A 230,686-nucleotide genomic window follows, 5' to 3' on the forward strand; every position below is an offset into this window, starting at 1 on the left:
ATACATGCCCAATACGGCAATCCAGTACGCCTTGAACAGATAGTCCTTAAATTCGTCTTTCTCCTTTTGTGCGCCGGCGATATCCCAGGACATACCCGGGAAGTTTTCTGACACGTTATCCAAATATTCTTTGCGCAGCGCCGCCATTACTTTCGGGGTATTCGTCACGTTCTCATCAATCTTGGCCTTAACGTGAATAACACGACGGCGATTATGGCGATCAATCTGCGAAGCACCTTCGCCATACTCGATGTCGGCAACGGTCAGCAACGGAATGGTCGAGCCGTCCCGCATTCGAATCGACATATTTTCCAGATACCAGAGCGAACTGCGTTCTTCGGCAGGATAACGCACGATAACCTTGATATCCTGCTCTCCGCGCTGAATGTTTTGAACATCTGCGCCGTGATAGGCCTGACGAACTTGCAGTGCTACATCATCCAGGCTTAAGCCCAAATTGCGGGCAACCGGCTTGAGTTCTATCAGCAGCTCCTGTTTACCCTTCTGAAATGAATCTGTGACCTGGTAAAGCCCTTTTATATTTGCGAGTTTTTCCTTGAGCCCATTGGCTGCCAGTTTTAAATCACTCAGACTGCTGGAAGACAATTCAATATCCACAATAGCGCCCGGCTGATTGAGCGTGGCATTAAATTGCAGATCCACCACATCATGGATATCACCGACCCGCTCTTCCCATTCGCGAATGATTTTCTGCCCGGACAACATCCGGTTTTCAGCCGGGGCCATTTCAATCACCAGCCGACCTGCCGTATCGCTGGTGAAAGAAGTGAAGATATTCAGTATCTGTTCCGTGCCCGTTTCCGCTTTCAGATCTTTCTGCAAATCCAGGGCAGCGGATTCGATACGCTTAATACCGTCACGAACGGCTTCCGGTGTGGAGTTCTGAGCGAAGCTTACGGTAGCGCTGGCGGTGTCGGCCTCGATCGTCGAAAAAAACACGACCTTTAGCCAACCGGATGCCATCAGCGACAAGGCAATAATCAGAATGCCGACAAACCCGAACAACGTGGTATATCGCCAACGCAGGCACAGCTCCAGAAACGGGCTGTAAACGTTGTCGACAAATTTTTCCAGTCCCAGCGAAAACCCTCGCTGAACGGTCCCCAACACCGGTACACGGTCAAAGTCATCGTTCGAGATACCGGATACATGGGATGGCAGAACCAATAGGGATTCGATCAGTGAAAATACCAACGTGCAAATAACAACAATCGGAATCACCTTCATCAGTTTGCCTTCCGGTCCCGGCAACATTATTAGCGGTGCGAAGGCGATGATGGTCGTAAGAACGGAGAATATAACTGGCTTCTGTACTTCCTGGGCACCCAATATGGCGCCTTTCACACCGGTGATGCCCTCCCGATGCTTACTAAAAACGTTTTCACCAACAATAATCGCATCGTCAACAACAATACCCAGCACCAGAATAAATGCGAACAACGAGATCATATTAAGAGAGCCGTCAAAATACGGCAGCATCATGAACGCACCCATAAAGGATATGGGTATGCCCAGACTAACCCAGAAAGACAGCTTTGCCCGCAGGAAGAGCAATAGGATTATAAATACCAATGCCAGCCCGCCAACGGCATTCTCACTCAGCAAGTCCATACGGCTCTTAAAGTAGACCGAGGAATCCTGCCAAACATCGAGGTGGATTCCCTCAGGAATATAAGAACTGGGATTGGCGGTGTACTCCTTTAATTCCTCGGAGATATCAAGAATATCCTGGTTGCCCACACGATATACCGATAACGCAACCGCCGGGCGTCCGTTAAATTCGCTAAGCGACACCCCTTCTTTGAAACCATCGATAACGGTCGCGACATCGCGCACCAGCACCTGCGCACCATCAGGTAGCGCACGAATCACTATGTCTTCAAAATCGTCCCCCCAATACACCTGGCCTTTGGCTTTTACCGAAACATTACCTTGCGCTGTTTTTATGACGCCTGTGGGCAGGTCCACCGAACTTTGCCGCACTGCGTTAGCCACTTCAATAAAGCTCATGCCATAGCGCTGCAGGTCGGATTCAGAAACTTCGATGGCGATTTCGTATGGCCGGCTGGCTGCCAGCTCAACTTGGGAAATATTAGGCTTTAGAGTCAGATCCGATTTAACCTGGGCTGCAATATTTTTTAAAGTGCGCTCACTGGCATCACCGGAAATAATGACGAAGGCAACCATGTTGCGCACAGAAATTTCTCGAATGATCGGCCGCTCTACGTCTGCCGGGAAGGTACCAATACCATCAACCCGGGCTTTAATTTCGTTTAGCAAATGCTTGCTGTCATGACCATAGGCCACTTCCAGAGTTAACAACCCCAGATGCTCATTTGCTCTTGAAGACAGGGACTTGATACCTTCAAGATCGTAGATTGCAGACTCAATGCGGTTAATTACTGATTTCTCGACGTCTTCAGGAGCAGCGCCGGGATAAGGGATGGTAATGGTAATAAGGTCGAGAGAGATATTAGGCAAAATCTCTTTGCGGGTATCCTGCAGACTGAGTGCACCCGCTACCACCACAAAAATCATCAATAAATTAGCGGCGACTTTATTCTCTGCAAACCAAGCAATAATGGTATTCATTGTCTCGCTTCCACCAAAGGCTCCGGAGCCGCCACAGTGGAAATAGTAATTTTACCCGGACTGTTATCGGACGTGCCTTCGGGGGCACTCTGCTCGGCCGTATCCTGCTCAGCCTGGACCTGCTCTGATACCGGCTGATCCGGCTCTTGCTGATCGGCAGTCTGTTGCCCGGAGGCGGCTGGCTGTTCAGGTGTTTCCTGCTCAGGTTTCTGCTGAGACGCAATATCGGCTTCAAGCTGAGCAGCGAAAGGAGACATACCGGTATCGTTCTCAACCGGAGGCGCCACGGTTTCCGGCTCCGCTTCTACCACATCCGATTCCGGTTTTTTCTGTGTGATGGCTTGTTGCAAATTCTTCGCCTGCTCCACCACGCCCTCGACACTGGACTCTACCTGCGCTTTTTGCTGCTGGCTCAAACCATCGTAATGGGCCTTCGCCTGTTCCGCTGCCTTTTTCACTCGTGGATCATTCAAATCGGGAATGTTAATTTCTTTACCCGTTGTTGCCGGGGGAACCGAAACATTCAGATCGTCAAAAGCGGTATTCTGCTCTGGTTGCGTTTCATAATTGAAGTCTTCCGATCGCTGTGTCCGCACTTTCATGCCATCGACGGCAATGTCCATCTGGCTAAGGACAACCTGCTCTCCATCCTGCAACCCCGAGCTGACATACACGTGATCTTTGGATTTATAAATAATGGCAACCTCTTTTTCTTTCAGACGGTTGTCATCGGATACAACCCATATCTGTGCCCCGTTGCGCAGAGCCTTACGGGGCACCTGGTAGATTCCATCGAACTTGCGGCCGTCAATGGTCGCCTCAACAAAAGAACCCGCTACCAGCTCCGGACGTCCGGGCTGATTGGGATCCGCGCCGTAAGGATCATTCACCCTGGCGACGACATACAACAAACGGTTACGCTCATCAACGCCCCCTTCTGCTCTTACTACTTCTCCTTTCCACGTGTAGGTACGACCGGCGAAGGTTTCACTGAGCGTGACCGTTGGGAATTCTTTATCAACTGAATCCTGGAAACGGGTGGGCACGTCCACCAGACTTAACTGCCTGTCTGAAAGCGGAAGCCTGACTTCAGCAACGTCCACGGCGTATATTGCACCCATCTGCTGACCCGGTCGGACATACTGTCCGATGTTCAACGCGGCAATGCGCACCCGACCGTCAAAGGGCGCGCGGATGGTGGTGCGGGCTTTCTGCAGCTTTACCGCTTCCAGTTCTGCAACCGCCGCGTCGTATTGCGCTTTAGCCTGCAAATACTGAACCTCGTAATTGGCTAATTGGCTGGAGTTCGTGCTTTTAATGCGGCTACGGGCTTTTTTCTCTGCTTCCGCCTGGAGTTTCACCTGATAGGCCTGCGCCTTACTTGCCTCCGCCCGCTTGATATTCACTTCGTATTCCACGGGGTCCACCCGCACCAACACTTCGTCTTTGCGGAAAAAGCCGCCGTTCGCGAAATGGGGGGATAACTCAAGAACCTGGCCACTGACTTCAGAGATCAATTGGATTTCTGTGCCTGGAGTTACGGTACCGCGGGTAAACACAGGGATGCTGAGGCTTTCTGCCTGCACTGTGGTCACAGTAACTAAGGGCGCTTTAATGTGAAGTTCTTTGTGCTCTACTTCAGGTCGTGACGAAAACAAAATTATTGAAACTAACACAGCGACGATAATGGCCATTACAGGTAGTGCGATTTTCAGTGCTCTATTCATCTTATATTCTTCTTGTGTACGACATGACAGCCGACCCTTGAACTGAAATAAACTGGTTGCATTCGACAGCAGAGTACCGAATCTTATCCGAAATAACGTTGAAATTTAATTGCTTGTAAGGATTTATTACCGCTCTACTTAATGTAGCAGTGATCATCTGTCTCAGCTACCACGGAAGCTAAATTGCTTAGGATTTACCAAGTCGGACTGCGTAGAGCCAGCCTAAGAAGTTTTGTGTCGAGAGAGTAGACTGTCCGGTCGACCAAGTACAGATTCGATCGCCTGATTCACCGTATTGAGCAAAGAATCTGTGACTTGATTAATGAAAAAATGGTCACCAGAAAATAGCTCCAGGCTGAATGGCCCCTTCGTCACTGAGCGCCAATCTTCAAGATCATCGAGCGACACCTGTTGATCCTTCACTCCTCCCAACGCCATCACAGGGACATCAATCGGATCCGACGGCAGATACTGCCAGGTTTCAATCAGTTGAAAGTCTGCTCTCAGAATCGGGCTCACCAGATCCATCAGTTCAGGATTATTAAGTGCCTCCGCAGGTGTACCGTTCAAGCGACGAATCTCTTCACGAAACTCGGCTTCGGGCAACGAATATATAGGCTTGGATTTTTTCTGCTTCTGAGGCGCGCGGCGACCTGAAACGATTAAGCATTGCGGCTGGTTATGACCCAGATCACGAAGTTTGCGAGCCAGCTCGAATGCGACCTGCGCCCCCATACTGTGTCCAAAGAACACATAAGGCGTCACAACATAGGGCTTGATTTCACTAACCAGCGCACTCAACAAACTGTCGAGGCTGGTATAGGCTTTTTCTTTGAACCTGGAACCGCGCCCTGGCAACTGTATGGAACACACTTCAACATCTGCGGGCAGCTTTTTGTGCCAATCACGATAGGTGGACGCGTTACCGCCAGCATAGGAAAAACAAAACAGCCTCAACCTGGGCTGAGATACCGGGCGTGGTACATGAAACCAGTTGCTTTGCCCTCTGGCGAGAGCTTGCGATGCTGTCATATTAATACTCACCACTGCTATTTTTATTGTAATGCTATCTTGGTTCGAGTGTTGTCTTTATAACATCATTAGGCGGATCTGGCTTACCCTCCAGTACCGCGGGCACATACGTTAGCGCATTACTATGACAATTTCGGCGATAGCCCTCAAAACAGGTCCTCTATTACCGGCACCACTTCCCTAAAATTGTACTTGTTTAACCCATGCACCCGGTCTATGAATTCTTAAACAATGCTTAGCGTCAATTTAACGAGACAACTCAGGTACAGTCAAACACCGGATACGATATTCGTGAAAACCTTACAAAGTAAACACAACGCGTTACATAAAGCCCGTAGAGTTTGACCCACAATGAGACGAAATCGGTTTTTGTCTCACCTTGAAACCCGAGCTCACAAAACAGCGTCTTGCTCCGGCTGTACATCTATACGATCTGGATTTTCATCGGGTAGCGCTGTGTCAGCAGTTCGTATACTTTTGATGGACCAGGCTATCAGCGCCATAACCAGGCTAAGCGCACCAAACAAACTGATCATTAACGCCACCCCGCGTCCCTCGCCCACACCCCACACGGAACCAAATAACAATGCACCCCATTGCCCTTCCAGCATAATCGGCTCGAACAGATGATCTGCCAGCAATCCGGCGCTAAGAAATGCAAGTGGTTGCGCTGCTTTCATTATCGAGTTACGTAAACTAAATGCCCGCCCATGAAAAGCCACCGGCACTTTACGTTGCCAGAGAGTTTGACTGCAAACTGTCGCAATCGGCGCCGCAGTCATAATCAAGAATGCGCAGCCTGCAATCCAGTATACGTTGGGCGGGATTGGTAATAGAACCAGCATCACGGCGATAAAGACAGAGGAAAACAGGATACCGTGCATACGCTTCTTTGGCCCCTTCCACGCAATCATCAGAATACCGCCAACCAGCATACCCAATCCGGCGATGGATTGAATAAAGCCAAGATCAGTGGTGCCAGAGAAGGAGAGAATCAACGGCAAGATCAACACTTGCACAGCAGAAACATTAAACCAAATCAGAGTAAATAAATATAAGCCACCCAACACACCCGGCTTTGATTTCAAGAATTGGTAAGCTTCAACAATATCGCGCAGCAGTGAGGTTTTTTGTTTGTCCTTGGCTTGCTCAGGGTTCGGGATAGAAGCAATTATCAATGTGGCCAAGCCCACAACAAAGCTAGCGATATCGATAATAAAAATCCCGTCCATACCGATTTGATCCATGGCGATCCCTGCCAACAACGGACCCGCTAGCTGGACCACACCGAAGGCTAAGCCTAGCGATCCGTTTGCCCGGCTCAGACCTTCCTTGGGCACCAACAGGGTGACAGTGGAAGTAAAGCCGATCTGCAAAATGGTTCCGAATACGGAGGCGAAAGGAACAATGAGAATAATATGCCAGATTTCCAGCATGCCATTCCAATAAAGCAAGGCCAGAATCAAAGTCACTAGGGCAGTGCCCAATTGCGCGGCGAACAAAATCAGTTTGCGATCCACACGGTCCACCACCGAGCCAATCACAGGCCCCAACAGAATGCCGGGCAGTGTGGATGCAATCGCAATCATCGTGAAGTTGGTAACGGATTCGCCGGTTTGATAGGCCCACACACCCAGTCCGAAATTGGTGAGCGTTGAGCCGAGCAGAGAAAGGGATTGCCCGATCAGAATAAAATAAAAGACTTTAAAGCCCGACATCAAATTTACAGGACCGTTGTTATTATTTTTGGATGAGTTTGGCATGGTACCCTATAATCTATGCATGGTATAGTTTCACCCCTAAACATAATAATAAGTTTTATATGAGCTTTTATAGAACCCCTTCCCCTTTAGAATTCAGTTACATAGCGGCCGATCTGCCGGACTATTCCCCTCTCGTGAACCAGTTCTTCGTTGTTGGTGAAGGCGATATCGAAATCGGCCGTCTAAAGAGCGCCCTTCAGCAAGCTACTGCAGCCAACCCCGGCTATCAATTACAACTTCGCGGTCACTGGGGCTGGCGTTACTGGGACGATAACGGCAGAGAGCCGAGCGTGGATGAAATCCACGCGCCGGAGTGGGATAGCAACACGTCTTTACATGCTCCGTGCCTGGGTGAGCCCATTTCCGTTGTTTCCGATCCACTCTGTCAGATTACGAAAATTCACGCCAAAAACGGGCTGCATCTCCTGTTCCGTACACACCACGCCATTACCGATGGACGCGGCACAGTGCATCTGATGAACGAAACTTTTCGCATCCTGCGCGGCGATCCCCCCCTGGGCTCGACCTCCAGATCAACTGAGTGGGATGTGGCGATGAGCCATCAGCGCCCGCCCCGGCCGGTGACAGAAGGAGGCTGCCTTCCGGTTGTGAAAGGTACCGTTCAACCGGACAACAAGGGCTATCAATGGGCACGCTTCGACTGGAAAGGCGACAAGAACAAGCTGGCTGCAAAACTGATTTTTTCAGTTTCTCAAATCGCCAGAAATAATTTCGGTGAAGGAAAAATATTAATTCGTATTCCTGCTGATCTGCGGCGTTATCTGCCCGAAAATGAAGGGTTAAGCGTTGCAAATTGCAGCGGCGCCATTGATATGGAGATACCCGCCGACGTCAAACTTAACGGCATCCGCTCACAAATTATTAAAGCCATGCGGCAAAAAGAAGACTTGTCACCCTTTCTGGACAACCACAAGTACGCAAAGTGGTTACCAAAATCGATGTTCAGGCAGCACCCGGATTCGTTACGAAAACTGCACCAGGAACAACGCTATCGTATGACTGGGATAATCAGTTATATGGGCGAAGTGAATAACGACGATTTTCGTTGCGACACTTTCACGCCTACATCGCAATTCGGAGTGCCTATACCGTTTGAAAACCGTCCGTTGTTTATCGCCGCCTGCTCCTACAATGATGTTACTAATATCATTGTAGGTTGTCCGCAAGCGGCGGCCACCTTAGATGAGTTACGTCAGTTCAATACTCAGCTTACCCAACAACTCGATGCACTTTGACCGAGCCCAGCGGATTATTTAAGTACTTTCAATAGCGCATGCTCAACGATGTCGATACCTTCACGCAGTTCAGTTTCGGTCACGGTCAAAGGCGGAAGAAACTTCAGGACCTGCCCTTTGCGTCCTGCATTCTCGATTATCAGCCCTTCTTCAAAGCATTTAGTGGTAACCTGATCAATTAGAGTCGGCTCCTTTAACGGAGTCAGATCCAACCCCCAAATCATACCCAGTCCGCGTAATTCAATACGCGGATCCAGCCGTTCGGCAATTGATGAAAGCTCTTTTTGTAAAATGGCAGATTTGGTTTCCACCTGGGCGGGAATGTTAAGTGAATCCCACAACTCCAACCCGGCGGTTGCACTCACAAATGCAAGCTGGTTGCCACGGAAGGTGCCATTATGCTCACCAGGTTGCCACTTATCAAATTCCGGCTTCAACAACACAATCGCCAGAGGCAAACCACTACCACTGATGGATTTAGATAAGGTGACAATATCGGGTTTGATGTTGGCACGTTCGAATGAGAAAAAACCTCCCGTGCGACCGCATCCGATCTGAATATCATCCACAATCAGTAATATGTCGTGCTTATCACACAGCGCACGAATCTTTTGCAACCATTCCACCGGTGCAACCACGACCCCGCCTTCGGCTTGCACTGTTTCCAAAATCATTGCAGCGGGCTTATCGACACCGGACGCTGAATCGGAAAGTACCGCTTCAATATACGCGATAGTATCAATATTTTTCATCGCTCCGAACGGATACGGCATGAACGTCACATCCGGCAACGATGTACCCGCAGCAGCCCGGTTGTAGGAATTACCGGTGCAAGCCAGGCTGCCGAGGGTCATACCGTGGAAGCCACCCTGAAAAGTGAAGACGTTTCGGCGCCCGGTTACTTTTCTGGCAAGCTTGAGCGCGGCTTCAACTGCATTCGTTCCGGTGGGGCCGCAAAACTGGACCCGGTAATCCAGCTGACGAGGAATAAGAATTCGTTCCTGCAACGCTTTGAGGAAAGCACCTTTGGCGTCCGTGTACATATCAAGTCCGTGCAGGATGCCGTCATTTTGCAGGTATTCAATCAGCTTGTGTTTTATTGAATCCGGATTATGACCGTAGTTGAGTGCACCGGCACCGGCAAAAAAATCGAGATAGCGACGGCCATCCTGCGCTTCTATATAAGCCCCTTTCGCCTTGGTGAAAACCGTGGGGAAGGCCCGGCAATAACTACGTACTTCAGATTCATATTGCTCAAATACATCGACTAGCATTGATTTACTCATTCTTTATTGTTGTTATCGCTATTCAGCGTCTGTGTGATACGGGCGGCTAATTCCGATGCATTAACACCCTGCATCATGGATTCATGTCCGCCTGGCACATCATGATAGCTGAAACCGGAGCGCACTCGTTCCCAACTTTGACGGGACGGTACACCTGTCACATTATCTTCTGCCGTAAAATGATGCACACAAGCCCTGATATTTTCAACTTCATATTGTGAAGCGAGCGTATGGTTTTGTACGGCAACCTGGTATAGGCCATTAAATTGTTGATAAGACCATTCTTCCGGCAGGCTTCCTGACTGCTTTGCTAAATTATAGAAGGATTCCGCGGAAGCCTCATTCTTTTCATCCGCTGTTGCAGACGACGCTGCGATGGAACGCCCCAGAGCAGAGCTAAGTATCTGATCAGTGCCAGGATTGTGTGCTTTCAGATAGTCCGGGCTGTAGCTGTCCAACAACCAGACCTGAGTTACGGTCTGGCCTTCCGCTTCCAGTTTCGCTGCAATGGCCAGCGCAAAGATCCCACCCAACGATTGCCCCAAAATCTGATAAGGGCCCCGAGGCTGAACGGAACGGATGCAGCGTACATACTCTGCGACCATGTTATCCAGGCTGCTGAAAGGCGCTGTGCCGCCGTCAAGTCCTTGCGCCCGCAACCCATAGACCGAAAAGCCGTCTGCTAACGCTTTTGCCAGATCCGCATAACACAATACATCGCCACCCACCGGGTGAACCATAAAGATCGGCGCATTGGTATTCACTGCGATTGGCACCAGGCAGGAGTCAGTCTGTTCATCCGATTCAATCAGCTGCGCTAATTTCTCAATGGTTTGACTGGTTAGCAACGCTGCCACTTGAAATTGTGTACCGAACACTTTGTTCACTCGGGCCATAATACGCACGCCGATCAGGGAATGTCCGCCAATTTCAAAGAAATTGTCACGAATACTGATTCGCTCAACCGGCATCAAGGACTGCCAGATATCGGCCAAACGGGATTCCGTTTCATTGCGGGGAGCAACATACTCACCACCGCTAAGCTGAATTACGTCAGGACGCGGCAGCGCTTTTCGGTCAATTTTACCAGCCGGTGTGAGCGGCAGGCTCTCCATAACAACGAGGGCCGCGGGCACCATAAAATCAGGTAGTTTTTCGCGTAACAGAGCGCGCAGCGCTACCGGATCGAGGTCACCGGCCTGATGCGTTGCCACAACATAGGCAGCGATGGCTTTGCCGCCGGGTAAGTCATCACGCACTGCGACCACGTTCTCGCGCACACCCGGAATTGCGGAAAGCGCAGATTCGATTTCTCCCAGCTCGATTCTAAAGCCGCGGATTTTAACCTGATTATCAACCCGATCCAGATATTCCACCGAGCCGTCCTGCAACCAGCGTCCCAGATCCCCGGTGCGATACATAACGGCATCGGGTTTTGCTGAATAAGGATCGGCAACGAACGCCTGCCTGGTTTTTTCTGGATTGTTCCAGTAACCCTCACCCACCCCGATACCGCCAATACAGATTTCTCCGGCTATACCCGCCGGCACCAGACGCAATAGTTCATCCACTATATACACAGACAAATTCGCCAGCGGCTTGCCAATGGGAACGGTTTTCTGATGTGGAGGCAGGGGCTCGGTGATGGCACATTGAATTACATCATCCGCCGCTTCAGTGGGCCCATACGCATTCACCACCGGGATACCGGGAAAGAGTGCCAGCCACTCATTCACCAAATCGACAGAAACCGCTTCACCGGTTGCCATCATCCATTTTAATGCCGGTAGTGAACGGTTCTCCCGGGGCAGCGCTCGCACATATTCCATAAGCAATTGCAACGCTACGGGAACCAACTCAACCACGTCTACCCTGTTCTCTTTAACCAGCCGGAATAGCTTTTCCGAATGCGTCACATCGTCCAGCACCACAACCCGGCCACCGCAGGTGACCGGGCCTAAAAATTGCCATACGGAAATGTCTGAAGAAGCCGGCGCCGATTGCAGAAAACTAAAATCAGCGGGAAAGTCCAGCACCTGGCGCTCAGCTTCAATATGGTTGAGGGCGCCATCATGCCGCACAATGGCCCCTTTCGGCATACCGGTCGAGCCGGAGGTATAGATCATATAGGCGCGATTGCGCGGGGTGAGCAGCAGATTCGGATTCGCAGTGGATTGAGAGGCTATTTGATCCCAATCCCGGTCCAGACAAAGCCGTTCGGCAGATTGAGGGGCATTGGCCGTTTTCTGTAGCAAGTGCGCCTGGGTAATCAACACCGGCACCTGAGAATTCTCAACCATATAGGCCACCCGCTCGTCGGGGTATTTCGGGTCCATAGGCACATAGGCTGCCCCGGCCTTCATAATACCGAGAATACCCACCAGAAAATCAGCGGAACGCTCGGCACAGAGGCCTATTAGCCTGCCGGGCTCAACACCCTTGTTAATCAGCGTATGTGCCAGTTGGTTCGCCCGCTGGTTCAATTCCTGATAACTGTAACGAACCTGATCGTCTACAATGGCAACGGCGTCTGGCGTCATCAAAACCTGATGTTCAAATTTCTGATGCACACAGAGCGACAAATCGAAGGCTTGGTGAGTTTGGTTCCAGGTTTCTAACAGCTTCATTTTTTCCGTGGCGTCAGCAACGAAGGTCAATTCCGAGAACGGGATATCCGGTGCCGCAAGAATCTGCTGGCTGATGGACTCTATGCGCTGTAAAAGACCAAAGTCGGCGAACAAATGCTGATGAAAAAATAGATTCATCTTCAATTTGTTGGCCACTTCCGTCACCACAAACTGAACATTATTAGCCGGGTCACTGGGCGTGCCTTCCGGGCTTAGGGTTTCACCTAAAAATTCTGTGGTCGCCAGAAATTGGTAGAAGTTGAACATAAAGCCGATCCGGCCTCGCGGCGACAAAGCCAGCTGCTTACCGATGGAAATGAGGCGCTGGTTTTTGATTTCTTTTTGGTACTCCCGGGCGTAGGACAATAATTGCTTAAAGGTTTTATCCGCTGCGAGCTGTTCCAGTTTGAAAATAAACGGAATTTCCTGAATATAACAACCGAGAGCCTCAGCATGGCCTTTGATACGCCCACCCATGGTTTCCTGGATTGTGAAATCGCTGTCAGCTCGGCAATATTGCCGAATCAGTAAGCCGAACAGGCATTTAAAATAGTGTGAGGGGGTTATACGGTTAGCGCGACTAAAGGCTTTTATGGCCTGCCAGTGGGTATCCTCCAGCCACCGTTCTTTGGTAACAAAATGAGCTGCGGGTGGCACTGGGGCGGGAATGGTAAAGTCCAGAGGTGCGGTACCGGCGAATTGGTTGCGCCAGAACTCCAGCACCGGTGCTGTATCCATCTGCTGACGGTCCAACCGGACAAATTCATTGTAGTCAACAACATCAATACGGGGTTGCTGCTGTTGCGCTAAGGACTCGTAAACGGTAATTAATTGCTGCCAATAGCTATTCAGCGCGGCGCCATCGAGTATGGCATGATGAACTGCGGTTATAACTACGAAATGGGCGTCAGATAAGCGGACGACATGATGGGATATAAGATCATCCGTATGCAGGTTGTACGTACGGTAGATCCGCGTGCGCACAACCTCTTCGAGCTCCGGTATGGGTTCTATCCCGGTAGAACAAGCCAGATCAATCACTTCAAGTTCTACCAACTTGGATTGCTCTACCAGTAAATAACCCATATCCAGATAAGGCTTTTCGGAAGCGAGGAACTGTACTCTCAGCATCGGCTGGTGGTCAGTCAGATACTGAATGGCTTTCCGCCACAGCTCGATATCCAGTTCCCGATGCACGTGGATATGCCAGCCGTGACTGGACTGCAATGTATCCGGGTTCACCAGATTATCCATAAACATATCGTATTGCATCGCAGACAGTGGCATCGCCTGGCTAAAGCGATCAAGGTCTGCTTCCAGCTCTGTCAGCAGTTCAGTGTTACCAAACAACGATAGCGCCCGTACCGGTTTGTCCGGACTGTCCATCATATCCAAGCACAGGGCCAAGTAATGCTGACACAGTTGTTCCGCCGTTGAGCGTTTAAATAAGCGGGTGTTGTATTCCAGAGAGGCACTTAACTGGTCATCGTTGAGCACCAGGTTTAGCGTCAGATCGAATTTGGCAGTATGGGTCTGAGAGCCCAGCATCTCTACTTGCAGATCCCCTACTTTGGCATTTTCGATCAAGCTTGTGGCATTAAAACCGGCGTTATCCAATAACTGGAACGCCACCTGTACCAAGGGGGAATGGGATGAACTTCTGGGGATACCCAACCGCTCTACAATTAAGTCCACCGGAACATCGCCGTGGCTGAATCCCTCCAGCACCGTTTTACGGAGCGCAGCCAATGCATTACGGGTTATGGGGTTTTGTTCGAAGCGGCTTCTTAACACCAGGCTCTGAATGAAGAAACCAATGACCGGTTCCAGCTCTGGCGTGTGGCGCCCCATAGTTGGCACACCAACCAGTATGTCCTGCTGACCGCTATAGCGGGACAACAATAGTTTCCAGCCCAACAACATAAACATAAACGGCGTGACTTCGCTGTCATTACAGTGCTGTCGCAAGCGTTTTACAAACCCGGTTTCGAACTGAAGGCTGACCGTGTCTCCTGCCGTTGATTGTACCGCTGGTCGTGGAAAATCCAACGGTAACTCCAGCAATTTAGGCGCCTGTCTCAACTTCGTTTGCCAATACTCCAGATGCTGTCCCATAACATCCGGCTGCATCCAGTCCCGCTGCCACTGTGCAAAATCACCGTATTGAATAGCCAGTTCCGGTAGCGGCGATGGCTGATGATGCAAAAATGCCAGATACAGGGTCATTAGCTCACGAAACAGGACGACCTGTGATGCTCCGTCAGAAATAATGTGGTGCATGTTCAACAGCAAGTGGTATTGCGAAGGCACAAGCCGACTATTTTCAGCCAGGGTTGCTGAGAGCAAAGGCGCCTGGGTTAGCTGAATAGGCGTGGCATTATTTGCCTGAATTGCCCTCTGCAGCGCTTGTTCGGCATCTTCCTCGCTGAGGTTTGATAAATCCAGGCGCTTGAGCCGGAAGTCGATCTGCTGTTGAATTATTTGAACAGGCTCGCCAGCATCATCGACTGTGAAGTGAGTTCGCAGGGATTCGTGACGACGGATAACTTCCCTGAACGCCTTTTCAAGTATGCTGTGATCCAACTCACCGGTCAGCTTTATGACTACCGGCATGCTATTGGCTCCGGTGCCCGGATTCATCTGTTCGAAAAACCAAAGACGTTGCTGTCCAAAAGAAAGCGGCGCAAGCTCCCGCTCACTGCGACGCTTAACCGGCGGCCGTTGTAATTGCATGGTTTGCTGGTCAACGGCGTTGATGAAGCCCTGGACCGTGGGGTATTCGAACAATGTGCGGACGCTCACCGAGCGATTTAATAAGCGAGCGACGCGGCTAACTAACTGGGTCGCCAGTAACGACTGCCCGCCAAGCCTGAAGAAATTATCCGTTACGCCAACCCGTTCAACACCCAACACGTTGGCCCAGGCATCGCAGAGCCGGGTTTCTAATTCAGTTTGCGGTGCAACGTATTCCTCATCACTGCCCAGGGCAGGCGCAGGCAACGCCTTACGGTCAACCTTGCCATTGGGCGTCAGGGGAAATTCCGGTAAGGGTGTCCAGAACTCCGGCAACATATAGGCAGGCAAAAACCCGGCACAGTGCGCGGACAACTGAGCGCCCCAATCCCCGGAATCCTGGGCAACAACCAGCCAGGCGGCCAATCTTTTCACACCCTGTGCATCTTCCACAAGATCCACCAGGCTATCTTTGACACCCGCCACCTGGTTGATCACGGCCTGTATTTCACCGGCTTCAATACGATAACCGCGTAGTTTTATCTGATGGTCAATCCGACCCAGGTACTCTATAACTCCATCTTCACGGTAACGAACGCGGTCACCTGTACGATAAATGGTTTCACCCGGCACATAGGGATTGATCACGAAACTTTGCTGTGTTTGTTCCGCGTTATTAATGTAACCGGGCCCGACACCAGCGCCACCAATGCACAGCTCACCAATCGCGCCAATCGGCAGCAATTCTAAATCACTACCCAACACATAGAGGTGAACATTGTAGTTAGGACGTCCGATGGGCAATGCAGCAGCTTGCAGATCGCGATCCGGGTCGACAGCATACCAAGCCGCGATATCGGTACATTCAGTAGGCCCATAACTGTTAATAAGCTGACAACGGGATTGTGGTAGCCAATGATGCAGCCGTGACAGATTGATCGGCTCGCCTCCCAGAAATAACAGGCGTAATGTGGCTAGATTAGCCCACTGATTAGGTTCATCCTGCATGGCGTAGAACGCACTGGGAGCGCAATTAAGCCAGGTCACTCCGGCGGTCGCAATCAACGAGTTTATCAAACCGACATCAAACTCAGTGAAGGACGGAATAACCAGAGTGGCGCCGGTTAACAACGGCGCAAACAGATTTTTTTGCGTCAGATCGAACCCGACGGCAGACAATAATAGGACACGGTCTTTTGCTGTCATGTTGAACTGGTTTATGTACCAGTTCATGAGGTTCATTTCGGAGCGGTGGTAAGCGCCGGTGCCTTTCGGCTTACCAGTTGAACCCGAGGTAAAAATCAAATACAGCAAGGTTTCTGAGCTGACTTCAAGCGCCGGAGGGTGGGAAGGATAACGCTGAATCGTCTCAAGCACGTGCTCCTGGATTAACAGAGTTAACCCAGTTGGCAGCAGGTTTGCCAGATGCGTTTGAGTGACGACACGCTTAACAGCTGCGCTGTCCAAAATATAACGAACACGGTCTTGGGGGTAGGAGCTATCCAGCGGTACATAGGTGGCCCCTGCCTTTAAAACACCCATGATGACCGTCATCAGGTGCAAATTTCGATCCAGACAAATCGCTACCCGTTCGCCAGGCTGTACGCCTTGGTCTATAAGATAATGGGCAAACCGATTAGATAGAGATTCCAATTGCCCATAAGTCAGTAGATCCTGGCCGCACTGCACTGCAATATTAGCCGCATACTGTGTTGCACTGTCAGTAAACGCAGCATGTAACGAGATTTTCGCATCGTAAGGCTGCTCGGTCTGATTCCACTCTATCAACTGTTGTTGTTTTTCTGCCTCAGACAGAAAATCGATTTCGCATAGTGGCAGATCGGGATGGTCTGCCAGACTGGCAATCAATTGCTGAAAATCTTTGACCAATTTGCGCATACCGGATACAGCAAAAAGATCGGTATTAAATTGTAGAGATCCTCCCAGGCTGTCTTCGTTATCCCACAACGTTAACGTCATTTCGTACTTACTGGAATCAACCCCGGGGTTATAGCTTTCCAGTGACAGGTCACTGGCCAGTGATTGCCCCGCCGTCAGTTGCTTGTCAACCGGCAGGTTTTGATACGCCAGCATGACCTGGAATAAAGGGGAACGGCTCATATCACGAGCCGGATCAAGCGCTTCCACTATCTGTTCGAACGGCACTTCCTGGTGCGAAAAATCATCCATCAATCGTAATTTAACAGCATCCAATAATTGTCGGAAAGTGAGTTCGCCCCTGGGTTGAACCCGAATAGCAAGCGTATTAACGAAAAATCCAACGGTGGTCTCAAGCTCTGTGTGCTCCCTCCCCGCAACCGGCGTTCCAATGCAAAAATCCTGTTGTCCAGAATAGCGTTGTAATAGCACGGCATAGGCCGACAACAGCGAGGCAAACAACGAAGCACCGGTTTGCTGAGCAGTGACTTTGAGCGCTGTCACCACCGTTGCTGGCAAACTGAAACGAAGAGTATTGCCGTTATAGGTTTGCACCGGTGGCCGAGCATAGTCGGTAGGCAGGGATAACGGTTCTACACCATTGAGGCTATGGGTCCAATAGCTTAAAAGCTGCTTCTGTTTTTCGGCTGTGAGTCTGGTTCTTTGCCAATAAGCAAAGTCCGCGTACTGAACGGATAACGGCTCGAAGAAAACGCTGCCGTAGGTGCTTAGCTGAATATACGCAGCAGCCAGGTCCTTGATTAACAGGTTCATTGACCAGCCATCGGTCACCACATGATGAATCACCACACTGAATACGTACTCCTGGGCTGAAATACGGAACAGTTTAGCGCGGAACAAGGGACCGCCATCCAGTTGGAACGGCGTCATCAATTCTATGGCGACCTGCCGCTTCAGCTCGGCCTCAACATCCTCTGGAAGCGGGCTTGCGGAGTCGACCTCGATATCCGCAACCGGAAGCATCCAGTCTGTTTCTGCTAAAAATGCTTGATATGGGCCCTCTTCGTCTTCAGCAAAGTAGGTTCGCAACCCTTCATGACGATTAAACACTGCAGCTAACGCCTGTTGAAGAAGTTCGGTGTCAATGTTGCCTTTGACGCGTAAGAGCGTGGGGACGTTATAAGCCAGGGACCCTGGTTCGATTTTATCAAGCAGCCATAACCGCTGCTGTGCAAAGGAAAGTGGAATTCGCTGATCCCGCGATACTGCCAACAATGGCAATTCGTCTGACTGCTTTTCCTGTTTTTCAATCCGTCGGGCTAATGATTCGATATACGGATCAGACATGAACTCACGTATGGTCACGGTTTTACCCAAGCGCGAACGAATACGTGCAGCCACCTGGGTCGCCAACAAGGAGTGACCGCCGATCTCAAAAAAGTTATCGTGCACCCCGACTTGGTCCAACTGCAATACATCCCGCCAAATTTCAGCGAGACTTACCTCTAACGGCGTACGGGCCTCAACATGATTTGCAGATCGCGACACCGGATTCGGCTTAGGCAGTGCTTTGCGATCAATCTTTCCGTTCGGAGTCAACGGGAAGGCGTCCAGGGTCAGCCACACATCCGGCACCATGTATTGAGGCAAATGTTGTCGCGCATGCGCGCTCAAAACAAGCGTATCGGGTGCGTGTTGCTCACCGTTGCCCGGATCGACGTTGGCAATAACCCAGGCCACGAGTTGTTCTGCCCCAGTAGCGGTTTTGATTACATCAACGTGACAATCGCGCACGCTATCATGGCTATTGATGACGGTTTGGATTTCTCCGGTTTCAATCCGGTACCCGCGTAACTTGATCTGGTGATCCTTACGACCCAGGTAAACCACTGCGCCATCGGCACGGTATCGAACCCGGTCACCGGTACGATAGATTTTATCTTCGGACTGCGGTCGGAACGGATGCGGCAGGAAAACGGAGTTCGTTAGGTCGGGCTGATTAAGGTAACCCGGTCCGACACCATCCCCGGCAATACACAACTCACCAACCGCCCCGACGGGCAGTAACTGCTGCTGATCACCCAACACAAACAGCTCGACGTTATAGTTTGGCCTGCCAATGGGCAGATGAGCCACTTGCGAATCCGTTTCTAAATCGACCCTGTGCCAGGCTGCGATATCAGCGCACTCGGTGGGGCCGTAGCTATTGATCAACGTGCAATCAGCTTGAGCCAGCCAGGGTTGCAATCGAGCCAGATTAATAGGCTCGCCTCCCAAAAACAGGTAGCGGATAGAACGCAGTTTTGACCAGTCGGATGTATCCGCCAATAAAGGATAGAATGCACTGGGTGCACAATTCACCCAGGTAATATGTTGCTGCTCCACCAAATTCAGCAGCCGCTGTGGATCGTATTCCTGAAACTCGGGAATGACTAATTTTGCCCCGGTGAGCAACGGCGCAAATAAATTCTTTTGGGTCAAATCAAAACCGAAAGCGCTGAGCAGAAGCACGCAATCGCTGGCATTCATACCAAACTGATGAATATACCAATTAAGCAGGTTGATTTCGCTGCGACGATAGGCACCAGTGGCCTTGGGCGTGCCGGTTGATCCGCTGGTGTAAATCACATAGATCAGATCGTCCGGTTCTGCCCGCAATCCGGATTCCACTGCAGTTGTTATCGGTGCCTTCACTTCTTCTGTTTGTGCAGCGGTGATGCTATCGATTTCAATGACGTTACAGCGGTCAGGAATATTTGCCATCAAGTGTGGACGACTGACCACGGTACGTATTTTTGACTGTTCGCAGATAAAGCGTATGCGCTCTGTGGGGTATGCAGAATCAATGGGGACATAGACTGCGCCGGCTTTTAAGACCGCTAAAACGGCGGACATCAGATGAAGATTGCGATCCAGAACGAGACCGACAAAATCTCCTGGTGTTACACCGTGGTCCACCAACTTTTGAGCAATTAAACCGGAGGCCAAGTCCAACTGTTGATAAGTGAGGACATTGGAGCCGAACTGTATTGCCGGATTGGCACTGTGTTGATTCGCGCTTTCACGAAACCAATTCTCCACCCGCAGTTGTTTATCGTATGGGTATTCGTTTTGATTCCACTGTTCCAGCTGCAGGGATTTTTCCCGCTCCGACAACACTTCATATTGGTGCAACGCCTTGCTCGAATCCGCGGCAATCTCGTCACACAGCGCTATAAAATGATCTATAAACTGTTGTGCAGACCCCTGTGCAAACAGGTCCGTGTTGTAGGTAAAGGAACCTGCAATGAGATTTCCCTGGGGCCAAAGCGTCAATGTCTGTTCGAATTTAGCCGTATTCAGTGGAATATCGAAGGGTGCAATTTCAATATCCCCCAATTGCGCTGCGGTCGCGGAGTCTTCGCCCTGGGGTAAATTCTGAAACGCTAACATCACCTGAAAAAGAGGGGATCGACTCATATCCCGGGCCGGGTTCAGTTCTTCAACGATCTGTTCAAACGGCACTTCCTGGTGCTCAAAACCGTTGAGCACGGTTTCCTTAACCTGGTCCAGCAGTTGCTCAAAATTGTCGGTGTCGTCCGGCACCACTTTGACGGCAATGGTATTAACAAAAAATCCGACAATGTTTTCCAACTCCGGCCGGTCGCGACCCGACACTGGAGTGCCGATAGCAAAAGCGTCCTGACCGGAATAACGCTGTAACAGGACCGCATAGGCGGCCAGCAACACCATAAACTGAGTCGCCTGAAACCGGTTCGCCAGCTCCGTTATGGATTGTGAAGCCTGAGGCGAAAGCCGGAACGGCAGCGTTTCACCTGCAAACGTCTGCACCGCCGGACGGGGTTTATCCAAGGGTAATTCAAGGGCAGGCACATCCTTCAAACTGTCGCTCCAATAGCGCAGTTTCTGCTCAAGCGTGTCCTGTAATAATTGATTCTGCCAAACTGCGAAATCAGCATACTGAAACTCTGGCTCGGGTAGATCAACCGTGCCCTGCGTACGCAACTGGATATACATTTGTGCCAATTCACGTATCAGCAAACTATTGGACCAGCCATCGGTAATAGCGTGGTGCAATACCAGCAGCAGAATCGATTCAGAGTCGTTGATCTGAAACACAGAAGCGCGATACAACGGCCCTTCCGCAAGTCGAAACGGTTTCACAATGGACGCAGCTACCCTGCCCTTTATGGCGTCCCCGGCGAGTGCACTTACATCCACCCGCTCTATGGTGGCGACCGGGCCTGTACCCTGAAATGCCTGCAGGGGGCCGTCACTATCCGACGGGAAATGGGTACGCAATGATTCGTGACGATCAACCAACGTAGAAAACGCCTGCTCCAGGATGCTGACATCCAGGGCGCCTTTCACTTTGATCAGGCTGGGAACGTGATAAGCGGAATTTCCTGGCTCAATCTGATCCAGCAACCACATCCTTTTTTGAGCCGCTGATAACGATATGCGCTGACTGCGATCTATTCGCGATAATGCCCGCATCGCTCCCGCTTTACGTGCCTTGGCAACCCGCTCCGCTAACTGGGCCACGGTGGGGTGAACTATCAGATCGCGAATCGGCAACTCAATCTCAAACTGCTTACGGATGCGGGACACAATCTGTGTTGCCAGCAATGAATGACCGCCCAATTCAAAGAAGCTGTCTTCCACACCGACTCGATCCACTTTCAAAATCTGTACCCAGATATCGGCAATGGTAAATTCAATGTCATTGCGTGGCGCTAAATAAGGCCTGTTACTGTGCTGCGTTTCTGCTGACGGCAATGCCTTACGATCTATCTTTCCGTTCGGCGTGAGTGGCCAGTTCTGGAGAACAATCAGACTCGCCGGAACCATATAGTCTGGTAACGTTTCTCTTAGTTGTGCTGGCCAGCCAGCGGGAGGCTGTGTCTGTGCAGTTAGTCCATAACCAACTAATTGGTCGTCCTGCACCAAGACCAATGCGTCCTCAATTTCCGCTAACTGTTTAATGGCAAATTCTATTTCACCTAATTCGATCCGCAAGCCACGCACTTTTACCTGAAAATCCTTGCGCCCGATGTACTCTATATTACCATCCGGTAAATAGCGCCCCAGATCACCGGTTTTGTACAAACGACCGTCGCCAAAAAGATCATCCACAAACACCGCTGCGGTGAGTTCTTCCTGCCCCAGATACCCCAGACCGACACCCGCACCAGCAATGCTTATTTCACCGACAATGCCGAGAGGAACAGGATTCAGCGCATCATTCAGAATATAAATTCGTGTGTTATTTATGGGCTTTCCTATCGGAATAACAGATTGCTCTTCATGGGTATTTCGAAGAACATAACTGGAGACCACATCGGTACACTCTGTGGGGCCGTAACTGTTAACAAGGTGGGCCTGGGTAGAGGCATGCTGTAACCAGCATTGCAACGCAGACAAACGAATTGGTTCGCCACCCAAATACACTTTATGCAGGCTTTGTAATTGTTCTGCGCAAACATCATCGCAATGCTCGGCAATGGCATAAAAAGCACTGGGCGCGCAATTGATGTGCGTCGCTTTATATTCGGCAATGGTACTGCGCACTATTTCGGGATCGTATTCGTCCATGGCCGGCAATATCACAGCCCCACCACAAAGTAACGGCGCGTAGAGATTCTTTTGGGTTAGATCGAAGCCGAATGCACTGACGAGAATACACCGGCTGGAAGCGCTGAACTCTGCCTCGGCGGTATACCATTTTTGCAGGTTGACTTCCCCGCCATGGGTTACCGATGCCCCTTTCGGATTGCCGGTGGAGCCCGATGTGTAAATAGTATAAATAGCATCGTCAGCACCCGGCTTTTGCTCGAGATCAGCGTCAGGAAATGCAGATAAGTCTAGCTCATCGATGAAAGTAACTCTGCCGCTGAACCCGTTAACATTTTGCGCCAGGCAGGATTCGGTGATTAACACCGGCGCTGCGCAGTCCGTAAGAATATATTCGATTCGGGATTGCGGATAACTGGCTTCGATCGGCACGTAGCTTGCGCCGGCCTTAAGTACGCCATAAACCGCAACCAACATCCACGGTGAACGGCCGAGACAAATACCCACACGATCTCCCGCCCCGATACCATGCTGCCGAAGCAGCCCGGCCAACTGATTAGCAGTTTGGTTAAGCTGTTGGTAGGTTAGAGTCTGCCGCGTTGTGATAACCGCCGGAGCATCGGGGCATTTCTGCACGGTGTCTTCGAACCAATGGATGACCGTGCTGTGCTTTATAACAGAGTCCGAATCGGTGGCGTTCCACTGCTTAATCTGCTCTGATTCTTGCTTAAGATCGAAATGTACTCCAGAAAACGGACGGTCCGGTGCGTCTATCAGCTGTTCAATCACCAACACCATGCGCTGCAAAAATTGTTGCGGAACAAAGACGCTGCCGTCCATCCAAAGCTCGAATTCAAGACTGGATCCATAATCCTTGATAAAGATCTGCACCGTGTTGTCTACATGAGACGAAAAGGTATAGGGCAAGGTACTGGAGCCGTCCATTTCAACATCCGTAAGAAAGTTGAAATAGTTAAATTGAAAACTGATGTTGCCTGCCGGAAACAGGCGATTAAGCTCGGATAACGAAACGAATCCGTTATTTTTTATTTCGCGCCGGTATTGCCTCTGCTGTTGATAGAAATCAGCGGCCTTTGCACTGCCCTGGATCACCTCCAGCGGGATGATAAACGGCGACTGTTGGTAATAAACACCAATGTCGGACTCTTCCGATGCCAATCGCCCTGCTTGTATGTCCCAAAGCACGAAATCCGCTTCCGGCCTGCAATACTCCTGTATCACTAATGCCGCCACCAGCCTGTAAAATAGGGAGGGATGGGCTTTATTACGACGACAATAGGTTTTTATCTTTGCCAGCAATGCTTCGCTGACGGGCTGCTGCGGAATTTGATACTCATTATTCTGCTGCCACGATTTGGGCAAAGAATAGCTAAGAGGCGCAACTGAATGGGCTTTTTCGGCCCAAAAACGGATAACCGGCTCCGCATCCACTTGCTGATGATGGCGTAAAATCGAATCCAGAAACCCGTCCTGGAAGTCAGGCAATGCACGATCGGCTAATAATGCTTCATAGCCTGCTACAATTTTCTGCAACATGGCCATACCGGAGATTCCATCGATCACCAGATGGTGGCACGACAGCGTTAACCAGGCCGTTTGCTCTGCGTCGAGCAAGATCTGGAAGCGTGTCAGAACATCGGAAAAAACATCATGAGTACGATAGCACCAACGATCAAAATGCAGAGCGACAAAATGATCCGGATCAGATTGCCCGGTAATATCAAGAACCTCGATTGGCACGTCCCGTTCAGCATCAATGACCTGGTAGGCAGGATCACACCACGGTAAATCGCATCGCTGATAGTGTGCACGCAAAGCGGCATGCGAATTCACAACGTGATATATAGCGGTTTTTAGCTTTTCAACATCAACCGATTTTTCAATCTTGTAGCGAAATCCTACCGCGTATTGTCGGGTTTGCGGACGCAGTTCCAGATCTTGAACAAAGGCAAGTTGGGTCGTGGTTAAGCGGCTGATTCGATTGGGGTCACTTACTCCCAAATATTCCGCCAACACCCAGTCCGGATCCAGGACCACATTCATAATCCGTTGTTCAGGTTGGGCCACCATACTTTTTATTGCGGTTACAAAATGCTGGATAATTCGGCTGATGGTACTTTCATCAAACAAATCCGTGTTGTATTCCACATAGCCGGACAACTTGGCGTCCTGTTGCGCCAAGCTCAGAATCATATCGAATTTGGAATCCGCTTCTTCCATGCGGATCGGTTCCATTGTGAGGTTGGTCATTTTGCGGAAAGTATCCAGCATGACCTGTTCCTGTTCACCGGATTGCACCGATCCGGAAAAATTCTGTAATTGGAACCCGACTTGTGCCAGAGGGGGGTAACTGGGATTCCGGGAAATATCCAGATGGTCGAATATCAACTGCGCCGGGGTCTGCTGATGCGCAAGCACATCCAGCAAACGGTTCTTAACGCGATCTATCAACGTGTTCCAACTGGGGTTCGCTTTCACATCAGCACGAACCAGAACACCATTGACAAAAAATCCAATCAGCTGTTCTACTTCTTTTTGATGACGCCCCGCGGTGGGCATGCCAAGACAAAAATCATCTTGCTGAGCGTGACGCGATAAAACCACTTGCAACGCAGTCATCAAGCCCATAAACAGCGTGATATTGCGTTGCTGACAAAATGTCATACACGAAGATGCCGTGTTGTCATCGAATTCAAAATGATACTTTGCGCCTTTCGTAGTTTGAATAACCGGTCTGGGTCGGTCAGTGGGCAATGCCAATAAGGAAGGCACGCCTTTTAACTGCTGTTGCCAGAACACAATTTCCTGCTGCAGGTTTTCGCCTTGCAACTGCTGCCGCTGCCATGCCGCAAAATCAAGGTATTGAATCGGCAGATCCGGTAACGGCGAAGGCTGACCCTTCAGCAACGCCGCATAGGTCAAGGCCACTTCGCGTACCAGTAAATTTTGTGACAAACCGTCGGAAATAATATGATGAAGGCAGATAACTAACACCTGATGCGGTTCTACTGCCCCACTGACCCTGACCAAATCAAACCGATAGAGCGGACCTAGCGCCAGAACGAAAGGTTGATGGGCGTATTGATCCACCACCGCTCTGATCGCTGCGTCATAGTCGTCATTTTCATCTATGCGAACACCGTGACGTGGCAGGCTGAATTCATCTGCTTCCCGGAAATCTGCTATGGGTGCTCCCGCTTCGTTCTCTATCACCCGTAAACGCAGAGATTCATGACGGGCGATAACCCTTTGAATAGATTGTTCCAGTATGGACTCATCCAGCTGACCGCTGAATTTGAATGCCATCGGTAAATTATATGCGATGGTACCGGGGTTCAGCTTGTCCATCGTCCAAAGCGCAACCTGGGTATAGGACAACGGCAGTTCACCACTACGATCAATCGAAGGTATTGTGGTGTCTTCGTCACCGCTGCTGCGGGCTTCTTTCAGAAATTCAACAATATCGGCTTTTGCGGCTTGAAGTTGCTGTTTTATTTCAGGCGTGATCGCACCTTGAGGTGCTTTTATTTTTAATTTTTCCCCATCCAGGGTTAATGATATTTTGGCTTGGCGTAATCGGGACAGCAGTTCAAGCACGTTCATAGAGAAAATCTATTCCTAGTTAACACCGCAAAAAAGTAATCTATCAAATTATAGCGGATTATATTTCTAATTCTTCGAAGTCTTCGTCGTCGCCGGAAGACGCTGTCTGCTCAGATTCCCGTAGCCACAGTGCATTTTCCACATAGGTTGCCATGCCTTCGATCGAGGCTACTTCGAGCAGCCTGCGCATGGAGAACTCCACGCTATACGCTGTTTTTACACGGGTAACGATTTGCACGGCCAAGAGCGAATGGCCACCTATGTCAAAGAAGTTATCCACCACGCTGATTTGATCCATTTTCAAGACAGTCTGCCAGATTTCCGCGATCTCACGTTCCACATCGGTTCGGGGGGCGATATATTCGCGCGCCTGCCAATAATCTGCAGGAGCCGGAAGTGCCCGTTTATTAATTTTTCCATTCGGGGTCAACGGCAGCTTATCCAACGGGATAAACAGTGACGGAATCATATATTCCGGTAACGATCGACGCAGCTCCGTACGGGCCAGATCGGACAGGCCGGACTGTTTCCCGTCCGACTGCGGTGAAGATGTTTGCAGGTAAGCCACCAGACAATCATCGCCGCGCAAGTCTTGCCCTCGGATGACAATCGCCTTGTCAACTGCATCCAAAGAAGCGAGATGACGTTCAATTTCTGCCGGTTCGATGCGGAAGCCCCGAATTTTAATCTGATCGTCAATGCGCCCCAGAAACTCTACCTGGCCGTCGCTACGGTAACGACCTTTGTCGCCAGTCAGGTAGATCCGGTCCGGTTGTTCCGGAGATGACGCGAACGCATGCGTAACAAACCGCTCGGTGTCACCATCCAGATAGCCTTGGCAAAGATACGGCGTGCGGATACCGATCTCGCCTACCTCACCCGGCGTGCAAAGTTGTCGGTCTGCGTTCAGGATTAACAATTGGACATCATCAATACCGCAACCCACTGGTACGTATTCAGGCATCGCAGCTAAGGCGTCTTCACTCAGATCCGGTGCAATTACGGGGTAATAACCCATCACTTGCGGAGTTTCAGTTGCGCCGTAAAAGTTGGCCACCGTTGCTTTGGGAGCCAGATCTTTGAAACGCGCGACCGCTTTCCAGGACAAACGATCGCCACCGAAACCAGCAAACCTTAACTGAGGCAGGGTTTGGTCGTCCTTGCGAACACCGGCCATCACATCGGCCATTGACGGAGTCAAATGCAGGGAGGTGACCCGTGCGGTTTCCATCCAGCTCAACAGCGTTTCCGGATTCGCCATCCAATCCCCGTCGGGAATGCAAATACTGGCACCCACGCTCAGAGGAACAAAAATATCCCGTAATAACGGATCGTGGGCCAGCCCGGATAACAGGGTGAATCGATCCGTTGATTGAACATCGAACCGCTTTACATACCAATTTACAAAATGCGCAATGGCGGCAAAATCACCCTTGATGCCTTTTGGTAAGCCCGTGGTACCCGAGGTGAATGCCAGGTAGGCGGTGTTGAATTGATTGTGTTGTTCCTGCCAATCGGCGGATTTGCTTGTGGCTTCATTACTTCCTGATTGCACCAGCTGTCGGAACCCGAAAGTCGCCAACATTGGCACTTCGGCACAGACGGCCTGCATCAACGCTTCACTATCCAGCAGATTGATGAGCGCTTTCGGGGCTGCCGCGTTGGTGATAGCACTCAGTCGTTGCACCGGGTAGGCGGAATCCAGCACGACAAAGGCAGCACCGGCCCGTAGTACACCGAGTATCGCACTTACCAAGGAGGGAGTACGTTGTGCCAGAATAGCGACCGGCTGTTCAATGCCGACACCCGCAAGCTGCAAGCCCCGCGCAATGGCGCGGCTTTCCGTTTCCAATTGCCCGTAACTAATGGCCTCACCTTGAAAATCGATCGCGATTTCGTCCGGCATTTCACAGGCATGTTGTAAAAACTGTTCCACTGGACCAGAAAAATGCTGTGTCGGAATGGGCTGCTTCAGATCCGGTAACCAGTTCTGATCCTGTTGTGATTGAAGGCTATATCCCGCGACAGTCGTATCCGTATCCGCCACAAAGTGTCCAAATAACCGGACATAGTCCTGCATAAAACGCGCAACGGTTTCTGCTTTGTACAAATCCGCGTTGTACACCATATGCAACGCCAAACCATCGTCTTCTGTCTCACTCACATAAAGATTGAAGTCGTATTTAGCATGAATATGGTCTTGTTCACGCAACAGCGGCTCAATATTCAGCAAAGAGTTGGATTCCTGCTGCACCGGCAAATTCAACAAATTCAGAAACGCTTGGGCGAAAGGCGTGCGTGACGGATCGCGGGGCGGCTTCAGTTCCTCGACGATTTTTTCAAAAGGCAGCGCCTGATGCGCATAAGCGCCCAACACCTGCTCCCTGACCAACCGTAAAATCTGTCTGCCATTATGAGCCGGGTAAATCTCGCTGGAAACAACCACGGTATTGATAAAAAAGCCGACCAGATTCTCAGATTCAAGCTCTTCCCGACCGGCAATAGGCGATCCCACATTTATATGCTGCTGACCGGTATATCGCTGTATTAGCACTTTATAAACTGCCATTAACACCGTATATAGTGTGGTGCTCTCTTCTTTGGCGAGAGCCTTTGCCTGTTGAATCAACCGGGGTTGAACATGGGCTTGAGCGGATGCACCCCGTGTGGTCATTACTTTCGGACGCGGAAAATCCGTGGCGATTTGCAGTACCCGACCGTCATTATCGAGCTGCTTGCGCCAGTAATCCAGATGGGCTTGTAGCACCTCGCCCTGCAACCAGCTTCGCTGCCAGGCCGCAATATCCACGTACTGGATATCCAGGGGAAGAAGGCGCGCTGGGCGGTTTTCCACGTCTGCATGGTACAGCTCTATCAACTCGGCAATCATGATATTCAGCGACCAACCATCGGACACAATGTGGTGAATCGCGCCGGCAAATATACGCTGTTCCTGGCCCTGCTTCGTGGTAGGTAACCTAACCAAAGCACCGCGAATCAGGGGGTCCTGCGCGAGATTAAAGCCACCCTCCGTTTGCTGTGCGGTGATCTTTTCCAATTCCCGCTGAGCAGTAAGCGCATCAACATCGGATAGATCAATCTCAGAAAAAGCCCATTCCCGGTGCGGATGGATGACCGCTACAGGCTCGCCCTGTACGGTGGTAAAACTGGTACGAAGTGTTTCATGGCGTTGCACTATGGTATCGAAACAGCGCTTAAACGCCTGTGTGTCAATGGCGCCGTTAATGCGTAAAGCGACCGGCATATTATAAGCCGGGCTACCCGGATCCAATTGGTCCAGCAGCCAGAGCTGTTGCTGTACGAATGACAAGGGCAATGGCTTGGTGCGATCCACCTTAACAATCGGCGGCTTTTGCTCACGTTCTGAATTCATTAGCGCCGCATCCACCAATCGGGCGCTGGTGCGGATAGTGGGTGATTCAAACAAAGCCCTTAGGGGAATATTAACTTGAAACTGTTTTCGTATACGGGAAATCACCTGAGTTGCTAACAGCGAATGGCCGCCCACACTGAAGAAGTCATCTTCTACTGATAGGGAATCGATACTCAAAACGGCCTGCCATATCGCGAGAATTGTCTTTTCGGTATTCGTTTCGGCAAGCGCAATATCACGCTTATCAGAAACGCTTTGTTGCGGAGCCGGCAGCTGATTTTTGGCCACCTTTCCGTTGGGTGTTAATGGCAATTGATCCATAAAGACAAAATGGCCAGGCACCATAAACTCAGGCAGATCTTTGCGTAAAAAATGGGTAAGTTCGCTGGTTGACGGTTGCTCGTCGCTGCTAATCACCAAATAAGCTGCCAACGATTTAATGCCGGGGCTATCCTCCCGCGCGATCACACAGCAGGCTGCGACCTGGGGAAATTGACGAATTTTAGCTTCAATTTCTCCTGGCTCAATGCGGAATCCCCTGATTTTGACCTGACTGTCGATACGCCCTAAATATTCGACAGATCCATCCGTGAGATACCGTGCCAGATCACCAGTCCGATAAATGCGCTCATGTTCAGCACCGTAGGGGTTAACGATAAACTTGTCACGGGTTTGTTCCGGATCATTAAAATACCCCGGGCCGACACTGTCCCCCCCAATACATAATTCTCCCGGCACACCTTGCGGCACCATTTTTTGATTTGAATCCAGAATATAAAGCTTCACATTGTCGATGGGCTTACCAATCGGAATATTCGCACCGGGCACACAATCCGCATTGTCCACCACATGAAATGTTGCAATGTCTGCACATTCCGTAGGCCCGTAACTGTTCACCAGCTTGCCGGCATCGCGCTGTATCCAATTGGACAAGCGATCTATATCAATCGGCTCGCCACCCAGAAACACATAGCGCAGCGAATCCAACTCAATGAGATCGTCTACCTCTTCTACTATGGGGTAAAAGGCATTCGGCGCGCAGTTAACCCAGGTCACATTTTGTTGCGTGATGGCTTGCACCAAATCCTGGGGATCGTATTCGTGGACCGTAGGCAGCACTAATGCAGCACCACTGACCAGCGGTGCAAACAAATTCTTCTGGGTTAAATCAAAACCGATGGCACTGACCAACAAAACACGATCCGCCGGCGACATATAAAAATCGCGGCAATACCACGCTAGAAGATTCACCTCAGCTGCATGGTTTGCACCGGTACCCTTGGGTTGACCGGTTGAACCAGAGGTATAGATGACATAAAGCAAAGACTTGGCATCACCCTGCAAAGCCAGGCGTTCAGAGCTTAAGGGATCAAGCGCGGCATCGAGCTTATCCAGATAATGGACCGAGCTGGCAGTCAATATGGATTCGTATTCACTGGATGCGACCACCAATTTGGTGCCAGAATCCTCCAGCATATAGGCAATACGATCAGCGGGGTAAGACGGGTCCAGGGGTAAATAAGTCGCACCGGCTTTTAAGACACCCAGAAGCGTACTCATCAGGTGTAAATTACAGCGCGGGAGCATAATTCCCACCACGTCGCCAGTACCAATACCTTGACCGATAAGATATCGCGCAATCTGATTCGCCCGATGTTCCAATTGTTGATAACTCAGACTCTGTGTGCCAAGCAGCACCGCTGGGGCATCCGGAGTTCTGTCAACCTGTTCTTCAAACAATTGGTGAACGGTTGCAGTTTGACGATAATCGGATTGCGTTGAGTTGCGGGACTGTAACTGCTGAATTTCAGTGTCGGTTACCAGTGAAATCTGATTCAGGGACTGCGACGGATCGGCCACGACCAACTGAAGAATGCGCAAATAATGGGAAATGAGCTGCTCGACAAAAGCACGATTGAATAACGCCGTGCGGTAGACCACCTCCCCCGCAATCACGCCATTTTGTTCCCCCAAACTGAACTCAAGATCGAATTTGGCTACCACATTATCATTGGCAATCGGCTTGAGCTTAAGGCCCGGCACCCGAAGATCGTTGTTCATTTGAATGTTTTGCAGCGAAAACAGAACCTGGAATAGAGGTGAATGCAGCATGTCCCGTTCCGTCACCAACTCATCAACCAAACGCTCAAAAGGCACATCCTGATGGGCATAGGCATCCAAAGTCTGCTGTCGAACCTGCTGCATCAGATTGGCAAAGCTGCCATTGCTATCAAGCTGTGTACGCAACGCCAGCGTATTCACAAAGAAACCGATAACCGGCTCTATATCGTCGTGATTCCGGTTCGCGATAGGACTTCCAACACAAATATCATCCTGGTTACTGTATTTGGATAGCAATAGTTGGTAGGCCGCCAACGTGGTCATGTATAAGGTTGTGCCCTGCTCTCGGCTCAATTGCTTCAAACCGTTGGACAGCTTTTCATCCATGGTGAAACTGAGCACATGACCGGCAAACCCCGTTTTCTTGGTGCGAGGCTTGTTTACCGGCAGGTTTAACACTTCAACACCGGCAAGGGAATTGCGCCAATAAGATAGCTGCCGTTCCAGTTCATCTCCATTGAGCCAATGTCGCTGCCAGGCAGCAAAATCCACGTACTGAATATTCAGCGTTGGCAACGGGCTCAAACGACCGTGGTTAAAAGCGTCGTACAGCACACCCAGTTCGCCCATCAGTATACCGTTAGACCAGCCATCAGAGATGATGTGATGCATATTCACGGTTAACAGGTGCTGCTGATCCGAGAACTTCAAAATCTCTATGTTGAATAGCGGCCCGGTTTCAAGATTAAAAACATGGCTATACAGCGCGTCAACTGTTTGCCGCGCTGCTACCTGCTGCTGCGCCTCTGTCAGTTGAGACAGATCCACAAGCTTGGGCTGCCAGTTTTCTGCCGTCTCTATAATTTGCGCGGGCTCGTCATCAACCGCAATAAACCGGGTTCGTAGCACCCCATGCCGACGCACAATCTCCTGCAAAGAACGGATTAACGCATCCAGTTGCAGGTCACCTTCCAGGCGAAACGCACCGGGCATGTTGTAAGCGGTTGAACCCGGATCCAATTGATCCAGAAACCACAACCGTTGCTGTGCATAAGACAAGGGTTGTGGTTTGCTGTAATCCACCAAGGTGATCGGTGGAATATTTTTGGTCTGCTTTGCTCGATTAACGGCAACAGACAACTCGGCTATTGAGGGGGCCAGAAACAACTCGCGCACCGACAACGCGATTTCGAACTGTTTTTTGATCCTGGAAGTGATGCGGGTGGCGAGCAGGGAATTACCACCGATAGCAAAGAAATCATCGATCACGCTGATATTGGTTTGTTGCAAAACCTGCTGCCAAATTTGGCTAATCTGGGTTTCAGTGTCGTTTCTGGGTGCAACGTAAACGCTGGCAACCTGTAATTGCCGGGACGGATCAGGTAAAGCTGAACGATCAAGTTTACCGTTCGGGGTTAATGGCCACTGTTGAACCGTCATCACCAGCGACGGAATCATATATTCGGGTAAATGCTGTCGCAATGTCTCACGCCATTGATCGGGCTCCTGCCCCGCTACCACATAGGCAACCAAGCGATTCTGGCTAACCACGACAAGTCCGTCTTCGACCCCGGGCAATGCCCGTAATGCGGTTTCAACTTCACCTAATTCAATACGCAGGCCGTTCAGCTTAATTTGAAAATCTTTACGACCGATGTACTCAATGTTGCCATCCGGTAACAACCTCCCCAAGTCCCCGGTGCGATACAGCCGCCCCTCCCCGGCATCGCGCTCTATAAATACCTGTTGAGTGAGTTCATCCCGGTTAATGTAACCAAGACCAACACCGGCGCCAGTGACACAAATTTCGCCGACGCAACCCGGCACTTGTGGTTGTAACTGTGCGGTCAGAATATGCAATTGGGTGTTGGGAATGGGTTTACCGATCGGAATCGTCTGATCTGCGGATTCAATCCGATCCAGGGTATGAAAAGCCACTACATCGGTGCATTCAGTCGGTCCATAGCTGTTCATCAATCTGGCTTGGCAATGGGGGCTGGCTAACCACGACGCCAAGGCGTTCAAGCGAATCGGTTCGCCCCCCAAAACCACAAAGCGCAAACTGGCCAACGCTCCATAGCCGCTGGCTGCAGCGGTTTCCACCAGCGGATAAAATGCACTGGGGGCGCAATTCACCCAGGTAATCTGATGTTGACGGATTAACTCTACCAACGCCTGCTCATCGTAATCCTGTTGGCCGGGCATGACCAACGTGCCGCCTGCCAGCAACGGCGCAAATACATTCTTCTGGGTCAGATCGAACCCCACGGCACTTATAAGCAAAGTCCGGTCTCGCTCGCTTATTCTCAACTCATCCAAATACCAGCGCTGTAAATTCGCTTCGCCACTATGGCTAACCAGTGCGCCTTTCGGTTGCCCGGTGGAACCTGAGGTATAAATAGCGTAAATCGGTTGTTCAGGACTCAGTGCGAGACCGGGATTCTGATCAGAGTATTGCTGCAGCTCAGAGCCAATCTCCGTCAACACAATTGAGCTGGTGTTGTGGCCACCGATTAAATCCAAGGTTTGCCGCTCGCCAATAAGCATCGACGCGGCGCAATCAGAAACAATAAACGCCAAACGTTCACGAGGATAATCGGGGTCCAACGGAACATAGGCTGCGCCGGCCTTCATTACGGCCAAGATAGAAACCAGCAAATCGGCTGTACGTCCCAGGCAAATGGCAACACGCGAACCGGGGGTAACGCCCGTTTCAATCAGATAGTGAGCCAGTCGGTTGGCCTTCTGGTTTAACCGGGAATAAGAAAGGTTTTCATTATTCACGCTATCTACAAGCGCGATATTCGTCGCAAACCGCTGAACGCTCGCCTCGAATCCGCTGAGGACATTCCAGGCCGGATCAATCAACTGTTCAGTCTCAAAACGAGACAACTGCAATTGTTCCGCAGCAGACAGATAATTAAGTTGAGTTACTTCTGCAATTTCATCAAATAGAATCTGCTCGCTGAGGTGCATTAGTCTGGGTAAAAACGACACATCCTGAAAGGCATTGTGAGCATAGCGTAATTCCAGCTGGAGGTTGTCAACGCCCTCTTTCACAATAAACTGCACGGCCCGGTCAACCTTGGGCGTGGAGAGCTGTGGCTGCAGAGTTGAGCCGTTTAATTCCATCTGCGAGACAAAGTCATAGTAATTGAACATAAAAATAGTGCGACCGGACGGCACCAACTCATATTGCTTTTGCAGAGAAATAGTGCGGAATTGACGGGCCTGGTTTCGCTGCAATATTAAATTATCAATCCAATCTCTGAGGCTTGCCGGCCCGGCCAATAGCTTGCCATCCACCACGCAGGGAAACTGCTGATAAAAACAACCAAAGGAGTCCAGCCAGGGTTGCTTCCGGCAGCCATAAAATTCATAGAAGGAAAATGCTGTTTCAGCCCGGCACACCTGTTTCAGCATTAACCCATAGAGTAATTTGAAATACAGCGGCACATTGATTTGGTTTGCAGCGCAAAATTCACGTATTGTATCCAGGTGACGCCGGTCCACTTCCGCAACCTGGGTAACATCTCCGAATGCCGACACCGTTTCCGGAGTCTGGTGGTCCCTGGAAGCAAGCGGAAAGTTGAGCGGCTCTACTGTCTGACCCTGCTGTTTCCAGTATTCAAGTACCGCAGGCGAGTCCATCTGCGTCCGGCTCCACTGCTCGAACGCGAAGGCACCTTCATCGACAAAGGCTTGTGGTGGTTCACCGGCTAACAAATTGCGATAGGCATTCAAGATCCGTTCTACCAGCATGAAAGCAGATGAGCCATCCAACAACAGGTGATGACAACTCACTACAAAGCGGTAACGATTTCGATAGTGAACAACACTGAATTCAACCAGGTCGCCGGCCAAACCGTCGTCTGCACGATGCATGAGTTGCATTGAGGTTTGATGCAGCGGGTTCTCTACCAGCACATCATCCTGCGCCTCGACCAACTCAAGCGTAATCGTCTTTGTATCGGGAATGACGCCATAAACCGGCTCGGCTGCAGGCAGGTCACAAACGACCAGCTGCATCCGTAGCACAGGCGCATGCCCTACTATCCAGTTGACTGCCTTGGTTAGCAAAGTGGTATCCGGCTGCTGTGGTAAATCCACATACACCCCAAACACATTCTGAGTGGTGTCCGGATTCGCCTGCTGATCCAGGAACATCACTTTTTGGTTTGGCGTTAATTCGATTAACCGGTTTTGCGCCGGATCACAACCCAGTTGCTGCAACAGGTGGGTTGCATCGTATATCGCGATATCGCCAATGTTGCGATCAGCATCAGCGCACAACTCTTGCACCAAAAACTGATACTGCTCCAGCATCGCAGCCACGGTCGCCGCATCGAATAAATCCGTGTTGTATTCCAGGCTGGCTTTATAGCAGTCGCCACTTTTTGCAATTCCCAAAAGCATGTCCATGCGTGCCGATACGTGCTCTGTAGGCAGCGCTTCAATTTCGACTGGCGTTTCCCCAAATGGACTGTGATCTTTGGCCTCTTGCAAATTAATCAACTGGAACGCGACCTGAGCTAATGGTGGAAACCCCGGTTGCCGCTCAATATCCATTGCGTCCATGAGTTTGTCGATGGGAAGATCCTGGTGACTGAATGCACCCAGCGTCATCTCTTTCACTTGCGAATAAAACTGCTTCACAGTGGGGTTGCCGCTAAGATCTATCCGCATCAATAGCATGTTGACGAAGAATCCGATCAGCTCCTGAACCTCACTGCGGCTGCGACCAGCAATCGGGGAACCGACAACAACATCGACACTGTTCGCATAACGTCCCAACAACAGTTGCCAGGCACCCAATAAAAACATAAAGGGGGTAACGCCTAAGTCGGAACACGTGCTATTAATCTTTTTGCAAAGATCGTTAGCGAAATCCGCGCTGCAAATCGCGCCATTATTAGTGGGGATATCCTGGCGCGGCCGGTCCGTTGGTAATGGCAACACCACCGGCGCGTCACGCAGAGTTTGCTGCCAGTAATCCAGTTGCTTTTGCATTTCTTCAGCGGACATTTGCTGTCGTTGCCAGGCAGAGTAGTCTGCATACTGAATTGCAAGGGGAGCTAACGGCGATGGCATCCCAGCGGCAAACACCATATACAGTGTACTCAACTCCTTCACCAACACTTCCATTGACCAGCCATCCGATATAATGTGGTGCATGCCGGCGATCAGTACATGGTGATCTTCTGCCAGCACAAGCAACCTGGCTCGAAACAGCGGCCCGACTGATAGATCATAGGGGGTCAGCGATTCTTTATTGACTTCCTCGGCTACGCGGGACTGTTGCGTAATCGCATCGTGATCACTCAGGTCGATTTTATGGAGCGCCCACCGATCAACCGGATGGATACATTGAACCGGTTCACCATCCACTTCCTTAAAATACGTGCGTAGCGACTCCTGGCGTTTAACAATTGTCGCAAACACTTTTTCAAGTACAGGCGCATTCAACGGCCCTTTTATGCGTAACGCACTGGACATGTTGTAGGTGACGTCGTGAGGGTTGAGCTGATCCAATAACCAGAGCCGCTGCTGGCCAAACGAGGTAACCAAGGGTAAATCTCGGGAAACGGCTTCAATCGGGGCTTCGGTCAAACGCTTGGCCTGGCGCAGGAATTCGATAATTTCTGACTTATTTCCGACCACCCTGGCTTTGATTTCAGGGGTAAAGGCACCTTCGGGTGCGCTAAAGCGCAGATTTTCACCTTCTAACCAGAGGCGGATATCCAGTTTAGAAAGCGAAGCCAGAAACTCAACTACGTTCATATTCTTCCTGTTGTGGTGTTATTGTTATTAGTATACCCAGTGTTTACCTTGCGTCACTACCCGTTTGCCCGGCGCTAAGTGCAGGATAAATCGCTAATTTTGGGGGATTTTTTCAGAACTTTAAAGGGGTTACAAAGTGTCTTTTGGTGTGTTTTTGAAATAATCACCAATATTAACCACAGATGTTCCCTGGGAATTGGTGATCGAGACCGTATTTCTTCCACTTCGTTTGGCTTTATAGAGCGCTTCATCGGCGACCTGAATAAAATCCGCAGGTTTAATATTAGCATTCTTCGCCACAGCCAACCCAATACTGACTGTGACCTGCTTAAATGGGCTCTCTTTATGAGGAATACACAGCCCCTGGATTTCCTTCATGATCCTTTGCGCGGTATTGTTAGCCCCCTCCTCATGGGTATCGGCAAGAATTATACTGAATTCTTCGCCACCGTATCGAAACAGCATATCCCCCGGGCGGCGCAAACAACCATGCATCACCAATGCCGTGCGGATCAGGGTGTCATCGCCCATCTGGTGTCCGTAGGCATCATTAAAATTTTTGAAATAATCGATATCAATCATCATCAGGGCAATATGTGTTTTGTCCCGCCTACTGCGTTCGAGTTCACCAAACAAACGTTCGTCAAACGCTCGACGATTGGGAATTCCGGTGAGCCCGTCAATCAAAGCCAACTGATAATTTTCATTGGCTTTCTGCTGCAGATCTTCTTTTTCTTGCTTCAGCTTCTGTATCTGTGACACCAGAGAAAAAGACAACAGCGTCACATTCAGAATAATCCCCCATTTGAGCGCGTTCACCGTAATCGTGTTGGACGGCATCCAGCCCTGCATCTGGCCCGCGAACAATACGGCGCCGATCAATCCTCCACTCCAGGCCAGCAAAAATAAGGTGGCTCCACTTTGTCGTTTCAACAGGCCTAACACGCTGGCATATACGATCAGGAAAACAACCGCAATCGGCCACAAAGCGGTGAAACTTACCAGCCACTGAGAGGCTTGAAGTGCACCGAAAACCGCGAGCACCAGACTGATCAGTCCGGCTATGATGTAGATTTTATCCAGTGTTCGATTGAGTTCGTTGATTTTCAGAAACCGGCGTGTAAACAACACCACAAAAGTGAGACAAAAACCCACCGTTATAGATTGCACATGCTCATTCACCCATCCGTCATCGGAGCGCCAGAAATACATGTTGCCAAACCCGGTGACGGCTAGTTCAAACACGGTTATCGCGCCAATCAGGCAAACGTAATATAAATAGGCCAGTTCCCGTGACATCACAAAAACGAACATATTATAAAAAATCATGATGAACAGAGCGCCAAAAAACAGCCCGTGCATAAAGATATTATTGCCACGGACGGACGGAAGTTCACTCTCTGAAATCAATCGAAGCGGGTATTGCATCGAACCCAGAGTTTGTAGGCGCACAAGAACATATGGGCTGTCTGAGGGTAGATTGAAATAAAACACCGGACTATACACTTCTCGACTGTACCAGGAACGTTGATCACCGGTACTGCCTTTTAGTGTCCAGCCAGTGGCATCGGAACCGGTGTAGACATCGATATAATCAATCAGTGGATAACCGTATTCTAGCCACCAATGCTGAGATAGATCGCGCTCTGGAAGCTCTACTAATACCCAATATACGGAATGGGAATAACCTCTGTTGCTTCTCCGGTTCAAATCCACATACTGACTGCTGTTTTTGAAATCTTCGGTTGAATTGGTCAGGAGCGGGTTGGGGGAGTCCGGATTACTGTCTACCAGCACCCAGCCATGCAGCGGTATGCCTTTTGCTTTTACATCCACGAGCGCAAACGTCGTGGATGCTACACACGAGAAAACAACCAACCAAGCTAAGCGCAAAACAAAGGGCACTATTCTGACACCATGTGTTCTGACACCATTCGTATTGCCCTCGGTAAAGATAGTATAGAGCCGCCCGTAATTTAGAAGTTCAGTATAGCCCGAATGTCGAACCACTTCGACGTTACCCGAAGTGGTTTAGCTGACAACCTGCCACACGATATAAATCACCTGTTTTACAAGAAACCCTCGTCACGGGGAGCTGCACCTTCTTCAGCCGCGGGTTGTTCAGCTGACTGCGACGCCCACACCAGGGTATCAAGGTATTGCGCGATATCAGCGATCGTGTGCATCTCGAATAACGCACGCAGTTGAATATCCACCCCGAACGCCTGACGGAACTTCGATACAGCGCGCGCTGCCAATAAGGAATGCCCACCCAGATCAAAGAAGTTATCGTGGATGCCGATCCCTTCCACACCCAATAACTCCGACCAGATAAGTGCCAGCTTTTCTTCGGTCTCATTGCGTGGTGCTACGTATTCCGGTCGTCCTGTTTCTTCAGGATCCGGCAAAGCGTTGCGATCCACTTTGCCGTTCGAGGTCAGGGGCCAATCTTGCAGAGACACTAACACAGCGGGAATCATGTATTCCGGCAGCGTGCTGCGAAGCTGCTGCTTGACTTTGCCGGTATCCAAGGCCTGTTCCGTTAAAACATAGGCCACCAGCTGATCGTTTCTCACCAAAATCAGACTGTCATTTATTCCGGATACCTGTTTGAGCGCAGCTTCAACCTCGCCCAATTCAATGCGCAACCCGCGCAATTTAACCTGAAAATCTTTGCGCCCGATATACTCCAGATTACCGTCCTCCAGCAGCCGGACCAGATCGCCGGTCCGGTACCAGTTACCCGGTGCATAAGGATTGGGTCCAAACACAGACTCGGTAAGCTGAGCCAGATTAAGATAACCTAATCCGACGCCCTGCCCGCCTATGCAAAGTTCGCCAACCATTCCTGCCGGCAAACGATGATCAGCATGATCGACCACGTAAAGCTCCGTATTAGCGATCGCTTTGCCAATGGGCAGCGCATCCGTTGCTGACTCCGGTTCGAATTCATGAAATGCCACTACGTCTGTACATTCGGTTGGACCGTAACTGTTAATGAGCTTACAGGCTGCGTTTTTCAGCCAGTCCGAAAGTGCAGGCAAGCGTATTGGTTCGCCTCCCAGCACCAGGTAACGCAGGCTTGAAAGGCCGTGCTCGTTGCCCTCAACCAAAGGATAGAAAGCGCTGGGGGCGCAGTTAACCACGCTAATCTTTTCACGCTCGATTGTGTTGGTCAGCACCTCGACATCGTAGTGATCCATTTTCGGTATCACCAGGGTTGCACCGACCAGCAACGGGGCAAACAGATTTTTCTGGGTAAGGTCAAATCCGAAGGAACTGCTCAGCAACACCTTGTCACTGCTATTTAGCTGCAATACGGACAAATACCAATCCTGCAGGTTGACCTCACCGCCATGCGTTACCTGCGCCCCCTTTGGTTTACCGGTTGAACCTGAGGTATAAACAATATAAACCACATCATCAGGCGTCGGTAACGTAAAGTCCGGTGGGGAATCTAGCCATTCAGTATCAACGTCCATGCGTAACACATTCCGGGACGCCAGATCGCCACCCTTCTGCTCAATTCGTTTAAGAACACAATCCTGGGTGATTAAAACGGATGCTGCGGAATCTTGAAGAATATAGCTGAGCCGGTCGGCAGGATAATCAGAATCCATCGGTACATAGGCTGCGCCGGATTTCAGGGTGCCGATCACTGCCACCAACATATCGATGCAGCGATCCAAGCAGATAGCAACCCGTTTCTCTTGCCTGTTAACATGACCGCCGTTGCCGTTAATGCGCTGACTGGTAAGCCAACCCGCCAAGGCATCCGTACGTTGTTTCAGATCCGCATAGGTGAGTTCTTCATCACCAAATTTAACAGCGATAGCGGATGGCATCGCGGCAGCGCGGGCTTCGATAGCCGTGACTATGGTGCTGCTTTCAGCAACAGTGGTTGCTTCCGCATAGCGATTGATGGCTTGTTCCGGTTGCACATCGCGGCGCAACAGAAAATCAAGGCTACCTATGGGCCTGCTGCCCTGTTCCTGAGCACCTCCACTTAGAATCTGCTGACTCAGCGACTCCATCCGTTGCAGAAAATTCAGGTCATCGAACAGATCGGACAGGTAAATCAGATTCAGGTCGGTACAACCGTCCTGTTCGTGCACTACAAACTGCACCGGACCATCCTGCAATTGCGGGTAGGCTTTCAGTTTCAGCGGAGTGTTAAACAGCGAAACCTTGGGGATAAAGTTATAATAATTGAACATAAAGTTAAGCCGCCCCTGGGGCAACGTTTTACGTTGCGCCATTAACGAAACATGGGCGTTGCTGCGCAGTGTTTTACGGTATTGCCTTATATGGGAAAACAAAGACTGTAAATCACTTTCTTTGGTGAACAATTCTTTAGGGAAAATAACCGGTAATACCTGGAAATAATTACCAAAGGTACGCTTATGAGTCCCAACACGATTACCCACAATCTCGGATACGATGAAATCATCTTCGGCACGACAGTAGGTGTTGATTAGCAAGCCGTATAGCGCTTTAAAATAGAGGGATGGTGTGATTCTCGCGTCACGACAGAACTGTTGAATCGACTGCCAATGTGCCCCGTCCAACCGCAGGTTTTTCTCGATTCGTTGTGGTGAATCGCCTGCCTGTTCCTGCCGACCTGCCAAAGCAAAATCCAGTGCTTCTGTATGACTTCCTTGTTGCTGCCAAAAATCGATAACCTGGGTACTGTCAGTGCGCAATGTACTGTCTTTCACATACTGATCAAAAACATCCGGAGCTGGAACGTATTCAACATGACCGCTAATGGCTTCGGTGGCGCGGATAGACTCCAGCAAATGCACAGCCATACCCGCACCATCCAGAACGATATGGTTCATTCGGAAAACAATCAAATGACGTCCGCCATTCAGTTTGAATACAAAATACTCCGACAGTTCGCCCTCAATATCGTATGGCTTCCAGATTAATTTCTTAGCAAATTCCGCCGCCTCAACGTCGCTGGTAATGCGGTCGGACCAGTCCTCAACCTGTACATCAATTTTCTTGCTGCGCTGAACTTGCAGATAAGCCACATCCGTGAATGGCAAGTCTGAACGCAGAATCCGGCTTCTTAGCAGTGGTTGACTATCCACAACCAGCTGGGCCGCCTGTATCCATTGCTCACAGTCAAATTCACCGTCCGTTATAAAGTGGTAACCCAAACTATTTTTTAACGTGGATGGATCAATCAGAGAATCCAGGTACATATCCCGTTGCATTGGTGAAAGCGGACGCAATTCTGCCTGATCACGGTCCACGACCAGGAGCGGATACAGCTCTTCCGGATCAACCATTTCGATGCGGTCGATCATCAGATCGACATCCTGCATCATCTGCAGCAGGATTCGGTTAAAGTGCCCCATCATGCGTGAAACCGAGCTCTCTACGAACAAATCCGTATTGTATTCGGCAACACCGGCAAAGCCGTTTTCCGATTCCTGCAAAATCAACGATAACTCGTATTTCGCGGTTTTGTGCTCCCGGGGCACCGCATCAATAGTCAACGCGCTAAAGCCACCTTCATCACCACTACTAAACGCCTCCTGACTGACATTTTGCAGAGCAAAACCAACCTGCGCTCCAGGTGAGGTGTCGGCATTGCGGTCCATTTTCAACGCATCCAGCAACAAGTCTGCCGGCATGTCCTGGTGAGCATACGCACCCAAAGATACTTCTTTCACTTGTTTCAGATATTCCAGAACCGATGGGTTGCCACCCAACCGGGTACGAATAACCAAACCGTTAATGAAGAAGCCAATTAACCCCTCCAGTTCCGCGCGATTGCGTCCGGCAATGGGAATGCCCACACAAATATCAGACTGATTGGCGTAACGTGAAAGCAAAATCTGGTAGGCCCCCATCAACACCATAAAGGGAGTCAGGTCGTTACGGTCGCAGAAACGGTTTAGCTGAGCTGATAATTCACTCCCCAGCTCAACAGGGTAATGTGCACCATTAAAAGTCTGATACTTGGGCCTGGGTTTATCTGTCGGTAGACGTAAAACATCCGGAGCACCGGCTAACGCCATTTTCCAGTAGTCTTTCAGCTTTTCCAGAGCATCGCCCTGCAACCAATTACGCTGCCAAACAGCAAAATCGGAATATTGAATGGCGAGCGCTGGTAAAGGCGATGACTGGCCCTGAACAAACGCGCTGTAGCAGGCCTTGATTTCTGAAACCAGAACACCCAAAGACCAACCATCGGATACAATATGGTGCATGTTCAATAACAGAACATGATCATCAACACCCAATTTGAGTATTTTGGTGCTGAACAGAATATCCTTTTCCAGGCTGTATACACGTGCAGCATCCTGATCCACCTGGAACGTAATCTCGGCCTGCAGCGCCTCTCCCTGTAAGTGGGTGAGATCAACCACTGGCGTTGCCCATTGAACCTGCTCACGAAGGATTAAACGGGGCGTCCCATCCTCCCCTGCAAAGTTGGTTCGTAATACTTCGTGACGCGCGACTATTTCGGCGAACACCCGGTCCAGCACGGACAAATCCAGATTACCCTGCACCCGTAATGCAGAAGGCAGATTATATTCACTGCTGCCCTGGTTAAGCTGATCAACAAACCACAACCGGTATTGCGCAAACGACAAAGTGTCGCGATTGGGTGGATCCATGGGGGCTAACGGAGGAGCCTTATCCAGATCTCCGGAAGCTGCCGCTATGTTGATATGTTGTACCAGCTTCTCGATAGTGGGCGCTTCAAACAAGGCCCGTACAGAAAGATCGACGCCCAGGGCTTTGCGGACTCGGGAAACGACCTGGGTCGCCAGTAACGAATGACCACCCGACTCAAAGAAATTCGCCTTGATACTCATACTCGGCAACTTCAATACCTGACACCAGATATCCGCAACCAGGGTTTCACTGTCATTACGGGGAGCGACAAAATCGACGCCCGCGTAAGCCGAAGGCGGTGGCAGGGCTTTACGATCCACTTTTCCATTGGGCGTTAATGGCCATTCGTCCACTTGCATCAAGGCAGCCGGTACCATGAACTCCGGCAACCGGTCGCGTAATGATTCTTTCAGGCTGTGAACGTCCAGATTGCGCGGCGCCACAACATAGCTAACCAACTGGTCGTTGAGCACCAGGGTCAGCGAGTCACTGACGTCCACATTCGATTTCAGAAGGCTATTGACTTCATCCGGCTCGATACGCAGTCCACGCAGCTTAACCTGAAAATCCTTGCGTCCGACGTACTGAAGAACACCTGATCCTGCCAACCGGCAAAGATCACCGGAAGCATACCAGCGTCCGTCATAAAAGGGACATTGCGAAAATACCGCCTGATTTAAATCTTGCCGCTGCCAATAGCCGGTGCCCACACCGACTCCGGCAATCCGCAGCTCCCCGACGGCGCCATCGGGCATCAGGCGACCCTGCTTATCAACAATATACAAGTGCGTATTGGGAATCGGTTTACCGATCGGCATTCCATCAGGAAAGGCACCCTCATCAATATGAGAGGCACTATAACTGGAGACCACATCGCTGCATTCCGTAGGCCCGTAACTATTGGTTAGGGTGACACGGGAACCGCTGTGGTTAATCCATTGATCTAACGCATTCAGGCGAATGGGTTCACCACCAAGAATCGCGTGGCGCAAAGAAGGATAAGGGTATTCGGCTAAAGAAGTATCGATTAAAGGATATAGGGCCGAAGGAGCGCAATTCAGAATGGAAACACGGTGCAGCTGAATCAATGCCGCGTATCGTTCCGGCTCATATTCATCAAAATCAGGAATGACCAAAGCTGCACCGGAGCTAAAACCAAGCATCAGGTTTTTTTGGGTCAGATCGAAACCGACGGAAGACATCAGCAAAATCCGATCATCACTACTCACGTCTAACAATTGTGAATACCAGGAAATCAGATTACTTTCACCCCGATGCAAAACACCTGCACCCTTGGGACGCCCGGTTGAACCTGAAGTATAGACATAATAAAGCGTATCCCCGGCGCTCTGTTGCGGTAACCGGCTGCAGTTACCCGACAGTGGCGCATCCAGTACATGATCTACCGTAACGACACGCGTACGACTTGCGCCGGCGAGCTCATCGGAAAGCGAATAATCGCAAATTAGAACGGCAGCCTCGGCATCCTCCACGATATAGCGGATTCGATCTTGTGGGTAATTGGCATCGATTGGAATATAGGCAGCACCGGATTTAATTATGCCGAGAAGTACCACTGGTAGCTCAGGACGCCTGCCCAGACAAAACGCAACACGATCCTGGTTACTGATGCCCTGCTCTGCTAACCAAAACGCAACCTGGTTACTTTGCTGATCCAGCTCTGCATAAGTTAACGTGACAGTATTGTCTCCCACGCCATAAATCACAGCGGGTTTTTCCCGGTAACGTTCAAGTGCGATATTAAACAGCTCTGGAATGGTTGCGGGAAGTTCGGTTTGCGGTCCGGATAAAGCGTTAAATTGGTGTTTCTGCTCCGCCGACGACACCCAATCCAATTGCGTCAAACGCAATTCGCCGCCCATGATCTGCTGATGGACCCGTTGCATCCTGTCCAGCAACTGAAAACCGGGAAATTCCTGTTGGCGGTAACTTAGACGCAGTGCCATCGATAAATCGTTCGATGTAACCAGTAATTTAACAACCCCTTCATTATCCGGCTGAATCGGTTTTAAACTGACCGAGTGACCCTGGAATTCGATCGGAGCGGTTACTTTCGGTAATCGGTAATTGAACTGGAACTCCAACGCATTGCCATCGTAAAACCGGCGCCGTGCCATCATCGAGATAAATTGGTGCTTGCCTACCGATTTTTTCCATTGACGGTTCGATTCAAGCAAATCAGTAAACAACATCTCGTCATCACTAACAGCATGTTGAATATGGGGCAAGAACTGGAAGAAGCAGCCGGCAGACTGATCAAGTTGGTGCACTTCGGTCGAGCTGTCCCGGCCAGCGAATGCATCGATTAAAACAAACTCTTCAGAGTCGAAATAACAACATTGTAACGCTAATGTATATAAGGTTCTTAAGTAGTTAGTAACGCTTACTTTATTCTGCTCGCACCAATCCGCAAGCTGATCCCGTTGCTCTGAGTCCAAATTCCAAAACTGGAATTGAGCCGGACCGGGGTCTGTGACACGGGTGGCAACGGGCTCCACATTGGCGAACTGCTGTTGCCAAAAAGCGAGGGTATCGTCGTTGTCATTCTGTCCGATACGCTCTTTCACCCATTTTGAAATAAGCTTGTTTGTGCTCCTGTTTAATTTTTTACCTTCGTAGGCACTGAGGGTTTGCGTGAAATGATAGTATTTACTCACCCCGTCTGAAATGGAATGATGGGAGCTGGCAACAGCCCAATACTCCGCCTCGGAACTTCGAATGAGGTAGTAGCGACACAGAGCATCCGAATCCATATCCCACGCAGGTAGCGCGAGTTCGTTGATAGCGGCTTCTAAAGCATCATCACTCAGTTGTTTCGTACGCCAATCCAACACCTCAAAGTTAACGGAGTTACCGGCAACAATAATATTGTAAAGACTGTCCATACCCGGTAAATCGCACGTTATCAGCTTGGACCGCAGCATCGGGTTTGCTTCAGCGACTTGCTCCAACGCCCGTTGCCACTTTGCTTCATCGACAGCAAAAGGCAACCGCACACTATAGCCGATACTGTTGCGACGGGTTTCTGGATTACGCAAACTGTCCAGGCAAAAATCCCGCTGCATTGGAATCAGTGGCAAAATCGCTTCGGCATCCACTGCCGCCGGAATCTGGCGCTTTATGGATTCCAGGCTTTCCAGCTGCAAAGTAGAGTAAAGTTCATCTGTACTGACTGACATTTGCTTTAATAGCGCTTCAAAATGCTGAACAAAAAGCGCTATTGTTTCCATGTTATATAAATCGGTATTGAATTCCGCCATACCTTCGATGGTATCGCCCTGATCCACCAGCATCATCGTCAGATCCAGCCGCGCAGCGACCAGCTCAATGGACATAGGCGCGATTTCCAGCCCACCCATCACTGCTTTCTTGGCTGTCCCGTCTCCACTGGTGAGCGATAATGCAACCTGATATACCGGAGAAAAGCTCAGATTCCGCGGCACATTGAGATCGTCCACAATAGCCTCAAACGGTAGATCCTGGTGCGCCTGTGCAGAAAGAATCTGCTCTTTTACATACGCTATAAAATCTTTGAGCTGGGTTGAGGGCCGCAATTGAGTTCGAATCACCAGCGTGTTCACGAAAAAACCGATCAAACCTTCCACTTCCGAACGGTTTCGTCCCGCTACCGGCATGCCGATGCAAAGATCACTTTGCTTGGACCATTTCGCCAACACGATTTTATAGGCTGCCATCAGGATGACATATAACGTGGTATCGAATGTTCGCGCCAACCGTTTTAATTTTTCAGTCAGATCAGCGTCGAGTTCTACGTTTACCGTGGAACCGTTCAGGGTTTGCAATGGCGGCCTGGGTCGATCGAACGGAACGGTGGTTTGTGATGGCGAATTGGCAAGTGTTTTACGCCAGAATGATAATTGGCGATCCAATTCCTCACCCTGTAACCACTGGCGCTGCCAATGGGCAAAATCCGGATACTGGATTTGTAATGGGGGCAAAGGCGCTTTCAGGCCCATTCGCTGGGCAGCATAAAGCGCTGCTATTTCCCGTACGAAGATGGCCATGGACCAACCATCTGTCACGATATGGTGCATCGTCACCACCAATCCATGGCGATTGTCATCCAGCTTGTATAAATGCGCACGAATTAACGGGCCCGTTTCCAGGTTAAAGCTTTTTCTTACTTCAGTTTCAACCTTGGCCTTGGTGCGACCGTCTTTCTCTGCCTCTGGCAGCGCGGTCAAATCATCCATAGGAATAATGAAGCCATCGACCGGTTTAACGGTTTGATAAGTCTGATCATCCTCCGCAATAAAGACCGTTCTGAGTGCTTCGTGACGTTGAAGCAATTCTACGAAAGCCTGTTCGAGTGCGCGGTAATCCAGAATGCCTGTCAGAAACAAGGCAGCGGGAATGTGAAAGGTACTACTCCCTGGATTGAGTTGTTCGATAAACCACAATCGCTGTTGCGCATGCGAAAGAGGTATGGGAACTTCACGCCCCACTGCCGGAATCACTTCTTGACCGGACTCGGTTTCCAATTTGGTCTGGGATAAAAACTCCACTACGGCCTGTTTATTTGCTACCAACTCTGCTTTCAGGTCCGGGGTAAGCGCACCTTTTGGTGCCTTGAATTTGAGCTGACCCTCTTCAACCCAAAGTTTGATGCCAGCAGCGCCAAGCTTGGCCATCAGCTCGTACACGATCATAAAGAACCTTCCTCAAATTCATCGTCATCCAACGAATCCAGCGTATCGTCGTTATTATCAATACTCAGTGACTGCAATATTTCACTGAGTGCTGCGATTGTTGGTACTTCAAACAGCGTTCGTAAAGGTAACTCTATACCGATATTCTGCTTCAAACGCCCTGCTACTTTATTAATTAAAAGTGAGTGTCCGCCCAGGTCAAAAAAGTCATCGTAGATTCCCACGCGCTCAACACTCAACACTTCCTGCCAGATATCCACCAACACCTGCTCGATTTCGTTGCGTGCACCCACATAATCAGTGCTGACGAAATCGTCCACGCCGGGTTCGGGCAACGCCTTCTTATCGACTTTACCATTGGGAGTTAACGGCAGTTTTTCCAAAAAGACCAAACCAGCCGGTACCATATAATCTGGTAAATGCTGCTTTAAACGAGATTTAAACTGTACCCGGTCCTGGTTTTGGTGTTGCGGTTGGAGTTCACAATAGGCAATTAATTGTTTAGTACCCGTATCCAGCGTCCGTACCGTTACACAAGCCTGACGAACATCCGAAATCCTGTTGATCGCAGTTTCGATTTCACCAAGTTCAATCCGGTAACCACGAATTTTAACCTGATCGTCAGCCCGCCCCATAATTTCGAGGTTACCCCCTGGCATCACACGTCCCAAATCACCGGTTTTATATAAACGCTGCCCCTCCACGAAGGGACTGTCGATAAACACCTTTTTGGTTAATTCAGGACGGTTTAGGTATCCCAGCGCCAAGCCCAATCCACCTACGTAAATTTCGCCGGGAACCCCTATGGGCGTTGGTCTTAATGCGTTGTCCAACACATAAGCTGTGCTGTTAGCAATGGCAGGCCCTATGGGAATGGTAACCGCATCCGGTAACACCGATGTCACCTCGTAACAGGTGGAATAGGTTGAGTTTTCGCAAGGGCCGTACGCATGCAATAGATGTTGCGGACGATTGCCTTCCATCAACACCTGACGCACTTGACCTGGATCGCAAACCTCCGCTCCGAATACGCAATATTGCAGATTCCGGTAGAGATCCGGCTTCTGTTTCGATAGAGCGTTAAACAAAGCGGTGGTCAGGAATAGCACGTCAATGCGTTTCTCGGTAATGGTGCGATCCAGCGCGTCGGCATCAAGCGCGGTATTTTTGTCAATTCCGATGAGGGTACCGCCGTTTAGCAAAGCGCCCCAGATCTCAAAGGATGCTGCATCGAAGGATACGTTGGCGGCGTGCGCCATACGGTGGCCCGGGCTCAGATCCATGTAATTCGGATTCAAGACCAGCCGACTCAAACCTATCTGGGGTATACAAACGCCTTTTGGTTTACCTGTGGTGCCCGAAGTAAAAATAATACAGGCTGTGGCCTGGCTGCCATTCTCACAACGTATATTAAGATTTTCCGTGGATTGTATACGGGCATTTTCTTTTAATGCCTGCATTCCAATCAGCCGCGACAACGTTCGTTGTTTTACGTAGTCGTAATGATCGAGAAATTTCTCTGCCACGATAAAGATGGGCGCCTGGGTTTCTGCCAGCATGTATTCAACACGGTCATCCGGATAGGAAGTGTCGATAGGTACATAAGCCGCCCCCACTTTCAATACCGCCAGTATCGCCTCAATCATTTCCATCGAGCGATCGAGACACACAGCAACTAGATCGCCTCGCTGGATACCATCATCCAGTAACTGATGGGCCAAACGATTCACGCGCCGATTCAGCTTTTCATAGGTGACCTTTTTATCTCCGAATTCGCAGGCCATCATATCCGGACGCGCCTGCACATGAGCTTCAAAATGTTCCGACACAGTGCGTTCAAAAGCAAAAACACGTTCAGTTCGGTTCCAATCATAAACCAGCTGCTGTTGCTCCGCCTCGGTGATCAAGGGTAACTGCCCTATTTGAATGTCCGGTTCCGCTTCAATACATTGCAACAGTCGTTCGACATGTCCCATCATGCGGCCGATGGTGTCCGCTTCAAATAGATAGCCATCGTAAGAGACACGTAACTCCATCTCTTTTCCAGGAATAAATATGATTGTCAGGGGGAAGTTGGTTTGCTGGAATGCACCGACGGATCCCACGCTCAACGAAGCCTGGGTCTCCTCCAGGGATTCGTCAATTGGGTAATTCTCAAAAACCAGGATCGATTCAAACAGAGCTTGTTTTGCCGTCAGCTCGCTCTGCTTTTGTATTTCAACCAGCGAGCTGTATTCATAGTTTTTGATCTCAGATTGCTGAACCTGCTCCTCCTGCAGCCAATCGATAAACGATTGATCATCAGCCACTCGCATTCGCATCGGCAAGGTGTTAATGAAAAGACCCACCATGGATTCAATACCCTGTAGCTCAGCCGGGCGGCCTGACACCGTGGTGCCGAACAAAACATCGGATTCTCCGCTATAGCGGCGCAACAAGATTGCCCAGACACCTTGCATAATATTATTGAGTGTTAACCGATGTTGCTTGGCCAGACTTTGCAAACCTTCAAGCAAACGGCCGGAAATCATCACTGACTGTTCCTGATACTGCCCCTCCGTTGCCGGATTATCCGCATTGTGTTGGGCAACCGCGAAAGAGTTCTTCACCGCAATTGGTGTTGTGGCAGTGAATCCGGACAAGTATTTGTGCCAGAACTGTCCGGCTTTATCGTTATCCTGCCGGCTGATCCAGGCTATAAAATCCTGGTACCGGGCAGGTTGATGTAACTGAGTTTCACGCTGCTTAACCAGATCCTCATAAATGGTAAACAATTCACCAAACACCACAGGCATCGACCAGCCGTCCAGTAGTATGTGATGGAAGCTCCATACCAGTTTAAAATTACCTTCCGGCAAAACAATCCAGCTTAGCCGCATCACATTGGGTCGACGGAAGTTGAAACCCATATTACGATCATCAATCAACAACCGGTCAACTTTTTCGTTTGCCTCCTGTTGGCTAAACCGACTCCAGTCGTAGCGGTGAATATCCAGTTCAACTTGTTCCATTATTACCTGGATGGGTTTACTCACGCCCTCCCAAATAAACCCTGCCCGTAAAATCTGATGCCGCGCAACCACTTTGCGCCACGCGTCGAATAACGCGGATTCGTTAACATCGCCACTGATGGGCACAATAATTTGGTCGAAGTAAACCCAGGAACCCGGTTCGTAGAGTGCGTGAAACAACATCCCTTCTTGTGTCGGTGATAGCGGCAGGACAGTTTCCACCCCGCTTGAAGGCAATAATTCATTGATTTGCGGCTGCGACAGTTCCAGCAGCGGAAAATCAGAGGGGGTATAACCACTGTATTCGCCGCCGGAACAATGCTCTATGATCTGTTGCAATTCCTGCAGGCAGGTTTGCGCCAACATATGCACAGTGCTGGCTTCATGCAGGTTACTGCTGTAACGCCAGTTAAAGACCAGCTCATCGTTCTGAACACTGGCGCTAACTTCAAACAAATAACTCCGCGTAGCATGGGGGGATAATTCACTGCCGCTGCTCTCTGCAGCTACTGCCAATAATGCGTCCGCAGGCAAAACCTGATCCAACTGCCCCAGGTAATTAAAACTGATTTCAGATTTAACCGGGTTCGCTGCCGAATGAACGTCATTAAGATACCTCAACACACCATAAGTCATACCCTTTCGCGGGATTTGGCGCAGATACTCTTTGACAGAACAAATATTGTTGCCCAGATCAATATTACTATCACCTGTTAATACAACCGGGAACACCGTAGTAAACCAGCCCACGGTTCGGGATACATCGATATTATCGCTGATATGCTCACGGCCATGCCCTTCCAAATCCACCAGCACGCGTTCAGCAGCGGACCATTGGCTGAACGTGCGCTGCAGAGCAGTCAGTAATAAATCGTTTATTTCCGTTCGATAAGCTCTGCCGCTTTCCTTTAACAATTTTTGTGTCAGCGGCTTGTCAAGAACGCACTTCTCTATTGCGACAGAGGCCACCGTATTGGCACCGGACTTATCCGTGGGCAACGAATTGGATTCAAAAGTCGCAGAATGGTGGCTCCAGAATGCGGCGTCGGCTTCTATATCCCGGCTGTTAGCAAACTCCATTAACCTGTTAGACCACTGCTGATAAGACGTCGTTTTAGCGCCAAAATCAATCCGTGCACCTCGCATGGTCTGAGCTAGCCCAGTTTGCAAGTCTTCCAGCAATATGCGCCAGGAAAACACATCGACAGCAAGGTGGTTAATAACCAGAAGTAACCGCGCAGGATCCTGATCACCCAGATCAAAATAAACCGCTTTCACTGGCGGACCGGATGATAGATTCAGTTCCCGCTGTGCTTTATCAGAAAGGTGCTCAATCTGTTCAGAACGTAAATTCTGCGGCAAGCCGGACAGATTCACCACTTCAAACACGTCATTGATCAACTTGCCGGAATGTTCAACATAACCGAATGACTGCTGCCAACCATTCACCCCATGTTTAAAACGGAGGCGCAGAGCATCGTGATGTAACAGCACAGCTTCAAGGCTACCTGTTAAGTGTTCGAGTGAAACCTTGCTATCAACTTGCAAAAGTAAAGACTGATTGAAGTGATGGGGATCGACTGGTTGGCTTTCGAAATACCAATGCTGGATCGGTGTTAACGGAACGTCCCCTTCCACAAGCCCTTGTTCAGCAATAATGAGATCTTGAACTTCGCGTGCAACATCAGCCAGCTCGGCAATGGTTTGAAAGTCGAATATTTGTTTGGCCGTTAAGTGCAGCCCTGCGCGTTTGGCGCGACTGATAATCTGAATGCTTAGGATGGAATCCCCACCCAACTCGAAAAAGTTATCGTGAATCCCTACCGTATCGGCTTTTAATACCTGTTCCCAAATATCGACCAATTTGATTTCGTTATCGGTTCTGGGGGCTACATACTGATAACTCGTTTTGTTTTCGAATACCGGCTCGGGCAAGGCACGTTTATCTACTTTGCCGTTGGAGGTCAGCGGGAATTGTTCCAGTACCACAAACGAAGCGGGAATCATATGCTTTGGCAGATAGTCCGGAGCGTGCTGCCGCACCCGGGTGGCATCCAAATCGGCATTGGTTTTGATATACGCGACCAAACGCTTCTGGTTACTGTTGTCGTCTTTGACAACAACGATGGCATCGGTTACGCCATCAATCCGAGTTAAATTGGCTTCTACTTCGCTCAACTCTATACGGAAGCCCCTGATTTTCACTTGGTCGTCGGCGCGACCCAGGATTTCAATATACCCATCTTCATTGTAACGAGCGATATCTCCGGTTTTGTACAAGCGCTGATTGGTGTTGCCTGAAAAAGGGTCTGGCAGGAAACTGTTGGCCGTGCGCTCAGGATCATTCAGATAGCCGACTGCGACACCATCCCCACCCACATAGATTTCACCTTGAACACCCACTGGCACCGGCTGCAGATTCCGATCCAGTACATAGCATGTAGAGCCGGATATACTGCGACCAATAGGCACATTGGTGACGTTTTCCGGTAACTGGGTCAGTTCATAAAAGGTGGAAAAGGTCGTATTTTCTGTCGGGCCATATACGTTGAAAAAATGCTGGGGTTTATGTTGACTCAATATCTTGCGGATCACGTTCGGATCATGTGCCTCGCCGCCCGTAAAAACATACTTAAAATTAGCGAAAATTTTCGGTTCTGTAGCAACGTACATATTGAGCAGCGCTGTTGTGATAAAGCTGACGTTGGCGCCGGTGCGGTTAACTTCTTCATAAAAAAGCTCCGGATTCAATAATTGCTCTTTCGTAAACAACACCATCCCGGCCCCATTCAATAACGGGGCCCATACATCATAGATCGCGGCATCGAAAGAAACGTTGGATGTATGGCAGACACGGTCGCTATTGGCCAGAGTAAAGTAGTTTGAATCCAGCACCAGACGAATGACACTTAACTGGTGTACTAACACGCCTTTGGGCTTACCGGTAGAACCGGAAGTGTAAATCACATAGGCATATCGCTTACTGTTGGTAGTAAAATGGGTAAGCGGGTTTTCTTTTGATTTTTCACCTATCCGCGGCTGCTCATCTTCCAGCACCAGTATTTGCACGTCCTGTTCCAGGTGCTCAACAATGGTTGCCAGACGATCGGCCTGCTTTTTCCTGCAAATAACCAATGGTGATTGCGTATCAGACAGCATAAAGCCAATGCGTTCTTCCGGATAATCGGGATCAACCGGTACGTAGGCGGCACCCACCTTCAATGTCGCCAGAATACAAATAATCATGTCGACCGAGCGCTGCAATGCAATGGCAACAAAATCGCCATCATTAACCCCGACTTCAAGCAAGTAACGGGCTAACTGATTGGCTTTGGCGTTCAACTGTTCATAGGTCAGCTGCTCGTCTCCGGCGATCATTGCCACTCTATCCGGATGGGCTTTTACATGGCGCTCAAAAATCTGATGTATGCACAAGTTTCGCGGATAGTTGGCCGGAGCAGGATTCCATTTACGCAATACGTTATTACGCTCATCTTCACTGAGCATAGGCACTTTCAGCAAGGGTACATCTGGTTGCGACAACATGCTGTGCAACAGCGTTCGCAGATGTTCCAGTATCCGCGCGATTACCGGGTAATCAAACAACCCGGAATCGTAAGATAATTTAATTGCCAGTTGGTCAGCAGGCTCAACTATCAACGTAATGGGGAAATTGGTGTGTTCGATGGTTGTGATATGCCCGAAATTAATCAGCTCGTCGGCTTGATGTACGGCGTCACCCACCGGATAGTTTTCAAATACCAGAATACTCTCAAACAGGCTCTGATCACCCGGCACTTCTGAGTAACGGTGAATATCCACCAACGGTGTAAACTCGAACCGGCGCAAATCGACCTGATCTTCCTGCATGCGCTGCAGTAACGGCGCAATAGTGGTGTCGTCGTCCAGACTGATACGCAGTGGCAAGGTATTGATAAACAACCCCACGATATTTTCAACGTTGGGTAAATCAGTAGGCCGCCCGGATACTGTGGTACCAAAGACCACGTCGTTTTCGCTGCTGTAACGGGCTAACAGAACGCCCCACGCAGCCTGAATTACCGTGTTAAGGGTCACATGCTGATCGCGCGCGAATTGCTGCAATCGGCCACTGAAGTTTTCACTGAGTTTCAGCACCTGTTCCAGGAATATTTTCTCGGTACTTCCAACCACCGCTTTCTTATTCGGTAGCGGCGTAGCGGCTTCGAACTCACTTAAATATAATTTCCAGAATTGCAGGGCATCGCCTTTATCGACCTGCTCCAGATAAGAGATAAATTCACCGTAAGATCCCGCTGGCGGTAGCACAGGATCTTCACCTTTCACCAGCATGCCATAAGTTTGGAACACTTCCCCCATTACCAGCGGTAAAGACCAGCCATCCAATACGATATGGTGAAAGCTCCAGATCAAACGGGAACGATTACCCGGTAACTCCAGCCAGGCCAAACGCATCAATCCCGGTTTTTCAAAATCAAATCCCCGTTGGCGATCTTTTTCAAGCCAGGCATCGAGCCGGGCCGATTCCAGGGAAGTATCGATGTGACGCCAGTCCACTTCTGAAATTTCCATCTCAACCTGGTTATAAACAATCTGCAAGGGACGATCGATTTCCTGCCACACAAACGAACTGCGCAAAGCCGGATGCCGATTGACTACCCGAACCCAGGCCTTTTTTAGCAATTCCCGATCAGCACTCCCTAACACCTCGACACTGAGCTGCTCGAAATAGACACCATGATCATTGTCAAACAAGCTGTGGAACAGCATGCCTTCCTGCATCGGTGACAACGGATACATTGATTCGATATTCCGCTCCACGCCCAACAAACGATCTAACTGGGACTGATCCAGTCTGGCTAGCGGAAAGTCAGACGGCGTATAACCAAACACGCCGGGCTGAGTGCAATGATCAATAATCTGCTCGAGTGCTGCCACATACTGACGAGCCAGCTTTGTTATCGTTTCTGCGGAAAACTCGGCGCTGTAGATCCAATCAATTTGCAGCTTGTCACCCACTATGTGACTGTTAATACTCAGTGGATGCGGATCTTCACTTAGCGGACTATGTTCACGGCCGCGCTGTTCCGAGGCCAGGGTAAATCGCTGACTGCCTTCAAGTAGGGAATTGAACTGACCCAGATAATTAAACACGATATCGGCTTTCGGCGCGTCGGCGAGTGCTTGCTGTTGCACCTCAGTGCCCAGATAACGCAGCGCACCAAAACCAAAACCGCGGCCCGGAATATGCCGTAACTGTTCCTTGACCGAGCGCAGATTATCTTGAATTGAACGGCCATTCTCATAGCGTAAGCGCACCGGATAGACCGATGTAAACCACCCTACTGTGCGGCTAAGATCAATTTTCTCTGAAAATATTTCACGCCCGTGGCCCTCAAGATCAAGCAGTGTATCTACGTTTCCGCTCCAATCCGAAACCGTTCGAGACAAGGCAGTCAAAAGAATATCGTTGATTTCTGTTCGGTAGGCCCGGTTTACATCACGCAATAACGATTGTGTGAATGATTCGCTCAACCAGATGCTGTGGGTGCTGATATTCGGCTCGGCAGAATCCCGAGGTACAGTATCCAGACTTTCCGCGTCGAAAGGCAGCTTGGGCTTATCCTGACCGGTAATTTCGCACCAATAATCGAATTCGCCATTCAGATGACCCAACTCAACGCTGTCTCTAAGAGCTTCAACCCATTGCTTGTAAGACGTAGTTTTATAGCCCAGGGCAACCTCTTTACGAGCATGCAACTGATCCAGCGCCAGATTGAAATCTTCCAGCAATATGCGCCATGAAACCCCATCCACCACCAGATGATGCAGCACCAACAGCAACCTGAATTCCTGATTGGGAAGTTTGATCAGGGCGGCCGCCAACAGTGGACCGGATTGCAAATCCAGGCTCGCCTGCACTTGATTGCAATAGTCGGTAATCTGCGCCGACAACTGGTCTGCTGGTACGTGACTTAGATCAAACTCGCTCACACGGAAGTTGCCGTTATCGTCCGATTTTGCACAATCTGTAAAGGTTTGAACCGTGACATGATCCTTTTTGGTGAAGCGCAAGCGTAAAGCATCGTGTTGTGCGACCAACGCGGTTAATGCAGACGATAAGTGCTGAAACAACACTTCACTGTCAGCTTTGATATTCAGCAGTACGGACTGATTCCAATGCTGCTCATTGACGAACTGATGATCAAAGAACCATTGCTGTATTGGTGACAATACAGCTTCCCCTGTCACTTCGCCCTGCTCCGCCAATATCGGCGATTCTGCTTCGCTGGCAACCAGGGCCAGCTCTTCAATTGTTTGGTTTTCGAAAACCTGTTTTGTGGTCAGATGCAGTCCGGCCAGCTTCGCCCGACTAATGATCTGGATACTGAGGATGGAATCACCACCCATTTCAAAAAAGTTATCCCGGATTCCGATTTCTTCCAGATTCAGAACCTGTGCCCAGATGTCGGCAAGAATGATTTCTTTTTCGGTTCGCGGTGGCACCCGCTGCAATGCACTGTCGTTGTCCGTTTCCGGTTTCGGCAGGGCTCGTCTGTCGAGCTTGCCGTTGGCCGTCATCGGCAAAGTTTCCATACCCACAAACACCGACGGAATCATATATTCCGGCAATGATTGCTTCAATTCGGATCGCAGTTCGACACTGGTCGGCTGCACGCCTTTCACAGGAACGTAGTAAGCGACCAGTCGTTTTACGCGCGGCACGTCTTCCCGGGCAATGACCGCCACTTCGCGAATCGTATTAATCTTGCTAACGGCGTCTTCTACTTCACTCAGTTCTATCCTGAATCCGCGGATTTTTACCTGTTGGTCTATCCGCCCCAGATATTCCAAATTGCCATCAGCGTAATAACGAACCAGGTCTCCGGTTTTATACAACACCGGGTCATCGTCAGACTGGAAAGGGTTAGGCACAAATACGTCGGTAGTCAGTTCATCACGGTTGAGATACCCGTTCGCGACACCGTCACCACTGGTATAAAGCTCACCGGGAATGCCCACTGCAACCGGTTTTCGATTTTTGTCCAGAACAAAGACTTTGGTGTTCGCTACCGGCTTGCCGATCGGTACCGTTGCACGCACCTGACCCACTTTTTGCATCGGATAACAGCAGGTGAATGTGGTATTTTCGGTCGGGCCGTAACCATTTATCAGGGTTAAATGCGGATACTCGTCCAGCACGTTGCGCACCAGCTTAGGTGACAATACATCACCACCCGCTAACAACTGTTTCAACGGTTTGAAAATATCCAGATGATACTCCACAAAATAGTGGAATAATGCCGCAGTCAGCCACGCGGTATTAACCGCATTTTGCTTAACAACACTGCCGTATTCTTCTGCGTTCAAATTGCCGGGCGGTGCGACAGCAATACGGCCCCCATTCAACAACGGGCCCCAGATTTCAAGGGTAGCGGCATCAAACGAAATAGGCGCATATTGCAGAAAGCAGGTAGTGGCATCCAGTTTCATAAAATTCGTTTTACGAACCAGACGAACGATATTACGGTGCACTACATCGATGCCTTTGGGCTTGCCGGTTGAGCCCGAGGTGTACATGACATAGGCCGACGCTTTCGGGCCAACCCGAAGATCCAGACCCGATATCGGTTCCACTGTGGTGCGGAACCCGTCCAGCAATAAAATCGAGTTCTCGGCTGAGGGCAAGCTGTCCGCCAAATGACGATGAGCCACGATCACGCTGGCCTGGCTGTCTTCAATCATATATTGCAGCCGTTCCACCGGGTATGCCGGATCTAACGGAACATAAGCTGCGCCTGCTTTGAGGATACCGAGTATCGCAGCGATGGTTTCGATACTGCGATCCGCACACACACCCACTCGCTGGCCAGACAACACCTGCTTTTCCTGTAACGCCAGCGCGATATGGTTACTCATCGAATCCAGTTGCAAATAGGTAACCCGCTCGTCCCCTTTTTGCACTGCAATTTTGTCTTTGTTCTGACTAACTATATGAGCAAACAGATCCAGCACATCGGATTCGCGCTCGTAGTCGCTGCCGGTGGCATTCCAGTCATACAATAACTGCTGCTTTTCCTGCGCTAGCAAATATTCGGCGTCGTCTACCCGGGTTGTTGGGTCATTCATAAACACCGCAAGTAAATTCTGGAAATGCGCCGACATCCGCTGAATAGTGTGTTCTGAAAACAAATCAGTACGATATTCCCAATCGCCTTTTATGCAGCCTTTTTCTTCACGTAGGTTAATCGTGATGTCGAATTTGGCGGTCTCCGATTGCGCCGGCATCACTTCAATGTCTAACTCCGGCAGCGACATTGCGCTGCCCGCTGTTGCATTTTGCAGTACAAACATTACCTGGAACAAAGGGGTATGGCTCATCTCCCGTGCCATACCGAGTTCATCAACCAGGCGTTCAAAAGGTATGTCCTGATGATCATAGGCGCCGGTCAGGTTTTGCTGAACTTGTTTGAGTAAAGTCAGAAATGAGGGGTTGCCCTGGAGGTCGCTGCGTATTGCCAAGGTATTAACAAAACAACCGATCAAACTCTCGACTTCCGGACGCACCCGTCCTGCTATCGGTGTGCCAATGCAAATGTCGTCCTGGCCAGAGTAACGATGCAGCAACGTTTGCAAAGTCGCAAACAGCGTCATAAACAAGGTCACGCCTTGTTTTTTCGACAATTCGTTCAATTGCTGGGTCAGCCTTGGGTCAAGGCTAAAGTGGATGTTGTTGCCTTTGAATGTATGCACCGGCGGCCGCGCAAAATCCGTTGGCAATTCGAGCACAGTGACCCCATCCAGGCGTGTCTTCCAGTAGCTAAGCTGGCGCTCCAGACGCTCACCTGAAAGCCACTCTCGCTGCCACAAGGAGTAGTCAGCATACTGGATTGGTAAAGGCTTCAGCGGCGAGGCTTTATCCTGCCTGAATGCGTCGTATAACAGCGCCATTTCACGAATAAAGACGCCCATGGACCAACCATCCGAAATGATGTGGTGCATGGTCACGATAATCACGTGCTCAATATTGCTTAGGCGGATTAATCGGGTTCGCAGCAAAGGGCCGTTAATCAAGTCAAAAGAGGTAAGCGAATCCCCTTTGTAACGGGTATTGATGACTTCTTCCTGCTCCCGGGAGGACAGGGTATCCAGGCTTATGGTGGGTAATTCCCATCGTTGATGCTCATTAATGACCTGGCGACCCTGCCCGTCGTCAGTGACAAATATGGTACGCAACACCTCGTGCCGAAGCACGATTTCGTCAAAGCTCATTCGCAACGCTTCAACATCCAGCGGACCGGTGAGACGCAAGGCGGCGGAAATATTATAGCTCGCACTGCCAGACTGTAACTGGTCGATAAACCACAAGCGTTGTTGCGCGTAAGACATTGCCAAGCGATTAGTATCGCGGGCATAACGTTGGATGGCGTCCTTTCTCGGCTCAGCTCCCTGACTTTTCTTTTTCTGGAGCTGTTTCAGAAGTGCCTCACGTTGCTCAGGCGACAGGCTAGCCAAACGATCTAGTAACTTCTTATCAGTCATTAATAAAGTTGCCCATTTCGATAAATCTGCACCGGGCGCTAAGCCAGCGCATTCTTTATACTTATTCTAATAGTTATTTTGAATCATGCAGAAAAGGCGGACTAAAAAGCCCGCCCGGGGCCGATTGACGCTTGATATTGTCGACCGACCCTGTACTAATATTCTAATAAAAATCTCTTGAAGAGACCTCTCCCTGTTATAAATTCTTTAGATCTTCCTCCGACAAACCTTCGATTTCCGCCAGTAAATCCGCCATTTCCAGGTCATCCGCCGATGATAGCTCGGCCTGCAGCAAATGCAGGGCAATATTCTCGATGGTGGGCTCTTCAAAAAGCGCACTTAGAGGCAAATCCACATTGAAATGATCTCTTACCCGAGATACTACCTGAGTAGCGAGCAAAGAATGCCCCCCTAAATCAAAGAAATTATCCGTCACACCGATCTGATCCAGGTTCAAGACCTCTTTCCAAATCTGGGTCAATGCCTCTTCTGTATCATTACGAGGCGCCACAAACTGATTACGGGCGTGCAGTGAATCATCTGGCTCAGGTAACGCCTTTTTATCTACTTTGCCATTGGCTGTGAGCGGGAACGCGTCCAGCAACACGTAGGCTTTGGGTACCATGTAATCCGGCAGACTCTTGCCCAGAAACCCTTTCAGCTCAGTCAGGTCCACCTCGCCGTCTTTCAGCAGGTAACCCACAAGTCGCTTATCCCCTGGCACATCCTCTCTGGCCAGGACGACTGATTCACGAATTTGCGGGTGCAAACTGATCGTTGATTCAATTTCACCCAATTCGATCCGGTAACCACGAATTTTAACCTGGTCATCAATCCGGCCCAGATATTCAACCACGCCGTTGGCCAGATAACGGCCCAAATCCCCGGTTTTATATAACCGCTCGTAGAGGCCGGATTGCCGCTCCACATTGTTGCCGAACGGGTTGTTTGTAAATCGTTCAGATGTCAGTTCAGGGCGGTGCAAATAGCCATGCGAAAGACCTTGGCCCCCAACATAAAGTTCGCCGGGAACCCCAATCGGAACCGGGTTCATGTGCTTATCCAGTATATACAGATCCAGATCGGGAATCGGCCGGCCAATCAGACTTTGACGACGGCTCAGATCGATCTCGGTGATACGGTGATAAGTGACATGCACGGTAGTTTCAGTAATACCATACATATTTATCAATTGGGGCTGCTGTAAGCCGTGTACCTGGTTCCACTGCTGTAATGCGGCAAAATCCAGCGCTTCCCCTCCGAACACCACATAACGTAGTTTTAGCTGTGCTGATTGACTATCGGCTTTCTCCCGAGCGTACTCATCAATGCGGATAAATTGAGTGAACGCCGACGGTGTTTGGTTAAGCACCGTCACCGCTTCATCGCACACCAGCTGATAAAAATCTTCAGTCGACTTGGCCACCTGGCTGGGAACAATAATGACCTTGCCCCCGTACAGCAATCCGCCCCATAACTCCCACACAGAAAAGTCAAAAGCAAATGAATGGAACAGAGTCCATACGTCTTGATCACTGAAACCGAACCATTGGTCCGTGGCCGTAAATAGACGAATCACATTGGAGTGAGGAATTAACACGCCTTTCGGTTTGCCGGTGGTGCCGGAGGTGTAAATAACATAGGCCCGATGATCACCGCCCACTACGCGATCTACATTATCCCCGCAAAAAGTCAGCAGTTCATCCTGTAACTGATCCACTATCAACGGTTTGCAGAAACCCGGCAAATCAAGATCGCTCAAGCCGGATTCCGTAATCAGCAGGGCAACTTTCGCATCCTGCAGTATAAATTCGTTACGCTCTCGGGGATTGGTCGGATCAAGTGGGACGTAGGCTGCGCCGGCTTTCAGTACCGCCAGAATGCTCACCACCATTTCCGCCGAGCGGTTCAGGTTGATGCCGATCAGCTGGTTGGTCTGTACACCCTGCTCCACCAGATAAGCGGCAAGCCGATTCGCCCGTTGATTAAGCTCGCTGTAAGTCAGCGATTCATCACCCGCCTTAAGCGCCACTTTCGCCGCATACTGCTCGGCGATACGTTCGAATCGTACTGTAATCGCTTCGTCAAATTCATACTGATCCGGCTGATGATTCCACTCTTTCACCACCAGTTGGTTTTCGTAATCACTCAACAACGGTATTTCAGACAAGCGCAAATGGGGATGCTCGGCCACCTTTTCCAGGATTTGCTCGAGGTGATTCACCATCCGATGCACGGTTTCGCGATCGAATAAATCGGTATTGTATTCGATCATCCCCTCCAGGCCGGAAGGCCCTTCTTCCAGATTTAGCGTCAGATCGAATTTGGCTGTCTTGGCCACAGATGGCAGCATTTCGAAAGCCACGCCCGGCATGGATACATCCAGCAAACTGGAGGCGTTTTGCAAGGTGAACATCACCTGGAATAACGGTGAATGGCTCTTATCGCGGGCCACACCCAGAGCATCCACTAAGCGCTCGAACGGTAAATCCTGGTGATTGTAGGCCGACAACGTGGTGTCCTGCACCTGCATCAACAGATCCACAAAGCGCGGATCGTTTTCAAGATCAGCACGTAACGCCAGACTATTGACAAAGCAACCAATCAGCTTTTCGAACTCGGGACGGGCACGATTCGCAACCGGAGTACCGATACAAATATCCGTCTGCCCGGTATATCGATACAGCAAGGTGTAGAACGAGGTTAACAGGGTCATAAACTGCGTGACACCCTGATCACGACTCAACGCATTGAGTTTTTTGGTCAGCGCCGGGTTTATACGAACCGGCTCGTAATTCCCTTTGAAAGTCATCACAGCAGGGCGCGGACGGTCTGTGGGTAATTCAAGAACCTGAACCCCCTGTAAACGATCCCGCCAATAACTTATTTGATGCTCAAATACCGGGCCATCCATCCACTGCCGCTGCCAAGCCGCATAGTCTGCATATTGAATGTCGATTGGCTCCAGCCGTGGAGCGTCACCGGACACCATTGAGCGATAAAACTCTCCGGTTTCCTCAATCAGAATGCCTAACGACCAGCCGTCAGAAATTATGTGATGCATGGTCAGCAGCAGCACGAACTCTTCTTCATCCGTCTGTAACAAACGGGTTCGCATCAATCGAATACGCCGCGCTTTATCCAGTGACCCCAAAACCAAATCGAATGAGCGAGTGGCTTCGTCTTCTGCCAGGCGAATCACTTCTGCTTCACGTTCTTCCGCATCCAGGTGACGTAAATCACGGACATCCATAAACCAGTCACCCGGATCACGAATAACCTGGGTCGCTTTCCCGTCATCGATCAGAAAGGACGTGCGTAACGCCTCATGCCGATCTACCACCGCCTGATAGGCCTTGCGCAACGCGTTGGTGTTCAGCTTTCCGGTCAACCGAATGGAGGCCGGCATATTATACGAGGTACTGATATTGTACTCAGAATTGCCGGTTTCAAGCTGGTTAAGAAACCACAACCGCATTTGAGCAAAGGACAGCGGTAATTCACCTGCCCGATCGATGCGCTGTACCGGGGGCGGTGCCAGGGAGGATAACTCGTCGGCATCATTCACCAGCGAACACAGTTCTTCAATGGTCGGATGGGTAAAGAGGGATTTAATCGGTAAATCAACCCGGAAATGATCGCGAATTCGGGATATGCATTGAGTCGCCAGCAACGAGTGCCCGCCTAACTCGAAAAAATTGCTGGTCACACCAACCCGTTCCAGCTTCAGCACTTCACACCAAATCTGACCCATCTCCCGCTCGGCATCGGTGCGTGGCTCAACAAAACTTTCTCCCATCAAATCGTCGATGGATGGCGCGGGCAGCGCTTTACGATCAATTTTGCCGTTCGGCGTCAAAGGAAATGAATCCATCACAACAAACGCAGCGGGCACCATGTAATCCGGCAAACTCGACCTAATGGCTGCCTTCACGGCAGTGATCAACACGGACTCCTCCAGGTTCTGGTCGGCATCGTTCACCATATACGCAACCAGAGACTGACTGCCCGCTGCATCGGCGCGGGTCAGTACCAGCGATTCCCTGACTCCGGACACAGCACTGATAACAGATTGGATTTCACCAAGCTCAATGCGGAATCCGCGTACTTTCACCTGGTGATCTATACGCCCCAGGTATTCCAGATTGCCGTTGGCCTGATATCGCACCAGGTCTCCCGTCCGATACATGCGTGCGTATTTCGCTTCTTGCTCAAATGGATTGTTAAGGAATTTCTCCGCTGTCATGGCATCGAGGTTGCGGTAACCCTTGGTCACACCGGTACCGGACAAATACAGCTCACCCGCTAGACCCGGTGGAACCAGACAGCCATGCTGGTTCAGCACATAAGCCCGTGTGTTCGCAATCGGGCGACCTATGGTAGCGGGTTCACCCTGCTTACGAAGGGTAAATGTGGAGTAAGTGGTGTCTTCTGACGGACCGTACAAATCGTACACCCGATCAACCTGGGTATGCTGATACAACCCATCCACCAGGCTGGCAGCCAAGGCTTCACCAGCAAGATTTATCACTTTTACGGTACGGGGAATCTGACGACCACGCAGCAATGTATCGATTGCAGAGGGAACGGTATTAACCAGCACCACTTCGTCTCGGGCAGGCAACTCCGGCAACGCCAAAACGTTTTCCGCGAGTATGATTTTTCCGCCCGCCGCCAGAGTCACAAAAATCTCGAATACTGAAAGATCGAAACAGACGGAGGTTGCTGCCAAAACGCCGGTCAGATCTTCTTTACTGTAGACACTGTGGCCCCAGTGAATCAATGCGGCGGCATTACTATGGGTGATCATGACACCCTTGGGCTTGCCAGTGGAGCCGGATGTGTAAATAACATAGGCCAACTGCTCGCCAGCAACTTCCAGCGCCGGATTGAGTTTGGATTGCCCGGCAAGAACGCTCTCCATTTGATCCAGATTGACCACCTGAAAATCCGCATCGGCGACGGGTAGCATAGCGGCCAGACTGGACTGCGAAATCACCACGGGAGCACTGGCATCCGCCAGCATATAAGCCACCCGGTCTGCAGGGTAATTGGGATCAATGGGGACATAGGCTGCGCCGGTTTTAAGAATCGCCAACAACGCCACGATCAAGTCAGCTTGACGCTCCATACATACCCCTACCAGCGTCTCGGGTTTAACACCCAACGAGATCAGGTAATGCGCCAACTGGTTGCTGCGCTGATTCAACGCGTCATAATCCAACCGGATGCTGCCATCCACCAGTGCAATATCAGTTGCTACCTGCTGCGCCCGCTGCTCGAATAAGCTGTGAATGCAATGACTGGCCGTAAAGGTTTCATCCGTTGCATTGAAAGTTTGCAACAGTTTTTGCTGCTCAGGGGCTGTCAGAATACTAAGCGAACCAATCGGGGTCTGGGGTTGCGCGATTATGCTGTCCATCAACTGACGCAAATGGTCTACAAAGCGGATGATGGTGGCTTCTTCAAACAGATCCGTTGAGTATTCAAGATCGCCGTGCAGCACACCGGATTCTTCTGAAAACTCCAGCGTCATATCAAACTTGGCGGTGCCGGGTGCGGTATGCAGACTTTCTACATTCACACCAGACAGGTTAAACTCTTCGTCTATCGTGCTGTTCTGCAGCACAAACATCACCTGGAACACAGGGGAATAACTCAGGTCGCGAGAAATCCCCAACCCTTCCACTACCCGTTCGAACGGTAATTCCTGATTGGTGAAGGCACCCTGCGTCACCTTACGTATGCGCTGCAATAACTCGACAAAAGCGGGATTTCCCGTCAAATCCGATCGCAGTGCCAGCGTATTCACAAAAAAACCAATTAATTTTTCCAACTCGGGTGTGGTCCGGTTGGCAATCGGCGTACCCACACAGATGTCTTCACTTTGGGTGTAGTGATGCAGCAACACCTTAAACGAGGCCAGCAGCGTCATATAAAAAGTCACGCCCTGGGTCCGGCTTAATTGTTTTAGCGCACTTACTTTTTCCTTCGGGATCTGAAAATAGTAATTACTGCCACGGAAACTCTGCTCCGGCGGCCGCGGGTGATCGAGGGGCAAATCCAGCACTGGCACGTTGCGCAGATGATCCGTCCAGTATTCCAATTGTTTGCTCATGGAGCCGCTATCGAACAAATCCTTCTGCCACTGAGAAAAATCAGCGTACTGAATCGGCAACTCTGGCAGTAAGGGGGCGCTATCACTGACCAACCCCGCGTACGCAAAGGAGATCTCGTCAGTAATCACTTTCAGTGAAAAGCCATCGGCCGCGATGTGGTGCATGGTGACCAACAATACATACTGCTCTGCTGCGCGGCCCTTTATCGCGTCCGATTCCAGGTCCGGAAGTTGTAATAAATGCGTTCTGATTACCGGCCCGGTGGCTAAACTGAATGGTTTGCTGGCCTCCGTATCGATCCGGTCCTGAACCGCTTTGGATAATGCCGGCTCCTTCAGATAGGTCAGGTCTTCGCGTGTAAACCGCCAGGTTTGGTCAGGCAGAATACTTTGGTAGGCATGGCCGTCTTGTTCGATATAGATCGTACGCAGCACTTCATGGCGGTTGATCATACTCTCGAACGCCTTCTCACCGGCTTCTATATCGAATGCACCCTGAATCTTCAGGGCAAATGGCAGGTTATAAGCCGCGTTGTTTTCCCGCAGCTTATCCATAAACCACATGCGTTTCTGCGAGAACGACATAGGCATCAATTGCTGACGCTCCACGACTTCCAATGGCGGCAGGCTGGAGCCGGATTGCCCCATCATGGCGTCTGCCAGCATCGCCCCTAAAGCGCGAAAATTTTCAGCGTCGAATAGGGAAGCCAGATCCAGGTCTATTTCGAAGCGATCCCGAAGACGGGTGAATAATTGCGTGATTTGCAATGAATCAATACCCAGCCCCATCAGGCTGATGTTGTCACTTATACGTTCCAGCTTCTCGCCGATTTCACTGGCAATTGCCGCTTTCAGATAGAGCACCAGGCGCGGTTCTTTTTCTGCTTCAGGCAGTTGCAGCCAAGCTTCCTTGCTGAGATTGAGTGCATCTTCAAGCTCTTTCTTCTCGTCCTCTCCACGCTCAACGGCCTGCATCGAGCTGACAGCAATGGGATCAAGGGTATCGTCCAAAAACGCCGCTTTGTTTGCGCTGTGCTGTATTTTGCCACTGGACGTTTTTAGAATTGCACCGGGCTTGAGGTAGACAATCGTATGCACCTGTAGCTCATGATTCTCTGCCACTGCCTGGCGTATTGCTGCGCTGACCACTTCCGTTACCAGCCTCATCCGGTATTTACGCTCAACTTCCTGTACCACGACCAGCCGTTCTTCGCCGTCTATTTCAACGGCAAAAGCCGCTCCCGCATCGGATTTCAATGCAACATGACTGGTTTGAACCGAGAGTTCTATGTCCTGCGGGTAGTGGTTGCGACCACGAATAATAATGACGTCTTTCTGGCGACCGGTAATATAAAGTTCACCGTCAATAAGACAGCCCAAATCACCGGTTTTGAGATAGGGCCCCTTGCCTTCTTTCGTGAAGCCGGCAAAGGTTTCTTGCGTCGCTGCCTCATTGCGCCAATAGCCCTTTGCAATGTTCTCGCCCTTCGCCCAGATTTCACCCACCTTGCCAGAACTGATCTCTGTTTTGGTTTCCGGATCAACGATCACCACTTCTGATTCCAACGGCGCTACGCCATTGGAAACCAAATTCATAGTTTTTGCATTGCTATTGTCTTGCGCCAACACAATCCGGTTTTCGGAGAACGCCTCCGCTTCCACCCGGCTGTACCGTGGGCGCTGACCTTCAAGCGAGGAAGTTACTAATAATGTGGCTTCTGCCAAACCATAAGTCGGATTGAATGCGCCCCGCGTAAACCCTTGTGGGCCAAACGCCTCGATGAAACGCTCTATAGTATCCGCACGCACAGCTTCCGCGCCGGATAGTGCCATCCGTAAACTGGAAAGATCCAATTCGGCCCGTTGTGCTTCCGTTATTTGGCTGACGCAAAGCTCATAGGCAAAATTAGGAGCGCAGATGACATTCCCTTTATAGTCACTGACCGCCTTTAGCCAGCGAAACGGTTTCTGTAAGAACGACGCCGGTGACATGAAGACCGCGCTGGCGCCCAGATACAAAGGCTGCAAGGTAGTGCCGATCAATCCCATGTCATGGAATAACGGCAACCAGCTAACGGCAATTTCATCGCGGGTACTGCTAAAACCGGAGGTAATCATGGATTCGTTATAAATCAGGTTGCCATGACTGACCATAACCCCTTTCGGGTTGCCGGTTGAACCGGAGGTGTACTGCAAAAAGGCCAGTGAATCCCGATCTATTTGCGGGCATTGCCAATCGTTTTCACTCTCATCGTCATCCAGGTCTACGGTAACGAAGGGCAAACCACTCAGCTCTTCAGATTCAGCAAACAGGGGCTGAGCCGTTTTTAATACTTTTGAGGTAACGAGCACAATCGCGGGATCGGAATCCCGGATTATCGACTTGAGCCGCCCCAAATTCTGATTGCGTCGCGGCGGATAGGCGGGGACTGCGATGATTCCGGCGTAAAGACAACCGAAAAATGCATAAATAAATTCCAAACCCGACGGAAACAGAAGTAGAGCGCGACTCCCCGCTTGAGCACTTTGCGCAAAGCGGCAGGCATTGGCTCTCGCCCTTTGTTGCAATTCTTGATAGGTAACCGTGATGCCCTGATCATCTCCGTCCGGCAGGAAGGTGTAAACCACTTTGTCGGGCTGCTCTGCAGCACGCTTTTCAAGGAGTTCTACCAGGGAAGAACATGTTGCGGGATCGAACGAGTTGAGTCCAACTTCTAGAGACATAGACGAGTTTCCTGCCTGTTTATTCTTATTATGTGATTCAGCCAAACAAACGTGGAACAAATGAACGAAATCCAGATAACGACGTTCGTACACATAAAGTTAAGTCACGGTTAATGCGACCGAGCCGTACAATTATAGTCTGCTTAATCGATGCATACTCTAGTCGAATTCTCAAATTTGCGATAGGGGAATGACCGTGTCCGCCATGATTGCACAGATATACCGCAAATGTCTTTTTGAATCAATTAGATAGTAGCCTAGCACAGGGATTTTAGGGCGTTACAAAACACACTACCAACGATTGATTACAATGGCTTACCCCGCATTACAAAGAATCACAAGAAGCTAGCCGTGCCCGGCGAGTTTTTTTTATATGATGCTAAAGTTATAGTAAGAAATTTAACGCGATTGGCTTATCCTTTCGCGTATGAGGGAATGCGGGGCCACTGGCTTTTAATTCGGCCCCATCTGGCGTAGAGTGAACGCACAAAAAAACAAGGCAATACAAATAACTACAACACAATTATGAGAATAAAATCGACCACCAGCAGTATTCTGGCCGCTTGGCTGTTTTTCTCTATTCCGAACGCCTACGCAGAGAATCTTAACGACATATTCGCGCTCGCCCGTAAAAACGATCCCGAGTGGGCATCGAAAAAGCAAAAGTATCTGGGCGATCGCGAAAAACTGGAACAAGCCTTTGGCTCCATGATGCCCACAGCAGAACTAACGGGTAACTGGAGCCAAAACCGTTACGAGGGTGGCAGCACCGCATTAACGCTGGATAATGCCATCGAGTGCGGCATTGCGAACGGCACCTTCCCTCCTACCGTCGGTACCGACTTCATCGATTTTCTATCCGGCTGCCAAGACGACGCTGTCGGATTCACCGATGTTACCGAAGACTTCCAGAAAAGCTCCTACAACTTCACGGCAACTCAACCGCTGCTGCGCATGGACCGGTGGCACCGTTACAAGCGAGCCCAAAGCCTGGACAATGCATCCAAAGCGGAACTGGCATTGGGTCAGCAGGAACTCATGATCCGTTCCGCTGAAGCCTATTTTGGCGTGCTGCGATCGGAAGAAGAACTGCGGTTAACCCAATCAGAAGAAAAAACCCTGCGCGCGCAGCTGACTGAAATCAAAAACCGCTACAAACTTGGTTTGCTCCGTGACACTGACGTATATGAATTACAAGCACAGCATGACATCGCAAAGGCAGCCGTTATTGTTGCTGAAACCGCAGTGGTCAATATCAAAGACACCCTGGCAATGCTGACCGGCAAGGATATTCAAACGGTCACCCCGCTGCCGAAAGACATTCCTATCGAACCACCCCAGCCCGCCGCACTCTCGGAATGGGAGGAATTTGCGGCCAAAAGCAATTACCAATTAATAGCGTCCCAGTATCTGGTCGAAGCTGCGGAAAAAGAACGCAAGGAAATGAAGGCGGCTCACGCCCCCACTGCCGACTTGTTCCTGAACTATAACCACAGTGATAGCAGTGGCAGCCAATCAACGCCCTCCTCGGACCTGACAACAATCGGCGTGCGAGTATCCCTGCCTCTCTATACAGGTGGCATAACCTCATCTCAGGTGCGCGAATCTGAACACCGCTTACAAGAAAGCCGCTACAACTCGGAGTTAGCCCGGCGTAACGCATTACGTGAAACCCGCCAATTCCATAGCCAGGTCAACGCCGATGTTGCCAGCGTGCAGGCCCGCCTTCGTGCGGTCAAGTCCAACAACAGCTCCCTGCGCGCAGTCAAAGCTGGCTGGCAAGATGGTATCCGTAGCATGTCCGACGCCTTGGCTGCACAACGCAGCGTATATCAGGCACGCAAGGAATACACAATTGCACGTTACGAATACATTATGGATACGCTCAAATTGAAAAAAGCAGCGGGTGTGCTGACACCTGACGATCTGCAAACACTGAATACCTGGCTCGATAGCCCCTCATCTCAAACCGTTAGCACCATCCTGGAGGAAGAAGACAATTTCCTCGACCAGGTGGACGATATCAAGTTTGAACGAGAGCTGAAGACGTTTGATGATGAGAAAAAAGCGGCTTCAAAAAAACAACATAAAAGCCTCTATGATGCCTTTAAAGACTGGCGTGATAGCGAATAATATTAGGGGGACCGTTTATGCTTGAGTTTAAAGACGGTCCCGAGTATCGTGCGCTAAACAATAATAGCGACGCTTTTGGCCTATACAACTATCAATTTTGAACGGTCCGAAGTGTCTATAAGAATTAAAAAACAACGTAAACTTTGTATTTATTATTAACTCAAAAAGCCGAAGGGGGTTCCTGACGACGTTTCACGTTTGCGTGCAACTTTGAGCAGGAGTTGATTCCATGAATAAAAACAATCACATTAAACCACTGGCCAGGTCCATTCTGAAACGCGCTTGCTACATCGGCACTACCGCATTATGCCTTGCTAGTTTAAATGCTCATGGGCAACTGCTGCACAACCTCACTGTTGGTAATCCAAAAGCACTGGGACTGGCAAACGCGGTCACGGCGGATCCACCGGGCGTAGATTCGATACACTTTAACCCCGCCGGTCTGGCAAAAATCAAAGGCCGTCAATACAGTGTTAAGTTTATTGTCGCTCACACCGAATTGGATGCATCATTCGGTGAAAATACCGAACCGGGTGCTGACGTTTTGCAATCTTACTACAACCTGCGGCAAAACGCGGATTGCAGCGGTCTGCCTAACACGCCAGATGGATGGCAGAATTGCTGGGGTAACGATCCTGTCGCCAATCAAAGTAGTTCGAATGCTGACCCTTCTTTAATGTTGCCATTTTTTGGCCCAACGGAATTGCCCATTCTCGCTTTTCCTTCCGGCGGCGTAGCAGTTGAAGACCCATCCCGCGGCTGGACCATCGGAACCGCCGTGTATTCTCCAGAGGGATTTGGTTATTCGCGGGACGAAGATGATCCGGGCGCCTATCAGGGAATTCAGGTTGGCGTAACACGACTCACCTATTTCGCACCGACAATAGCCATGCCCGTCAACGAAACGCTTTCCTTCGGTGTTGGAGTAAACTTTTCCTACCAGGGCATGGGCGTAGACACCTATTTACGGGCACCACTCGAAACCACGCAATTCCTGACCGCACTGGAAGATCTGAACTTACCTTCCGGTAATCTGGATGTGCTGCGCCCCTATGAACCTGTTGGCCGGCTCTCAATGGAAATGGAAGATTTCCTTTCAATTGGCTTCAATCTCGGCATTCTATGGGAGCCCTATGAATGGCTTTCTTTCGGGTTTCTGTACCAAAGCGAAAAGACATCCCAGCTCAGCGGTGACTTTAAAATGGAGAACTCTCCTGAGTTCTTGGCCACTACAGATGGCCTTCACCACACGGGACTGGACAGCGCATTTCTGCTATTGGATGGCGTACCTTTCAATGCCACCGCAGTAGAGAGCGGTACGGTGGAACTGGAATACATCACGCCGCAGAATATTGCCTTCGGCACCTCTGTGAAGGTTCTGCCTAACCTGAAAATCAACTTTGACGTTAAGTGGATTGAATATAGCGTTTGGGAAGAACTTAACTTCAAATTTGACGGCGATGTGGATTTCCTGAACTTCTCCAGTGTTGTGTATGCTATTTCCGGCCTTAAAGACAACGCTGATCCCGACGCGATGCGTTTACCACGAAACTATGAAGATGTCTGGTCAGTTGCTATTGGTGCGGAATATCAGGTGAACGACAACCTGGTAATACGTGCCGGCTACGAACCACGAAGCAGCGCTATTCCCAGCACTTCAGCGGACATGTTGTTTCCCGTCGGTGAAGCCGATTTGTTTTCTGCAGGTTTTGGCATGCAACTGGACAGCACCTCACGTATCGACGGTGCTTTTGGTCTTTTGTTGTCTGAACAAAACATTGGGGCCTGCCAGTCAAATAACGCCAATAACTGTAAAGAAGGCGACGTGATATACAACCCTTACTATTCGATTCCGTTTAAAACTGAAACCACCGCCTACATTTTTGCTCTGTCCTACGATAAAAAGTTTTAACCAAACCAAACGCCGTACTGTCTGCCGGATACCTTTTCCGGCAGACTGGCGACATCACGCCAGACATATCCCGCTGCCCGGACCGGGACCCACTGCTAGACCGGACTTCCCTACTGCGCATCTTTATACATCTATCAAGCCCGTTCTGGTAATTTTGTGACCTTTCTCTCACATTTTCGCTGAATCTTTAGCCAACTGGTCTACCTTTATAGTTGTCAGGTTAATACGGACATGACGATTAACGGTTACCTTTGGTGAAGTACCTTTAGCAGTTCATCTATCCTGATGACTCATGGTATTCATCTTTATGATGAGATGTTGGCATGTTGTTGAGAAATAGTTTATCCAGCTGTATCGGTCTTTTATGTGCACTCACATTTGCCGGATGTGGCGGTGGAGGGTCTTCCGCCGAAGCCCCCACACAGGCCCTGCATAATGCCAGTACGACGGTTCAGGGTACCGTGGTGAAAGGCATTGTCAGAGGTGGCCTGGTTAACGCCTACAAACTGAAAGACGGTTCAATAGACACATTATTGGCAAGTTCAACAACCGACGAATCGGGTCAATTCAGTTTCCAGTTTAGTGACTATAGTGGCCCGGTGTATGTGGAAGTGACAGCCAACTCCGCCGGTAGCTGGATGGTTTGCGACAGCGGCAGCGGCTGTGGAGAGCACACCGACTCCACGGAGTTGGATAAAAACAGCAATGGACTAATAGATTTTGGTGAAGAATTCAAACTCGGTTCCGATTTCAGCCTCACTGCCGCATTGGATTCTGAAGGCCTGACAACCCCCTTCTCCGTCACCACGCTTACCCATCTCGCAGCCCAGCTAGCGCACAGCTACCCTCAAGGCATGAACGAAATCAGCATAGCGGTAGCCCGATCCCAGCTGGAGGATTTGTTCGGCGTGTCAGGAATTGCCAGCAGCAAGATCATCAATCTGGCCGACCCTGATGCCATCGCGAACGCCGGGGAGCAACAATTGAAGCACACTCTGCTATCAAGCGCGTTGATTGGCATGGGCAACGAAACCGCGTTTCCGCAACTGCTGAATGCACTCGTCTATCAGCTGCAAAGCCAGGGTGGCCAGATGATCACTCACAGTGCCGATGGCAACGGTATTTCATTGGCAGACCTGATTGATGAGGCTATGAAAACAGCCCGCATGCTTGAGCTGGACAATTTGGCCAGTTCATTTCAAATTACCAAAACAAACCTGTGGACCATGGATGCAGGCTCGCTCACGGAAGCAAAGCCCTCCCCTACGGCAGCAGGAGACAAAGCGGACCTGATCAATGCCTTCATCAATGACTTGAACACCTGGCAGGGATATTTAAGCCTGTCACCTGATCAAACCTCTTTTGCTAATGTGGTGTCTTCTATCGGTGTATCGACCGGAGCAGACCTCAACAACATGATGAAAGCGGTGGCCCTCGCCGGGCAATATGGACCGGTCGTTGCTCTGCCTGACGCAGCATTGAGTACCGCTTGCAATAGCCTGGGTAACGCTTTGACCAGAATGACCTGTCACCTGTTAATTTCCGGGAAATCACTGCAAGATATTTGTGAAGGCTCACTGAATTTAGTGATATTCAACCGCTCCTTGTGCGATGTCCTTAATGATCTGACGCTACCTTTAGGCAATGGACTGAAAGGGAACTTTGCCCTTTACGATGGCATTGCACGCATATACGGAACCACACTTGATGGGGTAGAAATCGATATAACGTTCACGGCGGTCAGTAATAGCGGCACGAGTTACGCTTTCAGCGTCAGCGGAACTGCGGATACCGACACCGGCGCGTTAGCAATCCAAAGTGGTGAGTTTGCACTGACGTTTGAGGGTGGCCTGGACATCAAAAACCTGAAACTGCCCGAAACTGCCCGCGGTGAAATCGAAGTAAGCTACCAGCAATTCGCAGATTCAGACAGCGGAGATTCCACCTCATTCGCAGGCTCACTGGCAATCGACCTGGATCTAAGTGGTGTGCGCAAACTAGAGAGCGACGCCGAGCACGCCTACGCAGGGCTTGACAGCGTTGACTTATCCTTGATTGCGGATGGAGCTTTCGAGTCCATCTACGGTGACCACTTCAATGGCAGCTTAAATTTGTCCGGCGGTTTGGATAGCGATATCCGGGTTATCTTTGAGACTGACCTGCCAGACTATTCTGATCGCGCCACAGTGTCGCTGATCAGTACTCCGGAAAAGCTGTCAAGCGGCGCTATCGAAGACATATCCATAAGCTGGAGTGGAAAACGCTACGACGTGATGTACTTTATGGCGCCAAGTTACGGTACTCGGATAAGCAACCAGGACAGCGTCATTATGGATCTTGATCTGACTGCTGAAGATGGAGAGACGGCCGGTTACATCTACCACAATGGCACCCGTTACGCACGCGTCTCCCCTCTCAACGGCAGCTTGCTGCTGGAACTCTCGGATGGCACTGAACAAGTGCTGTAGTTCAATAACGAGTCGCGACAAAAAAAGGGAGTTTTAACTCCCTTTTTTAATTCTGGTATCGCACTAATTCAAATAAAATACATCACCAGCCAATCAGCGATCAACGCGGGCTTATCTTCACCTTCAATTTCAACCGTGTATTCAAATGAAAACAAAAACTGCCCTGGTTTTTTTTCAACGACTTCCTTGAGCACACCGGAGGCCCGTACTTTGGCACCGGTTTTAACAGGCGCAAGAAAACGGATTTTATCAAACCCGTAATTCATACCCATTTTCATGCCGGCAGGAACAACTAGATCGGCCATTTGTTCCTGCAGGTAGGGCAGCAATGACAGCGTTAAAAACCCGTGCGCGATAGTGCCACCAAATGGGGTTTGCTTCGCCATTTCTGGGTTAACATGAATATATTGGTGATCAAGAGTTGCGTCTGCGAAAGCGTTAATCCGGTCCTGATCTATCTGAAACCACTCGGATTTCCCCATGGGTTGGCCCACGTACTCTTGCAGTGATGCTGAATCAACAGATTTCATTCTATTTCCTTGGTCAAAAAGTTTAAAAAGGTTTAAATCGTTAGCCATTATTAAATAGCTTTTCCAGTTGGCTCTCGACAAGTGCCCAGGGGATCAACATCGGCTTTTTGGTCACCGTCAGCGTACACATTGTCCCCTCTACCTTGTATTCAACGTGAAAGCCTTTGCCTTTAGCGAAGCCGGTCGCAGAATCACCCTGAAACTCGACATCATGCTTTTGTGCCATCTTATAAAGCTTTTGCACAATTACATCAGGATCTTCTTTTAATTCTCCTGTTACAGACCTTGTCATAGATACTCCGCAATTCGATTTAACACTAGGTTATCAATGTGCCCAGTTTATCACGATTCAAAAGTGGACGGCATCGCCGTAGATCAACGTGGTGCCAGACCGGGTTTGACATTGGCTTCACCACCAGCGCCCGCGCCCGCCACCTCCACATTCAGATCCAATAGCCTAATAACATTGAGCGAAGTCTGCCGTGCCAACTCTTGCGGTGCCAGATCCAGTCGAGCAGCCAGAATCTCTGTTATTTTAAATAAATTCACGGGTGTGTTCATCTGGTGGCGGGCAAAGGATGGAGATATATCCGGTGAATCCGTTTCCAGCGCAATCGACTCCCGTGGCAGGGATCGCAACAGACGGTGCAATTTTATTGCTCGATCATAGCTGGCAGCACCGCCAAACCCGATCAAGAAACCGCTGTCTACTAACCGTTGCGCCTGTTGCAGACTACCTGAAAAGGCATGCATTATGCCGCCGTACTGAAAATGTAGCTCCCTAACGGCTTTAAAAATCAGATCCTGCGTCTTCCTGGAATGCACAATTACCGGTAACCGCTGGTTTTTTGCAATGGCCAGCTGTGCCTTGAAGATCGCCATCTGTTGCTCGGTATCGGTGCTGCCGTCGAAGGCGTCCAGCCCTATTTCACCCACAGCTATGGCTCCGCAATCAAGGTATTCAGGCAAAACGTCCAAGTGGCTGAGTTCGTGCTGTTGCATAAAATAGGGATGTAGGCCGAAGGCGGGCTTAATAAAACTCTGATCACGGGCCAGCGATCTTAATTTCAGCCAACTTTGGTGGCTAACACCGGGGACAACCCATGCCAGCATACCTCGATCGCGACACTGCTGTATCAATTGCGCCCGGTTCTGATCGAACTCGGGAAAGTCCAGGTGACAGTGACTGTCGATAAGTTGGAGCATGATTTACGGTCCGCTTCTTAGCTAGTACCATTTTATAGGACAACAAACAGTTGCGGAAATCAAACCTGCTATGTAGCGAATTACTCAAACAAAACTGAATTTAGTTTAATCTAGTAAAATATTTCTCTTCGTTTGCCAGAATATAATCCGCAATATAATTTGATATCGCGTACACACTTTCTTGTGGATTAACGATAATGGAAGTGGGAAAAAGGCTGGCATCCGCAACGAACAATCCATTAACTCCATGGTGCTCGCCGTACTCATTTGTAACCGACCTACCGGGATCCGTTCCCATCCTCATCGTACCCTGGGGATGATATGACACCATCCGGATAGCAAACGGCGTGTTCTCAATACCGTCTATTTTATTGTCAATTTCATCCTCAGACTCGACAATCCGTTTGTCCACCGTAGGTAAGAACACCCGTTTCGCCCCGGCTTTGAAATAGATTTTAGCTGCCGCCTTGAACGCCAGCTTCATAGCGGGAAAATCGTCATCCGACAGTTCATAATCTATTTGCTTTTGTCCATCCTTCAAACTCACTTGTCCCACATTATGATCGTGAATAAGACTGATGCAAGACGCATAGTTTTTAGCGTTGGACATAAACTCCAGATAGCTTTTACCTGTGCCTGGTTCCGTAGACATGCCGATTTCCATGGGCCCCGCTCCGCCGCCTTCCAAAACGAACCCCCCTTTATCCGGATGTTCAAACTCATCCATATAAACCCCCAGCATTGCACCACGCCAGGTGTAAATATCCTTCTCGAATTCCGCCACGATCATGGTTGAGGGGTGGCACGCGAAGTTCTTGCCAATACTGTCGTTTTGGGAACCTAGCTGACTACGTAAAAACAGTAACGGGGTCTGTATAGCACCCGCCGATACCACTACCAAATCGGCTTTCACCGTCATATCAGCGACTTTTTCACCGCTTTGCGGATCTGTAACCTGAGCCTTAATACCCGAGGCGCGGCCAGAGTCGGTAAGGATTTCCGTAACCAGGCAATCACTATATATTTGGGCACCATAGTGGGATGCCCACGGTAAATAGGTGACTAGCATGGATTGTTTGCGGTCAGTCTTGCACCCGGAGAGACAATGCCCGGTCAGCGCACAATCTTTGGTATTACGTTGCAAGGGCTTAACAGACCAGCCAAGGGCTTTAGCTCCCTGTTCCAATTTGCGGCTATTTTGGTTAATTTCATGGGGCTGATTAGTGTGGATACTTAAATTCCGCTCGATTTTTTCGAAATAAGGAGACAGTGTTTCTGGGGTCAGATTAGTCAAACCGTATTCTGCCCCCCATTTCTCAAGAATAAAATCGGGTACCCGGAACGTAACGCAACCGTTGACAACGGTAGAGCCACCTAAACAACGCCCCTGTAATACCAATAGATCCCCTTGTTTGGTGACCTGACCTCCGTGATCCTGATAGAGAGTCTCCAACATATCCGGAAATTTTTCGTTGAATTGGCTGGAGGGAACATAGGGTCCGGCTTCCAATAAAACAACCTGTTTCCCCGCTGCTGCCAGTTCATAGGCCATCACCGCTCCGCCCGCGCCGGAGCCCACAATAACGACGTCGGCCTTCAGGTTCAGTTCACTGCTTTTGATATCTTTCGCTTGAATAACTTTTAGCATATTGGGCATCATTTATTGTGATAGGTGGGCTGATTGACGCTGCGGAAGTGGCGCTTCACCTAAGGAAGTCAGGCCCCATTTTTCAGAAACAGGACCATCAAAGTCCAGCGGACCCCAAGTTGAATCGTCGCGCCAATAGCTACTGTAAACCAGTCGTTTTAATACCGACACAATACCCTGCTGCATCGGGTGCCCCGTTTGCCAGCTGTCAATATACTGGATCGCATCTTCGTCGGGCATTCTGGTAAAACGGGAGAAGTGCCACCCCAACACCATTCCGCCATATTCAAACAGCTTAATCGCCGCGGCCAGATCGGTACGGGTTGATTGCGGCATCGTGAGCATTAACTTATCGAGGTTGGAGAGTACAGGGACTTGATTTACCGGGGTTAAAGGCGTGCCTGCGGTCGGCAACAAAACCTGTGCTAAATGACTGAAGAAAAACATTTGCTCCCTGTCGAGCGCCTCTCCCGCAGGCAGTGCACTCACGCTATCCGGCTTTGAGCAAGCTGCAATAACGCCAAACCCGGCCAATAGCCCCATTTGTGCAGTCCGAGCCAGAAACGTCCTACGCTGCATTGAGCTAAGATCGTTCCTAATTTCACACTCTATGCTTTTGTTATTTAAACTATTCATAGAATCCTCAAAGGGCCGCCCGGTGGATTTCCAATACTATATGACCATTGAGTCTACACAGGTAGCGTGAGCGAAGGGAATGACCAAAACCAACGTAGCACATGACATTTAGCATCAAATAGCGCAGGTGGAATGGTTGAACTTTGACGAGGCAAATAAGGTGCTATTGCACAAGATGGGGGGCTAACTTTAGCGGCCGCAGACACTTCTAGAGAGCGTGAGCTGTCCGGGTTTGCACGACACCCCGGACAGACCTTTTATATTTAGTGGGTGGCTATTGGCAGGCCGTGCCACCGACCACGTCCTGAAAATCCGGGTCACAAGCCGTTACGGCTCGTTTGCGCCCGTCACGGGCATGAACCCCTTTGTTCGAATCACCTCTGGTTTTACCAAAACTGTATCTCATACCCAGAAACAAACCATTCAGCTCCGAATCCGCAGAAACCAATACATCCGAATACTCCCCCATCACCAAATTGTATTCCAGGTACACTGAGGTCGTCTCAGTGGCGTGATATTCACCGCCAACGGTGAAGAACATGGACTCATCACTGATCGTCCGGGAATCTGAATTACTGTTCATCAATACACCGCTTGAAATATCGACAACATCTACCCGGTCGGTTCGCTTTGCTCTGAATTTCATAATACCGATCTTGGAATAGAGCCCGTAACTTTCACCGATGGGCCAGTCGCCGCGAAGGGCAAACGCGGGGCCTTCAAATGCGATTGTTTGCTTTCCGTTATCGAAGGTATTGGTATTGAGGTTAACGTCTTTACTGGTGTATTTGTAATCTCCAAGGTCGAAATAGGCCAGCTCGACTGCCAGATTCCAGGGCAAACGTACGCCAAGCGCTGCTGAATAGCCGTCTGAAGTATCCTTTCCTTCGCCTACACTTGTGGGGGTTACGAAATTGCCCGCTTGAAACAACTCCTCAACATCAGAGCCCTGGATGTAGCCCAATCCGCCACTAATATACATCTGAGTTTCCGCTTGAGTGGTTAAGGAGATAGACATAAAAACTGCGCCGACCAGCGTGCCGGCTAAACCTGCTTGATACTTCATGTTACTACCTTTCGATTGCTGTCGATTTAGAGTTATTATTTTTGAGCCAGCGATCAAGCCAGACCCCGCACCCAAAGCCACTGATAGACTTATTATTTTTTGATGAGTGCTCGAATACGGTGAACCCACCTGGTCAACAATTGTATGCGGTACCAGCAGCAGAGTTCAATAGCTGTAATGTACAACGAAATAGCCCGGCGCATGGGCCGGGCTATTACTAAGGCTTATTGACTTACTTTGTTTTTAAAGTGCGCTGTCCAACTCAGGAATCGCAACAAACAAATCAGCAACCAATCCGTAGTCAGCAACCTGGAAGATAGGTGCTTCTTCGTCTTTGTTGATGGCAACAATAATCTTACTGTCTTTCATACCCGCCAAGTGCTGAATCGCACCGGATATACCGACGGCAACGTACAGATCAGGAGCAACTATTTTACCGGTTTGGCCGACCTGCATATCATTTGGAACGAAGCCTGCATCAACCGCGGCCCGGGAAGCTCCTACTGCGGCACCTAACTTGTCAGCTACTTTATAAAGCATTTCGAAGTTATCGCCATTCTGCATACCACGGCCACCTGAAATAACCACCTTGGCAGCAGTCAACTCAGGACGATCACTTTTCGCCAGCTCTTCACCTACGAAAGAGGATAGACCTGCGTCTTTCGCAGCGCTTACCGCTTCCACAGCAGCAGAGCCACCTTCAGCGGCAGCAGCATCAAAGGACGTGCCACGAACGGTCATCACATTAATGGACTGGGACGACTCCACTGTAGCGATGGCGTTACCAGCATAAATAGGGCGCTGGAACGTTGTCGCATTAACGACGGCCGAAATTTCAGAAATCATCTGAACGTCCAGTAAGGCCGCTACGCGAGGCAGAAAGTTTTTACCCGAGGTTGTCGCGGTTGCCAGAATGTGTGAGTACTCTTTACCCACTTCAGCGACCAGATCACCTACGTTTTCTGCCAATTGGTGTCCGTAAGCTTCGTTGTCAGCCAATAGTACTTTGCTGACGCCATCGATTTTTGCAGCTTCGTCCGCTACTGCTGCGCAACCTGAACCCGCTACCAAAACAGTTATATCACCACCGATTTCTTTAGCAGCGGTTACCGCATTGAGTGTAGCGCCCTTCAGGCTTGCGTTGTCGTGTTCTGCATAAACTAATACGCTCATTAGATCACCTTCGCTTCGTTTTTCAGCTTATCAACCAGTTCAGCAACGTCTGCTACTTTAACGCCGGCTTGACGCTCCGCAGGTGGCTCAACTTTAACCGTTTTAACCAATGGAGCCACGTCGACACCGTAATCACCCGGTGACTTAAATTCCAAAGGTTTCTTTTTGGCTTTCATGATATTAGGAAGAGACGCATAGCGAGGCTCGTTCAAACGCAAATCCGTCGTTACCACAGCGGGTAATTTCAAGTCTACCGTTTGCAAACCACCATCTATCTCGCGGGTGACTTTAACAGAGCCGTCAGCAACGTTCACTTCCGAAGCGAATGTACCCTGACCCATACCGGCCAGGGCAGCCAACATCTGGCCTGTCTGATTGTTGTCGTCATCTATGGCTTGTTTACCCAGAATAACCAACTCTGGCTTTTCTTCATCAACTACTGCTTTCAGTAGCTTGGCAACCCCTAAAGATTGCACGTTGGAAGCTTCAATCAAAATGCCTCGATCGGCACCCAAAGCAAGTGCAGTACGAATTTGCTCTTGAGCTTCTTTAGGACCAACAGTCACCGCTACGATCTCGGTGACAACCCCCTTCTCTTTTAAACGAACAGCTTCTTCAACAGCGATTTCGCAGAAGGGGTTCATGGCCATCTTAACGTTATTCAGGTCGACGCCGCTTTGATCAGCAGCCACGCGCACCTTAACGTTGTAGTCAACAACTCGTTTGACAGCAACCAGAACCTTCATGGAACCCTCGGCTTTATATAATAGAAAGTGGATTTAAGGCATTTGCCAGAAAAATAACAATTTTGAACTAATGCCGTGCGGCCGTGACGGGTGAAAACACAGGATTGTTTACCCTGACCGCTCTCGTTAAAAGCGCGTCGTATCTTGCCGTTTTATGACAAACAGGTCAATAGCCAATCTGGCTGGACGAAGAGTCTTAAACGCCAATGTCAACTCCATCAGCATAATGACTTTTTTTCGGGAGAACAATAGCTTATCCGGCTTAATTTATTTCCCTGTCAGGCCATTCCCAAGCCCAGTCTAACGTTCGGAGTTGTTAAGTAAATCGTTGATTTGAAGCCATTTTCAGGATCAGGTCCGAGATTCGAATTGTTCTATGCATCGGATATGGCAGAATAACGAACCCTTTTGGGACAACAAATGTCAAAGCAATGTCAATGCAACGAACGATTGCAATAACGGCCTGTGGAATCAGGATTTATCCATAACTTTCAGATTATGAGGATTAGAATATGCGCAAACTCGGATTGATGTTAATACTCTCAGTGGTCGCAGTTAATAGCTACAGCCTTGATATAGGCGGCATCTCGCTCCCCGACACAATGGAGACCAAAGACCATCAGAAACTGGTTTTAAACGGCGCAGGCATTCGTGAAAAATGGTTTATGGATTTGTACGTGGGAGCACTGTATTTAACAGCGCCCCAATCCGATTCCGAGAAAGTGGTTGCCGCAGATGAGCCGATGACCATCAGACTGCATATCATCTCTGGCATGATTACCAGCAAAAAACTAACCGAAGCGACGCAAGAGGGCTTCGAAAATTCCACCCACGGCAATGCCGAACCCATTCTGAAAGAAGTCAATGAAATGCTGCATGCATTCAAGGAACCAATCAAAAATGGCGATGTATTTGATTTCGTCTACCTTCCAGAAGAAGGCGTTTCAATATACAAAAACAACCACGAAATCAGGACCATTCCCTGTGACGGTGTATTCAAAGAAGCACTCTTCGGTATCTGGCTTTCGGATCAGCCGGCCCAGAAAAGCCTGAAACAGGACATGATGGGCAGTAACAGCTGAACTGAAATCGTATGGAGCAGCCATCGGCTTGCTCCATACTTAAAATATCGGGCTCACGGGCATTAACCGTTTTCCTTCTTGTCTTAATTAATTCACCAAACGTTAACCTTCCGGAAACAGTCTTTAAATACATTCAGCATCGAGGTTTCATAATCGTGGAGGCCATGATGCTTCATAAGCCAGCAAACACTCATAACCCAATCGACATTCACAATCGCCCGCGTTTTTTTGCCGAATTCATTACGGCAAAAGAAGAAATTCGTGAGGCTCAGAAAATGCGTTACGAAGTATTTTGCGAAGAATATAAAGTGGTACTTCCGGTTCACAATACCTGGAACGGACACCCTATCGACGTAGATGACCTGGACGATTACTGCCTGCACCTGGTAGTAAGAAATCAAGCCAACCTGGAAATCATTGGGTACACCCGTGTGCTGACCTGCGAACTGGCAGCACGATTCGGGCGGTATTACTCCAGTCACGAATTCCATATCGACAACATAATCAACCGGCCTGGGCGTTTTTTGGAAATTGGACGTACCTGCATACATCCGGATTTCCGTAACGGTGCTACTATTGCCGTGCTTTGGGCTCATCTTGCCAAATTCATGCAGGAAAATGAGTTCCGGTATCTATTCGGTTGTGCCAGCATATCCCTGGAAGACAGCGGTAAGAATCTCGCAAAGATTATGCCGGTGCTACGCGAGAAATTCTGGGCCAAGTCGGAGTATTCTGTACAACCAAAAATGCCGATAAACCCATTACCCGACCCCTCATTATTAATCGAAGAGCAACTCAATACGGCACATCACGCGGCCAAACCAGCCATACCGCCGCTGTTAAAAGCGTATACCCGTATGGGCGCGCTCATTTGTGGGGAGGCGTGCCTCGACCCAGAATTTAATGTGGCAGATTTGTTTGTGCTACTGGATATTAAAAACGTTTCGGACCGCTACGCCAAACACTTTTTACGCACTGAAGAAGCTGCTTGATGGTACGGTATATAAGAGCGACCAGGCTAATATTGCACATCTTGCTGGCGCTCTTTCTTTTGGTGATTACCGGTTCGTTGTGGAATAGCAACACCCGGCTAGTTAAAAAAACCACGCGCTGGTGGCTGAACAAAACAACCCGGATTATAGGTGTCGAGATTCACGTCTCGGGAACCATCCCCGAGCACAAAGCCAATTCCGGTATCCTCTATATTAGTAACCATATTTCCTGGCTCGATATTCCGGTTATAGGGGGCCTTGAGTCCTTGAACTTCCTATCGAAAGCTGAAGTACAAAAATGGCCATTGATCGGTAAGCTGGCAGAAGGAACCGGAACGCTTTTTATCCGGCGTGGCACCGGGGACGCCGATACCATATCAGGCAAGATGGCGGACTATCTTACGCAAGGTCGTTCGGTGCTGTTTTTCCCTGAGGGTACCACCAGTGACGGCAGTAAAGTAAAACGATTTCATTCCAAGCTCTTTCGCGTCACACAGCACACTCCGGCACCGCTCTGCCCCATCGCAATCCATTACAGTGTAGAGGGCGAGCCCGGTAATCCCGCTGCCTTTATTGGAGACGACGAATTTACTACGCATTTATGGAAGCTACTGGGCTATCCTACAATAACGGTAAATGTTCAGTTTTTGCCTTTGCGGAATATGGATGACGGTACGCTTGAGGCCTCAGTCAGAATCCTGCGGGATGAAATATCAGAGACCGTAATCAGGCTGAATGAAAAAACTAATACCAATAGTCGATCGCTTGGTGCATCCACTCACGGCGATCAGAGTGCCCGGGCAACCAGTTGCTAAAGTTGGCTGAGGCCCTGAGCAGAAACTCCATCAGGCACTGATGCCGACGCAATACGCGTTCATGCCGATGGGGTAAAACAGGGTTAAACACACCCAAGGCATTAAACAACTGCAGCGGATTCTTCTTCACCCACAACCAGGAACCCATTTCGAGAGTCAGGGGCAAATAGACGCCTTTGCGACGCGCTAACGTATTCCTGTAAAGGTAGTCCCACATATCACCATGGGTTGTGTAATTGCGGGATTGTGGCTCAATCAGATAGAAGCTATAGCTGGGGTGAGTCCGCCGAAACAACATTCTTAACGCAAACATTTCACCAATATCGTCAAACGGGTCCGGTGTATACGCGTAGGGAAACCACACCTGATCCCGATGTCCGAAGCCTGAATGACAATCCAGCGAAATTGTAAACTGTGCCTCTGCCACCACGCTTTCAACCAAACGCTGGATAGCACAAAACTCTCTTTCCGGTGGCTCGTCTCTTTTGCCCCGATACCAAGGCAAATGTCGGCTGATGCGGTGCCCTCCGAGAAACAACGGTACTTTACCCGTTGCATCGATCGGCGCATTGCGCATCAGATCCACCCCATTAATATTGCTGCGACGGCGCTTCAACATACCGACCGGATTGATCAAAGGTACGAACAGGATGCGAACACGCTGCAACAAGCTATCCAGGCTCTCATCCCAATCCAGCCGGTTAAACAAAGTATTCATGTAAGCGAGGATGACCTGGGTACCGATTCGCTCGACTCCATGCACACCACCGGAGAATATGACAGTCGGTGTAGCGGGATCAGGATTACCCAGTTCAAAACAGTAGAGCGGCAAGCAATCTTTACCCGTTTCAACCGCAGCCAATGTATGTACCTTCGCCGGCAAGTTGTCCTGTTCCAGCCAACGATCCATCTGATAAAGCTCAGGCAACCCTTTTAAAACACGGTCGGAGCGAATCAATTATTTACCTCAAAGCATAGTGTTGACCTAAACGCCAACACTATGTCAAAGCCATGACAAAGACATGACACGCTTACGCCATACTAAACGAAACGGGGCAACCCCGTGGCTGAACAGGTGTGGTTCGGACAATATCCCTGGGGGTTCTTCGCGAGGTATTGCTGATGGTATTCCTCGGCGTAATAGAAGGTTATATCGCTGAGAATTTCAGAAGTGGTTTTATGCTTTTTATCTTTTGCCAATAGTTGGTCATACTGTTCCTGACTGCTTCTCGCCTGCTCAATCAGTTCGGCATCACTCAACTTGCTAAAATAAATGCCGGATCGGTACTGAGTACCAATATCATTTCCCTGCCGCATTCCTTCCGTGGGATTGTGGCTTTGCCAAAAAACTTTTACTAACTGGCTAAATTGGATTTTGTCAGGGTCAAAGACCACCATCACCAATTCATTATGTCCGGTCATACCGGAACAGACTTCTTCATAAGTTGGATTGGGGGTTATGCCGGAGCCATACCCTACGGCCGTAGTGTGCACACCCGGGAGTGACCAGAACACTTTTTCCGCCCCCCAAAAACACCCCATACCAAAATAAACAACTGATAATGTGTCGAGAAATGGCGGCACCATTTTGGTGCCCAACACAAAATGGTTGGGATCCAGCGACATCGGCGTTGCGCGCCCTGGTAACGCGGCTTCAGCATCCGGTAGTTTTTGTTTGTTGCGATGCAGCAAATCGAAATAACCCACTTATTTAAACTCCTTTTAAACCAGCAAAAATTGACAAGCATAACTCTATCACCAGGATAGAACGCGGGGGCAATTTTGTCATTTAAACCGAGTCGTTAAACGCGCAACTCAGGCAAATCAGCAAATAAAGTTAACGCTTCCGGATTTGCCAGTGCGTCTGTATTTTTGACTGCCTCATTATGAATCATATTACGCACAGCCAACTCCGCAATCTTGCCGCTGATGGTGCGCGGAATATCTTCAATCTGAATCACCTTGGCCGGTACATGACGGGGCGTCGTATTTCTACGAATCACCTGCTTGATCTCAGCCACCAGGTCTTCGCTCAATTTTTCACCAGGCTGCATTCGAACAAACAGTATAACCCGTACGTCATCCTGCCATTGCTGGCCCACTGCGACCGACTCCAGAATATAATCCAGCTTTTCAACCTGGCGATAAATTTCTGCGGTACCGATGCGCACACCACCCGGATTTAGAATTGCATCAGAGCGGCCATATATAATTACGCCCCCTCTCTCGGTGATCTCACCGTAATCACCGTGTGCCCATACGCCCTCAAACCGATCAAAATACGCTTTGAAGAACTTGCTGTTATCGTCATCGTTCCAGAAGCCAACGGGACAGGAAGGAAATGCACCAGCGCAAACCAATTCCCCTTTTTCGTTCAGTACCGTTTTGCCATCGTCATTGAATATTTGTACGTTCATACCCAGCCCGACGCACTGGAGCTCACCTCGATACACAGGCAGCACCGGGTTACCCAGGGCGAAGCAGCTCACAATATCCGTGCCTCCGGAAATTGAAGACAGGCACAAATCCGATTTTATATCCCGATAGACGTAATCAAAGCTTTCGTGCGCCAGTGGCGAGCCGGTGGAAAAGATGGTTCGCAACGACCGTAGCTGATGGCTGTTAACGGGTTTGACGCCGGCCTTTTCCAGAGCAGAGATGTATTTTGCACTAGTGCCAAACAGGCTTATATTTTCCTCGTCGATAAGATCCATTAGCGCGCTTGGGCCTGGATGAAAGGGTGAACCGTCATACAGCACCAATGTCGCTCCACCGGCTAACCCCGTTACCAACCAGTTCCACATCATCCAACCACAGGTGGTGAAATAAAAGAAAACATCCTCTTTCCGAAGATCGCAATGCAGCTGGTGCTCTTTGCGGTGCTGCAAAAGAGTCCCACCAACAGAGTGCACAATGCATTTAGGTACTCCGGTAGTACCGGATGAATACATAATATAAAGCGGATGATCGAAGCTCACCGGTTCAAAATGGATTACGGAGGGTGACAGTTCGGACATCATGGAGGCATAACAGACCGTAGTAGAATCAACCGCATCAAGATTACTCTCGTGCAAACCACCGCTATTCAGAAAAGGAACCACTACCACGTTTTGTAATGAGCTGATGTTGGCTTTCACCTTTTCGATGCGCTCACTCAACGAAATGGATTTACCGGCGTACCGGTATCCATCAACCACAAAAAGCACTTTCGGTTCCACTTGCTGGAACCGATCCAGAATGCCGTTTAAACCGAAGTCCGGAGAGCAAGAAGACCAGATGGCACCCAAGCTGGTGGTAGCCAGCATTGCGATCACGGTTTCGATGCAGTTGGGCATGACACCGACAACTCGATCGCCGGGTTGAACATCATGCTGTCTGAGCCAGGCGGCGAGTTTCGAAACTTCGTTATAGAGCGCCTGATAGGTGATACTCTCCCGGCGCTTGTCTTCCCCGCGGAAAATCAACGCTGGCTTGGCTGCTAGCGTTTTATCTGATGCTGCCTGCAGCAGGTTCTCTGCAAAATTTAATGTTGCTCCCTGAAACCATTTTGCCCCTGGCAATCGAGACACATCATCTACCACTTCCGCAGACGCTATTTCAGCAGCTTCCGGGGTCATCTTAACCCCGCAGTTTTCAACAACCAGCGACCAGAAATCCGCGGTATGGGTTATGCTCCAGGTATGAAGTTGAGCATAGTTCTCCAACCCCGCGTCAAAACGCTGATTCACGAGTTGCATAAATTCCCACATCCGAGTCTGCTCAATCTGAGTTTGCACAGGTTGCCAGATTGGCGTTGATGTGGATTTCCCGGTGCTTTGGGTCATTCTGCTTCCTCATCCTCTAATTGCAACTCAATCAACTGATCACCCTCGCTCACCAAGTCGCCTTCGGCAAACATCACTTCCAATACTTGGGCTGCCTTATGGGCCCGGATAGTGTGTTCCATTTTCATGGCCTCAACGATTACCAGGGCGTCATCCGGTTGCACCGAATCCCCGGCGCTGACCAAGACCTTAACGATACGGCCGTTCATGGGTGCTTTTAGCTGTGCGTCAGTGCCGGCCTCGGCAGCGCTCAATTGTAGTTGCTTTTGCGCGACAACTTTAACCGTGCCTTCGTCGAACAAGGTTATCTGATGTTCATGCTGAAAAACAGAAACCGTTTTTACGATGTCACCGGAAAGTCGCAACCGCTGTACGTTTTCATGTGTTACCAGTTGCGCCGATACGGTATAGCGTTGATCACCGGATACCACTTCGAAAACGCCAGCATTGCGACGAGCCTGCGACGCCGCTTGCTGTACTTTTGCGATGTTCACCGTTACAACGTCACCTTCATTCAAAAAATCGTATTGGTGATCGTCGCTGCCGTTTAATTGCCAACCGTGTAACTGACTCCAGGGGCCGTCCTGATATTGACTGGCTGCGCTCAACACCTGATACAAACCAGCCATGACAAAATCAGCTGCAGTCAATGCCTGCTTGGAGACGAGTAGCGCTTCGTGTTGCTCATCGATAAAATGCGTCGTCGGTATCCCCTTAGTAAACGCCGGATGTTTAATAATACGGGATAAAAACGGTAGGTTGGTTTTGAGACCGGCAATTTGAAATTCGGTCAGCGCCTTTTCCATACGGTGCACGGCCCGCATCCGGTCATAATCCCAGACAATCAGCTTTGCAATCATAGGATCATAATGCACACTGATCTCGTCACCGCTCACTACCCCGGAGTCTACTCGCAGATGACGGGATGCTTGCGGCAACTGCAGCGAATGAATCTGGCCGGTACAAGGCAAAAATTCATTTTCCGGGTCTTCGGCATAGATTCGGACCTCGATACTGTGCCCGCTCAAGGTCAGTTGTTGCTGAGTTAAAGGCAGTGGATGCCCCTCCGCGACCTGAACCTGCCAAGCCACCAGATCCTGGCCGGTGATCATTTCGGTCACCGGATGCTCTACCTGCAAACGGGTGTTCATTTCCATGAAATAAAAGTCACCGTTGGCATCCAGCAGGAACTCAACAGTACCCGCACCGACATAGCCGATGGCTTTCGCCGCCTGGACAGCAGACTGCCCCATTTGTTGACGGGTGGACTCATCCAACCCCTGGGCTGGCGCTTCTTCCACTACTTTCTGATGACGACGCTGTATGGAACAATCGCGCTCGAAAAGATACACCACCTGGCCTTGCTGATCAGCAAACACCTGAATCTCCACATGACGCGGGTCTACGATGTATTTTTCGATGATTAAATGATCATTACCGAAAGAAGCTTTGGATTCGCGCTTGCAGGACTGGATTGCGTCCTCCAGATCGGTCTCCTTAAAGACCGTTCTCATGCCCTTACCTCCGCCACCGTAGGAGGCTTTTAGCAGCACGGGATAGCCAATACGGCTGGCTTCTTGCTTCAGAAATTCCGTTTCCTGCCGTTCACCATGGTATCCCGGAACCAGTGACACCCCGGCCTCTCCCATGATGGCCTTAGCCTGCGCTTTCGAACCCATTGCCACCATTGCCGATGCAGGTGGACCGATCAGCACGACATTGTTATTTGCACACAATTGGGCAAACTGTGGATTTTCAGACAAAAAACCATAGCCTGGATGAATCGCCTCGGCTCCGCACAAAGTCGCTGCCGTCACAATTCGCTCCATATCCAGATAGCTCTCGCTTACCGGTGCCGGGCCGATGTGAATAGCTTGATCGGCCAACAACACATGTTGCGCGTTGGCATCGGCATCGGAATAGACTGCCACTGACCGTATATCGAGTTGCTTTAGGGTCTTAATTACCCTGCACGCAATTTCGCCACGGTTTGCGATTAATACTTTTTTAAAAGAGACCGGATCGTTACTCATTTATTTTTCCCTTCTTCTAACCAGGTCAGTGTGTGCTTTTGCTTAAAAGAGCAAACTCCTTCCTGGCCCTCTGTCGATACACCAATTACCGCTATCGCAACGGCGGTGTCATTAATCACGTCATGGGTTCTACTATCACACCTTACATTCTAAATACGCCGAATCGCGTGTCCGGAATAGGCGCGTTCAGTGCAGCACTGATAGAAAGCCCAACGACATCTCGGGTTTGTGCCGGATCAATTACACCGTCGTCCCATAACCGCGCACTGGCATAATAAGGGTGCCCCTGCTTTTCGTAGGTCTCGATAATAGGCTGCTTGAAAGCATCAACATCCGACTCCGCCCAATGTTCCCCTTTTCTTTCAAAATTATCTTTTTTGATCTGCGCCATCACGCCTGCCGCTTGTTCACCGCCCATCACAGATATACGCGCATTCGGCCACATAAACAGAAAGCGGGGGTCGTAGGCCCGCCCACACATACCATAATTACCGGCGCCGAAACTGCCACCGGTGATAACGGTGATCTTGGGAACCTGCGCACAGGCAACCGCTGTCACCATTTTGGCTCCGTGTTTTGCAATCCCCTCGGATTCGTATTTCTGCCCCACCATAAAACCGGTTACATTCTGCAGAAACAGCAGCGGAATTTTTCGTTGTGCACAAAGCTCGATGAAATGCGCACCCTTCTGTGAAGATTCACTGAACAGGATCCCGTTATTCGCTACTATGCCCACCGGGAACCCCCAGATTCGGGCAAAACCACAGACCAGAGACGTGCCATACAACGCCTTAAATTCGTCAAAATCGGAAGCATCCACCGTGCGTGCAATAACTTCGCGCACGTCATAAGGCGTTTTAAGATCAGGTGGCACCGCTCCGTAGATTTCCCGAGGGTCGTACTTGGGCAGCACACTTTCCACAACGTCCGTTTGCAGGGTTTTTTTACGGTTTAGGCGATTTACCGCATTGCGAGCCAACGACAGGGCGTGCTCATCATTTTCAGCAAAATGGTCGGCTACTCCTGAGGTACGGCAATGAACGTCTGCACCACCCAGATCTTCTGCACTGACTACTTCACCGGTTGCCGCTTTAACCAGTGGCGGTCCTGCCAGGAAGATAGTGCCCTGCTCTTTCACAATAATGCTTTCATCGGCCATGGCAGGGATATAGGCACCGCCGGCAGTACAGGATCCCATTACAACGGCAATCTGGGGAATACCCTTGGCTGACATACTGGCTTGATTAAAGAAAATGCGTCCAAAATGTTCACGATCCGGAAAAACTTCATCTTGCAACGGCAGGTTTGCGCCGCCGGAGTCCACCAGATAAATACAGGGAAGATGATTCTGCTCGGCGATGGTTTGAGCCCGCAAATGCTTTTTCACGGTCAACGGATAATAACTTCCGCCCTTTACGGTGGCGTCATTGGCCACAATCATACATTCGTGATCATGGACTCTGCCAATTCCGGCAACAACGCCCGCTGCAGGTACGTCCTCACCGTACATATCCCAAGCCGCAAACTGACCGATTTCAAGAAACGGCGATCCTTCATCAAGCAGGCACTCTATGCGCTGACGAACCAGCAGTTTGCCCCGCGCCAAATGCTTTTGCTGGGCTTGCTCACCGCCACCCTGCTTGATTTTCGCTACCCGCGTACGCAAGTCGTCTACCAGAGACTGCATCGCTTGCTGGTTTTGACCAAATTGTTCTGAATGTGGGTTTACCTTGCTATTCAATATACTCATGTCAGTGTGTCTCGTTAAATAATTCGCGGCCGATCAGCATGCGACGGATTTCAGAAGTGCCTGCGCCTATTTCATAGAGCTTGGCGTCCCTCAATAAACGACCGGTGGGATAATCATTGATATAACCGTTACCACCCAATGCCTGAATGGCATCCAGCGCGCAACGGGTAGCATTTTCTGCGGTATATAAAATAACGGCAGCCGCATCTTTGCGGGTCGCAGCGCCTCGATCGCACGCTTGAGCAACTGCGTAAAGATACGCCCGGCTTGCATTAGTCGTTGTATACATATCAGCGACTTTGGCCTGCATCAGCTGAAACTCGCCAATGGCTTTGCCGAACTGTTGCCGTTCGTGAATGTAAGGTAGAACGATGTCAAGACAGGCGAGCATGATTCCGGTTGGGCCACCGGACAACACCACCCGCTCATAGTCCAATCCGCTCATCAGCACCTTTATGCCCTGATTTAACTGCCCCAGGATATTTTCTTCGGGCACTTCGCAGTCTTCGAATACCAGCTCACAGGTATTGGAACCTCGCATGCCCAATTTATCGAGTTTGGGTGACCGGCTAAATCCGCTGCTGTTGCGTTCAACGATAAAAGCGGTAATGCCGTGTGGACCTTGATCGAGATCCGTTTTTGCATAGATAACATAGGTATCGGCATCCGGGCCGTTGGTAATCCACATTTTATTACCGTTTAGAATATACCGATCACCCTTTTTATCGGCGCGAAGTTTCAAACTGACCACGTCTGACCCCGCGTTGGGTTCGCTCATCGCCAACGCACCGACATGCTCACCGCTCACCAGTTTAGGCAGGTACTTTGATTTCTGGGATTCGCTGCCATTTCGATGTATCTGATTCACACATAAGTTGGAGTGTGCACCATAGCTCAGACCAACCGATGCTGAAGCCCGACTGATTTCTTCCATGGCAATGGCGTGCGCGAGATAGCCCATGTTGCTACCACCATATTGCTCATCTACAGTAATGCCCAATAAACCCAGGTCACCGAATTTTTTCCACAGGTCGGCAGGAAACTGATTGTCCTTGTCCAACTGCGCGGCACGGGGCAGTATTTCACTTTGTGCAAATCGATGTGTGGTCTCGCGCAGCGCTTCTATTGTTTCGTCGAAACCGAAATTTAGAGAGGGATATAGAGTGGTCATTGCGGTTAACCTTTATTGTTAGATTGCAATAGCCGTTCAATTGACGGTTATTCGGAAGCCATGGAAGAATTACTTTGCTCAAGAGCAGACATACAACGTTGCCGGGCTTCCTTGAGTTCTATCTTCATTACTTCAATATCATGCAGCTGTTGATCAAGCATTACTTCCTTCTCATCCAGTATGGAGAGGAATTGTTGAAGCTGTTTGGCATTACCGGAATCCGGATCGTACATTTCGAACAGGGTACGGCTTTCTGATAAGGTAAACCCCAATCGCTTACCCCTCAGAATCAGTTTAAGCAGCACACGGTCACGGGCACTATAGATGCGTTTCTGGCCATCCCGTTCCGGCGACAACAAACCCTGATCCTCATAAAAACGGATCGCCCTTGTGGTAATGTCAAATTCCTTCGACAGCTCACTAATGCTGTATTGCTTTTTCATTTTACATTCGGGTATCCGGGTAACAGTTTCACCATATTAATTAACGTTTACGTAAAGGTAAAGCAGTCTGTAAAAAATGCCGGACCTCGAGCCCCGGAAGATCCCGAAACAATCAGAAAAACTCTCAACTATTCAGATGGATACAACAGATTATGAGAAAAACAGTGCTTATAACAGGGTGCTCCACAGGCATAGGCAAACAATTGGCTTTGGCAATGGCCGTGTCCGGGTACCGGGTCTATGCCACCGCCCGAAGTCTGCATAATGTGGAGGCGTTAGCCGCCAAGGGTATCCTGCCACTGCAGTTGGATGTCACCCGGGAAGACAGTATAGGGCGGGCCATAGCCAAAATAGAAGCAGACGGAAACCGGGTGGCCGTGTTGGTCAACAATGCCGGATACGGTGCAATGGGGCCACTGGCAGAGATGCCGGCGGCAGAATTGGAATTGCAATTTCAAACCAACGTGTTCGGGCCGATGAGCCTGATCCGGCATTGTATGCCACATATGCAGGAGCAAGGCGATGGCTTGATTGTCAATATCGGCTCGGTGTCCGGAATCTTTGTAACGCCTTTTTCCGGCGCTTACTGCGCCACTAAATCCGCCGTGCATGCCCTTTCCGATGCCCTTCGCATGGAGCTGGCGCCGTTTAACATCCATGTCATGACGGTTCAGCCCGGTGCCATCGAATCGGATTTCGGGCAAAATGCAGAAGCTTCACTCAAAAGAACATTTTCCGCACATTCCAAGTATTCTAGTATCAAAGAGCACATCGAAAAGCGCGCACGCGCTTCACAGAACAACCCGACCCCAACCTCAGTATTCGTCAGTGATTTGCTAAATGAAATGCAAAAGCCGCATCCCGTCGCCGTAAAAAAGATCGGAAACGGAAGCCGCTCTCTGTCATTGCTCGGGCGCTGGCTGCCCCAACCGATACGCGACAACATATTGAGCAAAACATTCGGACTGACTGCACTGCGCGCAAAACTGAACGCCGCAACAAGCACACCTGGAAAGCCGATGTAACGCAAATCCACTGTTATACTGAAAGGTACCATCTTTCATAAGCATGGAAAAACCACCACTCCCAGGGAAGCGGATAGTGACCAGCCTGATTGATCGTGAAGACTTTTGGAATACCCTGACCCGCAAGCAGGATGCGTGGGATGTGGTGATTATTGGTGGAGGAATCACCGGGGCGGGCATTTTATACCAAGCCGCCCTTCACGGGTTGTCCGCAGTCTTATTTGAGCAAAAAGATTTTGCCTGGGGTACATCCAGCCGAACGACCAAAATGGTGCATGGCGGTTTACGTTATATAACCCAGGGCGATCTTAAATTGACTAAGCAGTCAGTGCAAGAACGTGATCACCTGTTAAGAGCGGCTCCCGGTCTGGTCGAACAAATGGATTTTCTATTCCCAATACGCAAAGGGCAATTGCCGGGAAAATTGGTATTGAATAGTTTGCTGGCAATCTACGACAAATTGGCCGGAACGACCTCCCATGGGTATCTGGATGAAAAAAAACTCAAACTCAGGATTCCCGCGCTAAATGCTGACAATCTGAAAGGTGCCAGTTATTACACCGATGCCGTTACGGATGACGCACGGCTGGTGTTGCGGGTGCTGCATGCGGCTTTGCACCAGGGCGCGCTGGCCGGCAATTATATGCAGGTGCAAAAACTGCTACTCGATCAAAGTGATAATGTCTCCGGTGTCCAGGTCAACAATATAACCAACGGAAAATCATTGCATATTAGAGCGCGCACGGTGGTTAACGCGACCGGTGCCTGGAGTGATAGCCTGCGCGAGCCGGTCAGCGGTGAACGAACTATCCGCCCGCTTCGGGGTAGCCACATTGTCATACCTCATCAGTATGCGCCAGTAACCGATGCGCTAACTTTATTTCACCCGCAAGATAAACGCGCTGTATTTATCTTGCCTTGGGAACAAACCACCCTTGTTGGCACGACCGACCTGGATCACAAGACCAGCCTGTCCATTGAGCCTGAAATCTCGCAAGCTGAATTGAACTATCTTTTAACCCTGGTAAAGCAACAATTTCCAGGCAGCGATTTGCAAAAAGAACACATCATTTCAAGTTACGCCGGTGTAAGGCCTGTGATCAGTAAAGATCGCAGCAAACCGCCGTCCAAAGAAAAGCGGGAACATAAAGTATGGCAGGATAAAAACCTGATCAGTGTCAGCGGAGGAAAATTGACTACATTCCGCCTTATCGCACTGGATGTGATTGGAATTATCCTGCAAAACATAAAGCCGGAAGTCACGGTGGACGAAAATAGCCCTCCGCTGGAAACCGCCACCACAACCGAGCGCGATTTGGCATTAGATAATCCAGGCCTATCACGGCGTTTGATAGGCAGCTATGGAAACTATTCTCTTCAGATTAAACAAAATGCTCGCGGCGGAGAATTAAGACCCATTACCACTACCCGCTTCTGCTTGGCAGAACTAAGGTGGGCTGCACGGCAGGAGGCGGTCGTTCATTTAGATGATCTGCTATTACGCCGCACGCGGCTGGGGTTGTTGATTCCTGGCGGCGCAGCCAGCCAGCTGGACAGCATAAAAACCATTTGTCAGGAAGAGTTAGGCTGGAGTGATGCCATCTGGAAATCTGAAAAGCAACGCTATCTACATTTGTGGGCGAAACACTACTCGCTGCCTAAAACGCATTCCAATAAAGTCGTGTGACCTCCGCAATTTTACCGACTGCAGAGGCCACAACCCGACTCGGTTGAAACCGGGCGCGGGCATCTACCCCTTCCGGCCAACGACTCAGTATTCCAGTGCCAATGAAATCCGGAGCGTGCGTGGTTCCAGAATATGGTAATGAATATCCTCAATCCCTGCACCCGATGGCTCAGTGGTCAAACGTGATTCATAATAGTAGTCAATATCGTGATCATCGCTATCCAGCGCATTTAACAAATCAGCTGTTAAGGTCCAGCTGGCAAAGTGATATCCGGCTCGCAAGTTAACAACGGTGCTGGGGTCCGAAGTAATTGAACCGTCTTCCACCAACGTCCGCTCGCCGAAATACCGCAACCGCGCACTACCGAACCAACCATTATCAAAGTCTGCGCTGATGCCGGTTTGCAATACATCATTGATCGCCCCGGGCACATGATTACCACCGGCATCGTTGCCGACAAATTCCGCATCGGTATGAGCGTATTCCAAATCCAGTGTCCAGTCGTCAGTCAGGCGATAATACGCGGTGATCTCCACGCCGCGACGCCTGGACTCACGGCTCGGTTCCGTGGTGCCGGCGTCCCCCACAAACAGCAATTCGCTGTCCAGATCCAGTTGCCACAAAGCGATAGATGTGTTTAATCGCTCATGCCAAAAGCCGCGTAACCCGGCCTCATAGCCGAAGGATGCGACCAATGGGTCTACCTGCGCTACATTAACGCCCGACAACGGATCTACCTGAATGGTGGCACCACGGGCATCATTGGAGTGAAAGCCCTGTCCTGCCGACAGATAGGTTTCCCACTGCTCGTTTATGGTATAAATCAAGCTGGCTTTTGCTGACAGTTGACTGTCATCTGATTGACCGCCATTCACGCTGAGATCAACACCTTCACTGTTCATAGGGATACGGCTTGCGACATCGAAATCATAATAGTCATACCGTAGACCAAACACCGTGCGCAGGGCACTGCTCCAGAAAATCTGGTTCTCCCAATAAAGCCCGATACTGAATTCATCCAATTCATCACTGCGGACAGCACCCAGGCGTTGCCGGGCTGCTGTGTGATACAACCCCACTTCATCAACGGCATCGTAGCGCAATTCGGTACCGAACTTATTTATCGTGCTCTTACCCGCGATTGTATCCTTCATTAGGTAGCTGGCACGCCCGCCATATATCCAACGCTCATCTACTTGTTCAAATTGGTCACCCCTGTTTTCATCGTCAAGAAAATAGGTGAAGTTAGACCACAGTGTCATGTCGTACTGCACTGCGTATGCTGACACCTCAAACGCCCCGTTACTCCATAAAGTACTGAAACTATAACGGCTGGATTCGCCGCCGACACGGGTATCTATTGACCCGAAATCATCGATAATACCCGCCTCCACAGCACGCTGAGGAATCTGGTCCGCGCTATTCCATTGATTGTCGTATGCCATCAAAGTAAATTGCAACGTTCCCCCGGACACCTCCCGCGCATGCTTTAAAATCAAATTCAGTTTTTCCATGTCCTCTTCGATATCAGTCCAGGGTCCATTATTAAAATTAGCTTCCAATCCATATAGCCATTGACCGCTTTCGCTACTCACGCTGTTGGTGGCCAGCAAGCGAGAATAGTCATACTCACCTAACGTCAACTCTACAGTGCCCTGGTCAAACTCATTGGCAGTTTGCATTTCTGCACTGCCCACGCCACTAAAGTCTCCAACATCAGCGTAGTACGGCCCTTTTTTATATTTAATGTTGCTGATAGTTTCCGGAATAAGAAAGTTAAGATCCGTATACCCCTGACCGTGGCCATGGGATCGCATATTCACCGGCATACCGTCTACCGTAGTGGAAAATTCGGTTCCATGGTCCAGATTGAAACCGCGCATAAAATATTGGTTGGCTTTGCCCGTACCGCTGTGCTGGGTCACCACCATACCCGGCACCAGCTCAAGCACTTCGCCGGTTCTTAGCAAGGGACGCAATTTAATTTCTTCCTGACTGATCTCACCCTGGGAAGCCGATACGGCTTCCCCCACCAAATTCACCCGGCGGCCTTCCACGACCACTTCTTCAACAGCAATCGGATCTGCGCCTTCTGCAAATCCGGTGACACTTGCCAATATTAAACTGAATTTTGCTACTGTTTTCATTAAACGGTTCCCCTCAACCACACACTAACGGCGGACTGACCTATATACGGACGATCACGGATTCTGGATGCATCATCAAAAATTGTTTTTTAGAAGGCCTTTTTTTCAGTACACTTCATTCCCAAGCGGGCGCAAACGTAACACGGTATTCCAATACCGATAAGGGATCGGTTTTAAATGGTATCAACTACTAAGGGGCTAATTGGGTGGCTGGGACTGACACGTAAAGCCTCGCGTATGCCCGTGCTGGGACGGCGTGAACTGGCTGTACTGAATATCCTGTGGGAGTGCGGTGATCAGTCTGCGCAACAGGTTCTGGATCATCTGAAACAATCCGATATCGGACTGAGCACCGTACAAAGCACTCTGGAGCGCCTGTATCGCAAGGACCTGCTAATAAGAAACAAATGCGGAAGAGCGTTCATTTATCGGGCTAAAGTCGACAAAACCAGCATCATTAGCAATTTATTAAAAGACATTGCCGATGAACTGGGCAGTGGCGAAATGGAGCCCGTCATATCCGGGTTTATGGAATATCTTGCCAGCGAAAATCCAGAACTGCGATCCAGGTTCAATGAAGCAATCAACCAAACCCCCGCCGAATCATCGAACACGGACAGCGGACACGAAGGTGATTGAAGCACTGCGCACGATTGCAGAGATTTCTTTCTTCTGGCTCTTTGTCACCCAGTTTTCCTCCTTGCTGACCGCGCTGTCATTTCCCCTAATGCGCGTAACCACCCGCCGCTGCCATCCCCGGGAGCGAGCTCTCAGCCTGCTGGTTTATGGCCTGCTACCTCCCTTTATCGCTGCCTGGGTTGTCGCCTTGAGTATGCACCCCGCACTTACCGGATTATTTCAGCCACCACATTGCCACCAAAACGATTGCAGCCCCCACACACCTTTAATCACCCGGGAATCCATCGTTGGAGCCGCTATGGCCTCGGTCGCATTCCTACTGCTAATGGTTTTTATCACACTGGTGTACAACCGGGTACAGCGCGCCCAACGTAAGCTGATGACTTTAGAATCACTTTCGCTGGAACAAAGCTCTGCGCCGGAGCAGCTGCCATTTCGTATCATAGACAGTACCAGCCTGTTGGCCTGGTGTAGCGGGCTATGGAAACCCACCGTGTTCGTATCTAAAGGCTTACTTAACAGGCTCAGCAAGGAACAGTTGCAGGTTGTTCTGAGCCATGAGTTCTGTCATGCCAGACGAGGAGATAATCTGCGCAAAACGATCTTACACATTGCAACCGCACTCTGGCCAAACAAACTGAGGCGACACATCAAAGCCGATTTGAATGCGGCCTGTGAAGAAGTTTGTGACCTGGAGGCAGCCGATCAAACGCAGAGCAAATCGCTGGTTACCGCTGTCATAAAGTTACTGCAGAACGCGGACAGCAACTCAAAACAAATACAACTGTCCTCGTTTGCAGCTACTGAAACCCGGCAGCGGGTAACAGCACTGGAAACCGAAACCCCTCACCGGTCTGGCGTTTTTTGCTGGTCGTTCCTTCTTATACTTCTGGTGATGGAAACCCTGTTGTTCACTTCAACCTCACATGGCGTTCTGGAGTGGTTAACACACTAAAGCCGATACACCCGTCATCCACACTGCCATTGCTGAAAAGCCGGGATTTCGGATTCCTGAATCCGCTGCAGCAACACATTATCCACTTCGAACTGATCGCCACTGGTCGTGTCATCTAAGCCCTCTGCATTAACCGCAACCGACGGTCCGATACGGCTACCGTCAGGCCATTGACCAATCGTCAATTCAAACTGCGGTGTCAAAGGATAACGTTGCAAAAGCATTTTTTTGTGGTTCAACCGTTTTAGCGGCGTGTAATCCAATTCCAGGCTACGCCGACGGGTCATCTGGCTTTGCTGGTCTGTTTCACACAACAAATTGTAATAACGGACAAACCCGTCATCCCGTATCTGTAAATAGACACGACGTCTGGCATGGATTGAATCAGCACTGTGATTCTGCTCCGCATACCAGTGACCAACTATGGCTTCACCACTCACCTTTACCGGCTCCACCCTGAGCTTTTCGCATCCGGTGGTCATCAGCCCTGTGCTGACCAGGGCACATAACACCAAGATCCGGGATACACTTATATTCATTTTCGCTCCAAATTAATGACAAAATTAGCGGCCATTTCAGCAGACTGTGCCCACAGCGTTTGCTGTGTCAGACCGCTGCGCTTTCGTGGCTTGAAATCGTGATCCCCTTCATCAATCCAGCGTAACTGCGCGCACTGCGGAAGCGGATACTGCGCTACCTCCTGCGGTTTTCCGAAAGGGTCGCGGGTACCCTGGAGAATTAACCAGGGAGACTGAATCTGCGACCAGTGCTCTGCCCTTAGTCGCTCGGGTCTACCCGGTGGATGAAACGGATAGCCGATGGACACCGCAGCCTTCGCACCACGGTCCGCTAATACCATTAAGGCAACACGACCACCCATGGATTTCCCCGCGAGCACACACTGCCCGGCCCCGCCCCAATGCTCGATGACTTCACGATAACAGTCCAATAAAACCGGCATACGGTCCGGTGGACGCTTCCCCCCAGTCTGTCTGCGTTTTTGCATATAGGGAAACTCGAACCGTATTACTTCCACCCCGCAAGCACTTATTGCTTCCGAAAAGAAATTCATGAACCCGCTATCCATAGGTGCTCCCGCGCCATGGGCGAATAACAACCGCAGACCGGTTTTGGTGTGTTCGGGATGATTGCGAAGATAGTTCAAAAGCAGACCTATTTTGGGTTGGATTAACGCGCTGATTGTCTCATAATCGTCGTCCATTTTGTTCGGACAGGTTATATGTGGTTTAAGAATTTACGCATTTATCGTTTCACCAAGCCCTTTGATTTTGACTCGGAAAAATTAACAGAATTGCTGGCTGAAAAGGCTTTCCATCCTTGCGGCCGCCAGGATGTCAGTAAATACGGCTGGGTTCCCCCACTTTCCGGCGCCGCTGGCGATCCTGACTTTGACTTTGTACACGTTTGCAACGGCAATATTATGCTGTGTGCTCAAAAGGAAGAAAAAGTCATACCGTCTTCTGTTATTAAGGAAGCCGTGCAGGAAAAAGCAGAGTTTATCGAACAGAAAGAAGGCCGTAAGATTTTTCGTAAAGAGCGCGATAAATTAAAAGACGATGTGATGCTGGAATTACTGCCAAGAGCATTTACTAAATCCCATCGTGTATACGGTTATATTGATGTAAAAGAAAACCTGTTGTTAATCGACGCCGCCAGTGCCAATAAAGCCGAGCAGTTTATGAGCCACCTGCGTGACACGCTGGGTACGCTTCCGGTTATTCCTCCCGCTTCCAAACAAGTCCCCACTGATGTGATGACGAACTGGTTGAGCGAGCAGTCAGCCCATCCCCCCTTTGAACTGGAAAAGGAATGCGAACTGAGCAATCCATCCGATTCTGCCAACGTCATTCGCTGTAAAGCTCAGGATCTGGATGCGGATGAGGTGAAAACGATTTTGGAATCCGGTAAACATTGTTCCAAGCTGGCGGTAAATTGGAATGACAGCCTGCACTGCGTTATCGAAAGCGATTTATCAATCAAGCGACTGAAGTTTGAAGATAAATTAATAGATCAAGCCAATGAAGCCGATGCCGAAGACAGGGCGCAGCAATTTGATCAGGATTTTGCCGTAATGTCGCTTGAATTAGCGCAGTTTTGTAAGGATCTGTTTGCCGCGTTTGGTGGCTTGGATGAGGGTCGGGTGGTCTAACCCCCGCCCTTCACCGGAACGGACTTTCTCTTACACTAAAAGAACACCCAAGGTCACACCCAGAATAACCAACGCGCCGATCAACAAACCGAGATTAAGGCCGGAGGCCAGAAACACCGGTTCCTTTTTCACCGGCGTAATGGATTTTTGATCAACACGGAAAATCATTTCCATCCGACCTATCCGGATGACGTCACCCGGTTGCAAGGTGCTGAACTCCGCCGGGCGATTATTTATTGCTATCGGATTCTGCCCTTCGGCTGCCTCCAACACCCAATCTGAGCCCAATTTTCGAATGCGGGCATGAGACGGGGAAACGGTTTTGTCCAGTATGCGAAAATCAGCCTCCTGCCCACGGCCTATGGTCCAGGTATTCTTATTTTTAGCTATCAGTGAAAATACTTTACCCCGCACAGGCGCCGTTAGCATCACCATACGCGGGCCACTGCCGTTATCCGGCGAGGTCACCATTCGCTCTGCCCGATCCTGCAGCAGGCTCATGTCATCCATATCCATCAGATCAGCGCCGTCATCAAAGTTCGGCTCGATCCTGTTGCCTTTTCCCGTGTTCGCGGTTTTCGCATTCTTTACCGGCTTAGCCGGCGCTTTATTCGCAGGTGGCGGTTTACGGCTGACCGGTGCCGGAGCATCGTCTTCTTCGTCTTCCAGTAATCCGGCAAACGGATTGACCGGTTCCGGAGCCGGTTTCGGTGGCTCCGGTTTTCTTTCATGTTGCGCTGCTTTTTGTTGGGCACGACGCAACTCAGGCATTAATGCAGCCAATTCATTCGTATCGTCCACTGCCCGTCGTGGTGTTTCCGGTGCCCTAGACTGTGGGGCATTTGCTTTGTTCTGGTTGAGTTTAACCAGAAGTTCAGCCGTGGAAATCTTTTTACTTGGCTCCTGTTGATCCGGCATTTGAGTCAAGTGGACACTGAGATCGGGATACCCCATGTCCTCTTTATCAAAATCTCTGGAACGGGCAAACCCCGGCGGCGCCTTGAATTCTTCTGCCTTGGGTTTTTGCGGTTGCTCAGTCACGTCAATCGGCTTCGGCCGTGATTGGGCTAACGATTCCTGCCCTTCCGGCAGATCCATGATTATGCCTGCATTCGCCCGCGCGGCAGCGAGCTGTGCCGCCTTCCTGCGCGCATCTTCCAGTTTGGCTTCAGTAATTTTGACTTCAGCAGCTGGCGATGGCTTTTGACCCGGCGCCTTCTGTCCCGAAGAATTTGGAGAAGAATTTCCGCTTCTATCAGGCTGACTGGTCTGGTCAGCGCGAGGCGGCGCTTTATTCTGTTGCGCTTTTTTTCTGGCTCGCGCACTCTGACCGCGGGAAGGATCATTCTTATTTTGCGCCTCTTTCGCCCTTTTTTGCTCGCGTTCAGCGCCTGATGGGTCCTGTTCCGCAGCACCAAACAGATCTTGGTCGTAGTCTTCGGAGAAGTTAAAATCAGAAAAGCCGGAATCCGAAAGCTGCGATTCGGGGTAACTCATGGAATCAATCAACATCACATCGGAAATGCCGTCATCCTGAGCAGAAATTAACTTGAACGCCATCTCGTGAAAGCGTATCTCGTCCCCCGGGAGCAGGATTTCCGTCCGATTGATACGAGTACCATTAACAAAAGTACCATTGGTGGAGTTTAGATCCTCTACCTGTATGCCCTCATCAAGCAGGGTCAGCTTGGCGTGATAGCGGGATATGTGTCCGCTATCAAGACTAATCTCACATTCAAGCTCCCGTCCCACCAAAGCACTTCGCTGGTCGAGTGGGATCTCGGTACCATCCTGCAGTGACCTGAGCAGGAATCCACTATCTCTCATTTGGATTGATTTCGCGTCCTTCAACTGATTATTGCGCACATTCTTTAGGCTCATCTCCACAGTATAGGTTGATGATTCCACGTGCAAAAGGAAGAATTAATTTAGTCTATTCGATATCAGATATTAACCCGTGTTGACCAACAGGTGAAAGTGTCTGATTCACGGCAGGTTGTCAATTGAACATCGTATTTTATGTTCAGAATTGAGAATGGCAAGGCAAATTTGCCCTGCCATTTCTATGGACTATTGTTGATTATCAGAAATCCATGTTTTCAATGATGGTGGCGTTAGCCGTACCCAGGCCTTCACAGATCGCCAATAACCCGAACCGCTGTTTACGACGACGCAGCTCATAGGTCAGGGTAGCCATCAATTTCGCTCCGGTTGCGCCCAAAGGGTGGCCTAAGGCCTGGGCACCACCATTGACGTTGAGTTTACTCAGATCCGCCCCCAAAGCATTGCTCCAGGCTAGTGGTACTGAGCCAAACGCCTCGTTCACCTCATACAGCGCGATATCGTCCATACTAAGGCCGGTTCTTTGCAATATTTTGTGAGTGGCTGGAATTGGTCCTTCCAGGACCATCGTTGGATCCGAGCCTACCACGGTCATATCATGAATCTTAGCCAACGGCGTTAAGCCATATTGTTTCAATGCACGCTCACTGACGATCATAACCGCGGCTGAACCATCACAAATCTGACTCGCCGATCCCGCTGTGATTACGCCGCCTTCCTGTAACGGTTGCAGCTCCTGCAGTGCCTGCAGCGTTGAATTACGACGCAAGCCTTCATCCACGTTGTGCACCACAGACTGACCTTCCACTTCCACGGTGAGAGGAATGATTTCAGAGTCAAAGCGATTTTCATCGTAAGCTTGAGCGCCCTTCATGTGGCTTTGAAAAGCGAAGTTATCCAGATCTTCGCGACTTACGCCGTACTTTTCAGCCATGCGTTCTGCGCCTACAAACTGGCTGAATTCCACGCCCGGATAGCGGCTGGAAATCATATCGCCGTCAAACGGTGTGCGCATACCGGCTTTTGCTGCAATGGCGAGCGGCGAGCCGATTGGCGTCATACTCATGTTTTCAACGCCACCGGCAATGATTACATCCTGATTCCCGGACATCACCGCCTGCGCAGCGAAGTGAATGGCCTGCTGACCCGAACCGCATTGGCGGTCAACCGTTACGCCCGGAACGTCAACCGGCAGTTTGGACGCCAGTACGGCAGTTCGGGCCATATTGAAGGTTTGAGGGCCAATCTGGCTGACACAACCAAAAATGACATCTTCGACCATTGCGGGGTCAATTCCGGTTCGCTCCAGCAAGGCGTCAATAACAACAGCCCCCAGATCAGCGGGATGATAGTTACTCAAACGCCCGTTTCTTCGTCCACCAGCAGTTCTAACAGCATCAACAATATAGGCAGCAGCCACGTGAATCTCCTTCTTATTTCTAAAATCTGATTAGATAAGGCAGAGATTCTGACTGCTTGGTCAAGCCAATTCAATGACAATTTAGCTCATTGCACCGGCTTTTCTTCCCAAACACATTAGGAAACTCAGGATGTAGGGGCTTTCTTAGGCGCTGTTTTCTTTGCCGTGGTCCGCTTCGCGGGGGCTTTTTTCACGGTTTTTTTCGCCATTGTCTTCTTGGCGGCGGCCTTCTTAGCCGCAGTCTTTTTCGCGGGCGCCTTTTTGATGGATGTTTTTTTCGCAGCGGGTTTCTTTGCAGGCGCCTTGCGGGGCGCTTTCTTAGCAACCGGCTTTTTTTCTCTCAGAGTGAGGCCACTTTTCTTGAGCAGTTCCTGCTCTCTTTTCTCAACCTGCTTCGCGGCGGTTACCACCCGGTCTTCAAACGCTTTGGTATACGCTTTTACCTTCTTTGCGTACTTGCTCTCCATGGCACTTTCTATTTGCTTGCGGGCACGTTCGTAAGCGTCCTCCAGTTCCTTTTCAAAGCGGGCACGCAACTCCTCTTCCTTTGCGATCACCTGCTCCCGAAGCTTGTGTTCAGTTTCAAAAAAGCGCTCCCGCAATTGTGCGATCTGCGCTTCTATTTTTGCCTGAGTCAAATCTTTGCGAGTATCTTCAACCAATAAAACAGCCACTTCCACTGCGTCGTGTGCTTTTTCGACCGCCACCTGGGCTGTTGCCGTTGCCTTAATACGCCATCGTTCCTGCGCTTCCAATAATTGATCACGAGCTTGAGTCGCGCGATCCTGAGCTTTGTGCAATTGCTTCTCTAGCTTTTCCACCCATTCTTTCGCCGTGTCGGCGTTGAGATTACCAAACGCATTAGCCATATTGTGCTCCCATCAGGATTGAAGATTTACACAATTTCCTTTATGGCAGCATTGATTAGATGTTTCAATCTAATTTAGCACTTAAATTGATCAGCGTGATTTCCAAAGGCAAACCGGCTTTAATGCAGATCCGCCATCATCTCACCCTCTGTCAGTTGGCTCGCGTTTTTACCTTGCAGATAATCCAGCATACCGAAGCGGGCATAGTGGGGTCGGATACGATCGGACATCAGTCCGATAAAATCCAGATTTGGAATCAACCGGCAAAACATATTGCGGCGAAATTGCAACATCGCCGGCGATGTGGAAATAAGCTGATTCCAGGCCTGCCGACTGATAGTACCTTCAAACCACTCCTCAAATATCTCATGAGCCATGAAGCGATTACGCATCAACACCGCAACTTCGAAAGCCCAATCCTCCCGTTCCCGCCGTTCAACTTCAGAAAGCGAGTCTGTGAAATGTTTCTTTAACGCAAGCACACCGTAATGAACATGGCGCGCCTCGTCCCGGATTACGTATTTGAGCATTTGCTTTAATAAAGGTTCTTCGCTCATGTTATGAATGGTTCTGAACGCGCCCAGCGCCAGGCCTTCTACCATAATTTGCATACCCAGGAATTTGAAATCCCAGCGTGCATCCGTCAGTAAATCGTCCAAAATCACGAACAGGTTATCGTTAATCTCATAACGTTTACCCAGCTTGTCCGTAAGGTAACGACAAAACACCTCCAAATGCCGGGCTTCGTCCATCACCTGACTGCCTCCGAACAACTTACCCTCCATCCATCCCACGCTTTCGGTGACCTGAGCGGACGCATAAAGTGCCCCCTGTTCACCGTGCATGAACTGGCTTAGCATCCAACAAGCAATATGATAATTCAGGTCATAGCGTTGCTGTTCGGTGAGTTTGACCGGCAGCGACCTGAGTGCCTCGGGGGTCATGAAATCATTCGAGATAATCGGCACTTCCGGGTTCACAGGATCAACATCGGTTTCCCAAGGGAGGTCTTTATCCGCATTCCATTGGTTTTCTACCGCGCGCTGATAAAGCCTGCGCATCTCCGGAAAATCCATTTTATAGTCGAAATCGAATTGTACCGGATGATCTGATTTCATCTGAACACTGGAGCCATTCTTACCTTGCTTTAACACCAGACCACGCATCGCAGATGGCGCCATGGAGGTGAGCACCCTAGGATTACGCATCTGCAATACCACGGACAGATTGTCCACCGCTGCTTCCACCTTGACCCGCGCCTTGACCGGCATACCACTTAACATGGAATCGAGTTTCATAACCACATCACCTCATCTGCTCTATATTGTCCTACAATCCTACAATGTAGCATAAATTCGCCAATATACAACACGGAGATATCCCGCGTGGCCTATGTGTGACGTTCAATGGAAGTGAAGCAAGCTAACTAAAGTGGACCGCTATATCAGCGTAATGTGATTGTCCCAGCGCAAATTAAGGTGATGAGGCGAGCGCCGCATCATCCGGCCATCGGTGACCTGAAGTGAATAAATTTCCCCGGTGCCATTAGTAACCTGCCAGGCGGGCGGCTGCCCTGCTCCGGCGTGGCTGCGGAAAAGGCCCGCTGCATCTTCACTGCGCAGGGTTCCTAGCAACGTTCCGCGAGCAATATCCCAACTGGTAACCACATTGCCACGGGGACAGCTCACCATGGCAATCTGACCGGCTTGGTCAACGGCAATACTCGCAATGTATTGTTTGATTTGAAGCTGTAGCGCTATCGGCATGGACCACCAATGCATCTCCCCGCCCAATCGGTGACTGACCAATAACGGTACTTCATCAGTGAGTTCACCCTGGTGCTGCACTCCGGCTACGACGCTGTCATCTGCTGAGACATCCAGATGCCGTATACTCATTTTACGGTGCGGAGGAGAATGCTTCTCCAAAAGCGTACCCTCCTGTAAATCCAGGTAGGCAAGATTGGAATCCATGTGCTCCGGATTGAGAATTCTGCGGCCGGAATCCGGATGGGTTTGCAAGCCGCCGTTTGCGACCACCAGCGTCTGTTGATCTGACAACAACGCCAATTGATGGGGCCCGATTCCATGACTGCTGAATTCCCCGATTCGGGTGACCGTTTCCGGAACACCTTCCGCGTTACCGACTTGATAGATGCCGATCACGCCACTCAGGTCGTTCATATTGTTTTCAGTTGTGTAAAGTAAACCGGTTGTGGCATTAAGTACACCATGCCCATAGAAATGCCGGTCGGGTGCGGACTGAATCGTATGGAGCAATTTCCCGCTGCTCATGTCCACAAGGTACATTTCGTTACCTGGTCGACGGGCAAAAAAGAACGCGACCTGGTTCGCTACATCCGCCAGCGATCCATGCACTCGCTGCGGGACCTGTACCAGAAAACGTAAATCCCCTTCTGCTCCCACGCATGCCGCATAATGTTGTCCTTTGAAATCATCGCATCCGGATAAGATGGCCCCGGTATAGGACCTCGCTTTGGACTGCTCACATCCAGTCAGCGATAGCGCGAATCCACCAGCAACAAACGTAAAAGAGTTGCTTAAGAATCTTCTACGATCCAGTACCGCCACCATCAGTCTCCGTCGTTTGAATTGAATCCCAATACCACACCCAGGGCGGGGGCCAGTTGCTCACGCAGTATTTGGTTTAAGCCATTCACCTGATCGTAGATTTTGGCTATTTCCGCTTTCGACTGTGGTTGCGTCACTGCCACTTTCAGATCAGCATCCACTGCCTCAATCTGGGTGAGAATACTATCCAGGCTAGCTGCCAGTTTTTGCGCAAGTTCCGCTTGATCATGCTCTATCAGATAATCCGAAAGGTCGTATTCATCCGGGTGTGCCAACAAAGCTTTGATCGCAGCTAAATTGTGCTTGACGTTTTCAAGCGAACTGCCACTGCGCCAGGATTCGGAAAAATACCCGTTGGCTTGTTTGCTCCGGTTTTTAAAGCCCAACGGACCGCCCAGCTTATCCACCTTTACGCGCTCCACTTGCGCCAGAATCGAATCAACTATTTTTCCGTTACGCAGCGATGCCAGCTGTTTTTCGTCTTGATCGGCTATGGTATTCAGCCATTCCTCATTAGCCGCCGGATCTTTCCAATCTGCCGCTATTTGGCTGGTGGTTTTCTTTAAGCGATTGCTAACCGCTTCCAATAACTGGCACTGCCGTTGCGCCATCGGATCGTCTGCAGCGTAAACCGGCGTGTATTCCTCATCAAAAAGTAGCAACTCCAACTCACTCAGCCCTTGTATGACGACACTGGCACTTTCAATTACCGCATCGGTTATCGGCTCGTCTTTCTGTAATAGTTGCTGTGTTTTACGACTAACCAGATTTTTTTTATCCGGCCAGAATTGAATGCGCCAATCTTCGTTGTTCTGAACAATAGGCCCAAAGCGGACCCACTGTACTGTTTGCCAGGCACTCATCGTTTTCAGCCATTGTTGTTGCAGTAACTGTAAATCCGATTCCGGATTTCCGTCTCTACCACAATACCCGCCTGCAGCAGCGGCCAAGGCTGAGCTTTCATCAGCGAAGTCCTGATACTGTTTACCCACAGTCTGTGTAACAAACTGCATCCATTTATCCTCTGCCGAGGGCTGCGAACAAGACACCGCTAGCAAAGCGACCAGGATCAAAATTGTTATTCGTGTCATTTTCATTATAAGGACTCTAGAAATCTAATCAGGGCATTACGTTGTTCTGTTGTCATGTTAACGACCTTCTGTTGACTGGATTCGGCTTCTCCTCCATGCCAAAGCACCGCTTCCAGCAGACTGCGGGCGCGACCATCATGCAGATAATGCTCCGCATCGCCAACCACGCGGGTCAAACCCAGCCCCCACAAAGGCGGCGTACGCCACTCTCTGCCACTGGCGGCAAACACCGGCCGATTATCCGACAAGTCTTCGCCCATATCGTGCAATAGGAGATCAGTAAAAGGATAAATAATCTGCTTGCCTTGCTCTTTGTGTTCAACAAGATCGGCGGTGGTAAACGGGGCTTTATGGCAGTCCATGCAACCGATAGAGCGGAACAATTGTTCGCCTTTTTTAACCTCAGGGTCCTCTATATCCCGCCTCAATGGCACCGCCAAATTACGGGAATAGAATGTAACCAGGTCCAATAGCTTATCCGTAATTTCTGGACTGCCGCCGGATGGCTGTTCGTTACATTCCTTTTGGGCCGGGGTACAGGACTCATCGGGAATTAAGGAGGAAGTGATGCCGATGTCCCCGCTGAATGCTGCTGCATTTTGTTGCCGTAACGATGGTTGTTCCGCTTTCCAGCCAAAGCGCCCGACAGTGTACCCTTTACGGGCGCTGTCCCAGACTCGATTCAGCCGCCCTGAGATTTGGTCTCCGTTTTTATCGCTCTCGTCTTCTAACTTTCGCAGTTCGGACTCTGGTATTGCTTCCAGCAACCCTAAGCCAATCATAGGAGGAGCTAAACGAAGGGAAGTCGACAACTGGGGATGGGGGTCTCCATAGGCGAAGTCGCCCAAGCTTACAATCGGCTTGCTGAGTTCCACCTTTTCACCGTCTGCCAGGGTGATGGTTTTGGTTGTGAAACTAAGTTTGATGCTGGCTTCGGGTTTGACGCCGGGAATCGCAAAATCCTGAATCTGATCGCCATACACGGGGTCAGCGATAACACCTAACTCGTGCACCCGCTTCCAGTCCTCTTTGGTTGCAGGGGGGATACTGATGCGGACCAGCATAGAAACCATATTGTCTTCACCAGGTTGGGGCAGGTGTCCACGGCCGTCTTTGATATGACAGTTCTGACACCCATTGGTGTTAAACAGAGGACCCAACCCGTCCCGTGCGCCGGTCGAGGCCGGCGCTATAACCCAGGGATTACGAAAAAAGCTATTGCCAACATTGAAATCAATTCTGTTTTCAAATGACATGTTGGCAGAGGGTAGTGAGAATGCGTTGGCATCTTGCTTGTTCACACTGGTGGACCCTCCGGTCGCTGCCGGAAAGGCAACTACCGGACCACTGGTTAAAGCGAGCATACCGGCAATAAAAACACGCTTTAATCTGCTTCGTGGTAATTCAATCTGCATTCTAAAAATCATGATCCGCTGTATCGGGGTTCAGGTTTTCAATACCCACTGCGAACGAGACTTTTTCGATCTGACGGGTAAGATTCACCAAACTGGTAATCGCATGCTCTATAACTGCCGCACCTTTGCTATTGCCTTCCGCGATCATTTGATCAAATTTCATAGGGTTGGTTCCGTCTTCCGCCATATCCACAATGGATTGCATCACTGCGATCGTTTTTCCGAATTGTGTACGCGTGGCATCGGCCAGTCCGGGGTCGGACTTTTCCACCAAATCGGCTATGGACGGACCGGCTAGCGTCGTCCCGTCCACCCTGACGTAATGTCCGAAATAAATATTTTCAATGCCCTTCACATCATAGAAATGGGAGTGATGGGTATTATCGCTGAAACAATCATGTTCATCCTCGGTGGAATTTGCAGTTAGGGCGACTTTCATTCTTTCACCAGCCAACTCCCCCAACGCTAAACTGCCCATCCCGAATAAAGCCTTGGTTAGCCCTGCTGTAGGGTTATCGCTATTCAGTTTTGCACGGTAATTGTCTTTTTTATCGCTCGCCCACTGGCCCTGCATGTAAGCAAGATCATTTACTAACAGCTGAGCTGCAGCCTGGATATACTCGCCCCGCCGGTCGCAGTTGCCATGGCTACACCCCTTACCGACAACGTAATCGGTATAAGGCCGGTCACCCGCACCGGCCTGGGTCCCGTTCAGATCCTGCCCCCACAATAAAAATTCTATTGCGTGATAACCGGTCGCAACGTTGGCTTCAGATCCGCCAATTTCGTTCAGGCTACCGAGCACATCCGGTGTAATTTCTGAAAGGTCCACTTTTTTGCCACCGATCGTAATCGAGGTATTGGCGATGATATTGGCTGTGGCTCCGGCATTACCCATTTCATGGTGGTAGCGGCCTGTGTCAACATAATCCATCAAGCCTTCGTCTAAGGGCCAGGCGTTCAGCTGACCTTCCCATTCGTCGACGATACGGTTACCGAAGCGGAACACTTCCGATTGCTGATAAGGAACCCTGGCAGCCAGCCATGCTGCACGAGCCTGATCCAGGGTCTTTTGGCTTGGCTCAAAAAGCAATGCTTCGATATTGGACTGTAATTGTTTTGCTGTTGTCAGCGAGTCGGTAAAGACGGCGTAGGCAATGGCTCCATAGTGATCCACCACAGCGTCACCAGTGATGGTGGTTTTTGAGGTGTCAGCAACTGCAGCTAACGGAATTGAGCTCACTACAGCAGTAGCCAAGGCGACTTTCTTAAAACGGTGCATGCTGTTCTCCAGTCAGTGAATCAGATACCCCCTGCCAGCGTTCCCAGCAAGGTCATCCCGTGCAACTTCCGAAATCGAATAGGGTTTGATAACGACGGTTTCGTGTGGATAAAGAAATCGGAAGACCCGGGAGGATCTCCAGATGTGCGAAAATTAGTCGCAACAGAGGTGCGCTCAAATATAATGCAAATGTAAACGATTATCAACGAGGATGCAGATGAGTGTCATGACCAGGCAGCCGGCTTTAGCCCGACTGATCAAGAAAGTGTGCCATTTCCGATATCGCCAGTTTACCGTCTTTAACAAACAAAAAAAGGAGATGCCAAACGTGCTGCATTTTTTCCCACACCTGCAAACTAACCTTTACGCCAGCGGCTTCGGCTTTCTCGGTAAAGCGCAACGCGTCGTCCAGAAGCACTTCCTCTGAACCCACCTGAATCAGCAGTGGAGGCAACCCCGACAGATCAGCAAATAACGGAGATAGACCGGGCTGGTCCCGGCGGGCGCCCTGCCCCAAGCCAAGGCAATAGTTGTCTGCGAATTGATTGAGCAGCGTTCCACTGAGCATGTGATCCGTATCGGTTTTGGTGTTAATTGTATTACCACTGACGGTCAGATCAGTCCACGGGGATATACAACAGGCAGCCGCGGGCATCGACAATCCCAGTGATTTTAACCTTAGCAGGGTCACCAACACTAAATTGCCACCCGCCGAATCGCCGGCCAGAAACACATTGGCCGGTTTTATCCCTTGATCCAGAATTGCTTTATACACTGCCACAGCATCCTCAATCGGCGCAGGATACGGCGCTTCCGGCGATTTGCTGTAATCCGGCACTACTGCCCGCAAGGCCGCTTCAGATGCAAGACGGGATACGATATGTCGATGGGTTCGAGGCGAGCCCAGGGAATACCCGCCACCATGAAAATAAATCAACACCCGATTTGCCGGAGCATTATTCGGTTGGTGAATTTCACATTCAACCCCGCCTACTTTCTGTTGCCTGACCACGACCCCTCTTGCCACCGGCATCAGCTTGCCGAAAAAATCCATGCTGGCGCGGCTTTTTTTAATTTTGGTGGGATCGACTGTTAGTTCGGGCATAAGCGGAGAGCGTATAATCGTATTCATCATCGCGACAGAAAACGAGCCTGATGCGGACGATCTGTGTTGAATCGACATGAGCGTTTCGCCTTTTTTATTGGAATGGTCAGTTCAATTCGAGCAACAACGGCAACGAAATTAGCATTCTATTGAGATTGAAATCAAGGGTGGTACAGACAGCACATTGCCATCATTAAACGCCGGCCAGGGATTTTATATGCTGGTAAACGGATCGCGATAACGCGGTTAAATCGTATCCGCCTTCCAAGCTTGAAACAATGCAGCCAGCACAACTGGCTTGCGCAACGCTATTTATTTCATCGGTTATCCAGCCGTAATCACGCTCATCCAGAAACACGTCAGCCAACGGGTCAGCCTGGTGCGCGTCGAATCCGGCACTAATCAATATAAGTTGTGGACTGAACGCCCGTAATTTTGGGAGCCAGGTTTCACTGATCCACTGACGAAACTCCTGACTACAGGTGCCTGCATGCATCGGCGTATGCACAATATTAGAACGTGTTTGGTCGGGAATGACGAAAGGATAGAAGGGATATTGGAAACTGGAACAAAACAGCACACGCTCATCGTATTGCAAAATATTTTCTGTGCCGTTGCCGTGATGTACATCAAAATCGAGTATCGCTACCCGCGTGAGTGCGTGTTTGTGAATCGCATAGGCTGCCCCTACCGCCACATTGCTGAACACACAAAAACCCATGGCTCGGCTTTTTTCCGCATGATGCCCCGGCGGGCGAACCGAGCAAAAAGCGTTATTCGCATCGCCGGATAACACCAGGTCAATAGCCTTACATACAGCGCCAGCAGACCTCAGCGCCGCATCCAGGGTATATTGGTTGGCCACCATATCCTCACCCAATGACTGCATTTTTTTGCTGGGAAAACGTCGATATATTGAATCCACATAGTCACGACTGTGGACGCGGTAAAGGTGTTTTTTATCGATCTTTGGTGCATCGATATGATTAAGCACATCCCATAACTGACGTTCCATCAGGTAGTCGCGGATAGCGGCGATACGCAGCGGAGATTCCGGATGGCCGCCCCCCATATCATGTAGTTCGCAATCTTTGTGACTGAGAAAAGCGGTTAGCATAGTAGTGGCTTCTTGTTATCAATATTCATTCGGCTTAAAGTTTTTTAATGATGTAAACGATGTCTTCATCCTGTTCATGATCCCGGAGATCGAATCCCATAGACCGGGCAAGTTTACGCATCGGGATATTGTCTCGCAGCACAATTCCATCCATATATTCCATACCCTTATTGCGAGCCGCCTCAATTAACAACTCCATCAGCTTGTAGCCGATGCCGGTATGTTGCCACTGATCCAGAATGACCACCGCGAACTCGCAACTCGCCCCATCCGGGTTTATTACGTAGCGGCTAACGCCAATTTCACGTTGCTCACCAGCTTCTTCCACCAGAGCAACCAGCGCCATTTCCCGGTGATAGTCGATTTGAGTAAATCGCGCGAGCATTTCCGGTGTCACCCGTTTTACATTATGCATAAACCGATAGTAACGGGACTTTTCAGACAAACTTTCGATGAATGCCCGCTCCATGGTCGCGTCCTCCGGTCGGATGGGGCGTATTTTGACATCAACTCCGTTACGTAATTGCCACTCCGTTTCAAGATATACCGGGTAGGGATGAATCGCCATATGTTCGTAACGCTTTTGAGCGGGCGGGATGTAATCCACCTCAATCAGGGCATCCAGAACCAGCGCACGCTGGTCATCAATCACCAACGGGTTGATTTCCAAATTCTTCACCCAAGGCAATTCGCTGGCAATTTCAGATAAGCGCAAAACAATATTCTCTAACAGTTTACGGTCCACGGCGGGCATATTACGAAACTGTCCCAACATCTGGGAGACTTTCGGCCCGTCGATTAGGGACGAAGCCAATAACGGGTTTAAAGGCGGTAAACTAATGGCGATATCCTGCAGCACTTCCACCAGGCTGCCACCGTGGCCGAACACGATAACGGGCCCGAATACATCGTCGTGCTTTATCCCCATTAACAATTCGCGATTGCAATCGGATACCGCCATTTTTTCGACTATAACCCCGTTGATTTTGGCATCCGGTTTCTTCGCGGTTACATCATCAATTATTTTTTTATAGGCAGACCGTACTGCAGGCGCATTATGCACATTCAAGGAAACCCCGGACACATCGGCTTTATGGCTGATATCCGGCGAGTTAATTTTCAATACAACCGGAAAACCAATGGACTCTGCCGCTACCAGCGCTTCGTTCGCAGAGTGCGTATTCCAACTGGGATTAATCGGGATATTGAACGCTTTCAGCACCGCCCTGGATTCAAGCTGATTGAGAATCTTACGCCCTTCCTGAAGTACGCCCTCAATTATTAAACGAGCACCTTCTATATCCGGTTTTGCCAGGTGTTCCAGCGAGGATGGAGCCTGTATCAGATAGGTACGGTTTTTAAAGTAGGTAGTCAGATACTTTGCAGCCTTGATCGCGTTCTCTGGTGAGGAGAACACCGGGATACCCCGTTGCTGAAGGTTTCTTCGCAGATCCGCCAAAGAATCCCCACCCATGCAACCAACAACGATGGGCTTGTAGCTGGTCTTTTGTATTTTTTGCAAGCGGTCATAAATATCCTTAATTACCTCGCCTCGTGGTGGTGTGATCAGAATCACCAGGAAATCAACGTTACTGTCGGTGGCGATTGTGTTACAGGCTTCCACGAATTCTTCATCCAAACGGAATTGACTGCTGTAGACCGGATTTTCGCTTGAACTGATTGAAATGAGTGACGCCAGCTTGGCTTCATTGGTTTTATCCAGCTTCGCTAATGGTAGATCCAGATCCAGGGCCTTATCGCAGGCCATCAGCGCTGGCCCCAAACCCAGCGAAATAACAGCAAGGCGATCACCGCGGACACTGCGATGAATGGGAAACGCACGCGCTGCCAAAAATAAATCGGTCATTGAATCAGCCCGTACGATCCCGGCCCGCTCCAACGCTGCGTTGAAAACGGTATCGTTACCGACCAGTGCGCCAGTATGGGACAAGTGCGAACCGGTAATTTCCATGTGACGCCCGGTTTTTAAAATGATCACCGGTTTGCTACGTGCAACCCCGCGCAACCCGGAAAGGAACGTTCTGGAATCCTGGACACCTTCTGCAAACATTAGGATACATTCTGTTTGCTCATCGATGACCAGAAAATCCAATATATCGCCTGCATGTACGCTGGCCGCCTGCTCCAGCGAAATTATGGCGGAAAAACCCAAGCCCGCGGCGTTTGCCCAATCGGTCACCGCCCGGCAGATTGCACTTGAATGTGAAATCAATGCGATTTTGCCCGGCCGCACATCCACCTGATCCAAGGTGGCGCGAATGCCGTTAATCGGCCGGTTGAATCCATAGCCATCCGGTCCCCACATGCGAATCTCCAGGTTAATCGCCTGACGTCGCAAATTTTCGATTACTTGTTTTCTGAGGAAACCCTCCTGCTCATCGATATGTGACAAGACCACCACAGAGTCAATTTTAACGTCGGCACAACGCCTTAACTGCTCAGCCACCTCGGAATCACCGGTGACAATGATGGCTAGATCCACCTTGCCGGGGATCTGGTCGACTGAGCTGAAGGTTTTGGATTTACCACTGCTGAGCAACCCCCGGGATCGAGGCTGGATAAGCCAGACTTTGCCACGAAATTGCTCTTTCAAACGCTCGGCCAATCTGGATTCAATGGATTCGCTACGCTCACTGGACCCGATCACCGCGATGGCATTGGGTTCGAAGAAATGCGTGAGATAGTGCCTTTTCATTTATACTCCGATTCGATATCAATTGTTGTCAGCTGCGACAATGCCTCTTTCAGCTGCTTCCTTGCTTGCTTGTTTCCGGTCAACTCCATCATCTCAACAATTTCCGACCAGCTTCGGTTTTGAATGACTTTAAGAATCACCACCTCGAACGTTTGCCATGGTACTTCAGCCACAGTCTTCCAATGTGGCAATCGGTTCCATAACCAATACCAAACCCAACGAAAAAGACTTGCAGAGCCATTTTCGTAAGTTTTATAACCTGCCAGATAATCGCTAAGAAAACGTTGATCACGGGACAAAAGCGAAACATTAACTGCACTTTGCTGAGCAGCCATAAAAACGACCTGTAGCACTAGATCGACCGGCAAGGCACGGTGTACATCGGTTAAATTGCGGGGCAAATCCTCGCTGAATCGGGTCATTGCACAAGCGTGTATCGGTGCCGAATATTCCGACAAGGCTTGCACAACCAGCGCAGAGTAGCCTCCGGTTGTCGATTCCCGCGTATAGCCCATCCTTAACAGGTGAAAATTATTACGCCTCCAAAATGACAATAACTGACAATTAGCAGAGAATACCGAACCAAGAGTATCTACCCGTTCTTTCTCAGCCTTCACTCGCAAGTGAGCGAGTAGCTGGCTGCCGAAGCCTTGCGAGTGCCAAAACGGCTGGACTGCGATGCGTATAATCCGCCAATGTCGCATCTGCAACGCGTCCTCCTGTCCAAGATGAACAGCCAAAGTTTGTGGCAATATATGCCCTTTCGGTCGACGTTGACCTTGCAGGATCCGGTGCGACAGGTCGGTGGGCAATTTCCCCTCTTCTGCCACCATGGCAACGGCAACCAACTGAGCCCCTGCTTTTAAAATAAAGGTGCGCACGTTTGACCCATCCATTAGGGTGCGCAGATCCGCCGGCCGTGTTTTATAGTGTGCGTTGGTCAATAACTCAAACACATCACCCAACTCCGCTTCCGACAGGCTTTCGTATTCCAGTTCGGAAAATTCGACAGAACCCGGATCGCAGGTCGCCGAGACAGCGTTGCCTGAAGGCATGAGCGCTGAATTAATCAAATCTTCCAGCCAATCTCCGGGCTGCCAACGAATGGGCTCTATCAGATTTAGTCTTTTCCAGCCCGGATATTCGCGATCCAATAACTTCTGAAAACGGATTTCGAAGCCTCGTCCTGTTCCTTCATAACCGCGCACTGTCGTCGCCATAACCACGCGCGAGTAATGCTTTAGCATCCTTACTAACAGGTCCGGCGCAATCGCTGCGGCCTCATCGACCACCAGTAAATCCGCTTCCGGCAAAGTGTCAAGCAGGTAGTCTGGAGCATAGAACGTGACGTAAGCGGATTGATCCGGATCCGCAAAACGCATCAGTGTTTCGACGGATTCACGCCTGGGTGCGGTGACAGCGATCGTTTTCTCTTTTCCCCGTAACGCTTTCAGCGCCAACCCGATTGCTGCACTTTTCCCTCGGCCGCGATCCGCCAGCAAAACAAGCGGCCTGCGCCGATGCCCGCTTAATACTCCCAATACCGCTTGCACGGCTTCTTGTTGATCCGGCGTTATAGCAAAGCCGGATTCAGAAAGCGGCTCTGGCTGTATCCTTTCGTTATTGCAGATCCAATACGTCGCTTTGGCGGGCTCAGGCAAATGGGTAGGAAAAATGTATCTTTCATCTTGCCGGACTCGGACCACTTGTCGTGAAGAACTTAGTATTCCGGCCAACCTTGTAAGATAATTATGGGTTACCTGATTCGCTGTGCAAGGAACAACGGCAAGTGATTCATAAAAAGGGTCTTCGAATTCAGGCAGCTCGGACAACGGGGGAAGTAGAATGAACATGCTCCCCCCCTGCTTGAGTGCTCCGCTCATAGCCGCTAGCGCATCAACGTTAACACCGGAAAAACCGTCAAACACAAGGTAATCCGCTTCACGACCCAATTCATGGTGAACCCGGTTCTCAGCAAGACGCCAAGCACTGTCCGGTGCGCGATGGGAGAACCACAATACCTGATGATCAATGCAATCGGTTTGAAGTTGTTCCAGGCAATCGGCCACCCAACGAAAACACCATTCGGAAGTACCCTCCACCAGCACGGGCAAACGAAAACCGGCACTGCGCATGGCCTGGGATAAAATGAAAAAGGGTTCCGGAATCCGAAAATTACGATTCACGTTTTATATTGCCTCACAAATTTCTGATCGATTCGATTTTTCCATTTCCATACCCAGTGGCCGCGACAATAAAACCATCCGCGGCTGGCAATTGCACGCTGATCTCCGGTGGCAATCAAATTCAAAAAATGAGATTGCGGGCGGTAATGGCGCAGCGGCCTACCTTCGGCATAGGCGAATAGATTATACGACAACACCGGTGCCTGCCGAACCGGGTAGACACCGGCTTTGGCAAGAGGCGGGTTAAATGCCGCAGTGTCGCCCACCGCAAAATGGCCGGGGTATCCGATTATCTGAAGGTTGGAGTTCACCGGTATATAACCTGATTCTGCAGTGGGCAAGCCACCGGACTCCAACCAATAATGGGCACGAGCCTCTGTGCACAGTAATAAAAAATCCACTGTCAGTGTGGACGAATCTGACAAGTGCGTCACGATTCCACCGTATTTTTCTGCCTTACCCACAGCAACAACGTCTAATTGCTCCATCACCCGGATGCCTTCGCGATTAAGGGCGAAGTTAACCGCTCGCTTCACCCGTGGGTTGTGCGAACCCAGGATGCCATTGCGGCTAACCAAGTAGCCTTCTATAAACGGCAACCGATGCTTGGCTGCCAATATCAGCTCAATGCCCGCTACCCCACCTCCGGCGACTAATAGTTTTTTGCCTTCGCCCTGTCCCGCACCAGAGACAAACCCTTGCCAACGCTCTAAAAACGACAAGAGAGGTTTAACAGCGTACTTGCTTGTGTCACCCGACAGACCCTGTGTATTCGTTGCGCTGCCCACATCAAGCGATACAACATCATATCGGACCCTGCGCCCGTCTTTCAGAACCAGCTGTCTGGTTGCCGGGTCCACTTGAACCACTTCCCCCTGAACCCAGCGCGCATTATGTTCCCGGCACAGTTCTGACAAATCAATCAAAGCCTGCTTAACCTCATAGTGTCCGGCCATCACGCCGGGGACCATTCCGGAATACACACAGTGCCTGGCGGGGCTAATCAACATCAAACGAATCGCTTTCTGTGCTGCCTTATTCGGCATTTGCCCGGAAAAACGCCGGATCACTTCGATATGAGCGTGCCCACCGCCTGCCAGAACAACAATTTGTTGCCCCATTACTGTCCTCTCACTGGTTTTTTTCAATTTAATTCTATACTTACCAGTATGCATTGATATCAAGGCCAATTCACATGGACAGAAATTTCATCAAGCGGGTACGGTACGAGTTCATCTTTAAATCTCATGAGAATTTTCAATATGAGGTGGACATCGACCCTAATACCCTTGAGCACCCGGCACCCTTGGGGCAAGCTCCTGAGTGGACAAACCTGGAAGTAGACAAGTGCCCTCATTGCCCGCTCAATCCAGAGACCAGCGAACACTGCCCTCTGGCACGGCGAATTGCACCAATTTTAGGCTTTAGCGCTCACCCGGCTTTTGAATCGGTACAACTGAAAGTGCATAAAGACAATATGACCATCGAAAGTCAAACTACCGTTCAGGAAGCGTACCGCTCTCTTATCGGTTTGGTCATGGCGACCAGCGGCTGCCCGCATACCGGTTTCTTTAAACCCATGGCATGGTTCCACCTCCCTTTCGCAACTCAGGACGAAACGTTGTTTCGGGCCTGCGCGACTTTTTTACTGTTTCAGTTTTTCGACCCTGTCGAACCCGAATCTGAAAACCATTTCACCGATTTAAAACAAGTTTATGAGCATATACATATAGTGAATCAACACATTGCCAAACGACTAAAAAAAGCATCTGCGTCGGAGTCTACTTTGAACGCACTCACCATATTGGATATTTTCGCCCAATCATTCTTGCCCACGTTAAACCAATCACTACAGGAGCTGTCCTTTTTGTTCAGGCCTGGCGTGAACGAGGTGAGTTTCGATAACCCTTAACCTTCAGAGTCCGCACCCATTTCAGGCTTTTTTGCGATTATGCCGTATTTAAACCGCTTTTTTATGCCAATACTCGCTCTGCTCCTGCTGAGCGGAACCGTTACTTCCGTTATTGCGGCAAATGTGCTTGAGCTAACGGATACCCGTACCCGCACGCTTCAATCAGACCCACTGTGGAATCCCGCAGGCCCGTTCGATCACGATGCCCGAACCATGCCGGACACTTCGGCACTGGTTCCAGTGACAGCGATCAGCCCGCGCACAGACCTTTGGTATCGGTTCGACATTGTTAATCGCAATGAACAACAAAAATGGTTCATCAACACCACTAATTCTCTGGTTCAGCAGGTTACCGTTTATAGCCGCAATGGCAGGCAACTGCGCATTGGACAAAACGGATTTAAACGAACCTATCCGTTTGATCTGACCAGCGCCGTGCCGCTGACCCTGGCCACCAATAATGCCACCACAATCTGGGTCAACGTGCAGGCTCCCTATATCGCTGAAACGGCACTTCTTACCCTTATGCCGCAAAAGCAATTTTTTTCACGACACTTCAATTACTCCAGCATGATCTTAATCGCACTCGGTGCGATGTTGGCACTGGTTGTTTACAATGCGTTCTTGTACTTCCCGACCCGTGATCCCTCTTTTATCTGGTATGCAGGCTACCAACTACTGTGCACTTTCGCATGGGCGGTCCAATTCAAGGTTATGCTTTATTGCTTCAACGTAGGCCTTGACCAGAGCACGCTATACTTTCCCTTCTATATCGCGGGCGCCGCCAGTCTGATGTTTGCTATCACCTTTTTAAGGCTGCCGAACTCCGGAATAATCACCTATTTTATCCAGGCTTTCGCAATTGCCCTGGTGGTCTGTGGTGTTGTGGGGCTGTTTCTTCCTATAAAGCTTTACTATCAGATCCTGGCCGGTTCCACGTTTGCATGGTTGACGGTAATGTTGCTATTGGGCATTTGGCGTTACAAACAAGGGTATCGACCTGCTCGATTCTATGTCGCCGGATTTGCCATCATGAGTACCGTGTTGGTGTTTATTCTAGGCGGCAGTCTGGCGGGTAACAGCCTGTTCGAAAATCAAATGCTGTGGGCGTTATGGGCTCAGCTAATTGACGCTGTCGCATTGGCATTAGCGCTGGCTGACCGCATCAATTTCCTCCGTAAATCGAGGCAGCACGCGGATAAACGAGCCTCCACCGATCGCCTGACCGGACTGCCGAACCGTACCGCATTTGAACGCGACGTCCGCGCCTGGGAAGCCGGATACCACGATGGGGTTGTGCAGGAATTCTTTCTGACCTTCATTGATGTGGACGGATTGAAGCAGGTTAATGACCGCAACGGACACAACGAAGGCGACCGACTACTCACCTTGGTCGCACGCTGGCTCAGCAAACAAATTAATCCGCAACATATCTACCGCATTGGCGGGGACGAGTTCGTCATTTTATCTCGTAAACAGATGATGTGGAACCTGTCCAGCTTACACAACGAGCTGGATAATCAAGGCTTCCCCAACTCCGATCTAAGCATTGGCAGCAGCAGTTATTCTGAAAGCGGAAGTCGATCTGCTTTATTGAAACTTGCCGATGAAAGAATGTACGCCGTCAAAACAAGCAACCGGTAATGACCCGCTAGGCGGTTCAATCTCGGTCATTCTTTCCCCTCCGTTCAAGCCTGGGATACATAGGTTCATTCTGAACAGCCGTATTCGGTCGCCAGATCCTCCCGCATACTCAATATCCGAAAAAAGTTATACAGCATGAACAGGATAGCGCTATCCAACGCAATAGACACCCTTCAACCTATACGATTCGCTGCCTTGTTTTCGCTCCAAACATCCAGATCAACAAGCTGGAGTACCTGTCTCGATTTGCGTTTAGGGACAGCACCGATACGCGCAAGGAACTGGGATACCAATCGCAAGATGTCCGCATATCAGTGCGGGACGCAATTGAATGGTTTCAGAGCGAAACCTTTGTTTCAGGCCAAAACGCAGACGTGCCCATGAAGGCAAGCGTTAATTATTGAACTAATCATAGATTTCTTAATCGGCATTTGTAAAGATTGCCCTTCTAACTTACAGGAGGGCAAAACTATGCTTGAAGATCTAATACCAAAAGACTTTTCACAAGAACTGCTTTTGGAGTGGGCTATTAGTATCGGAATGGCGATACTGGTATTCATTATCGGTCGTATTGTTGCGAACATCGTTGTTAAAATCGCACGTCATGCCATGGCAAAAGGCGGTATGGATTCTTTGCTGATTAATTTCGTCGGCTCCATACTCAAATGGGTACTGATGTTATTCGTCATCATTGCCTCCCTGGAACAACTGGGAGTCGACACCACGTCTCTGGTTGCTTTATTGGGTGCTGCCGGTATCGCCGTTGGTTTAGCTTTAAAGGATTCACTGCAAAACTTTGCATCGGGGGTCATGCTAATCGTCTTTCGGCCCTTTAAGGAAGGCGACTTCATTGAAGCAGGTGGGGTAATGGGTGTTGTGGAACATATCGGTATATTTACTACCAATATGAAAACACCGGACAACAAAGAAGTGATTGTACCGAACGGACAGGTGTACAGCGGGGCTATCACGAATTTCTCTGCCAAAGCCACACGACGCGTCGATATGGTGTTCGGGATTGCCTACGATGCAGATATACGTCAGGCCAAGAACATTCTGGTGGAAATCATGCAGCAGGATGAACGCGTTTTACCGGAGCCCGCTCCAGTGGTTGCGGTATCTGAACTGGCGGATTCATCTGTTAATTTTGTGGTGCGCCCCTGGGTAAAAGCTGCAGATTTCTGGGGTGTTATGTGGGATACAACAGAAAAAGTGAAATACGCATTTGATGAAGCAGGCATAGGCATTCCATTTCCACAGATGGAACTGCATATGAACAAGCCGGAAAGCGACGACGACGCACCCGAAAAATAGAACCGAATAGCGTTGTTGAAAAAAGGGTGAAGCCTTGGCTTCACCCTTTTTTATTACTCTGCAATCTGAACGTTTTCTGCTTGCGGACCTTTCTGACCCTGGGTAACAGTAAACTGCACCCGCTGGCCTTCCGCTAACGTTCTGAAACCGGAACCGGAAATTGCACTGAAGTGGACGAAAACATCTGGACCATTATCCTGTTCAATAAAACCAAAACCTTTAGATTCATTGAACCACTTTACTTTACCGAGAGAGGGGTTTGACATATCCATTACCTGACTTTTTCAACTAACCTGGAACCGTATTTCTGCCACCAAATTGGACATTACTACTGATGTTAACTGTACGTGAAATACAGATTGTCACGCTATCGCCACAGGACGGTAGCGTATCATTCCGATTATAACTCCGCACACTTTCTCGTCAATGCTATTTACATCCAATAGGGCTCGATATCGGCTTCGCTCAACTGGACGCAGATATCACGCCCTTGCTCAGGACATTTATAATCCAGTTTTGTTGCAGCAAGATGCAAACCGTTTTTGCTTTTGACCCCGTATAGGGCATCCCCCACCACCGCATGCCCCAAAGAAGACAAGTGGCGTCTAATCTGATGCTTGCGCCCAGTTTCAATCGTGACCTCTAGCAGCGTCGTTTCAGCATCCCGGGTCGAATTAACAGGTTCATGCAGTTTCCGGTAACGGGTGATAGCGGATTTTCCATCTATAGGTTTATCAATAACGCCCTCGTCGGGACGTATTAGGCCTTCTACCCTGACGTGATATACTTTTTCGACTGCCCTTTCAACAAACATTCTACTCAGCTTCGCTGCGGTCGTTTTCTGATGCGCCAGCATCACCAGCCCACACGCAGCCTGGTCTAGCCGGTGGATCAAAAATACTTTTCGCTGGCCATTAAAATTCAATTCGATCTGACGGATCAAACTGCAATGGTCACCCCACTGGCTTCCTTGGGACAATAAGCCCGGTGGCTTAAACCAGATGCTATAACGATTAAAATCTTTAATCAGCGAAGGTTTCGCCGGCGCAAGCGCCAACACTGTCTCATCATAATACAACCAGATCTGACTGCCGGAAGCCAAACCTGAGCTGGATCGACGCAAACGTTGAATTTTTCCTTTGCCTTTTTTTACCTGTAGCGCACCACAATTCATTGCGTGTTTTATACGGCCTTTAGACAAACCGGTTTCACTCGCAATGTAGTCGCAAATATTATGCACATCCTGAGTTAGCGTACGATGCAATTGAACGCGCTTTACCGGTTGAGGGCGTTGGTTGTGTGAATCGGGCGACGCTTCCGGGGGGGTATTAATTATCGTGACGCTCCTCCGACTTGATAGGTAGTGCTCAGATAACGAAGGATGTCTGCGGATTCAAATAAATCCCGCTGGGTATTCGGATCAATCAGATAAGGCACCTGCACATTACCATGTTCGTTCATAAAAGCAGAACGCTTGGTATTGGGTATCGGTTTATATTCACCAAAATGCAAACGAAAATTGGAAGGCCCTATATCCGCTCGCTGCTGTTTACCGATGTTAATCAATTTATACGGTAGCTCAAGTTCGCAAAGTCGTTCACGAACCGGACGTGAATAGGGGCTGGCCTCAAAACTGTAAAGTGTGAGATCTTGCTGAGATCCGACAGATGGCTTTGCCTCCAATCCCCGTGCTCCCCGTATCACGGTTGCGAGGCGGGATTTGAAAACATTAAACTTGGTCGCTCGTAATTTCTTTGGCCCCTCACGTCCTGCATAAGTATTGAATAAATACGCGATGATCGCGTCACTGCCTTCAATCTTTGCGCTTTTATTGGGGTCATATAAAAAAGGCACTCTGTCCCGACCCGAAATGCGCTTCAATGCAGGCAGATTGCGCTGGCCCCCCAAGGGAACCGGCACAATACGCACATCCAGATTGAGCTCCGTTAATGCTTCTCGCACGAAACGACAATGAGCACACCCCTCCCGGTCATACAATTCAAGAAGCTGCTCGGGCTGCTGCACCTTACGGCTTGCCATCGCCCCTCGCCATCCCCGGAAAGTGGAAGCCATAACGGAGCTTCCAACGTCACTTGCGCGCTTCAGATCGATCCCCATAGTGTCTACCCTAATAATGGTCAGTGTGGCTGGAGTATGCTGTTAAAAAATGGCCTGTTCAAGTGCATTGGGCGTCAGAAACGGTGCGCCGTGAACAAATATTAAGCCAGATTTCCCAGCAAACCGGATCAATTACAAATCGTAACAGACATGAAGGAAAAAGCTGGGATAGTGTTATGCCATTGAAGCAAATTGTGTCTTCAGGGGGATACGATGAAACAACCTATTGCCTGCCAGCCCGTAGTGGATTATCGCCTGGCTTATCGTCTGTCACGAAAACATGATGTGGAATTTCTGAAGTCCATGAGCCGCACGGCCGACATGGAGCAAGTACTGCTATCAACTGATATGAGGAATTGGCTGAGTAACAACCAATGCAAGCCATTCGACATTATAAACAAACTTCACATTTTGCTGGAGTTGGACAAAAACGAAAAGAAACGCCATTTCGGTTTTCAATTCCGCAGCCAGGCCATGGCGTTTCAAATTGTCTACATTGATCGGTTCGCATGGGACAAACGCGTTTACCGTGAACGCCTGACCGGAGAAAATTGCCGCAAAGTACAACGCATGTTGCACTTGTTCTTATTCGATGAAATTCATGCTTCGAAAAGCCAGCGTTTGCAGATAGTAAGGGATATGATGCTGGATCACGAACCCGCCAACGAATTCGCCTAAATTGGACCGTGTCATCGGGCATTAAAAAAGCCCCGTCGTGACGGGGCTTTTTTAAAAGATCTGGCGGAGAAGAAGGGATTCGAACCCTTGATACGCTATAAACGTATACACACTTTCCAGGCGTGCTCCTTCAACCGCTCGGACACTTCTCCTGATTCAAGCCGTAAAGGTCGAGACCCTCACGTCAAGAGGCGCGTAAGATAAAGGTTTTACCGACAGATTTCAATGGAAATCATCATCAGTCTCTATATTCCACAATTTCATCCAAGCTCTGAAAGTCAGCCTCACGCGGCTCGCCATCGACTCGACCTACATAAAGAAAGGCAACAATTTGCTCGCCCGACTGCAAATCGAAGAACGCCTTAACCGGAGCCGATTCCGTCATTGGTCCGGTTCGCCACATGGAACCATAACCAAGCTCTTTCGCCGCGAGCTGGATGTGCTGAGTAGCGATACCGGCCGCCACCTGCTGCTCCCAAACCGGTACTTTCTTATGCTCCGGATCCAGCTTGGCAATGGTAACGATGATCATAGGCGCACGCAGTGGCATTGCCCGAAGGCGCAACTTCTGCGCCTCATCTGCTTCTGGCTGAGCGGCTTCAAACGCCGCCCCTAAGTCTTCCAGGGCACGCCCTTGCAACACGACGAAACGCCAGGGTCGGATTCGGCCGTGATCCGGCGCGCGGACCGCACAGCGAAAAAAAATGTCCAGCTCCTGTTTTTCCGGTGCCGGTGCCGACAAACGTGGACTGGAAACCCGATACATGATGGTGTTGAGTATTTCAGACATACTAACTCTTTGATATCAAATGATTTAGGTGCAGACAGAGCTAAGACAATGGGAGCACAGGAAGTACTCACGGATTGTCGCATCCCCGGTGGCGACATTCTACTCTAAAACTTCCCCGTCATGGGCGCCGAACCTGGTCTAGAATTAAAACGATAGATCATTATTTGATCACCCATTAACTCAAAGTGTCGACTAATTCACATTGTTTTTTTAGGAAATTACGGATACTTCAGCTACCGCTTTTCTGGAATGATAAGGCATAAAGGCATGAAAACTCACAAGTTGCATGAATGGAGTCTTTCACTGGAAAGCGCAAAAGCGATCCAGAAAAATTTACATGCCTGGATCATCACTGAGGGTGCCTGCCCCTCCCCCAAATTGATCGGCCGGATTCAACTGGAATCGACTACCGAATTAAACCATCACTGTACCGTGCAAGCGACCATCAAAGTTCAGTCATTGCCTTCTATGCAGCTGCTTGAGCGTAAAGTGGCGATCAAGTCCAGCCACTTTCCCTCTCGGCCGGGTTTACAGTCGTTCCGAAAAGTACCCGCCATCCTGGGGGCTTTGGACAAATTAAACCGGGTTCCCGATCTATTCGTCTGCGATGGACGAGGCATTACCAGCCATCGCAGCTTCGGAGTGGCTTCCCACGTCGGCCTTCTGACTAATTTACCAACGATCGGTATATGCTCCGCAAAACCGAACGCGGAATCCAACCTGCTGGGCCGGGAACGAGGCAACTACCTTCCCGTCACCAACCAGGGCCAATATTCTGCCCTGGTCAGAGTCCTGGATGGACTCGATCCAATACTGGTTTCTCCGGGGCATCGCATCGGACTTCAAGAAGCCGTGCAAATGATATTGCGCTATATTCCCGAAAGCACGCCCACCAGGGATTTTCTTACTACACTTTATCCAGCAGCCGGAATCAACAACGATGATGTGGTTCAGCTAAGCTTGGTTAAAACGGCCTCGAACCACAAATAAAACACTGTGGTTAAAAAGGAAGTTGTTACTGATACCACATCAGCTTACACTTTGTGTTTGGCTGTCTATTTTTCTTGAAATATACTTTAAAAGCTTTTGATATAATTAATAATAATTAGGTTTCTATTTATGGTTAGGATAAACGCGAATGTCCGGTAACCTGTCCTTAGACTTGACTCAGCAGCAGCTGATTAACAAAGAATTTCCGCCTCAATATCTAAGGCTATTTGCTTATGTCATCAGCGCTGTCGTTCTTTTTGCCGCAATCTGGGTGGATGATCTAAGTAAATCCTTGTGGTGGGCACCCATTATTGCATTGGTCTACCCCACGCTTTCGCATTTGTTTACTAGCCACTGGCGACACAGCCAGGAAAACAGGGTTAATTCTATTCTGATCGTCATTGATACCGCCATGTGCGGTGGTGCAATGGCGTTGTTTCAATTCAATCCCACTCTGTCTTTGTTTATGTTTTTTATCGTCAGCGCAGGCACTATAGCCATTGGTGGTGTTTTCGGCTGGATGGTCTGTATGTGTACAATGGTACTCGGGATGATTGCAGGGCTTTTGCTATTTGGCGCACCCGAAGCGACCAGTCTACCGCCCAACATGATTACACTGGCGGTGGCTATGCTGGGAACCACGCTTTTTTCTACCGCGCTGGGTTATTTTTCTTTTAAACAGGCGCGAACGTTGATGGCCTTTCAGGGAGAACTTAAAAACCGCCAGCGCGAAGCAGCCAAGCTATCACGTAAACTCTCCAAATATTTGCCACCTCAGGTGTGGGGATCGATTTTCTCCGGACAAACCGATGCAAAACTGGAAACCCAACGAAAAAAACTGACTGTATTTTTCTCCGATATCAAGGGCTTTGCCGAAATATCAGAAGAACTTCAGCCAGAAGCGCTTACCGACCTGCTCAATAGCTATTTCACCGAAATGTCCCGCATCGCCTTAAAATACGGCGGCACCATCGACAAATTCGTGGGCGACGCCATTTTGATCTTCTTTGGAGACCCGTCTTCCCGAGGCCACAAACAGGACGCTGCCGCCTGTGTCCTCATGGCCCTGGAAATGCGCAAAAAGATGAAGTTACTGCGCCAACAATGGTTAAAAGAAGGCATCAGCAAGCCGTTGCAGGTCCGCATGGGCATTAACACCGGTTATTGCACGGTGGGGAACTTTGGGGCTGAAAGCCGAATGGACTACACCATCATCGGGCGTGAGGTGAACCTCGCCAGCCGACTGGAATCCGTGGCTCAACCCAGCGAGATTCTCATTGCTGAATCGACCTATAATTCCGTTCGGGACGTCATCATGTGTCGCGACCGCGGTCAGATTAGCGTAAAAGGGTTTTCCAAAACGGTTCCTATATATGAAGTGGTCGACCACCGTAAAGAACTCGGAGCGACCCAAAGCTTTCTGGAATGCGAGCTGGATGGGTTCACTATGTTTGTCGATATAGATAAAATCCGCAATTATGAAAAAGACAATGTGGTGGAAGCGCTGGAAGAAGCCGCCAAACGCATCCGTAATAAACTGATTGTCTGATCGTATATGGCTGATGATTCCTGGCACCTTCGTCTTCTGAACCGAATCGAACTGGCCGGCAATCGCCTTCCCCATCCCACCGCACTTTTTATCTACTTTTCTTTGTTTGTATTAGCGTTATCCTGGCTGCTGTCTTTTCTCGGCATTAGCGCACAACACCCTACGCTCAACCAAACAATCATCGTCACCAACCTGATCAGCCAGCAAGGTCTGCATCGTATACTCGAAAGTACAGTCACCAATTTCACTCAATTTGCACCCGTAGGCACCGTATTAATAGCTATGCTCGGGTTGGGAATCGCAGAAAAATCCGGACTGCTAGCGGCTTTACTTAAACGGATCGTCGGTAATGCCAAAGGAAAGCTGCTGTCGGCTACGGTTGTATTTGCAGGGGTCATGAGCAGCCTGGCTGCGGACGCGGGTTATGTCGTTCTAATTCCATTGGCGGGTATCATCTTCGCCAGTGCAGGAAAACACCCTTTGGCTGGTATGGCTGCTGCCTTCGCCGGTGTATCCGGCGGATACAGCGCAAACCTTCTAGTCGGCCCCATTGATGCGGTGTTGGCGGGCATCTCTACCGAAGCAGCACAACTTGTGGATTCTTCCATCGAAATCAGCGTGCTATCAAACTATTACTTTATTATTGCGTCTACTGTCTTCATCACGATCGCAGGCACGTGGATCACAGAAAAAGTCACTCTGCCCGCGCTGCCTTCCTGGGCACCAACGGAAGCACCGGTTGACAATAAAGTCACGCTGCTGGAGCGACGTGGATTGCGGCAGGCCGGCATCATGTTCATGGTGTGCGTGGCATTGATCATTCTGGGCTTGGTGCCTGATAGCGGGCTACTCAGGGATCCGGAGACTCACTCCATCGCGCGCTCCCCCTTTGTCAGCGGCATTGTCAGTTTAATTTCCCTGATTGCCGCGTTGAGCGGCATTGTTTTTGGCGTAGCGACGGGACGTTATCATCGCAAAGGCAGTGTCATAGAAGATATGGAAGCGACCATGGCCACGATGGCAAGCTACCTGGTATTGATGTTCTTCGCAGCTCAATTCATCAACTATTTCGCGTGGTCCAACATCGGTTTGATTTTGGCGATCACCGGCGCGAACTGGTTGCAAAACCTGGCACTGTCTCCGGTACTGTTACTATCCATTTTCATCCTGATGTCTGCCTTTATTAATCTGTTAATAGGCAGTGCTTCAGCAAAATGGTCCTTACTCGCGCCGATATTTATCCCTATGTTCTTATTATTAGGAATCGCACCTGAACAGGTCCAGGCGGCTTACAGAGTAGGAGACAGCAGCACCAACATTATTACGCCGCTGATGCCTTACTTCGGGGTTGTTGTCGCGTTTATGCAAAGATACGACAAGGATCTGGGTGTCGGTACAATCGTTTCCCTGATGCTTCCCTATTCTGTGATGTTTCTGATTTTCTGGAGCATCCTGTTTGCCATATGGATGGTGTCCGGGTTCGCATTCGGGCCCCTCTCCTGAATAAAACGCTCACAAGACGTCACTGGCGAACCAATCTTAGATTCCGGGTATCGACTTCTTCACTAGAACGAAACGGATTAATATCAATTCCCCCCCGCCGGGTGTAGCGTGCGTAAACCGACAATGCCCTAGGCGAACATTGCTGCATAATATCCAGATAGATACGTTCTACGCATTGCTCATGAAACTCCTGATTGTTCCGGAACGAGACCAAATACCGCAGCAAGGATGCTTCGTCTATCTTATTTCCCTGATACCCTATCAGCACACTTCCCCAGTCTGGCTGGCCGGTAACAGGACAGCAAGAACGCAACAGATGGCTATGCAGCTGTTCATTTACATTTTCATCCGGATTCACCCGTAAAAGCCGCGCGTTGACGCTGTACTCATCTGCAACAATATCGAGTTCGTCTACGCAACGTCCCGGCATAGACTCAATTGTGAAAGAGTGTGCCGCCGTTAGCGGCAACAAAGTAACCTGAACCGGGGCGCCCACCACCTCAGACACATCCTTAACAATACATTGTTCCACGTCAGCAAAACCCGAGAAACCCGTTTGATTAAAGGACCCGAGATAGAGCTTGAGCGATTTTGATTCAACAATATGGCTTGAATCCGCGGGTACCTTCATTTCCATCACGGCAACCACCGGCTTACCTTTAGGAGTCAGCCAGGACACCTCATACGCGTTCCAAATATCAGCGCCCTTAAATGGCAGCTCTGATCCTATTCCGATCTCCAGTCGCCCGAGTCGACGCGGAATAGCAAACAACACCCCGGGATTATATTGCTGGGGATGCTCACTCTTTTGCCCCAGAGGGCCATGCTCAATCATCAGGAACGAATCCCCGTGCCGTGTTTTAATAACCAGTGAGCCCAGGTGTACAAACCCACGATAAAGACCGTTATCATGCCATAGGCGAAGGCCAAGCGAACATCGGTTGTGCCCAGAATGCCATAGCGAAAACCATTAACCATGTATACGATAGGATTGAAGTGGGATACTGCCTCCCAGAATGGCGGCAACATACTGATGGAGTAAAACACGCCACCCAAATAGGTTAACGGGGTTAAAACAAAGGTGGGCACTATCGACACATCATCAAATGAATTGGCGTAAACCGCATTTATAAAACCACCCAAAGAGAACACAATTGCAGTTAGAATTACGATGCTGACGGTAACCCCAAAGCTATGCATATGCAGGTCGGTAAAAAACAACGAAAGCCCGGTTACGATCACACCAACGGCCATACCCCGTGCGACGCCACCCACCACAAAACCGCCAATAACCACATAATTAGGCATGGGCGATACCAGCATTTCCTCAACACTGCGCTGAAATTTGGTGCTGAAAAAGGACGACACTACATTCGAGTACGAATTGGTGATTACGGACATCATGATTAATCCAGGTACGATGTATTCCATGTAGGAATGGCCACCTATAGTCCCGATACGACTGCCGATCAGTTGTCCGAAGATTACAAAATACAGTGCGATAGTAATTGCAGGGGGGATTAATGTTTGTACCCAGATTCGCGTAAAACGACGTACTTCTTTGGTCACTATTGTGCTGAAGGCGTTATATTGTTGCTGTATATTCATTTCAGCGCTTACTCTCAACCAGGGAAACAAATAGCTCTTCCAATCGATTGGCTTTATTACGCATACTCACCACATTAATACCCAGACTGGTTAACTCACTAAATACTTTATTCAACGGTTCCTGTTTCGACACTTCCACTTGCAGCGTATGGGAATCAATTAATCCTACCGACACCGCTTCAATTTTTGGTACGTCGGTAATATCCCGCTCCAGATCCAGAATAAACGTTTCCTTGTCCAAACCCGCCAGAAATTTCTTCATACTCCCTTGGTGAATAATCTGACCCTGATCGATGATTGCTATAGTGCGGCACAGATGCTCTGCTTCTTCAAGATAATGGGTGGTCAGAATAATGGTGGTGCCCGATGCATTCAGTTGTTCCAGAAACCCCCACATGGAACGCCGTAATTCGATATCGACACCGGCTGTCGGCTCATCCAGAATTAACAGCTTCGGCTCATGCACTAACGCCCGTGCTATCATCAAACGCCGCTTCATACCACCGGATAACATACGCGCACTTTCATCGCGTTTTTCCCAGAGGTCCAGTAATTTGAGATATTTCTCAGCCCGCTCCGCAGCAGTGCGTTTATCCAGGCCGTAGTAACCTGCCTGAGTTCGGACAATGTCGCCCACTTTTTCGAATTGATTAAAATTAAACTCCTGAGGCACGACGCCGATGTGCATCTTGGCAGCGAAAAAGTCAACATCCACATCGCAGCCATAGATGCTGACGCTGCCGGACGTCTTATTCACTAATGAGGTGATAATACCGATGGTGGTGGACTTACCCGCACCGTTAGGGCCGAGCATAGCCATAAAATCGCCAGGTTGTACATCAAAGCTGATTCCCTTAAGTGCCTGGAAACCACCGGAATAGGTTTTACAGAGATCTTTTACAGAAAGTGCGGTCGTCATCAAATTACCAGCTATCGAACAAAGAGGAAGCATTATACTGGATGACCAGCGCGGTTCCAGAGGCTAAACGGACAGCTCGTATATTCCGTGTTCTCCGCGCCAGATCCAATTCACACTACTATCTTGGAACCATAAAAACGCCCCCTCCATCATCCAAGGCCAGTGCTCTTCATCCAATTCGGATTCCCGACGCAGATAGTAAATAAAGGACGCCAGAATGGTATCGTGGGTCACGTGCAGTGAAATAGATCCGTCCGGACCTTGCGCAAGCCGCAGGTGCTCAAGCAAGCGCTGAGCGCCCTCCCCCGGCGAAAGCACACCACGCACCTCGTTACGTAAGTGCTTTTTTGCGAAAGCCAACGGACCCAGCTTCATGAAATAGGGCCCCGCCACCGGCAGATCCTGAACGTAGCTACCTGGCTCCACCAAGGTTGAATCGGTGTGGACGGGCAACTCAACCCCCGCTCCTTGCGCCATCGCTTCTGCTGTTTTTACACAACGGTCTACTGGGCTGGAATAGATACCGGCAATGGGACGGGTGATATTGCGGCCCCACTGCTTCGCTAATTCAACGCCCTCAGGCGTTAGGGGGATGTCATACCCGGCGAAACCATTGCCGGGCTGCTCACGTATGGAATGACGAGTTAACAGTGTTACCGGCTTATCCGTTGGTAACAGGCTTAAGGATGGGATCAATTCAGGATGTAGATGGCGTAATACTTCCGTATCTTCCACGGGCTGGCTCCCATGACTACTTTAGCGAAACGGTAGTTTACCAGAAACTATGATTGACATTAGGACAAAGCCGAGCTAAATATGACGGATCGTCACATAATGACGGAGGATGCAATGAACACTCAAAGTCGCCGTCAAAGAGAATTCCGGCAGCGGGAACAAAAATTCGTAAATGCCGCCCGTGACATCATTAGACGCGAGAGCGTTTCTAACCTCACCATGGATAAGATAGCTGAGCTCACGGAATACGCAAAAGGTACGGTCTACAAACATTTTTCCTGTAAAGAAGACATACTGTGCGGCCTATGTCTGGACGGGCTTGAACACTTATTAAACCAATTTGAATTCTCGACCACCTTCCCGGGAACATGCCGCGAGCGAATACTCTGTCTCGCCATGAGCTATAAACAATTTACTCTACAGTTTCCGGAAGAATTTGATCTACTGATATCCTGCAGAACGGATAATATCCGAGACAAGGCTTCACCTTTGCGCATGCAACAGCTTGATGAGCTGGAGCAACAGATAATTGATCTACTTAAAAACCTTATTTCTCAAGCAATAGAAAAGGACGACCTCTGCTTGCCGGATAATATGAAACAGGACGATATTTGTTTTGGATTGTGGGCAATGACCTTTGGCATGCTGACATTGGACAGAACAGATCCAACAGTAAGAAGTCTCCAATCATCCGATACAGACCAGCTCATCAGATCCCAGATAGGCTGCCTGCTGGATGGCTATGGATGGGCACCACTGAGCCGGAATCACGACTACGACCTAACCTATAACAATATATTAGCGTTTTTGAACCCAGCCTCGTAAGGATTGATATATGCATTCCCCTATCGCCGTTTGGCTAGTTAAAAATAGATTAATGCTGTTTTTAATAAGCCTGGTTTTGATCGGAGTAAGTTGCTATGGCGCGCTGAATCTGACGGTTAAATCAGACTATAAAATATTCTTCGAAAAAACCAATCCGCAAATGCTGGAAAACGAACGAATACAGCAATCCTTCAGTTCCAGTGACAATGTTCTGTTGATCCTGAATCCCGGTGACGGTGAAATATTTAGCCGGGAACATCTGGATGCAATCGAGTCATTAACCCGGGATGCATGGCTGACACCGTATTCCCAGCGTGTTGATTCACTCACTAATTTCCAAAATACTTTTGTGGACGGCGATGAGCTTTTAGTGGAAGACCTGGTTTCCGACGCGCTCAACATGAGTGACGAAGAAATAGCATTGCGTAAAGACATCGCCATCAATGAGCCGTTGCTAGTTCACCGCTTGATATCCCCATCCGGGCACGTATCCGCCATTAACATTCAATTAGCGTTACCTGAAGACCAGACTGTCGCGATACCGGAAGTAATCGAATATGTAAGAACCATCCGGGATGAGTTTGTACAACAGCACCCGGATATGAAAACCATGATCACGGGCATGGCGCCATTGAATAATGCATTCAATGAAATGTCGCAAAAAGACTCGGAAACCCTGGTCCCAATTATGCTGGTGGTCATTTTGATATTAGTAGGCTTGCTGTTGAGATCACCATCGAGCATTACTATTGTATTGGTTATTATTATACTCAGCGTCGTGACATCGGTCTGTATCATGGGCTGGATGGATATGCCGATCAATAACATAAATTCTGCGGCACCGATCGTTATCCTGACCCTGGCAGTCGCAGATTGCATTCACATTCTTTCGCATTTTCTGATGGGCCTGCGTCGAGGTCTAAGCAAAGAAGACGCATTAATACAAAGTTTGGATGTCAATATCAAACCGGTTTTCCTCACAAGCCTGACCACAGCGATTGGTTTTCTGAGCATGTTATCCAGCGAGTCACCGCCGTTTCGTGAACTAGGTGTTGTCTCTGCTATCGGAGTCATCGCCGCATTTTTGTTGTCATTGACCGTGATGCCACAACTGATGATGTGGTTAACGAAAAAAGCCCCCAATATCGATACTGAGCGTACCAAAGTCTTTTCCGGATTGGCTGACTTCACGATCCGGCATCCAAAAAAGTTATTTTACGGTAGCTTGACGGTATCAATAATTTGCATTGCATTTATCGGACAAAATGAATTGAACGACGATAATTTCGGGTATTTCTCCAAGAATCTGGAAGTAAGACAGGCGGCTGATTTCACCGAAGCCAATTTAAATGGTGTGAATATTATTGAATACGCCCTGGACTCAGGAACACCAAACGGTATCAGCGACCCTCAATTCCTTAGAAAAGTCGATGAGTTCGTGAACTGGTATCGTCAGCAACCCCATGTAACGCACGTATTTACCTTTACAGACACGCTAAAACGATTAAATAGAAACATGCATGACGATAAAAAAGAATTTTATCATCTGCCGGATTCCAAAGAATTAGCTTCCCAATATCAATTACTTTATGAAATGTCACTGCCCTTTGGTATGGATCTGAATAACCAAATCGATCTGAACAAATCCATGCTACGCGTCACCGTGAGCATAAAAGGCGTTAAAGCAAAAGAAATTCTTGGATTAGAGCGAAATGCTCAAAGCTGGTTTGAAAATAATGCGCCAGAGCTAAAAACCGTGGGTGCCAGTCCTTCTATCATGTTCTCGTCCATCGGCCAAAGAAACATAGACAGCATGCTGGAAGGCACCATCATCGCAACTCTTATAATCTCGGCCATCTTGATTATATCGTTGGGGTCTTGGAAATTAGGAGTTCTCAGTATCATCCCGAACGCCTTTCCAGCAGCGATTATGCTGGGAATCTGGGGTTTTTTGGTGGGTGAAGTCAATCTGGCCGTCGCTGTGGTTTTTGGGGTCACACTGGGCATAGTAGTAGACGACACCGTGCATTTTATGTCGAAATACCTAAGAGGCATGGAAGTCAGTAACGGCAACATAAACAAGTCAATTCATTACGCGTTTGAACATGTTGGAGCAGCATTAGTAACGACGACTATCGTACTGACACTGGGCTTTGGTATGCTGGCACTGTCTGATTTCAACGTCAACGCAACCTTAGGCATCATGGTCGCGTCGACCATACTGATTGCTCTTATATTCGATTTTCTATTTCTGCCATCCATGATGATTCACTTACAAAAATTTCTGGGGAAAAGTAAGGCAGGCAATGAGAGTCAGTAAGTGTACTAGATCAAAAGTCAGCTTGAACTCAATCTTCTTGCTCGCCGCTATTCTCCTGTCTGCTAGTGCAGCATCAGCAGCCAGGGACGATGTAGTTACGATTAAAATAACAGACGACGCCGGACAGCAAGTAAGCCTTGAACAAGCAGCCCGCCGCATTGTGTCCCTGGCACCCCACATCACAGAAATTCTATTTGCGGCAGGTTCAGGCGATCGTCTGGTGGGTACCGTAAACTACAGCGACTATCCCGCCGCTGCGAAAGCCATCCCGTTGATAGGCGGATATAATCAGGTTAATTTTGAGAAAATACTATCACTCAACCCAGATTTGATAATTGCCTGGCGTAATGGAAACAGCAGTGAAACACTGGAAATGCTAAAAACACTGAGAATCCCGGTCTATTTAAGTGAGCCGAAGGATTTAGCCAGCATTGCCAACAATATCCGCCAAATGGGCAAGCTGACCGGCACCACGAAAATCGCAACCAGGGCCGCCCAGAAGTTTGAAAAACAACGCGATCAACTCATAGAAAAAAACAGTAAAAAACCCCGGATACGGGTTTTTTACGAAGCATGGGAAGATCCTCTGTACACTCTTGGTAACCAGCATTTTTTTTCCGACTTACTTACCATCTGTGGTGGCGAGAATATATTTGCCGATCTTAACGAACCCTCGCCTACTGTCAGCATAGAGTCTGTCGTCACCCGCGATCCGCAGGTGATGCTCAGCGGCGGACATCACGGGGGTCGTTCACTCAAGGGCTGGAAACAAAAATGGGAACGATGGACCACAATACAGGCCATCCGATCAGGGCAAATGTATCTGGTAGACCAGGATATTTACACCCGCTCATCTCCTCGCGCAGTAGAGGCCGCAGCCGATCTTTGCAGCATTCTGAATCGGGCTCGAGCGGCTTATGGGAATTAATCGTATGGTGAGGACATTGCCCCTCTTTCTGAATAACCTATCCCTATTTAATTGACGCTTTGCACGGTCGTGCTGGAGGCGCAATAGCGTCCATCATCGGGGATGGTATAATATTGCAATACCACGAACGCGAGACATAACAATGTTGTTTACCTATCACAGGCTGATGAGTTACTGACAGAGATGTCGTAAGCAGGAGGGAGTATAGAGATATTGGGCTGCAAAAATTCGCAGAAGCGAAGAGCAATCGCAGCCCATCAAAAATCTGGAGCGGGAAAGGAGGTTCGAACTCCCGACCCCAACCTTGGCAAGGTTGTGCTCTACCACTGAGCTATTCCCGCATTAAGAGGGCGCGAATTTTACGAAGCCGCTTCTAATTCGTCAACAATTTTTTTTCGAGCCATTCTGAACCACAAGCCAATTGACAACCTCTTCGGATGCTACCAAACTACGGCGATTTTATCGTCATCAGGCCTGCCCGGTTCCTTTCCTACACAACGACAGACCACACGCAGCCTTCACAATTGATAACATTTACAGGTAGTTATGGATACTGGCCGCAAAAAAGTTGGATTTATATCCTTGGGCTGTCCGAAAGCGCTGGTGGACTCTGAGCGTATTCTGACGCAACTCAAAACAGATGGATACGACATCGTACCCAGCTACGACCAAGCTGACATTGTGGTGGTGAACACTTGCGGGTTTATAGACGACGCCAAGCGTGAATCGCTGGAAACCATCGGCGAAGCCCTGCAAGAAAATGGCAAGGTGATCGTGACCGGCTGTATGGGAGGCGAGGCCGAGCAGATAACATCAGTACACCCCAGCGTGCTCAGCGTAACCGGTCCCCAGGCCTACGAAGAAGTCGTCAGTGCCGTGCATAAACACGTGCCCGCCCTCAATACTCATGACCCCTTCACAGATCTGGTGCCACCCCAGGGCATCAAGTTAACTCCCCGCCACTACGCCTATCTGAAAATTTCCGAAGGCTGCAATCATCGCTGTACATTTTGTATCATCCCGTCTTTGCGTGGTGACCTGGTAAGCCGGCCAGTGGGCGATGTGATGGAAGAAGCGCAACGCTTGGTGGAAGCCGGGGTTCAGGAATTATTGGTCATTTCCCAAGACACCAGCGCTTATGGTATTGACATCAAGTACCGGACCGGATTCTGGCAGGGTCGCCCGCTAAAATCCAACATGCAGGCCCTGTGCGAAGCGCTATCAAGCTTGGGAGTATGGGTTCGCTTGCACTATGTGTACCCCTACCCTCACGTGGATAAAATCATTCCATTAATGACCGAGGGCAAGCTACTGCCTTACCTGGATATCCCGTTCCAACACGGCAGCCCTGGCGTATTAAAAGCAATGAAACGTCCTGCCCATGCCGAAAACACACTTGAGCGCATCCATAAGTGGCGGGACCTGTGCCCCGACCTCACCCTTCGTAGTACCTTCATTGTGGGATTTCCGGGAGAAACCGATCAGGATTTCGATGTTCTATTAAATTTTATCGAGCAAGCCCAACTCGATCGGGTCGGTTGCTTTCAGTATTCCGCGGTGGAAGGCGCCAAAGCGAACGATTTGCCTGACCCGGTTCCGGAGCAACTTAAACAAGAACGATTCGAACGCTTCATGGAAGTCCAGGCCAAAATCTCTTCGAAACGTTTACAGGCAAAAATCGGTAAAACGCTGGAGGTTATAATCGATGAAGTTGACGGAGAAGGCGCAATCGGACGCACGCAATCGGATGCACCTGAAATAGACGGACTGGTTTTCCTGAATGGCGAAACAGAGCTGTTACCCGGCGATTTAGTTAGGGCAAAGATATTTCAGGCCGATGAGCATGATTTGTGGGCAGAGCTTTCACACTAGCCAAAACGCATACAGCACAAAGATAAAGCGCTAATAGACCTAGGCGGAAATTAGTTAGAACATTCTAATTCTGAGGCCTATCCTCGGCCCGTTACTGAAACATTGTTCAACTACACAGAACAGCTTGATACGCCCGAGGTTACACCATGATTCAAGATAAAGTTAAAGATCAATTAGATCTTCTTAAAAAACAAAGCGATAAACTGCAGACCGAACTGAACAAAGGACTGGACGTGGCCAAAAGCGAAGGTCAGCGTATCCTGAAAGAACTTGGCGTTGAGACTGACGGTCAAAAAATTGAACTGAGTGAACTGTTAGCAGAGCTTAGAAAAGCCAATCCGACCGTTCGTGATTTCCTGAGAAACCTGAATGTTGCTACCTACGACAACCGCTTCCGGATTAACTGGAACACGACCATGATTTCGGCCTACGCAAAGCAACAGGCTGAAAAGACATACCGGCAAGAACTTAAGCCGCGCCTACTTGGGGTTCGCGAAAACGTCTCCACACAACTGCATGACGTCCAAGTTAAAGCCCGCGACCTGAAGTCCAAATTGATTGCCTGAACCATTTTGCCTGAACCACCCAGATTTCTCTCCTGTCTTTAGCCCTCCTCGGAGGGCTCTTTGTATCCAGTCTACTGTCAGTCTACACTTAGCAATTCGAGGCTTAGCAAGGTAGAACGATGGATTGTCTTGACCACAATGCCCCAACTCCCATTGAACAATGGCTTACCTCTTTGCAAACGAAAGTGGGTTCCGAAGATGAAATTAATCCGGAAAAGTCAGTGGTACGGTGCCGGGCATGTAGCGCGCTTATTACCAAAAATGAGTTCCTGATTCCGATTCTGGGAGAAACCAACCATTTTTTTGTAAATCCTGCCGGAGCCGGTTTCGATATCCAAACCTACCAGATTGCAGAAGGCTGCGTGTTGGCCGGCGCCGTTACCGATTACTTTTCCTGGTTCCAGGGTTTCGCATGGCAATACAGCTTTTGCAAACAGTGCAATAGTCACCTGGGCTGGTATTATAGCTGTGAAGGAATCGAAGGCTTTTTCGGCTTAGTGACCGACCGTTTGATTCTGGATTAACGCCGCCTCCCTACCCCAACTCGTCCAATGTTAACTTGTAACTCGGCAAAAACTTCTCGATAAAATACGCCACCTCCGGCATATTATATTCTTCCAACATCCCCTCAATACGCTGCTTGGCAACCTGAAATTCGTGATTATGCGATTCCACTTCCTGAATGCACTTTATGTAGGCCGAAAGCACGTCAGCGGCCTTCAACAATCTACGGGTATCAAGGGGTAATTCATCGTCACATATAAAAGGCCGGTAATCCGCCTGCAACTCATCGGGCAACATCGTCAACAACTTGGATTTAGCTGCTTTTTCAACCGCTTTATAAGCGACCGCAATCGAGGGGTTAAAGTACTTGATCGGCCCGGGCAAATCGCCAGTCAACACTTCCGAAACATCATGGTAAAGCGCCATTACCGCAATGTCAGAGGGGTTCAGCGCGCCTCCGTAATAACGATTACGGATCAAGGCCAGTGCGTGAGCGATGGTCGCAACATCAAAACTGTGTTCTTTAACATTTTCGTTTTCTACATTTCGCTTCAACCCCCAACGCAGGATATATTTTAGCTTTGAGATATATGCGAAAAAATGATGCAAGGTGTTCCCCTAATCCGGTTGTTGTGCCGTATCGATAAGACTACAAAAAATTTCGGGCCGACACTAACCAAGTGTAACGGCCCGAACCAGGTATGTACTCAATTATAAATAGTTAAAATCCGCTACGGGCGTTTTAAAGATTCGCTTCAGCGTACTCCGCCAGCAAGGATCTGGGAATACCGTTCAGACGGATACTGGTAGAATGTTTAAATCCTTTAAAGCGCTCCGCCATATAGGTCAAACCCGAACTAATGGGACTCAGATAAGGCGTGTCGATCTGCGCCAAATTACCCAGACACACCACCTTACTGCCCTCGCCTGCTCGGGTAATAATGGCCTTCATTTGATGCGGGGTCAGGTTCTGTGATTCATCAATTAAAATCAAACTACGCTGAAAGCTGCGCCCTCGAATATAGTTCAACGCTTTGAACTGGATATTTGCCTTTGATTTAACGTATTCGATACTCCCTTGAGGGCTCTCGTCCTGAATATGCAGCGCTTCGATGTTATCAGTGATGGCACCCAGCCAGGGGTCCATTTTTTCCTCTTCTGTGCCCGGAAGAAAACCTTGATCTTCTGCCAGAGGTGGTGTCGAGCGGGTTACTATAATCTTGTTGTAAAGCTTGTGTGCCACCGTCATCTCGATGGCAGCAGCCAGCGCCAGAATGGTCTTTCCCGAGCCTGCCGGCCCAGTCAGGTTAACAAGATGAATATCCGTATCGAGTAATGCATGTAACGCCATTGCCTGATAAATATTACGTGGCTGCAGGCCCCAAGCGGACTGATTCATTACCGACTCACGAGGCACATGTTTAATCAAAACATGCTCATCAGTAACTTCCTCGATACGCGCCAGAAAGTCCTGTTCATCTAAAATGTATTGATTAACAAACAAGGGCCCTTCGAATATTTCGCGGGCAAGCGAGTGGTAAGTGCCGTTGCCTTGCTGAATCGTATCCACATGGGATACCCGGTCCCAAAAGGAACCATTAAAATCGTGGTATCCGGTGGAAAGTTGTTTAACATCGGAAATTAGCTGATCGTTGTGGTAATCCTCGGCGTGTATGCAGCAACCGCGCGCCTTAAGGCGCATATTAATATCCTTGGTCACCAAGGTGTGTTTTACCTCGGGGTTTTCCATCTGCATCTGCACGACTCTGTTGATAATTTTATTATCGTTGTTGTCGTTAGGCAGGCAGGCTTCGGGGGGTTCACCGCTTCTATTCATCATAATAGCCAATTTGCCACTATGACTGGTGCCATTGTGACGCGGAATAGGCACGCCCTGCTGCAACCGTTCAGTGGGACTATCGGTGATAATACTGTCAATCAGACGGATTGCTGAACGGCAATCCGCAGCTAACGACTTGTTGCCGTTTTTGAGCTTGTCCAACTCCTCAAGCACGGTCATGGGAATTATTACAAGATGTTCATCGAAATTAAGAATGGAGTTCGGATCGTGTATCAGGACATTGGTATCAATAACGTAAGCTTTCTTGGTACTTTCAGCTTTTACACTCATTAGCATTCCTCAAGAAGACATATATTGTAAATTCCTGCTGCCAAACAGCGCGCTAAATTTGCTTCGTGAACCTGCTGTCGTCGGTGCTCCTCTGGTCTGTGAATGAACCTGTTGATGTTTATGGCGAATCCTTGGTGTATCCCAGTTATAGTTTCTTCCGGATTCTTATGGAACAAGGGTTCCCGCCCGTTCTTTTTTCTGCTTTAATTTATTAATACTGTAGAACATAAAGTCAATTCCAGGCAAACCTTTTTTTAGCTAAGTTCTTGATTTACTTGGCACAAAGGCGTTTTACACATCATTTTTTACTCCCTTTTGATTTCATTTATATTACCGACCCCAGATTGCTATATTCCAAAACGAAATAAAAAACGCAAAATTTGTTTCTAATCGCAATTGTTCATTATTCACCCCTGTGGATATACTGCCTTATCCACTTAGCAAATGTTATATACTCAACCTGCATCGGCAAGGGAGTTGAAACCAAATTGCGCATACCGATCGAATCCCAAATATCAATACAGCGCACCCAGGTTTCAGATTACGGAGAGTCTGCCAGATGTTTTTCCAATATTTGCCCAACCCATTGAAAACAAGGACTCGGCGTAATAATGACGCACATTCGCAGCAATGGTTATTCCCACCATTTACTTTTGGTTGATGAGAAAAGCGACTTGTTAGAAAGCCTGCAAACCGAAATTATTGATAAGGGCTATCGAACAATCAGTTCAAACAATACGAGGGAGGCGCTTGAACAACTAAAAAAGTCTAACTTTGACCTCGTCATTATGGATCTGGTGAATCCGGATGAAACAGGTCAGGAGATAATGCAGTTTTTACAGGAACAGCGCGATAAAATCCCTGTCATTGTGCTCAGTAAAAATTACAGATCCGCCCTCGTAACCGATGCCCTTAAGCGGAACGCGTTTTACTTCTTACGCAAACCCAACCTGGACAGAGAGTTAGTCAGTTGTATTCAGAAAGCATTGGAGCAACGCAGGCTGCAACACGAATATGACACCATAGAACAACGCATCAAGCAGGCAGAGTCCATGCGCGAATTTATGGTGAACTATTCTCCCGATTTGATCTATGTACTGAATGAAAAAGGGTACATCACTTTTGTCAATGATCAGGTCGAAACCCTCCTCAACATCAGCAAGCAAGACATCGTTGGCCAACACTTTAGTGAACTCATGAGCGATGAGGAGCATAGGCAACATCCCTATGTCTTTAATGAGCGCCGCGCTGAGCAACGCAAGAATCAGCGCAAAGAAATCCGTCTACGCAAACGACTCAGTATGAGGAGTGATGGCAAATCCACCTCACTATCGATGCCCTTTGAAATCAATGCGGTTGGGATTTATGAGACTTGCATAAAGAGCGGCAATGCGGAATTCAAAGGAACCTATGGCATTGCCAGGGATATCACGGATCGCAAGCAAGCGGAATCACTTATGCGATTCCAGGCTTATCATGATTTGCTAACCGGGTTACCAAACCGGTCGCTGTTTCGGGACCGGCTCTCCCTTGCTATTTCGCATGCCAAACGCAGCAGTTCGAAAGTCGCTGTTATGTTTCTCGATCTGGATCGTTTCAAATTCATTAACGACACCCTGGGCCACAACATTGGCGATCAATTATTACAATCCGTAGCCCGCCGTATCAGCGAATGTCTGCGCGAAGGAGACACGCTTTCCCGATTTGGTGGCGATGAATTTACGTTATTATTACCGAACCTGAAGAGCCAGAACGATGCCCAGATCATCGCCCGAAAAATCATAAGCGAACTGCAACAGCCTTTCCATATCGAGTCTCAGGAGTTGTTTGTGTCCTGTTCAACCGGAATTTCAGTGTACCCGGATCATGGAGAACAAATCGATCTGCTGATACAAAATGCCGACATTGCTATGTTTCATACCAAATCACGCGGCAAAAACGGCTTTCAGTTTTTTACAGAACGCATGAATCAGTCCTACACCAACAGCTTTACCATTGAGCGGGATTTGCGTAGTTGCCTGGAACAGAATGAGTTGTACCTGGAATATCAACCTATTATTAATATCGAAACACAGCATGTATATGCACTGGAAGCCTATCTGCGTTGGCAGCACCCGACCAAGGGCGTCGTCAAGCCCGGAGAATTTCTTGAGATTGCGCAAGAAACCGGAATTATTATCGATATGGGAATATGGGTGGTTAATCAAGTGTGTGCTGACCTGGAGGAATGGGCCAACCCGGTGTTAAAAATTGCAATTAACTTCTCCCCGCAACAAGTAGAGCACGAGGATTTTGAGCACTGTCTAATGAGCGCAGTGAAAGCTCATAATGTTTCTCCGAACCAGATCGAACTTGAAATCACGGAGCAGTTACTTCTCCGAGACCATTCCATGATCAAAGCCAAACTAAAACGATTGAGTCGATTGGGTTTCTCGATCGCCGTTGACGATTTCGGTACCGGCTTCTCTTCCTTGAGCAATCTGCACCTACTCCCCATTAACACCATCAAGCTAGACCCTTCTTTTCTTAAGCATATCGGTGAAGAATTCAACTCGGGGGACGCCTGCATTGTCAACGCTATCAGCGCGATGGCGACCGGCCTTAATCTGAACCTGGTAGCAGAAGGCGTTGAAACGGAAAAGCAACGGGACTATCTGAGCAAACTGGGTTGCAACAATATGCAAGGCTATTTATTTCAGGAGCCCGTCTCCAGCGAAGAGGCAAGAAACATACTGGTCGCCCCGCTTTATAAAGCATAATACTATGCAATAAATCGCAAGGTCTGACATCCGTCAAAGTGGTTCGCCGCGCAAACGCGAATGATGGCTGCAGAACAAAGGGAATGAACAGATGAGTACAGTACACCTTGACAACGTGGAGGCCTGTGTCGACCATATCATCGCCTCTGTGGGCAATGATATCCGCATCGGCCTGCCGCTGGGAATGGGTAAGCCACCCGAATTGACCAATGCGTTGTATCAGCGCGTAAAAAGCAATCCTGAGCTCTCTCTCACGATCGCAACCGCACTTACCCTGGAAGTTCCCGAGCCTGGCGAAGGCATCCAGAAACGATTTATTGAACCTTTTTTGGCACGGGTATTCGGCGACTACGCTGGATTCGATTACATGCGCGACCTGCGTGAGGGAACCGTTCCAGACAACATTCAAGTACACGAATTTTTCTTCAAATCCGGCGCTATGTTAAATATTGTCGAGGCGCAACAGAATTACATCTGTACCAACTACACTCACTCCGTGCGCGATATTCTCAATATGGGAATCAATGTCGTTGCGCAAATGCTCGGCCACCGCATTCGGAATGGCAAATCCGAATACAGTATGAGTTGCAATCCGGAAACTACGCTGGACTTACTGCCGCGTCTTCTGGAACGCAAACAGCAAGGCGAAGCCATCGTTATTATTGGCCAGGTTAACGAGCAATTACCTTTTATGGTAAATGACGCCATCGTGGATGATACCGTCCTGGATGTTTTGGTAACGAACAAGCAATACAACAAAACGCTGTTTGCTCCCCCGAATATGCCGATTTCCACCGTAGACTACATGGTTGGAATTCACGCCAGCACGCTGATACCGGATGGAGGCACATTGCAATTAGGCATCGGATCGTTGTGCGACGCCATTGCCTATGGCTGTGATTTACGGCAAAACCACTGCGGGCATTACAAACAATTGCTATCCGATATAGGGGCAACGCAAAGGTTCGGTAAACTAATAGATAGCATTGGCGGGACCGGGCCATTTGAGCATGGGCTCTATGGATGCAGTGAGATGTTCGTTAATGCGTTCTATCAATTGATGCGATTGAATATTCTGCGGCGTGAAGTGTACGATCACGAAGGCCTGCAACGGCTTTTGAACCAGAAAAAACTCAACAAGACTATTAATTCGGATGATTTATTCACCCTGTTGGAAGCCGGTGTTATCCGTGAAAAATTGAGCCAACAGGATTTGGAATTTCTGCTTCAATTCGGCTTTTTTAAACCCGGGACCCGCATCCAGGGCGATTCAATCATCCCTCCCCACGGTGAACCCATCCCGAATCATTTGACTCAAAACCATGCCGCCATTGCCCGCAGTTGCTTGGGCACTCAACTCTTGCAAGCACGCATTCTTCATGGCGGTTTTTTCCTCGGTCCACCTTCGTTTTACCAAGCCCTGCGCGATTTGGATGATGACAGCCGTAATTCGATTAATATGACTAGAATCAGTTATATGAACGCGCTATATGGCTGTGAAGAATTAAAGCGCCTGCAACGCACCAACGCGCGCTTCATCAATACCGTTTTTCTCGCGCACGCACTTGGCGCGGCGACTTCCGACGGGCTCGACAACGGCAAAGTGGTGAGCGGTGTTGGTGGGCAGTATAATTTTGTCGCTCAGGCCCACGAGTTGGAAGACGCGCGCTCAATACTCATGTTGAAAAGTACCAAGGAAAAATCCGGCACTACCCGATCAAATATCGTCTGGAATTATGGCCACACTACGATCCCACGACATTTACGAGACATCTATATCACGGAGTACGGTATCGCTGACACACGCGGGAAGTGCGATAAAGAAGTGGCTGCTGCGATGGTTAACATTGCGGACTCGCGCTTTCAGGCACAACTGGTTGCCAGTGCAGTCAACTCAGGAAAGTTACCTGGAAATTATCAAATTCCACAAGCGTTTCGATCAAACTATCCCGATAAACTCGAAAAGATGATTCAGCCGTACCGCGACAAACATTTATTTCCTGCTTTTCCATTCGGCTCGGATTTTACAGAAACCGAATTGGTTGTGGCGCAATGTCTGAAAGCAATGCAATCAAAAATGTCCAGAAAGTCTAATATTTTCAGAGCCATACTCCGCTCGGTAAAAAACAAGCAAGTTCCAGAACACTTCACGCCATATCTTCAACGGGTTGAATTAGATCAACCAGCAACCATCGAAGATAAAATAGCCAGAGCGATGATGATTAAAGAACTGGAAAGATTGAACGTGTGATTTCAGTCATTTTCAGTTGCCTGACTTATTAACAACCAGCTATTCCAGAGTTTTTACTCTAGAAATCAAACACATCCCCTTCGAATTATTTTCTTCTAAAATTCTTATTTACTATGTCTTTAGATTTTTTTGGTCTACTACTTAAAGTTAGTAATGAGTACAAAAGGAAAGTACGACGGGAGTCAACAATGAAAATAAACCCATATAAAATTATGTACTTGCCTCCGCAGCGGCATTAGCGAACGGCTCGGCTGTTGCAGCAGATATACGAATTGATGGTTTCGCATCGATATACTATGGCCAGGCACTGGATAAAGATGAGCTCGGATCCGATGGTGTTTTCATGGGATACGATGACCAAGCAGACTTCCAATCCGATAGTCTTTATGGCATTCAGTTTCGCAGCGATCTGGCTGAGAAGCTATCAGCGACCGGTCAGCTGGTGGGCCGTGGAGATAAAGATTATAAAGCAGACATAACCTGGGCCTACTTTACCTATCAATTCACCAACGACTGGGCGTTAAAAGTCGGTCGGCAACGAGTCCCTTATTTTTTATATTCTGATTACCTGGACGTAGCCTACGCCTATACCTGGATTACGCCTCCGGATAGCAACTACGAATTAGGGGGATTCGACAATATAGACGGTGCCAATCTTGAGTACGTTAAGTTATTGGGTAATTGGACCTCACGACTGAACATGGTTTACGGCTCGTCGGATACCGATGTCACCGATAATACCGGTACCGTGGCGACAACCGGCACCTCGATTTCATTATCGGCTGAAAATTTCTGGGACGTCACCTGGAATTTAAACTACAACGACTGGTTCACAGTTCAACTAAATTACAGTTCGATCGATGTCACTATATCAGCCTTTAACGATCTTGCTGATGGCATCGAACAGTTCATTCCTTTTCTCACTGCGGAACAGAACGATTATCTAAGAATGGATGAAGACACATCCTCATACGCGGGTTTGGCGCTTTCCGCTGATTTCGGAAGTTGGTTCGCCGTGACCGAGTACGTCAAAAGTGAAATCGAAAATGCCCCTATCCGCTCAGATAATACAAACTGGTATGTCATGGGTGGCTTTCGTTTAGACAAGTGGACATTCGCACTAACTTATTCAGAAATTGATGCCCCCAACTCCCCCGATACAGTTTACGAAAACACAGGCTGAAAGGGATATCCGGGGGGCATTGAATCAGCTCGGTACGGCCCAGAAGTCCTGTGATACCGCCAAGCAGGTTAGCAGCAAAGCGGAATCCCCTACCGACATAGCAAACGCCAAAAGCCAATACAGCGCGTCTTTAGCACAGCTGAAAAAAGCAACGGACAACAACACGCAAGCCAATGCCAAAACGCTATCGGGCTCATCATTGGCCAGCAGCTACAGTAAAACGGTATCCAGTGTCGAGAGCTGCCAACGAACTGCATTACAGACCATCAACAGTAGTGATGCAGCCATCACCGCAAAAATCAAGCAGGAGCAGGAACGACAGCAGCAAGCCCTTAAAGAACAGGAGGCTAAACGAAATGCTGCCGCACAGACGCCCCCTCCGGAGGAAGTTGAAGCAGCCGAAGTCGCTGAAAAAGCCGAGCCCGAGACGCCCGCTGCCGAAGAACGCTCCGAAGATGAACCACGATCCCGCACCAGAAACATTGATCGCTTCCGCCCATAGTCCAACAAGCTAATGTATTAATTCTTTGTAAATTAATGCATTAGCAAATACACAGCCGCATTGAGTATACACTTGTTCACAAACTGACGTTTGCCGGGCTTGTGTCGTTTCCGTAGAATACCTCGACAATATAAGAAGACCGTGAATACGGCAGCTCTAAAATAGAGGCGACTACCCATGACTGCACCCCAAGCAATTAACGAACCTGGACTCACCATTGCCTATAACCCCGGTACCGGGGAAGAAATTGGCCATATTCCCAACACCGACCTGACGCGACTGCCCGAGATGTTTTCCCATGCCCGGGCAGCCCAGAAAATCTGGGCACGACGTTCATTCAAAGAGCGTGCACATGCGTTGCGTTTAATGCGCGATTACATCGTCGAGAACGCAGAAGAATTGACCGAAATCGTGAGCAAAAGCAACGGAAAAACCCGGGTTGATGCCCTGGCGACCGAAGTATTGCCCTGCACTCTTGCCTGCGATTGGTACGGTAAACATGCCGAAAAAGCACTGCAAGAGAAAAAACTACCCATAGACAGCCTGTTATTTATCAATAAGCGTACCGTGATCCAGCGTAAGCCGGTCGGCGTAGTTGGTATAATCAGCCCCTGGAACTACCCGCTATCAATACCGTTTGGTGAAGTCATAATGGGCCTGATGGCCGGTAATGCAATCATCCTGAAGGTCGCGGCCGCCACGCCACTGGTAGGCGAGGCCATTGAAAAAATTATTACGGCGGGGAATTTACCAAAAGGTCTGTTTCAACAAATTGTTGGTTCGGGTGGCGCTGTGTCCCGGGCCTTTTTCGCCCACGGTATCGATAAAATCTTTTTCACCGGATCAGTTGCGGTAGGCAAGCAGTTAATGGAGCAAGCGGCTAAAACGCTGACGCCCCTGTCACTCGAACTGGGCGGCAATGATCCGATGCTGGTGTTCGAAGACGCGGATCTTGAACGTGCAACCAATGGCGCACTTTGGGCCGGGTTTCAGAATGCCGGTCAGTCCTGCGGCGGTGTGGAGCGAGTCTATGTGCACGAATCCGTTTACGATCCGTTCATGGCGTTAATGAAATCGAAAACAGAAGCCCTAAGACACGGTATGGGTCAGCAGTTTGATGTGGACATTGGCTCACTTACCACCCTCGGACAGCTCAACACGGTTAAACAACACCTGGAAGAGGCACTCAGCAAGGGCGCTGAAATTGTAGCCCAATCGAAAGCAGTAGGCGCGCAGGATGGATTTTTCCACCCGGCTACGTTATTAGCCAACACCAACAACGATATGCTGATCATAAAAGAAGAGACATTCGGACCCGTGATTCCGGTCATGAAGTTCGCTACTGAAGAGGAAGCCATAGCACAAGCCAATGAATCTGACTTGGCGCTCACCTCTTCTATTTGGACCAAAGATTTGGCCCGAGGCAGACGCATTGCGGCGGAACTGGAATCCGGCGTCACCACCATTAACGACCACCTATACACTCATGGTCTTTCCGAGATGCCCTGGGGTGGCTGGAAACACTCTGGTCTGGGGCGCACCCATGGCCATGAAGGCCTGCAAGAAATGACCCACGTGAAAGCGGTTAATTGGGATATCTTGCCGGTCAAACGGAACCTGTGGTGGTATCCTTTTGACGAAACCACTTACAACACGCTGTTAAATGCTCAACGAATGATGTACCCGCGCGATGCAAAGGAATTTGTTGGCAGCGCGCTTGGTGCGGCGCCGCAAATGGTGAAAAAAATGTTTACTAAATGGAAGCATAAGTAACACCTTATGCAGCTCAACAGACGACACTTCCTGCTCATGTTAATAGTGTAAATTAAAAACCCGGTGGCTTTGAAAAGCCACCAATCGCTTGCGCTAACAAATTCGCAAATTCAATCGTGGTTTTATCTTCGAAGGGCGCGCCCAATATCTGAACGTTTACCGGCATCGAACCCGCCAGACCCATTGGCGCACTGGTCGCAGGCAAACCCATCAGGGTAGCCGGGGCAATCCACTTGAACATATCCGCATAAACCCGCTTTTTGCCATTCACTTTTATTCTTCGCAACGGGATCTCGGGCTTGTGCTGATGCTTGAACGCACTGCTCATGGCTACGGGTGTCAGAATGACATCAAATTCATCAAAGGCTTTTATAAAGCGTTGCCGCAAACGATAACGGCGTTCATTCACGCCCATCCATTCAACGTGAGATTGGCTAACACCTTTCAGGAACTGTTCAAATGTGTTGGCGATATCGATATGGTCCTTAAATTTGTTTGCCAAAGGTGCGATCAGGCCCATTACCTGGCGTTCCCGTTTTTTACTGGATCCCCCCATGGCACTACCAAGCAGGTTCATGTAGCCGGGGAAATAAGTGTCCAGCCCCTTACCCAGTGGCGCACCTTCCGACACCTGGACCCCCTGAGATATCAGTGATTCTTTTAGTTGGCGAAAGGATGCTCTCATGGCGAAATCAATTTCACAGAAGGGATCGTCTACCCAAAGCAACACTTTGAAATCAGAAAGCCGCTGATGGCGAGATTCCGGTAATGTAAGCTGCCATCCGGGCGACATCAACGGCGACGGTCCCGCTATCACATCCAGCAATAATCGAAGATCGCCGGCGCTGCGTGCCATCGGACCCGCCACCGCTAAATCCGCTTCACTGAGTGTGCCAGGAGGGCCGGGAATATGGCCTTGCATCGGCACAATCCCCTGGCTGGCTTTGTGACCATACACACCACAGAAGTGGGCAGGTGTCCGGATCGATCCGGCAATGTCGGAGCCCAATTCCACCGCTGTAAAACCCGCCGCCAAAGCCGCCGCTGACCCACCGGACGACCCGCCGGGTGTAAATTCCGTATTCCAGGGGTTATGGGTAGTGCCATAGACCGGATTGTAACTTTGCAGATCCGATGCATAAACCGGTGTATTGGTTTTTCCAAACACGATGGCACCGGCATCATGCAGGCTCTGCACTGCGATGGCACTGCGCTCAGGCCGATGCGCGGCTAAACGCTTTGCTCCAGCCGTGGAAAGCATGCCTGCGACTTCGAAGGTATCTTTTACCGTAAGCGGTAGGCCATGTAACGGGCCCCAGGTCTCCCCTTTTAAACGCGCGGCATCCGCAGCGTCAGCCCGACTGCGTGCTTCTGGGTAATTATTTGCTACGATGGCGTTGATTGCCGGATTCAACTGCTCAATGCGCTGTATGTAGAAATCCAACAGCGTCCGGCTGGTCATCACCCCGTCAGCCATTTGCTGAAGAAGCTCTGATGCACTCAGATACGCCCAACTGTCAGTCACTCGATTCTCCTTAGGATCCGTTATCGCCGCCGGTTACAGCCGCTATGTGTTGGAACGATTATGTGTTGGAACGATGTTGCATTTGCCACATAGAAAAGTAGCGTCCCGATTGGGCCATCAATTGCGTATGGGTGCCCTGCTCCACCACTTCCCCTTTATCCAGCACCAGAATTTCATCGCAATGGATTATGGTCGAAAGACGATGGGCGATTACCAGTGTAGTATGGTTTTTCGCTATCGTTTGCAGGGACTCGTTAATGGCTTTCTCTGTGTGAGTGTCCAATGACGAAGTGGCTTCGTCAAAAATAAATAACCTTGGCTTTTTCAACAACGTGCGTGCAATGGCGATACGTTGCTTTTCCCCGCCGGAGACTTTTAATCCGCGCTCCCCAACCTTGGTCTGATAACCATTAGGCAATGCAGCAATAAACCCGCCTAGCATCGCGTGATCACAAGCAGACTCTATCGCTTGCTGACTGGCTCCGGTTTCGCCGTACCGGAGGTTCTCCAAAATGGTGTCGTTGAACAGGACGGTGTCCTGAGGCACGACCCCGATATGCGAGCGTAAGCTGTGTTGGGTTACTTCACGGATATCAACATCCCCGATCGTAATGCTGCCATCGGTGACGTCATAAAAGCGAAATAATAGTCTCGCGATTGTTGATTTTCCGGCACCACTGGAACCCACTATCGCAAGCTTTTTTCCGGGAGACACAACGAAACTCACATTACGTAGAATCGGTCTATCCCCGTGATAGCTGAAACTGACATTGTGAAAACGTACCCCATCGGCATTCAACGGCAAATCGTCTGCGTTGGCCTTGTCCTGCACTCGTGGTTGAATGTCCAGTATGCTGAACATGGCTTCCACATCAGCCAGTGAGCGCTTCATCTCGCGGTAGACAAAACCCAACGCATTTAGGGGGATAAAGACCTGAATCATCAATCCGTTAATCATCGCCAGATCCCCCAGCGTCATCAGACCCAGCGTCACCTGATTGGAAGCAACCAACATCATGATGGTTATGGTTATCGCAATAATCAAAGCCTGCCCTGAATTGAGCGCGGCAAGCGAAAGGTGGCTGCTGATTTTGGCTTGCTCCCGCTCTTGTAGATGGCGGGAATAACTGTCTGCTTCAAAGGCCTCATTATTAAAATACTTTACGGTTTCGTAATTTAATAAGCTGTCTATCGCACGGGTATTTGCCAAACTGTCCTTCTGGTTAGCGGTTCTAACATACTCCGTCCTCCACTCAGTAACGATGACCGAAAAGAATATGTAGGTGGCGACTGCAGCCAATGTAATCCACACAAAGAGTAAATCGAAGTGCCAAACAAACACCCCGATCACCATGGCCACCTCGACCAATATTGGGATCACACTGAAAACCAAAGCCCGCATTAAGAATGAGACCGCACTGGTTCCCCGATCGATGTCCCGTGACAATCCGCCGGTTTTGCGGGTGAGATGATATTCCAAATCAAGGCGGTGAAGATGGTTGAAAACCTCCAAACCCATAAGCGATAAAGCCCGTTCTGCCACCCGACCGAACAGCGCGTCACGCAGCTCGCCGAAAAAGACACTGCTGAAACGCAATGCACCGTACGCCAACACCAAAGCAAGCGGCACCGCTACCATGTGTACCTGCTGGGACTGATCGAGATCATCAATGATGTATTTCAAGCTGACTGGCACCGTAACATTGGCAAGTTTTGCCAGTATCAAGCATCCCAGAGCCAACCCCACCCGATAGCGGAATCCCCACAAGTAGGGTAAGAGCCTGGGCACCACAGCCCAACTCATGGAGTCTTGTTGGCGCTTGCCTTGTACGCTATTGTACATACCGTTCGAATACACCTATCTTTCTGGAGTCAGCCGCCACCATGACAGCAAAAATTGCAATAATCAAAACCGGCTCGACCCATGCAAAACTGATCCGGCTTTATGGCGATTTTGATCAATGGTTCCAACGTAATATTCAATCTGCCGAGTTTACGACGTACGACATAGAGCAAGGGGTTTCCCTACCGGCCTGCACTGATTTCGATGGTTACATCATTACCGGATCACCGCGCATGGTCACCGAGAAACTGGACTGGAGCGTCGAACTTGAGGACTGGATACGGCTTGCGGTAAAGCAGGAAGTGAAACTTCTGGCAGTCTGTTACGGGCACCAGCTATTAGCTGAAGCACTGGGTGGCCAGGCTGGTTGGCACCCCCGCGGCAGAGAGATAGGCACGGTCAATGTGCAACTCACCACGGCAGGTCTAAACGACGCGCTCCTTGGATTTTTGCCCGCGCGTTTCAGCGCTCAAGCCACTCATGCTCAGAGCGCACTGAAATTACCAGCGGATGCCGTGCTGCTGGCTGCAAACGAGTTCGAGCCAAATCACGCGTTCCGCCTCGGAAACTCTGCCTGGGGTGTCCAATTCCATCCAGAATTTAGCGCTGACATCATGCGTGGCTATTTATTCGAAACCGCGGATAAACTGCTCGATGATCGACAACCGGTTGCTGAACTGATTAACCGGGTTCACGATGCCGATGCCGCCAGCAATGTGATTGACCGATTTGTAGCGTTGTGCCAGCACCGATAGTTGGGTGACAACGGTACCCCCTACTTGAGGTTTGACGCAATATGGTGTGCATGTCGGGTGGTTTCGGGCAACTTGAAACGCGTAGTGCAAGCCATCGTCCACTTTATGGCACTATCGATACTGATTTTATGTCCTGGTGAAATGAAAATGGGTTTCACGTTTTGCCGTGACCGCAGCACCGCCCCGACCTCTTCTCCCTTATCGACTAATGCGACCCAGCTACCCCGCACATCCGGCACCGGGCCATATTGTCCGACCAATCTCGATTTGCCGACGCCAATGGCCGGTTTGTCCAGCCACACTCCCAAATGACTGGCTATGCCCAAACGCCTGGGGTGTGCCACGCCCTGCCCATCACAAAGCAATAAGTCCGGAATGGTTCTGAGTGTACTATAGGCAGCCAAAATCGCCGGCATTTCTCGAAAAGACAGCAATCCTGGTATATAGGGGTAACGGGTAGGCTGTTTCACCAAAGCGCTTTCGACCAGCTGCAACGACGGAAATGACAAAACAGCAATGGCAGCTCGGGTGACTTTATTATTCTCTTCGAAGCCGACATCCACTCCAGCCACAAACCGGACCTCATCAAACTCATCGCATAAAACCACTCTGTCCGCCCATTGCTTTTGTAAAGCGATCGCATCTTGGGGCGATAAATCCCAGGCATGGGTATTCAGCGAAGACAGGCTTTTGCGGGAACGTCGCGGATTAGCTTCAGGCATTCATTCACCTGTATTGGGAATTCAGGGCATAAAAAAAGCAGGCTGCTTAGCCTGCTTTTTCAAATAGTGGCGTCCCCTAGGGGGTTCGAACCCCTGTTACCGCCGTGAAAGGGCGGTGTCCTAGGCCACTAGACGAAGGGGACGCAACAAAACCGACACGCTACATCGTGTGGAGGCGCGAATTCTATGGAGTAAGCGAAAAAGCGTCAAGACATTTTTTAAATTTATGGAAAATTATTCGAAAAATCAGCAAGCTAGTTAATCACCTGACTAACGCGTACTGGCGTTCCATTCTATCATTAAGTTATCCTTTCAGATCAGTCCGTCTCCAGCCGGAGATTAATACTGAAAATTGACATTATAATAAAAGAAGATGCCCGTTTTGATTTTGAGGAGCGCTCTGTGCCTGAAGCCAAAGAGTTTAAATCGTTCGAACAATTTTACCCCTACTATTTGTCGGAACATGAGAATACCACCTGCCGCAGACTGCATTTCGTCGGCAGCACCCTGGTGCTGTGCCTCATCGCCTACATGCTGCTATCCCAAACTGCGTGGTTGTTGGTGCTGTTGCCCTTTATCGGATACGGTTTTGCCTGGATTGGTCATTTCTTCTTCGAGAAGAATCGCCCTGCGACGTTCACCTACCCCTGGTTCAGTTTTAAAGGGGACTGGGTGATGTATAAAGATATGATCACCGGCAAAATCCCGTTTTAGTGGTCTGACGGGCTGCAACCGTATTAGTAGTGCGGCCAGAAGACGAATTAAGGACTACACTGAATACAGGCTGAAAATCCATTCACTCGGCTTAAAAACACGTTTAGCAAGGGAAATGGCATGTCGACCAATCTTATCGTTGTACTATCCGTATTAGGCGCGGCGGCGTTGGTCGGTGTATTTTACTTCAGCCATGCCATTGAGAAGCAACGGCGCCAGAAAGCCCTGTTAATCGCCAATCTGAATGACTATGTTTTTCGTATGCAGCGCTTATTGGACGAAATTCACGAGGGCTACCTGCCTAACGAGCTCCACTTACTGTTGCTGAATCAATTGAAAAAGCGAGTGGAACGACTCCACAAACTGGCCTCTGCACGCGACAAATACAGCAAACGACTGGAGTCCGTGAACAGCCAGATTAACGAGCTGCAAACCCGGGTTAAAACTCCCCCGCCCCGGCTCAAAACCCCCGAGGAAGCCAACAAGCTAAAGTTGGCCTTACAGGACTTAAGCAAAATCATTGAGAATCTGGTACGGAATAGTACCATTCCCCCCGAGGAAGGAAATCGCCACATGCAAAGCGTGCAATTCAGCTACCTCGAGGCCAATATTCAGTACCTGATGCATACCGCTCAAACGGCAGTGCAAGACGACAAACCACGATTGGCCGTGCTGAACTATGAAAAAGCGCTGGCTGAAATGGCGGTAGTCAACACCGATGGGCGTTACAGCGAAAGTATTGCCGAGGTCGCTGAACTGATTCAGGATCTGAACAACCGCGCGACAAGCCAGCAAACCGAGAAAGTCGATGACGAAGATAACGGCTCGGAACTAAACAAAGCAGTAGAAAACCTCATTGAAGATGATCATTCCTGGAAAAAGAAATACTTTTAACAGCCGCTCTGAATGGCCGGTTCCGTATCCAAAGCCAGCATCACTTTCAGTGCTTCTTTCAGTTTCAAAACCTCATCCAAGGGCAATGCGGTGTCGCACATGACTTTGAACGGGATGTCCTTGGCTTTCTGTTTGAGTTCGATTCCTTCCAGTGACAAGCGGACCAACACCTCCCGCTCGTCGTCTTTGGCACGCTCCCGATGAATTAATCCTCTCTGCTCCAGACGCTTGAGCAACGGTGTTAACGTGCCCGTATCCAACATTAGCCGCTCACCGATAAACTTTATCGTAACCCCGCCCGGTTTTGCCGGATTCGGCAAATGCTCCCACAATACCAACATCACCAGGTATTGCGGATAGGTCAGTTCAATGGCAGATAACAAAGGCCGATACTGACCGATAATCTTGCGCGACAATGCATACACAACAAAACAGAATTGGTTATCGAGCTTAAGCGCCTCATCAGCGTCCATATCCGGGAACATCACGATCTCTTCACCCTGAGTCAAATGGAAGGTTGTTTGTTATGCCAATAGCTTCTTGATTTCAGGCTCAATGTCCGATGGGGTGTCTTTGGGCGCAAACCTCGCCACCACTTGCCCATCCTTATCCACCAGAAATTTGGTGAAGTTCCATTTAATTGCCTGACTACCCAACATGCCAGGCGCTTCCGCTTTCAGATGCTTGAATAAGGGATGTGTGTCATCTCCGTTTACGTCCACTTTCTGAAACATGGTGAAAGACACACCGTAATTGAGTTCACAGAATTCCGATATCTCCTGGTTGGATCCGGGATCCTGCTTCAGAAACTGGTTACAGGGAAAACCAAGAATTTCAAGCCCCTGCTCCTGATACTTTTTATGAAGCTCTTCCAGACCTTTGAATTGCGGTGTAAAACCACATTTGCTGGCGGTATTCACGACGAGCAAAACTTTTCCTTTAAATTCAGATAGTGAAAGCTCTTTGCCTTGCATGGTGACACTACTGAACTGGTAAACCGATTCCGACATGGTTCGTCCTCTTATTTTTGACTGGATTTTTCACCGCTGTGCGGCAAATTTGAACTGAAAACAGCCTACCAAACTATTATATTGTGGACAATACAATTGCCTAAAATACTAACTCGCTTTATGAATTACTTAGTTACACTTACCCACAGATTCTGTGGATAAGTCTGTTGATACTTTATGTAAAAATTCGTTAACAAAGCGAAAACCGCACCCCCCAACAAACTGTTCATTTTTTAACCTGTATATTTTCTTAAAAATTCAGTGACTTATTTATGTCACCGTGGTAAACGAGCAAATTCCTTAATATATAGGGGCCGCATAGTTAGGACGCGCTAACTGTGTACAAAAACAGTGCAAGCTGTTTTCGTACTATCTGACCCGCATTTTGTACGTATTGTCCACAAGAATAGATAGACGAATATTAACAATCATTAGTTATAAGTAGGGATTCTACGTGTTAATAACTCCCCGACCTAAGCGGGGACGAAGTTCAGAGAAACCGAGTTAATGCAATACCGCAGTCCGGTAGGCGGGGGACCATCCGGAAAAACATGACCCAAATGAGCATCACATACGGAACACAGCACCTCTGTTCTTTCCATACCCAGGCTGATGTCCTTTTTTTCCGTAATCACGTCCTTGCTCACGGGAATAAAGAAGCTAGGCCAACCGGAGCCGGAATCGTATTTGGTCTCTGATCGGAATAAAGGCGTCTCACAGCAAGCGCAATGATAAACACCCTCGTCCTTTAGATCCCAATACTTACCGCTAAACGCTCTTTCCGTGCCCGCCAGCCGACATACGGCATAAGCTTCGTCCCCTAATTCCTGCTTCCACTCCTGATCGGATTTCTCAACCCTATTATCTGCCATCACTTCACCTATATAAATTGCATTAAAATCAATCCGTTTTCGTTTACACTTAGCGCTCCGTGCAAGCTGCTATGCTTGCAATAATGACCCTTTTAAAGGCCTGGTAACAAGAGGTAGCGTGAGTAATTTATGAAGCCCGTGCTGAAATCATCCAAATTGCATAACGTGTGTTACGACATCCGGGGGCCGGTTCTGGACGAAGCTCGTCGCCTGGAAGAGGACGGCCACCGAGTCATGAAGCTGAATATCGGTAATCCGGCTCCGTTTGGCCTGATGGCACCTGAAGAGATTATTCAGGATGTCATCCACCAGTTGCCGGAGGGCTCCGGGTATAGTGACTCCAAAGGCCTGTTTGCAGCACGCAAAGCGGTTATGCAATATTACCAAGCGCGCAACGTTCCTGATGTACAGATAGAGGACATCTTTCTGGGCAACGGTGTCAGCGAACTGATCGTGATGTCCATGCAGGCGCTCTTGAACAACGGTGACGAGGTATTGATCCCGGCCCCCGATTACCCACTGTGGACCGCTGCCGTAAGCCTCTCCGGCGGCAAAGCGGTCCATTATCTGTGTGATGAACAAGCGGATTGGTTTCCCGATGTGGATGATATTCGCCGCAAAGTTACCCCGGACACCAAAGCCATCGTGATCATCAACCCGAACAACCCGACCGGAGCGGTGTACTCGAAAGAGATGCTGGAGCAATTGCTGGAAATTGCCAGGCAGAATAACCTGATTGTGTTCTCCGACGAGATCTACGACAAAATTCTGTACGACGAGGCGCAGCACCATTGCATGGCATCATTAGCCGATGACCTGCTGATTATTACGTTTAACGGCTTGTCAAAAACTTACCGTGTGGCCGGTTACCGCTCCGGCTGGATGGTAATCTCTGGCAATAAGTTTGTTGCGAAAGATTACCTGGAGGGCATCACTATGCTGGCCTCCATGCGTTTGTGTTCCAATGTTCCGGGCCAGCTGGCGATTCAGACAGCGCTGGGTGGCTATCAAAGTATCTACGAATTGACCACTGAAGGCGGTCGGTTATACCGCCAGAGAGAATTAGCTCATCGCATGCTGACGGATATTCCCGGTATTACCTGCGTTAAACCCAAAGGCGCACTTTATCTGTTTCCCCGTCTGGACCCGAAAATCTACCCGGTAAAGGATGATCAACAGCTGGTATTGGATCTGTTGATTCAGGAAAAAATACTACTCGTTCAGGGCAGTGGCTTTAATTGGCCGGCGACCGATCATCTACGGTTGGTGTTTCTGCCGCGGGAAGAAGACCTTACTACTGCCTTACATAAAATGGCTGAGTTTTTCGACCGGCTACGAAAAGAGTTGGCCTAAGGAGTCAGAATTGGCGGACCTGAATATTCTGGATTTCTACAAGGACACGGCGTTAACACTGATGAGTTTACAGCGTGTCTTTCCGCGCAAATTGGATCTATTTGTTGAAGATCTTAACGGTCCGGATCAAGTCGATGAATTCGGCCTGCACACCAAACGTCACGAAGCCTGCCTGGGCGCCATGCTTTGGTTAGCCGATGAAGGTTATATACGTTATGCATCCACTATCCGGCAGGAAGGTATTGACCAGGTTGTGCTGACGGCAAAAGGTATGATTAAGTTGCACACCATTGTCGATCTACCGATTAGCGGCATGCTAAACGAGTCCGTTTCAGAGTTCGAAAGCCGTGAGCAATTGACCCTGATTGAACATATGCGACGCGCCATTCAATCGCAAAGCTCAGAGCAGCTGACACGCGTTCTAAGGGCGTTCTTTACCCCCTAGAGCGAATAGATTTCAACCGTCTGGGTACGCCCTTTAACCGTCGCCTCCCCTTTTCGTTGCGCCAGATCGGCAACATCATTGGGTAAGCGTGACTTGACTTCTTCACTGATTAGAATCGTTGATTGATATTCTTTATTCAAGTGTTCAAGTCGAGCTGCCACATTGACTGTGTCGCCAATCACGGCGTACTTCATCCTGGTCTTTGAGCCCAGATTACCCGCCACCACCAAACCGGTATGCATACCAATTCTGAATTCGATTTCGGAAATACCCAATGCCTGCCAGCGCTGGGCAAGGCCGTCACTTAACCATTGTTTGTTGAGAGATTCCAGCCCTTGCCTCATCGCTAGCGCACAACGTGTTGCCCGCTCTGCATGATCAGAAAATGATTGAGGAGCACCGAACACAGCCAGAATGCCGTCCCCCAGAAACTCAATCACACAACCGCCGTGTTGATCGATTATGCTGTTCATCACACCAAGATACTCATTCAACATAGAAACCATTTGTAGTGGTGAGAGCCGCTCACTGATCGTGGTGTAATCTTTGATGTCGCAAAACAGCACCGTAACCACGACTTCTTCTCCACCCAGATCGATTTTATGATCCTGAGACAAGACCGAACGAGCAACATCTTCACTTAAATAGCGCCCAAATAAGTCCCGTAACGTCTGACGCTCTTTCAATTCGTCCGCCATTTTATCGAAGTGTTTGCCCAGCAGCCCGAATTCATCCACGCGCTGCATATGCATTCGCACATCCAAGTTACCGCTGGCAACCGCGCCAGTGCCATGAATCAAACGCCTTAATGGTTCACGAATACTGCGTGACACCACCCAGGAGACAATCGCTATAACGAAAAATGAAACCAGAAAAATCGCGCCGGAAGCAATCAGGATACGATGCTGTGCTGACGAAAGCCGTTCCGCCTTTACATCAACACCCACAATACCGATATGACGCCCATCGCGGGTAATCAGGGGGGAATACGCTGACAACGTGTATCCAAATTCATCCCGGTACGGAACGTTCTCAACCGACGACCGGTTAAACCCCTTGAGCATAACCGGCGTATCTTCCGCGGAATAATACTCACCCGGCTCTCCTACCAGTTCACCTTTGGCGTAATCGACAAAAAAATACAGATCCGTGGGCACGTTGGATGGTCGCAGAATATAAATGGAGTCGATATCCGGATCCCGTTCCGCCATGGATTCGAATTGTTTGTACACTTCCAGATGAAAGTCGGTCAGCTCTTTGGATTTCAGCCCGTACCCCGCAACTTTGTCTGCGTCGACGGAGTGAGCGAGACTACTGGACAACGTAAGCAATCGTGCTTGCAGCGATTCGATCTCAGAGCGTGTCCATAATTCATAAAAAACAAATACCAGCAACGCCAAAGTCAATATGACCGCGCCCCCATAGAGCAAGGTAAGCCGGTAGTGAAAACGATGGAACGCTTTTATTTCACTGGTAGGGTCGAGACTGGGGCCGAGAACCGGGTTTAGCGTAGCAGCAGCGGCGACCAGAACATCACCGGTACGCGGACGGAGTATTGCGGGGGTCTGTGCCTCACTCCAGCCATTCGATGTATCGGTCGTACGTTCCGTGTGACTCATAACTGCCTTATTGTAAATGATTCAATAGCCAAAGACGTGCTCAATCGAGTAGCGATACTGTCACCGTTTCCGCTCAGGGCCTGCTAACAGCTTCAGCCCGACTGGTAACGCTTCGCCAAAAACACGCTTACTGTCTGCTTCATCCAGTTCGACGTACTCCGATACGATCCGTTGCCAGAGATCGGGGGCTTTCGCCGCCGCTAATTTTTCGATCACAGAATTGCGTACAGATTCTGCCAAATCCCGGCTGCGATCGTGGGTCATGCGTACCATCATAACCGCTGCAAAAGCGGCATTTTGGTTTTTGCGCCAATCCTGCGCCATCACGGACTTTAACATCGGCGCTAATTTATCAGGTGGAATGACTGTTTCCAGCCCGCCATGAAAAGGGACTCTTGCGGTCAGGCGCCCCAATGCCCACCAGGTGGTTTGGGTTTCGCTGGATTTCTCCAAACGTTTAATAAACCAGCCTGCCAATTCGAGCTTAGTTGCAATCGGTAATTCTTCCAATGCCCCTGCCAAACGCACCATATCGTCGTAGGACTTGTTCTTTATTTCCGTCTTCAGTTTTAAGTTGCGGGTGGACGACGGATTCAGAAACTTACTTATATCTTTGTATATACGTTGTTGGGCAGTCTGGTCCAGGCCGCCGGCTAAACGTCGCCAGAACGTCCACCAATCTGCCCAGGATTGATTTTCCTTATTGAATTGTAGTCCCTGTTGATACAAGGACCAAATGTTATCGACCCTCCAGTCATCCGCCGGATAGCCGAAACCTGGACGAATACAAAAGCCAGCCAGATTAAACCAGATCCGCTCATGGTTCTGTGAACGCCGGCGTTTCTTGCGGCGTTCCCACAAGGCATCAAACAAGGCGCGGGATAACGCCGAATCCCACTCGTTCCGATTGCCTAACAACTTTTCCAGCGTGGGGCGTAAGCGTTTAACTGCGTGCGCGTCCACATTTTTGTCGCTGGCACCGAATACCCCTTCAATCTCGGCAATAGCGTCATCTATTCGGGGCGGCAATACGCTTTCCTGATAAGCGTGTGCCAACTGCAGGTTTTTGCGTAACTGAAACTCGACTTTCCATCGCCGGTCGTCGGATTGAGATTGGCAGTAGAGATCCAGTGTCCCCACTTCGGTCAGGCGGGTTACTAACGTCACCGCGACCTCTTTCTGAAGATCGTTATGGTCCAGCGCTGCAACCAGGGGAGGTAGTTTTTGAAAGCGGTCATCCGCCACTGTCGCCTCGGCCACGTCTGACATTGAAACCAGCTGTCCGGCGGAAAATGTCTCGTCCCCATTGTAGGAGGACAACATAAACTGAACAGGCTGATTGACCTGCAATGCAAACTGACGATCTGCTAACGCAACCTCGACCCCCTCTTCTGTCGCTTTGGGTAGAATGCACACTCCCAGGGTTGCTCCATCTTGGCCCTCCACCTGCAGAAAATAGGACCGTGCAGAACCACCCCCGATGCGCAAGGTTTTGCTGTGTTTAGCCAGCGCAAACGCAACAGCGCCAAAAGCGACTGCCTGATCGGGGCGATTATTCTGAAGCGCAACTACATTCCGGCCCCGCCAGTCGGATAACACCGCCAGCGCTCGCGCATGTAAAACCGGGCTGTTAAACACCCCCCCATTAAACAACACCGCATCCGGAATCGCCGTCTGTTGCCCGTCCAGTCCCAACGCTTTGCGGCAGCTGTCCTGATGCTGACTCAGGAACAAGGACAGGTATTTGCTGACGGCCGGATCTGGAGCATAAGGCAAACCAAACTCAACGATCGCACTGCCCCGCCGCTTGGGTAGCTCTGCAAAGGGAATAGCAGGAAAAAAACCGTCGAGGGCGAGACTGTGAATCTCTGCACGGGTTAACTCTGCGCTGCGCGCACCGCCGATTAATCGGGCGCCACCGCCGACCACGGTCACCGTTGCTTTTTCAACAGGATCATGGCTCAGCAGCAGTTCTTTCGCGTTGCGACTTTGCTGAATCAATTGACTGAGACTCGCCGCACTCAGCGCTTTTCCTGAAGCACAAATCCGTTGTTCCGCAATACGGGCGATAGCCAGGTCAACATTATCCCCGCCCAACATCCAATGATCGCCCACAGCTATTCGGTTTAAAGCCAACTGACCGGCATCGGTTTTAACCTGGATCAGACTCAGATCGGTGGTTCCACCACCCACATCGACTACCAACAATAACCTGACATCGGCCAGCACATCAGCTGCGGTATCTTTATGCCGATAATACCAGTCATAGCAAACCGCTTGCGGCTCTTCCAGCAATGTCACTGCTGGTAAACCCGCCAATTCGGCTGCCTGCAAGGTCAGTGCCCGCGCCGCTTCATCAAAAGAAGCCGGCACGGTAATAACGATTTCCTGATGTTCCAGCAGCGCATCCGGGTGAGCGTGGTTCCAGGCACAGCGGACATGCAACAGATAAGAACCACAGGCCACGACTGGCGATACTTTTACCACATCCTGCGCTGACGCCCAGGGCAGGATTTCTGCCGAACGGTCAACCTTGTCATGGGACAACCAGCTCTTGGCACTGGCTACCTGCCGGCCTTCCACTTTACTACCCAGTTCGCGGGCATACTCGCCAACGATGTAAACACCGTCATCACCCGGCAGATGGGTCCGAGGCCAAGGCAATACCAGTTGGTCCTGAGCTAATTCAGCGGCCGCGGGATGGTAACGAAACGAAGGCAACAGGGGCCTGGGGGCCACTTCTCCCGGCCCCACTAATTGTTCAATCTCGAATATGGCTGGTACAGCGGTCGCCACATCTTGTGACAGGTCGGCGTAACACACCACCGTATGAGTGGTACCCAAATCAATTCCGACCAGAAATCGAGGAGAATCAGGTTTACTCATTCTTTTTAATCCCGCACCTCAAATTCCACCTGCCAACGCTTTCCATCTTGCTGTGACAACGCTTCCAGGCAGAGTGTGCCCAACTCGTTTACGCAGGACGCCAGGCGAACCGCAACGACCTCGCCCTCCTTTCGCCCATCCGCTGTGAGCAGTGCCTGAATGGGAGCCAATTCCTCCAATTCTTCGTCATCCCAGTCATCCAGCAACGCCCCAGGTTGATCATCACGGCGCACAGTTGAGCCAAAAAAACGGAATTGCACCGGTTCTCCAACCACCAGGCCGAATTCTTGCTGGGTTGGCGCAGTCTCTGAACCCTCTTCCATGCCGAAAGGTGCGACGCACAAAGCCTGCAACGGCGGCGGCATACCGGGTACGGCCGGCATGGCGCTTTCAATTCCTACGTAGTAGGCGCTAGCCAAGCCACCACGGATACGAACACCATGGCCCTGACGCACGAAACCATAGTAGGCTGCTCCATTGGCCACCGCTAAATCCAGATCAGCACCATCAAGTAACCGAGCAGGTTCCGCTCCCGCCCCAGACAACCAGTCGTTAATCACGGACAACAAACGCTGCGCCAATGCCGGCGCTTTCAACACACCACCATTAAATAGTAGCGCCGTGGGCTTGATGAATTGTCCCGCACTGCCGAACAACTCCGCCGCTGCATCTGATTGGCGACAAAGGAATGCAGCCAGGTGGCGGCTTACACCCGCATCCTGGGCATAAGGTAAGCCCAGTTGCGTCAAGCCTGCACGTTGAACTTGTCGGGGATGTTCCGTTATGTCGGATCGGGGAAAGAAGCCATCGATCAGGGTTTCCTCTACTTCCTGTCGTGTCAGTTCCGTGCGTAACGTCGAACCCAATAACTTTGAGCCCCTGCTCGGCACGACCAATGGCACCGATTGTTCATCGTTCTGGCTCAATAGGATTTCTTTCGCGTCTCGGCAGCCGTGGGTCAATGCCTGAATTTGCCAGGGCTGAAGCTTCTTGCCGTCCGCTTCCAGTTTGGCTTTGACCCGGTAGGCCAACGCCAGATCCATGTTGTCGCCACCCAAAAGAATATGATCACCCACCGCTATCCGGTTCAACGTCAGATTGCCGTCTTCCTCGGTGACCGCCACCAGGGAAAGATCCGTGGTGCCCCCTCCAACGTCCACCACCAATACCACATCGCCCACACTAACCTGTTCACGCCATTGGTCTCTGCTGTTTTTGACCCAGCTATAAACCGCCGCCAACGGTTCTTCCAGCAGCGTCAGCCGGCTTAGACTGATATTGCGTGCGGCCTCTGCGGTGAGGTCCCGTGCGCCGGGGTCGAATGACGCCGGCACCGTTAATGTTATGTCCTGGTCCTGTAAGGGGTGATCCGGGTGTTGCTGGTCCCAAGCTGATTTCAGGTGAGACAAATACGCCATTGAGGCCGCCAGAGGTGACGTCTTTTGAACTTCTTCCGGCGCGTTTAATGGTAGAAAATCGGAACGCCGGTCAACACCACTGTGCCCCAACCAGCTTTTTGCACTGGCAACCAACCGCATTGGCGTTTTCGCACCCAGGTGGCGGGCGATCATACCGGTTAGCGGAGCGCCAGATACGCTGCCCCAGGGTAATGCCAGCTCGCCTGCAGACACTTCGGCATCGTGCTGCTGGTAAAGAAAGGACGGCAACTGGTTTCTGCTTTCTACATTTCCGGGCTGAGTCAGCTGGGGAATCGGGAAAATCTCGTGCACCGGCTCATCGTGATCGCTTTGCAGGTCCACATAAGATACAACACAATTGGTGGTTCCCAGGTCAATTCCAACGCTGAAGCGACTGCTCTCACTCATAATTCCACCTCGGCCGGAGCGATCACCCGGGCGTCGTGACCACTCGCTAATTTAGGCAAATCCGCTTTCACTGCCCGCCAACCACGATGCACTAAAACGCCTTTAAAGGGTGGCTCACCCAACACATTACCGGTCACCCTGTTTTCGGCAGAGTTGAAACCGGCTTCAAGCATTACAGTGCTTTCTTCGTCTTCACTACGCACCGGTTGTAATGAAAAATACTGATCCAATAATTTTTTTCCGCCCTCGTGAACGACTCGGGCAACAGCACCGATTTCAGCATCGGAGAAGCCGGTTAAATCTTCGTTCAAAAAATCGATAAAGCGAGCTTCCTGCTGCAATAGCCCCAGTAGCTGCAAGGCCGAGTCTGGGTCTGAGGTTTTCAGAGCGGGCGCAACGTCCACCACCGGCGTGGTGTCTTCAGTAGCCGCGGCGTCTGCCCCTTCGGCTTGGCCGGTTTCGTTACCCACGTCCGGAGATGTTTTTCCGCCCCGCATCAGGGCCACTATAAATAACAGAACAACTAACGCTGCAAGCACCACATGCAGGGCATCCAGGCTGGACGGCATCACCAGGTTCACACCCATTTTATCTCCCTCATTAATGTATGGTTATCGCCCCGGGTCATAAGTCAGGGCCGGAAACGCCGCGCAGTTTACCATCTTGAGCCATTGGATACAGACCACATCAAACAAGTCTTTAATCTTTCATCAAACAATGACATGATATGTCGAAGAACTTCCGTTGATTTGGTGGTCTAACGAACAGTTACTGAACGCCACCAACCAGTTGAAAAAAATTAATTAAGCACCATCTTTGCATCATGATTCCACATTAGAGAGGTCAAACGTCAATCATGTTACGTATTCTGTTGTTCCTCGGTACTAACATTGCCGTTATTGCTGTTGCCAGTATCACACTGAGCTTGCTGGGCGTTCCCGGTTATCTGCAGCAAAACGGAACCAACCTTAACTTGCAATCCCTGCTAATTTTCTGTGCCGTGTTTGGCTTCGCGGGTTCGCTCGTATCGCTTTTGATTTCCAAGCCCATGGCAAAATGGAGCACCCGGACCCAGGTTATCAACCAGCCACAGAACCAGGCTGAGCAATGGTTACTGGAAACCGTGCAGGAGTTATCGAATAAGGCCGGGATTAAAATGCCCGAGGTCGGGATTTTTCAATCCAATGCGTCCAATGCATTTGCCACGGGATGGAATAAAAATGCGGCCCTGGTTGCAGTCAGTACCGGCTTACTGAGTCGCTTCGACCGTGATGAAGTTCGCGCCGTGTTGGCCCACGAAATTGGCCACGTTTCTAACGGCGACATGGTGACTCTGGCGCTGATTCAAGGTGTGATGAACACCTTCGTCATGTTTTTCGCACGCATTGCCGCGTTCGCCATAGACCAGTTCTTCCGCGACAGCGAAGGCCGAGGCGGTTTGGGGATGTTCGGTCATATGGCAGTGGTGTTCATCTTTGATATGATTTTCGGGATTCTGGCCAGTATCATCGTCATGCGGTTTTCCCGTTGGCGAGAGTTTCGAGCAGATGCCGCGGGCGCCGAGCTAGGGGGTCGTGACCCCATGATCCGCGCGCTACAGCGATTAAAAGCGGAAATGGAAATACCCAATGAATTACCCGAAACCATGACGGCATTCGGTATCCGTAACGCAAAGGTTGCCTCGTTATTTTCATCTCATCCACCTTTGGATGATCGCATTGCAGCTCTGAGAAACGCATGATTAAAGCAGATGACCCGCGTCCGCGGGTCATCCTTTCCCAGCAAAATAAGCCCATTTATTAGCCTTTCATCAGCCCTCTACCGCATACAAAACAGAATCTTCAAAACCGGTCACCACTTTGCGGAAGCCCTTTAATTGCGCATTCAAATCTGCATCCCAGGTGTCGACCAGCAACGGACGCCCCTGCAACTCCCTGATTTTTGATTTGGTCGCCACAATGGTGATGTCTTCTGCAGCCCTGATTACCGCCGGGCTGATCTGATGATTACCCCTGCCGAAAATATGCCCCTGACCTCCTATTAAGGTCACTACGATGGTCGCTGGATATTGCGACATCCATTCCAGTATGTGTTGCTCTGTAGCATCCAGCTGTACGATTTCCCCGTTAAGCAAGAGATCGACACCCAGCAACGTTTTGGGTAAGCCCAATTCCAACGTAATAGCCCGGGTGCTGGTGCCTGGCCCCAGTATATAAAGATGATCCGACTGGAGATTCTCAATTATAAAGGCGGCGATATCCTGCAGTGCCAGTGCCTCCACTTCGCGCCCGGAACATTTAACATGCTGCAGATAGCGCTCCTCGGCAGTCACCAGAAGCTCTCCGAAATAGGTGGTTTGCACCCTGTTGTTGCGAAACGCTTCTTCGTCGATATCACGCACTTCCATCTCACCGACGCTGACCAACTGGGAGCTGAGCATCTTGGCGATAATTTCCGCTGCACCACGCGCGTGAACCGCATAAACGCCAGAATGTATTTTGACTCCCGCCGGAATACCTAACACCGGTATGGATGTGCCGACAGCGCGAACCATATCCCTCGCCGTTCCATCCCCCCCGGCAAACACAATCATATCGACCCCGGCTTGTTTTAACGCTTGGGCAGCCTGAATAGTATCACTGGCGTGGGTTACGTCGCCCTTGGCGGCACCCACCACGGTACAACTCAAATGGTGATCGCGCAGGCTTTGTTCACCCATCGATCCACCCCAGCAAAACCAATCGATTCTGTCGCTATAACTGGAGAGCGCATCCAAAAACAAGCCAACTCTTTGTGCAGCCCTGGGTATTGCACCGCGTTCTATCGCTTGCTGCACGGTGTTTTCACCGTCACTGCCTTTTAGCGCAACCGCACCGCCGATACCGGCGATGGGATTAACGATCAAGCCGATGGAAACCCTGCTCAGACTATTCAATTAACTGAAACCCCATCGCGCACACCCGATTAAACTGCTGCTCAGAAAGCACCGATTTGAGATAACCGGCCCCACGCAGGACCACAGTACTGCATTCACGTCGCACCCGATAACTTTTGCGTAAAGCATCAAATCCCAACGCCCTTTTTTCCCGAGGTAACTGCATGCTCGTGCGCAATCCGATATCATCTTCACGCATGTCGTATACCCGTTGGATTATCTCTATCGCTCGTTGCGGGGTTTCTATTTGACGGTCGCTAAAATCCAAAACAACATTCAGCTTATCATCGATAAGGTTGTTATATCGCAAAGGTGGCTCTGTATTGAGATAACGACACAAAGCCTCCAGAATCATCCAGGTGCCCTTTACTTTGCCATCGTAGCTATAACCTGCAATATGGGGTGTTGCGATGTCCACTTGGTTTGCGAGCTGCCGGTTAATAAAAGGCTCACCTTCCCAAACATCCAGCACCACAGACAGATCGTAGCGACTATCGAGCACCCGGCTTAACGCCATGTTGTCCACCACGGCACCACGCGCTGTATTGATCAATACAGCGCCTTCAACCAGAGCATTCAAACGCGAGGCATCACCCAGATGGCGGGTAGCGAAACGGCCTTTTTCTTCATAGGGCACATGCAGCGTTACAATGTCGGCCTGCCAGGCTTCCTCTTCTGACACCAGGCCCGATACCCCGCGGGCCTGGCGCGGCGGATCGCATGGCAACACCGTAAGTCCCAGCGGTTCACATAAAGACTGCAAAGCAGAGCCGACATTGCCGACGCCAATAATACCGACGGATTTACCGGCCAGATCAAACTCCCGTATACTTTCCAATTCCAGCAAAGCGGTAATTACAAACTCAGCAACCGATCGCCCGTTGCAGCCCGGGGCGCTAGCAAAAGCAATATTGTTTTGTCGCAGGTAATGTTGGTCTATATGATCGACACCAATGGTTGCCGATCCCACAAAACCGACCGGAGTGCCTTTCAACAAGTGCTCATTCACCTGTGTAACCGAGCGAACAATCAAAGCATCGGCATCCCGTAGGTCGGCGGCTTGCAGCTGCCTTCCCGCCACCAGCACAACGTCACCAAGCGCGCCGAAGCTTTGTTCTGCCAGAGGAATATTTTCATCCACAACAATTTTCATTTTCTATTCCAGCTCGTGCACTAATTCGTTTATCGCAACCTCGGCCCGACCCAAATAGCGGCCGCCGAACAAGTTAAAGTGATTCAACCAGTGATATAAATCATACAACCTTTGCCGCAGTTCGTAGCCCTCTGACTTTTCTGTTAATGCGTCGTAAACCTGATAAACCCGACGACCTAATGCTCCGAACATTTTGGACATAGCGATATCCGTTTCGGCATCACCAAAGTACACAGCAGGATCAAACAAGGTCGGCTTACCGGTACAATCCACCGCCAGATTCCCGCTCCACAGATCACCATGCAGCAAACTGGCAGGCGGTTGGTGGTGGGCTAATTTCCCTGGCACAGATTGAATTATTTGCCTTAATTTTTCAATTGTAAGTGGTGTCATGCCTTTGTCTTGAGCAAGCTCGAGTTGGCACTGCAGACGGAGGTCACAGAAAAAATGCCACCATTGTTTGCATTGAAGTGCATCTCGGCAGATATTGCGTTGCGGTGTTGCGCCAATGTAATTATCGTGGTCCAGGCCGAAATGCGGCACCTGGATACCATGCAGCTCCGCCAACGCTTCCCCCATCCGGGTTTCATGTCGACCAACCGGATGCAGTTCCACAAACTCCAGCAGCAACACAGCCGCATCAGCGCAGACCTCAACAAACACCAGTTCCGGCACCCGAATGGCCTCACATTGCGCCAGCAATTCCAATCCGCGCGCCTCCGCTAAAAACCGATCCAGACTGGTGACCGGTGCGCTTTTTATAAAAACCGGTGCCTCTCCGGGAGCATGGCCTTCCATCGACGTGTCTATGCTGCTCCCAGCGCGCTCCCGAAACCGTGTTTTGCGGTAACCTGGCCCCCGTTCTGACACCAAGCGTTCAATCAAGGCGTCGCGGACTATGGCACTGATCAAAAGAAACGCCGGATCAGATTTTCAAATCTGACACCCAGGCCCAGTTGCTTAACCAAAGTCATCAGTTTTTCCATCGATGCCCGCTCCACTGTCATAACCTCCAGTGCAATGTGCTGTTGCGGGGGCCTCAAGCGGGTCAACTCGCGAAACAGGAGTGCCTCTTCTCGATGCCCTGCCAACTTAAAGTACAGCCCTTTTGCCCCTCTAACAGGTAGACCCTGAACTTCATCCAGGTGGTCGTACAGCGTTTCCAGATCAGGAAACTGCTGCAGCAGACGCGTCGCGGTCTTTTTGCCAATCCCCTGTATACCGGGAATTCCGTCAGCCGCGTCGCCCATTAGGGCCAACAGATCGGCAATCTGTTCTGGCCGCAGCGACCAGTGTTCACACAATTGCTCATAACTTGATTCAGTGCCACTTGCCCAGTCCACCAAACTATCCCCGGGACGAATCACCTGGGCCAAGTCTTTATCGCGCGATATCACCACGCAGCGTTTACTTTGTTTGTGGGCCGTTCCAGCGGCCCAGGCGATCAGATCATCCGCCTCGTAGTCTTGGTCCGCCAGGCAGGTTATGCCCGCAGCCTGCGTTAACAGTTTGCACAGATCCAATTGATAGGCCAATGCTTCATCCGGCAACGCCCTTTTGGATTTGTAATTTGGGTATAGATTATGTCTAAATCCGTTAAAGAGGCTTTCATCGAAGGCCGCAACCAGATAATGTGGCTCCAGCGAACGGATTTGCTGCAATAACAAGCGAAAATATCCGTAAACTGCATTGACCGGTCTCCCGTTTTCATCCAACAGGGTGTCAGGCATGCCAAACCAGGCCCGAAATATATAGATACTAGAGTCCAATAGATAAACAGTGTCAGAATGCTTCAAAATTGCTATATTTCCGTTCTTAACTGACTGAAATTTTTAGATTTGCACTATAGTCTATTTAAGACCAGGGAATCGATAGCGCCGCACTGAAAAGTTGACGGCAGCATTTGGATAACGAGCGCACAGTTTTAGACATCGGTCAGCTTCTCCGCTTTGTCCTGCAAACAAAAACAGCGACAATACGAGCACGATATATCGGGTTTATACGCTTCGCGGAACAATATTTAGAAGTGTCGGATTTTCACGAGTGAGCAAAACAATCAATAATTTGTATTCAAAATCAGCAAGGAGAGCGTTAACCACCGCTTGTGTTTTGCTCAGCCTAACCTATCTATCAGGATGCTCGCAGTCCGGAGTGGGTATTGTTGGCGACAAGAAACCGGAGCATAAAACACTGGCGGATCTTGAACGCCGACAAATCTCTGTTGAGCCCCAGATACTGGAACCCATTGAAGCAGAAAAGGTACTTGCGACCTACGAGCAAGCTGTAGAGCTATTCTCAACGCAACGGGAACGCTCGCTTGCTTTACGCCGCATGGCAGATCTGACCATGGTGGCCACTGAAGACCGAATGATCGACTCGCTGGAAGAAGATCCTCAGGTTGATACCTCTGCCGAAATGGACGCTGCTTCTGATAGCACCTCTTTACAATACGTGCGCGCCGTTGCCATTTATGAAGCATTGATATTGGGCGCTCAACCCGGTGACGACCTGTCCGAAGAATACTACCTGCTGGCGAAAGCCTACGATTTGAATGGTGAGCCGGAGAAAGCACTGCAAACCTTGGATAAACTGGTCACTCAATACCCGGATAGTGAATACACGTTTGAAGCCCAGTTCCGTCGCGGCGAACACCTGTTCTTATTGGGTGATTACGAAGCTGCTGCCCAGGCTTATGCTGTGGTCCTCAAAGCCGGTGCAGAAAACTCATACTACGAGCATTCCCTTTATAAGCACGGCTGGAGTCTTTATAAACTGGGCGACTACGATCTAGCGGTCAGCGATTTCATCGCCTTGCTGGATGGCTATATGCCCACACCGCCACCCAAATCAGAAGAAGAACTCAAAGCCGAACAAGTGGATCGTACGATCACCAAAATTCAGGCCATCCCATTGCCTGAAGTCTCTAAAACCCAACAAAAAACCCTGGATGATACCCTGCGCGTGTTGAGTATGTCGTTCTCCAACATGGATGGTGCAACCAGTGTTGACCAGTTCTTCAAGAATAAGGGTGAACGCATATACGAACACCAGGTCTATGCCGCGCTGGCCGAGCTCTACTTATATCAGGAGCGATACAAGGATGCAGCCGACACATACGCCATGTTCTCACTCAAACACCCGCTGCACCCCATGGCACCGTCGATGTCGTCGAAGGTGATCGACACCTATCAAAAAGGCGGCTTCCCCAGCCTGGTGTTACCCTATAAAGAAAAATTTGTTGAACAATACGGCATCTACAGTGCGTTCTGGGACCGTGCGACTCCGGAAGCCCGGGACCAATACAGCAATGAGCTGAAGCAACATCTGGTGGAGCTGGCACAGCATTATCACGCTGCAGCGCAGGTCAGTAAGCTGCCGAAGGATTACGGCACGGCCGCGCGTTGGTATCGCGAGTTTTTGGTGACGTTCCCTGCCGATGAGAATGCTCCGGTGATGAATATGCTATTGGCAGAAACGCTGTTCGCTGCCAAGGAATTTCTGGCCGCTATCGAAGAGTTTGAACGTACGGCCTACGACTATCCGGTCAAAGAAGGTGAAGCTCCCCGCCCCGAAGCAGAAAAAGCCGCGTATTTTGCCCTCTTGGCGCACCAGGAGTACCTGAACACCATTCCGAAGGACGACCCGATTTGGCGCGGAGCGGTAGCCAAACGCGCAAGCAGCTCGCTGAAGTTCGCCAAAACCTACCCGGCAAATGAAAACACCCCCAAGGTGCTGGACAATGTCATTGAAGACCAACTGTTACTGGGCGATATAGAGTCCGCGATGGTCACCGCCCAACTCATCATTGCATGGGTACCACCAGCGCCCCAGGAACTTAGGGAGAAAGCCTGGATCACTTACGCGAATGCGGTATTTGACAAACAGGAATGGGCCGGGGCGGAAGAGGCGCTGCGCAAGGTTCTCGAATTTACCACGCTCGAGAAAAAGGAGCGTTCCGAGTACGAAGAACGACTCGCCACTGCCATCTATAAACAAGGTGAAATACTTGAAAAAGAAGGTCGTCTGGCTGAAGCAGCCGGCGAGTACCTGCGTGTAGCCGCTGTAGTACCGAACGCCTCGGTACGCGCCAATGCAGAATATGACGCCGCTAACCTGCTAATGAAGCAAGGCGACTACGAGCGCGCCATTGGTGTTCTGGAGAACTTCCGCAAGCGTTATCCCAAGAATGAACTGACCAAGGGTATACCAGCGAAACTCAGCTTAGCTTATGAAAAAACAGGCAACCTGACCAAAGCAGCGGCAGAGCTCACTGCCATCGCCCTACTGCACAAAAACACCGATCCGGAACTGGCTCGTGAAGCACTACTGCAAGCCGCGGAAATGAAAGAAAAAACCGGAGATACGGAAGGTGCCATCGCCCTTTATAAACAGTTTGTATGGGACTATGAGCGGCCGGTTGAACCGCGCATGGAAGCCCAAAACAAACTGGTTGACCTGTACGCTAAAACCGGCGAAACGGCGAAGCGTTACTTCTGGTTAAACAAACTGGTAGAAACCCACAACAACGCCGGTGCTGAACAATCAGACCGCACCCGCTATCTGGCAGCCTATGGCTCATTCAACAGCGCCGAGTCCCTGTTTATTGAATTTAATAGCGTCTCACTTACCCAGCCGCTGCGTAACAGCCTGAAGAAAAAGAAAGCCGCCATGCAAAAAGCCAGCGAAGCCTACACCACCACAGTGCAATACGGCGTGATTGATTTCACCACCGCCGCCAACTATAAGCTGGGTGAAGTTTATCGTCTGTTTGCGAAAAGCATTATGAAAAGCGAGCGCCCCAAGGGGCTGGACGAGCTGGCTTTAGAAGAATACGAAATCCTGCTGGAAGATCAGGCGCTGCCTTTGGAAGATAAAGCCATTGCCATCTTCCAAACCAACACTGACCGTACCAAAAACGAAGTTTGGGACGAATGGGTGGAAAAGAGCTACCAATCACTCAGTACGCTATCCCCCGGTCGCTACAATAAGCCGGAAATGACAGAGGAGTATATTGATGTCATCTACTAGATATCTGCGCTTCTGCTGCGGGCTGACGCTGGCTCTATCCCTTCTGACTCAGGGCTGCTCACTCATAAAGCCCGACCCAAAACCTGCCGCAACGGCCGATTCGCCGGACAGTGTTACAGTTGAGCTGACAGACGAACGCGAACAAGGTGCGAAGCGTGCGGATGATGACGCCGCATCCGCTCAACAACCTGACCCGGTTGAAAGCAATGATCAAGCACGGGAACGGCTGCAGCGACAGCGTGTCGAAGCGCTGACTATGAATATGAGTTCCGCACAAAACAGCCAGGCTAAACAGGCACAACCGGATTTTGACAGAGCCATCAATGAGATGCGCAAAGGCAATCTGGACTCGGCATTGCAGCGTTTGCAAGCGATATCCAAGAGCTACCCCGCTCTCAGTGGCCCTATCGTTAATCAGGCAATCATTTTGCGCAAAATGGGTAAAAAGCAGGAAGCCTATGACCTATTGCATAAAGCCCTACACGACCATGGGAAAAACCCCTTCCTGCTCAATGAGTTAGGCGTAATCAGTCGTGAACTGGGCAAATTTAAACAAGCGCAGGCAAGCTATGAAAGTGCGATTCGCATCGACGAAAATTACCTTAGTGCACATTATAATCTAGCGGTGCTGGCGGATTTATATTTGCACGATCCGGCGTTGGCACTGGCTGAATTTGAAGCCTATCAGCGACTTCTGCCAACTCCGGACAAGAAAGTGGCAGGCTGGATGAAAGAAATTGAAAGACGGGCCGCGCGATGAGCATGAAACTTTTCAAAATAATCTATATTATCGCTCACGCTGGGCTTTTAACTGGCTACAGTTTGAACAGCTGGGCTCTGGATGAAGGAACGACAATCATTGGTACCAAAGAAGCACCCAATGTACTGAACGTTGTGCCCTGGCAAGCCAAAGAGCTGGGTGTAGACCCGTGGCAATCCAAGCCCAATTTTGAGTCGCAATTGCTGGACGATTCTCTAAAGCCGGTGGATCGAGACGAGTTGCGACGGCAGGTGGAATACTTTAACCTGCTGCAGCATTCGGATCCCCAAGCGGTTGACCAGTAAGGATAAAAGAAGGACCTATAGGCGGGCTGAAATTAGCTCTGATAGCTACACATAACTGATTCTTTCAATTTCGATCTTCAACAAAATATTTGGTAACGCAGGAGACCAAAATGGCTGATACCTTAAATGCTGCTGAACAAAGCGCAGGATTATTCACTACAACCGCCCAATTTTTTCAGGAAGGTGGCCCCTTCATGTACATTATCCTGGCGGTATTTTTGGTAGGTCTCGCAATTACCCTAGAGCGATTCATCTATCTGAATATGACCCAAACCCGCAATCAGGTGGTGTGGAAAAAGCTCTTCCCTCTGCTTACTCAAGGCAAATTTAAAACGGCAATGGAAGAAGCTAAAAAATCCGGCAGTGCCATTGCCAAGATCCTGGTTTACGGATTGTCCAGAAGCGCCTACGCAACCCGCCATGATGAAGTGGAAATGGCGATGGAAGAAGGCCTGATGGAAACCATCCCTCACTTGGAACGCCGCACCAACTATATAGCGGTCTTTGCAAACATCGCTACCCTGCTGGGCTTGCTCGGAACCATCATGGGTCTGATCAATGCGTTTACTGCAGTTGCCAGTGCTGACCCATCACAAAAGGCGGATTTGCTTTCTGCCAGTATTTCAGTAGCCATGAACACTACGGCCTTCGGATTGATGGCGGCAATTCCTTTATTGCTGGCCTTCACCTACCTGCAGAATAAAACCAATCAGTTGATTGATAGCATGGAAATGGCTTCTGTTAAATTCCTCAACGTATTCCGCCAGGCCCAAAGCCAGAGCAAAAACCAGGGTGGTCAGGGTTAAACCTGATCCACACAGAATACGATTGAGCAGGAGCTGTTATGAATAGACGCTCGCGTCGAAAACATCATGCTGAGGCAGAAATCAACATAACCGCCTTTATGAATTTAATGGTGGTGTTGGTTCCTTTTCTGCTGATCACGGCTGTGTTTTCTCAGATATCAATTCTCGAATTGAATCTGCCGGCAACAATATCGACACCACAACAGGAAGAAGAAGACAAAAAGCCTATTGTGTTGGAAGTATTGATATATAAAAACCGATTGGAAGTGGTGGACCGTCAAACCGGCCCGCTGAAGATCATTCAGAACGTTGACGGCAAACCCGACTTCGAGTCAATGACCACAACGTTAAAAGCGGTGAAAAACCGGTTCCCTGAAATAACAGAGATTACTCTGCTGATGGAGCCGAACACACCCTATGAAATCCTTGTTACAACGATGGATAAAGTGAGATTAGCCGAACAATCGTTAGAAGACGGCACCTCCGAACAGGCCGAATTATTTCCGGACATCTCCATCGGAGATGCCCCTGCGGACACTGCATCACCCGACTCCTCCTCTATCAGCCAGGTTCAGGGAGGTGATGCATGAAACTATCGCAGCGTGCAAAACGTATGGACCGTCGCCACAAGCGACAAACGATACCCGGCATCAACCTGGTATCGCTGATGGATATATTTACGATACTGGTATTCTTCCTCTTGGTGAACTCTTCGAATACGCAGCAGTTACCCAATCAGAAGTCCATCAAGCTTCCGGAATCCATCGCCGAACAAATGCCGAAAGAAACGCTAACCATTATGGTCAACGACAAAAACATATTGGTGAACGGTCGTGCGGTGGAAGAAGTGCCGGATATTTTAGCGTTATCCGGGGATAACATTCCGGCTTTGCAGCGAGAGCTTCGCTATCAGGCCAGTAAATCGCCTGCGGTCGCCGTCAATGAATTAGGTGTTGCGGAACGTGAAGTCACTATCATGGGTGATCGCGCCATTCCTTATGCCTTGTTACGTCGCATTATGATGACCTGCAGTAACAGTGAATATTCCCGAATTTCACTGGCTGTCCTCAAGAAAGAGAGTACGGAGGACGTGTCTATATGATGAAGACTCCGTATTACTCGGTCGACACCCTACCCTGGGACCGGGCAGCTGAAGAAGAAAAGTTATTTCGCAAGATATTCGTCGCGTTTCTGATTCTGTTTTTTCTGATGGCGCTGGTTATTCCTAATATTCCGGTACCGGAAAAGCAACGGGACCATGTAGAAAAAGTACCGCCACGCCTGGCCAAACTCGTGATGGAGAAGCGAAAACCGCCTCCGCCACCTCCGCCGCCTCCGAAAGAAGAGAAAAAGGAAGAGGAGCCGAAGAAAGAAGAGCCGAAAAAAGAAGAACCCAAGAAGGAAGAGCCGAAAAAAGAGGAAGAGAAACCTAAGCCGACTGCCAAAGAAAAAGCCAAGGCAGCCATCGCCGTATTCGACGACCTGTCCGATTTACGCGACAACGATGACCTGGCTAACTTGAATGCAGAGCAGAAGGACGTTTCCGCAATGGGCGCTCAGGAGAGCAAAACCGAACGCAATCTGGTGGGCAGTATGGCACTGGGTAGTAGCGGTGGCGTCAGCACCTCGAAAGCCAGCAGCGGTGGTGGCGGATCAGGCTCACTGGCCGGAGTAAAAACCACTCAGGTCGAGAGCAAGATTGCCGATCCCGCAGCAGAACAGGCAAGCCGCCGCGGGAAGGATGGCAAATCGCGTCGCTCAACCGAAGATATCCAGCTTGTTTTCGACAAGCATAAGGGCAGTATCTACGGACTTTATCGTCGTGCTTTACGCAAGAACCCAGCACTTGAAGGTACCGTGGTGTTGAAAATGGAAATCCAGCCTAATGGCACCGTAACCCAGTGTTCGGTAGTCAGCAGTGAGCTAGACGATGAAGATCTGGAGCGCAAGATCATGCTGAAGATCAAGCAGATCAACTTTGGCGCAATGAATGTGGATGTGTGGAATGACACCTATCCCATATCATTTATCCCATCCTGATGCAGATGCGACTTATGCTTAGGAATGCGTGGATATCCAATGCACTGCGACTTAGCAGCCTGATTGGGGTGATACTGTGTATCACCTTCAATCCGGCAGCACTGGCAAAAAAGCCGGCGATTGGCGAGCCGGCACCGGACTTTACATTGCGCAGCGACAGCCCTTTCAACTTGCGGCTGTCAGAACAACGGGGGCACATCGTCGTTGCCGTGTTCTGGTCCAGCTGGTGCAAGTCCTGCAACCCGATGCTTGAAAGCCTGAGTTCATTGCAGGACAAATACAAAGAATATGGAGTAAAGGTGTGGGCTATCTCGCTGGATAAAGAACCGGAAGATGCCCAGCACTTCAACCAACATCATAATTTGGGTCTCACCATCCTATATGACGATTCATTTTTAGTCAGCGAACGATATGATATAGAGGATCTCCCCTCCTCTGCCATTTTCGACCGCGACGGGGTTGTCCGCTATCTGAACGACGGGTATGAAACCGGGGACACCGAGAAACTCGATGAGCTGTTACAAAAACTGGTGTTGGAATAAGCGAATTTAAATGAGCGAAGTGAACAACATGAACGCGATCAAATACAAACTAGCCCCACTTATGTCGGCGCTACTGGTGTTGGGATGCCTGAGCCTCGGCACCAACCTCTACGCAGAAGATGACGATATCATCGAGCTCGATTCCGGAGAAGATCTGGAATATATCGAGATGGATGAAATCATGGATCAGGAGGAAGCGCTTCCGGATTCCGGCATCTATGAAGCACAACAAGAACCGCCTCCGGCGGCCCCTGCTGAAGAGGAAGAGTTTGTTGATCTGAACAATATTTTATATGGCGATGACCAGGAGGTGCGGCTCGAAGGTGGCGCGACCAAAGACCCGGCGACCATGCAACAGGAAATGCAGGACCTGAAAGAGAAGATTCTGCAAGTGAACCGTGACCTATTTATATTGGAGGAAGATTTACTGTTTCCCAGCAGCACCCAGGTCAATGTCTTTGTTTCCTATGATTCCCTGGAGTATTTTCAACTGGACGGCATTACCCTGAAATTTAATGATCGCCCAATTAGCAATCACCTTTATACAGAAAGGGAACTTGCGGCAATGAATCGCGGCGCCGTACAACGCCTGTTCACCGGCAATCTACCAGTAGGTGAACATGAGTTGATTGCCATCGTTACCGGAATCGGCCCTCAGGGTCGTGACTATCGGCGCGCAGTGAGCCTGGATTTTGATAAGTCCAGTGGCAGCAAATACATCGAACTGATTATTGAAGGTGACGAATACACTAAGCAACCCGGCTTCAGATTGAAGCAGTGGGAGTGATGGGCAAGGATATCTGAATTGAAACTGTCGTATCACCCACTCAAAACAGCAAACACTGTTCAGCGTAAGGGTTTCCGCTGGCCGCGTAGCTGCGCGCTGGCATTCCTGCTGAGCGTGTCAGCTCACAACACCAGCTACGCATTCGAATGGTTTGGCTTGTTCGGCTCGGATTCAGAAAACCAGCCTACCGCAGAACAACCTAAAAAACCGGTGTTGATTGATCAGCCCCATGCCGTCGAAGACTTGGCGTACGGCGACCTGCTTTTCGATTTTTATCAGCAAAAATACTTTTCTGCGATCACCAAAATTCTGGTGGCAAAAGAACGAGGTCAGCTGGACCACAACCGGGAACACGCTGAGCTGGTTCTGGGTTCGCTGTATGTCTCCTATGGCATGCTGGAACGGGGTGAAGCGATTTTCAATCGCCTGCTGAACACCTACACCACACAAAAAGGGGCCGACGAATCCTGGTATCAATTGGCACGTATTTATTACAAGCAAGGCGATGCGAAAAAAGCGCTCTCTGTGTTGACCAATAATATCGTAGAGCCTGTCGAGACCCGTGCTACCGAACATGTACTACTGCAGGTGCTCTGTCACATCAATCTAGGCGAAGTTGATCAGGCCCGCAGCCTGAGCCAATTCTTGAATACCGAAGAACCCCTGAGCGTGTTTGTGCGGTTCAATCTGGGGGCTGCGTTATCCCAACTGGGGGATATGGGCGCTGCCGCTGGCTATTATGAAGATGTACTGGAAAACAACCAGGCCAGCGACGAAACAGACATGACGCTACTGGATCGCTCCGCCCTATCTCTGGGTATTTATTACCTGCAATCCAATCAGCTCGATCTGGCAGAAAAAACCCTGAATAAAATTCGATTGTTTGGACCGGTCGCCAACCGCGGTTTGTTGGCATTGGGCTGGGCGCATTTCGAGTCTGACCGCAAGATCGATGCACTGACCCCCTGGTTGGAATTGAGTTCACGGCCACTGTCCGATTCTGCAGTTCAGGAAAGCATTCTTAACGTGCCCTTTGTTTACGAAGAGCTGGGTGCGCTCCAGGATGCCCTGGATGGCTACAACAACGCCTATAAAACGTTCCAGACCCAGGGTCGAAAGCTGGATGACATCAAAGCCGAAATCATGAAGCCGGATTGGATTGAAATCATCAGCCCCGCTGACACTACAGAAATGAATGTGATGAATTCGGCTAAGGCTTTTGAATTACCGGCAGACAATGCAGCCAGCCAGCACCTGTTTCAATACTACGCTACCAACGAATTTCAGCGTATGTACCATGACTACCGGGAGTTGCAGCGGCTTTATCTGGTGCTTGTGCATTGGGAGCGTCAAATTCCAACGTACACCCAAATGATTCAAACTCATGTCGAACGTCTGAATGAATTAGCGCCTAAAGCTGAACGGGCCAGCCTGCAAGCGCAAAAGTTCTACGCGTATTCACGGGTCAAACTCGATGAATTCGAAACCAAGCTGAGTCAGATAATTGCCGACGATGATATCGCAGGCACCGCGAACGTCACTCAGCTGGCCCAACAAACCCGGCTTGACCAGATCGAGGCGACCCTGAAATCCATGGGGGATCCGGATGTCTATGCGGAAGAATGGGACAAGTTCAGATTACTGAAAGGCTTGTTGGTCTGGGACTTGAACGCTGTTGCAATAGAGAAACGCTGGCAAAGTACGAAAGACAAAGTGGCTATTGATAATTTACTCATCGAGCTCGAAGGTCGCATTCGTGCTTTGACCTCCGCAAGACAGGATCGCCTGACCCGGTTCCAGGGTTTCGAGACCCGAGCGTCTGAACTGCAACAACGATTAAATCAATTGCAGGAATTGACAGCACAGACCTTGCGTGACCAACGAAATTTGATGCAAAAGGTTGCTGTCGGCATTATTGAAAAGCAACAAAGTCAATTAGACGGCATGCGGGCAAAGGCATTGCTATCTATTGCACGCCTCCAGGATCTTGCCTATATGCAGGAGCGGGATCGGGCCAAACAAGACGACGAGAGCATTAAGATTGAGCTTGAAAAGGAGCCCGGCACCACCACGGAGGACTCTGATTCCGCCGAAGAATCAGAGTCCGCAGAAAACCTGGGCGACGTTATCGAAAACATCTTTAGCGACGATTAATCGTTACGCTATCGCCGGCGGGACTCAGTACGGATAGTGCTTTTTCCCGCCCGCTGTTCACCCTCTGCTGTAACGGAACGGCCTCCAGGTCCATTGGCAAACCCGAAGCAAGAATCCCCTGCAACCGTGTTTCCGGTGTCGACAAATCCAGCCACTCAGGCAGCGTTTCCGGGGTAAGCATCACCGGCATACGATGATGCAACCAGTTCATCGACGTATCCGCCTCCGCCGTAATCATGGCACAGCTTTCGATATAATCCCCCCCCTTCTCCCACTGATCCCAAATTGCGGCAAATGCAAAAGCAAGCTGGCCCACCGGCTTGATCAGATAGGGCTGTTTAATCTTGCCTTCCCGCTTCCACTCGATGTAAGAGGACACAGGCATAACGGCGCGCTTGTGTCGAAATGGGCCACGAAATGCTTTGCTGGTCGCCAACTTATCCGAACGCGCGTTAAACATGGAATACCGGGTGCTGACGTCGGGTGCCCATGACGGCACCAACCACCATCGCATTTCATGTACGGACACCGTCTGACCCGCCTGTTTAATCACCGGCACCGCCTCTGTAGGCGCAATATTAACCCTGGTGGGCAAGCGTAAACCGAGGCCCAACGTGTGCAATAGACCGTGCATCGCTGGGTCATCGATGATATTAAAGCGTCCGCACATAATTAGTCCTTCAATGATTGTGACCACCGATCATAAACGATAGCATACCGAACATCCGGGTTCGGATTGAACCCTCTGCAGCGAAGATACTCTAACTCACCACTCAACATATTTGTCACGACCAGGACACGACTGTGGTCTCTGCGGACAAAACAGGAGCTACGATGAAACAGCAACTGGTCAATATGCTGGCATTACAAAACAAAATGAACAGCAAGGTTCACCCGCTATGGCAAGAGCAACAATTTGAATGGTATCGGGCAGTATGGACAGAGTGCGCCGAGCTAATGGATCACCACGGGTGGAAATGGTGGAAAAAGCAAAACCCGGATTTGGCGCAAATACAGTTGGAGATAGTCGATATATGGCACTTTGGTATGAGCATCCTATTGCAAAGTGGCAGCACCCTGGAAGACGTCGCTAACTTGATCGAAAGGCAATGGACGGATACACAGGACAACGTGTCTTTTTTGGATGCAGTTGAACAACTGGCTTCAGACACCCTAAATCAAAAGTCCTTTTCAATACCCCTGTTCTGTCAGCTAATGCGACTGGCTGATCTCGACCTTGCCAGCCTGTATCAGCAGTATATCGGAAAAAATGTACTGAATTTTTTTCGTCAGGATCATGGTTACAAACAAGGAAACTATATCAAAGTCTGGCAGGGTCGTGAGGACAACGAGCACTTGGCAGATATACTCGGCATGCTCGACCCCAATGCAGCCGATTTTCAGGAGGCCGTCTACTCCGCACTGGAGCATCGCTACCCCGATGCGTAACTGTCTTCCCTCACTAAATTGCAACGGACTTTTTTGAATGGCTTTTCATAAAACACTGGCAGGAATTGTTATGCTCACCAGCTCACTGGCTTCCGCAGCTCCGTCTATTACTATTTATAACGGCGATTTTGCTGTTGTCAGGGACACCATTCTTTTGAAATTCAAACCCGGTGTCAATTCGGTTTCCTACCAAGACATCACCCAGAATCTGGAGCCCGACTCCGTTGTATTACGACCGGTAAAAAGTAACGCGGAACAATGGCCAGTTAACATTCTTGAGCAGAATTACTTGTCCTCACCAGTGGATCAGTCGCTCCTGCTCGAGCATTTTGAAGGGCAAACAATCGATTTTGAGGTGCAGCGGGGTGACAAAACGGTGGTGTTACCCGGAAAAATCATTCGCAGTGGCAAAGGCAGCGGCTTCAACAATGTTCCCATAATCGAACTGGATGGAAAATCCCGTTTTGGATTACCCGGTGTGCCTTTGTTCCCAGCAATAAAAAACGATGCCATTCTTAAGCCAACCCTGCAGTGGCAACTGGAATCCGCCAAAGCCGGCACCCAACTGCTTGAGCTTGCTTACCTGACCGCCGGCCTCAGTTGGAAAGCCGACTACAATATGGTCGCCAGCGCCGACGGAGAAGAAATGAGCGTGAATGCCTGGATCACGTTTTCCAATCGATCCGGTAAAGCCTTCGAACAAGCTAAAATGAAAATGATGGCCGGTGATATTAACAAAATATCCCCTGACGGCCCCGAATACGGGGTAAAAATGCGCTCTATGGTGGCCGCGTCTGCCCCGCAAGTAACAGAAAAAGACTTTGATGAATATCACCTGTATAGCATAGAGCGCGCCATTGATCTCCAGGACGGAGAAACGAAGCAAATCAGCTTCATTAACAGCAAAAAAGTCAAATCAAGCACTGTCTACATTTACGATGGTGCCCTGGTTAACCGCCGTTATCAAACCGATCAGTTCCGCAGCGATCCTGATTACGGAACCCAAAGTAATACCAAAGTCAGCATCCGCCGCGAGTTCAAGAACAGCAAAGACAACGGCTTGGGGATTCCCCTACCAAAAGGCCGGGTACGTTTCTATCAGCAGGATGAAGATAACCAGCTTGAATTTATAGGCGAAAACAACATTGATCACACCCCCACTGATAATGAAGTATCGCTTTATACCGGCAACGCCTTTGATCTGAAGGGCGAACGCAAGCGCATGGACTTCCAAGTCAATACCCGGTCTCGCGACGCTGCTGAAACGTTTGAAATTACAGTGAAAAACAGTAAAAAAACCGACGTTCGGGTTAACATTGTTGAGCATCTTTACCGCTGGAATAACTGGAAAATAGAAAATGCGTCTGAGAAGTTTGTTAAAAAAGACAGCCACACAATCGAATTTCCGGTGCAGTTAAAAGCAGGCGAAGAGGTTAAGTTAAGTTATAAGGTGAATTACAGTTGGTAACTTGCTGTTTAACCCGCTAACCAGGCCGGTTAAACACGACCTAACCCGACTTCCCAGCAACCAATTCCAGAAGTTTGCTTTCAGACAGTGCAGGGCTCATAAAATAGCCCTGCACTTCGTTGCAGCCCAACCGGGTTAATAGTTGGTATTGGTCCCGGGTTTCAACGCCTTCAGCAATCACACCCAAGTTCAGGCTCTTGGCGATAGCAATGATCGTTTGAGTTAATTCCAGAGTATCCTGATTATCAACAATATCCTCCACAAATACGCGATCAATCTTCAGCGTACTGATCGGGAATTTGCGTAAATAATTCAGCGAAGAATAGCCGGTTCCAAAGTCATCCACCGCGATGCGAATGCGCGCTTTTTGCAATCGTTCAAGCATCTGCAGACTGTGCTCCACATCATCCATAATAGCGCTTTCGGTAATTTCAATTTCAAGCTGCGCCGGATTCACACCGTAACGTTGTACCTGGAACAAAGCCCAATCGGCAAAATCCTCACGTTTAAACTGATTCGCTGATACATTTACCCCGACCCTGGGAAAACGCACTCCTGACTTCTGCCATTCCGATATCTTTTCACAGGTTTGCTGAAACACCCACTCACCCAAAGGAATGATTAAATCCGTCTGTTCCGCCAGATGGATAAACTCCAATGGTCGAACACTCCCGAACTGCGGATGATCCCAGCGCAACAACACTTCGATCCCGGTCATCACTCCACTGACCATGGCGTATTGAGGCTGAAAGTACAGTTCGAATTCCTCTTTTAATAAAGCCCGGCGCATGGCGTTTTCCATGATCAATCGATCCATAGCGCGCTTATTCATTACTTCGTCGTAAAACTGATAGTGATTTTTACCCGCGCGTTTGGCCGCGTACATTGCGGTATCTGCACCGCGTAGCAAAATTCCCGCACTCTGCCCGTGATGCGGGTAAAGACTGATACCGATACTAGGAGAGGTATACACCTCCCTGCCCTCCAGCATGAAAGCCGAATAAAATTGCGCCACTACCCTGGACGCCATTTTAATCGCCGTTTGCTCCGCAACGGCAGGTTCCAAATCATGTAGGATCAAGGCAAATTCGTCCCCCCCCATGCGGGCTACAGTATCACCCTCTCTTAAGCAATAAACCAGGCGACGTGCCACCCCTTTTAACAGCTGATCTCCTGCGACATGACCCAGGGAATCATTCACCGGTTTAAATCGGTCCAGATCCAGGAACAGGACCGCCAGTGCGGTTTTATTCCGTTCACTATTGGTGACCGATTCGCTTAAACGTTCATTGAATAGGCGACGGTTCGCAATACCCGTAAGGGGGTCGTAATAGGCCAGCCGATGAATTCGCAAGTCACTGCGTTTCTTATCTCCGATGTCCATCAGCACGCCGACATAATTGCGTACTTCGTTTCTCATATTGTGGGTTTGACTAAAGCTGAGCATTGCATAACGCAAGCTTCCGTCACGATGCACAAATTCACATTCCCCTCGCCACTTCCGGTTGCGCACTAAAGCATTGCGGATTTCACGAAAGAATTCGGATCCAAGCCTTTTTTTCCAAATATGCTGGCAGTGCATACCCAGTATTTCTTTAGCCTGATAACCGGTCAGTTCATAAAAAGCCGGATTTGCTCGCAAAATAAATCCACTGCGATCGGTGACAAACAGGCCTTCCGAAATGGATTCAAACATCGCCGAAAATAATTGACGTTCACTTTCCAGCACTTCCCGGCTGGGGTAAAAATCAGCAATGCCCAGGGTCCCGGTAACAGTACCCTGCCCATCAAACAACAGGGAAAACTGGATCGTTGCCGCGACCGCACTGCCATTCAGCGAACGCAAACTGAGTCGTACAACACGGGTTTCCGGTTCCGGGTTACTGAATTGATCTTGATACACAGTCTCCAGAAACAGGCTGCTTTCATCCGTCAGAAAACTCAATTGTCCGTTTGCTAAAAGCGATTCCATATCAAACCCCAGCGACCGGCATTCGCTTCCCACTTTCACCAGACGCAAATTCAAATCGGTCATCCAGACCAATCGGGAAGGAGGCGGTATTTCCGCCGACTGATAGCTCGCAGGGTTCTGTAATAACAGGATGATGCCGCACAAATGTTCTGTTCCGCCATTGGCGCCACCATACAACGTTACATTTTCCAGATAGCCAAAACGCCAGTATCCCCCTTCATCACGGAACCGGAATAAATAGCCCTGGCTGGATTCGTGGGCTCGTACAATGACGTCGATCAGATCTTCCGTTACATTGCGTAATTGCAGTGCATTGGTGCTGAGACTATTTAAATGCGCCTGGTACAGGTCCGTTTCCAGGGAATCCTGTTTCAGTAAATTATGTGGTGAGGATAAATTGGAATAGAGAATAAATTGCTGATGTTGATCAGCAACAAAAACATAATTGGGAAAAGAAGTGCCGATGCCCGGCGTATCGTGTAACACGAGTGACGAATTCATAAAAGCCACCATGGTCCGCTGTTTTTTGTTTTTATGGACTTAGGATCTATTGATGTTCGTATTATATAACACGGCACGCAAGCTATTGCATCGCGGGATCCACCAGATCAGAGGAATAATAAACCTTTCCTGTCCTGTCTATGAGGATGGCAGACACCCCCGGTTGTGAATTTGCCAACTTGAGTGCCTTATCAGTACCCAAAACAAATAACGTCGTGGATAAGGCGTCAGCATCTATGGATTTATCCGTCAATACGCTGGCACTCATCAACTCGCTGGGAGACGCCCCCTTATGCGGATCAATTATATGATGATACCGTACACCGTCCGCCTCAAAATACCGTTCGTAATCCCCCGAGGTGGAAATCGATACGTCTTCCAGCGGCAGCTTGAGCACCTGCCCGTCTCCGCGTGGATTGTGTATCCCCAATAACCAGGGCCGCCCCCGGTGATCTCCAAGAATACGGCTATCGCCGCCCGCAGTTACGATGGCGCTTTCAACCCCGGCGGCCTGCAAAATGGCGATGGCGTTATCCACGGCGTACCCTTTCGCAATGCCCCCCAGGTCAATACGCATACCTTTTTTGCGGAACCGGACACTGTTGTCTGCCGGGAGCAGCACCATATCTCTATAGTTGATTAACGCCGCCGCCTTTTTGCGTTGGGATTCCGTTGGTTTGATCTTATTCCGATAATCATACTCGCTGCCGAGCGAGGCAAAAGTGATGTCAAATGCGCCGTCGCTCACATCGCTATACCGGACAGAGGTCTGAATCAGCCTGAACAATTCGGCGCTGACCGGCACCGCCTGTTCACTGGCCAAGCGGTTAATGGCGGATAATTCCGATCGGGTTTTATAGGGGCTCATCAATTGATTGATGCGCTCCATTTCATCCATTACCTGCTGCATTAACTCGTTTGCCCGGGCCTCGTTCTGCCACCAAAGCTCAACATAAACACGGGTGCCCATGATGGGTTCTTCCCGCTTAAACCACTGGGCAAAGCTGTTGGTGGCAGTGGATAGTGCCAGACAAAACACCAATAAAAAGCGGATCACCAGGGAACAACCGTACCGTCATACGCAATAAAGTCACCGCTCTGACTGGCCTTGAGCCCGTCGATGACCCTCCGCATTCCCTGCACCGAGGTCTGGGCGTCTATAAGTGCGTTCGGCCCCCCCATATCGGTTAACACCCAACCTGGATGCAACATGACAACTTTGATTTTTTCATCCGCTAAGTCGATTGATAACGATTTTGCACCCGCATTGAGCGCTGCTTTCGCGGAACGATAAAGATAGGCGCCACCGGAGGTGTTGTCCGTCATGGAGCCCATTTTGCTACTCAGTAAAACCACGGTAGCACTCTCTGCATTCACCAGATTGGAACGCAGTACTTCCACCATCTTGATCGGTGCAATGCTATTAACTTCGAACACATTTAACCATTCAGCGGTATCCAGCTTACCCAGCTCTTTGTTATCACCGTAATAACCGGCATTATTGATCAGCAAATGAATAACTTTATTACCCACTGTTTTTGAAAAGGCATTTCTTGACGCGTCGTCTGTGACATCCAACGTATAGATCATCAGTTTTTCGCCATAGTGGCTCTTAAGCTGCGACAACTCCCGGGATTGCTCGGGGTGTCTGGCGGTGGCTATTACCCGGTTACCTGCTTCCAGATACTGGCGGGTAAATTCAAGTCCGAGCCCGCGATTGGCTCCGGTAATTACAATCGTTTTCATCTTTTCCCTTCCATTATGATTTAACTCGTCAGTTCAAAAATCACTACTCAAACGGATCGTACTGTACCCGGGAAATTTCGTAGATCACTTCGCCTTTGGGTCGTTCAACAACAACGTCGTCCCCTTCCTGCTTTTTTAGCAGCGCTCGGGCAACCGGGGAATCTACACTAATCCAGCCGGCATCCAGATCGATTTCATCAGCACCCACCAGCCGGTAGCGCGCTGTTGAGCCGGTGTCCAGGTCTTGCAGCTCCACCCACGCACCAAAAAAGACTTTACTTTGATCGGCCGGACGCTGATCAACGCATTTCACTACTTCAAGGCGCTTCACAAGATAACGGATGCGCCGGTCGATTTCCCGTATTTGTTTTTTGCGGTAAATATATTCTGCATTTTCAGAACGGTCGCCTTCTGCAGCCGCTTCGCCCAGCGCTTTAGTTACTTCCGGACGCAGGTCATCACACAGATAGCGTAGCTCCGTCATCAGTTTATCGCGGCCTTGGGGAGTTATATAGGGGGCTGAGGGGGCGCTGGGTGGTCGGTATCGGCTCATTCCATTCCTGGCTAATTGCGATGAATCAAGTCTGGATTATCCGACAACTGCTTCACCATTTTATATTCCGCGTTAAGCACTTTCATCAGGCTACGCCCGGATATCTGATCCCTGTTTATCAAAAAATTAAACGACAGGTAACCACCCTCCTCCGGCTTGCAGTAAGGGAATAATCCGATCAGACCGCTGAAATACTCTCGTGGTGCTACAATCCGAATGTGCAGCCTGCCATTATCCTGCTCTACTGTACCCAGGTATTTATCGGTTAGTTTGGACACTTCCCGAATACTGACCACCGCCTGAGTTTCTTCAAACCCCGATGAACGCACACCGCCATCACACTTCACTTCATACCGCATACTGGCCCTTCCGGAGTTCGGATCTACGTCCAGGCTCTGAGACAATTTAAAAGTACTGACGATCATCTGAATCTGCGCATCATACTGCATGCTCATTCTCACTGCTTTTTTTATTTTTGGAGTACGTTCAGCAAAGCCGTTTTGTCGATGCTTTGACCTAATTTAGCACGGGAAGGGGCCAGAATACGAGCCTGAGCCGGTGGTTGTTTTCAGATCGTTTCGACATCAAACTGAGTTAGGCTCAACTTGCGTGGCGTACCATAATACTCACAAAGCGCCTGACGGAATTGCTCCGCCCGCCCAGGCAAGCCTTGGACCAGGTAGTGCCGTACCTGCTGATAGACCGCCTGTTTGAATCGAGCAGGATCTGTGGCTTCCCCTTGCAGATTATCGATGCTGACCCGAAAGCGGTAACCGGCGGCAACGGAAAGCATCCACTCGATTGCCTGCGGTTTGACTTCCACTGCTTCAAATAACCGCTGCTGCTCTGCATTACGTCCATCGGGCTGATACCAGTAACCGAAATCTTCCAGCCTACGGCGCTGCTCACCCGCCAACATCCAGTGCGCGCACTCATGCAACGCACTGCTGAAAAACCCATGAGCGAAGTGGATTTCGCTGAACAATCTGCCCTCCGACTGAGGCAAGTACACCGGCTCTGCACCACCGCGCACCAAACAGGTTTGATACTGTTTCTCAAAACACTCCCTAAACAACTGAATTAATTGACTATAGTGATGGTCGAACCGGGACTCGGGTGTAACAGCCATTGTCTTGATATTGCCTGATCAAAAGATTTCCATGCATGATAAACTACCGCGCTTTTCGACTCACCTATTTGATCCACGCTGCGGAATTATGAATTTCACCCTTAAACACCACCCAGTTTGGCAGGAATGCAAGAGCATCATCAGTCTGGCTTTTCCGATCCTGGTTGCCCAGTTTGCCCAAACTGCCAACGGCTTTGTTGATACGATTATGGCCGGTCAGGTGAGCGCCCAGGATTTGGCCGCGGTGGCCGTTGGGTCCGCCATCTGGGTGCCGGTATTCCTGTTTATGGTGGGTGTCATGCAGGGACTGACGCCGTTTGTGTCACAGCTCAAAGGGGGCGGGCGCACCGCTGCTATCGGAAGCGTCGTGCAACAAGGCCTGTGGTTAGCATTGCCACTTGGCCTATTGGGCTGGGCAGCATTACGTTCTATGCAGCCCGTATTGGCGCTGATGGATGTTTCTCGTGATATCGGCCCAATGATCATAGGTTATCTGGAAGGCCTGTCTTGGGGCTTCCCCGCCATCGCCCTGTTTCTGGCCTTGCGCAGTCTGACCGAGGGGATGTCGTTCACCCGGCCGGTGATGCTGGTAAGCCTGTTGGGACTGGCTGTCAACGTACCGGTTAACTATGTACTGATCTATGGCAAACTGGGTCTACCTGCGCTGGGCGGTGTCGGTTGCGGTTGGGCCACGTCCATTGTGATGTGGCTTATGTTAATTGTTATGGCGATCTACTCTGTCGGTTTTGATCAGCGCCAGGGCAGTCACACGTTCACGCAGTTTGCCAAGCCCCGGCTGGATAAAATCGGCAGCATTCTAAAAACCGGGTTACCCATCGGCTTGGCTATCTTTATCGAAGTGAGCCTGTTCTGTGTAATTGCCCTGTTTATAGCCGGAATTGACGCAACGGTGGTTGCCGGACACCAGATTGCGCTGAATGCCTCTTCCATGACGTTTATGATTCCGCTGAGCTTATCGTTGGCATTGACCGTCAGAGTGGGTACTAACCTGGGCAGAAATAGCCTTGACGGTGTCCACACCGCGGTCATCAGCGGCATCTATATCATTCTTGCTATAGCCATAATTAACAGCAGCTTACTGGCCTTTTTCCGAACCGATATTGCGTCCGCGTACACCCAGGATGCCGACGTTTTGGCAATCGCCAGCGGATTATTGCTGTTTGCCGCTTTATTTCAGTTTTCTGACTGCCTTCAAGTGGGCGCGAACGGCGTCCTACGCGGCATGAAAGACACCGCCATCCCCATGATGATGGTATTAATTGCCTATTGGTGCCTGGGCTTGCCCGTAGGCTATGTGCTGGGTTTAACAGACATCGTGGTACCGGCCATGGGGGCTAAAGGCTTCTGGATCGGCCTGCTGGTTGGCCTTACCGCAGCTGCGTTGATGCTCTGTTGGCGGGTGAGCTGGGCAATGAAACGATTGCAGATTCGCCGCTTCTCGCTGACCTCGACACCGGCCCTTCGAGGCTGCCCGGCTCCGGACTGACTGCTATTTATTCACTCTTTTTTACCACCTAATTACCTACGGATGGGCTCCGGAAGCAACGCAACGCTGGCTTTTTACTTTAATTTATACTTAGATATAAGAAAGCAGAGTAAGACATGACGACCCGGGCTGCGCATCACCACGCAACACGGTATACCCGGCTCCGGTCCGCGAGGGTAGTCGAATGAAGCCACAGTCATCGGATGATCGCAGCAACGTGATCGACCTGTTTTCTGGCCGCCCCATCGATGATGTGGTGGATCGTATAATTCGTATCACACCAGAACTCGATGGGCTGGAAATGTTGTACACCAACGACACTTCCCCCAATCGCCTTTACTCTCTCAAGATTGTTTGTTGGGCTTTGCGTGAATCCGGAGAGGTTGTGGGCTTGGTGCCCTGGCTGAACCAAGTCGTTCCTTGCACAGAAATCAATGACCCCCTGAACGGTCGCTGGGAAGGTTATCGTGATCCCGGCACCAACGATATTTTCTACAATACACCTCGTCATAAAATTATGGAGCTGGAATTAGCGGAAGAGTTTTATCACCTGGATCATGTCCGGGACGGTGAAATTGTGCAGGAAATTCCTGATGGCATCGGCACCCATGCCGTGTTGACTGACAACGGCTTTCGCTCATTCGTGCTGATCGAAGTGCTGAGCTGGCGTCTCATGGCGGACGGCACCGTCCATGCCATGCTGGTGGATGAAGAAAAAGTAAAGTCCACTCCGGTCTTGCCCGGCGATGAAAGTCTTTACTCGGCGCAGGAGCAAGCGGAGTTCAAGTATTTTTTCCAGCATCGCATTGCCAATAAAATCAAGGAACAAGATCCGGAAGCTCTGGCGGCGATATCTATGTTAATTGAAAGTTAACGACAATCCGTACTGGTTGCTAGCGGCTGCTACGGACCAAGTTGCTGTCCAACTTCTGGTTTTCATAGCTGAGTTTTATAAAATCAGGGTCCAGACGTCGACGGGACACCCTTGTCTCGTCGAGCACAAGTTCGTAGTTGCCAGCATTTCCGCCCATCACTAAATCCAGCTCCGGCTCCAGCTGATAACCCCCATCACCTTGTCTTCGCAGCTCCCCATTGATGTAAACCTGAACCCCGACAAGCGGATCGTACACCGTCACAACCTGTTCGCTACAGTCCCCCAGGAATAATCCATATAAGGAGCCGCCCACTACGGTGGAGTCTCCATTCTGATCGCCGATACTGAATGCTGCCCGGTCGACCCTGGAATCGATCAGGGTGATAGTGGCTATAAAGTGTGCCGAGCTTACACTCCAGTAGCTATCGACACCGTCTTGACTCAGCATGTTCAGAGCACGTCGGCTGAACAATAATTGCGTTGTACAGGTGTCACTGGTATACCAGCTTTCAACACTGAATGCCCGGCCGGATAAATTGAGCGATGGATCATATGGAACCCGCAGGGTGGCATCGTCCCGAAAGCGCACGCCCTGCCCCACAAAGGCTTCCCTTTTAGTCACCGCGCGGCCTTGTTCCTGCGCGTGATTGCGATTCGGACTGGAATCCGGTTCAACACCAGGGGCGTTATTGCCATCGTCGCCATCGCTAAAATGCCAGACGCCGGAATAATCTGCCCACAGCTGCTCTGGACTTTCCCCATTTGGAACGCTGCCATCAATCAAATCATCGTATTCCAAAGTAATGAAGCCCTGATCATTACTGCCTTCAATTTTCGGCACCAGCACCCAAACGTCCGCCACATTATTCAATTGATCCCAGCGTTCGACTTCATACGGCAAGGGCGTAATACCATCAGAAGCAACAAACCGGATATCCGCAGCTCCCGGTTGCACCGCGTTTATGATCTCCGAATCGCGTATGCGGATTAACACCGGCACATTGAAGACATCGCCTGTGACCCCGGCACCATTGTCTGTAGTATCAAACCAATAGTTCTGACTGGATGTAAATTCCGCTTCATCTGACCCCGTCATCGCAACATTCACAAACAGCTGCGCCGATTGACCGCCAAATTGTTGATAAATCACTCCCTCTTTCAACACTGTTCCCTGCTTAAGCCAGTCATCCGTGGGATCACTTTCAAAATAATCCGAGCTGCCACCATCTACCCACAATGCGCCGCTTTCAGACGATAAACCCAGCACACTTAAGTTATTCAGAATCAGGGAATTGCCCTGATCTTTCAGGTCGATTCTCTCAATATTGTTTAGCTTCTCCGGATTCAGACGAGTGATGTCCAGGCTAATGTTTTGCCCGGTCAATTCCAGCGTATCCGTTCCACGACCGCCATCCACGCGGAAGAATTCAGTATCAGAAACGCTGATCCTGTCATCGCCGGCACCTGCTGCAATCGCATCAGCACCGCCACTTCCTTCAATTTGATCCGCACCGCTGGTACCGACAATGTTATTCGCTGCAGAATTACCCGTTAAAGGTAAAACATTTGAAAACAGGTTACGCCCCCGGTAAACACTTACCTGACCTGCACCTGGGCTCCCCATCGCAATGTCGCTGAAGCCATCCCCATTCGTATCGCCAGCGGTAACACTGTGGCCCAACCCATCTCCGGCATTAACGCCAAGGAACCAAAGGCCATCGACCGCAGAAAATGAATTAAGATCCAGGTATTCCTGTGCCGCACTTTCACTCCCTAACACAAGATAAGCCCCGCCGACTCCGGATTGGGTCGATATGTCAGAGCCGGATTTACGATAGGCACCCAGAATAAGATCGTCCAGACCGTCCCCGTTTATGTCTCCGGCCCCCGAAATACTGTGTCCCAAAAAATCGCCCCCGGCCGCTCCCGCGATCGCCGTACCCTGCGGTCCGGTTATCTGATCGAGATCCAGCGAAACGGAATTTGATTTTGCACCGTAAACGACCCACACCGATCCTTGATTCGCTCCCTGATCCCCGCTTCGTCCCGGCTGCGAAACCACCAAGTCAGCAATACCATCACCGTTAAATTCCGCCGAGCCCAATGCATATCCCAAGAAACCCTCACTTTGTGCGGCCTCCACTCGCATGCCCGCAGCTGCACTCATGGTGCTTAGTTCTACCGTGCTGCTACGGCCGGTTGCCGTATTTCCGTATACAACGAACACGGCACCACTTTGCCGTGCACTAACACCCGCTCCCGGAGCGCCAAGTGCCAGGTCATCGATGCCATCGGCGTTCAAATCGCCGATAAACTGCGCGCCCTGACCCAAATACCAATCGGTAAACGGGCTCCCCGCAGCGGTGTACTGAATCATAAAACCACGGCCACCCAATCCGGCAGCTGATAATGTCAGATCATTCTGCTGCGCGCTGGCCTCACCCCAGATTAAATAAGCGAGCCCTGAGTTAACACCGTTTCGATCACTTGAAGGATGCCCTATCAGCAGATCATTCACACCATCAGCATTGAAATCGCCCAACGACAATCCCTGGCCGTTTCCGGATAATGCTTCTGTAATCGCCGATGACTGGCCCAAACGCTGGTCTGCTTCAGTAGACTGTATAGTAAACCCCGGCAATTGATTGAGGTCGATTGCGGGACGGGTCACACCCCTTAATCCCCACACAACATAAATGGCACCGGCATTGATTGCACCGCTGTCACTTCCTGGTGCAGACATAATCAGATCGTCCACACCGTCGGCATTAAAATCACCCACTGCGAGACTTTCACCCAGAAGATCCCCTTCCTGTAGGCCAAACACAGAAAAGCCGTCGGCCTCGCTCAGGGGTAACTCCAATTCGGATCTGGATTCATTGGCGCGCCCCCAGACCACAATTACTTCCCCGCGGCCGGACTGGCTGTCAGGTGCACTCACAACCCAGTCTTCAAAGCCATCTCCGTTCAGATCACCCGAACCGGAAAGCGCCCAACCGAAGCGCGAGCCTGACTCCGGCGAACGAATAACAAAATCGGTAATACCTGGCTCATAGACCGGTGGCTCTGGTGGCAGATTTGGATTGTATTCGAAAACATATGGCTGCTCCGAGAGGGAAACCTGACCCGTCAGCAATTCAGATTTAACGGTGATACTGTAGGTGCCCGGCTCAAGCTCGACCGGACGATAATCCAACATCCAATGGCCATCGTCGTCCGCAACCGTGGTCCCGGCAACGACCGCGTTCAAGGTCAATTGCACTGTCGCCAGCGGCGTTGCGAGGCCATGAAACTGAACCGTACTATCGGCAATTCGCCCACTATCAATCAGCCCTGAGTCCGTTTCGATGTACAGTACACGGGGTACTACGACGGCATCTCCGGGGGCAACCGGTTCACCGCCGGTATCCGCCGAATCCGAATCATCGACAGCACGATCAGCAGTGGTGCTTAGAGCGGAAGATGAACCCGAGCTGCCGCCACAGGCGGTTAATATTATGGAGAAAATAAAAACTATACTTAGATAAGTCAGACGATGCGTTCTGTACACCGGGCTGCGCATGGAATAGTCCTGTCCTGAGCATTTGCGATTAAGATAAATACGTCATCAATTGATCTGAAATTTAGTCAAGCATCCAGCTTAACAAAAATCCGATTTAGGCGTTTATAAAATGACGCCACCGAACCGAATCGGCATCACGCCATTTTTTTAAGCACGAAAATATATTTTCCTTCTTCTTCTTCAGAGGACACCAACTCGTGCCCCAGGAATTGACAAAATTTAGGTATATCCCGTTGTGTCGAGGGATCCGTAGCAATGACTTTAAGCACCTCCCCAATTTGCATCTCCCTCACTTTTCCATGCAACATCATCACCGGCTCCGGACACATTAACCCGCTGGCGTCGAAAGTATGGTTGATCTGATTCGTCATTAACTCACCTGTTTGAAGTGCTTTTTGAAAGATCGCTAAATACGACGTTGAAAGTATCGCCAAAGTTACCGAAAATAGCGGCAATGTAAACAAAAACCGCGACTCAACCGAGGCTCGTCATGGCAAAAGTATTGATCGAACGCACCGTTGCCGAAGGTCTGGAACCCAATTACGAACAGACCATCGTCGAATTACTAGGGCACGCGGAAAAGTCACCCGGGTATCTGGGTGGCGAATCCTATCGTGATGCTATGCGACCTAATCATTATGTCGTGATCTCACGCTGGGAAAGCGCCAATGCCTGGCATCTCTGGTTCGGCTCATCTGAACGCTATGAAATGCTAAAAAAAGTCGGTGTTTTTCTGAAAGAACCGGAAAAATGCACCATTCTTGAGCCTTGCATATACCAATCACAACAAGGGCTGTAACGGCGATAACGAGGGCCACCTGGTCAGGCGGGTGCAGCAAATACGGTGATTTCTTCACGGTCATGGTACAGTTGCTTCGCACTCAGCCTATAGCGTTTGCCACCCGCATCCAGCTCCTGCTGCATGCGCTGCAATATCAGATTCACTTCCATCCAGCGGCGTTTCATCGGCAACTTCAGATTAAAAATAGCAAAACGAGTCCACCCTTCTAACAACCAACGTTCCATTAATTCCGCCACTCGCGCCGGCTTATCAACCATATCACACACCAACCAATCAACCGTTCTTGAAGGCCGGTAAGAAAAAGCGTCTTCCTTTAGGTGCGTCACCTGCCCTGAGTCCAACAACGTGGCGTCCATCGGCCCGTTATCAATCGCTACCACCTGCATGCCCCGATTTACCAATTGCCAGGTCCAGCCACCGGGCGCTGCACCCAGGTCGACCGCTTTTTGAAACGGTTTAAGTAACGTCGCTCGTTGTGCTTCCGGTATCAGTTGTAACCAGGCTTCCTCCAGCTTCAGTGTCGACCTGCTCGGTGCCGCTGAAGGCTGTCGCAAACGGGGAAAACCCAACGGCCAGGGAGACCCATTGTCGGCCGAGGTAATTCCGACCCAGATTTCAGTTCCGGAAATCAAAAACAAGTGGGCGTGATCTTGTGACTGACTATGAAGTAATCCTTTCGCCCCCTTTTGTAAGGGTAGCTCCAACTTTCGTGCCAGTTTTGACAGGCTTTTGCCCTCATTGGTATCAGGAAACGTGAGCCAGAAATCCCGAACCGGAGTCCCTTCCCGAAAACAATCCACAATAGGCGTGACCCGATCCGCCGGATCCAGTGGACTCAAATGGGCTATCACCCTTAACCATTGACGGGCGAACACCAGGGAATCAAATTGAACCCGTTTTTGCAGAATATCGTCTGCCTGACCTTCAACCGTTTCAAAAATAACAAAACCGGAGTCCGATTTTGCGCGAACAAATCCGGCAACGCCGGCTAATCCGGCTTTTTCCTGAATCTCTGCTGCAAGATCCGATTCAAAACCAGCGCGGCAAAGTAACAACGTTTTACTCATCAAAAGTCACTCTGCGTAACTATCGGTAGGTTTTTTCCGTTCGCCATTGGGTTTCAACAGCACAAAAAAACCCGTCATGTTCAACACGACGGGTTTTTGATTCGGAGTTCGACTTCCTTAAGAAGCGGTCACTGCCAGAATTTCTTTCTGCAATGCTTTCTGATCTGCAGAAGGCTGAACCGTCTGCATCGCCATCAATTTGCTCATGTCGCCTTCAATTTTGATCTGACCTGACATGAAGCCCTGCATACCGGCTGATTGATCGTTATCGATAAACAGGCGTTGTGCCAAGTCAACCGGCAGGATCATTTTCGTCGGTGCGCCGTCTTTATGGCCTTTCTCAATCATACCAGCGTTCAGAGCGATATCGACATCACCGGAATCGGTTCCGGTCACTGTCAGGTTAATCACCAAATCGGCCATGGATGCGGGTACTTCGATATCACCGGCTGCCGCTTTTAACTCGTCTACTTTAGCAAACCACTCATCGGACAGAAATTTGAGACTCATTACATCTTCTCCAAAAGAATTTTTATTGTTGCTTACCGGAGGAGTCCGGGGCACTTTATACGCTGATCAATCAAACGACTGTTCGAGACGTTGAGGTTAACTTATAAAATCCCCACTATAAAGACAATAGCCTTTTTCACCAGGGCTCCGTGTTTTTTAGTCAATACAAGGGGAAATACGAGAATTGAGTGCTGGTTCATCACGATGAGGGGGCAGCCCTTACCAGATCAGCAATCTGCTTGACGAGCGTGCGTGCGTTTTTGCTGCAGGGACTCACAAAGCGTCTTCGCCCACTTCACCGGTGCGGATTCTCACTGCTTGCTCCAAGGTCTCCACAAAGATTTTTCCATCGCCGATTTTATTGGTATTGGCTGCTTTTTCTATCGCGTCAACGGCCACTGCCGTGTTTTCATCGGATACGGCGAGCTGAATTTTTATCTTCGGAACGAAGTCGATTACGTATTCAGAGCCCCGGTATAATTCTGTGTGCCCCTTTTGCCGACCGAACCCTTTTACGTCTTCGATGGTCATTCCGGTAATTCCGACTTCCGTTAACAATTCTCGCACATCATCTAACCTAAAAGGCTTGATGATTGCAGTAATCATTTTCATAATTGCCGCCCCCAAATTTTGGTTGTGTGGGTCTCAGTTTTACTCCATATTGGCGCCACCGCACCAATATGGAGCATGCGGTATTCGGGCCAGGCGACCGGCTTTTCTTCTGATTTGGTTTTCGAGACTAAATCAGAAGAAAAACAGGCCGTTAGGAATATACCCACGAATGTTGCACCGACGCAATGCTTTTAACGCCACAAGCGCACTAACCTAATGCATTGCAATATTTCTCACCCCCTCTGCCCCTGAGTTGACCTGTATCAACACGGCGGCAGATTTGGGTCTTATAATGCATGCTGCCGTTTCCTTTATATTGGTATAAGAGCGGCTCATTCTGTATTCGTGGGAATATCAGTAGTAACCATGTGTGTTCAATCACCCAACACAGGAATGACACTCAATGAGCAATAGTCTAGCTGCAACGCCGCATTACGAGTATGCCGTGGTGAAGCAATTTACGGTAATGACCGTTTTCTGGGGCATCGTGGGTATGGCTGTCGGCGTATTCATTGCCGCCCAGCTTGCGTTCCCCGCGCTTAATTTTGATACACCCTGGCTCACTTACAGCCGGCTTCGGCCGCTGCACACCAACGCGGTTATCTTTGCGTTTGGCGGTTGCGCCTTGATGGGGACGTCTTTTTACGTGGTCCAGCGCACCTGCCAGACCGTGCTGTTTGCACCCGGGCTGGCGAAATTCGTCTTCTGGGGTTGGCAACTGGTAATCGTGTCCGCAGTGATCACATTGCCGCTCGGGATTACGTCGTCAAAAGAATACGCTGAACTGGAATGGCCTATTGATATTTTCCTGGCGATTGTCTGGATTGCCTATGCGGTGGTCTTTTTCGGTACCATCGTAAAGCGCACCACATCCCACATCTATGTCGCGAACTGGTTCTATGGCGGATTTATACTAACGGTAGCGCTTCTGCATATTGTAAACAGCTTGGCAATTCCCGTATCGCTCACCAAATCCTATTCGGTCTACTCCGGGGCTACCGACGCCATGGTGCAGTGGTGGTACGGGCATAATGCGGTGGGCTTTTTCCTTACCGCCGGTTTTCTAGGCATGATGTATTATTTTGTGCCGAAACAAGCTGATCGTCCGGTTTATTCCTATCGGCTTTCCATCGTCCATTTCTGGGCATTGATATCGGTATATATGTGGGCAGGCCCCCATCACTTGCATTACACCGCACTGCCGGATTGGGCGCAGTCAGTCGGCATGGTGTTCTCCCTGGTGTTACTGGCTCCGTCCTGGGGCGGTATGATCAACGGCATCATGACGTTATCGGGCGCCTGGGAAAAGTTACGGGATGACCCGGTCATCCGCTTCCTGATCGTGGCGTTGTCGTTCTATGGCATGTCCACCTTCGAAGGTCCGATGATGGCAATCAAAACCGTTAACGCACTTTCCCATTATACGGACTGGACTATCGGCCACGTGCATTCCGGCGCTTTGGGCTGGGTTGCCATGATCACTATCGGGTCAACCTATGCCCTGGTCCCCTGGCTCTATGGCAAAAAGGAAATGCACAGCGTCGGCCTGGTCAATACACATTTCTGGTTAGCGACATTGGGTGTGGTTCTCTACATCACAGCGATGTGGGTTGCCGGTATATCTCAAGGTTTGATGTGGCGTGCGATTAATGATGACGGCACGCTCACCTACTCCTTCGTTGAGGCCCTTAAAGCCACTCATCCGTACTACATTGTGCGTCTGATCGGCGGCATGGTCTTCTTATCCGGTATGTTCCTGATGGCGTACAACATGTATAAAACCATGAGCACCCCGAAAGCCGCTTCCACCAACACCGCTGCCCAACCGGCTTAAGGAGTAACATCATGGCAAAGACACATGAAGTCGTCGAAAAGAACGTTGGCCTGATGATTCTGCTGACGTTAATCGCGGTGAGTTTCGGTGGCCTGGTTGAAATCGTGCCTCTGTTTTTTCAGAAACAAACCACCCAGCCCATTGAAGGTCTACAACCCTGGACGGCCCTCCAATTGGAAGGGCGGGATATCTATATTCGTGAAGGATGCACTGTTTGTCACTCACAGATGATCCGGCCGTTCCGCGCTGAAACCGAGCGTTACGGTCATTACAGCCTGGCCGGTGAACAGGTCTATGAACACCCGCATTTGTGGGGTTCAAAACGCACCGGTCCGGATCTGGCCCGGGTAGGCGGACGCTACAGTGATCAGTGGCACCACGACCACCTTATGAATCCACGAGATGTAGTACCGGAATCCAATATGCCCGGCTTCCCCTGGCTGGATGAAAACACGCTCTCGGGTGAACTCACCGGCAAGAAAATGGGAGCACTTCGCTCGCTAGGTGTGCCTTATACCGATGCCGATATCAGCGGCGCTAAAGAGGCAGTGGAAGGTAAGAAAGAAATGGAAGCGCTTATTGCGTACTTGCAGGGATTGGGAACCTTTCTTCAAATCAAGAGGTAAACCCGATGGATATTAATACCTGGCGCGGAATCGCAACGGTTGTGGCAATGGTGGCCTTTTTAGGTGTTTGTTTCTGGACCTTCAGCAGCAAGCGTAAAAAGCACTTCGATGATGCCGCAAACCTGCCGTTTGCAGATGACGCCAACCACCAAAATACCCTCAAGAATAAGCAAGGGCATGGAGATTAAAGAATGACTGGTACTGATTTTACTCAAGGCTGGGTAAATGGTTGGATTATTACCATTATCCTGATCAATCTGTTGGGTTGCCTATGGTTACTGTGGTGGACCCGTAAACGTCCGGACGATCCGATCAAAGACGGTGAATCCCTGGGGCATTCATTCGATGGCATCGAAGAACTGAATAACCCGCTACCCCATTGGTGGCTGAATTTATTTTATTTTACCATCGCGTTCGCGTTTATTTATCTGACACTGTATCCCGGCTGGGGAGACGCTAAAGGTATTTTCGGTTGGACGTCAGCAGGTCAATGGGAAACCGAAGTAAAACGAGCCGAAAATAAATACGATGTTTATTTCCAGGAATACGCAGCAATTCCGGTAGACGAGTTGGCGAAAAGCACTGAAGCGATCAAAACAGGTCAGCGTCTGTTCGCAAACAATTGTGCGATTTGCCACGGTTCCGATGCCCGCGGCAATCTGGGCTACCCCAATCTCACAGACGCGGATTGGTTATATGGTGGTTCCCCTGACAAGATTGTAGAAACCATCACCAACGGCCGCGGTGGCATGATGCCGCCCATGGGTACTGCGCTGGGTGAGGATGGTGTCAGGGATGTGGCTACGTACATTCTCAGTTTTACTGACCGCAAAGGCAGCGGTAATGCTGCGGCCGGTAAAGCCAAGTTCGACACCCTGTGTGTTGCCTGTCACGGTGTGGACGCGAAAGGCAATCAGATGCTGGGAGCGCCAAACCTGACCGACGCTGTCTGGCTATACGGTGGATCTGAGAAAATCATAACGGACACCATCAACGGAGGCCGCCACGGCAAAATGCCGGCGTTTAAAGACACCCTGAGCCCGGAGAAAATTCACGTCCTATCCAGCTACATTTTCAGCTTGAGCAATTAACGCCATCTAAAATTAAGGCCCCCCGGAGACACGCGGGGTGCCTTCTTTCAGATAGAATTCCTGTTCCGATGCTATAGGCAGGTGGTATATGACTGATGCCAACAAAATCGCGATTAAAGATGCTGGCAGCAACGAGCAGATTGACCTCTATCAAAAACGCGAGAAGATCTATCAACGGCACCTGTCCGGCTTTTTTCAGAATATCCGTGTAATTACCATCTGGATCACCCTGGGAGTCTATTTTCTCGGGCCCTGGCTCACCTGGGATGGCAGACAAGGGGTTTTATTCGACCTTCCTGAACGCAAATTTTATATTTTCTGGTTCACTTTCTGGCCCCAGGATTTCCTCTATCTGGCGTGGCTGTTAATTATCGCTGCCTTCGCTTTGTTTTTTGTCACCGCCGTGGCTGGTCGCATCTGGTGCGGATACACCTGCCCGCAAACCGTATGGACCACGTTTTTTATGTGGATCGAATACATAACCGAAGGGGATCGACACCAACGAATTCGATTGGATGCCCAACCATGGTCGGTCAGTAAAGCGATCAAAAAGCTCTCTAAGCACAGCTTGTGGCTGATATTGGCGTTCTTCACCGCTTTTACTTTTGTCGGCTATTTTGCACCGGTTCGGGAGCTGTGGTCCGACCTTTACCATTTCAATGTTTCGGGTTGGGTCTGGTTTTGGTTGGCCTTTTTTACAGTATGCACCTATTCCAATGCAGGCTGGCTGCGAGAGCAGGTCTGTATTTATATGTGCCCCTATGCCCGCTTCCAAACAGTCATGTTTGATCGCGACACACTGATTGTGACCTATGATGAAAAGCGCGGCGAACCCAGAGGAGCCCGGAAAAAGACAGCCGAACCGGAGCAGCTGGAGTTGGGTTCTTGTATTAACTGCAAAATGTGTGTTCAGGTCTGCCCTACCGGTATCGATATCCGCAACGGGTTGCAGATCGAGTGCATCGGATGCGCCGCCTGCATTGACGCCTGCGATAGTATAATGGATCAAATGGAGTATCCACGCGGTCTTATACGCTATTCCACCGAGAATGCGATTGTGGGTGATAAGACGCGCATCGTGCGTCCGAGAATCGTTGCCTACGCGTTATTGCTGGTCATCCTTTGCGGGTCATTCGTGTACATGGTCTTTTCTCGGGTGCCTTTAGAGCTGGATATTATCCGCGACCGCAATGCCCTTTTCCGCGAAAACTGGGAGGGACATATTGAAAACGTGTACACGCTGAAAATCATGAATAAAACCCAGCTGGCTCAGAATTATGATGTAATAGTTTCCGGTCTCAATAATATGGTTCCCCATATTCCCGGAAACATTCACGCCCGGCCCGGTGAGTTGCTGACCGTAACCGTGACCCTGGAAGTGGCGCTGGAAGAGCTGGAGAAAAGAAATACGACCATTTACTTTACCGTGAAATCGAATACCCAACCATCACAGGAAGTGACCGAAGAGAGCCGGTTTCTCGGCCCGTTTGAATGAAATGAGACGCTCTGAAGTGAAGCAATCGATAGACCAACGTTGAGCAAGACAATGAGAACAGATACAAAACCCTGGTATAAACAATTCTGGCCCTGGTTCCTGATCGCCATTCCCATGAGTTCGGTTGTTATGGGGGTCATCATGATCACACTGGCATTGGACGGTGAAGACAGCCTGGTACGCGAAGACTGGTATAAAGACGGCATGGCCATTAACAAACGCCTGGACAAGCAACAACTGGCCCTTGGTCGGGGTATCAAAGCATTTCTGACACTGGATAAAGACAGTGGAGCCCTGTTTATCCGTACCCGCAACCTGGGCGAAAACCTGGACACCGAATTGGTTTTACGGCTGATCCACCCCACCATCAAAGACCAGGATAAAACCCTGCAATTATTTCTAACACCGGACAAGCGTTTCTATACCAAGTTAAATCGGATTCCACAAGGCCGTTACTACGTTCAGCTCACCACCCCGGATGAAACCTGGGAGATCGACAGCAGCCTCAATTTCGCTAATCCCGTTAAAAACGTGGAACTGGTGCCCAACGGTTAATGTCCCAGTCAAGCTGTTTCCATTGCGGGTTACCCGCCAAAGACGATCAATACCAGGTTGTCATTTTCGGTGAAAGCCGTCCCATGTGTTGCCCCGGTTGCCAATCGGTTGCCCGTGCCATTATCGGCATCGGGATGGAAAATTATTATCAACGCCGCACTGCATCAACTCCGGGTGAACTGCCCGCAGCCGATATCGTACCGGAGTTTTTACAAGGCCTGGAGAGTTGGGACGACCCGCAGCTACAACAAGCCTTTGTGCATGAGTTACCGGACCATCAGAATGAAATCACCCTGCTCATCACCGGCATCACCTGTGCGGCTTGCGTCTGGCTAATCGAAAAACATTTGGACAAACAACCCGGAGTGGTTCAAATACGCGTCAATATGAGCAGTCATTTGGCGCAGATGGTCTGGGACCCACAACTGGCCTCATTGAGTGGATTAATCAAAGCCATTGCCAACATCGGCTACAAGGCTGAGCCCTACACGCCACTTCAACAAGAACAAAAAATCAAACAGGAAAACCAGCAATCATTGATCCGGACTGGAATTGCCGGGCTGGGTGCAATGCAGGTTATGACTTATGCCGTTAGCCTGTATTTGGGCGCTTTCGAAGGCATCGATCCGGCTCACCAACAGTTCTTACGCTGGGTAAGCGCCCTGGTAGCCACGCCGGTATTTTTCTATTCCGGGTGGCCCTTTCTGTCCGGAGCGTGGCGCAGTTTGCGCGCTTTGCATCTGTCCATGGAGGTACCGGTTGCCATCGCTCTGTGCTTTGCCTATTTCGCAAGTCTATGGGCTACGCTCGTACAAGGCCCGGAGGTGTATTTCGATTCTGTCTGCATGTTTGTGTTCTTTCTATCGGTGGGTCGTCACCTGGAAATGCGCGCAAGGCATCGCTCACAAAGCACCAGTATTCGCCTGAATCATTCGCAAATGCTGACCGCACGGATACTGGATGAGCAGAACCAACAATCCCGAGTGCCAGCGGACAGCTTAGTACCGGGTGACCGCGTTCTGGTGCGGGCCGGTGAGACTATTCCCGGCGACGGCACAATCCTGAATGGTTCCAGCGCGGTGAACGAAGCAATGTTGACTGGCGAGCCTATCCCGGTGAGCAAAAACACTGGCGATAACGTCGTCGGAGGGACACTCAATGTCGAACATCCGCTTACGTTACGGATCGATAAAAACCCGAAAGATAGCACCCTGTCTGTGTTAAAACGTTTGCTTCAACGGGCACAAAGCGAGAAACCCGTAACCGCCCTTCTCGCCAATCGAATTGCCTCCTGGTTTGTTTTCGGGGTGCTTTTAATATCAGCGGCTGTATTCACTTTCTGGTGGTTTCGCTCACCGCAGGACGCGTTCTGGATCATGCTTTCGGTGCTGGTTGTCACTTGCCCCTGTGCCCTCTCCCTATCCACACCAACCGCCATTACCGCTGCCACGTCGAAGTTGATGAATAATGGGTTCCTGGCAACCCGCTCCCACACCATTGAAGCATTGCGTCATGTCACCGATGTCGTTTTTGATAAAACCGGTACCCTGACCCGGGGCAGTTTCAAACTAACCCGGATAGTTGCACTGAATGGCGATGAGCCTGAAACGCTGACCAGGCTGGCAGCGGCTTTGGAATCCGCCTCTGAACACCCCATTGCCAAAGCATTTCATGGCCTGGGAGAGCAAACCGCAGAAGATGTTACCATTACACCGAATCAGGGCGTGCAAGGCAGCGTAGCGTCACCGGATCGCGGGGTCACTGTTTATAAAATAGGTAAACCGGGTTTCGTGCTGGGCCCTGGTCAACCCCTGCCGATAGTGCCGGAAAACCAGGGTCAATGGATCCTGTTGGCGCGGGAGCAAATACCACTGGCCTGGTTTCGGGTTGATGACGTTTTGCGTAACGACGCAGACACCGTGGTGGCCAACCTTATGGCAAGTGGAAAGCAATGCCACATCCTGAGTGGCGACGCCAGTGGCCATGCCGAGGCAATTGCACAGCAACTGGGAATCACGCAGCTCTGCAGCAACGCAACACCCGAAGATAAATTGCGTTATATACAACGCTTACAAAAGCAAAACAAAACCGTATTAATGGTAGGGGATGGGCTCAACGATGCGCCGGTTCTGGCCGCCGCTGATATTTCCATAGCGATGGCTGAATCAAGCGATCTGGCAAAGGTAGCCGCAGACGGCTTGATGCTGGGACACAGTCTGGGCCCGATCCAGTCCGTATTCGAATTGGTCCAAAAAACCTATCGCATAATTGCGCAAAACTTAAGTTGGGCGATCCTGTATAATCTGATCGCGCTGCCGTTGGCAGCCGCCGGGTACATTCCGCCCTGGGCATCCGCACTGGGCATGTCCGCAAGCTCGTTACTGGTGGTCGCCAATGCATTGCGAATCAACCGAGGCTAGCTACAACTAATGGACATAATTTACCTGCTCATCCCCCTTGCTCTCGTGCTTATCGCCGTTGCCGCTGCCGCTTTTATCTGGGCGGTACGTAATGAGCAGTTTGACGATCTTGACCGGGAATCCCAGCGCATTCTATTCGAAGAAGACGAACTGGTTTCGCCCCCGGAAAAATCCAACACCCCAACGAAAAAAAATTAACCATGCAATTTTCTTATGACCTTGTTGCCGCTTTTGCCATTGGGTTCATGGGCAGCCTGCATTGCGTTGGCATGTGTGGCGGTATCAGCGGCGCACTCACCTCCGCCATCGCCCCCGGACAAGCCCGACGCACACGACGCTTACTGGGCTATCAATTGCTGTATAGCCTGGGCCGGATTTCCAGCTATGCCTGCGCCGGCTTTCTGGTGGGCTTCGCTGGCTCGTCGATATATGCCACTTTTGAACCTTCCGGCCCGTCCTATCTGCGTATCTTCGCCGGTTTGATGATGATCCTGCTGGGCTGCTACTTGAGTGGTTGGTGGAAGATACTCAACCAACTGGAACGATTGGGAGCGCAAGGCTGGAAACACATCGCGCCCTATACCAAAAACCTGCTTCCGGTCGACCGGCCAATCAAAGCCGTGGCACTGGGATTCCTTTGGGGCTGGCTTCCCTGCGGTTTGGTTTACAGTGCGTTAGCCTGGTCGCTGGGATCCGGAGACGCTATATCCGGCGCTCTGCTTATGGTGTATTTTGGCTTAGGCACTCTACCCGCCCTGATCGGTATCGGAACATTCAGCCACCTGCTACAAGATATTTCCCAATCCCGCGGTGTACGCATCATCGCGGCTTTATCACTGATCGGTTTCGGAATATGGACGATCGCCAGTCAATTTATGGGCCATGCGGGGCACACAGGACATCACTAATTGAATTGCAACCTAAATCAGGCTAGTTTCTAGCCATGAATCTACCACACTTTGACAGCTTCAGCTGCACACTTCCCTGGCAAACCGATTGCCACTTTTCATTATTGATCGACGGTGACGAGTTCTACCCTCGCATGCTTGACGCTCTGAATCAGGCCCACCAAAGTATCGAACTGGAGATGTACCTATTTGAATCCGGCATCATTGCCACCCGCTATATTTCAGCTCTGGTTGATGCAACCAAGCGTGGCGTTCAGGTGCGCGTGCTAGTGGATCACGTGGGATCTTTCAAATTACAACCTTCGGATCAGTCCAGACTCAGGCAAGCCGGGGTGGAGTTAAGGATCTTTAATCGCCTCCAGCACCGACACTGGCTCAGAAATTTATTCCGCGATCACCGAAAGATTATTGTCATTGACAGACAACTTGCTTTCGTCGGTGGTGCTGGAATTAGCGATAGCTTTTCAGCTGAAGTCAGACCTGACTCTGCCTGGCGGGAAACCATGATCAGTATCGAAGGCCCGGCAGTTCAGGACTGGTTAACATTGTTTGAGCGATCCTGGTATTTCTATAACTTACGCCAGGATGAGGCACAACGTAAAATACTGCTCGGAGCCCTTAGTGATGCTCCGGATAAGCCACTGCAAAACGGCACCATCAGTCAAGCCCGGGTCGTAGCCAGCCGCGGTCCAGGCAACAAACCCATTATTGCAACCCTATTGAATAAACTGACCAAGTCCAAACAGAGGGCGTGGCTGGTGACCGCGTATTTCTATCCTTCGCGCAAATTAGTAAAAGCGCTGTGTAAAGCCGCTCGTCACGGCGTGGATGTTCGCATCCTGCTACCGGGGCCCAATACCGATCATCCATCCATTCGCTATGCGGGGCGCTCCTGGTATCGCAAACTGCTGGACTCAGGCGTTAAAATTTACGAATATCAGCCCCGCTTTCTGCATATGAAAGTCGCTTTAGTGGATAACTGGGTTAGCATTGGTTCCTGTAATTTTGATCGCTGGAATTTACGTTGGAATCTGGAAGCGAACCAGGAAATCATTGATGACTCTTTTTCCTTGAGTACTGTAGCCATGCTGGAAAACGACATCGAGCAGGCTTTGCAAATCCGCCTGGATAGCTGGAAAAAGCGCGGATGGTATCAAAAAGTAATGGAGCGATTCTGGAAATGGATGGGCAGGTTTCTGGCACGCATTCCCAACGACTAATCAAGGAAACCCAATAATTGGAACATGCGAACATCGTTAATGAGCTAATCATTATCCTGGGAGCGTCAGTAGCGGCTGCAGCAGTATTCACCCGACTTCAAGTACCGACCATTATCTGTTATTTGTTTGTAGGCTTGATACTCGGTCCCAATGGGTTGGGACTGGTAAAGGGTGTGGCCGAATTTCAGATTATTGCAGAATTCGGTGTCGCATTTTTATTGTTCACCTTGGGTCTGGAGTTTTCCTTACCCCATCTGATTGCCTTGCGCAAAGTGGTTTTTGGGTTAGGTTCGCTGCAGGTCGCCATCTGTATCGCTGTTTTTGGCGGTTTGATATACCTTGCCAGATCAGTTTACGCGATTTCCATGACCGGAACGCTCATTGCAGCGTCGGCCGTGGCGCTTTCCTCCACAGCCATCGTCAGCAAGGAACTCAGTCAAAGAAACGAAATTGCTACTGCGCACGGGCACACTGCAATCGGTATATTATTGTTTCAGGACATCGCCGCCATCGTCATTCTGGTGCTGATATCCGTCGGCAGCGATGCCAGCGGTGAAGAATTGATACTATCACTGGCCTTTGCGGGTGCCAATGCCATCGGCTTTTTTGTTTGCATGGTGGCTATCGGCAAATGGATTATGCCTCCGCTTTTCACTGAGATCAGTAAAACCAAATCAGAAGAACTGTTTGTGCTCACCGTTCTGGTGGTTGCGCTTTTATCTGCCGCCACTGCACACTCGTTGGGATTAGCCATGGCACTGGGCGCATTTATGGCAGGTATGATGCTGGGGGAAAGTCACTTCCGACATCAGATCGAAGCCGAAATTCGCCCCTTCAGAGATGTGCTTCTGGGCATATTTTTTGTCAGTATCGGGTTGATGATCGATTTCGATCTGATCCAAACCTTCTGGCCACGAATTCTCTTTTTCAGCGCCTGCCTGATTGTATTCAAAACTATTCTGATCGGCCTTCTGTGCAAAACATTCGGTAACAGCCCGATCGTTTCGTTCCGCACCGGATTAATACTGTGTCAGGGTGGCGAATTCGGGTTTGCCTTACTTGCACTCGCGGTCAAAGGCGATTTGGTGCCTACCGATGTTGCATCGTTTTTCCTATCTATTATCGTAATCAGTATGGGTGTGACGCCGCTGCTGGTCTCAAACAGTGAAAAAATCGCCAATTACTTCCTGGCACGCCAGCGACAAAACCCGGCGGATACCCTGCTTCCGGATACGACTTCTCACACTGCGTCCGAAATGGAGGGCCACGTTATTCTGTGTGGTTATGGCCGGGTGGGCCAGACCATTGCCCGCTTTTTACAACAGGAACAAATCCCCTATATCGCTATTGACGATGACCCGGTGCGTGTCCAGCGCGCCAGATTAGCAGGCGAAAATGTGGAGTACGGCAGCGCTAGGAAACTAAAGGTGTTAATGCACCTGGGCTTGATGAAAGCCAATCTGATGGTGATCAGCTTTGACGATCACATAGCAGCGAAAAAAATGCTGTTAGAAGTCAGGCAGCAACGAGCCAAACTGCCAATCCTGGTGCGCACACGAGATGATGCACACCTGCTTGAATTACAGGAGGCAGGCGCGACCGCCGTCATACCGGAAACGCTGGAAGCCAGCCTGATGTTGGTCGGGCATGTTATGGTGGCACTGGGTCAGCCCGGTGAGAAAGTTTTTGAATCCATCGATAACGTACGCAACGAACGTTATAAAATGCTGCACGGATTTATCGTCGGCCAACACGGTCCTTACGGGATGTCACGCTACAAACGCCGGCTCCATCCAGTTTTTCTGCCCGCGTCGGCCTTCGCCGTAAACAAGGCGGTTGGAAATCTGGAACTGGAGCCCCTCAACGTAAAGCTGCACACCATTCGCCGCGGCAACGACATCGTACTGGATGCAAACGAAAACACGCTTTTGCTGGAGTCGGATATTGTCGTATTAAGTGGAGAACAAACGGACATCGAAGCAGCAGAAGCTTATCTGCTTAGTGGCAAATCCTTACTCACCAGCAACTGAAGAGGTTGTATTAAAACGATCATCGCTAAGCGGAGGCCGGGTTAGATCAAAATGTTTTTTCCTTTAACCCTCGCAAGTTAGCATAATGAGCTAATCTGTTGGGTAGGAAGCTTAGTTAAACGTGTGATAAGCAAGCCTAAACCATTTTCCAATCATGCAGTAGTCGATCGATATCAGGTAGTGTGAATGGGCATAAATCCACTGGATTTCAGAAAACTCATTATTCGTCCCACCCTTCAAAAGTTGGGTAAATGGACTCTCTCTCTCGAAAATCTGTTACTCGGTTCAGCAGCACAAGCCAGTCAATTGGGAATTCAGCTCCAGTTTGAATTCGGTATTGGTGTGTACAGAATCAACCGTGAACTGCACCAGAAAGTATGGGATGAATACTTTGCTTTTGACCCCGATCTGGCCAGTATGGTTCGAGGCTTTGCATCGCAGCGGGAATTTCTCTCGGATCCTGACATGGAACTGACGATGAACCTGGCTTATGCCACTGCCATTGCCTGGGGAGTTTACGCTCGCAGTCGGGCACAAATTCCAGAAGATGCCGATAATATAGAGGCTTTGGCGAACTGCTGGTTTCAGCATTTTTGTTGCGATTCGCGCCTGAGCCCTCAACATTTTATTGATAGCTACCGTCAACTCCAGCTTACGGATGAAAAGCCAATCGCTGCTTAGACCTGCTCCAACCAAACCAAAACGGTGTCATCGCTATACTCAGTGGGTGTTTTTCGGAGACAATCCCATCGCCTGCCCTATTTGCCGCATCGCATGCGCCGCTCTCATTTGCAGACGAACATTTACAAATGGGGAAACTTCGGTAATGCCCGGGTTGATTTCAATCACTTTAGCCCCCCACTTTCTCGCCTCATAAACCGGCTGGGAAATATAGGGAAAAACGCTGGTTGTGCCAATGCTGAACACCAGATCAAACCCCCCGACCATTTCACGATGCAAATCCATCACCGCCTGCTCCGGTAGCATTTCACCAAACAGTACGACATTCGGCCGGAGTATGTTATGGCAACGTTCACAAACGGGCAGACCCTCAATATGGCTATAATCTTCCACCGCCTGCCGTTGCAAACATCGGGTGCAAACCAATTCACCCACCTGGCCGTGAATTTCGATCACATTTTTGCTGCCAGCAGAACGGTGGAAGCCATCTATATTTTGCGTTAAAACCCAGCTCTCCGGCTTTAACTGTTCGATATCAGCGATCACCTGATGCGCCTGATTAAAAGCCGCGCCGCGACAGCTTTGTTCTATTTGTCGCAGGTATTTCCAGGTAATGTCCGGACGAGTCGACATCATATCGCCGGATAACGCAACTTCGATCGGTATACCGTGCTCTGTCTGCTTATCCTCGTAAAGGCCGCCAATGCCCCGATAAGTCGGTAAACCTGAATCCGCGGATATACCCGCCCCCGTAATAAATAATATTCGCCGGGCATTCATAACCCATTCTGCAGCTTGTTCGATATCAGATTGAAGCATAATCGAGAGTGACGATTACCCCGTCTATTAAAGAATGGATGCCGCAACGGCCTGAGTATGGTGAGACAAAACCAGGTCTTCTATGGGACCGAGGTGGTTGAACATGCGGTCAATCACTCCGCGCGGATCACGATCAATATCCACCTCAAGATTGACCCGACCCCAGGATAAATACACCTTCCCTTCCAGCACCGTGCAGCGTTGTAAAGTGCTCAAATTCAGCAGCTGACCTCGCAGCGCCTCTAGCTGCTCATTAACTTCTTTTTCAGCGCCCGTCAGCAAAACAACAAACCGACCACCACTGATACGAGCCGCAGCATCGTTGCTATCTTGCAGCACAGAACGTATTTTACGGGACATTTCCCGTAATAAATCGTCGCCACTTTCCGCGCCGCGCTTTTCGTTAAAGTAACCAAACCGCTCAATATGGATGGCCACTAACACTAACCGCTGATCATTCTGACTGCATAAAGACCACATAGACAATAACTTGTCATCGAACGCCATGCGGTTATAAAGATGAGTAACGCGATCAAGTGTGATCTGCTCCTGCAGTCGTTCGTTCAAATCCCGCAGGTGGCGTTTTTCAAATTCGATCAGTTCGGACTTAAGAAAACTTTCCCTGGACATCTTTTCCGTCCGGCTCGATACCATGACAGCGATAAACGTTCCGCTGCATAGGAAAAACATGATGTGTGCAGACACCTGTAAATTCATCGAGTCCAGATACAATGCACAGGCGACCATGATCAATAACACCAACCCCAATGTGTTAGTGAAATTAAGGGGTAAACGAATGAAAGTAAACACCACCACAGCAACGAAAAACACATTGGTGTAATAGATCATTTTGATGGGCTGAGCGGTATCGTGCGCAATAACCAGCAACGCGGCTGTGAGAATCAGCGTGTTCAGGGTGACAACCCAATATTTCCAGGTAAGGCGTTTCGATCTGCGGATGTAGATGTAAGCAACAGCCAAACCGATGATGGCTATTGCCCGCGCAACCAACGCCTCGGCTCCATGGGTAATTCCAGTGCCCCACTCCACCAAATAACTGGCCAAAAGCAACAAAATGGCCAGTAGCGATGAAAAACGGATGGCGTCACGGTACCACTGATTTTGGTTGGTTTGATATGCTTGCTCCAGGTAGGGAGAAAACACCTGTTGCCAGAAGGAACCTGCCCGAAGATTGGTGAGATGCTCCAGCACCTCGGCGTGTCTCTTATTGCTATCCACGTCCCTGTCACCGCGCTAGTGTCAATGCATAGTAGCTTGAGTCTACCGCGATCAATCCCAGGAAGCCATAACCTGCCGTTCGGGACAGTATCTCAATGAAGGTTGGCGAACAACCGGCGCCGGTACTTTGCCACCACCGATTTACCTTCCAACATATCGAATATTTTTAACAGCGCCAAGCGTGCGCCGTCGTCCTTGTAACTGCGGTCCTTTTGTACTATTTCCAGAAGTAATTCCATTGCGGCTTCCGCCTCGCCGGCCAATACGCAATTACAGGCCAGATAATAACGGGCTTCCATATCATTCGCGTCTTGCGCGACACGAAATTGTAAAGACTCTGCGCTGTCAAAACACAAGAATTCCTGCAGGAAAAACAGGCGTGCCAAAGCGGGCGCTTTCGCTTTTTCGTCCGTTACGTTATCCAGAACCTGTTGCGCATCCTCGAGACGCTCAACATCCATCAAAACTTCGGAGAGCAGGGTTTGGTACTTTATTTCCTTAGAATCTTCTGCTATTGCAGATTGCAATGCATCAATCGCCTGGTCATAAGCCCCCATGCCCCGAGCGCGCTCGATCTGTGCAAAAAAATCATTTTCATCAGGCTGCTCGGGTTCGCCCTCTGCATCGCCTAATACCGTTTGCAGCAGCTTTTCAATTTCTGACGCAGGCTGAGCGCCGTTAAGCTCACCAGCTAACTGACCCTGAACAATCAATTTCAATGCTGGAATGCTGCGCACGCCTAGCTGTTGGCACAACCCCGGATTGGCCTCTGTATCGACTTTTGCCAATATAAATTTGCCTTGGTATTTCGTCACCAGCGCATCAAGTACCGGTGCCAACGCTTTGCAGGGTTCGCACCAATCCGCCCAGAAATCCAACAGCACCGGAACCCGTGCGGACATCTGCACGATGTCATTAATATTGGTCTCGTTAACTTCAACGACGTAATTGGCATCCGACATAAAACTAAATCCCGATTAATAAAAAGCCCTGAAAACACCAGAAAGGGTTACACACACAACGATATATGAACCAAGAGGAGATTAACGGCACAGCCGGATTGAGTAAAGTAGCAATTGAGACGAGAATGCCGCGGAATCCGGCAGACGGAGTGCGCTACGCGGGAAATGAGCGGCCCATGGGGAACTGAATAACTGGAACTTAAGCCCTCGCCGCAACGCTGGGCAACAGGGGGCAGGCGGCGCCTACGCTAACGCTACCTGATGAATATCTGCGTTTTCCAGATTATTCTCGCACTGCTTCAGAACCATTGCTGCACGGGTGTGGCCACTATCCGCTGCCAACACCAGCCAATGGGTAGCAGCTTTGCAATCTTTCGGTGTGATTTTGCCTTCAAAACAGGCTTTGCCTAACAAAAACTGCGCTTCGATATCTCCGCTTTTCGCGGCCCTGCGGATATATTCAAGACCACTGCGCTTGTCAGCCCGGCCGCAACCGCAATCGAACAACAATCCACCCAGACGTGACATGGCAGAAATATGTCCGTGGTCTGCAGAATACTGCAGCATTTTTAAGGAAAGCCTGGAGGGGTAAATACGTCCCCGCTGGCATTGAATTTCAATGAGTCTTGTCGCAGTGCGAAAAAAAAGACTGGCAACCAGTCCGCTTCCGTTACTGACACTTGTGATGCTGCTTACTGTCATTCCCCAAAACCACCAACTGTTATTACAGCTTACATCGATAACTGGTCGATATCCTGAAGGGTACCTACGTGGGTAATCCCGATTTCGCTAGCCCGTGTCAAATACATAGTTTGACCGGGTGCTAAGGGCTATGGGAATCCTGAAAGGCCCCAGGTAGCAATGGACGCAAAGATTACTCCCATTAATTCCGAATGCCAACCATCAAAACCAAATAGTTGTGTGTCTTTTTTATCAACTTAAAAACTATCCACATTATCTGTGGACAACTCTGTGGACGTTCTGGTGACAGACGGCCAAGAGAGTAGGTATAACTGGCCATCACACATTTAGGTCAATTAATAAACAGGTCAATTTGATGCAGGAATAATCGGATTTTCAGGAGGTTAGAGCCCGGCTTGTCTCAATTGGGTGGACAACCCGGCTCTCACTACGCTACTTGCTAGAAGATTTACCTTTTGCAGAATCTAATTTCCGCTCCAGCTCTTCGATGCGTTTTTTCAGGTTATCCACATCCGCCCGTGTCGGAATGTTGAGTCGGTGGAGCGCCTTCGATACACGGATATCGAAGGCCTTTTCTACCTTTTCCCACGATCCAGTGGCGCGGGCACGGACCGTTTCTACTTTCTCCCGAGCGACATTCAGCGGCTTATCCACAATGGCTCTGGTTCTGGCTTCCAGCTTTTCGCCATCCTGAACCAATGAATCGAATAGCCGGCCCCCCTCTTCTTCCGCTTTGGAGTAGGCTCCAAGTCCCGCCAACCAGATCTGACTGGCGGATTCTTTAACCCGATCGGCCATTTGCTCGGCTAGCTGCCCTACCTGATTATCAGCTAACGATGCTTTTTTCCCGGACAAATTCATTTCATCCTCAGCAACATGATCTTCCGAGGCCGAAATCGGCGGTTTCATCCCTTCACTCATAATTCGCTTAACCTATTTTTGGGTGTAGCTGAACATAATATCAACTGCCGTTAGAATTATCATTCTAGCCGGAAATTGCCGGTATCCTATGCCCGATTCGAGCTAAATATCATCCTATTTCACTACAATACGCCCCCCTTTCTTTAAAAGCATGTAAAATGCGTGTTTTTCCAGAGCCAGTATTTCTTATCTCCCCCAATGACTATTGATTTTCTTAATAATTTTCCAAAAAAAGCAGGCGACCAACGGGTCTGGGCCAACCTACTGGGCAGCGGCTCTGCTTGGGCAATAAGCCAGGCTGCAGGCCAGCATGAAGGCTTGGTTCTGGTGATCACGGCCAATACCCAGCACGCCATTCAGCTGGAACAGGAAATCCCCTTCTACGCCCAGACTGACCTGCAGATATACTCCTTCCCGGATTGGGAAACCTTACCCTACGACAGCTTTTCGCCGCACCAGGATATCGTCTCGCAACGTCTATCCACGTTGTACCGGCTACCCACGCTCCGCAAAGGCATTCTGATTGTTCCCGCATCCACCTTGATGCATCGGGTGGCACCGGTCAGTTTCCTGCAGGGTCAAACCCTGATGCTTGATATCGGGCAGAAATTCGACATCGACAGTGTCCGCTCCAGACTGGAGCAGGCCGGGTATCGCAGCGTTGAAACGGTAATGGACCACGGGGAATATGCCGTACGTGGCGCTATCATGGACCTGTTTCCGATGGGCAGTCGCTTTCCTTACCGCATCGAATTGTTTGATGATGAAATCGATACCCTGCGCTCATTCGATCCCGAGACACAACGCTCTGTTGAAAAAGTGGAACAAATCCGACTATTACCGGCGAAAGAATTTCCGCTAAACGACCAGGCACGCGCTCGCTTCAAAGACAACTTTAAACAGCATTTTGATGTCGACCCCCGTAGCTGCCATCTATATCAGGATATCAGTGAGGGCCTGGCCAGCGCCGGCATAGAATATTATTTGCCGTTATTCTTCGAAAGCACCGCAACTCTGTTTGATTATTTACCCGACGATACACTGTTGATGACTGCTGAAAACCTGCAGGACAGTGCGGAACATTTCTGGAATGACTGCCTGAGCCGCTATGAAGATCTGCGCTACGATCGCGTACGCCCTATTCTTCCACCGCAGGATTTGTTCATCGCCGTTGATGAAATGAACCGGGCTCTGAAACTAAGACCCCGCATCGCAATGCGGTCCGGTGTAGGTGACGACAAACCTCATCACAGCACACTGCCCTTGTCCAAGCCACCGGAGTTGCCCGTTGATGCAAAGGCAACAAACCCGCTGATGCACGTCGAGTCCTATTGCTTAATGGCCCGTGAAGATAACAAACGGGTGTTATTCATTGCGGAATCGGCTGGTCGCCGGGACAGCCTTCTGGAATTGCTGAAGCGTATCCGCATTCAACCAAAGGCGGCGGAAAGCTGGACTGAATTTCTGACAGAAACCAGCGCCCCTCATATGATCGGCATTGCTGATATCAGCGCCGGACTGGAACTGGCCGATCCCCTGATTTCCGTCATCACCGAATCGCAGTTATTCGGCAACCGGGTTATTCAACAGCGTCGCCGCAAACGGGGTGACGACAACGCCGAAAACGTAATACGCAACCTGACCGAACTCAACACCGGGGATCCTGTTGTCCACATCGATCATGGTGTAGGACGTTATCACGGCCTGCAAAACCTTGAAATAGACGGGCAAAAGCAGGAATTCCTAACCCTGGAGTACGCCAACAAAGCCAAACTGTACGTGCCGGTCTCTTCATTGCATCTGATCAGCCGCTATTCCGGTGCCAGCGATACGCACGCCCCGTTGCACAAACTCGGCACAGATCACTGGAATAAAGAAAAGCGCAAAGCCGCAGAGCAGATCCATGACACCGCAGCAGAATTGTTAAATATCTACGCTCGCCGGGCCGCTAAACCCGGCCAGGTATTTGAAATCAACCGCGCCGATTATGAAATCTTCTGCCAGGGGTTTCCGTTTGAAGAGACTCCGGACCAACAAGCCGCCATAGACGCCGTAATCGGCGATTTAACCTCTGACCGCCCTACCGATCGCCTGGTCTGTGGCGATGTCGGATTCGGTAAAACCGAAGTCGCCATGCGCGCCGCCTATGTCGCTATCCAGAATAACAAACAAGTCGCGATACTGGTGCCCACCACGCTGCTCGCCCAACAGCATTATGAAACATTCAAGGATCGCTTTGCCGATTGGCCGGTCGAGATTGAAGTACTTTCCCGTTTCAAAACCGGGAAAGAACAAACCCAGGCATTAAAACAAATCGCCGAAGGCAAGGTGGATATCATAGTCGGCACCCACAAACTACTGCAGGAAAGCGTCCAATTCAGCAATCTCGGGTTAATTATTGTGGATGAAGAACACCGCTTTGGTGTGCGCCACAAAGAACGCCTGAAAGAAATTCGCTCTGAAGTCGATATGCTGACGCTGACGGCAACACCCATACCCCGGACCCTGAATATGGCGATGTCCGGAGTACGGGATATGTCCATTATTGCGACCCCCCCGGCAAAACGGCTTTCCATCAAAACCTTTGTCCGAGAAGATAATAGCAGCGTCACCAAGGAAGCAGTGCTTCGGGAATTGCTGCGTGGCGGTCAGGTCTATTTTCTTCATAACGAAGTGAAGTCGATCGAACGAAGGGCAGAAGAAATCCAAAAGCTGATTCCCGAAGCACGGGTCGTCGTTGCGCATGGCCAAATGCGGGAAAGGCAATTGGAACAAGTCATGACGGACTTCTATCACAAGCGCTTCAATGTATTGATGTGCACCACGATTATTGAGACCGGTATCGACGTTCCCTCTGCCAACACCATTATTATCGACCGTGCTGACAAGCTCGGTCTGGCCCAATTACATCAATTGCGTGGCCGGGTTGGACGTTCACATCACCAGGCCTATGCCTATCTGTTAACCCCTAACCCCAAAGCAATTACTGCCGACGCACGAAAACGCCTGGAAGCCATTGCCGAAGCGCACGATCTGGGTGCCGGATTCACTCTGGCCAGTCACGACCTGGAAATACGCGGCGCAGGTGAGCTACTGGGAGAGGAACAGAGTGGCAACATGACCAGCATCGGCTTCTCCCTGTATATGGAAATGCTGGAAGAAGCCGTTCAGGCAATAAAGGAAGGTAAAACGCCCAACCTGGACAAACCGCTACGCCAGGGCGCAGACATTAATTTACGCATCCCGGCGCTGATTACTGAAGACTACGTCCGCGATGTACATTCACGGTTGATTGCCTATAAACGTATCGCTAATGCGAAAGACGACGACGCACTGTTCGAATTACGGGTGGAACTGGTTGACCGGTTCGGCAGCTTACCTGAGTCGACCCAAAATCTGTTCCGCCTCACCAGTATCAAATTACGTGCCCAAGCGCTCGGCCTTGCCAAAGTGGATGCGGGACCAAAAGGCGGCCGCATTGAATTTGGCGCCGACACCAAAGTACATCCCCTAACCATTGTGAAATTGGTTCAGAATCAACCCCAGTTTTATAAATTAGAAGGCGCTGATAAACTCAGATTCCAGATCGAGAGTGAAACCGCTGAAGCGCGGCTGCAGCTAACCGAAGAAATACTCGACAAACTATCCCCGGCGAATGGTTCAAAATGAAATTAACTTTATCGAAAATTAATACTTTAACTTTAAGCCTGCTCCTCGCCCTGCCCTCCGGAATCGCGACCACAGCGTATGCCGATCAGGATAAGGCAAACTGGTACCAGGTATCACTGGTGGTATTCAAAAATAAAAACAGCCCGCTCGGCAACGAAAAATGGCGGCCACCGGCAGAACTGGAGCTAGCCTATCCTGAGGGTGCTATCGATTTGGAAGATGCGGCCAACATCAGTGGCAAACGCACGGCCTTCCGCACTACCGAGCCGACGGACACTGAATTTAAAGAAGTGCTCTCCAGCCTTAAATTAAGCTCAAATTATGAAGTCATGACCAGCAAAAGCTGGCTGCAGCCCGGACTGGATACAAAAAATGCCGTTCCGGTGCTGATCAATGCCGGCAAGGAATACGAAGGGCTATATGAATTATCCGGAAGTGTCACTCTGGTGGTATCCCGCTATCTGCATATTAAAACCGACCTATGGCTGTCGGAATACACCCAAAGAGTGGAAGTGGTAGCACCCTGGTGGCAGGACGAAAACGGAAACGACAACAGCCAGGCAAATGAAACCGCATTTAACCCCTACGGTACTGCACAATCTACCGATACGGAAAACGCACCAGCTCAACCTTATACCAATACTGATTTTGTTGTTGAACCCTCACCGGTCGCGAACGATCGGTATGAAGCGATTCAAACCGTGGAACTTAAACAATCCAGGCGCATGCGTAGCGGTGAGCTGCATTACTTGGACAATCCTTTATTCGGGGTAGTGGTGAAAGTCATTCCACATAAAGCAAAATAAAAAGTGCGCTCGCCGAGGTGGCGCCCTGTGTGTCAACCCGATATATAGCAGGTTTTGAATTAACATCTAAATCGGGGTGAGCTTGGTAACCCGCTAAGACGTCAAATACGCGGCCAACAATGCTCTCACCTGCCCCATTCCCTTTACCAACGCCGTTTCAATTTCTTGCATTGTGATAATGCCCTTGCTGCGCCCAGCCCCCATATTCACAACCAACGCCAACGAGCCATAATCCAGATCAAGCTCTCGGGCTAACGCGGTTTCCGGCATACCGGTCATACCCACAATATCGCAGCCGTCTTTCTCCAGACGATCAATTTCCGCCGCCGTTTCTAATCTCGGCCCCTGGGTAATAGCAAACACTCCCCCATTGTGCACAGGTATACCGGCGCTCTTGGCAGAAGCTAATAATTTACGCCGAATGCCCTCGCTGTAAGGAAAAGAAAAATCCACGTGTAGTACGTTTCCGATATCGGAAAAAGTGAATTCTCTGCCCCAGGTGTAATCAACAATCTGATGCGGAACAACCAAAGATTCGGCCGTCATCTGGGGATTAATGCCGCCCACGGCATTTACAGCCACCACTTCGGACACACCGGCATGCTTGAGTGCGTAAATATTCGCGCGATAATTTACTTTATGGGGCGGCAGTGTGTGACTCTTTCCATGTCGCGCCAGAAATACCACATCCTGCCCGGCAAAACGACCGAACTCCAGATCAGCGGATGGTTCTCCGTAGGGGGTTTCCACGGCTCTGGACTCTGTTAATTCCAGTCCATCCAATTGAGTCAGACCAGTGCCGCCCACAATCGCAATTAAGCTCATTCCTACATTCCCTTCACTGCGTAAACACCGTCTGCGTTACGCAGATAGCCTTTGTAATCCATCCCATAGCCGAAGACATATCGGTCCACTACTTCCAGACAGGTATAGTCTGCTTTGAAATCTGCTTTGAACTTGCGATCGTGAACCTTATCAACCAAAACGGCGCAGCGTACTGACGCAACGCCCTGCTCACGACAACTTTCCAGCACTTTATACAACGTCTGACCTTCATCCAGAATGTCATCAACAACCAATACATGACGGTTCTCAATGCTGTGTTGCGGCGGCACCTTCCAATCGAGCTCTGCTCCGGACGTTTTCATGCCATAACGGGTGACGTGGACATAATCCAGTTCTAAAGGAAACCTTAAACGCATGGTCAGCCGAGCTCCGAACATCATGCCCCCCTTCATAACAACCAACACCAAAGGGTCTTTATCCGCCAGATCGATTTCAATCTGCTGAGCAACACTTTCAATTGCCCGCTCTATCTGTTGCTCTGTCCAGAGACAATCAGCCTCTTTCCAGATGCGGTCTACTTCTTCGACTGATACGCTCATGTCTTATCCTCTAGTTTGGTGCTGCTGTCCTGCTGCACGCCTTCAATTACATGCAAAGTCTGGGTGGGGAAGGCAAACTCTGCGTCATGCCGCTCCACTATGTCAGCTATTTTAAACAATACATCTTGTTTTACTTTATGGTACTCGACCCAATCAGTGGTAATCGTCATGCAATATATAAAGAAATCCAGTGACGAAGCACCGTACTGGTTAAAATTCACAATCAAAGTCTGGTTTTGGTCAATCTGTTGGTGACCGGTCAGCATGCTTTTCACATCACTCAGTATTGAAGAAAGCGCACCGATATCATCATATCGTACACCGATGGTTTCATAGATACGCCTGTGGCTCATGCGTGAAGGGTTTTCCAATGCGATGCTGGTAAAGGTGGAGTTCGGTACATATAAAGGGCGCTTGTCAAAGGTCCGGATAATGGTAAGACGCCATCCGATATGCTCTATTACCCCTTCAATATTACGATCCGGCGATCGAACCCAATCACCGACGGAGAAAGGCCTGTCCAGGTACACCATCAACCCGCCGAAGAAATTGGCCAGCAAATCTTTTGCAGCAAAGCCCACGGCTATTCCGCCAATACCCCCAAATGCCAACACACCGGAAACCGATATTCCCATGGACTGAGCGATGACTAATCCGCCGGTGATAATAACCGATAACCGCAGTAATTTTGCTAACGCCGTAACGGTGGTTTCATCCATTGGTTCCTGGGTATAACCGGGGGTTTTCAATAGTTCTTCCGCTTTCGAAATCATGCGGATAAGAAACCAGATAATGACCGAAATAATCATTACCAGAAACGCCGGATCAACCAGGGCGTTCACCGATTCATCCATAAGCGGTTGCATAATTTCAGCAACGGTACGAACGCCCAGTATCAGGATGAAACTCCGGGAAGGTTTACGAATCGCCCACAACAGGGCATCGTCCCAAAGGTTTTTGGTTTTTTCGAACTGTTTTTCCAGCCGGTTATAAAAGCGACGTGCGAGATAATGGGCCAGCAGTGTAAAAAAAATAACGACGAAGACTTTGATCATCCAATCCGACGCACCATTGGCTTGTTGATACCAGTCCACGATCTGATCCATTTTACTCCCCTTTACATTCCCCGATAATTTAAATTAGAACAACAAAACAATCCCCCTGCCGATCAGGCGATCGTTTGCATACCTAGCTGTATCTGTCCGTAGCGATCATCAGCCAAGAGCTGCTCCCAGGTATTCATG

Annotated in this window: 151 protein-coding genes, 3 tRNA genes and 1 pseudogene (2 of these 155 cut by a window edge); 65 read left to right on the plus strand and 90 right to left on the minus strand. The window is 49.9% G+C overall.

The annotated features are described in order from the left end of the window. The 4 genes from FT643_RS10355 to FT643_RS10370 form a co-directional block, all read right to left on the minus strand. Positions 1–2,613 carry the 5' portion of an efflux RND transporter permease subunit gene (locus FT643_RS10355; RefSeq protein ID WP_156871319.1) on the minus strand. It extends 735 nt beyond the left edge of the window, so 2,613 of the gene's 3,348 nt are visible here — the first part of the coding sequence; it begins with the start codon at positions 2,611–2,613; the stop codon falls past the left edge of the window. After that, positions 2,610–4,340, minus strand: coding sequence for an efflux RND transporter periplasmic adaptor subunit (locus FT643_RS10360; protein WP_156871320.1), 1,731 nt, complete (start codon positions 4,338–4,340; stop codon positions 2,610–2,612). Before FT643_RS10360 ends, FT643_RS10355 begins: the two co-directional genes overlap by 4 nt. Before the next feature lie 222 nt (positions 4,341–4,562). Next, entirely contained in the window at positions 4,563–5,372 is an 810-nt protein-coding gene (locus FT643_RS10365; protein ID WP_156871321.1) for a thioesterase II family protein, read from the minus strand. 392 nt (positions 5,373–5,764) lie between these two features. Continuing rightward, complete coding sequence (locus FT643_RS10370) at positions 5,765–7,090, minus strand: MFS transporter (RefSeq protein ID WP_198043470.1); 1,326 nt, start codon at positions 7,088–7,090, stop codon at positions 5,765–5,767. Between the two features lie 104 nt (positions 7,091–7,194). Here FT643_RS10370 and FT643_RS10375 point away from each other — a divergent pair, with 104 nt between their 5' ends. After that, positions 7,195–8,391 (plus strand): condensation domain-containing protein, encoded by a 1,197-nt coding sequence (locus tag FT643_RS10375; protein ID WP_156871323.1) that lies wholly within the window; start codon positions 7,195–7,197, stop codon positions 8,389–8,391. 14 nt (positions 8,392–8,405) lie between these two features. Here FT643_RS10375 and ectB read toward each other — a convergent pair whose 3' ends face one another. The 7 genes from ectB to FT643_RS10410 form a co-directional block, all read right to left on the minus strand. After that, on the minus strand, positions 8,406–9,677 hold the full coding sequence (gene ectB, locus FT643_RS10380; RefSeq protein ID WP_232340073.1) for a diaminobutyrate--2-oxoglutarate transaminase: 1,272 nt from the start codon (positions 9,675–9,677) through the stop codon (positions 8,406–8,408). Beyond that, positions 9,674–26,134: a non-ribosomal peptide synthetase gene (locus tag FT643_RS10385; RefSeq protein ID WP_156871324.1), complete on the minus strand. Its 16,461-nt coding sequence runs from the start codon at positions 26,132–26,134 to the stop codon at positions 9,674–9,676. Before FT643_RS10385 ends, ectB begins: the two co-directional genes overlap by 4 nt. 58 nt (positions 26,135–26,192) lie before the next feature. After that, positions 26,193–37,370, minus strand: a complete 11,178-nt coding sequence (locus tag FT643_RS10390) for a non-ribosomal peptide synthetase (RefSeq protein WP_156871325.1) — start codon at positions 37,368–37,370, stop codon at positions 26,193–26,195. 129 nt (positions 37,371–37,499) lie between these two features. Then, positions 37,500–39,206: a sensor domain-containing diguanylate cyclase gene (locus FT643_RS10395; protein WP_198043471.1), complete on the minus strand. Its 1,707-nt coding sequence runs from the start codon at positions 39,204–39,206 to the stop codon at positions 37,500–37,502. A 233-nt stretch (positions 39,207–39,439) separates the two neighbouring features. Continuing rightward, on the minus strand, positions 39,440–48,697 hold the full coding sequence (locus FT643_RS10400; protein WP_156871327.1) for a non-ribosomal peptide synthetase: 9,258 nt from the start codon (positions 48,695–48,697) through the stop codon (positions 39,440–39,442). Continuing rightward, positions 48,694–61,251, minus strand: coding sequence for a non-ribosomal peptide synthetase (locus FT643_RS10405; protein WP_156871328.1), 12,558 nt, complete (start codon positions 61,249–61,251; stop codon positions 48,694–48,696). The genes FT643_RS10400 and FT643_RS10405 overlap by 4 nt, the downstream gene beginning before the upstream one ends. Before the next feature lie 196 nt (positions 61,252–61,447). Then, a complete protein-coding gene (locus FT643_RS10410; protein WP_156871329.1) occupies positions 61,448–70,093 on the minus strand; it encodes a non-ribosomal peptide synthetase in 8,646 nt (2,881 codons plus the stop codon). Between the two features lie 525 nt (positions 70,094–70,618). On the opposite strand from FT643_RS10410, the gene FT643_RS10415 reads away from it, so the two are divergent. The 3 genes from FT643_RS10415 (at position 70,619) to FT643_RS10425 (ending at position 76,606) form a co-directional block, all read left to right on the plus strand. Further along, positions 70,619–72,226, plus strand: a complete 1,608-nt coding sequence (locus FT643_RS10415) for a TolC family outer membrane protein (RefSeq protein ID WP_156871330.1) — start codon at positions 70,619–70,621, stop codon at positions 72,224–72,226. A 229-nt stretch (positions 72,227–72,455) separates the two neighbouring features. Next, a complete protein-coding gene (locus FT643_RS10420; protein ID WP_156871331.1) occupies positions 72,456–74,138 on the plus strand; it encodes an OmpP1/FadL family transporter in 1,683 nt (560 codons plus the stop codon). A gap of 323 nt (positions 74,139–74,461) precedes the next feature. Then, a complete protein-coding gene (locus tag FT643_RS10425; RefSeq protein ID WP_156871332.1) occupies positions 74,462–76,606 on the plus strand; it encodes a hypothetical protein in 2,145 nt (714 codons plus the stop codon). 68 nt (positions 76,607–76,674) lie between these two features. On the opposite strand, the gene FT643_RS10430 is transcribed toward FT643_RS10425, so the two are convergent. From FT643_RS10430 to FT643_RS10465, 8 genes are all read right to left on the minus strand, one after another. Next, positions 76,675–77,136, minus strand: coding sequence for a MaoC family dehydratase (locus tag FT643_RS10430; protein WP_156871333.1), 462 nt, complete (start codon positions 77,134–77,136; stop codon positions 76,675–76,677). Positions 77,137–77,176: 40 nt separating this feature from the next. After that, positions 77,177–77,428 carry a hypothetical protein gene (locus FT643_RS10435; protein WP_156871334.1) on the minus strand — a complete coding sequence of 84 codons (252 nt, stop codon included), beginning with the start codon at positions 77,426–77,428 and terminating at the stop codon, positions 77,177–77,179. A gap of 83 nt (positions 77,429–77,511) precedes the next feature. After that, a complete protein-coding gene (locus tag FT643_RS10440; protein WP_156871335.1) occupies positions 77,512–78,342 on the minus strand; it encodes a TatD family hydrolase in 831 nt (276 codons plus the stop codon). Between the two features lie 100 nt (positions 78,343–78,442). Further along, complete coding sequence (locus FT643_RS10445) at positions 78,443–79,990, minus strand: GMC family oxidoreductase (RefSeq protein WP_232340075.1); 1,548 nt, start codon at positions 79,988–79,990, stop codon at positions 78,443–78,445. Between the two features lie 12 nt (positions 79,991–80,002). Beyond that, complete coding sequence (locus FT643_RS10450) at positions 80,003–80,569, minus strand: hypothetical protein (RefSeq protein WP_156871337.1); 567 nt, start codon at positions 80,567–80,569, stop codon at positions 80,003–80,005. 331 nt (positions 80,570–80,900) lie between these two features. Further along, positions 80,901–81,692: an outer membrane beta-barrel protein gene (locus FT643_RS10455; protein WP_156871338.1), complete on the minus strand. Its 792-nt coding sequence runs from the start codon at positions 81,690–81,692 to the stop codon at positions 80,901–80,903. Between the two features lie 243 nt (positions 81,693–81,935). After that, entirely contained in the window at positions 81,936–82,865 is a 930-nt protein-coding gene (locus FT643_RS10460; RefSeq protein WP_156871339.1) for an electron transfer flavoprotein subunit alpha/FixB family protein, read from the minus strand. Continuing rightward, a complete protein-coding gene (locus FT643_RS10465) occupies positions 82,865–83,611 on the minus strand; it encodes an electron transfer flavoprotein subunit beta/FixA family protein (RefSeq protein ID WP_156871340.1) in 747 nt (248 codons plus the stop codon). The genes FT643_RS10460 and FT643_RS10465 overlap by 1 nt, the downstream gene beginning before the upstream one ends. Positions 83,612–84,123: 512 nt before the next feature. Here FT643_RS10465 and FT643_RS10470 point away from each other — a divergent pair. The 3 genes from FT643_RS10470 to FT643_RS10480 all read left to right on the plus strand — a co-directional run bounded on the left by FT643_RS10470 (position 84,124) and on the right by FT643_RS10480 (position 86,500). Continuing rightward, positions 84,124–84,693, plus strand: coding sequence for a chalcone isomerase family protein (locus tag FT643_RS10470; protein WP_156871341.1), 570 nt, complete (start codon positions 84,124–84,126; stop codon positions 84,691–84,693). A gap of 167 nt (positions 84,694–84,860) precedes the next feature. Next, the gene (locus FT643_RS10475) at positions 84,861–85,685 is read left to right on the plus strand and encodes a GNAT family N-acetyltransferase (protein ID WP_198043472.1); all 825 of its coding nucleotides are present in this window, start codon (positions 84,861–84,863) and stop codon (positions 85,683–85,685) included. Next, positions 85,685–86,500: a lysophospholipid acyltransferase family protein gene (locus FT643_RS10480; protein ID WP_156871343.1), complete on the plus strand. Its 816-nt coding sequence runs from the start codon at positions 85,685–85,687 to the stop codon at positions 86,498–86,500. The genes FT643_RS10475 and FT643_RS10480 overlap by 1 nt, the downstream gene beginning before the upstream one ends. Here the strand turns inward: FT643_RS10480 and FT643_RS10485 are convergent. The 7 genes from FT643_RS10485 to FT643_RS10515 form a co-directional block, all read right to left on the minus strand. Next, the gene (locus FT643_RS10485; protein WP_198043473.1) at positions 86,430–87,458 is read right to left on the minus strand and encodes a DUF2817 domain-containing protein; all 1,029 of its coding nucleotides are present in this window, start codon (positions 87,456–87,458) and stop codon (positions 86,430–86,432) included. The genes FT643_RS10480 and FT643_RS10485 overlap by 71 nt on opposite strands. Positions 87,459–87,541: 83 nt before the next feature. Then, positions 87,542–88,207 carry a peptide-methionine (S)-S-oxide reductase MsrA gene (gene msrA, locus FT643_RS10490; RefSeq protein WP_317621998.1) on the minus strand — a complete coding sequence of 222 codons (666 nt, stop codon included), beginning with the start codon at positions 88,205–88,207 and terminating at the stop codon, positions 87,542–87,544. A 95-nt stretch (positions 88,208–88,302) separates the two neighbouring features. Continuing rightward, positions 88,303–90,324, minus strand: a complete 2,022-nt coding sequence (locus FT643_RS10495; RefSeq protein WP_156871344.1) for an acetoacetate--CoA ligase — start codon at positions 90,322–90,324, stop codon at positions 88,303–88,305. Further along, positions 90,321–92,357 carry an acetyl/propionyl/methylcrotonyl-CoA carboxylase subunit alpha gene (locus tag FT643_RS10500; protein WP_156871345.1) on the minus strand — a complete coding sequence of 679 codons (2,037 nt, stop codon included), beginning with the start codon at positions 92,355–92,357 and terminating at the stop codon, positions 90,321–90,323. The genes FT643_RS10495 and FT643_RS10500 overlap by 4 nt, the downstream gene beginning before the upstream one ends. Positions 92,358–92,499: 142 nt before the next feature. Continuing rightward, complete coding sequence (locus FT643_RS10505; RefSeq protein ID WP_156871346.1) at positions 92,500–94,107, minus strand: carboxyl transferase domain-containing protein; 1,608 nt, start codon at positions 94,105–94,107, stop codon at positions 92,500–92,502. 1 nt (position 94,108) lies between these two features. After that, positions 94,109–95,278, minus strand: a complete 1,170-nt coding sequence (locus FT643_RS10510; RefSeq protein ID WP_156871347.1) for an isovaleryl-CoA dehydrogenase — start codon at positions 95,276–95,278, stop codon at positions 94,109–94,111. Positions 95,279–95,325: 47 nt separating this feature from the next. Continuing rightward, positions 95,326–95,721: a MerR family transcriptional regulator gene (locus FT643_RS10515; protein ID WP_156871348.1), complete on the minus strand. Its 396-nt coding sequence runs from the start codon at positions 95,719–95,721 to the stop codon at positions 95,326–95,328. 152 nt (positions 95,722–95,873) lie between these two features. On the opposite strand from FT643_RS10515, the gene FT643_RS10520 reads away from it, so the two are divergent. Then, positions 95,874–96,746, plus strand: a complete 873-nt coding sequence (locus FT643_RS10520; protein WP_156871349.1) for an SDR family oxidoreductase — start codon at positions 95,874–95,876, stop codon at positions 96,744–96,746. Between the two features lie 76 nt (positions 96,747–96,822). Then, positions 96,823–98,433 carry a glycerol-3-phosphate dehydrogenase/oxidase gene (locus FT643_RS10525; RefSeq protein ID WP_198043474.1) on the plus strand — a complete coding sequence of 537 codons (1,611 nt, stop codon included), beginning with the start codon at positions 96,823–96,825 and terminating at the stop codon, positions 98,431–98,433. A gap of 84 nt (positions 98,434–98,517) precedes the next feature. Here the strand turns inward: FT643_RS10525 and FT643_RS10530 are convergent, their stop codons facing one another. Beyond that, the gene (locus FT643_RS10530; RefSeq protein ID WP_156871351.1) at positions 98,518–100,581 is read right to left on the minus strand and encodes a TonB-dependent receptor; all 2,064 of its coding nucleotides are present in this window, start codon (positions 100,579–100,581) and stop codon (positions 98,518–98,520) included. A 177-nt stretch (positions 100,582–100,758) separates the two neighbouring features. On the opposite strand from FT643_RS10530, the gene FT643_RS10535 reads away from it, so the two are divergent. Then, positions 100,759–101,220 carry a BlaI/MecI/CopY family transcriptional regulator gene (locus tag FT643_RS10535; protein ID WP_156871352.1) on the plus strand — a complete coding sequence of 154 codons (462 nt, stop codon included), beginning with the start codon at positions 100,759–100,761 and terminating at the stop codon, positions 101,218–101,220. Then, positions 101,213–102,175: a M56 family metallopeptidase gene (locus FT643_RS10540; protein WP_198043475.1), complete on the plus strand. Its 963-nt coding sequence runs from the start codon at positions 101,213–101,215 to the stop codon at positions 102,173–102,175. Before FT643_RS10535 ends, FT643_RS10540 begins: the two co-directional genes overlap by 8 nt. Positions 102,176–102,189: 14 nt before the next feature. Here the strand turns inward: FT643_RS10540 and FT643_RS10545 are convergent, their stop codons facing one another. Further along, complete coding sequence (locus FT643_RS10545) at positions 102,190–102,714, minus strand: hypothetical protein (protein WP_156871354.1); 525 nt, start codon at positions 102,712–102,714, stop codon at positions 102,190–102,192. Continuing rightward, a complete protein-coding gene (locus FT643_RS10550; protein WP_232340077.1) occupies positions 102,711–103,397 on the minus strand; it encodes an alpha/beta family hydrolase in 687 nt (228 codons plus the stop codon). The genes FT643_RS10545 and FT643_RS10550 overlap by 4 nt, the downstream gene beginning before the upstream one ends. Positions 103,398–103,415: 18 nt before the next feature. Between FT643_RS10550 and rdgC the strand changes: the two genes are divergently transcribed. Next, positions 103,416–104,345, plus strand: coding sequence for a recombination-associated protein RdgC (rdgC, locus tag FT643_RS10555; protein WP_156871355.1), 930 nt, complete (start codon positions 103,416–103,418; stop codon positions 104,343–104,345). 30 nt (positions 104,346–104,375) lie between these two features. Here rdgC and FT643_RS10560 read toward each other — a convergent pair whose 3' ends face one another. The 13 genes from FT643_RS10560 to FT643_RS10620 all read right to left on the minus strand — a co-directional run bounded on the left by FT643_RS10560 (position 104,376) and on the right by FT643_RS10620 (position 123,100). Then, positions 104,376–106,172 (minus strand): FHA domain-containing protein, encoded by a 1,797-nt coding sequence (locus tag FT643_RS10560; RefSeq protein ID WP_198043476.1) that lies wholly within the window; start codon positions 106,170–106,172, stop codon positions 104,376–104,378. Positions 106,173–106,428: 256 nt separating this feature from the next. Continuing rightward, positions 106,429–107,607 (minus strand): acetyl-CoA C-acyltransferase, encoded by a 1,179-nt coding sequence (locus FT643_RS10565; protein ID WP_317621999.1) that lies wholly within the window; start codon positions 107,605–107,607, stop codon positions 106,429–106,431. Positions 107,608–107,732: 125 nt separating this feature from the next. Then, entirely contained in the window at positions 107,733–108,476 is a 744-nt protein-coding gene (locus FT643_RS10570) for a hypothetical protein (protein WP_156871357.1), read from the minus strand. A gap of 119 nt (positions 108,477–108,595) precedes the next feature. Further along, positions 108,596–109,774, minus strand: a complete 1,179-nt coding sequence (locus FT643_RS10575; RefSeq protein ID WP_156871358.1) for a ferritin-like domain-containing protein — start codon at positions 109,772–109,774, stop codon at positions 108,596–108,598. 141 nt (positions 109,775–109,915) lie between these two features. Further along, positions 109,916–111,070, minus strand: coding sequence for a DUF1513 domain-containing protein (locus tag FT643_RS10580; RefSeq protein ID WP_156871359.1), 1,155 nt, complete (start codon positions 111,068–111,070; stop codon positions 109,916–109,918). Continuing rightward, positions 111,070–112,080: an imelysin family protein gene (locus FT643_RS10585; RefSeq protein ID WP_198043477.1), complete on the minus strand. Its 1,011-nt coding sequence runs from the start codon at positions 112,078–112,080 to the stop codon at positions 111,070–111,072. Before FT643_RS10585 ends, FT643_RS10580 begins: the two co-directional genes overlap by 1 nt. An 83-nt stretch (positions 112,081–112,163) precedes the next feature. Continuing rightward, positions 112,164–113,573 (minus strand): di-heme oxidoreductase family protein, encoded by a 1,410-nt coding sequence (locus FT643_RS10590; RefSeq protein WP_156871361.1) that lies wholly within the window; start codon positions 113,571–113,573, stop codon positions 112,164–112,166. A gap of 1 nt (position 113,574) precedes the next feature. Beyond that, a complete protein-coding gene (locus tag FT643_RS10595) occupies positions 113,575–114,855 on the minus strand; it encodes an imelysin family protein (protein WP_156871362.1) in 1,281 nt (426 codons plus the stop codon). 244 nt (positions 114,856–115,099) lie between these two features. Further along, a complete protein-coding gene (locus FT643_RS10600) occupies positions 115,100–116,038 on the minus strand; it encodes an alpha/beta hydrolase (protein WP_156871363.1) in 939 nt (312 codons plus the stop codon). A 115-nt stretch (positions 116,039–116,153) separates the two neighbouring features. Beyond that, complete coding sequence (locus tag FT643_RS10605) at positions 116,154–117,077, minus strand: histone deacetylase family protein (protein ID WP_156871364.1); 924 nt, start codon at positions 117,075–117,077, stop codon at positions 116,154–116,156. Between the two features lie 34 nt (positions 117,078–117,111). Next, positions 117,112–119,793 (minus strand): bifunctional acetate--CoA ligase family protein/GNAT family N-acetyltransferase, encoded by a 2,682-nt coding sequence (locus FT643_RS10610; protein WP_156871365.1) that lies wholly within the window; start codon positions 119,791–119,793, stop codon positions 117,112–117,114. Continuing rightward, complete coding sequence (locus FT643_RS10615; protein WP_156871366.1) at positions 119,790–121,979, minus strand: tRNA(Met) cytidine acetyltransferase TmcA; 2,190 nt, start codon at positions 121,977–121,979, stop codon at positions 119,790–119,792. The genes FT643_RS10610 and FT643_RS10615 overlap by 4 nt, the downstream gene beginning before the upstream one ends. Beyond that, on the minus strand, positions 121,976–123,100 hold the full coding sequence (locus FT643_RS10620) for an FAD-dependent oxidoreductase (protein WP_198043478.1): 1,125 nt from the start codon (positions 123,098–123,100) through the stop codon (positions 121,976–121,978). The genes FT643_RS10615 and FT643_RS10620 overlap by 4 nt, the downstream gene beginning before the upstream one ends. 74 nt (positions 123,101–123,174) lie before the next feature. Here FT643_RS10620 and FT643_RS10625 point away from each other — a divergent pair, with 74 nt between their 5' ends. From FT643_RS10625 to FT643_RS10635, 3 genes are all read left to right on the plus strand, one after another. Further along, positions 123,175–123,891, plus strand: a complete 717-nt coding sequence (locus tag FT643_RS10625; RefSeq protein WP_156871368.1) for a DUF6901 family protein — start codon at positions 123,175–123,177, stop codon at positions 123,889–123,891. A gap of 39 nt (positions 123,892–123,930) precedes the next feature. Further along, positions 123,931–125,535 (plus strand): sensor domain-containing diguanylate cyclase, encoded by a 1,605-nt coding sequence (locus FT643_RS10630; protein ID WP_156871369.1) that lies wholly within the window; start codon positions 123,931–123,933, stop codon positions 125,533–125,535. A 471-nt stretch (positions 125,536–126,006) separates the two neighbouring features. Continuing rightward, positions 126,007–126,849: a mechanosensitive ion channel family protein gene (locus tag FT643_RS10635; protein ID WP_156871370.1), complete on the plus strand. Its 843-nt coding sequence runs from the start codon at positions 126,007–126,009 to the stop codon at positions 126,847–126,849. A 53-nt stretch (positions 126,850–126,902) separates the two neighbouring features. Here the strand turns inward: FT643_RS10635 and FT643_RS10640 are convergent, their stop codons facing one another. The 3 genes from FT643_RS10640 to FT643_RS10650 form a co-directional block, all read right to left on the minus strand. Continuing rightward, positions 126,903–127,115, minus strand: a complete 213-nt coding sequence (locus FT643_RS10640; RefSeq protein ID WP_156871371.1) for a cold-shock protein — start codon at positions 127,113–127,115, stop codon at positions 126,903–126,905. A 167-nt stretch (positions 127,116–127,282) separates the two neighbouring features. Then, entirely contained in the window at positions 127,283–128,113 is an 831-nt protein-coding gene (locus tag FT643_RS10645) for an RluA family pseudouridine synthase (RefSeq protein WP_198043479.1), read from the minus strand. A gap of 68 nt (positions 128,114–128,181) precedes the next feature. Further along, positions 128,182–128,889 (minus strand): glutathione S-transferase N-terminal domain-containing protein, encoded by a 708-nt coding sequence (locus tag FT643_RS10650; protein WP_232340079.1) that lies wholly within the window; start codon positions 128,887–128,889, stop codon positions 128,182–128,184. A 291-nt stretch (positions 128,890–129,180) separates the two neighbouring features. Between FT643_RS10650 and FT643_RS10655 the strand changes: the two genes are divergently transcribed. Then, the gene (locus FT643_RS10655; RefSeq protein ID WP_156871373.1) at positions 129,181–129,645 is read left to right on the plus strand and encodes a hypothetical protein; all 465 of its coding nucleotides are present in this window, start codon (positions 129,181–129,183) and stop codon (positions 129,643–129,645) included. A gap of 61 nt (positions 129,646–129,706) precedes the next feature. On the opposite strand, the gene FT643_RS10660 is transcribed toward FT643_RS10655, so the two are convergent. Next, positions 129,707–129,797, minus strand: a tRNA-Ser gene (locus tag FT643_RS10660). Positions 129,798–129,883: 86 nt separating this feature from the next. Continuing rightward, positions 129,884–130,435 carry a nitroreductase family protein gene (locus FT643_RS10665; protein ID WP_156871374.1) on the minus strand — a complete coding sequence of 184 codons (552 nt, stop codon included), beginning with the start codon at positions 130,433–130,435 and terminating at the stop codon, positions 129,884–129,886. 267 nt (positions 130,436–130,702) lie between these two features. Between FT643_RS10665 and FT643_RS10670 the strand changes: the two genes are divergently transcribed. From FT643_RS10670 to FT643_RS10680, 3 genes are all read left to right on the plus strand, one after another. Further along, entirely contained in the window at positions 130,703–131,425 is a 723-nt protein-coding gene (locus tag FT643_RS10670) for an endonuclease V (protein WP_198043480.1), read from the plus strand. A gap of 148 nt (positions 131,426–131,573) precedes the next feature. Next, positions 131,574–132,974: an adenylate/guanylate cyclase domain-containing protein gene (locus tag FT643_RS10675; protein WP_156871376.1), complete on the plus strand. Its 1,401-nt coding sequence runs from the start codon at positions 131,574–131,576 to the stop codon at positions 132,972–132,974. A 6-nt stretch (positions 132,975–132,980) separates the two neighbouring features. Beyond that, positions 132,981–134,477, plus strand: a complete 1,497-nt coding sequence (locus tag FT643_RS10680; RefSeq protein WP_156871377.1) for an AbgT family transporter — start codon at positions 132,981–132,983, stop codon at positions 134,475–134,477. A 19-nt stretch (positions 134,478–134,496) separates the two neighbouring features. On the opposite strand, the gene queF is transcribed toward FT643_RS10680, so the two are convergent. The 4 genes from queF to FT643_RS10700 form a co-directional block, all read right to left on the minus strand. Then, a complete protein-coding gene (gene queF / locus FT643_RS10685) occupies positions 134,497–135,312 on the minus strand; it encodes an NADPH-dependent 7-cyano-7-deazaguanine reductase QueF (RefSeq protein WP_156871378.1) in 816 nt (271 codons plus the stop codon). Next, the gene (locus FT643_RS10690) at positions 135,312–136,085 is read right to left on the minus strand and encodes an ABC transporter permease (protein ID WP_156871379.1); all 774 of its coding nucleotides are present in this window, start codon (positions 136,083–136,085) and stop codon (positions 135,312–135,314) included. The genes queF and FT643_RS10690 overlap by 1 nt, the downstream gene beginning before the upstream one ends. A gap of 1 nt (position 136,086) precedes the next feature. Beyond that, positions 136,087–137,004: an ABC transporter ATP-binding protein gene (locus FT643_RS10695; RefSeq protein WP_156871380.1), complete on the minus strand. Its 918-nt coding sequence runs from the start codon at positions 137,002–137,004 to the stop codon at positions 136,087–136,089. A 63-nt stretch (positions 137,005–137,067) separates the two neighbouring features. Next, complete coding sequence (locus FT643_RS10700) at positions 137,068–137,739, minus strand: histidine phosphatase family protein (protein WP_317622000.1); 672 nt, start codon at positions 137,737–137,739, stop codon at positions 137,068–137,070. Positions 137,740–137,853: 114 nt separating this feature from the next. Here FT643_RS10700 and FT643_RS10705 point away from each other — a divergent pair, with 114 nt between their 5' ends. The 3 genes from FT643_RS10705 to FT643_RS10715 are packed head-to-tail and all read left to right on the plus strand — an operon-like array spanning position 137,854 to position 141,812. Continuing rightward, entirely contained in the window at positions 137,854–138,564 is a 711-nt protein-coding gene (locus tag FT643_RS10705; RefSeq protein WP_198043481.1) for a TetR/AcrR family transcriptional regulator, read from the plus strand. Positions 138,565–138,574: 10 nt separating this feature from the next. Next, positions 138,575–140,884 carry an efflux RND transporter permease subunit gene (locus tag FT643_RS10710; RefSeq protein WP_156871382.1) on the plus strand — a complete coding sequence of 770 codons (2,310 nt, stop codon included), beginning with the start codon at positions 138,575–138,577 and terminating at the stop codon, positions 140,882–140,884. Beyond that, positions 140,871–141,812, plus strand: coding sequence for a cobalamin-binding protein (locus tag FT643_RS10715; RefSeq protein ID WP_156871383.1), 942 nt, complete (start codon positions 140,871–140,873; stop codon positions 141,810–141,812). Before FT643_RS10710 ends, FT643_RS10715 begins: the two co-directional genes overlap by 14 nt. Positions 141,813–142,078: 266 nt before the next feature. Here FT643_RS10715 and FT643_RS10720 read toward each other — a convergent pair. Continuing rightward, positions 142,079–142,153, minus strand: a tRNA-Gly gene (locus FT643_RS10720). A gap of 205 nt (positions 142,154–142,358) precedes the next feature. Here FT643_RS10720 and rimO point away from each other — a divergent pair. The 3 genes from rimO to FT643_RS10735 all read left to right on the plus strand — a co-directional run bounded on the left by rimO (position 142,359) and on the right by FT643_RS10735 (position 144,774). After that, positions 142,359–143,684, plus strand: coding sequence for a 30S ribosomal protein S12 methylthiotransferase RimO (gene rimO, locus FT643_RS10725; RefSeq protein WP_156871384.1), 1,326 nt, complete (start codon positions 142,359–142,361; stop codon positions 143,682–143,684). 146 nt (positions 143,685–143,830) lie between these two features. Beyond that, complete coding sequence (locus FT643_RS10730; protein WP_156871385.1) at positions 143,831–144,250, plus strand: hypothetical protein; 420 nt, start codon at positions 143,831–143,833, stop codon at positions 144,248–144,250. A 119-nt stretch (positions 144,251–144,369) separates the two neighbouring features. Beyond that, positions 144,370–144,774: a cereblon family protein gene (locus tag FT643_RS10735; protein WP_156871386.1), complete on the plus strand. Its 405-nt coding sequence runs from the start codon at positions 144,370–144,372 to the stop codon at positions 144,772–144,774. Between the two features lie 10 nt (positions 144,775–144,784). Here the strand turns inward: FT643_RS10735 and yfbR are convergent, their stop codons facing one another. Beyond that, positions 144,785–145,363: a 5'-deoxynucleotidase gene (yfbR, locus tag FT643_RS10740; protein WP_156871387.1), complete on the minus strand. Its 579-nt coding sequence runs from the start codon at positions 145,361–145,363 to the stop codon at positions 144,785–144,787. A gap of 133 nt (positions 145,364–145,496) precedes the next feature. Further along, positions 145,497–146,885: a PhoH family protein gene (locus FT643_RS10745; RefSeq protein ID WP_198043482.1), complete on the minus strand. Its 1,389-nt coding sequence runs from the start codon at positions 146,883–146,885 to the stop codon at positions 145,497–145,499. Positions 146,886–147,496: 611 nt separating this feature from the next. Here FT643_RS10745 and FT643_RS10750 point away from each other — a divergent pair. The 5 genes and pseudogenes from FT643_RS10750 to FT643_RS10770 all read left to right on the plus strand — a co-directional run bounded on the left by FT643_RS10750 (position 147,497) and on the right by FT643_RS10770 (position 155,353). Further along, a complete protein-coding gene (locus FT643_RS10750) occupies positions 147,497–149,644 on the plus strand; it encodes an EAL domain-containing protein (protein WP_156871389.1) in 2,148 nt (715 codons plus the stop codon). Between the two features lie 91 nt (positions 149,645–149,735). Beyond that, positions 149,736–151,895 (plus strand): acetyl-CoA hydrolase/transferase C-terminal domain-containing protein, encoded by a 2,160-nt coding sequence (locus FT643_RS10755; RefSeq protein ID WP_156871390.1) that lies wholly within the window; start codon positions 149,736–149,738, stop codon positions 151,893–151,895. A 235-nt stretch (positions 151,896–152,130) separates the two neighbouring features. Then, positions 152,131–153,078, plus strand: a pseudogene (locus tag FT643_RS10760) (hypothetical protein); the annotation flags it as partial. A 19-nt stretch (positions 153,079–153,097) separates the two neighbouring features. Then, positions 153,098–153,580 carry a hypothetical protein gene (locus tag FT643_RS10765; protein ID WP_156871392.1) on the plus strand — a complete coding sequence of 161 codons (483 nt, stop codon included), beginning with the start codon at positions 153,098–153,100 and terminating at the stop codon, positions 153,578–153,580. Between the two features lie 177 nt (positions 153,581–153,757). Next, positions 153,758–155,353 (plus strand): aldehyde dehydrogenase family protein, encoded by a 1,596-nt coding sequence (locus tag FT643_RS10770; RefSeq protein WP_156871393.1) that lies wholly within the window; start codon positions 153,758–153,760, stop codon positions 155,351–155,353. 52 nt (positions 155,354–155,405) lie between these two features. Here the strand turns inward: FT643_RS10770 and FT643_RS10775 are convergent, their stop codons facing one another. Beyond that, the gene (locus FT643_RS10775) at positions 155,406–156,878 is read right to left on the minus strand and encodes an amidase (RefSeq protein WP_317622001.1); all 1,473 of its coding nucleotides are present in this window, start codon (positions 156,876–156,878) and stop codon (positions 155,406–155,408) included. 58 nt (positions 156,879–156,936) lie between these two features. Then, positions 156,937–158,721 (minus strand): ABCB family ABC transporter ATP-binding protein/permease, encoded by a 1,785-nt coding sequence (locus tag FT643_RS10780; RefSeq protein ID WP_156871394.1) that lies wholly within the window; start codon positions 158,719–158,721, stop codon positions 156,937–156,939. A 41-nt stretch (positions 158,722–158,762) separates the two neighbouring features. Between FT643_RS10780 and FT643_RS10785 the strand changes: the two genes are divergently transcribed. Beyond that, positions 158,763–159,476, plus strand: coding sequence for a glutamine amidotransferase (locus FT643_RS10785; protein ID WP_156871395.1), 714 nt, complete (start codon positions 158,763–158,765; stop codon positions 159,474–159,476). 20 nt (positions 159,477–159,496) lie between these two features. On the opposite strand, the gene nfi is transcribed toward FT643_RS10785, so the two are convergent. Further along, the gene (gene nfi / locus FT643_RS10790; protein ID WP_198043483.1) at positions 159,497–160,198 is read right to left on the minus strand and encodes a deoxyribonuclease V; all 702 of its coding nucleotides are present in this window, start codon (positions 160,196–160,198) and stop codon (positions 159,497–159,499) included. Positions 160,199–160,265: 67 nt separating this feature from the next. After that, positions 160,266–160,341 (minus strand) — tRNA-Glu (locus tag FT643_RS10795). A gap of 259 nt (positions 160,342–160,600) precedes the next feature. Between FT643_RS10795 and FT643_RS10800 the strand changes: the two genes are divergently transcribed. Both FT643_RS10800 and FT643_RS10805 read left to right on the plus strand, forming a co-directional pair. Next, positions 160,601–160,912, plus strand: a complete 312-nt coding sequence (locus FT643_RS10800) for a DUF962 domain-containing protein (RefSeq protein ID WP_317622002.1) — start codon at positions 160,601–160,603, stop codon at positions 160,910–160,912. Between the two features lie 120 nt (positions 160,913–161,032). Then, positions 161,033–161,806: a hypothetical protein gene (locus FT643_RS10805; RefSeq protein WP_156871397.1), complete on the plus strand. Its 774-nt coding sequence runs from the start codon at positions 161,033–161,035 to the stop codon at positions 161,804–161,806. On the opposite strand, the gene FT643_RS10810 is transcribed toward FT643_RS10805, so the two are convergent. The 3 genes from FT643_RS10810 to msrB all read right to left on the minus strand — a co-directional run bounded on the left by FT643_RS10810 (position 161,803) and on the right by msrB (position 163,688). Further along, positions 161,803–162,291, minus strand: coding sequence for a MarR family winged helix-turn-helix transcriptional regulator (locus FT643_RS10810; RefSeq protein WP_198043496.1), 489 nt, complete (start codon positions 162,289–162,291; stop codon positions 161,803–161,805). The two genes, FT643_RS10805 and FT643_RS10810, sit on opposite strands and share 4 nt — an antisense overlap. A 39-nt stretch (positions 162,292–162,330) precedes the next feature. Further along, positions 162,331–162,816, minus strand: coding sequence for a glutathione peroxidase (locus FT643_RS10815; RefSeq protein ID WP_156871398.1), 486 nt, complete (start codon positions 162,814–162,816; stop codon positions 162,331–162,333). A gap of 473 nt (positions 162,817–163,289) precedes the next feature. Next, entirely contained in the window at positions 163,290–163,688 is a 399-nt protein-coding gene (gene msrB / locus FT643_RS10820; RefSeq protein ID WP_156871399.1) for a peptide-methionine (R)-S-oxide reductase MsrB, read from the minus strand. Positions 163,689–163,817: 129 nt separating this feature from the next. Between msrB and FT643_RS10825 the strand changes: the two genes are divergently transcribed. After that, a complete protein-coding gene (locus tag FT643_RS10825) occupies positions 163,818–165,041 on the plus strand; it encodes a pyridoxal phosphate-dependent aminotransferase (RefSeq protein ID WP_156871400.1) in 1,224 nt (407 codons plus the stop codon). Positions 165,042–165,051: 10 nt separating this feature from the next. Beyond that, the gene (locus tag FT643_RS10830) at positions 165,052–165,486 is read left to right on the plus strand and encodes a hypothetical protein (RefSeq protein WP_198043484.1); all 435 of its coding nucleotides are present in this window, start codon (positions 165,052–165,054) and stop codon (positions 165,484–165,486) included. Here the strand turns inward: FT643_RS10830 and FT643_RS10835 are convergent. From FT643_RS10835 to FT643_RS10850, 4 genes are read right to left on the minus strand one after another with little or no spacing between them, the layout of a single operon-like run. After that, the gene (locus tag FT643_RS10835; protein WP_156871401.1) at positions 165,483–167,105 is read right to left on the minus strand and encodes an adenylate/guanylate cyclase domain-containing protein; all 1,623 of its coding nucleotides are present in this window, start codon (positions 167,103–167,105) and stop codon (positions 165,483–165,485) included. The two genes, FT643_RS10830 and FT643_RS10835, sit on opposite strands and share 4 nt — an antisense overlap. 60 nt (positions 167,106–167,165) lie before the next feature. Beyond that, positions 167,166–169,991, minus strand: coding sequence for an Hsp70 family protein (locus FT643_RS10840; RefSeq protein WP_156871402.1), 2,826 nt, complete (start codon positions 169,989–169,991; stop codon positions 167,166–167,168). A 5-nt stretch (positions 169,992–169,996) separates the two neighbouring features. After that, positions 169,997–171,817: an Hsp70 family protein gene (locus FT643_RS10845; RefSeq protein ID WP_156871403.1), complete on the minus strand. Its 1,821-nt coding sequence runs from the start codon at positions 171,815–171,817 to the stop codon at positions 169,997–169,999. Beyond that, positions 171,814–172,404, minus strand: coding sequence for a DUF2760 domain-containing protein (locus tag FT643_RS10850; protein WP_156871404.1), 591 nt, complete (start codon positions 172,402–172,404; stop codon positions 171,814–171,816). The genes FT643_RS10845 and FT643_RS10850 overlap by 4 nt, the downstream gene beginning before the upstream one ends. A gap of 269 nt (positions 172,405–172,673) precedes the next feature. On the opposite strand from FT643_RS10850, the gene htpX reads away from it, so the two are divergent. Beyond that, entirely contained in the window at positions 172,674–173,558 is an 885-nt protein-coding gene (gene htpX, locus FT643_RS10855; protein WP_156871405.1) for a protease HtpX, read from the plus strand. Between the two features lie 69 nt (positions 173,559–173,627). On the opposite strand, the gene FT643_RS10860 is transcribed toward htpX, so the two are convergent. The 4 genes from FT643_RS10860 to FT643_RS10875 are packed head-to-tail and all read right to left on the minus strand — an operon-like array spanning position 173,628 to position 177,701. Continuing rightward, a complete protein-coding gene (locus FT643_RS10860; RefSeq protein ID WP_156871406.1) occupies positions 173,628–174,752 on the minus strand; it encodes an ATP-NAD kinase family protein in 1,125 nt (374 codons plus the stop codon). Then, the gene (locus FT643_RS10865; protein WP_156871407.1) at positions 174,745–175,905 is read right to left on the minus strand and encodes a 4-phosphoerythronate dehydrogenase; all 1,161 of its coding nucleotides are present in this window, start codon (positions 175,903–175,905) and stop codon (positions 174,745–174,747) included. Before FT643_RS10865 ends, FT643_RS10860 begins: the two co-directional genes overlap by 8 nt. A gap of 3 nt (positions 175,906–175,908) precedes the next feature. Continuing rightward, the gene (locus tag FT643_RS10870; protein WP_156871408.1) at positions 175,909–176,817 is read right to left on the minus strand and encodes a fructosamine kinase family protein; all 909 of its coding nucleotides are present in this window, start codon (positions 176,815–176,817) and stop codon (positions 175,909–175,911) included. Further along, a complete protein-coding gene (locus FT643_RS10875; protein ID WP_156871409.1) occupies positions 176,814–177,701 on the minus strand; it encodes a 5'-3' exonuclease in 888 nt (295 codons plus the stop codon). The genes FT643_RS10870 and FT643_RS10875 overlap by 4 nt, the downstream gene beginning before the upstream one ends. 247 nt (positions 177,702–177,948) lie before the next feature. On the opposite strand from FT643_RS10875, the gene FT643_RS10880 reads away from it, so the two are divergent. From FT643_RS10880 to FT643_RS10925, 10 genes are all read left to right on the plus strand, one after another. Further along, complete coding sequence (locus FT643_RS10880; RefSeq protein WP_156871410.1) at positions 177,949–180,933, plus strand: tetratricopeptide repeat protein; 2,985 nt, start codon at positions 177,949–177,951, stop codon at positions 180,931–180,933. Continuing rightward, a complete protein-coding gene (locus tag FT643_RS10885) occupies positions 180,920–181,693 on the plus strand; it encodes a tetratricopeptide repeat protein (protein ID WP_156871411.1) in 774 nt (257 codons plus the stop codon). Before FT643_RS10880 ends, FT643_RS10885 begins: the two co-directional genes overlap by 14 nt. After that, a complete protein-coding gene (locus FT643_RS10890) occupies positions 181,690–181,998 on the plus strand; it encodes a hypothetical protein (protein ID WP_156871412.1) in 309 nt (102 codons plus the stop codon). The genes FT643_RS10885 and FT643_RS10890 overlap by 4 nt, the downstream gene beginning before the upstream one ends. A gap of 110 nt (positions 181,999–182,108) precedes the next feature. Beyond that, positions 182,109–182,804: a MotA/TolQ/ExbB proton channel family protein gene (locus FT643_RS10895; protein ID WP_156871413.1), complete on the plus strand. Its 696-nt coding sequence runs from the start codon at positions 182,109–182,111 to the stop codon at positions 182,802–182,804. 38 nt (positions 182,805–182,842) lie between these two features. Then, on the plus strand, positions 182,843–183,394 hold the full coding sequence (locus FT643_RS10900; RefSeq protein WP_156871414.1) for an ExbD/TolR family protein: 552 nt from the start codon (positions 182,843–182,845) through the stop codon (positions 183,392–183,394). Then, a complete protein-coding gene (locus FT643_RS10905) occupies positions 183,391–183,906 on the plus strand; it encodes an ExbD/TolR family protein (protein WP_156871415.1) in 516 nt (171 codons plus the stop codon). Before FT643_RS10900 ends, FT643_RS10905 begins: the two co-directional genes overlap by 4 nt. Continuing rightward, entirely contained in the window at positions 183,903–184,844 is a 942-nt protein-coding gene (locus tag FT643_RS10910) for an AgmX/PglI C-terminal domain-containing protein (RefSeq protein ID WP_156871416.1), read from the plus strand. Before FT643_RS10905 ends, FT643_RS10910 begins: the two co-directional genes overlap by 4 nt. A 14-nt stretch (positions 184,845–184,858) precedes the next feature. Further along, complete coding sequence (locus FT643_RS10915) at positions 184,859–185,386, plus strand: peroxiredoxin family protein (RefSeq protein ID WP_198043485.1); 528 nt, start codon at positions 184,859–184,861, stop codon at positions 185,384–185,386. 10 nt (positions 185,387–185,396) lie between these two features. Continuing rightward, positions 185,397–186,173, plus strand: coding sequence for a hypothetical protein (locus FT643_RS23145; protein ID WP_198043486.1), 777 nt, complete (start codon positions 185,397–185,399; stop codon positions 186,171–186,173). Between the two features lie 18 nt (positions 186,174–186,191). Next, a complete protein-coding gene (locus tag FT643_RS10925) occupies positions 186,192–188,327 on the plus strand; it encodes a tetratricopeptide repeat protein (RefSeq protein ID WP_156871418.1) in 2,136 nt (711 codons plus the stop codon). Here the strand turns inward: FT643_RS10925 and FT643_RS10930 are convergent. After that, positions 188,314–188,997 carry an SOS response-associated peptidase gene (locus FT643_RS10930; protein WP_156871419.1) on the minus strand — a complete coding sequence of 228 codons (684 nt, stop codon included), beginning with the start codon at positions 188,995–188,997 and terminating at the stop codon, positions 188,314–188,316. The two genes, FT643_RS10925 and FT643_RS10930, sit on opposite strands and share 14 nt — an antisense overlap. Before the next feature lie 164 nt (positions 188,998–189,161). Here FT643_RS10930 and FT643_RS10935 point away from each other — a divergent pair, with 164 nt between their 5' ends. Further along, positions 189,162–189,776 carry a dUTP diphosphatase gene (locus FT643_RS10935; protein WP_156871420.1) on the plus strand — a complete coding sequence of 205 codons (615 nt, stop codon included), beginning with the start codon at positions 189,162–189,164 and terminating at the stop codon, positions 189,774–189,776. 37 nt (positions 189,777–189,813) lie between these two features. Continuing rightward, complete coding sequence (locus FT643_RS10940; protein WP_156871421.1) at positions 189,814–191,244, plus strand: DUF4139 domain-containing protein; 1,431 nt, start codon at positions 189,814–189,816, stop codon at positions 191,242–191,244. A 40-nt stretch (positions 191,245–191,284) separates the two neighbouring features. Here FT643_RS10940 and FT643_RS10945 read toward each other — a convergent pair whose 3' ends face one another. From FT643_RS10945 to FT643_RS10970, 6 genes are all read right to left on the minus strand, one after another. Then, positions 191,285–193,717 carry a putative bifunctional diguanylate cyclase/phosphodiesterase gene (locus FT643_RS10945; RefSeq protein ID WP_198043487.1) on the minus strand — a complete coding sequence of 811 codons (2,433 nt, stop codon included), beginning with the start codon at positions 193,715–193,717 and terminating at the stop codon, positions 191,285–191,287. A gap of 82 nt (positions 193,718–193,799) precedes the next feature. After that, entirely contained in the window at positions 193,800–194,774 is a 975-nt protein-coding gene (locus tag FT643_RS10950) for an FAD:protein FMN transferase (protein ID WP_198043488.1), read from the minus strand. Further along, the gene (locus tag FT643_RS10955; RefSeq protein WP_156871423.1) at positions 194,771–195,463 is read right to left on the minus strand and encodes an SDR family oxidoreductase; all 693 of its coding nucleotides are present in this window, start codon (positions 195,461–195,463) and stop codon (positions 194,771–194,773) included. Before FT643_RS10955 ends, FT643_RS10950 begins: the two co-directional genes overlap by 4 nt. A gap of 43 nt (positions 195,464–195,506) precedes the next feature. Next, positions 195,507–196,016 carry a transcription elongation factor GreB gene (gene greB, locus FT643_RS10960; protein WP_156871424.1) on the minus strand — a complete coding sequence of 170 codons (510 nt, stop codon included), beginning with the start codon at positions 196,014–196,016 and terminating at the stop codon, positions 195,507–195,509. Positions 196,017–196,027: 11 nt separating this feature from the next. Next, positions 196,028–196,471 (minus strand): hypothetical protein, encoded by a 444-nt coding sequence (locus FT643_RS10965; RefSeq protein ID WP_156871425.1) that lies wholly within the window; start codon positions 196,469–196,471, stop codon positions 196,028–196,030. 113 nt (positions 196,472–196,584) lie between these two features. Continuing rightward, a complete protein-coding gene (locus tag FT643_RS10970) occupies positions 196,585–197,145 on the minus strand; it encodes an elongation factor P hydroxylase (protein WP_156871426.1) in 561 nt (186 codons plus the stop codon). Positions 197,146–197,176: 31 nt separating this feature from the next. Between FT643_RS10970 and FT643_RS10975 the strand changes: the two genes are divergently transcribed. Together FT643_RS10975 and FT643_RS10980 are read left to right on the plus strand one after the other, a co-directional pair. Beyond that, positions 197,177–198,652: an MATE family efflux transporter gene (locus FT643_RS10975; RefSeq protein WP_232340085.1), complete on the plus strand. Its 1,476-nt coding sequence runs from the start codon at positions 197,177–197,179 to the stop codon at positions 198,650–198,652. A gap of 184 nt (positions 198,653–198,836) precedes the next feature. Then, positions 198,837–199,526 (plus strand): hypothetical protein, encoded by a 690-nt coding sequence (locus FT643_RS10980; protein ID WP_156871427.1) that lies wholly within the window; start codon positions 198,837–198,839, stop codon positions 199,524–199,526. Positions 199,527–199,545: 19 nt separating this feature from the next. Here FT643_RS10980 and FT643_RS10985 read toward each other — a convergent pair whose 3' ends face one another. Together FT643_RS10985 and tusA are read right to left on the minus strand one after the other, a co-directional pair. Beyond that, the gene (locus FT643_RS10985; protein WP_156871428.1) at positions 199,546–203,088 is read right to left on the minus strand and encodes a DUF2341 domain-containing protein; all 3,543 of its coding nucleotides are present in this window, start codon (positions 203,086–203,088) and stop codon (positions 199,546–199,548) included. A 134-nt stretch (positions 203,089–203,222) separates the two neighbouring features. Then, the gene (tusA, locus tag FT643_RS10990) at positions 203,223–203,459 is read right to left on the minus strand and encodes a sulfurtransferase TusA (RefSeq protein WP_156871429.1); all 237 of its coding nucleotides are present in this window, start codon (positions 203,457–203,459) and stop codon (positions 203,223–203,225) included. Positions 203,460–203,578: 119 nt separating this feature from the next. On the opposite strand from tusA, the gene FT643_RS10995 reads away from it, so the two are divergent. Beyond that, positions 203,579–203,887: an antibiotic biosynthesis monooxygenase family protein gene (locus FT643_RS10995; RefSeq protein WP_156871430.1), complete on the plus strand. Its 309-nt coding sequence runs from the start codon at positions 203,579–203,581 to the stop codon at positions 203,885–203,887. A 23-nt stretch (positions 203,888–203,910) separates the two neighbouring features. Here FT643_RS10995 and rlmM read toward each other — a convergent pair whose 3' ends face one another. From rlmM to FT643_RS11010, 3 genes are all read right to left on the minus strand, one after another. Next, entirely contained in the window at positions 203,911–204,957 is a 1,047-nt protein-coding gene (gene rlmM, locus FT643_RS11000; protein WP_156871431.1) for a 23S rRNA (cytidine(2498)-2'-O)-methyltransferase RlmM, read from the minus strand. Positions 204,958–205,074: 117 nt separating this feature from the next. Next, the gene (locus FT643_RS11005) at positions 205,075–205,467 is read right to left on the minus strand and encodes an SCP2 sterol-binding domain-containing protein (RefSeq protein WP_156871432.1); all 393 of its coding nucleotides are present in this window, start codon (positions 205,465–205,467) and stop codon (positions 205,075–205,077) included. Positions 205,468–205,740: 273 nt separating this feature from the next. Beyond that, complete coding sequence (locus FT643_RS11010; RefSeq protein WP_156871433.1) at positions 205,741–206,079, minus strand: P-II family nitrogen regulator; 339 nt, start codon at positions 206,077–206,079, stop codon at positions 205,741–205,743. 403 nt (positions 206,080–206,482) lie between these two features. Between FT643_RS11010 and ccoN the strand changes: the two genes are divergently transcribed. The 12 genes from ccoN (at position 206,483) to FT643_RS11070 (ending at position 218,939) form a co-directional block, all read left to right on the plus strand. Further along, positions 206,483–207,913: a cytochrome-c oxidase, cbb3-type subunit I gene (ccoN, locus tag FT643_RS11015; protein ID WP_156871434.1), complete on the plus strand. Its 1,431-nt coding sequence runs from the start codon at positions 206,483–206,485 to the stop codon at positions 207,911–207,913. Between the two features lie 11 nt (positions 207,914–207,924). Next, positions 207,925–208,539, plus strand: coding sequence for a cytochrome-c oxidase, cbb3-type subunit II (ccoO, locus tag FT643_RS11020; RefSeq protein WP_156871435.1), 615 nt, complete (start codon positions 207,925–207,927; stop codon positions 208,537–208,539). 5 nt (positions 208,540–208,544) lie between these two features. Next, complete coding sequence (locus FT643_RS11025) at positions 208,545–208,727, plus strand: cbb3-type cytochrome oxidase subunit 3 (protein ID WP_156871436.1); 183 nt, start codon at positions 208,545–208,547, stop codon at positions 208,725–208,727. Positions 208,728–208,730: 3 nt separating this feature from the next. Further along, entirely contained in the window at positions 208,731–209,630 is a 900-nt protein-coding gene (ccoP, locus tag FT643_RS11030; RefSeq protein ID WP_156871437.1) for a cytochrome-c oxidase, cbb3-type subunit III, read from the plus strand. An 88-nt stretch (positions 209,631–209,718) separates the two neighbouring features. Continuing rightward, positions 209,719–211,125, plus strand: a complete 1,407-nt coding sequence (ccoG, locus tag FT643_RS11035) for a cytochrome c oxidase accessory protein CcoG (RefSeq protein WP_156871438.1) — start codon at positions 209,719–209,721, stop codon at positions 211,123–211,125. A 51-nt stretch (positions 211,126–211,176) separates the two neighbouring features. Continuing rightward, positions 211,177–211,680 (plus strand): FixH family protein, encoded by a 504-nt coding sequence (locus FT643_RS11040; protein ID WP_156871439.1) that lies wholly within the window; start codon positions 211,177–211,179, stop codon positions 211,678–211,680. Next, a complete protein-coding gene (locus tag FT643_RS11045; RefSeq protein WP_156871440.1) occupies positions 211,680–214,100 on the plus strand; it encodes a heavy metal translocating P-type ATPase in 2,421 nt (806 codons plus the stop codon). Before FT643_RS11040 ends, FT643_RS11045 begins: the two co-directional genes overlap by 1 nt. Positions 214,101–214,109: 9 nt before the next feature. Further along, entirely contained in the window at positions 214,110–214,298 is a 189-nt protein-coding gene (gene ccoS, locus FT643_RS11050) for a cbb3-type cytochrome oxidase assembly protein CcoS (RefSeq protein WP_156871441.1), read from the plus strand. Positions 214,299–214,300: 2 nt separating this feature from the next. Next, on the plus strand, positions 214,301–215,008 hold the full coding sequence (locus FT643_RS11055; RefSeq protein ID WP_156871442.1) for a sulfite exporter TauE/SafE family protein: 708 nt from the start codon (positions 214,301–214,303) through the stop codon (positions 215,006–215,008). Positions 215,009–215,043: 35 nt separating this feature from the next. Continuing rightward, on the plus strand, positions 215,044–216,228 hold the full coding sequence (locus tag FT643_RS11060; protein WP_156871443.1) for a phospholipase D-like domain-containing protein: 1,185 nt from the start codon (positions 215,044–215,046) through the stop codon (positions 216,226–216,228). Positions 216,229–216,245: 17 nt separating this feature from the next. Further along, on the plus strand, positions 216,246–218,258 hold the full coding sequence (locus FT643_RS11065; RefSeq protein ID WP_156871444.1) for a cation:proton antiporter domain-containing protein: 2,013 nt from the start codon (positions 216,246–216,248) through the stop codon (positions 218,256–218,258). Between the two features lie 186 nt (positions 218,259–218,444). Continuing rightward, positions 218,445–218,939: a hypothetical protein gene (locus tag FT643_RS11070; RefSeq protein ID WP_156871445.1), complete on the plus strand. Its 495-nt coding sequence runs from the start codon at positions 218,445–218,447 to the stop codon at positions 218,937–218,939. A gap of 39 nt (positions 218,940–218,978) precedes the next feature. Here FT643_RS11070 and FT643_RS11075 read toward each other — a convergent pair whose 3' ends face one another. The 5 genes from FT643_RS11075 to FT643_RS11095 form a co-directional block, all read right to left on the minus strand. After that, positions 218,979–219,761 (minus strand): NAD-dependent deacylase, encoded by a 783-nt coding sequence (locus FT643_RS11075; RefSeq protein ID WP_317622005.1) that lies wholly within the window; start codon positions 219,759–219,761, stop codon positions 218,979–218,981. A gap of 24 nt (positions 219,762–219,785) precedes the next feature. Then, positions 219,786–220,997 (minus strand): GGDEF domain-containing protein, encoded by a 1,212-nt coding sequence (locus FT643_RS23895; RefSeq protein ID WP_156871447.1) that lies wholly within the window; start codon positions 220,995–220,997, stop codon positions 219,786–219,788. A 92-nt stretch (positions 220,998–221,089) separates the two neighbouring features. Next, positions 221,090–221,959 (minus strand): tetratricopeptide repeat protein, encoded by an 870-nt coding sequence (locus tag FT643_RS11085; RefSeq protein WP_156871448.1) that lies wholly within the window; start codon positions 221,957–221,959, stop codon positions 221,090–221,092. A 243-nt stretch (positions 221,960–222,202) separates the two neighbouring features. Next, positions 222,203–222,661 (minus strand): tetratricopeptide repeat protein, encoded by a 459-nt coding sequence (locus FT643_RS11090; protein WP_156871449.1) that lies wholly within the window; start codon positions 222,659–222,661, stop codon positions 222,203–222,205. A gap of 432 nt (positions 222,662–223,093) precedes the next feature. Beyond that, positions 223,094–223,582: a phasin family protein gene (locus tag FT643_RS11095; RefSeq protein ID WP_232340086.1), complete on the minus strand. Its 489-nt coding sequence runs from the start codon at positions 223,580–223,582 to the stop codon at positions 223,094–223,096. A 198-nt stretch (positions 223,583–223,780) separates the two neighbouring features. On the opposite strand from FT643_RS11095, the gene mfd reads away from it, so the two are divergent. Beyond that, positions 223,781–227,251, plus strand: a complete 3,471-nt coding sequence (mfd, locus tag FT643_RS11100; RefSeq protein ID WP_156871450.1) for a transcription-repair coupling factor — start codon at positions 223,781–223,783, stop codon at positions 227,249–227,251. Continuing rightward, positions 227,248–228,057: a CsiV family protein gene (locus tag FT643_RS11105; RefSeq protein ID WP_156871451.1), complete on the plus strand. Its 810-nt coding sequence runs from the start codon at positions 227,248–227,250 to the stop codon at positions 228,055–228,057. Before mfd ends, FT643_RS11105 begins: the two co-directional genes overlap by 4 nt. Positions 228,058–228,150: 93 nt before the next feature. On the opposite strand, the gene FT643_RS11110 is transcribed toward FT643_RS11105, so the two are convergent. The 4 genes from FT643_RS11110 to nagZ all read right to left on the minus strand — a co-directional run. Next, complete coding sequence (locus tag FT643_RS11110) at positions 228,151–228,882, minus strand: S-methyl-5'-thioinosine phosphorylase (protein WP_156871452.1); 732 nt, start codon at positions 228,880–228,882, stop codon at positions 228,151–228,153. 2 nt (positions 228,883–228,884) lie between these two features. Next, positions 228,885–229,442, minus strand: a complete 558-nt coding sequence (locus tag FT643_RS11115; protein ID WP_156871453.1) for a hypoxanthine-guanine phosphoribosyltransferase — start codon at positions 229,440–229,442, stop codon at positions 228,885–228,887. Next, a complete protein-coding gene (locus FT643_RS11120; RefSeq protein WP_156871454.1) occupies positions 229,439–230,548 on the minus strand; it encodes a mechanosensitive ion channel family protein in 1,110 nt (369 codons plus the stop codon). The genes FT643_RS11115 and FT643_RS11120 overlap by 4 nt, the downstream gene beginning before the upstream one ends. A 62-nt stretch (positions 230,549–230,610) precedes the next feature. Continuing rightward, on the minus strand, positions 230,611–230,686 hold the final stretch of the coding sequence (nagZ, locus tag FT643_RS11125) for a beta-N-acetylhexosaminidase (RefSeq protein WP_156871455.1). Its footprint extends 941 nt past the window's final position; only the last 76 of its 1,017 coding nucleotides appear in the window; the start codon falls outside the window, past its right edge — the gene reads right to left on this strand; its stop codon occupies positions 230,611–230,613.

It is taken from the genome of Ketobacter sp. MCCC 1A13808, from assembly GCF_009746715.1.
Classification (GTDB): Bacteria; Pseudomonadota; Gammaproteobacteria; order Pseudomonadales; family Ketobacteraceae; genus Ketobacter.

Bases quoted from the DNA above. Each gene is read 5' to 3' on its own strand.
- FT643_RS10360 (WP_156871320.1), bottom strand. From the start codon at position 4,340: ATGAATAGAGCACTGAAAATCGCACTACCTGTAATGGCCATTATCGTC.
- FT643_RS10365 (WP_156871321.1), bottom strand. From the start codon at position 5,372: ATGACAGCATCGCAAGCTCTCGCCAGAGGGCAAAGCAACTGGTTTCAT.
- FT643_RS10370 (WP_198043470.1), bottom strand. From the start codon at position 7,090: ATGTCGGGCTTTAAAGTCTTTTATTTTATTCTGATCGGGCAATCCCTT.
- FT643_RS10375 (WP_156871323.1), top strand. From the start codon at position 7,195: ATGAGCTTTTATAGAACCCCTTCCCCTTTAGAATTCAGTTACATAGCG.
- ectB (WP_232340073.1), bottom strand. From the start codon at position 9,677: ATGAGTAAATCAATGCTAGTCGATGTATTTGAGCAATATGAATCTGAA.
- FT643_RS10385 (WP_156871324.1), bottom strand. From the start codon at position 26,134: ATGAACGTGCTTGAACTGCTGTCCCGATTACGCCAAGCCAAAATATCA.
- FT643_RS10390 (WP_156871325.1), bottom strand. From the start codon at position 37,370: ATGAACGTAGTTGAGTTTCTGGCTTCGCTTTCTAAACTGGATATCCGC.
- FT643_RS10400 (WP_156871327.1), bottom strand. From the start codon at position 48,697: ATGATCGTGTACGAGCTGATGGCCAAGCTTGGCGCTGCTGGCATCAAA.
- FT643_RS10405 (WP_156871328.1), bottom strand. From the start codon at position 61,251: ATGACTGATAAGAAGTTACTAGATCGTTTGGCTAGCCTGTCGCCTGAG.
- FT643_RS10410 (WP_156871329.1), bottom strand. From the start codon at position 70,093: ATGTCTCTAGAAGTTGGACTCAACTCGTTCGATCCCGCAACATGTTCT.
- FT643_RS10415 (WP_156871330.1), top strand. From the start codon at position 70,619: ATGAGAATAAAATCGACCACCAGCAGTATTCTGGCCGCTTGGCTGTTT.
- FT643_RS10420 (WP_156871331.1), top strand. From the start codon at position 72,456: ATGAATAAAAACAATCACATTAAACCACTGGCCAGGTCCATTCTGAAA.
- FT643_RS10425 (WP_156871332.1), top strand. From the start codon at position 74,462: ATGTTGTTGAGAAATAGTTTATCCAGCTGTATCGGTCTTTTATGTGCA.
- FT643_RS10430 (WP_156871333.1), bottom strand. From the start codon at position 77,136: ATGAAATCTGTTGATTCAGCATCACTGCAAGAGTACGTGGGCCAACCC.
- FT643_RS10435 (WP_156871334.1), bottom strand. From the start codon at position 77,428: ATGACAAGGTCTGTAACAGGAGAATTAAAAGAAGATCCTGATGTAATT.
- FT643_RS10440 (WP_156871335.1), bottom strand. From the start codon at position 78,342: ATGCTCCAACTTATCGACAGTCACTGTCACCTGGACTTTCCCGAGTTC.
- FT643_RS10445 (WP_232340075.1), bottom strand. From the start codon at position 79,990: ATGCTAAAAGTTATTCAAGCGAAAGATATCAAAAGCAGTGAACTGAAC.
- FT643_RS10450 (WP_156871337.1), bottom strand. From the start codon at position 80,569: ATGCAGCGTAGGACGTTTCTGGCTCGGACTGCACAAATGGGGCTATTG.
- FT643_RS10455 (WP_156871338.1), bottom strand. From the start codon at position 81,692: ATGAAGTATCAAGCAGGTTTAGCCGGCACGCTGGTCGGCGCAGTTTTT.
- FT643_RS10460 (WP_156871339.1), bottom strand. From the start codon at position 82,865: ATGAGCGTATTAGTTTATGCAGAACACGACAACGCAAGCCTGAAGGGC.
- FT643_RS10465 (WP_156871340.1), bottom strand. From the start codon at position 83,611: ATGAAGGTTCTGGTTGCTGTCAAACGAGTTGTTGACTACAACGTTAAG.
- FT643_RS10470 (WP_156871341.1), top strand. From the start codon at position 84,124: ATGCGCAAACTCGGATTGATGTTAATACTCTCAGTGGTCGCAGTTAAT.
- FT643_RS10475 (WP_198043472.1), top strand. From the start codon at position 84,861: ATGCTTCATAAGCCAGCAAACACTCATAACCCAATCGACATTCACAAT.
- FT643_RS10480 (WP_156871343.1), top strand. From the start codon at position 85,685: ATGGTACGGTATATAAGAGCGACCAGGCTAATATTGCACATCTTGCTG.
- FT643_RS10495 (WP_156871344.1), bottom strand. From the start codon at position 90,324: ATGACCCAAAGCACCGGGAAATCCACATCAACGCCAATCTGGCAACCT.
- FT643_RS10500 (WP_156871345.1), bottom strand. From the start codon at position 92,357: ATGAGTAACGATCCGGTCTCTTTTAAAAAAGTATTAATCGCAAACCGT.
- FT643_RS10505 (WP_156871346.1), bottom strand. From the start codon at position 94,107: ATGAGTATATTGAATAGCAAGGTAAACCCACATTCAGAACAATTTGGT.
- FT643_RS10510 (WP_156871347.1), bottom strand. From the start codon at position 95,278: ATGACCACTCTATATCCCTCTCTAAATTTCGGTTTCGACGAAACAATA.
- FT643_RS10515 (WP_156871348.1), bottom strand. From the start codon at position 95,721: ATGAAAAAGCAATACAGCATTAGTGAGCTGTCGAAGGAATTTGACATT.
- FT643_RS10520 (WP_156871349.1), top strand. From the start codon at position 95,874: ATGAGAAAAACAGTGCTTATAACAGGGTGCTCCACAGGCATAGGCAAA.
- FT643_RS10530 (WP_156871351.1), bottom strand. From the start codon at position 100,581: ATGAAAACAGTAGCAAAATTCAGTTTAATATTGGCAAGTGTCACCGGA.
- FT643_RS10535 (WP_156871352.1), top strand. From the start codon at position 100,759: ATGGTATCAACTACTAAGGGGCTAATTGGGTGGCTGGGACTGACACGT.
- FT643_RS10545 (WP_156871354.1), bottom strand. From the start codon at position 102,714: ATGAATATAAGTGTATCCCGGATCTTGGTGTTATGTGCCCTGGTCAGC.
- FT643_RS10550 (WP_232340077.1), bottom strand. From the start codon at position 103,397: ATGGACGACGATTATGAGACAATCAGCGCGTTAATCCAACCCAAAATA.
- rdgC (WP_156871355.1), top strand. From the start codon at position 103,416: ATGTGGTTTAAGAATTTACGCATTTATCGTTTCACCAAGCCCTTTGAT.
- FT643_RS10560 (WP_198043476.1), bottom strand. From the start codon at position 106,172: ATGAGAGATAGTGGATTCCTGCTCAGGTCACTGCAGGATGGTACCGAG.
- FT643_RS10570 (WP_156871357.1), bottom strand. From the start codon at position 108,476: ATGGCTAATGCGTTTGGTAATCTCAACGCCGACACGGCGAAAGAATGG.
- FT643_RS10575 (WP_156871358.1), bottom strand. From the start codon at position 109,774: ATGAAACTCGATTCCATGTTAAGTGGTATGCCGGTCAAGGCGCGGGTC.
- FT643_RS10580 (WP_156871359.1), bottom strand. From the start codon at position 111,070: ATGGTGGCGGTACTGGATCGTAGAAGATTCTTAAGCAACTCTTTTACG.
- FT643_RS10585 (WP_198043477.1), bottom strand. From the start codon at position 112,080: ATGCAGTTTGTTACACAGACTGTGGGTAAACAGTATCAGGACTTCGCT.
- FT643_RS10590 (WP_156871361.1), bottom strand. From the start codon at position 113,573: ATGCAGATTGAATTACCACGAAGCAGATTAAAGCGTGTTTTTATTGCC.
- FT643_RS10595 (WP_156871362.1), bottom strand. From the start codon at position 114,855: ATGCACCGTTTTAAGAAAGTCGCCTTGGCTACTGCTGTAGTGAGCTCA.
- FT643_RS10600 (WP_156871363.1), bottom strand. From the start codon at position 116,038: ATGTCGATTCAACACAGATCGTCCGCATCAGGCTCGTTTTCTGTCGCG.
- FT643_RS10605 (WP_156871364.1), bottom strand. From the start codon at position 117,077: ATGCTAACCGCTTTTCTCAGTCACAAAGATTGCGAACTACATGATATG.
- FT643_RS10610 (WP_156871365.1), bottom strand. From the start codon at position 119,793: ATGAAAAGGCACTATCTCACGCATTTCTTCGAACCCAATGCCATCGCG.
- FT643_RS10620 (WP_198043478.1), bottom strand. From the start codon at position 123,100: ATGGGGCAACAAATTGTTGTTCTGGCAGGCGGTGGGCACGCTCATATC.
- FT643_RS10625 (WP_156871368.1), top strand. From the start codon at position 123,175: ATGGACAGAAATTTCATCAAGCGGGTACGGTACGAGTTCATCTTTAAA.
- FT643_RS10630 (WP_156871369.1), top strand. From the start codon at position 123,931: ATGCCGTATTTAAACCGCTTTTTTATGCCAATACTCGCTCTGCTCCTG.
- FT643_RS10635 (WP_156871370.1), top strand. From the start codon at position 126,007: ATGCTTGAAGATCTAATACCAAAAGACTTTTCACAAGAACTGCTTTTG.
- FT643_RS10640 (WP_156871371.1), bottom strand. From the start codon at position 127,115: ATGTCAAACCCCTCTCTCGGTAAAGTAAAGTGGTTCAATGAATCTAAA.
- FT643_RS10650 (WP_232340079.1), bottom strand. From the start codon at position 128,889: ATGGCAAGCCGTAAGGTGCAGCAGCCCGAGCAGCTTCTTGAATTGTAT.
- FT643_RS10655 (WP_156871373.1), top strand. From the start codon at position 129,181: ATGAAACAACCTATTGCCTGCCAGCCCGTAGTGGATTATCGCCTGGCT.
- FT643_RS10665 (WP_156871374.1), bottom strand. From the start codon at position 130,435: ATGTCTGAAATACTCAACACCATCATGTATCGGGTTTCCAGTCCACGT.
- FT643_RS10670 (WP_198043480.1), top strand. From the start codon at position 130,703: ATGAAAACTCACAAGTTGCATGAATGGAGTCTTTCACTGGAAAGCGCA.
- FT643_RS10675 (WP_156871376.1), top strand. From the start codon at position 131,574: ATGTCCGGTAACCTGTCCTTAGACTTGACTCAGCAGCAGCTGATTAAC.
- FT643_RS10680 (WP_156871377.1), top strand. From the start codon at position 132,981: ATGGCTGATGATTCCTGGCACCTTCGTCTTCTGAACCGAATCGAACTG.
- queF (WP_156871378.1), bottom strand. From the start codon at position 135,312: ATGATTGAGCATGGCCCTCTGGGGCAAAAGAGTGAGCATCCCCAGCAA.
- FT643_RS10690 (WP_156871379.1), bottom strand. From the start codon at position 136,085: ATGAATATACAGCAACAATATAACGCCTTCAGCACAATAGTGACCAAA.
- FT643_RS10695 (WP_156871380.1), bottom strand. From the start codon at position 137,004: ATGACGACCGCACTTTCTGTAAAAGATCTCTGTAAAACCTATTCCGGT.
- FT643_RS10705 (WP_198043481.1), top strand. From the start codon at position 137,854: ATGAACACTCAAAGTCGCCGTCAAAGAGAATTCCGGCAGCGGGAACAA.
- FT643_RS10710 (WP_156871382.1), top strand. From the start codon at position 138,575: ATGCATTCCCCTATCGCCGTTTGGCTAGTTAAAAATAGATTAATGCTG.
- FT643_RS10715 (WP_156871383.1), top strand. From the start codon at position 140,871: ATGAGAGTCAGTAAGTGTACTAGATCAAAAGTCAGCTTGAACTCAATC.
- rimO (WP_156871384.1), top strand. From the start codon at position 142,359: ATGGATACTGGCCGCAAAAAAGTTGGATTTATATCCTTGGGCTGTCCG.
- FT643_RS10730 (WP_156871385.1), top strand. From the start codon at position 143,831: ATGATTCAAGATAAAGTTAAAGATCAATTAGATCTTCTTAAAAAACAA.
- FT643_RS10735 (WP_156871386.1), top strand. From the start codon at position 144,370: ATGGATTGTCTTGACCACAATGCCCCAACTCCCATTGAACAATGGCTT.
- FT643_RS10745 (WP_198043482.1), bottom strand. From the start codon at position 146,885: ATGAGTGTAAAAGCTGAAAGTACCAAGAAAGCTTACGTTATTGATACC.
- FT643_RS10750 (WP_156871389.1), top strand. From the start codon at position 147,497: ATGACGCACATTCGCAGCAATGGTTATTCCCACCATTTACTTTTGGTT.
- FT643_RS10755 (WP_156871390.1), top strand. From the start codon at position 149,736: ATGAGTACAGTACACCTTGACAACGTGGAGGCCTGTGTCGACCATATC.
- FT643_RS10770 (WP_156871393.1), top strand. From the start codon at position 153,758: ATGACTGCACCCCAAGCAATTAACGAACCTGGACTCACCATTGCCTAT.
- FT643_RS10780 (WP_156871394.1), bottom strand. From the start codon at position 158,721: ATGTACAATAGCGTACAAGGCAAGCGCCAACAAGACTCCATGAGTTGG.
- FT643_RS10785 (WP_156871395.1), top strand. From the start codon at position 158,763: ATGACAGCAAAAATTGCAATAATCAAAACCGGCTCGACCCATGCAAAA.
- nfi (WP_198043483.1), bottom strand. From the start codon at position 160,198: ATGCCTGAAGCTAATCCGCGACGTTCCCGCAAAAGCCTGTCTTCGCTG.
- FT643_RS10805 (WP_156871397.1), top strand. From the start codon at position 161,033: ATGTCGACCAATCTTATCGTTGTACTATCCGTATTAGGCGCGGCGGCG.
- FT643_RS10810 (WP_198043496.1), bottom strand. From the start codon at position 162,291: ATGTTCCCGGATATGGACGCTGATGAGGCGCTTAAGCTCGATAACCAA.
- FT643_RS10815 (WP_156871398.1), bottom strand. From the start codon at position 162,816: ATGTCGGAATCGGTTTACCAGTTCAGTAGTGTCACCATGCAAGGCAAA.
- msrB (WP_156871399.1), bottom strand. From the start codon at position 163,688: ATGGCAGATAATAGGGTTGAGAAATCCGATCAGGAGTGGAAGCAGGAA.
- FT643_RS10825 (WP_156871400.1), top strand. From the start codon at position 163,818: ATGAAGCCCGTGCTGAAATCATCCAAATTGCATAACGTGTGTTACGAC.
- FT643_RS10835 (WP_156871401.1), bottom strand. From the start codon at position 167,105: ATGAGTCACACGGAACGTACGACCGATACATCGAATGGCTGGAGTGAG.
- FT643_RS10840 (WP_156871402.1), bottom strand. From the start codon at position 169,991: ATGAGTAAACCTGATTCTCCTCGATTTCTGGTCGGAATTGATTTGGGT.
- FT643_RS10845 (WP_156871403.1), bottom strand. From the start codon at position 171,817: ATGAGTGAGAGCAGTCGCTTCAGCGTTGGAATTGACCTGGGAACCACC.
- FT643_RS10850 (WP_156871404.1), bottom strand. From the start codon at position 172,404: ATGGGTGTGAACCTGGTGATGCCGTCCAGCCTGGATGCCCTGCATGTG.
- htpX (WP_156871405.1), top strand. From the start codon at position 172,674: ATGTTACGTATTCTGTTGTTCCTCGGTACTAACATTGCCGTTATTGCT.
- FT643_RS10865 (WP_156871407.1), bottom strand. From the start codon at position 175,905: ATGAAAATTGTTGTGGATGAAAATATTCCTCTGGCAGAACAAAGCTTC.
- FT643_RS10885 (WP_156871411.1), top strand. From the start codon at position 180,920: ATGTCATCTACTAGATATCTGCGCTTCTGCTGCGGGCTGACGCTGGCT.
- FT643_RS10890 (WP_156871412.1), top strand. From the start codon at position 181,690: ATGAGCATGAAACTTTTCAAAATAATCTATATTATCGCTCACGCTGGG.
- FT643_RS10895 (WP_156871413.1), top strand. From the start codon at position 182,109: ATGGCTGATACCTTAAATGCTGCTGAACAAAGCGCAGGATTATTCACT.
- FT643_RS10900 (WP_156871414.1), top strand. From the start codon at position 182,843: ATGAATAGACGCTCGCGTCGAAAACATCATGCTGAGGCAGAAATCAAC.
- FT643_RS10905 (WP_156871415.1), top strand. From the start codon at position 183,391: ATGAAACTATCGCAGCGTGCAAAACGTATGGACCGTCGCCACAAGCGA.
- FT643_RS10910 (WP_156871416.1), top strand. From the start codon at position 183,903: ATGATGAAGACTCCGTATTACTCGGTCGACACCCTACCCTGGGACCGG.
- FT643_RS10915 (WP_198043485.1), top strand. From the start codon at position 184,859: ATGCTTAGGAATGCGTGGATATCCAATGCACTGCGACTTAGCAGCCTG.
- FT643_RS23145 (WP_198043486.1), top strand. From the start codon at position 185,397: ATGAGCGAAGTGAACAACATGAACGCGATCAAATACAAACTAGCCCCA.
- FT643_RS10930 (WP_156871419.1), bottom strand. From the start codon at position 188,997: ATGTGCGGACGCTTTAATATCATCGATGACCCAGCGATGCACGGTCTA.
- FT643_RS10935 (WP_156871420.1), top strand. From the start codon at position 189,162: ATGAAACAGCAACTGGTCAATATGCTGGCATTACAAAACAAAATGAAC.
- FT643_RS10940 (WP_156871421.1), top strand. From the start codon at position 189,814: ATGGCTTTTCATAAAACACTGGCAGGAATTGTTATGCTCACCAGCTCA.
- FT643_RS10945 (WP_198043487.1), bottom strand. From the start codon at position 193,717: ATGAATTCGTCACTCGTGTTACACGATACGCCGGGCATCGGCACTTCT.
- FT643_RS10955 (WP_156871423.1), bottom strand. From the start codon at position 195,463: ATGAAAACGATTGTAATTACCGGAGCCAATCGCGGGCTCGGACTTGAA.
- greB (WP_156871424.1), bottom strand. From the start codon at position 196,016: ATGAGCCGATACCGACCACCCAGCGCCCCCTCAGCCCCCTATATAACT.
- FT643_RS10965 (WP_156871425.1), bottom strand. From the start codon at position 196,471: ATGAGCATGCAGTATGATGCGCAGATTCAGATGATCGTCAGTACTTTT.
- FT643_RS10970 (WP_156871426.1), bottom strand. From the start codon at position 197,145: ATGGCTGTTACACCCGAGTCCCGGTTCGACCATCACTATAGTCAATTA.
- FT643_RS10975 (WP_232340085.1), top strand. From the start codon at position 197,177: ATGCATGATAAACTACCGCGCTTTTCGACTCACCTATTTGATCCACGC.
- FT643_RS10980 (WP_156871427.1), top strand. From the start codon at position 198,837: ATGAAGCCACAGTCATCGGATGATCGCAGCAACGTGATCGACCTGTTT.
- FT643_RS10985 (WP_156871428.1), bottom strand. From the start codon at position 203,088: ATGCGCAGCCCGGTGTACAGAACGCATCGTCTGACTTATCTAAGTATA.
- tusA (WP_156871429.1), bottom strand. From the start codon at position 203,459: ATGACGAATCAGATCAACCATACTTTCGACGCCAGCGGGTTAATGTGT.
- FT643_RS10995 (WP_156871430.1), top strand. From the start codon at position 203,579: ATGGCAAAAGTATTGATCGAACGCACCGTTGCCGAAGGTCTGGAACCC.
- rlmM (WP_156871431.1), bottom strand. From the start codon at position 204,957: ATGAGTAAAACGTTGTTACTTTGCCGCGCTGGTTTTGAATCGGATCTT.
- FT643_RS11005 (WP_156871432.1), bottom strand. From the start codon at position 205,467: ATGAGTCTCAAATTTCTGTCCGATGAGTGGTTTGCTAAAGTAGACGAG.
- FT643_RS11010 (WP_156871433.1), bottom strand. From the start codon at position 206,079: ATGAAAATGATTACTGCAATCATCAAGCCTTTTAGGTTAGATGATGTG.
- ccoN (WP_156871434.1), top strand. From the start codon at position 206,483: ATGAGCAATAGTCTAGCTGCAACGCCGCATTACGAGTATGCCGTGGTG.
- ccoO (WP_156871435.1), top strand. From the start codon at position 207,925: ATGGCAAAGACACATGAAGTCGTCGAAAAGAACGTTGGCCTGATGATT.
- FT643_RS11025 (WP_156871436.1), top strand. From the start codon at position 208,545: ATGGATATTAATACCTGGCGCGGAATCGCAACGGTTGTGGCAATGGTG.
- ccoP (WP_156871437.1), top strand. From the start codon at position 208,731: ATGACTGGTACTGATTTTACTCAAGGCTGGGTAAATGGTTGGATTATT.
- ccoG (WP_156871438.1), top strand. From the start codon at position 209,719: ATGACTGATGCCAACAAAATCGCGATTAAAGATGCTGGCAGCAACGAG.
- FT643_RS11040 (WP_156871439.1), top strand. From the start codon at position 211,177: ATGAGAACAGATACAAAACCCTGGTATAAACAATTCTGGCCCTGGTTC.
- FT643_RS11045 (WP_156871440.1), top strand. From the start codon at position 211,680: ATGTCCCAGTCAAGCTGTTTCCATTGCGGGTTACCCGCCAAAGACGAT.
- ccoS (WP_156871441.1), top strand. From the start codon at position 214,110: ATGGACATAATTTACCTGCTCATCCCCCTTGCTCTCGTGCTTATCGCC.
- FT643_RS11055 (WP_156871442.1), top strand. From the start codon at position 214,301: ATGCAATTTTCTTATGACCTTGTTGCCGCTTTTGCCATTGGGTTCATG.
- FT643_RS11060 (WP_156871443.1), top strand. From the start codon at position 215,044: ATGAATCTACCACACTTTGACAGCTTCAGCTGCACACTTCCCTGGCAA.
- FT643_RS11070 (WP_156871445.1), top strand. From the start codon at position 218,445: ATGGGCATAAATCCACTGGATTTCAGAAAACTCATTATTCGTCCCACC.
- FT643_RS11085 (WP_156871448.1), bottom strand. From the start codon at position 221,959: ATGTCGGATGCCAATTACGTCGTTGAAGTTAACGAGACCAATATTAAT.
- FT643_RS11090 (WP_156871449.1), bottom strand. From the start codon at position 222,661: ATGACAGTAAGCAGCATCACAAGTGTCAGTAACGGAAGCGGACTGGTT.
- FT643_RS11095 (WP_232340086.1), bottom strand. From the start codon at position 223,582: ATGAGTGAAGGGATGAAACCGCCGATTTCGGCCTCGGAAGATCATGTT.
- mfd (WP_156871450.1), top strand. From the start codon at position 223,781: ATGACTATTGATTTTCTTAATAATTTTCCAAAAAAAGCAGGCGACCAA.
- FT643_RS11105 (WP_156871451.1), top strand. From the start codon at position 227,248: ATGAAATTAACTTTATCGAAAATTAATACTTTAACTTTAAGCCTGCTC.
- FT643_RS11110 (WP_156871452.1), bottom strand. From the start codon at position 228,882: ATGAGCTTAATTGCGATTGTGGGCGGCACTGGTCTGACTCAATTGGAT.
- FT643_RS11115 (WP_156871453.1), bottom strand. From the start codon at position 229,442: ATGAGCGTATCAGTCGAAGAAGTAGACCGCATCTGGAAAGAGGCTGAT.
- FT643_RS11120 (WP_156871454.1), bottom strand. From the start codon at position 230,548: ATGGATCAGATCGTGGACTGGTATCAACAAGCCAATGGTGCGTCGGAT.